General features: G+C 63.0%; 212 protein-coding genes and 3 pseudogenes. 113 read left to right on the top strand and 102 right to left on the bottom strand.

What is annotated here, in order from left to right; all coding sequences use genetic code 11:
- From AAHK20_RS23125 to AAHK20_RS23145, 5 genes and pseudogenes are all read left to right on the top strand, one after another.
- Positions 1–380 (top strand): annotated as a pseudogene (locus AAHK20_RS23125) (potassium-transporting ATPase subunit B); the annotation flags it as partial.
- Positions 381–447: 67 nt separating this feature from the next.
- Positions 448–1,176: a response regulator gene (locus AAHK20_RS23130; protein WP_449183833.1), complete on the top strand. Its 729-nt coding sequence runs from the start codon at positions 448–450 to the stop codon at positions 1,174–1,176.
- A gap of 382 nt (positions 1,177–1,558) precedes the next feature.
- Positions 1,559–1,795, top strand: coding sequence for a hypothetical protein (locus AAHK20_RS23135; RefSeq protein WP_449183834.1), 237 nt, complete (start codon positions 1,559–1,561; stop codon positions 1,793–1,795).
- 72 nt (positions 1,796–1,867) lie between these two features.
- Entirely contained in the window at positions 1,868–2,239 is a 372-nt protein-coding gene (locus tag AAHK20_RS23140; RefSeq protein WP_449183835.1) for a DUF6697 family protein, read from the top strand.
- 482 nt (positions 2,240–2,721) lie between these two features.
- Complete coding sequence (locus AAHK20_RS23145) at positions 2,722–4,074, top strand: MATE family efflux transporter (protein WP_449183836.1); 1,353 nt, start codon at positions 2,722–2,724, stop codon at positions 4,072–4,074.
- 42 nt (positions 4,075–4,116) lie between these two features.
- On the opposite strand, the gene AAHK20_RS23150 is transcribed toward AAHK20_RS23145, so the two are convergent.
- Positions 4,117–5,694, bottom strand: a complete 1,578-nt coding sequence (locus AAHK20_RS23150) for an alanine/glycine:cation symporter family protein (protein WP_449183837.1) — start codon at positions 5,692–5,694, stop codon at positions 4,117–4,119.
- Positions 5,695–6,063: 369 nt separating this feature from the next.
- Positions 6,064–6,633 carry a cysteine hydrolase family protein gene (locus AAHK20_RS23155; RefSeq protein ID WP_449183838.1) on the bottom strand — a complete coding sequence of 190 codons (570 nt, stop codon included), beginning with the start codon at positions 6,631–6,633 and terminating at the stop codon, positions 6,064–6,066.
- Positions 6,634–6,758: 125 nt separating this feature from the next.
- On the opposite strand from AAHK20_RS23155, the gene AAHK20_RS23160 reads away from it, so the two are divergent.
- From AAHK20_RS23160 to AAHK20_RS23180, 5 genes are all read left to right on the top strand, one after another.
- Complete coding sequence (locus AAHK20_RS23160; protein WP_449183839.1) at positions 6,759–7,343, top strand: nucleotidyltransferase family protein; 585 nt, start codon at positions 6,759–6,761, stop codon at positions 7,341–7,343.
- Between the two features lie 164 nt (positions 7,344–7,507).
- On the top strand, positions 7,508–9,043 hold the full coding sequence (locus AAHK20_RS23165; RefSeq protein WP_449183840.1) for a TIGR03915 family putative DNA repair protein: 1,536 nt from the start codon (positions 7,508–7,510) through the stop codon (positions 9,041–9,043).
- 55 nt (positions 9,044–9,098) lie between these two features.
- A complete protein-coding gene (locus AAHK20_RS23170; protein WP_449184046.1) occupies positions 9,099–9,254 on the top strand; it encodes a hypothetical protein in 156 nt (51 codons plus the stop codon).
- 185 nt (positions 9,255–9,439) lie between these two features.
- Positions 9,440–10,981 (top strand): methyl-accepting chemotaxis protein, encoded by a 1,542-nt coding sequence (locus tag AAHK20_RS23175; RefSeq protein ID WP_449184034.1) that lies wholly within the window; start codon positions 9,440–9,442, stop codon positions 10,979–10,981.
- 126 nt (positions 10,982–11,107) lie between these two features.
- Positions 11,108–12,094, top strand: coding sequence for a zinc-dependent alcohol dehydrogenase family protein (locus AAHK20_RS23180; RefSeq protein ID WP_449183841.1), 987 nt, complete (start codon positions 11,108–11,110; stop codon positions 12,092–12,094).
- Positions 12,095–12,115: 21 nt separating this feature from the next.
- Here AAHK20_RS23180 and AAHK20_RS23185 read toward each other — a convergent pair whose 3' ends face one another.
- Positions 12,116–13,063 carry a LysR family transcriptional regulator gene (locus AAHK20_RS23185; protein ID WP_449183842.1) on the bottom strand — a complete coding sequence of 316 codons (948 nt, stop codon included), beginning with the start codon at positions 13,061–13,063 and terminating at the stop codon, positions 12,116–12,118.
- 384 nt (positions 13,064–13,447) lie between these two features.
- On the opposite strand from AAHK20_RS23185, the gene AAHK20_RS23190 reads away from it, so the two are divergent.
- Positions 13,448–14,467, top strand: a complete 1,020-nt coding sequence (locus AAHK20_RS23190) for a YeiH family protein (protein ID WP_449184035.1) — start codon at positions 13,448–13,450, stop codon at positions 14,465–14,467.
- 14 nt (positions 14,468–14,481) lie between these two features.
- On the opposite strand, the gene AAHK20_RS23195 is transcribed toward AAHK20_RS23190, so the two are convergent.
- The 10 genes from AAHK20_RS23195 to AAHK20_RS23240 form a co-directional block, all read right to left on the bottom strand.
- On the bottom strand, positions 14,482–14,682 hold the full coding sequence (locus AAHK20_RS23195; RefSeq protein WP_449183843.1) for a hypothetical protein: 201 nt from the start codon (positions 14,680–14,682) through the stop codon (positions 14,482–14,484).
- Positions 14,679–15,545 carry an MBL fold metallo-hydrolase gene (locus AAHK20_RS23200; RefSeq protein ID WP_449183844.1) on the bottom strand — a complete coding sequence of 289 codons (867 nt, stop codon included), beginning with the start codon at positions 15,543–15,545 and terminating at the stop codon, positions 14,679–14,681. The genes AAHK20_RS23195 and AAHK20_RS23200 overlap by 4 nt, the downstream gene beginning before the upstream one ends.
- Positions 15,545–16,261: a class I SAM-dependent methyltransferase gene (locus AAHK20_RS23205; RefSeq protein ID WP_449183845.1), complete on the bottom strand. Its 717-nt coding sequence runs from the start codon at positions 16,259–16,261 to the stop codon at positions 15,545–15,547. The genes AAHK20_RS23200 and AAHK20_RS23205 overlap by 1 nt, the downstream gene beginning before the upstream one ends.
- The gene (mctP, locus tag AAHK20_RS23210; protein ID WP_449183846.1) at positions 16,245–17,768 is read right to left on the bottom strand and encodes a monocarboxylate uptake permease MctP; all 1,524 of its coding nucleotides are present in this window, start codon (positions 17,766–17,768) and stop codon (positions 16,245–16,247) included. Before mctP ends, AAHK20_RS23205 begins: the two co-directional genes overlap by 17 nt.
- Positions 17,765–18,001 carry a DUF3311 domain-containing protein gene (locus tag AAHK20_RS23215; RefSeq protein WP_449183847.1) on the bottom strand — a complete coding sequence of 79 codons (237 nt, stop codon included), beginning with the start codon at positions 17,999–18,001 and terminating at the stop codon, positions 17,765–17,767. The genes mctP and AAHK20_RS23215 overlap by 4 nt, the downstream gene beginning before the upstream one ends.
- Positions 18,002–18,210: 209 nt before the next feature.
- Positions 18,211–19,113, bottom strand: a complete 903-nt coding sequence (locus AAHK20_RS23220; RefSeq protein ID WP_449183848.1) for a LysR substrate-binding domain-containing protein — start codon at positions 19,111–19,113, stop codon at positions 18,211–18,213.
- A gap of 97 nt (positions 19,114–19,210) precedes the next feature.
- Positions 19,211–19,609: a hypothetical protein gene (locus AAHK20_RS23225; protein WP_449183849.1), complete on the bottom strand. Its 399-nt coding sequence runs from the start codon at positions 19,607–19,609 to the stop codon at positions 19,211–19,213.
- Positions 19,609–20,319, bottom strand: a complete 711-nt coding sequence (locus AAHK20_RS23230) for an RNA polymerase sigma factor (RefSeq protein ID WP_449183850.1) — start codon at positions 20,317–20,319, stop codon at positions 19,609–19,611. The genes AAHK20_RS23225 and AAHK20_RS23230 overlap by 1 nt, the downstream gene beginning before the upstream one ends.
- A gap of 20 nt (positions 20,320–20,339) precedes the next feature.
- Positions 20,340–20,627 (bottom strand): cupredoxin domain-containing protein, encoded by a 288-nt coding sequence (locus tag AAHK20_RS23235; RefSeq protein ID WP_449184036.1) that lies wholly within the window; start codon positions 20,625–20,627, stop codon positions 20,340–20,342.
- 97 nt (positions 20,628–20,724) lie between these two features.
- Positions 20,725–21,258 (bottom strand): DUF4142 domain-containing protein, encoded by a 534-nt coding sequence (locus tag AAHK20_RS23240; protein ID WP_449183851.1) that lies wholly within the window; start codon positions 21,256–21,258, stop codon positions 20,725–20,727.
- 263 nt (positions 21,259–21,521) lie between these two features.
- Between AAHK20_RS23240 and AAHK20_RS23245 the strand changes: the two genes are divergently transcribed.
- Both AAHK20_RS23245 and AAHK20_RS23250 read left to right on the top strand, forming a co-directional pair.
- Positions 21,522–22,145 (top strand): trimeric intracellular cation channel family protein, encoded by a 624-nt coding sequence (locus tag AAHK20_RS23245; RefSeq protein WP_449183852.1) that lies wholly within the window; start codon positions 21,522–21,524, stop codon positions 22,143–22,145.
- A gap of 61 nt (positions 22,146–22,206) precedes the next feature.
- Complete coding sequence (locus tag AAHK20_RS23250; protein WP_449183853.1) at positions 22,207–23,985, top strand: peptidoglycan D,D-transpeptidase FtsI family protein; 1,779 nt, start codon at positions 22,207–22,209, stop codon at positions 23,983–23,985.
- Positions 23,986–23,991: 6 nt separating this feature from the next.
- Here AAHK20_RS23250 and AAHK20_RS23255 read toward each other — a convergent pair whose 3' ends face one another.
- Entirely contained in the window at positions 23,992–25,077 is a 1,086-nt protein-coding gene (locus tag AAHK20_RS23255) for a GGDEF domain-containing protein (RefSeq protein WP_449183854.1), read from the bottom strand.
- Between the two features lie 344 nt (positions 25,078–25,421).
- Between AAHK20_RS23255 and AAHK20_RS23260 the strand changes: the two genes are divergently transcribed.
- Complete coding sequence (locus tag AAHK20_RS23260; protein ID WP_449183855.1) at positions 25,422–25,853, top strand: cupin domain-containing protein; 432 nt, start codon at positions 25,422–25,424, stop codon at positions 25,851–25,853.
- 5 nt (positions 25,854–25,858) lie between these two features.
- Here AAHK20_RS23260 and AAHK20_RS23265 read toward each other — a convergent pair whose 3' ends face one another.
- Positions 25,859–26,587: an OmpW/AlkL family protein gene (locus AAHK20_RS23265; RefSeq protein WP_449183856.1), complete on the bottom strand. Its 729-nt coding sequence runs from the start codon at positions 26,585–26,587 to the stop codon at positions 25,859–25,861.
- Positions 26,588–26,705: 118 nt separating this feature from the next.
- Positions 26,706–28,022 carry a polyhydroxyalkanoate depolymerase gene (locus AAHK20_RS23270; RefSeq protein WP_449183857.1) on the bottom strand — a complete coding sequence of 439 codons (1,317 nt, stop codon included), beginning with the start codon at positions 28,020–28,022 and terminating at the stop codon, positions 26,706–26,708.
- Between the two features lie 341 nt (positions 28,023–28,363).
- On the opposite strand from AAHK20_RS23270, the gene AAHK20_RS23275 reads away from it, so the two are divergent.
- Positions 28,364–29,020 (top strand): glutathione S-transferase family protein, encoded by a 657-nt coding sequence (locus AAHK20_RS23275; RefSeq protein WP_449183858.1) that lies wholly within the window; start codon positions 28,364–28,366, stop codon positions 29,018–29,020.
- A 4-nt stretch (positions 29,021–29,024) separates the two neighbouring features.
- Here AAHK20_RS23275 and AAHK20_RS23280 read toward each other — a convergent pair whose 3' ends face one another.
- Positions 29,025–30,044 (bottom strand): glycosyltransferase family 2 protein, encoded by a 1,020-nt coding sequence (locus tag AAHK20_RS23280; RefSeq protein ID WP_449183859.1) that lies wholly within the window; start codon positions 30,042–30,044, stop codon positions 29,025–29,027.
- 385 nt (positions 30,045–30,429) lie between these two features.
- Between AAHK20_RS23280 and AAHK20_RS23285 the strand changes: the two genes are divergently transcribed.
- The gene (locus AAHK20_RS23285; protein ID WP_449183860.1) at positions 30,430–31,017 is read left to right on the top strand and encodes an IMPACT family protein; all 588 of its coding nucleotides are present in this window, start codon (positions 30,430–30,432) and stop codon (positions 31,015–31,017) included.
- Positions 31,018–31,074: 57 nt separating this feature from the next.
- Here AAHK20_RS23285 and AAHK20_RS23290 read toward each other — a convergent pair whose 3' ends face one another.
- From AAHK20_RS23290 to AAHK20_RS23315, 6 genes are all read right to left on the bottom strand, one after another.
- Positions 31,075–32,745: a GMC family oxidoreductase gene (locus AAHK20_RS23290; RefSeq protein ID WP_449183861.1), complete on the bottom strand. Its 1,671-nt coding sequence runs from the start codon at positions 32,743–32,745 to the stop codon at positions 31,075–31,077.
- A 43-nt stretch (positions 32,746–32,788) separates the two neighbouring features.
- Positions 32,789–34,006 carry a mandelate racemase/muconate lactonizing enzyme family protein gene (locus AAHK20_RS23295; RefSeq protein WP_449183862.1) on the bottom strand — a complete coding sequence of 406 codons (1,218 nt, stop codon included), beginning with the start codon at positions 34,004–34,006 and terminating at the stop codon, positions 32,789–32,791.
- A complete protein-coding gene (locus AAHK20_RS23300) occupies positions 34,003–35,322 on the bottom strand; it encodes an MFS transporter (protein ID WP_449183863.1) in 1,320 nt (439 codons plus the stop codon). Before AAHK20_RS23300 ends, AAHK20_RS23295 begins: the two co-directional genes overlap by 4 nt.
- Before the next feature lie 148 nt (positions 35,323–35,470).
- Entirely contained in the window at positions 35,471–36,895 is a 1,425-nt protein-coding gene (gene aldA, locus AAHK20_RS23305) for an aldehyde dehydrogenase (protein WP_449183864.1), read from the bottom strand.
- A gap of 328 nt (positions 36,896–37,223) precedes the next feature.
- On the bottom strand, positions 37,224–38,165 hold the full coding sequence (locus tag AAHK20_RS23310; RefSeq protein ID WP_449183865.1) for a LysR substrate-binding domain-containing protein: 942 nt from the start codon (positions 38,163–38,165) through the stop codon (positions 37,224–37,226).
- Between the two features lie 95 nt (positions 38,166–38,260).
- Positions 38,261–39,517 (bottom strand): NRAMP family divalent metal transporter, encoded by a 1,257-nt coding sequence (locus AAHK20_RS23315; RefSeq protein WP_449183866.1) that lies wholly within the window; start codon positions 39,515–39,517, stop codon positions 38,261–38,263.
- Between the two features lie 345 nt (positions 39,518–39,862).
- Here AAHK20_RS23315 and AAHK20_RS23320 point away from each other — a divergent pair, with 345 nt between their 5' ends.
- Entirely contained in the window at positions 39,863–41,449 is a 1,587-nt protein-coding gene (locus AAHK20_RS23320) for an inorganic phosphate transporter (protein WP_449183867.1), read from the top strand.
- A 102-nt stretch (positions 41,450–41,551) separates the two neighbouring features.
- On the opposite strand, the gene ppk2 is transcribed toward AAHK20_RS23320, so the two are convergent.
- The 3 genes from ppk2 to AAHK20_RS23335 form a co-directional block, all read right to left on the bottom strand.
- A complete protein-coding gene (gene ppk2 / locus AAHK20_RS23325; RefSeq protein ID WP_449183868.1) occupies positions 41,552–42,475 on the bottom strand; it encodes a polyphosphate kinase 2 in 924 nt (307 codons plus the stop codon).
- A gap of 85 nt (positions 42,476–42,560) precedes the next feature.
- Positions 42,561–42,956 (bottom strand): VOC family protein, encoded by a 396-nt coding sequence (locus AAHK20_RS23330; RefSeq protein WP_449183869.1) that lies wholly within the window; start codon positions 42,954–42,956, stop codon positions 42,561–42,563.
- Positions 42,957–43,057: 101 nt separating this feature from the next.
- Positions 43,058–43,654, bottom strand: coding sequence for an FUSC family protein (locus AAHK20_RS23335; RefSeq protein WP_449183870.1), 597 nt, complete (start codon positions 43,652–43,654; stop codon positions 43,058–43,060).
- 161 nt (positions 43,655–43,815) lie between these two features.
- Between AAHK20_RS23335 and AAHK20_RS23340 the strand changes: the two genes are divergently transcribed.
- Entirely contained in the window at positions 43,816–44,847 is a 1,032-nt protein-coding gene (locus AAHK20_RS23340; protein ID WP_449183871.1) for a S1C family serine protease, read from the top strand.
- 54 nt (positions 44,848–44,901) lie between these two features.
- Here AAHK20_RS23340 and ggt read toward each other — a convergent pair whose 3' ends face one another.
- Complete coding sequence (gene ggt, locus AAHK20_RS23345) at positions 44,902–46,596, bottom strand: gamma-glutamyltransferase (RefSeq protein ID WP_449184037.1); 1,695 nt, start codon at positions 46,594–46,596, stop codon at positions 44,902–44,904.
- A 304-nt stretch (positions 46,597–46,900) separates the two neighbouring features.
- Here ggt and AAHK20_RS23350 point away from each other — a divergent pair, with 304 nt between their 5' ends.
- From AAHK20_RS23350 to AAHK20_RS23360, 3 genes are all read left to right on the top strand, one after another.
- Complete coding sequence (locus AAHK20_RS23350) at positions 46,901–48,070, top strand: esterase/lipase family protein (RefSeq protein WP_449183872.1); 1,170 nt, start codon at positions 46,901–46,903, stop codon at positions 48,068–48,070.
- Between the two features lie 4 nt (positions 48,071–48,074).
- Positions 48,075–49,079, top strand: a complete 1,005-nt coding sequence (locus AAHK20_RS23355) for a lipase secretion chaperone (RefSeq protein WP_449183873.1) — start codon at positions 48,075–48,077, stop codon at positions 49,077–49,079.
- A gap of 152 nt (positions 49,080–49,231) precedes the next feature.
- The gene (locus tag AAHK20_RS23360) at positions 49,232–49,945 is read left to right on the top strand and encodes a BPSS1780 family membrane protein (RefSeq protein WP_449183874.1); all 714 of its coding nucleotides are present in this window, start codon (positions 49,232–49,234) and stop codon (positions 49,943–49,945) included.
- A gap of 42 nt (positions 49,946–49,987) precedes the next feature.
- Here AAHK20_RS23360 and AAHK20_RS23365 read toward each other — a convergent pair whose 3' ends face one another.
- Positions 49,988–50,494 (bottom strand): hypothetical protein, encoded by a 507-nt coding sequence (locus tag AAHK20_RS23365; RefSeq protein ID WP_449183875.1) that lies wholly within the window; start codon positions 50,492–50,494, stop codon positions 49,988–49,990.
- Between the two features lie 305 nt (positions 50,495–50,799).
- Between AAHK20_RS23365 and AAHK20_RS23370 the strand changes: the two genes are divergently transcribed.
- The 5 genes from AAHK20_RS23370 (at position 50,800) to AAHK20_RS23390 (ending at position 57,607) form a co-directional block, all read left to right on the top strand.
- Positions 50,800–51,306: a metal-dependent hydrolase gene (locus tag AAHK20_RS23370; protein ID WP_449183876.1), complete on the top strand. Its 507-nt coding sequence runs from the start codon at positions 50,800–50,802 to the stop codon at positions 51,304–51,306.
- Positions 51,307–51,455: 149 nt separating this feature from the next.
- Positions 51,456–55,931 carry a DEAD/DEAH box helicase gene (locus tag AAHK20_RS23375; protein ID WP_449183877.1) on the top strand — a complete coding sequence of 1,492 codons (4,476 nt, stop codon included), beginning with the start codon at positions 51,456–51,458 and terminating at the stop codon, positions 55,929–55,931.
- Between the two features lie 219 nt (positions 55,932–56,150).
- Complete coding sequence (locus AAHK20_RS23380) at positions 56,151–56,420, top strand: hypothetical protein (RefSeq protein ID WP_449183878.1); 270 nt, start codon at positions 56,151–56,153, stop codon at positions 56,418–56,420.
- Between the two features lie 20 nt (positions 56,421–56,440).
- Positions 56,441–56,620 carry a hypothetical protein gene (locus AAHK20_RS23385; protein ID WP_449183879.1) on the top strand — a complete coding sequence of 60 codons (180 nt, stop codon included), beginning with the start codon at positions 56,441–56,443 and terminating at the stop codon, positions 56,618–56,620.
- A gap of 276 nt (positions 56,621–56,896) precedes the next feature.
- On the top strand, positions 56,897–57,607 hold the full coding sequence (locus AAHK20_RS23390) for an outer membrane protein (protein WP_449183880.1): 711 nt from the start codon (positions 56,897–56,899) through the stop codon (positions 57,605–57,607).
- 132 nt (positions 57,608–57,739) lie between these two features.
- Here the strand turns inward: AAHK20_RS23390 and AAHK20_RS23395 are convergent, their stop codons facing one another.
- Positions 57,740–58,705: a helix-turn-helix transcriptional regulator gene (locus tag AAHK20_RS23395; RefSeq protein ID WP_449184038.1), complete on the bottom strand. Its 966-nt coding sequence runs from the start codon at positions 58,703–58,705 to the stop codon at positions 57,740–57,742.
- Between the two features lie 149 nt (positions 58,706–58,854).
- On the opposite strand from AAHK20_RS23395, the gene AAHK20_RS23400 reads away from it, so the two are divergent.
- Entirely contained in the window at positions 58,855–60,162 is a 1,308-nt protein-coding gene (locus tag AAHK20_RS23400; protein ID WP_449183881.1) for an APC family permease, read from the top strand.
- Between the two features lie 53 nt (positions 60,163–60,215).
- On the opposite strand, the gene AAHK20_RS23405 is transcribed toward AAHK20_RS23400, so the two are convergent.
- Positions 60,216–61,019 (bottom strand): PhzF family phenazine biosynthesis protein, encoded by an 804-nt coding sequence (locus AAHK20_RS23405; RefSeq protein WP_449183882.1) that lies wholly within the window; start codon positions 61,017–61,019, stop codon positions 60,216–60,218.
- 152 nt (positions 61,020–61,171) lie between these two features.
- Positions 61,172–61,789, bottom strand: coding sequence for an HAD family hydrolase (locus tag AAHK20_RS23410; protein WP_449183883.1), 618 nt, complete (start codon positions 61,787–61,789; stop codon positions 61,172–61,174).
- A gap of 315 nt (positions 61,790–62,104) precedes the next feature.
- Here AAHK20_RS23410 and AAHK20_RS23415 point away from each other — a divergent pair, with 315 nt between their 5' ends.
- A complete protein-coding gene (locus tag AAHK20_RS23415) occupies positions 62,105–62,866 on the top strand; it encodes a response regulator (protein WP_449183884.1) in 762 nt (253 codons plus the stop codon).
- 27 nt (positions 62,867–62,893) lie between these two features.
- On the opposite strand, the gene AAHK20_RS23420 is transcribed toward AAHK20_RS23415, so the two are convergent.
- Together AAHK20_RS23420 and AAHK20_RS23425 are read right to left on the bottom strand one after the other, a co-directional pair.
- Positions 62,894–63,790 carry a LysR substrate-binding domain-containing protein gene (locus tag AAHK20_RS23420; protein ID WP_449183885.1) on the bottom strand — a complete coding sequence of 299 codons (897 nt, stop codon included), beginning with the start codon at positions 63,788–63,790 and terminating at the stop codon, positions 62,894–62,896.
- 67 nt (positions 63,791–63,857) lie between these two features.
- Entirely contained in the window at positions 63,858–64,187 is a 330-nt protein-coding gene (locus tag AAHK20_RS23425; RefSeq protein ID WP_449183886.1) for a hypothetical protein, read from the bottom strand.
- A gap of 165 nt (positions 64,188–64,352) precedes the next feature.
- Here AAHK20_RS23425 and AAHK20_RS23430 point away from each other — a divergent pair, with 165 nt between their 5' ends.
- A complete protein-coding gene (locus AAHK20_RS23430; RefSeq protein WP_449183887.1) occupies positions 64,353–65,210 on the top strand; it encodes a sigma-70 family RNA polymerase sigma factor in 858 nt (285 codons plus the stop codon).
- A 36-nt stretch (positions 65,211–65,246) separates the two neighbouring features.
- Here AAHK20_RS23430 and AAHK20_RS23435 read toward each other — a convergent pair whose 3' ends face one another.
- On the bottom strand, positions 65,247–66,170 hold the full coding sequence (locus AAHK20_RS23435; protein WP_449183888.1) for a LysR family transcriptional regulator: 924 nt from the start codon (positions 66,168–66,170) through the stop codon (positions 65,247–65,249).
- A 103-nt stretch (positions 66,171–66,273) separates the two neighbouring features.
- On the opposite strand from AAHK20_RS23435, the gene AAHK20_RS23440 reads away from it, so the two are divergent.
- From AAHK20_RS23440 to AAHK20_RS23450, 3 genes are all read left to right on the top strand, one after another.
- Positions 66,274–67,008: an SDR family oxidoreductase gene (locus tag AAHK20_RS23440; RefSeq protein WP_449183889.1), complete on the top strand. Its 735-nt coding sequence runs from the start codon at positions 66,274–66,276 to the stop codon at positions 67,006–67,008.
- A 205-nt stretch (positions 67,009–67,213) separates the two neighbouring features.
- Positions 67,214–67,873 (top strand): glutathione S-transferase family protein, encoded by a 660-nt coding sequence (locus tag AAHK20_RS23445; protein WP_449183890.1) that lies wholly within the window; start codon positions 67,214–67,216, stop codon positions 67,871–67,873.
- A gap of 25 nt (positions 67,874–67,898) precedes the next feature.
- Complete coding sequence (locus AAHK20_RS23450; RefSeq protein ID WP_449183891.1) at positions 67,899–68,609, top strand: DUF899 family protein; 711 nt, start codon at positions 67,899–67,901, stop codon at positions 68,607–68,609.
- Between the two features lie 44 nt (positions 68,610–68,653).
- Here AAHK20_RS23450 and AAHK20_RS23455 read toward each other — a convergent pair whose 3' ends face one another.
- Positions 68,654–71,521, bottom strand: coding sequence for an EAL domain-containing protein (locus AAHK20_RS23455; RefSeq protein ID WP_449183892.1), 2,868 nt, complete (start codon positions 71,519–71,521; stop codon positions 68,654–68,656).
- A 115-nt stretch (positions 71,522–71,636) separates the two neighbouring features.
- Positions 71,637–72,644 (bottom strand): pca operon transcription factor PcaQ, encoded by a 1,008-nt coding sequence (gene pcaQ / locus AAHK20_RS23460; RefSeq protein ID WP_449183893.1) that lies wholly within the window; start codon positions 72,642–72,644, stop codon positions 71,637–71,639.
- Between the two features lie 119 nt (positions 72,645–72,763).
- Here pcaQ and pcaH point away from each other — a divergent pair, with 119 nt between their 5' ends.
- Together pcaH and pcaG are read left to right on the top strand one after the other, a co-directional pair.
- Positions 72,764–73,471, top strand: coding sequence for a protocatechuate 3,4-dioxygenase subunit beta (pcaH, locus tag AAHK20_RS23465; protein ID WP_449183894.1), 708 nt, complete (start codon positions 72,764–72,766; stop codon positions 73,469–73,471).
- Between the two features lie 3 nt (positions 73,472–73,474).
- The gene (gene pcaG, locus AAHK20_RS23470) at positions 73,475–74,068 is read left to right on the top strand and encodes a protocatechuate 3,4-dioxygenase subunit alpha (protein ID WP_449183895.1); all 594 of its coding nucleotides are present in this window, start codon (positions 73,475–73,477) and stop codon (positions 74,066–74,068) included.
- 164 nt (positions 74,069–74,232) lie between these two features.
- On the opposite strand, the gene AAHK20_RS23475 is transcribed toward pcaG, so the two are convergent.
- Together AAHK20_RS23475 and AAHK20_RS23480 are read right to left on the bottom strand one after the other, a co-directional pair.
- Positions 74,233–74,616, bottom strand: a complete 384-nt coding sequence (locus AAHK20_RS23475) for a nuclear transport factor 2 family protein (RefSeq protein ID WP_449183896.1) — start codon at positions 74,614–74,616, stop codon at positions 74,233–74,235.
- Positions 74,617–74,737: 121 nt separating this feature from the next.
- A complete protein-coding gene (locus AAHK20_RS23480; protein ID WP_449183897.1) occupies positions 74,738–75,295 on the bottom strand; it encodes a winged helix-turn-helix transcriptional regulator in 558 nt (185 codons plus the stop codon).
- 195 nt (positions 75,296–75,490) lie between these two features.
- Here AAHK20_RS23480 and AAHK20_RS23485 point away from each other — a divergent pair, with 195 nt between their 5' ends.
- Entirely contained in the window at positions 75,491–76,090 is a 600-nt protein-coding gene (locus tag AAHK20_RS23485; RefSeq protein WP_449183898.1) for a cysteine hydrolase family protein, read from the top strand.
- A gap of 18 nt (positions 76,091–76,108) precedes the next feature.
- Positions 76,109–76,645, top strand: coding sequence for a hypothetical protein (locus tag AAHK20_RS23490; RefSeq protein ID WP_449183899.1), 537 nt, complete (start codon positions 76,109–76,111; stop codon positions 76,643–76,645).
- Between the two features lie 96 nt (positions 76,646–76,741).
- Here the strand turns inward: AAHK20_RS23490 and AAHK20_RS23495 are convergent, their stop codons facing one another.
- The gene (locus AAHK20_RS23495; protein ID WP_449183900.1) at positions 76,742–77,635 is read right to left on the bottom strand and encodes a pirin family protein; all 894 of its coding nucleotides are present in this window, start codon (positions 77,633–77,635) and stop codon (positions 76,742–76,744) included.
- A 226-nt stretch (positions 77,636–77,861) separates the two neighbouring features.
- Positions 77,862–78,500 (bottom strand): isochorismatase family protein, encoded by a 639-nt coding sequence (locus AAHK20_RS23500; protein WP_449183901.1) that lies wholly within the window; start codon positions 78,498–78,500, stop codon positions 77,862–77,864.
- Between the two features lie 211 nt (positions 78,501–78,711).
- On the opposite strand from AAHK20_RS23500, the gene AAHK20_RS23505 reads away from it, so the two are divergent.
- Complete coding sequence (locus tag AAHK20_RS23505) at positions 78,712–79,608, top strand: LysR substrate-binding domain-containing protein (RefSeq protein ID WP_449183902.1); 897 nt, start codon at positions 78,712–78,714, stop codon at positions 79,606–79,608.
- 67 nt (positions 79,609–79,675) lie between these two features.
- On the opposite strand, the gene AAHK20_RS23510 is transcribed toward AAHK20_RS23505, so the two are convergent.
- The 7 genes from AAHK20_RS23510 to AAHK20_RS23540 all read right to left on the bottom strand — a co-directional run bounded on the left by AAHK20_RS23510 (position 79,676) and on the right by AAHK20_RS23540 (position 88,548).
- Positions 79,676–80,641 carry a D-2-hydroxyacid dehydrogenase gene (locus tag AAHK20_RS23510; protein WP_449183903.1) on the bottom strand — a complete coding sequence of 322 codons (966 nt, stop codon included), beginning with the start codon at positions 80,639–80,641 and terminating at the stop codon, positions 79,676–79,678.
- Entirely contained in the window at positions 80,641–82,665 is a 2,025-nt protein-coding gene (gene tkt, locus AAHK20_RS23515; RefSeq protein ID WP_449183904.1) for a transketolase, read from the bottom strand. Before tkt ends, AAHK20_RS23510 begins: the two co-directional genes overlap by 1 nt.
- Positions 82,666–82,785: 120 nt before the next feature.
- A complete protein-coding gene (locus AAHK20_RS23520) occupies positions 82,786–84,651 on the bottom strand; it encodes a TRAP transporter large permease (RefSeq protein ID WP_449183905.1) in 1,866 nt (621 codons plus the stop codon).
- A 10-nt stretch (positions 84,652–84,661) separates the two neighbouring features.
- A complete protein-coding gene (locus AAHK20_RS23525) occupies positions 84,662–85,702 on the bottom strand; it encodes a TRAP transporter substrate-binding protein (RefSeq protein WP_449183906.1) in 1,041 nt (346 codons plus the stop codon).
- 157 nt (positions 85,703–85,859) lie between these two features.
- Positions 85,860–86,624 (bottom strand): SDR family NAD(P)-dependent oxidoreductase, encoded by a 765-nt coding sequence (locus AAHK20_RS23530; protein WP_449183907.1) that lies wholly within the window; start codon positions 86,622–86,624, stop codon positions 85,860–85,862.
- Between the two features lie 71 nt (positions 86,625–86,695).
- Positions 86,696–87,697 (bottom strand): transketolase family protein, encoded by a 1,002-nt coding sequence (locus AAHK20_RS23535; RefSeq protein WP_449183908.1) that lies wholly within the window; start codon positions 87,695–87,697, stop codon positions 86,696–86,698.
- Positions 87,694–88,548, bottom strand: a complete 855-nt coding sequence (locus AAHK20_RS23540) for a transketolase (RefSeq protein WP_449183909.1) — start codon at positions 88,546–88,548, stop codon at positions 87,694–87,696. The genes AAHK20_RS23535 and AAHK20_RS23540 overlap by 4 nt, the downstream gene beginning before the upstream one ends.
- Before the next feature lie 106 nt (positions 88,549–88,654).
- On the opposite strand from AAHK20_RS23540, the gene gcvA reads away from it, so the two are divergent.
- On the top strand, positions 88,655–89,545 hold the full coding sequence (gcvA, locus tag AAHK20_RS23545; RefSeq protein ID WP_449183910.1) for a transcriptional regulator GcvA: 891 nt from the start codon (positions 88,655–88,657) through the stop codon (positions 89,543–89,545).
- A 194-nt stretch (positions 89,546–89,739) separates the two neighbouring features.
- Positions 89,740–90,537, top strand: coding sequence for an SH3 domain-containing protein (locus tag AAHK20_RS23550; RefSeq protein ID WP_449183911.1), 798 nt, complete (start codon positions 89,740–89,742; stop codon positions 90,535–90,537).
- An 88-nt stretch (positions 90,538–90,625) separates the two neighbouring features.
- Here AAHK20_RS23550 and AAHK20_RS23555 read toward each other — a convergent pair whose 3' ends face one another.
- Positions 90,626–91,180: a hypothetical protein gene (locus AAHK20_RS23555; protein WP_449183912.1), complete on the bottom strand. Its 555-nt coding sequence runs from the start codon at positions 91,178–91,180 to the stop codon at positions 90,626–90,628.
- A gap of 323 nt (positions 91,181–91,503) precedes the next feature.
- On the opposite strand from AAHK20_RS23555, the gene AAHK20_RS23560 reads away from it, so the two are divergent.
- Positions 91,504–91,929, top strand: a complete 426-nt coding sequence (locus tag AAHK20_RS23560) for an Ohr family peroxiredoxin (RefSeq protein ID WP_449183913.1) — start codon at positions 91,504–91,506, stop codon at positions 91,927–91,929.
- A 97-nt stretch (positions 91,930–92,026) separates the two neighbouring features.
- Positions 92,027–92,299, top strand: coding sequence for a hypothetical protein (locus AAHK20_RS23565; protein WP_449183914.1), 273 nt, complete (start codon positions 92,027–92,029; stop codon positions 92,297–92,299).
- A gap of 85 nt (positions 92,300–92,384) precedes the next feature.
- Here the strand turns inward: AAHK20_RS23565 and AAHK20_RS23570 are convergent, their stop codons facing one another.
- From AAHK20_RS23570 to AAHK20_RS23595, 6 genes are read right to left on the bottom strand one after another with little or no spacing between them, the layout of a single operon-like run.
- Positions 92,385–93,653, bottom strand: a complete 1,269-nt coding sequence (locus AAHK20_RS23570; RefSeq protein ID WP_449183915.1) for a lactonase family protein — start codon at positions 93,651–93,653, stop codon at positions 92,385–92,387.
- 34 nt (positions 93,654–93,687) lie between these two features.
- Positions 93,688–94,449, bottom strand: a complete 762-nt coding sequence (locus tag AAHK20_RS23575) for an IclR family transcriptional regulator (protein ID WP_449183916.1) — start codon at positions 94,447–94,449, stop codon at positions 93,688–93,690.
- Positions 94,450–94,485: 36 nt separating this feature from the next.
- Positions 94,486–95,238, bottom strand: a complete 753-nt coding sequence (locus tag AAHK20_RS23580) for an amino acid ABC transporter ATP-binding protein (protein WP_449183917.1) — start codon at positions 95,236–95,238, stop codon at positions 94,486–94,488.
- Positions 95,235–95,882, bottom strand: a complete 648-nt coding sequence (locus AAHK20_RS23585) for an amino acid ABC transporter permease (RefSeq protein WP_449183918.1) — start codon at positions 95,880–95,882, stop codon at positions 95,235–95,237. Before AAHK20_RS23585 ends, AAHK20_RS23580 begins: the two co-directional genes overlap by 4 nt.
- A 15-nt stretch (positions 95,883–95,897) precedes the next feature.
- Complete coding sequence (locus tag AAHK20_RS23590; protein WP_449183919.1) at positions 95,898–96,614, bottom strand: amino acid ABC transporter permease; 717 nt, start codon at positions 96,612–96,614, stop codon at positions 95,898–95,900.
- Positions 96,615–96,671: 57 nt separating this feature from the next.
- Complete coding sequence (locus tag AAHK20_RS23595; protein WP_449183920.1) at positions 96,672–97,505, bottom strand: ABC transporter substrate-binding protein; 834 nt, start codon at positions 97,503–97,505, stop codon at positions 96,672–96,674.
- A 365-nt stretch (positions 97,506–97,870) separates the two neighbouring features.
- Between AAHK20_RS23595 and AAHK20_RS23600 the strand changes: the two genes are divergently transcribed.
- The 3 genes from AAHK20_RS23600 to AAHK20_RS23610 all read left to right on the top strand — a co-directional run bounded on the left by AAHK20_RS23600 (position 97,871) and on the right by AAHK20_RS23610 (position 101,672).
- Positions 97,871–98,635 (top strand): DUF169 domain-containing protein, encoded by a 765-nt coding sequence (locus AAHK20_RS23600; protein WP_449183921.1) that lies wholly within the window; start codon positions 97,871–97,873, stop codon positions 98,633–98,635.
- Positions 98,636–98,664: 29 nt separating this feature from the next.
- Entirely contained in the window at positions 98,665–99,849 is a 1,185-nt protein-coding gene (locus AAHK20_RS23605) for an amidohydrolase family protein (protein ID WP_449183922.1), read from the top strand.
- A 131-nt stretch (positions 99,850–99,980) separates the two neighbouring features.
- Entirely contained in the window at positions 99,981–101,672 is a 1,692-nt protein-coding gene (locus AAHK20_RS23610) for an FAD-dependent oxidoreductase (protein WP_449183923.1), read from the top strand.
- Between the two features lie 3 nt (positions 101,673–101,675).
- Here the strand turns inward: AAHK20_RS23610 and AAHK20_RS23615 are convergent, their stop codons facing one another.
- Positions 101,676–102,425 carry an SDR family NAD(P)-dependent oxidoreductase gene (locus tag AAHK20_RS23615; RefSeq protein ID WP_449183924.1) on the bottom strand — a complete coding sequence of 250 codons (750 nt, stop codon included), beginning with the start codon at positions 102,423–102,425 and terminating at the stop codon, positions 101,676–101,678.
- A 309-nt stretch (positions 102,426–102,734) separates the two neighbouring features.
- Here AAHK20_RS23615 and AAHK20_RS23620 point away from each other — a divergent pair, with 309 nt between their 5' ends.
- Positions 102,735–103,829, top strand: a complete 1,095-nt coding sequence (locus tag AAHK20_RS23620) for an SDR family oxidoreductase (RefSeq protein WP_449183925.1) — start codon at positions 102,735–102,737, stop codon at positions 103,827–103,829.
- A 29-nt stretch (positions 103,830–103,858) separates the two neighbouring features.
- Here AAHK20_RS23620 and AAHK20_RS23625 read toward each other — a convergent pair whose 3' ends face one another.
- A complete protein-coding gene (locus AAHK20_RS23625; RefSeq protein WP_449183926.1) occupies positions 103,859–104,641 on the bottom strand; it encodes a bestrophin-like domain in 783 nt (260 codons plus the stop codon).
- A 150-nt stretch (positions 104,642–104,791) separates the two neighbouring features.
- Entirely contained in the window at positions 104,792–105,700 is a 909-nt protein-coding gene (locus AAHK20_RS23630) for a LysR family transcriptional regulator (RefSeq protein WP_449183927.1), read from the bottom strand.
- A 99-nt stretch (positions 105,701–105,799) separates the two neighbouring features.
- On the opposite strand from AAHK20_RS23630, the gene AAHK20_RS23635 reads away from it, so the two are divergent.
- Genes AAHK20_RS23635 through AAHK20_RS23645 form a run of 3 tightly spaced genes read left to right on the top strand, consistent with a single transcriptional unit; the run spans position 105,800 to position 108,821 of the window.
- A complete protein-coding gene (locus AAHK20_RS23635; RefSeq protein WP_449183928.1) occupies positions 105,800–107,104 on the top strand; it encodes a CitMHS family transporter in 1,305 nt (434 codons plus the stop codon).
- Between the two features lie 24 nt (positions 107,105–107,128).
- Positions 107,129–108,499 carry an acyclic terpene utilization AtuA family protein gene (locus tag AAHK20_RS23640; RefSeq protein ID WP_449183929.1) on the top strand — a complete coding sequence of 457 codons (1,371 nt, stop codon included), beginning with the start codon at positions 107,129–107,131 and terminating at the stop codon, positions 108,497–108,499.
- 1 nt (position 108,500) lies between these two features.
- Positions 108,501–108,821, top strand: a complete 321-nt coding sequence (locus AAHK20_RS23645) for an AtuA-related protein (RefSeq protein WP_449183930.1) — start codon at positions 108,501–108,503, stop codon at positions 108,819–108,821.
- 24 nt (positions 108,822–108,845) lie between these two features.
- On the opposite strand, the gene AAHK20_RS23650 is transcribed toward AAHK20_RS23645, so the two are convergent.
- From AAHK20_RS23650 to AAHK20_RS23695, 10 genes are all read right to left on the bottom strand, one after another.
- The gene (locus tag AAHK20_RS23650; RefSeq protein ID WP_449183931.1) at positions 108,846–109,991 is read right to left on the bottom strand and encodes a hypothetical protein; all 1,146 of its coding nucleotides are present in this window, start codon (positions 109,989–109,991) and stop codon (positions 108,846–108,848) included.
- Positions 109,992–110,099: 108 nt separating this feature from the next.
- On the bottom strand, positions 110,100–111,734 hold the full coding sequence (locus tag AAHK20_RS23655; RefSeq protein ID WP_449183932.1) for an FGGY-family carbohydrate kinase: 1,635 nt from the start codon (positions 111,732–111,734) through the stop codon (positions 110,100–110,102).
- A gap of 37 nt (positions 111,735–111,771) precedes the next feature.
- Positions 111,772–112,764 carry an ABC transporter permease gene (locus AAHK20_RS23660; RefSeq protein WP_449183933.1) on the bottom strand — a complete coding sequence of 331 codons (993 nt, stop codon included), beginning with the start codon at positions 112,762–112,764 and terminating at the stop codon, positions 111,772–111,774.
- A gap of 8 nt (positions 112,765–112,772) precedes the next feature.
- Complete coding sequence (locus AAHK20_RS23665; RefSeq protein ID WP_449183934.1) at positions 112,773–113,768, bottom strand: ABC transporter permease; 996 nt, start codon at positions 113,766–113,768, stop codon at positions 112,773–112,775.
- Positions 113,769–113,807: 39 nt separating this feature from the next.
- The gene (locus AAHK20_RS23670; RefSeq protein WP_449183935.1) at positions 113,808–115,355 is read right to left on the bottom strand and encodes a sugar ABC transporter ATP-binding protein; all 1,548 of its coding nucleotides are present in this window, start codon (positions 115,353–115,355) and stop codon (positions 113,808–113,810) included.
- 59 nt (positions 115,356–115,414) lie between these two features.
- On the bottom strand, positions 115,415–116,545 hold the full coding sequence (locus AAHK20_RS23675) for a substrate-binding domain-containing protein (RefSeq protein ID WP_449183936.1): 1,131 nt from the start codon (positions 116,543–116,545) through the stop codon (positions 115,415–115,417).
- Between the two features lie 138 nt (positions 116,546–116,683).
- The gene (locus AAHK20_RS23680; RefSeq protein ID WP_449183937.1) at positions 116,684–117,841 is read right to left on the bottom strand and encodes a patatin-like phospholipase family protein; all 1,158 of its coding nucleotides are present in this window, start codon (positions 117,839–117,841) and stop codon (positions 116,684–116,686) included.
- Positions 117,842–118,001: 160 nt separating this feature from the next.
- The gene (locus AAHK20_RS23685; protein ID WP_449183938.1) at positions 118,002–118,892 is read right to left on the bottom strand and encodes an MBL fold metallo-hydrolase; all 891 of its coding nucleotides are present in this window, start codon (positions 118,890–118,892) and stop codon (positions 118,002–118,004) included.
- A gap of 151 nt (positions 118,893–119,043) precedes the next feature.
- On the bottom strand, positions 119,044–119,919 hold the full coding sequence (locus tag AAHK20_RS23690) for a LysR family transcriptional regulator (protein WP_449183939.1): 876 nt from the start codon (positions 119,917–119,919) through the stop codon (positions 119,044–119,046).
- Position 119,920: 1 nt separating this feature from the next.
- A complete protein-coding gene (locus AAHK20_RS23695) occupies positions 119,921–120,826 on the bottom strand; it encodes a LysR family transcriptional regulator (RefSeq protein ID WP_449183940.1) in 906 nt (301 codons plus the stop codon).
- 99 nt (positions 120,827–120,925) lie between these two features.
- Here AAHK20_RS23695 and AAHK20_RS23700 point away from each other — a divergent pair, with 99 nt between their 5' ends.
- The 3 genes from AAHK20_RS23700 to AAHK20_RS23710 all read left to right on the top strand — a co-directional run bounded on the left by AAHK20_RS23700 (position 120,926) and on the right by AAHK20_RS23710 (position 126,901).
- Positions 120,926–124,537, top strand: coding sequence for an indolepyruvate ferredoxin oxidoreductase family protein (locus AAHK20_RS23700; RefSeq protein WP_449183941.1), 3,612 nt, complete (start codon positions 120,926–120,928; stop codon positions 124,535–124,537).
- Positions 124,538–124,723: 186 nt separating this feature from the next.
- Positions 124,724–126,247, top strand: a complete 1,524-nt coding sequence (locus AAHK20_RS23705) for an alkaline phosphatase family protein (RefSeq protein ID WP_449183942.1) — start codon at positions 124,724–124,726, stop codon at positions 126,245–126,247.
- 96 nt (positions 126,248–126,343) lie between these two features.
- Complete coding sequence (locus AAHK20_RS23710; RefSeq protein WP_449183943.1) at positions 126,344–126,901, top strand: universal stress protein; 558 nt, start codon at positions 126,344–126,346, stop codon at positions 126,899–126,901.
- Between the two features lie 43 nt (positions 126,902–126,944).
- On the opposite strand, the gene AAHK20_RS23715 is transcribed toward AAHK20_RS23710, so the two are convergent.
- Positions 126,945–127,088, bottom strand: coding sequence for a hypothetical protein (locus AAHK20_RS23715; protein ID WP_449183944.1), 144 nt, complete (start codon positions 127,086–127,088; stop codon positions 126,945–126,947).
- 176 nt (positions 127,089–127,264) lie between these two features.
- Between AAHK20_RS23715 and AAHK20_RS23720 the strand changes: the two genes are divergently transcribed.
- Positions 127,265–127,906: an HAD-IA family hydrolase gene (locus tag AAHK20_RS23720; RefSeq protein WP_449183945.1), complete on the top strand. Its 642-nt coding sequence runs from the start codon at positions 127,265–127,267 to the stop codon at positions 127,904–127,906.
- 10 nt (positions 127,907–127,916) lie between these two features.
- On the opposite strand, the gene AAHK20_RS23725 is transcribed toward AAHK20_RS23720, so the two are convergent.
- Both AAHK20_RS23725 and AAHK20_RS23730 read right to left on the bottom strand, forming a co-directional pair.
- The gene (locus tag AAHK20_RS23725) at positions 127,917–128,417 is read right to left on the bottom strand and encodes an SRPBCC family protein (RefSeq protein WP_449184039.1); all 501 of its coding nucleotides are present in this window, start codon (positions 128,415–128,417) and stop codon (positions 127,917–127,919) included.
- Between the two features lie 6 nt (positions 128,418–128,423).
- Positions 128,424–128,726, bottom strand: a pseudogene (locus AAHK20_RS23730) (ArsR/SmtB family transcription factor); the annotation flags it as partial.
- A gap of 99 nt (positions 128,727–128,825) precedes the next feature.
- On the opposite strand from AAHK20_RS23730, the gene AAHK20_RS23735 reads away from it, so the two are divergent.
- From AAHK20_RS23735 to AAHK20_RS23750, 4 genes are all read left to right on the top strand, one after another.
- A complete protein-coding gene (locus AAHK20_RS23735; RefSeq protein ID WP_449183946.1) occupies positions 128,826–130,343 on the top strand; it encodes an efflux transporter outer membrane subunit in 1,518 nt (505 codons plus the stop codon).
- 128 nt (positions 130,344–130,471) lie between these two features.
- Positions 130,472–131,623: an efflux RND transporter periplasmic adaptor subunit gene (locus AAHK20_RS23740; protein ID WP_449183947.1), complete on the top strand. Its 1,152-nt coding sequence runs from the start codon at positions 130,472–130,474 to the stop codon at positions 131,621–131,623.
- A gap of 13 nt (positions 131,624–131,636) precedes the next feature.
- Positions 131,637–134,690, top strand: coding sequence for an efflux RND transporter permease subunit (locus tag AAHK20_RS23745; RefSeq protein WP_449183948.1), 3,054 nt, complete (start codon positions 131,637–131,639; stop codon positions 134,688–134,690).
- A 42-nt stretch (positions 134,691–134,732) separates the two neighbouring features.
- Positions 134,733–136,364, top strand: a complete 1,632-nt coding sequence (locus tag AAHK20_RS23750) for a rhomboid family intramembrane serine protease (RefSeq protein ID WP_449183949.1) — start codon at positions 134,733–134,735, stop codon at positions 136,362–136,364.
- 9 nt (positions 136,365–136,373) lie between these two features.
- Here the strand turns inward: AAHK20_RS23750 and AAHK20_RS23755 are convergent, their stop codons facing one another.
- Entirely contained in the window at positions 136,374–137,954 is a 1,581-nt protein-coding gene (locus AAHK20_RS23755) for an amidase (protein WP_449183950.1), read from the bottom strand.
- A 128-nt stretch (positions 137,955–138,082) separates the two neighbouring features.
- Positions 138,083–138,673, bottom strand: a complete 591-nt coding sequence (locus tag AAHK20_RS23760; protein ID WP_449183951.1) for a BPSL1445 family SYLF domain-containing lipoprotein — start codon at positions 138,671–138,673, stop codon at positions 138,083–138,085.
- A gap of 255 nt (positions 138,674–138,928) precedes the next feature.
- Between AAHK20_RS23760 and AAHK20_RS23765 the strand changes: the two genes are divergently transcribed.
- The gene (locus AAHK20_RS23765) at positions 138,929–139,240 is read left to right on the top strand and encodes a hypothetical protein (protein WP_449184040.1); all 312 of its coding nucleotides are present in this window, start codon (positions 138,929–138,931) and stop codon (positions 139,238–139,240) included.
- A 39-nt stretch (positions 139,241–139,279) separates the two neighbouring features.
- On the opposite strand, the gene AAHK20_RS23770 is transcribed toward AAHK20_RS23765, so the two are convergent.
- Entirely contained in the window at positions 139,280–140,545 is a 1,266-nt protein-coding gene (locus AAHK20_RS23770) for an RNA polymerase sigma factor (protein WP_449183952.1), read from the bottom strand.
- Positions 140,536–140,880: a YciI family protein gene (locus AAHK20_RS23775; RefSeq protein WP_449183953.1), complete on the bottom strand. Its 345-nt coding sequence runs from the start codon at positions 140,878–140,880 to the stop codon at positions 140,536–140,538. The genes AAHK20_RS23770 and AAHK20_RS23775 overlap by 10 nt, the downstream gene beginning before the upstream one ends.
- A gap of 256 nt (positions 140,881–141,136) precedes the next feature.
- Here AAHK20_RS23775 and AAHK20_RS23780 point away from each other — a divergent pair, with 256 nt between their 5' ends.
- The 6 genes and pseudogenes from AAHK20_RS23780 to AAHK20_RS23810 all read left to right on the top strand — a co-directional run bounded on the left by AAHK20_RS23780 (position 141,137) and on the right by AAHK20_RS23810 (position 148,098).
- On the top strand, positions 141,137–141,865 hold the full coding sequence (locus AAHK20_RS23780; RefSeq protein ID WP_449183954.1) for a FadR/GntR family transcriptional regulator: 729 nt from the start codon (positions 141,137–141,139) through the stop codon (positions 141,863–141,865).
- Between the two features lie 433 nt (positions 141,866–142,298).
- Positions 142,299–143,381, top strand: coding sequence for a sugar ABC transporter substrate-binding protein (locus AAHK20_RS23785; RefSeq protein ID WP_449183955.1), 1,083 nt, complete (start codon positions 142,299–142,301; stop codon positions 143,379–143,381).
- Complete coding sequence (locus tag AAHK20_RS23790; protein ID WP_449183956.1) at positions 143,382–144,383, top strand: ABC transporter permease; 1,002 nt, start codon at positions 143,382–143,384, stop codon at positions 144,381–144,383. It begins immediately after the preceding gene.
- Positions 144,383–145,153, top strand: a complete 771-nt coding sequence (locus AAHK20_RS23795) for an ATP-binding cassette domain-containing protein (RefSeq protein ID WP_449183957.1) — start codon at positions 144,383–144,385, stop codon at positions 145,151–145,153. Before AAHK20_RS23790 ends, AAHK20_RS23795 begins: the two co-directional genes overlap by 1 nt.
- Positions 145,154–145,313: 160 nt before the next feature.
- Positions 145,314–147,356 (top strand): annotated as a pseudogene (locus AAHK20_RS23800) (ribonucleoside triphosphate reductase).
- 19 nt (positions 147,357–147,375) lie between these two features.
- Positions 147,376–148,098 carry an anaerobic ribonucleoside-triphosphate reductase activating protein gene (locus tag AAHK20_RS23810; RefSeq protein ID WP_449184042.1) on the top strand — a complete coding sequence of 241 codons (723 nt, stop codon included), beginning with the start codon at positions 147,376–147,378 and terminating at the stop codon, positions 148,096–148,098.
- A 9-nt stretch (positions 148,099–148,107) separates the two neighbouring features.
- Here AAHK20_RS23810 and AAHK20_RS23815 read toward each other — a convergent pair whose 3' ends face one another.
- From AAHK20_RS23815 to AAHK20_RS23825, 3 genes are all read right to left on the bottom strand, one after another.
- A complete protein-coding gene (locus tag AAHK20_RS23815) occupies positions 148,108–148,815 on the bottom strand; it encodes a hypothetical protein (protein ID WP_449183959.1) in 708 nt (235 codons plus the stop codon).
- Between the two features lie 633 nt (positions 148,816–149,448).
- The gene (locus AAHK20_RS23820) at positions 149,449–150,735 is read right to left on the bottom strand and encodes a DUF6402 family protein (protein ID WP_449183960.1); all 1,287 of its coding nucleotides are present in this window, start codon (positions 150,733–150,735) and stop codon (positions 149,449–149,451) included.
- Between the two features lie 182 nt (positions 150,736–150,917).
- Positions 150,918–151,478 carry a hypothetical protein gene (locus AAHK20_RS23825; protein WP_449183961.1) on the bottom strand — a complete coding sequence of 187 codons (561 nt, stop codon included), beginning with the start codon at positions 151,476–151,478 and terminating at the stop codon, positions 150,918–150,920.
- Positions 151,479–151,721: 243 nt separating this feature from the next.
- On the opposite strand from AAHK20_RS23825, the gene queF reads away from it, so the two are divergent.
- Positions 151,722–152,525 (top strand): NADPH-dependent 7-cyano-7-deazaguanine reductase QueF, encoded by an 804-nt coding sequence (gene queF, locus AAHK20_RS23830; protein WP_449183962.1) that lies wholly within the window; start codon positions 151,722–151,724, stop codon positions 152,523–152,525.
- 22 nt (positions 152,526–152,547) lie between these two features.
- Positions 152,548–153,504 carry a queuosine precursor transporter gene (locus tag AAHK20_RS23835; protein ID WP_449183963.1) on the top strand — a complete coding sequence of 319 codons (957 nt, stop codon included), beginning with the start codon at positions 152,548–152,550 and terminating at the stop codon, positions 153,502–153,504.
- Positions 153,505–153,506: 2 nt separating this feature from the next.
- On the opposite strand, the gene AAHK20_RS23840 is transcribed toward AAHK20_RS23835, so the two are convergent.
- From AAHK20_RS23840 to AAHK20_RS23850, 3 genes are read right to left on the bottom strand one after another with little or no spacing between them, the layout of a single operon-like run.
- The gene (locus tag AAHK20_RS23840; RefSeq protein WP_449183964.1) at positions 153,507–154,112 is read right to left on the bottom strand and encodes a helix-turn-helix domain-containing protein; all 606 of its coding nucleotides are present in this window, start codon (positions 154,110–154,112) and stop codon (positions 153,507–153,509) included.
- A 4-nt stretch (positions 154,113–154,116) separates the two neighbouring features.
- Entirely contained in the window at positions 154,117–154,455 is a 339-nt protein-coding gene (locus AAHK20_RS23845; protein ID WP_449183965.1) for a hypothetical protein, read from the bottom strand.
- Positions 154,456–154,486: 31 nt separating this feature from the next.
- Complete coding sequence (locus AAHK20_RS23850) at positions 154,487–155,539, bottom strand: phytoene/squalene synthase family protein (RefSeq protein ID WP_449183966.1); 1,053 nt, start codon at positions 155,537–155,539, stop codon at positions 154,487–154,489.
- 215 nt (positions 155,540–155,754) lie between these two features.
- Between AAHK20_RS23850 and AAHK20_RS23855 the strand changes: the two genes are divergently transcribed.
- Together AAHK20_RS23855 and AAHK20_RS23860 are read left to right on the top strand one after the other, a co-directional pair.
- On the top strand, positions 155,755–156,144 hold the full coding sequence (locus AAHK20_RS23855; protein ID WP_449183967.1) for a VOC family protein: 390 nt from the start codon (positions 155,755–155,757) through the stop codon (positions 156,142–156,144).
- A 65-nt stretch (positions 156,145–156,209) separates the two neighbouring features.
- Positions 156,210–157,562: a TAXI family TRAP transporter solute-binding subunit gene (locus AAHK20_RS23860; RefSeq protein WP_449183968.1), complete on the top strand. Its 1,353-nt coding sequence runs from the start codon at positions 156,210–156,212 to the stop codon at positions 157,560–157,562.
- Positions 157,563–157,599: 37 nt separating this feature from the next.
- Here AAHK20_RS23860 and AAHK20_RS23865 read toward each other — a convergent pair whose 3' ends face one another.
- The 4 genes from AAHK20_RS23865 to AAHK20_RS23880 all read right to left on the bottom strand — a co-directional run bounded on the left by AAHK20_RS23865 (position 157,600) and on the right by AAHK20_RS23880 (position 164,150).
- The gene (locus AAHK20_RS23865) at positions 157,600–160,347 is read right to left on the bottom strand and encodes a bifunctional diguanylate cyclase/phosphodiesterase (protein ID WP_449183969.1); all 2,748 of its coding nucleotides are present in this window, start codon (positions 160,345–160,347) and stop codon (positions 157,600–157,602) included.
- Positions 160,344–161,108, bottom strand: a complete 765-nt coding sequence (locus tag AAHK20_RS23870) for a substrate-binding periplasmic protein (protein ID WP_449184043.1) — start codon at positions 161,106–161,108, stop codon at positions 160,344–160,346. Before AAHK20_RS23870 ends, AAHK20_RS23865 begins: the two co-directional genes overlap by 4 nt.
- Positions 161,109–161,417: 309 nt before the next feature.
- Positions 161,418–163,139: a tetratricopeptide repeat-containing glycosyltransferase family protein gene (locus AAHK20_RS23875; protein ID WP_449183970.1), complete on the bottom strand. Its 1,722-nt coding sequence runs from the start codon at positions 163,137–163,139 to the stop codon at positions 161,418–161,420.
- A gap of 159 nt (positions 163,140–163,298) precedes the next feature.
- A complete protein-coding gene (locus tag AAHK20_RS23880) occupies positions 163,299–164,150 on the bottom strand; it encodes a class I SAM-dependent methyltransferase (protein WP_449183971.1) in 852 nt (283 codons plus the stop codon).
- Positions 164,151–164,224: 74 nt separating this feature from the next.
- Here AAHK20_RS23880 and AAHK20_RS23885 point away from each other — a divergent pair, with 74 nt between their 5' ends.
- The gene (locus AAHK20_RS23885) at positions 164,225–164,692 is read left to right on the top strand and encodes a helix-turn-helix domain-containing protein (RefSeq protein WP_449183972.1); all 468 of its coding nucleotides are present in this window, start codon (positions 164,225–164,227) and stop codon (positions 164,690–164,692) included.
- A 7-nt stretch (positions 164,693–164,699) separates the two neighbouring features.
- Here the strand turns inward: AAHK20_RS23885 and AAHK20_RS23890 are convergent, their stop codons facing one another.
- Positions 164,700–165,089 carry a 2-oxoglutarate dehydrogenase gene (locus AAHK20_RS23890; RefSeq protein WP_449183973.1) on the bottom strand — a complete coding sequence of 130 codons (390 nt, stop codon included), beginning with the start codon at positions 165,087–165,089 and terminating at the stop codon, positions 164,700–164,702.
- 86 nt (positions 165,090–165,175) lie between these two features.
- Entirely contained in the window at positions 165,176–167,005 is a 1,830-nt protein-coding gene (locus tag AAHK20_RS23895) for a S10 family serine carboxypeptidase-like protein (RefSeq protein ID WP_449183974.1), read from the bottom strand.
- A gap of 736 nt (positions 167,006–167,741) precedes the next feature.
- Here AAHK20_RS23895 and AAHK20_RS23900 point away from each other — a divergent pair.
- The 13 genes from AAHK20_RS23900 to AAHK20_RS23960 all read left to right on the top strand — a co-directional run bounded on the left by AAHK20_RS23900 (position 167,742) and on the right by AAHK20_RS23960 (position 179,077).
- Positions 167,742–167,936, top strand: coding sequence for a DUF3562 domain-containing protein (locus tag AAHK20_RS23900; RefSeq protein ID WP_449183975.1), 195 nt, complete (start codon positions 167,742–167,744; stop codon positions 167,934–167,936).
- A gap of 562 nt (positions 167,937–168,498) precedes the next feature.
- Complete coding sequence (locus tag AAHK20_RS23905; RefSeq protein ID WP_137335491.1) at positions 168,499–168,681, top strand: Flp family type IVb pilin; 183 nt, start codon at positions 168,499–168,501, stop codon at positions 168,679–168,681.
- A gap of 110 nt (positions 168,682–168,791) precedes the next feature.
- A complete protein-coding gene (locus AAHK20_RS23910; RefSeq protein ID WP_449183976.1) occupies positions 168,792–169,259 on the top strand; it encodes a prepilin peptidase in 468 nt (155 codons plus the stop codon).
- Positions 169,260–169,278: 19 nt separating this feature from the next.
- Positions 169,279–170,274: a Flp pilus assembly protein CpaB gene (cpaB, locus tag AAHK20_RS23915; protein WP_449183977.1), complete on the top strand. Its 996-nt coding sequence runs from the start codon at positions 169,279–169,281 to the stop codon at positions 170,272–170,274.
- A 44-nt stretch (positions 170,275–170,318) separates the two neighbouring features.
- Complete coding sequence (locus AAHK20_RS23920) at positions 170,319–171,695, top strand: type II and III secretion system protein family protein (protein ID WP_449183978.1); 1,377 nt, start codon at positions 170,319–170,321, stop codon at positions 171,693–171,695.
- Positions 171,696–171,744: 49 nt separating this feature from the next.
- Positions 171,745–172,173: a CpaD family pilus assembly lipoprotein gene (locus AAHK20_RS23925; protein ID WP_449183979.1), complete on the top strand. Its 429-nt coding sequence runs from the start codon at positions 171,745–171,747 to the stop codon at positions 172,171–172,173.
- 1 nt (position 172,174) lies between these two features.
- Positions 172,175–173,377 carry a CpaE/TadZ family protein gene (locus tag AAHK20_RS23930; RefSeq protein ID WP_449183980.1) on the top strand — a complete coding sequence of 401 codons (1,203 nt, stop codon included), beginning with the start codon at positions 172,175–172,177 and terminating at the stop codon, positions 173,375–173,377.
- A 15-nt stretch (positions 173,378–173,392) separates the two neighbouring features.
- Complete coding sequence (locus AAHK20_RS23935; RefSeq protein WP_449183981.1) at positions 173,393–174,742, top strand: TadA family conjugal transfer-associated ATPase; 1,350 nt, start codon at positions 173,393–173,395, stop codon at positions 174,740–174,742.
- 1 nt (position 174,743) lies between these two features.
- Positions 174,744–175,718 (top strand): type II secretion system F family protein, encoded by a 975-nt coding sequence (locus AAHK20_RS23940; protein WP_449183982.1) that lies wholly within the window; start codon positions 174,744–174,746, stop codon positions 175,716–175,718.
- The gene (locus AAHK20_RS23945) at positions 175,715–176,665 is read left to right on the top strand and encodes a type II secretion system F family protein (RefSeq protein ID WP_449183983.1); all 951 of its coding nucleotides are present in this window, start codon (positions 175,715–175,717) and stop codon (positions 176,663–176,665) included. Before AAHK20_RS23940 ends, AAHK20_RS23945 begins: the two co-directional genes overlap by 4 nt.
- A complete protein-coding gene (locus AAHK20_RS23950; protein ID WP_449183984.1) occupies positions 176,662–177,567 on the top strand; it encodes a tetratricopeptide repeat protein in 906 nt (301 codons plus the stop codon). The genes AAHK20_RS23945 and AAHK20_RS23950 overlap by 4 nt, the downstream gene beginning before the upstream one ends.
- Positions 177,564–177,992 carry a TadE/TadG family type IV pilus assembly protein gene (locus AAHK20_RS23955; protein WP_449183985.1) on the top strand — a complete coding sequence of 143 codons (429 nt, stop codon included), beginning with the start codon at positions 177,564–177,566 and terminating at the stop codon, positions 177,990–177,992. Before AAHK20_RS23950 ends, AAHK20_RS23955 begins: the two co-directional genes overlap by 4 nt.
- A 71-nt stretch (positions 177,993–178,063) precedes the next feature.
- The gene (locus AAHK20_RS23960; RefSeq protein ID WP_449183986.1) at positions 178,064–179,077 is read left to right on the top strand and encodes a pilus assembly protein TadG-related protein; all 1,014 of its coding nucleotides are present in this window, start codon (positions 178,064–178,066) and stop codon (positions 179,075–179,077) included.
- Here AAHK20_RS23960 and AAHK20_RS23965 read toward each other — a convergent pair.
- The 4 genes from AAHK20_RS23965 to AAHK20_RS23980 all read right to left on the bottom strand — a co-directional run bounded on the left by AAHK20_RS23965 (position 179,041) and on the right by AAHK20_RS23980 (position 184,207).
- Positions 179,041–180,207: a glycosyltransferase family 87 protein gene (locus tag AAHK20_RS23965; RefSeq protein WP_449184044.1), complete on the bottom strand. Its 1,167-nt coding sequence runs from the start codon at positions 180,205–180,207 to the stop codon at positions 179,041–179,043. The two genes, AAHK20_RS23960 and AAHK20_RS23965, sit on opposite strands and share 37 nt — an antisense overlap.
- Positions 180,208–180,368: 161 nt before the next feature.
- Positions 180,369–181,436, bottom strand: a complete 1,068-nt coding sequence (locus tag AAHK20_RS23970) for a glycosyltransferase family 2 protein (protein WP_449183987.1) — start codon at positions 181,434–181,436, stop codon at positions 180,369–180,371.
- A gap of 228 nt (positions 181,437–181,664) precedes the next feature.
- Positions 181,665–182,432, bottom strand: a complete 768-nt coding sequence (locus AAHK20_RS23975; protein ID WP_449183988.1) for a carbonic anhydrase family protein — start codon at positions 182,430–182,432, stop codon at positions 181,665–181,667.
- A 23-nt stretch (positions 182,433–182,455) separates the two neighbouring features.
- The gene (locus tag AAHK20_RS23980) at positions 182,456–184,207 is read right to left on the bottom strand and encodes a PQQ-binding-like beta-propeller repeat protein (protein ID WP_449183989.1); all 1,752 of its coding nucleotides are present in this window, start codon (positions 184,205–184,207) and stop codon (positions 182,456–182,458) included.
- Here AAHK20_RS23980 and AAHK20_RS23985 point away from each other — a divergent pair.
- Together AAHK20_RS23985 and AAHK20_RS23990 are read left to right on the top strand one after the other, a co-directional pair.
- Positions 184,206–184,448, top strand: coding sequence for a hypothetical protein (locus tag AAHK20_RS23985; protein WP_449183990.1), 243 nt, complete (start codon positions 184,206–184,208; stop codon positions 184,446–184,448). The genes AAHK20_RS23980 and AAHK20_RS23985 overlap by 2 nt on opposite strands.
- Positions 184,449–185,635: 1,187 nt before the next feature.
- Positions 185,636–186,961 (top strand): zinc ribbon domain-containing protein, encoded by a 1,326-nt coding sequence (locus AAHK20_RS23990; protein WP_449183991.1) that lies wholly within the window; start codon positions 185,636–185,638, stop codon positions 186,959–186,961.
- A 75-nt stretch (positions 186,962–187,036) separates the two neighbouring features.
- Here the strand turns inward: AAHK20_RS23990 and AAHK20_RS23995 are convergent, their stop codons facing one another.
- The 3 genes from AAHK20_RS23995 to AAHK20_RS24005 form a co-directional block, all read right to left on the bottom strand.
- On the bottom strand, positions 187,037–187,336 hold the full coding sequence (locus tag AAHK20_RS23995) for an ArsR/SmtB family transcription factor (protein ID WP_449183992.1): 300 nt from the start codon (positions 187,334–187,336) through the stop codon (positions 187,037–187,039).
- 47 nt (positions 187,337–187,383) lie between these two features.
- Positions 187,384–189,249, bottom strand: a complete 1,866-nt coding sequence (gene ilvB, locus AAHK20_RS24000) for a biosynthetic-type acetolactate synthase large subunit (protein ID WP_449183993.1) — start codon at positions 189,247–189,249, stop codon at positions 187,384–187,386.
- A 135-nt stretch (positions 189,250–189,384) separates the two neighbouring features.
- Positions 189,385–189,978 carry a GlxA family transcriptional regulator gene (locus AAHK20_RS24005; protein ID WP_449183994.1) on the bottom strand — a complete coding sequence of 198 codons (594 nt, stop codon included), beginning with the start codon at positions 189,976–189,978 and terminating at the stop codon, positions 189,385–189,387.
- A gap of 256 nt (positions 189,979–190,234) precedes the next feature.
- On the opposite strand from AAHK20_RS24005, the gene AAHK20_RS24010 reads away from it, so the two are divergent.
- Positions 190,235–191,218: a GlxA family transcriptional regulator gene (locus AAHK20_RS24010; RefSeq protein ID WP_449183995.1), complete on the top strand. Its 984-nt coding sequence runs from the start codon at positions 190,235–190,237 to the stop codon at positions 191,216–191,218.
- On the top strand, positions 191,215–191,760 hold the full coding sequence (gene mug / locus AAHK20_RS24015) for a G/U mismatch-specific DNA glycosylase (RefSeq protein ID WP_449183996.1): 546 nt from the start codon (positions 191,215–191,217) through the stop codon (positions 191,758–191,760). The genes AAHK20_RS24010 and mug overlap by 4 nt, the downstream gene beginning before the upstream one ends.
- Here mug and AAHK20_RS24020 read toward each other — a convergent pair.
- Positions 191,721–192,653 (bottom strand): LysR family transcriptional regulator, encoded by a 933-nt coding sequence (locus tag AAHK20_RS24020; RefSeq protein WP_449183997.1) that lies wholly within the window; start codon positions 192,651–192,653, stop codon positions 191,721–191,723. The two genes, mug and AAHK20_RS24020, sit on opposite strands and share 40 nt — an antisense overlap.
- A gap of 222 nt (positions 192,654–192,875) precedes the next feature.
- On the opposite strand from AAHK20_RS24020, the gene AAHK20_RS24025 reads away from it, so the two are divergent.
- From AAHK20_RS24025 to AAHK20_RS24040, 4 genes are all read left to right on the top strand, one after another.
- Positions 192,876–193,550 carry an antibiotic biosynthesis monooxygenase family protein gene (locus AAHK20_RS24025; RefSeq protein ID WP_449183998.1) on the top strand — a complete coding sequence of 225 codons (675 nt, stop codon included), beginning with the start codon at positions 192,876–192,878 and terminating at the stop codon, positions 193,548–193,550.
- Positions 193,551–193,630: 80 nt separating this feature from the next.
- A complete protein-coding gene (locus AAHK20_RS24030; RefSeq protein ID WP_449183999.1) occupies positions 193,631–195,262 on the top strand; it encodes an MFS transporter in 1,632 nt (543 codons plus the stop codon).
- A gap of 26 nt (positions 195,263–195,288) precedes the next feature.
- The gene (locus AAHK20_RS24035; RefSeq protein ID WP_449184000.1) at positions 195,289–196,365 is read left to right on the top strand and encodes an HlyD family secretion protein; all 1,077 of its coding nucleotides are present in this window, start codon (positions 195,289–195,291) and stop codon (positions 196,363–196,365) included.
- Entirely contained in the window at positions 196,362–197,972 is a 1,611-nt protein-coding gene (locus tag AAHK20_RS24040) for an efflux transporter outer membrane subunit (protein WP_449184001.1), read from the top strand. Before AAHK20_RS24035 ends, AAHK20_RS24040 begins: the two co-directional genes overlap by 4 nt.
- On the opposite strand, the gene AAHK20_RS24045 is transcribed toward AAHK20_RS24040, so the two are convergent.
- On the bottom strand, positions 197,953–198,837 hold the full coding sequence (locus AAHK20_RS24045) for a LysR family transcriptional regulator (protein WP_449184045.1): 885 nt from the start codon (positions 198,835–198,837) through the stop codon (positions 197,953–197,955). The two genes, AAHK20_RS24040 and AAHK20_RS24045, sit on opposite strands and share 20 nt — an antisense overlap.
- A gap of 77 nt (positions 198,838–198,914) precedes the next feature.
- Between AAHK20_RS24045 and AAHK20_RS24050 the strand changes: the two genes are divergently transcribed.
- The 4 genes from AAHK20_RS24050 to AAHK20_RS24065 all read left to right on the top strand — a co-directional run bounded on the left by AAHK20_RS24050 (position 198,915) and on the right by AAHK20_RS24065 (position 202,582).
- A complete protein-coding gene (locus AAHK20_RS24050) occupies positions 198,915–200,216 on the top strand; it encodes an aspartate aminotransferase family protein (protein ID WP_449184002.1) in 1,302 nt (433 codons plus the stop codon).
- A gap of 156 nt (positions 200,217–200,372) precedes the next feature.
- The gene (locus AAHK20_RS24055; protein ID WP_449184003.1) at positions 200,373–201,074 is read left to right on the top strand and encodes a GNAT family N-acetyltransferase; all 702 of its coding nucleotides are present in this window, start codon (positions 200,373–200,375) and stop codon (positions 201,072–201,074) included.
- 75 nt (positions 201,075–201,149) lie between these two features.
- On the top strand, positions 201,150–201,794 hold the full coding sequence (locus AAHK20_RS24060) for a DUF1326 domain-containing protein (protein WP_449184004.1): 645 nt from the start codon (positions 201,150–201,152) through the stop codon (positions 201,792–201,794).
- On the top strand, positions 201,791–202,582 hold the full coding sequence (locus AAHK20_RS24065) for a DUF2182 domain-containing protein (protein ID WP_449184005.1): 792 nt from the start codon (positions 201,791–201,793) through the stop codon (positions 202,580–202,582). The genes AAHK20_RS24060 and AAHK20_RS24065 overlap by 4 nt, the downstream gene beginning before the upstream one ends.
- Here the strand turns inward: AAHK20_RS24065 and AAHK20_RS24070 are convergent.
- Entirely contained in the window at positions 202,566–203,507 is a 942-nt protein-coding gene (locus AAHK20_RS24070) for a LysR family transcriptional regulator (RefSeq protein WP_449184006.1), read from the bottom strand. The two genes, AAHK20_RS24065 and AAHK20_RS24070, sit on opposite strands and share 17 nt — an antisense overlap.
- 198 nt (positions 203,508–203,705) lie before the next feature.
- On the opposite strand from AAHK20_RS24070, the gene AAHK20_RS24075 reads away from it, so the two are divergent.
- The 4 genes from AAHK20_RS24075 to AAHK20_RS24090 all read left to right on the top strand — a co-directional run bounded on the left by AAHK20_RS24075 (position 203,706) and on the right by AAHK20_RS24090 (position 208,349).
- Positions 203,706–205,916: an FUSC family protein gene (locus tag AAHK20_RS24075; RefSeq protein ID WP_449184007.1), complete on the top strand. Its 2,211-nt coding sequence runs from the start codon at positions 203,706–203,708 to the stop codon at positions 205,914–205,916.
- 134 nt (positions 205,917–206,050) lie between these two features.
- The gene (locus AAHK20_RS24080) at positions 206,051–206,272 is read left to right on the top strand and encodes a hypothetical protein (RefSeq protein ID WP_449184008.1); all 222 of its coding nucleotides are present in this window, start codon (positions 206,051–206,053) and stop codon (positions 206,270–206,272) included.
- Positions 206,273–206,390: 118 nt separating this feature from the next.
- The gene (scpC, locus tag AAHK20_RS24085) at positions 206,391–207,908 is read left to right on the top strand and encodes a succinyl-CoA:acetate CoA-transferase ScpC (RefSeq protein WP_449184009.1); all 1,518 of its coding nucleotides are present in this window, start codon (positions 206,391–206,393) and stop codon (positions 207,906–207,908) included.
- A 114-nt stretch (positions 207,909–208,022) separates the two neighbouring features.
- Positions 208,023–208,349 (top strand): DUF4148 domain-containing protein, encoded by a 327-nt coding sequence (locus AAHK20_RS24090; RefSeq protein ID WP_449184010.1) that lies wholly within the window; start codon positions 208,023–208,025, stop codon positions 208,347–208,349.
- Positions 208,350–208,475: 126 nt separating this feature from the next.
- On the opposite strand, the gene AAHK20_RS24095 is transcribed toward AAHK20_RS24090, so the two are convergent.
- Positions 208,476–209,630, bottom strand: a complete 1,155-nt coding sequence (locus AAHK20_RS24095) for a porin (protein ID WP_449184011.1) — start codon at positions 209,628–209,630, stop codon at positions 208,476–208,478.
- A 182-nt stretch (positions 209,631–209,812) separates the two neighbouring features.
- Positions 209,813–210,931 (bottom strand): alanine dehydrogenase, encoded by a 1,119-nt coding sequence (ald, locus tag AAHK20_RS24100; RefSeq protein ID WP_449184012.1) that lies wholly within the window; start codon positions 210,929–210,931, stop codon positions 209,813–209,815.
- Between the two features lie 419 nt (positions 210,932–211,350).
- Here ald and AAHK20_RS24105 point away from each other — a divergent pair, with 419 nt between their 5' ends.
- The 4 genes from AAHK20_RS24105 (at position 211,351) to AAHK20_RS24120 (ending at position 215,058) form a co-directional block, all read left to right on the top strand.
- Positions 211,351–211,821: a YaiI/YqxD family protein gene (locus AAHK20_RS24105; RefSeq protein ID WP_449184013.1), complete on the top strand. Its 471-nt coding sequence runs from the start codon at positions 211,351–211,353 to the stop codon at positions 211,819–211,821.
- A 130-nt stretch (positions 211,822–211,951) separates the two neighbouring features.
- The gene (locus tag AAHK20_RS24110; RefSeq protein WP_449184014.1) at positions 211,952–212,668 is read left to right on the top strand and encodes a hypothetical protein; all 717 of its coding nucleotides are present in this window, start codon (positions 211,952–211,954) and stop codon (positions 212,666–212,668) included.
- Between the two features lie 121 nt (positions 212,669–212,789).
- Positions 212,790–213,653: a VOC family protein gene (locus tag AAHK20_RS24115; RefSeq protein WP_449184015.1), complete on the top strand. Its 864-nt coding sequence runs from the start codon at positions 212,790–212,792 to the stop codon at positions 213,651–213,653.
- Positions 213,654–213,717: 64 nt separating this feature from the next.
- Entirely contained in the window at positions 213,718–215,058 is a 1,341-nt protein-coding gene (locus tag AAHK20_RS24120; RefSeq protein ID WP_449184016.1) for an MFS transporter, read from the top strand.
- Here the strand turns inward: AAHK20_RS24120 and AAHK20_RS24125 are convergent.
- Complete coding sequence (locus AAHK20_RS24125) at positions 215,029–215,433, bottom strand: hypothetical protein (RefSeq protein WP_449184017.1); 405 nt, start codon at positions 215,431–215,433, stop codon at positions 215,029–215,031. The genes AAHK20_RS24120 and AAHK20_RS24125 overlap by 30 nt on opposite strands.
- A gap of 166 nt (positions 215,434–215,599) precedes the next feature.
- Positions 215,600–216,586 (bottom strand): zinc-dependent alcohol dehydrogenase family protein, encoded by a 987-nt coding sequence (locus AAHK20_RS24130; protein WP_449184018.1) that lies wholly within the window; start codon positions 216,584–216,586, stop codon positions 215,600–215,602.
- A gap of 111 nt (positions 216,587–216,697) precedes the next feature.
- Here AAHK20_RS24130 and AAHK20_RS24135 point away from each other — a divergent pair, with 111 nt between their 5' ends.
- Both AAHK20_RS24135 and AAHK20_RS24140 read left to right on the top strand, forming a co-directional pair.
- Complete coding sequence (locus tag AAHK20_RS24135) at positions 216,698–217,567, top strand: LysR family transcriptional regulator (RefSeq protein WP_449184019.1); 870 nt, start codon at positions 216,698–216,700, stop codon at positions 217,565–217,567.
- A gap of 65 nt (positions 217,568–217,632) precedes the next feature.
- Positions 217,633–218,256 carry a glutathione S-transferase family protein gene (locus AAHK20_RS24140; protein WP_449184020.1) on the top strand — a complete coding sequence of 208 codons (624 nt, stop codon included), beginning with the start codon at positions 217,633–217,635 and terminating at the stop codon, positions 218,254–218,256.
- Between the two features lie 93 nt (positions 218,257–218,349).
- Here AAHK20_RS24140 and AAHK20_RS24145 read toward each other — a convergent pair whose 3' ends face one another.
- Positions 218,350–219,249, bottom strand: coding sequence for a LysR family transcriptional regulator (locus AAHK20_RS24145; protein WP_449184021.1), 900 nt, complete (start codon positions 219,247–219,249; stop codon positions 218,350–218,352).
- A gap of 126 nt (positions 219,250–219,375) precedes the next feature.
- Between AAHK20_RS24145 and AAHK20_RS24150 the strand changes: the two genes are divergently transcribed.
- The 6 genes from AAHK20_RS24150 to AAHK20_RS24175 are packed head-to-tail and all read left to right on the top strand — an operon-like array spanning position 219,376 to position 224,314.
- Entirely contained in the window at positions 219,376–220,050 is a 675-nt protein-coding gene (locus tag AAHK20_RS24150) for an RraA family protein (protein WP_449184022.1), read from the top strand.
- Positions 220,047–221,267, top strand: a complete 1,221-nt coding sequence (locus AAHK20_RS24155) for an aminotransferase class I/II-fold pyridoxal phosphate-dependent enzyme (protein ID WP_449184023.1) — start codon at positions 220,047–220,049, stop codon at positions 221,265–221,267. The genes AAHK20_RS24150 and AAHK20_RS24155 overlap by 4 nt, the downstream gene beginning before the upstream one ends.
- A gap of 38 nt (positions 221,268–221,305) precedes the next feature.
- A complete protein-coding gene (locus AAHK20_RS24160; protein WP_449184024.1) occupies positions 221,306–222,121 on the top strand; it encodes an ABC transporter substrate-binding protein in 816 nt (271 codons plus the stop codon).
- A 27-nt stretch (positions 222,122–222,148) separates the two neighbouring features.
- The gene (locus AAHK20_RS24165) at positions 222,149–222,853 is read left to right on the top strand and encodes an amino acid ABC transporter permease (protein WP_449184026.1); all 705 of its coding nucleotides are present in this window, start codon (positions 222,149–222,151) and stop codon (positions 222,851–222,853) included.
- The gene (locus AAHK20_RS24170; RefSeq protein ID WP_449184027.1) at positions 222,850–223,584 is read left to right on the top strand and encodes an amino acid ABC transporter permease; all 735 of its coding nucleotides are present in this window, start codon (positions 222,850–222,852) and stop codon (positions 223,582–223,584) included. The genes AAHK20_RS24165 and AAHK20_RS24170 overlap by 4 nt, the downstream gene beginning before the upstream one ends.
- Position 223,585: 1 nt before the next feature.
- A complete protein-coding gene (locus tag AAHK20_RS24175) occupies positions 223,586–224,314 on the top strand; it encodes an amino acid ABC transporter ATP-binding protein (protein ID WP_449184028.1) in 729 nt (242 codons plus the stop codon).
- A gap of 152 nt (positions 224,315–224,466) precedes the next feature.
- Here AAHK20_RS24175 and AAHK20_RS24180 read toward each other — a convergent pair whose 3' ends face one another.
- Positions 224,467–225,261, bottom strand: a complete 795-nt coding sequence (locus AAHK20_RS24180; RefSeq protein ID WP_449184029.1) for an SDR family NAD(P)-dependent oxidoreductase — start codon at positions 225,259–225,261, stop codon at positions 224,467–224,469.
- Between the two features lie 201 nt (positions 225,262–225,462).
- Between AAHK20_RS24180 and AAHK20_RS24185 the strand changes: the two genes are divergently transcribed.
- The 4 genes from AAHK20_RS24185 to AAHK20_RS24200 are packed head-to-tail and all read left to right on the top strand — an operon-like array spanning position 225,463 to position 227,486.
- On the top strand, positions 225,463–225,798 hold the full coding sequence (locus AAHK20_RS24185) for an ArsR/SmtB family transcription factor (RefSeq protein WP_449184030.1): 336 nt from the start codon (positions 225,463–225,465) through the stop codon (positions 225,796–225,798).
- Positions 225,795–226,256, top strand: a complete 462-nt coding sequence (locus tag AAHK20_RS24190) for an ArsI/CadI family heavy metal resistance metalloenzyme (protein WP_449184031.1) — start codon at positions 225,795–225,797, stop codon at positions 226,254–226,256. Before AAHK20_RS24185 ends, AAHK20_RS24190 begins: the two co-directional genes overlap by 4 nt.
- 31 nt (positions 226,257–226,287) lie before the next feature.
- Positions 226,288–226,782: an arsenate reductase ArsC gene (locus AAHK20_RS24195; RefSeq protein WP_449184032.1), complete on the top strand. Its 495-nt coding sequence runs from the start codon at positions 226,288–226,290 to the stop codon at positions 226,780–226,782.
- The gene (locus tag AAHK20_RS24200; protein WP_449184033.1) at positions 226,779–227,486 is read left to right on the top strand and encodes an aquaporin; all 708 of its coding nucleotides are present in this window, start codon (positions 226,779–226,781) and stop codon (positions 227,484–227,486) included. Before AAHK20_RS24195 ends, AAHK20_RS24200 begins: the two co-directional genes overlap by 4 nt.
- Positions 227,487–227,683 lie beyond the last annotated feature (197 nt).

Consider the following 227,683-nt stretch of genomic DNA (forward strand, 5'->3'; position numbering starts at 1 on the left):
AGCTGATCGAGATCGTCGAGATCGGCAAGCAGATGCTGATGACGCGCGGCTCGCTCACCACGTTCTCGATCGCGAACGACGTAGCGAAGTACTTTGCGATCATTCCCGCTGCATTCGCAACGACCTATCCGCAGTTGCGCGTGCTCGACGTGATGCATCTGACCTCACCGTCATCGGCGATCCTTTCGGCGGTGATCTTCAATGCGCTGATCATCGTCGCGCTGATTCCGCTCGCGCTGAAGGGTGTGAAGTACCGTCCGCTCGGGGCCTCGTCGCTGCTGCGTCGCAACCTGCTGATTTACGGCCTCGGCGGCATCCTGTTGCCGTTCCCGTTCATCAAGCTGATCGATATGGTGCTGACGGCGTGCGGCTGGGCTTGAACATACCGAACCCATTCCCCGACGCGGCGGCCCTCGCGTCGATCACGGCAAGCGGAGAGGCCACGCGATGAGCGAGCCGGCCATCACCATCGTGCTGATCGACGATGACAAATGCATTCGCCGCCTAGTCCACTCAGTGCTGCTTGCGGGTGGTATGGCCGTCGTCGACGCGACGACCGGCGAGCAAGGCTTGACGCTCGTGGCCGCGAAACGCCCGGACGTCGTCATCGTCGATCTCAATCTGCCCGACATGGACGGCATCGACGTCATCCGTAACGTGCGCAATTGGTCGATGGTGCCGCTGATGGTGCTGTCGGCCCGCGACGCCGAAGAAGACAAGGTCGCCGCGCTCGACGCCGGCGCGGACGACTATCTGACCAAGCCGTTCGGACACACCGAACTCGTCGCGCGAATTCGCGCGCGCGTGCGCCGGGGCGCCGGTGGCAGCAGCGGCGGATGGCGCGAGATCCATTTCGGCGCCGTCACGGTCGATCCTTCCGCGCGCAGAGTCATGCGCGACAGCCAGGTCATCCATCTGAGTCCGATCGAATATCGGCTGCTGACGGCGCTCGTGCGTCAGGCCGGACGCGTGCTCACGCATCAGCAGCTTGTGCAGGAGGTATGGGGACGGCCGGGCGCCGACAACTTCCATGTTCTGCGCATCTACATGGGGCATCTGCGCAAGAAGCTCGAGCGCGATCCGGCTCAGCCGGAGCACTTCATCACGGAGACCGGCGTGGGCTACCGGCTGGTCGGCGCCGTCGAGGAACAGCACGCGAACACGACCGCTCGCTAATCTATCATCCTCTTAACACAGCATTCCTAAACGTCTTCGAACGCGCGAATCGACACACTTTTACCACCTTTTTACTTGCCGCCGATTTTCACGCCAATTTACAATGGCAAGGTCTCAAACAAAGAGAGCGCATGCCATGTTCAACCGATGTCGTCGAACCAGTTGGTTCTTCACTGCCTAGCCGGCAGGACGTTCGCGCTCTTCTATTTTTAGCCGCCGTCTTGCCAGCAGGTAAGCGGTGCGCGTCGCAGTAGCCCTTCCCGTGCACTTTTCTTAGCCCCATTCGGACGCTGCTTTCGCGTGCGCCCGAATGGCATGTCGTCGCGAGCGCAGGTTCGCGGTCGCGTTCTAACGCGCCGATTTGCACCAACGGGAGCCAACCATGAAGTCGATTGAACACAACGATCAACTCGAAGGCGTGTTGCGCTTGAGCGCACACGAGATGGCCACGCTCATGCTGCTGCGCGATGCGCCCATCGACCTCGGCAAGGCCACGCCCGACGTCATCGCGCTTCGCAGAGCGCACCTCGTCAAGCTCATCGAAGCCGAAGACGGCAAATTGAGGTTCGTCATTTCGGCCAATGGCGATGCCGTACTCAGGGCGCTGGAAGCAGGATGACTCCAGCGCTGCGTTCCAACCATTCATCATCCATCACACAACGTTTAACGACGCATTACCTTGGGGTCAATCATGTTCGAAGTCGGCAAGGACTACTCACGCGAAACCATTCATTCGATTTGCGGCGGCAGCAAACAGGCTTTCCTGCCGGTCAAGCGAGGCAAAGTGGTAGCGGCGTGCCTGCGTCCGGATCTCAATCCGCAAGCGCCGGAAGTCATCGTCTGCAACGGCGGAGCAGCGGCACGCGCCGCTGGGAGGACGCTCGCAAGACAGACCGACGCAATACCGGTATTCGTCAAGCGTGAGAGCGATTCGTTCCGCTATGTGGGGCAATTCGCCGTAGTCGAATCGCTCACTACGCCGCTCGATTGCGCGCCTTATGCACGCAATACCAGCTTCACGGCCGCGCAGGTTTCGCGCGTCATCAAGCTCAAACGCTGCTAAGGTCATACAAGACTAAGCGCGCTAATACGGTCATGCGTCGTTCTCTGGCGCGTGACCGCAGGCAAGCTTCCAAAAGCAAATTGGACGAAGTATTTGCTGAAGAAGGCATTTGACCTTTTGATGCGGTAAAATAGCGTTATTCCGCAGTGTGCGGATTGGGGCTGGAACAACGGCGCAAACGACGTTTTCTTAACCGTCTTCGCTAAGCCCTACCCTCTGTCAATCGCGTTTCCATTCCTGCTTTCCTAGGCGCTAAACGTCGCCGAAAGCCTGTCCGGCCCGCTACCAAGCGCGGCGCCGGCGCCCGGCATCTGCCAGGCGACGACAATCTCATGCGGTCCCTCATGCGGTCCCATACCGCCAGCTTCCAATGCCGCTCGCGCTAGCCGCGCCGCTGCATCGAATCAGGACGTCCGTACCCGGTACCGCAATCAACGCGATGACACCAACGTGTCTTTCATCATTTCGTTTGGTCGCAAGCCATGCATATCTATCGCTCAACTTCGCTCGTTCGCCAATTCGCGAGCCTTGCTGTCCCCACTGTCTGTGCCGCCTGGATCTTTTGCCTGCACTCGGTCATCAGCGGTGTTTTCGTCGGACGGCACGTCGGTGCGGAAGCACTCGCCGCTCTGAATCTGCTCACGCCGTTCTTGTATCTGCCCTACGCGTTCAGCGTCATGATCGGGGTCGGTGGCTCGACCCTCGTCGCCCGCTTGCTCGGTGAAGGAAAACGGCATGATGCCGCCGCGGCTTTTACTCAGTCGCTTTGGCTGCTCGGTTTGATTGGCGTGTCGTTCGCGATCGCCATTCATTTCGGGGCCGCCACGTTCGTCGCGTGGACCGGCGCGCAGGGTGAGTTGCACACGTTGGCGGAAGCGTATTTGCGCGCCTATGCCCCGTTCGTCGTGTTTTCGACCACGTGCTATGCGCTCGAGCTCTTTTTGCGTGTGGAAGGCGCCGCGAAATACGGCCTTTACTGTCTGATCGGCGGCGCATTCGCGGATGTCGCGCTGACCTGGCTGATGGTCGGCCAACTGGGATGGGGCATGTCAGGGGCCGCGCTCGCGGCGGGCGTTAGCCAGACGATCTCGTGCATCCCGATGCTTGCCTACCACTTCTTCAAGGCACAAGACGTCTATCCGCTCGCGCGCGCGTTCGCCAAGTGCAACTACGCTTGGCGTATCGCCTATAACGGCGCGTCCGAGTTTCTCGGCGAGATCGCGCCCAGCGTCACGATCTTTGCGTTCAATCACGTCGTGCTGCGCTTGCTTGGCGATACGGGGCTCGTCGCATTTGCCGTCGTCGAGTACATGACGATGATCGCCGTGGTGACGATGGTGGCGCTAGTCCAAAGCATGCAGCCGATCGTGAGCTTCCAGCGCGGCGCGGGCAATCCGGCCGCCATGTCGAGCGCGTTTGTCATCGGCTTGGTCGTGACGACGGGCTTCGCGCTCGCAGCGGCGATTGCCGCGCTGACGCTGGCGCAGCCGCTCGGCGATCTGTTCGTGCCCGCCAGCGCCGACGCGCAAGCGTTGCTGCGCGAAGCCCTGCCGTGGTGCGCGCTTGCGTTCGTACCTGCCGCGCTCAATCTGACCATCACTGGCTATCTGACCGCGATCGAAGCGCCGCTGGCGTCGATGATCGTGGCGCTGCTGCGCAGTTGGGTGCTATTGCTCGGATTGCTGTGGCTCTTGACGCTCTGGCTCGGCGAGCGAGGGATTTGGATGACAGCCGCAGCCACTGAGGTCGTGACGCTCGTGGCGAGCATCTGGATCTATCGGGTGCGCTGCAAACGCGTCGAGGCGACGACGCCGGCTTCGGTTGCGGTGAATTGATTTCACGCGCGGCGTGCGCGTGCGAACCGTTTCTATAACCCGTTAGCTTTCGATGCGCGCCTGCGACTCGCGCTCCGTCCGAGCATCGCGAACCACCCCGCCTCGCTGCTCGTGCGTCCAATACTCCGTCCGCACCCCGATCCGCTCCGACACGAACGTCCCGCCATTCGTCTCGCGATAATGCTTGAGTGCCTTATAAACGAGCCCTGAACCCAGCAGCACGATCGGCACGTTGAGCAGCACCATGACGATGTTCATCAGATCGGAGAGCGCCCAAAGATTCGGCAATTCGAGCCCCGCCAGCACAGTCAGCGCGCCGAACGGCACGAACACGAGAGAGCCCAGCACGCGGATACCCTTGATGAAGTGCTCGCTTCGCGAAATGAAATTCGCCGAGATCTCCGCAAACGAAATCATCCCCAGCAGCGTCGTGAACGCGAACAGCCCATAGCACGCGCACATCACGATCTGGACCACATGCGCTACCGATGCCGGCACGAGCGCCTGCACCGACGCGAGGTAGACCGTGATCTTCGAGGCCCGGACCGATTCCCACGCCTGACCGTCGACCGTACCGGTCCAGACGTGCGCCATCACGACGATGAAGCCGGTCATCGTGCAGATCACCATCGTGTCGAAGAACACGCCGAGGCTCTGCACAAAGCCCTGCTCACACGGGTGATCGTTGTCGGCAATCGCGGCGGCCATCGTGATCGTGCCCTGTCCCGCTTCGTTCGACATCAGCCCGCGCTTGACGCCCTGCGCGAGCGCGGTGCCGATCGCGCCGCCAAACAGCGCATGAGGCGCAAACGCGCCGACGACCACCTCGCGAAAGAAGAACGGAATCAGCGGCAGATTGATCAGGATGATGACGAGCGACATCGCGCAGAACAGCGCGGCCTTGATCGGAACGAGCACATCGGTATAGGCCGTCACGCGGCGAATGCCGCCCATGATGATGAACGAGCACGCGACGACGAGACCCACCGCAATGCAGTAATAGACCGTGGACTGCCGCGCGAGATGCGTGCCGGACACGGTATCGGCGATCGTGCCGATCGCAGTGAACACATTGAATGTTTGCGGCGGCACATTGAACAGCGCGTAGACGATGAACACCAGCGACAGGAACACGCCCACGATGCGCCGGTCGCCGAGGATTCGGCGGCCATAAAAAGGCAACCCGCCGACGAACTCATCGTGCTTCTTTTCCTTGAATAGTTGCGCGAGCACCGATTCCATGAACGCCGTCGCCATGCCGAAGAACGCCGCGACCCACATCCAGAACAACGCCCCCGGCCCGCCGACGGAAATCGCCCCCGTGATGCCGACGATATTGCCCGGTCCCGCGCGCATCGCGAGGCCGAGCATGAACGAGCCGAGTGCGCTGATGCCGGTGTGCGACGACTGTTTGCGCAGCATGATGCGCACGATCTTGCCGACGTTCATCGTTTGCACGAAGCGCGTGCGGATCGAGAAATAGATGCCTACGCCGACGAGCAGCAGGATCGCGAACGGGAATTGCCCGAGAACGGGTATGCGCGCGTAGAACGGAAAGTTGGTGGGAAAGTCCCAGAGGAAGTCCGAGATCGGCGCGATGAACGCAAAAAATGCATTCACGGATCGGAAAAGGTTTTCCACGCAGGCGTTCCTTTTTTGTTTTTACCTGCTTGTGATGCAGGGATTGGATATTGAGATCGTCAGGACGGCGTAACCGTCGCGAAAGCAGAACGCGATGTTACACGCTAAACCGTCAGTCATACGTAAAGCTAGCTCAAGGGATCGCTGAAAACCGCCCCGCACGACAGCCCCAATTCGGCATTGGAATATTGACTAAGACAGCTGTTATCGCGCACACGTTGTCGAGCACTCCGAAATTGGAGAGATCGGGAATGCGGTCTACCACGCGACGGGTGTGAGAGTGCGGGACTTGCCGATTACGTTGGATAAGGTGATGGAGGTGTGAGCAAAGGGCCGCGTGAATTCTTCTCAGGCACGGCCTGCTCGCTCGACGATCTCCGCCGTCACCGCCACCTCCGCATAATCCGCCGCAAGATTGGCCAGCGACAACGCATGCACGTCCTCGGCGGGCCACAGCCTGCCGCTGAGATCGCGCAGATCGAAGGCAAACGACGCATCGTCGACGACGATCGTGTCGAAGCCGAGATTGCCCGCCGAGCGCGCGGTGGACTCGACAGAGTTGTTCGTCGATACGCCCACGACGATCAACTGACGAATATCGCGCACGCGCAGCCAGCGCTCGAGGCCGCTCGCGGCAAACGCGTCCGGCACGTTCTTTTCGACCACATGCTCGTGTGCGAGCGGCATGAGCGCGTCCTGAAACTCCGCGCCGGGCTGGCCGGGACGAAACACCGAAGTCTGCGAGCGCGAGATGTGCCGGACATGGACGATCGGCCGCGACGTAGCACGCCAAAGGGAAAGCAGCATCTCGGCGTGTCGCTCGGCATCGGGGTTGTTGCGGCGTCCTGCCTCGGGAAAACGCATGCCCTTCTGCAAGTCGATGATGAGCAGCGCGGCGTGACGATCGATCGGCTTCATAGCGTGTGCGTCTAGTCGGACGATTGAATCAAGAGGCGCTCATTGTACTGACCACCGCTCTTTGCGCTTGCTGCGCTGCACAGCACGTTGCACAATCGGAGCCATCTTCCCAGCGGCCCCGCACGATGACCTACGCCTCGTCCTCCACCGGACTGCTGCTCGCCGCCGGCCTCGGTTCGCGTTTCGATCCGCTCGGTTTGCAAAACAAGCTGCTTGCGCCGCTCCCTGACGGAACGCCTGTTGCGCGCGCCGCCGCGCACCAGCTTCTCCTCACCGTGCCGCATGTGATCGCCGTCGTGCGCCCCGGCGCCGAGGCGCTCGCTCACGTGCTCAACGACGCCGGCTGCGAGGTCGTCTTCACGCTCGACGCCGAGCGCGGCATGGGCGCGAGCCTCGCTGCCGGCGTGCACGCCAGCAGCGAAGCCGAAGGCTGGATCGTCGCGCTCGCCGACATGCCGTGGATCGCGTCGGCGACGATCGATACGGTGGCGCGCGCGCTCGACGACGGCGCGTCGATCGTCGTGCCGATGTATCGCGGACAACGCGGACACCCGGTCGGTTTTCACGCCGAGCATCTCGATGCGCTTGCCGCGCTCGATGGCGACATCGGCGCGCGCAGCCTGCTGGCTTCGAACAACATCACGAAAATCGAAGTCGACGATGCGGGGATTCTCGGCGACGTCGATACGCCGGAAGATTTGCGCCGTTAGGCTCCCCCCTCTCTCTGCCACGCTCCTCCACCGTTTCTCCGCCGCGCCCGCTTTTTTCACCGCTTTAGCGACATTGCATTTTGTACACCAAATACTGTATAAATATACAGCATTTGGTGTACACGGCGCCGCAGACTCAAGCGTCGTCGCGCTGGAGAAGTCCGATGAAAAGCATCCGTATCGAACCCTCATTCGCTGTGTGGCGGCATATCGCGCGGGCGCTGCTTCAAGAGGCGCTTGCCCCGCACGAAGTCGAATGGATCGAAGCCGGCGAAAGCGCCGCGCTCTTCACCGCCGACGGCGCGCCCGCGTTCATCGAGACCGAGACCAACACCAGCGCCGAGCCCGCCACCGCGCCAGCCGCCCCCACCATCTCGCGCACGCTGCTCGCCAAGCTCGAGACCGCCGCGTGCTATCGCGCGCCCGACCGCTGGGCCTTCCTTTACCGCGTGCTATGGCGCTGGACGCAGGGCCAGCGCTCGGTCGTCTCCGCGCATGACGCGGACGGCGCGCGCCTCGCCAAGCGTATCGAGGAGGTCGACAAGGAACTGCAGCAGATGCAAACGCAGCTACGCTTTCGGCGCCGCGATCCGTCGCTCGGTCCGCCCGAATTCGTCGGCTGGTTCGATCCGCGTCACGATGTGCTCGAGCGCGCCGCCGCCCATTTCGCGAAGCGCATGGGCCGTTCGAGCTGGGTCATCGCCACGCCCTACGGCGCGGCCTTCTGGGACGGCGCGCTGTTGCGCGTCGACCGCACGACCGACCCGGAAGAAGCACTGACGTCGCTCAGCTCGACCGGCGAGGCCGCCACCGGCGACGCGGCGGAAGCGCTGTGGCTCGCGTATTACGAAAGCACGTTCAATCCGGACTACCCCTGCGAGCCCGCGTTGCCGACGGACCTGCCCGTGCGCTACTGGAAGCCGCCGGCGGACGGCAACGCGGCGCCGCCGTTCGCCGTGAAGCCGCTCGCCGGCATACCGCAAACCGCGCAAGCGGCGCAAACAGGGCCAGCGGAATCCGTGGTCAGCGTGCCGCCTCCCGAGCCCAAGCCCGCAAGCGGTGTGCTCGCTTCGCGCCCGCCGCCCGCCTCGCTCGCGGCCTGCAAGCTGTGCGGACTGTGGCGCACCAAGGCCAAGCCGATCGCCGGCGCTGGGCCGGTTCCCGCCGCGATCATGCTGGTCGGCGAACAGCCGGGCGAGCAAGACGCGTTGAGCGATGAACCGTTTCGCGGCGCAACTGGCGAACTGCTCGACGACGTGTTGCACCGCGCGGGGCTCGAGCGCGCGGCGCTCTATATGACGAATGCGGTCAAGCATTCGAAGTGGGAGATGCTGGAAACGCCACGGCAGACAGTCCAAGGGCAGACCGCGCTACGCGTGCACAAGACGCCCGCCCCCAACGAAGTCGAAGCCTGCGGCTATTGGCTCGACGAAGAACTCGAGCGCGTGCAGCCGCGCGCCGTCGTGGCGCTCGGTGCGACCGCGTTGCGCGCGCTGACGCGGCAGCCGCTCAGTTTGTCGGAGTACCTCGGGCAGACCCTCTCGCACGACGGCTGGCTCATCGTGCCGACCTATCACCCTGCCTACGCGCTGCGCACGCCCGACGCGAAGCTGCGCGAAGAGATCGTCGCGACGCTCGTTGCCGCGCTGACGCGCGCCAAGCAACTCGCAAAAATTAACAGCGAAGCGCGCGTTGAATGACGTATAACAAATAGCGAGGGCGCTCTGCCCGGCCCTTCATTCAGCAGGTGAGTTCATGAGCCGCTATTGCATGCACACCACACCGATTCCCGAACGGCCCGCCGATCCGACACGCGATCCCGAAGGCGATCCCTACGTGCCGCCATCGCCCGGTCATCACAACGACGAACCGCAACGTCCCGAAGGCCCGCCCGACAAGGACCCGGTCTGAGAGCCAGGCTGCATGCGGCTCACCGCTTCGTTCATTCATACAAATACGCTAAAAACCTAGGGGTTTCCCCGATCTGCGCTGCATCAGATGCATTGCCGTCAACTCGGATGGGCGCGGCTTTCTTGCGACTTTTCGCGTGAAGGCCGTTGACTGACCGACCACTCCAGAGCAACTCAATGCATAAACTGACCTTGAACCAAAAGCTCGGCTCGATGATCGCCGTGCTGTGGATCGGCCTCGTCCTGATCGGCGTCATGGGCGCATGGCAAAACCGCGCCTCGACGATCGCCGACAGGCGCGAACAACTGACCTCGCTCGTCGACGAAGCGATGAGCATCGTCAACTTCTACTACACGGCGTCCCAGCAGCACACGATGAGCGAAGAGGATGCTCAGAAGAAAGCGCTCGAAACGATCTCCAAGCTGCGCTACGGCAAGGACGGCTACTTCTCGGTGAACAACTCGCAGTCGGTAATGCTGATGCATCCGTTCAAGCCCGAGATGGTCGGCAAGAACATGTCGGGCTTCAAAGACCCCGACGGCAACAACCTCTTCGTCGACATCGTGACCGCCGCGAACAAGGAAGGCGGCGGCTTCGTCAGCTACCAGTGGCCGAAGCCCGGCGCCGATAAGCCGGTCGCCAAGACCAGCTACGCGAAGCGCTTCGCGCCCTGGGACTTTTGCATCGTCACCGGCATGTACATGGACGACGTGCAGGAAGCGGTGGTTGCGAGCGCGCTGCGCTGGCTCGGCATCATCCTCGTGCTCGGCGCCGCTGCCACGGTCGCGATGGTGCTCGTGCTCAAGAGCGTGCGCCGCAGCCTCGGCGGCGAGATCGAGTTGGCCGTCGACTCCGCGCGGCGCATCGCCGAGGGCGACCTGACGGTGCACGTGCCCGTGCGCCGCGACGACGATTCGAGCCTGATGCACGCGCTCGCGTCGATGCAGGCAGGGCTCGTCGACGCCGTTTCTCGCGTGCGGACCGGCACCGAGAACATCAACGTCGGCGCCAACGAAATCGCGGCGGGCAACACCGATCTGTCGCAGCGCACCGAGCAGCAGGCCGCCGCGCTCGTGCAGACCGCGTCGAGCATGGATCAGATGACGGCCAACGTGAAGCAAAGCGCCGAAAGCGCCACGCAGGCCGCCAAGCTCGCCGAGCAAGCCGCGGACGTCGCGATGCGCGGCAGCAGCGTCGTCGACGACGTGGTGCGCACGATGAGCGAGATCACCTCGAGCTCGCAGAAGATCGGCGACATCATCGGCGTGATCGACGGCATCGCGTTCCAAACCAACATCCTCGCGCTGAATGCGGCCGTCGAAGCGGCACGCGCAGGCGAGCAAGGGCGCGGCTTCGCGGTTGTCGCATCGGAAGTGCGCAGCCTCGCGCAACGCTCCGCCACCGCCGCGAAGGAAATCAAGGTGCTGATCGAATCGTCGACGCATACCGTCGATCAAGGCGCGGCGCTCGTCGCGAACGCCGGCTCGACGATGGGCGAAATCGTGCAATCGGTGCGTCGCGTCAACGAGATTCTCGAAGAGATCAGCCACGCATCGCGCGAGCAGAGCGCAGGCATCGAGCAGGTGAATCGCGCGGTCGGCGAGATGGATCAGGTCACCCAGCAGAATGCCGCGCTCGTCGAAGAAGCGGCGGCGGCCGCGCATTCGCTGAAGGACCAGGTGAGTTCGCTGCGCGAAGCGATCTCGAGTTTTGCATTGCCTGCTTGATCGTTTAGATCGTTTGATCTGATCGCTTCACCAAAGGTCACGCATGGGCCGGTCGCGGCTGCGCGCGCAGCGACTATCATGAATTGACGCCGGGAAATGGACATCCGGCGTCAGGAGGGCAAGCTCATGCGGGCCATGGTATTCGACGGCAGCACACCGGTTTTGCAAGACTTGCAGGTGCCCGATCCGCAACCGGGCGCCGGTCAACTGCTGATCGACATTCACGCTTGCGGCGTCTGCCGCACCGACCTGCATGTGATCGACGGCGAGCTCGCGCATCCGAAGCGAGAGTTGATACCCGGCCACGAAATCGTCGGGACCGTGGCCGAATTGGGCACGGGCGTCACCGGGTTTGCGATCGGCGAGCGGGTCGGCGTGCCGTGGACAGGCCATACGTGCGGCCACTGCCGCTACTGCCAAAGCGGCCGCGAGAATCTGTGCGATGCGCCGCGCTTCACCGGCTACACGCTCGATGGCGGCTACGCGGAACGCACTGTCGCCGACAGCCGCTATTGTTTTCATCTGCCCCAGCGTTATTCCGATGTGAAAGCCGCGCCGCTTTTATGCGCAGGATTGATCGGCTATCGCACGCTTGCGATGGCGGGCGACGCACAACGTATCGGCATTTATGGATTCGGCGCGGCCGCGCACATCGTCGCGCAAGTCGCGCGCCATCAGGGCCGCGACGTCTACGCGTTCACGCGTCACGGCGACACGGCTTCCCAACAATTCGCGAGGCAGTTGGGTGCGCGTTGGGCCGGCGGCAGCGACGAAAGCCCGCCCGATACGCTCGATGCCGCGCTGATCTTCGCCCCCGCCGGTTCGCTCATCCCCGCCGCGCTGCGGGCGGTCGCGAAGGGCGGCATCGTCGTGTGCGGCGGGATTCATATGAGCGACATTCCGTCGTTTCCGTATTCGCTGCTATGGGAAGAGCGCCGCGTCGTGTCGGTCGCCAATCTCACGCGTGCGGATGGTCGCGCATTCATGAAGCTCGCCGAAGAGACGCCGCTGCACATCACGACGTCCCCTTACCCGCTCGCGGAAGCGAACCGCGCATTGAACGATTTGCGCAATGGAGCGATCGTTGGAGCGGCTGTGTTGACGATGCGGTGATTGCCCATCGATGCGCATTCATCAGACGCGCGCGACGCTTTCTGTTTCGACATCGGCAGCCGGTCGTATCACGCTCGCGCGCCCTTCCTGTTCGATGTGCTGCACGGCGAGATCGAAGAACGCCTGCGAGCTCGGCGACAGCGAGCGCCCCCGCAGCCAGACCATGTGGAGGGCCCGCTCGATCCGCAGATCGGACACGTTCAACACCTTGAGTTCGCCGCGCCGCACTTCGTCCTCGACGCTGAGCGTCGAAACGTAGGCTACGGCGCGCTGCGCAAACAGCATCCGCTTGATCGCCTCGGTGTCGCTGACCGACATCGATGGAATCATCTTGAGGCCCGCGCGCGCATAAGCGCTCTCGACCACCGCGCGCGTTCCCGAGCCGGGTTCGCGAAGGATGACCGCCTCCGTGGCGAGGTCGCGGGCAAAGAGTCCATGCGCCGCCTCTCGATAGCCGGCCGCAGCGGTCAGCACAATTTCGTCTGCCCCGATGAACCGTGCCTGAAGACGCGTTTCATCGTAAGGCCCTTCGATGAAGCCCAGCGAAAATTCGCCATTGCATAAGCCGTCTTCGACCTGCTGCGTATTCGTCACGGTCAAATCGATGTTGACCTTCGGAAAGCGCGCGTTGAACTTCGCGATCATGTCAGGCACCAGATAGACGCCCATTGTCGCGCTCGCGCCGATCTTCAGTTGTCCGGCGCTAAGGCCGGCCACCTCTTTCAACTCTGAACGGGCCGCATCCGCGAGCGTGAAGATCCGCTCCGCGTAGCCAAACAGCAGCTTCCCTGCGAGCGTCAGCGAAATGCCGCGCGGGAGCCGGTCGAACAGCAGCAAGCCGAGACGGTCTTCGAGTTCGCGGATCTCCCGGCTGACTGCCGGCTGGCTCACCCTCAAACGATGCGCGCCGCCGCTCAGGCTGCCCGCTCGGGCCACTTCATAGAAAGCAAACAAATGCGTGAAATTCATGGGCGATGCGCGGCAGCACTTCCTTGAGCGGTGTAGCACGCTTGCGCACTGCCGCTATGACGAACTGCACTGGAGAACAGTGAAGGTGCCGCAATCGTAGACGTCATTTCTCGCACGTTAAAGCTGCGCGAAGGCGAAAGATTGTTTCCTGCAGAAAACGATCAGCTTCGTCTAACGCGTGAGTGCGCTGCTTAGGATGACATAAACAAAAGTCAGGGCTGGGGTGCGTATTTTGTATTTTTCATGATGTCGACCGCGACCTAGGCTTGTCGCTCCTCACTACGGACTCGCCTGGTCATGTCGACTTTCCTCTCCCCTAAAGACACATTCTCACGCCTCAAAACTTCGGCACCCTTACGATTTTCATCCGACGTCGCTCCCGGCATCGCGCTTTGCATGGCCGTGACACTAGGCGCTTGGTGCCTCCAGATTGCCGAGGCGTACGTCTTCGGTCGCGCATGGCTCGAGTCGCTCGTACTCGCGATCCTGCTCGGCACGTTGATCAGAAGCCTCTGGACGCCCGGAGAACGATGGCTGTCAGGCATTGCCTTCAGCGCGAAGACGCTGCTCGAAGTCGCCGTCATGCTGCTCGGCGCTTCGTTCAGCGCCACCGCGTTGAAGGCGGCCGGAATCGGTTTGCTGCTGGGTATCGTCGCCATCGTCGTCGTCGCGATTGCTGTGAGCTACGGCATCGGCCGTGCGCTTAAACTGAACTGGCGAATGGCGTTGCTCGTTGCGTGCGGCAACTCCATTTGCGGCAATTCGGCGATCGCCGCCGTCGCCCCCGTGATCGGCGCGAATCGCGACGACGTCGCCGCATCGATCGCCTTTACCGCCGTACTTGGCGTGCTGGTCGTGCTCGGTCTTCCGCTCTTGTCCTATGCGCTGCATTTGAACGCGGTTCAATATGGCGCGCTCGCCGGGCTGACCGTCTACGCGGTGCCGCAAGTCCTGGCCGCTACGGTGCCCGTCTCCGCGCTCAGCGCGCACATCGGCACACTGGTCAAGCTCGTGCGCGTTCTCATGCTTGGCCCGGTGATGCTGCTGCTTTCCATCGCGACTCGCGCTCGCCAATCCTCAAACGGCTCCACGGCTTGCGACAATCTCGCGGCGGCTTCGCCAAGCCGTATCGCGTCGAGGAAATTGGTTCCGTGGTTCATCATCGGTTTTCTGGTGCTTGGCGCCGTGCGTTCGGCGGGACTCTTTCCAGCCGTTCTGCTGGCGCCCGCCAATCAGATCGGCAGCCTGTTCACGATCGTTTCGATGGCGGCGCTAGGTCTCGGCGTCGATATCCGGAGCGTCGTGAAAGCCGGGCCGCGCGTGACCACGGCGGTCGTGCTGTCCATCGTCGCGCTTGCGGCGATGAGTCTGCTGCTGATCGTGGCGCTGCTGCACCTCCATTGAAGCCGGCGACGTGATCAATAAGCGCCAGCCATGGCGCGGTAGCCGTGCCACATGAGTTCTTCATGAGACAGCGCACCACGTTCGCCGTGGTGCTGCGAATCACCGCCCCGCTCCATCGGCATGGCTTCGACACGCGCGGCCGCTTTGGCCGCCCCTTCATGCCCCTCCGGCGCGCGAGCGCGCAGGAGGGGCATCCCATACAGACCGAAGTTCACAGCAGTTTCTGCGCAAAGCGCACGTCGTCGATCGGCGTTCTCAAATAGCGCAGCCCGTTCTCATCCGGAGCCGGCAGCCGGCCGCCGCGCAAATTGACCTGCATCGCCGGAAACAGCAGCGCCGGCATCTTGAGCGTGCTGTCGCGGGTCGTGCGCATCTCGACGAAATCGCTCTCGGAGATCCCGTCTCGCACGTGAATGTTGAACTTGCGCTGCTCGCCGATCGTGCTGCAAAACCTCGCTTCACGACCGCGCGGCGGATAGTCGTGGCAGACGAACACGCGCATCGACTTCGGCAGCGTGAGCAGCCGGCGAATCGACGCATAGAGCAAACGCGCATTGCCGCCCGGGAAATCACAGCGGGCCGTGCCCACGTCCGGCATGAACAGTGTGTCGCCGACAAAGAGCGCGTCCTCGATCATGAACGCGACATCGGCCGGCGTATGCCCGGGCGTCGCCAGCACCTGGGCCCGCAACGCGCCGATAGAGAACACCTCATCCGGCGCGAAGAGATGATCGAAGCCGTGCTCGCCCGCCAGATCGAACGTTGCCGAAAACATCGACCGTATATCGACGATGCCGCGGCCGATGCCGATCTTGCCGCCGACGCGCCGCTTCAGCTCCGACGCCCCCGAAAGATGATCCGCATGCGCGTGGGTCTCGAGTATCCACTGAACCTCGAGGCCTCTTTCCTCGATGAAACCAGCGAGGCGTTCGATCGAGTGCGTCGATGTGCGACCGGACGCGGCATCGAAATCGAGCACTGGATCGATGACGGCGCACGGCGAACCGTAGCCGGCGTAGACAACGTGACTGACCGTACCGGTCGATGGATCGTAAAAAGACTCGACGTGCGGAAACATCAACGACACTCCTCTGACATGGCGCGCGGCATGCGCGAAGCTCGAACAAGAAAAAATTCGCGGCGGGGCGAAGGCGAAGGCGGGGCGGAAGGCTTATCGGCGTATCGCTCGATCTGGACGTGGTCGAACCCGGCTTCGAAGCACGCTTCGCGAAGGCTCGTCGGCCCATACACCTTGAAGCCGTGCTCGGTAAAAGGCATCGTGAGCGACGCTTCGGGCGTCATTGCAGCGATGACGAGCGCGCCGTCTTCACGCAGCACGCGCCGCATCTCGCGCAATCCCGCCGTGAGTTCCGGCCAGAAATACACGGAGTTGATCGCGATCGTCTTATCGAATGCGGCATCGGGAAACGGCATTGCCGCGACATCTGCGATCTCCAACGTGACCTGTCCACGCTCGACGCCCGCCAAGTTGCGCGAGCGCGCGGCGGCGATCATCGTCGGCGAGATGTCGATACCGGTGAACGAGAGACGCCGAGCCCGAGCCAATACGGAGGCGACATGACCGCCGTTGCCGAGCCCCACTTCGAGGATGCGCTCGTCGGCTTTGACGCCGAGCTTGCTATACGCGGCGTCGATCAACGCGGCATTGACACGCTCCATCAGTTCGCCAACCTCAAGACCGATCTCGCCAGCGGGACAGCCCAACTGCGAAAGCAAGGCCTCCGCGTCGAGACCCGCCAACCTGTCAGCGACGGATTCAAAGCGAGAGGTCACGTTGCCCCTCCCTTGCACGCAATGGCGCCGACAGCACCGACCACGCAAGCACGACCGCGAGATTGAGGGCAAGCGCAATCAGCGCGGCGTATGCGGGCACGGCAACGCCTAGCACGTGCAATGCAAACGCCGCGCTCTTAAAGCCGCTTTGCGCGACCATCCACGTGCCGCACGCGAGCCCCGCGGCCCACCCGGCCATCAAGCTGCGCGCGCGGACCGCCGGCACGAAGAGGCCTAGCACGATCGCAGGCAACGTCTGAGCGATCCACACGCCGCCAAGCAACTGCAACTGAATCGCGAATTGCGCGGGCACCAGCAAAACAAATCCGAGCGCACCGAACTTGACGAACAGCGACACCCACTTCGCCATGCGCGTCTCGTGCGCGGGCGAACCATCGCCCGCCACGATCGGACGCCACACGTTGCGGGTGAAGAGATTCGCCGCCGCAATCGACATGATCGCGGCCGGCACCAATGCGCCGATTCCGATCGCCGCGAACGCCAAGCCGGCGAACCACGGCGGGAAGAAGTGTTGAAACAGGGCAAACACGGCAAAGTTAGGACCGTACTGCTTGAACTGCGTCGCATATTCAGGCATCGAGCCCACACCGGCCGCCAGCGCCATCACGCCGAACAGCGCGACGAACGCGAGCATCAGCGAATACGCCGGCAGCAACGCCATGTTGCGGCGTATCACGCGATCGGACGAAGCCGACAACGCCGCCGTCATCGAATGCGGATACAGCAGCAAGGCGAACGCGGAGCCCAACGCGAGCGTCGCGTAGGTCGAATAGCCGTTCAGGCTCGCCGCGTCGGGCGCTTTCAGCAGCAGCTTCGGCGGCGGCAAGGCCGCGAAGATGTGCGCGAAGCCTCCGAGCTTCGCCGGAATCACCATGAGCGCCCCGATGATCGTGGCGTAGATCAGCAGATCCTTGACGACGGCGATCATCGCGGGTGCACGCAATCCGCTCGACCACGTGTAGGCCGCCAGCACGCCGAAGGCGACCAGGAGCGGCAACTCGCCCGCCCAGCCGTGCGTCGGAAAGCCCAGCGCGCCGAGCGTGACTTGAATGCCGACGAGTTGCAACGCGATGTAGGGCATCGTCGCCAGAATGCCGGTCAGCGCGATGGCGAGCGCGAGCGTCCGGCTGCCGAAGCGGTGCTCGACAAAGTCCGCCACGGTCACGTGGCCATGCTCGCGCGCCTCGCGCCACAAACGCGGCAACACGACGTAACCGAGCGGAAACGTCATGACGGTGTACGGAATCGCGAAGAAGCCAATCGCGCCCGCGGCGAAGACCAGTGCCGGGACGGCGACGAACGTGTATGCGGTATACAAATCGCCGCCGAGTAAAAACCAGCTCATCACGGTGCCGAGACGGCGTCCGGCGAGTCCCCATTCGTGCAGGCCGTTCAGATCGGCACGCCGCCACCGAGATGCATAAAGACCGAGAACCGTGACGAGCGCGAAAAGCGCGAGAAAGACAGCGTTGGTCGTGACATTCATTCGGCTCGCCCCTCACCGGCAAGGGCGCTGTGCGATTCGGCGCTGAGGGCCCTCCGCTCGTCGAGCCAATAAGCGGCGCCGGTCAACAATGCGCCGGCGAGGACGCACGCGGTTTGCCACCAGTAGAAGAACGGCCAGCCGCCGAGCGTGGGTGTCGCGCGGTTGTAGAAAGGCACGGCAAGCCCCGCCGCGATCGGTAAAGAGAGCAATAAAAATCTGAGGCGAAGATTCATGTGTTGCAGTCCAAATTGACAGTTGACGTGTAGACGCCCAGCGTCCGATATCGGCCGACGTGCTTCTAGCGAAGCGACAGCGTAGGCAGCATCGAACTCACGAAAAAGTGGGGCATCGGCAGAAAACTGTTTCCGTGCGGAAACGATGATCGATAGGCGTGCGAACGCCTCCGCGCGGCCGAAACGGACTCGGATACACGCACAACGCTTCAGTCGTTCAGATATTCCGGAAGCGATTCGACGAGAAAGTCGACCGTGGCGCGCATCGCTTGCGACATGCCGCGATGCGAAGGGAAGACGAGGCTCAACGTGCCGCGCGGTATGTGCCACTCGGGAAGCACGCGCGCGAGCCGGCCTGCTGCGATATCCGCGCGGCAGATCGGCGACGGCAGGGCCGCCACACCGAGGCCCGCAAGCGCGGCACGGCGCGCGAACGGCGCGTCGTTGCAGCGCATTCGCGCGTGATACGAAACCGTTGCCGTGCGCCCGTCGGCAGCGTGCAGCAACCAGGCGCTGGCGGCGTCCCGGCGCGCAAGCTGGATGCCGTCGATACCCTCCAGGTCCTCGGGCGCCTCCGGCAGACCGCGCGGAAATAACGCCGGGCACGCGACGAGCGTCGCTTGCGTTTGCGCGACGGCCCGCGCAATCAGCGAAGAACTCTGCAATGGCTCGGTATGGCTGCGCAGCGCGAGATCGTAGCCTTCGTCGATGAGATCGACGTAGCGGTTGGACGTCAGCACCTCGATATCGATCTTCGGATGCTGAGTCATGAAAGTCGGCAGCAGCTCGTCGAGCGCCATGCGCACAATGCCGGTGGCGCAGGTGATGCGAACACGGCCGACAGGCTCGTCGAGCCGCGCCCGCGCCGCCTGTTCAGCGCGCTCCACCTCGCTCATCACGCGCGCGCAGTGTGCGTAGAAATCGGCGCCGGCCTCGGTCAGCGAGAACTTGCGCGTGGTCCGGTTCGCGAGCCGCAGCCCGAGCGCCTGTTCGAGCGCCCGCACGCGCTTGCTCAGCGTGCCCTTGGGCACGCCGATCGCGTCTGCCGCGGCGGAAAAGCCGCGCTTTTCGACGACGACGGAAAAGTAATACAGATCGTTGAGATCGAGCACGGCGATCGTTTCCGTCCGGCAACAATACCTACAGTTTAGGTCGCCAAAGCGGTGACGATCGTGCGCAGGCTCGCGAGCACGTCGCAGACGCTGAACGTTACTTACCCGCGCCGGTCGGCCAGACACAACTCAACACGAGCGTGCTGCCCGGCGTGACATCGGGGCTCAGCGACGCGGCATGAAATTCGGCGTCTTTGCAGGTCCATTCGGCTAGAAAATCGTCCCTGCACGCGGCCCGTCTCTGACCTTCGCGCGATTGCGTCAAGACGTACGGGCATGTGATCTTGCCGTCGCATTGACGGGCGAGGTCGGCGGTCGCGTTGCCGCGCGGCGCACCGCAACTCCCGCCATAGGTGCCCGATACGATGCGGATTTCGCGCTCCTGAGCCGCGCATGCGCTCGCGCAAACGGCGAGGCTCAAGATCGCGCAAACGCACCGCACTACGCCAACGTGCCCGGCGGAATCGCCGCGGCTATTCGTACGCGTAGCGTTCATCACGTCCGCTCCTTCTCGCCTTTGCCAAGTGTTTGCATCACTTTGGCCACCACGCGGTCGCAGTGCGCGCCGCCAAACTCGAACAGATCGCGCTCGGCAAGGTCGAACTCGCTCGCGAGCGATTCGCGCAGCAGGCTCTTTGCGCGGAAGTGCCGGCTGCGCACGGTCGCCTCCGGAATGTCGAGACATTGCGCGGTCTCCTCGACGCTCATTTCCTCGACGGAGCGCAGCACAAAGACGACGCGAAACGCCTCGGGCAGCGCGTCGAGCTTGCGTTCGAGCAGCGCGCGCACCTCGGCGCGCGCCGCGGCGTTGTCTGGAGAATCGGAATCGTGTGCGCTCATGGCGTCGAGATCGGCTTGCGGGTTCAAGTCCACGATCGGAAACACATTCTGGCGCCGGGTCGCGCGGCGCAGGCGGCCGAAGCATTCGTTGAGCACGAGCCGCGACAGCCATGTGAGCAGCGCGGCATCGCCGCGAAACTTCCCAATCGAGCGGTACGCCAACAGATAGGCGTCCTGCAGCGCGTCTTCGGCTTCGGCGTCGTTGCGCAGGGTGGCGCGCGCGAGCCGGTAGAGGCGCCGGTTGTGGCGGCGCATCAGCAGCTCGAACGCGGACCGGTCGCCAGCGGCAATGCGACGGACGATCGACAGGTCGGACAGGTCGTCGTCCGCGACCGAAGCCAAAGGAGTTTGCGCGCTGTCCATCATGGGACCCTCATCGGCTTGCCTCACCGTACAACCAGTGTGCCATGCATCGTGGGATGAAACTCGCACCCGTACGCGAAGTTTCCGCGCGTCCCGGCGACATAGCTCCACGAAGCGTTCGGCGCGATGCTGTGCGACTCGAACGCTTTCGACGTTGCGCTCGCCGTGTGCGGCACGAGGTCCTTGTTCACCCACACGACGCGATCGCCGCGCCGCACCGTGAGCACCGGCGGATTGAAGCGCATCTGCTCGATCGTGACCACGACCGTGCCAGGCGCCGCGTCGGCGCGCGCGACCGATGCGATGAGCAACGTGCTACCGAGCACACCGCCAAACACGAGCGCACGCAAGAACTGAAGCGCACCTATCGTCCGCGCGAATTTCGCGCTCAAGCCCCCACCGCGACACTCAAGCACCGCCCTTCCCCAGTTCTTTCTGCAGACGCTTGGCGTGCTCGAGATGCGCGACGAGGGTTGGCCGGACTTTAACGAGCAGCGCTTTCAATTCCGCGTTCTGTGCGTTCGGAATCAGCGTCTTGTCGACCGCTGCGATCACGCTCTCGTGATACGCGACTTCGTGATCGACATACGCGCGATCGAACTGCTTGCCCGAGAGCGTCTTGAGATTCGCCAGGTTTGCGTCGCCGCCTTGCTTGAGGCTCAGGCTCGTCGCGTTGTCTTCCGGGGTCACGCCGAGCTTGTGCACGAGATCGGCGGCCGCCTGATTGACGCTGGTGTGGTCCTCGATCATGCGCTGCGCAAACGCCTTCACATCCTTCGACTGGGTTTTCGACTCGGCCAGCTTGCCCGCGTCGATATCGACCTGGTTGGCGGTCACGACAATGGCCGCGATCTGGGGATCGGTGGGACCGGCGCTTTGCGCCTGCGCTACGGCGCAGACGAGCGCCAGCGCTCCTGACAATGCCATGCTGATCAGCTTCATGAATGGTCTCCTCGGCGACGGTCGCGCGATCGGCGGCGCACAGGCGGAGCAGGTCTTTTCGTTTGCGCGACCGGGTTCACGGCATTGGATGTCACGTCTTCAATCGCCGTTCCGGATCGCTCACTTAAGCCAAATTTGGCATGTCGGAAATTGGCTAAATCTGATTTCAGCGCCTCCGGCCGCTGCCGATAATGGCGCCTTTCAACGCCCGGGCGCCCCCCCATCAAAGCGCATCCGGCCCCGCCTTTCGGAGACCCGCCCCCATGCTGCTTCACGTCATCTATCTGATCGCCATCGTCGCCGAAGCCATGTCCGGCGCGCTGATGGGCATGCGCCGCGGCATGGACCGCTTCGGCCTCGCGCTCGTCGGCGCCGTCACCGCGCTCGGCGGCGGCACCGTGCGCGACGTGCTGCTCGGACACTACCCGCTCGGCTGGATCTCGCATCCGAATTACGTTTTCATTACAATCTGTGCCGCAACGGTGGCCGCGGCGCTCGCCAAACCGCTGCAAGGTCTGCGCAGCCTCTTCGTCACGGTCGATGCGCTCGGCCTCGTCGCGTTCGCGATCATCGGCTGCAACGTCGCCTCGGAATTGAACGTGAGCGCGCCGATCGTCGTGCTGGCGGGCGCGATCACCGGCGTGTGCGGAGGCATGCTGCGCGATCTGCTGTGCAACGAGATGCCGCTCGTGCTGCGCCAGGACCTCTATGCGAGCGTCGCGCTCGCGGCCGGCACGCTGTACTTGGCGCTCCAGCATGCCGGCGTCGATCGGAACACGGCTTCGGTCGTCGCGCTCGTGAGCGGCTTCGCGCTGCGTCTCGCGGCCGTGCGTTACGGCTGGCGGCTCAAGTCGTTCGCCGCCGCCGGTTCGGGCGGCGTCCACTAACCCTCATCCAACCGGCAACCGGCAGCGCGCTCGCCAAGCGCATGCCTTCAGCAACGGGACCATGATCTTCAAGAAGAAATCGCAATCGCAGGACATGTACGCGCCGGTCGCGAAAAATGCGGTGCTCGCGCCGCGCTTGCCGGCCTGGCGCTCCACGTTCATCGTGGTGCTCGCCTTTCTGGGTTTTGCCGCGCTCGCCGCGCGTGCGTTCTGGATCCAGATCGTCGATCAGGATTTCTACGCCAACCAGGGACAAAAGCGCTATCAGCGCACCATCGAACTCGACGCGATGCGCGGGCGCATCGTCGACCGCAACGGCGCGTTGCTCGCCGTCAGTCTGGTCACTTATGAGATATGGGCGACGCCGAAGCTCATCGACAAAGCCGCCTATCCGGCGCTCGCGAAGCTGCTCGACATGCCGCAGGCCGAGCTCGCCCGGCGCTTGAACCCGAGCCGCTCGTTCGTGCTGCTCAAGCGCCAGATCGACGCCGACACCGCGAACCAGATCGCCAAGCTCGACCTCGCGGGCATCACCCAGCTCACCGATTCGAAGCGCTTCTATCCGGAAGGGGAATCGGCGGCGCACGTGGTCGGCTTCACCGACATCGAGGACAACGGCCAGGAAGGCGTCGAGCTCGCGGCGAACGCGCGCTTGCTCGGCGCGCCGGGTCAACGCGAGGTGATTCGCGACCGGCTTGGCCGCGTCGTCTCCGACACGCGTCCGCTCGTGCCGCCGCAAAACGGCGCGACGGTGCGCCTGACGATCGACCGGCGCGTCCAGCAGCTCGCGTATGCGCAGCTCAAGGCGGCCGTCGCGCTGAACCATGCGGAGGCCGGCAGCGTCGTCGTGCTCGACGCGAAAAACGGCGAGATCCTCGCGCTCGCGAACTATCCCACCTTCGATCCGAACGACCGCACGCGCCTGACCGGCAAGCAGTTGCGCAACCGCGCGCTGACCGACACGTTCGAGCCAGGCTCGACGATCAAGCCGATCGTCGTCGCGCTGTCGATGGACCAAGGCAAGGTCAACGCGAACTCGCTCATCGACACCTCGCCGGGCAGCTACAAGATCGGCCCGAACGTGATTCACGACACCTCGAACCACGGCACGCTGACGGTCGCGCAGGCGATCCAGAAGTCGAGCAACATCGCGCTGGCGAAGCTCGCGCTCAACTTGCCGGCGGAGACGATCTGGACGAAGTACCAGGAGTACGGGCTCGGCCGCGCGCCGGATCTGACGTTTCCCGGCGTCGCATCGGGCCGGTTGCGGCCGTACAAGCGCTGGCGTCCGATCGAGCAGGCGACGATGGCGTACGGCTACGGGCTGTCGACCTCGCTGCTGCAACTCGCGCAGGTCTACACCGCTTATGCGGGCGACGGCACGCTGCATCCGGCGACGCTGCTCGCCAACGTCGACCCGGCCACCGGCGCCGATCTCGGTCCCCACGACAACGGCCCATTGCGTCCCGGCACCCGCGTGACGACGCCTGCCACCGCCGCCCAGATGCGCGCGATGCTCGAAACGGCGGTTGGCCAGGGCGGCACCGGACGCGCGGCGCAAGTCGGCGGCTACCGCGTCGGCGGCAAGACGGGGACGGCCCGCAAGCAGGCCGGCACGTCGTACGCGAAGAACAAGTACCGGTCGCTGTTCGTCGGCATGGCGCCGATGAGCGATCCGCGGATCATCGTCGCCGTGATGATCGACGAGCCCTCGGGTCGCGGCTTCTATGGCGGGACGGTGGCCGGGCCGGTGTTTTCTTCGGTGGCGGGCGGCACCTTGCAGTTGTTCGGCGTGCCGCCCGATATGGTGGAAATGGTTCAAGCGAACGAAAGGTCCTAAGCCACCCTAATCGCCCTCTTCCACCCGGTCGCGTCCGTTGCGTTTCGCGCGATACATCGCTTGATCAGCGTCTTCGATCAGCGCGTGCGCAGCGCCGGCCGCGTCGCGGCGCGCGTCGATCGTCTTCACCGCGATGCCGATCGACAGCGTGAGCGCGATCGGCGCGCCACGCTCGTCGAACACCTCCAATGCCGCGACCGCGCGCCGGATGCGCTCCGCCACGATCCGCGCGCCCGGCCGGTCAGTCTGCACGAGCAGCGCCGCAAACTCCTCGCCGCCGTAGCGCGCGAGGATATCGGTCGCGCGCAACTGGTTGCGCACGCAACCGGCCACCGCTATCAGCGCGCGATCGCCCGCCGCGTGGCCATGCGTATCGTTGATCCGCTTGAAATGATCGATGTCGGCGAACAGGCACGTCACCGGCATGCCGTGACGCGCCGCGCGCATGACCTCTTCGTGCAGGCGTTCGTCGAAATGACGGCGGTTCGCAAGACCGGTCAGTGCGTCGGTCATGCCGAGCCGCTTCAGGCGCTCGCGGTGCGCGACGTTGTCGAGGCTCGCGGTGACGATGCTCGCGAAGCGTTCGAGAATGTCGGTGGCCATGCCCGGCGCAAACCGGTTCGGATCGCTGCTCGCGAGGCACAGGTAGCCGAGAGGCATGCCGCGCTGCGTAAGCGGCAGCAAGATTGCGCTCTTCGGCAACGCGTCGGCGAAGAATGCGCTTAGCGGGCTTCGCGCGTTCGCGTCCGCGCGGCCGAGCCACGGCGAGCCGCCTGCGCAAAGCCGTGCGCCCGCGTCGCGCGCCGCCCTATGGACCAGCAATTCGGGGCGCGGCGCGCCTTGCGGCGCTTCGGGTTCCAGCAATTCCTTGAGCAAGGGCAGCGTGGTATCCGCCCACAGGCGCACCGAATGCAGCCGGAACTCCTGCGGCAGACGGACAAAGAGAATGTCGAGGAACGAATCGAAATCCTGCGCGCCGATCAGCGCGAGCTCGACGTCCTGAAAGCGGCGCAGCGTCCGCTCGTTTTGCTGGACGGTTTGGACGAGTACGCGAAGCCGCTCCGATAAGCGCGTCTGAGAGTCGTCGGTCACGTTGTGCGGGGGATGGCCCCGAACCGTTACGAGGCCAAAGAGCCTCAACTTTCGCTATAACGGCTCTCGCGGCGAAGTCTTGAGAAATTTAGCGCTTACATGTTTATTACGTTAGTGCGCCAAGCCGGAGATTTCCACGTCCGGCATCTATCCTCTTTAGACGGCCTCACGCGTTTCAAACCGGTGCGCACGCTGCAAACGAGCGCATCGCTGCACCGTATCCTGACCCGCCGCGCTGCGCCCATGCGCAACACTCGCCTCTCAAAGGCCCTAAGCGGCCCTCAGCGCGATGGAACGCTTGATGCTTCTCCTTCTCGACGGCCCACCGGCCGAGGAGCATCGACATGACTGCCCCACTCACCACCCGGTTCTCGCATGTGCGCCCGCAAGACACACAGTATGTCGACAACGGCCTGCGAGATTTCTTTCTCTACCGCGATCTGGGCATCGCCGAGGCAACCGGCGGCAAAGTGCTCGCCCAACTCGTCAAGGCGAACATCCCGCCCGAACGCGGCACCGGCTGGCACCGCCACGAAGCCGAATTTCATATCGTCATCATGTTGAAGGGCTGGGCCCGCTTCATGTACGGCGATAAGGAAACGCTCGTCGCGGCAGGCGACTGCGTGCATCAGGCGCCCGGCATCGTGCACTACCTGTTCGACTATTCGCCGGATATGGAATATCTGGAAATCGTCGCGCCTGCGGACTTCAAGACGATCGACGCCGAACCGGCCTGCAACGTGCCTGCCGTCACGCCGTGGCCGGAATCGACATAGAACGCTTAGAACCGGTATCCAACCGACGCAAACGTAATGATCGGATCGAGCTTGATCTTCGACGTGCTCGTGACGGTTCCCACGCTCGACTGGGTCGTCAGCGTGGCCTTCGTCGACAGCCACATATAGGAAACCGACAATCCCGCCGACCAGTGCTTGTCGAAGTTATACGTAAAGCCCGCATTGAGGACGGGCGCGAACGAGTTGCTGAGCTTCGCGCTCGTCGCGCCTTCCAAGGCCGTGCCGTAAGTCGACGAATACAGGAAAGCGCCGCTCGACACCGCCGTGCTCAGCTTCACCCCGCTGTACCAGACATACGAGCCGCCCGCGCCGACAAACGGCCGGAACCGGCTTTGCGCATCGTTGAAGAAGTACTTCACGAGCACGGTGGGGCTCCATTCGTAGGCCGATCCCATTTGGCCGAGCGCGGCAAGCGTGCCGGTGCCCGACAGCGTGAAGCGTGGCGGCGCGCCGAACACCGCTTCGGCCGCGATGTGATCGGTGACGAAGTAAGCCGCCGTAAGGCCGATCGTGTCCGCGTTGTCGACAGTCGCGCCTGAACCGGCCGATGTCGTGCTCGCGCCAAGCGCGTTGATCGTGAACGGCTGGCTCGACACCTGCGGCGCAAAGTGGAACCAGCCGACGTTCGCGACAAAATCGCCCGCGCTTTGTGCGTGCGCGGATGTGGCCGCAAGCAGTGCTGCTGCCATGCCGATTGCTCGGTTGTGCTTCATATCTCCTCCTCGTTGTTGTGACCGTGAAGGCGATTCTATGTGCACGACCGTTCGTTTCGGCATGCTGCCGATAGTGGATGACCTCTGGAATTTGGTAAGGATTCGACGCGCGGCTGCGCTAACCGGGCAACGACGCCGTCGTCGCCGCGTGCGGTCCGTCATCGTTTGCGAGCGGCGCGGACTGCACGCGCGCGGAGAGCGTCGGGGCCGACTCGTTATCGTGGATCACGGCGCGCACGAGCGGATAGATCTGCCGCTCCCAGCGCTTGCCGTTGAATACGCCGTAGTGTCCGACGCCGGTTTGCACGTGATGCGTCTTCAGATACGGACGCAAGCGCGAACAGAGATCCTGCGCGGCGAGCGTCTGGCCGATCGCGCAGATGTCGTCCTTTTCGCCTTCGACCGTCAACAGCGCCGTGCGCCGAATCATCGATGGATCGACACGCCGCCCGCCCACTTCCAATTCGCCGAGCGGCAACGCGTGCTGCTGGAACACCGTGGCGACCGTCTCGATGTAGAACTCCTCGGCAAGATCCATCGTCGCGAAGTATTCCTCGTAGAACACACGGATCGCCTCGGCTTTTTCCGCATCGCCCTTCGCACGCTCGTAGAACATATCGGCGATCGAGTTCGCGTGACGCTCGGTGTTCATCGCAATGAACGCGCTCAGTTGCACGAAGCCCGGATAGACGCGCCGATGCGCGCCCGCGAAACCCGGCGGCACCGCGCTGATCAGGTTCTTCACGAACCATTCGATCGGCTTGCTCTTCGCCAATTCGTTCACGCGTGTCGGATTGATGCGCGTATCGATCGGTCCGGCCATCAGCGTCATACTCGCGGGCTGGGCCGGATGTTTGTCTTCGGCCATCAGCGCCACGGCGGCGAGCGCCGCCACCGTCGGCTGGCAGATCGCCATCACGTGCGCTCCCTCGCCCAGATGCTCCAGAAAGTCGATCACGTGCTGCACGAATTCGGTGAAGCCGAAGCGTCCGTGCTTGAGCGACACGTCGCGCGGATTGTGCCAATCGGTGATGTAGACGTCGTGCTCCGGCAGCATCGTGCGCACGGTGCCGCGCAACAGCGTCGCAAAGTGGCCCGACATCGGCGCGATCATCAGCACGCGCGGATGCACGGCCGGCGTGTCCTTCTTGAAGTGCAGCAGCGAACAGAACGGCGTGCTCGCCACGACCTCCTCGATTACCGCGGTCTCCCGTCCATCGACTTCGATGCTCTCGATGCCGAATGCAGGCCGCTTATGCGTGAGTGTCGCCAGTGTGAGCACGTCGCAAGCGGCGCCGTAGTAGCGCACGCCATCGAGCGCGGCGAAACCGGACGGCCACGCATCGATGAGCGAGCCCGTCATGCGCGCGACGTCGGAGACGGGGCGCATGACGTCGGACACTGCCTGATAGGTCGGATACGCTAGCCAATTCATGATCCCGCCACGTCAAGGAGGCCGGCGTATCGACGCAATACGTATGCCACGGCGCGACGCGTCGCGTGCTGATGGAGGTGCGTGATGCGTGCATCGCACGAGCGGTCCGGCTGCGGCGCGCTACGCGCCGCGCGCCTTGGCATGCCTATTGCGCGCGGCCTAGCGTGGCATGCGGCACCGCGCTGCACTGTCTCGCAGCGGATTGCGGGTTGCGCTCGATTTGCCGCCGCATCAAGCGAGCGCGGCAGTCATCCATTGGTTGGCAACAGAGACGAAGTGGTGCACAGATGCATCGAAGCAGTGCATGCCTGATTTGCAGCGCCCGCTTAGGGGACACCGACATGTCGAACGCGACTTTGACCATCAGCAGCCGCAATTACTCTTCGTGGTCGCTGCGAGGCTGGCTGCTGACGAAGTTCAGCGGCCTGCCGTTCGACGAAATCGAAGTGCCGATCGACGCGCCCGGCGTGCGTGCAGAAATCCTGCTGCTGTCGCCATCGATTCTCGTGCCTTGTCTGCAGCACGACGGCATCAAGATCTGGGACACGCTCGCGATCGCCGAGTACCTGAACGAGGTGTGCCCGCAAGCCGGATTGCTGCCAGCCGACCGCGCGGCGCGCGCACATTGCCGCGCGATTTGCGGCGAGATGCATTCGGGCTTCAGTGCGCTGCGCGGCGCGCTGCCGATGAACCTGAAGGCGCATTTCCCGGGCTTCAAGGTGTGGTCGCGCGCGCAAGCCGACATCGAACGCGTGTTCGAGATCTGGCGCGACTGTCTCGCGCGTTACGGCGGCCCCTTTCTATTCGGCGCAGACAAATGCGCAGCGGACGCGATGTACGCGCCGGTCGTCACGCGCTTCATCACCTACGATGTGCCGCTCGACGACGACATCAAGCCATTCTGCGCGCGCATTCTCGAACTGCCTGAAATGAAGGCGTGGATCGCCGCGGCGCAAGAGGAAACGGAAGAGATCGACGAGTTCGACGTCGAGTTTTAAGTTTCTAGGTCGCAAGGCGGCGCCGGATCGCTGGCACAACGGCCGCGTAACGCATTGCCTTGAGTGCCCACGAAGGCATGGAAGACAATACGAACGTCGTCATCGTGAGCTTGATTTTCATGCGCCTGCGCACGTATGGATTGACGCGCAGGATCTTAGTGTAATGGGAAAGGATGCCGACCAACTCGGCCTTGTCCGGAGATTTCCTCATCGCCGCGGTCACTGCATCAACCAAAAACGCTTGCCCGAAACGAGGCACTAAACAATCGCGGAAATAGTATCGGCCGCGGCTTGGATCGTCGGGGAACGCGTCAACGAGTTTCCTGAAATAGAGGAAGCGGCTCCGGCTCATGCGAATGGAATAGGAAGTGCTCTCAGGGTGAATGCGCCAAACGTATACCGGTTCATCGACAAAGCGATGGGTATACCCCTTACGGAACATGCGCATAAAGAAATCGTCGTCCTCGTAGCCCGTGAACTGCTCATCGAAACCGCCCACAGCGCTATACGCTTTCCGGCAGATAATTGAAGCGGATGGGAGAATGAACATATCATTGCGCAACAAATCGACAATCGCTTGTTTTGGATGCTTCGAGTGCTCCTTGACCATGCTGGATCGAACGATGTTGCCGTCACCATCTGCTTCCATGCAATCGCCATAGATAAACCCTAGACGCGCTTCTCTCTTCGGGATGGCGCAAACAAGAATCTCGATGTGTTCCGGCAAATAGTAATCATCTTGATCGAGAAAACATATGTAATCCGAATTGCTCGCATCCACCCCTGCATTTCTCGCTGACCCTTGTCCGCCGTTTGGTTTGTCAATGATACGGAATGGATACTTTTTATTAAGCGCATATAGCGCAGCTTGCTCCTCAGACCGTGAACCATCATTGACAACGATCACCTCATTTGCCGGGACCGTCTGCTCGTAAATGCTAGCTATTGCACGTTCGACCCATCTGGATCCGTTGTAGAACGGGACGATGACCGCCACCGTAGGCTTTTCATTCTGCATTTCCATGGTTGCTCCCAGTTATCGCGCTCGGCTGGGTCCTATCACGCAACCGATTCTTTGACATGCGAATTTTTAGCATGGGAACCGGCTTGGAACGCCGCACAAAAAGAGACAGTAAGACTTCGACTAGAATCAGTAAGGCGTCGCTCAAGACGCATGGAAGCGCACGAACCGCCCGGAGCAATCAGGAGTCTGGGAGCGGGCGCCTTCGCATTCCGGTGGACGCTCGGCTATTTACCTGACCAACAAGCGTATGCTTCGGAAGCCTTCTCTCGTCGTCCGTCGACCATGTAGGCGCATTACGTCGTATTCACCCCGGTGGAATCAAGACAGCGTGGCGAGAAAAAGACGAGTAACCAATTGATTTTATTGATTCATTCACATTCCCCAAGTGAGTCACACTCTTTCAACCGCCGTCAGCGCCGAACTCGAAATCCGCAAAAGCCGCTTTATCGCGCACGCCCTCCCCGTCGCGGACCGCGATGCCGCGATGGACGAACTACGCCGTCTGCGCGAAGCGAACCCCACCGCCACGCATGTCTGCTGGGCACTGCTCGCGGGAGGGCAATCGGGGATGTCGGACGACGGCGAGCCGTCCGGCACGGCGGGCAGGCCGATTCTCGAAGTGCTGCGTCATCACGATCTCGATGGCGTGCTCGCCGCGGTCGTGCGCTATTACGGCGGCGTGAAGCTCGGCGCGGGCGGCCTCGTGCGCGCCTACACCGATGCGATCGCGAGCGCGCTCTTGAACGCCGAACGCGTCGAACGGATCGCGCTTGCGTGTCTTATCGTCGAGATCGGATTTGCGGACGAGGCGCGCGTGCGACGCTGGATCGAGCAAGAAGGCTTCGAACTCACTGACAGCGCTTACGAGCTGAACGTGCGCCTCACGATTCGCATGCCCGCCACGGCGATCGATTCGGCGCGCGACGCGCTGCGCGATCTCACGCAAGGGCGCGCGGCGTTTCCCGAGGCGTAAACGCAAAAACGGCACGCGCGGATCGATCAACCCACGCGTGCCGTCACAACAGCGATATCAATGCGAATGCAGCGCCTCGGAAGCACGCGCGGCATCGCCACGCCCAGCCGACGCCTGCGCGTCTTCGAGAATCAACTCGGCGCCCTTCTCCGCCACCATCATCGTCGCCGCATTGATGTTGCCCGACGTGACGTTCGGAAACACCGACGCATCGACGATCCGCAGTCCTTCGATACCATGCACCTTGAGACGCGAGTCGACGACCGACGTAGTCACGTCATCGCCCATCGCGCACGAGCCGCACAGGTGATAGATCGAACCCGAGTTCTCGCGGAAATACTTGAGCATGTCGGCTTCGGTCCTGCACTGCGGGCCCGGCGAGATTTCCTCGATCGTGATGTCCTTGAGCGCCGGCGCGGTCATCAGCTTGCGAATCAGCACGCTGCCTTGAACCGCTTCGTCGATGTCCTTCTTCGTCGTGAGCGCGTTGATGCGGATCTTCGCAGCGTCTTCCGCGCGGTTCGAGCCGATTTCGATCGACCCGCGGCTCGAAGGCCGGCACGGATTGAACGCGATCAGGAAGCCCGAATACGGTTCCGGCTCGAGGCTCGCCTTGTTGCTCTTCGGAATCCGATACGACAGCGGATTGAAATAGAGCTGAAGGTTCGGATGCTCGAGCGACTCGTCGCCCTTGAAGAAGCCGCCGCCCTGGTTGACGCTCATCGAGAGCGGCCCCTTATGCGTCAGCAGGTATTGCAGGCCGATCTTGAGCTTGCCTAGCAGCGGACGCATCTCGTCGTTCAGCGTCTTTACCTTGGCGCGGAAGTAGAAGCTCACGCACAGGTGGTCCTGCAAGTTCTGGCCGACAGCAGGCAGTTCATGCACGAGCGGCACGTTGTACTTCGCGAGCAGCGCCTTTGCGCCGACACCCGACAACTGCAGCAGCTTCGGCGTATCGACCGCGCCCGCCGCCATGATGACTTCCTTGCTCGCCGTGAATTCGCGCGTTTTGCCGTGCTGCGTCAGCGTGATGCCGACCGCGCGCTTCTTTTCGTCGAACAGCACGCGCGTAACGAGCGCGTCGCGCTCCACCGTGAGGTTCGGACGGTCGAGCACCGGATGCAGATACATGAAGCTGCTCGATGCGCGCTGCCCGTTCTTCGTGTTCAGATCGTAGATGCCCGCGCCGTCGATCTGCTCGCCGTTGAAGTCTTCGTTGCGGCGATAGCCGAGCTGTTCGCAGCCTTTGAGGAACGTGTGCACGATCGGGTGCACGCCTTCCTTCATCGGCGTAATGCTGATGGGACCGTCCGCGCCGTGATACTTCGTGTTGCCGAGCGGGTGCGACTCGAGCTTCCTGAAGTAAGGCAACACGCCTTCATACGACCAGCCCTTGTCGCCGGCGGCCGCCGCCCAATCGTCGAAGTCGTGACGCTGGCCGCGCACGTACACCATCGCGTTGATCGAGCCCGAGCCGCCTTGCACCTTGCCACGCGGGCAATAGATCGAGCGGTTGTCGAGCTCTTTCTCGGGCTCGCTGTAGTACATCCAGTTGTAGGTCTCGTTGTAGTAGGTCTTCGTGAAGCCTACCGGGACCTTGAACCAGTACGAGCTGTCCTTGCCGCCCGCCTCGACGAGCAGCACGGTGTACTTGCCGGACTCGGTCAGGCGATTGGCGAGGATGCAGCCCGCGGAACCCGCGCCGACGATGATGTAGTCGTATTTCATTTCAGCTTGCCTTATACAAAGGTCAGTCTCGATGCGGCGCGCTTCAGCCCTTGGCGGGCGAGAAGTCGTTGACGTCCTGCGGTTTCGCAGCCATCTGCAAGTGCAGACGCTCGCCCGTGTACGGGCTGTGCTTCTTCACCACGTCCATGTTCAGCTCGATGCCGAGGCCCGGCTCCTTGGACGGAATGATGTAGCCCTGCTCCCAGCGAATCGGCGTCTTGACGACTTCCGCGTGGAAACCGCCCCACGTCATGATGCTTTCCTGGATCAGGAAGTTCGGCGTGCAGGCCGCGAGCTGGATGCTCGCCGCCGCGCCAACCGGACCGTTGTAAAGGTGCGGCGCGATCTGCGCGTAGTACACCTCCGCGAGCGTCGCCACCTTCTTCGCTTCGAGCAGACCGCCCACGCGTGCCACATTCAATTGGATGATCGACGCGCCGCCCGCTTCAAGCAGCTTGTGGAATTCGTACTTGGTCGTCAGGCGCTCGCCCGCCGAGATCGGAATGCTCGTGTGCTTCGCGACTTCGGCCATCGCGTCGGGCTGCCCCGGCGGCACCGGCTCTTCGAACCACAGCGGATCGTATTTCTCGAGGCGCTTGGCAAGACGAATCGCCGAGGACGGCACCATCTGCCCATGCGTGCCGAACAGAAGGTCGGCCTTGTTACCGACCGCTTCGCGCACCTTGCGGCAGAACGTTTCGCAGCGATCGAGCACTTCGAGCGACAGCTGATGGCCCGAGTAGGCGGTGTACGGGCCCGCCGGGTCGAACTTGACCGCCGTGAAGCCCTTCTTCACGTTCTCGGCCGCGCATTCGGCGGCGAGATCGGGGTCGTCGTAGTCGTACTCGCCCTTCGAATTTTTCGGATACAGGTACGTGTACGAACGCAGCTTCTCGTGCACTAGGCCGCCCAGCAACTCATAGACGGGCTTGTTCGCGGCTTTGCCGATGATGTCCCAGCACGCCATCTCCAAGCCGCTCACGACGCCCATCATCGTCAGATCGGGGCGCTGCGTGAAGCCGCTCGAATAGCACTCGCGGAACAGGCGCTCGACGCGGTGCGGATCGTGATTGAGCATGTAGCGCTGAAACACGTCTTCGATGATCGGCACCATCGCCTTCGGATGGAACGTCGCCGAATAGATTTCGCCGACGCCTTCGATCCCGTCATCCGTCTTCAGCTTGACGAAGATCCAGTACATGCCACCGACGTGCGGCGGCGGAACAGCGACGATATGAGTTTCAAGCGAGACGACTTTCATTTCGCACCCGATTTTCTAAGATTGAGCCTGTGTCGTAGAACTTGCGCGGCGACTGCGCCGAGCAATGCCATGAATGCGACGTAACCGAAATACAGCTGATAGCCGAGCGCGCCCGGGAAATGCTGCGTGAAGTAGCCGTTCAGAAGCGGCAGGAACACGTCAGGCGAATAACCGAGCACCGAGATCAGGCCGATAGCCAGACCCGAGATGCGCGCCGGCACGTTGCAATCGTCGAGGAGCGCCCAGTAGAGCCCGCGGATCGCATACGTGAGAATGCCGATGAAGAGCACGAGGAACACGAGCGATACGTTGTTGTGGAACCCCGGCGCCAGAACCAGCAGCATGAGCGACACCGCGCCGAAGAAGAGTGCGAACGTCAGCACGTTGACCTTCGAGAAGCGATCGCCAAGGAAGCCGCCGCCGATGCCGCCGATCGGGCGCATCCACAGCTTGAGCGTCGTGATCGTGCCGGCCGCCACGGCGGTGAGCCCGAAGCCGCCTTCCTGCAGGTAGGCGGAGAAGCTGTACGTCGCCCAGAACACCTGATAGCCGCAGAACACGATCGCCACGACGAGCCACAGTTCGGGAATCGACAACAGCAGCTTCAGATCGGTCAACACATTGCCGCCACCCTTGCGGGCCGGCGCAGCCGAAGCTTTCGATTCGGGGTCTTTCACAAGCGCGAGCAGCACGCCGAGGCCAATACAGATGAAGGCGTACATATGTACGACAAACTTGAAGCCGGTGCCCGCCGATTCGCCGCGCGTGTTCGTCAGATACGCGAACAGGCTGATCGCGATCGTGGCGAGCATGGCTTCGATCAGGCCGCGACCGCCGTCGAGCACGCCGAAGAAACGCCCTTGCTCATCGTGGGCAATCATGTTCACACGCTTGAGCACAGCCGCCCAGAACGTCAACCCCGTGGTGATGCCCCAGCCGCAGAAAATCACCATCAGCATCGGAAACGACGGCGCCGTCGCATACCACACGCCGAGCAAGCCCGTGGCGATCAGTGAAAAGCAGATCAAGAAGCGCGGTGCGATGCGATCGGCGAGCCAGCCGCTCGGCAGGTAGCTGACGAGGAATAGCGTACCGAGCGACGAGTACAGATACCCGAGTTGCGCATCGTTGATGGCGAACACTTCGAGCATCGTCGTCTGGTACACCTGACGCAGATACAGAATCGGGTAAATCGCACCAGCGGCGATAACGAGCAGCATCAGCTGCAAATAGCGCTGCCCGCGCGTGGCCTGCAGCGGCATCGCGCCGCTTGCGGCTTCGGCGGTTACCGCCTGAGAAACTTCACTGCCTGACATTAAGACACTCCTTGATCGACACGCTGAGCACGCGTAGTGATCCTAATCACACGCGCCTAGGCGAGTCCCCTGACATTTCTGCTTCTTATTTCGATGCGCCGTGCTCGACAAGCACGGCGCATGTTGCACGACAAAGAACGTCGTGCGATCAATACTTCATGACGACGAGACGCGTCTGCGTGAATTCGAGCATGCCGTGCTTGCCGTCGTCGCCGCCGAGGCCCGAACGCTTCCAGCCTGCGTGGTAGCCCTGGTACGGATCAGCCGGAGTGCGGTTCACATAGAGCTCACCCGATTCGATCGCATTCGCGACCTTCATCGCCGTGCGATAGTTCTCGGTGTAGAGCACCGACGACAGACCGAACTGGTGATCGTTGGCCATCTCGATCGCTTCGTCGATCGTGCGGTACTTGAGCACAGGCATGATCGGACCGAAGGTCTCTTCCTGGACGATCTCCATGTCCTGACGCACGTTCGTGAGCAGCGTCGCCGGATAGAAGAAGCCCTTGCCTTCCGGAATCTTGCCGCCCGTCTCGACCTTCGCGCCTTCGGCCACCGCGCGCTCGACCATCGCGTGAATACCCTTGCGCGACGAGTCGTTGACGAGCGGGCCCATGCGTTCCGGATGCTCGCTGCGATCGCCGATCTTCACGGCGCTCATGTTTTGCTTGAGCAGCGCGACGAAGCGCTCATAGACGCTTTCCTGCACATACACGCGCTCGATCGCCGTGCAGAGCTGGCCGCAATGGGTCGTCTTCGACGCCACGAGCGCCTGCGCGGCTTTCTCGAGGTCGGCGTCGGCCTCGATGATCGCGGGCGTCTTGCCGCCGAGTTCCAGCGACGGCTTCGCGATATTGGCCTTGCAGTACTCGAGCACCTTGCGGCCCGCGTTGACGCTGCCCGTCAGCGTGATCATGCCGACCGCCGGATGCGTGCAGACCGCCTCGGCCGTTTCGTGATCCATCGCGACGACGTTGACGACGCCCGCCGGGAAGCCCGCGCGATCGACTGCCTTAGCGATTTCGAATGCGGAGGTCGGCGTGTTGTTGCTCGGACGGACCACCACGGTGTTACCCGAGATCAGCGCCGGCGCGACCTTGCGCATCAGCGTGTAGACCGGGAAGTTGAACGGAATCAGGCAAGCGACGACGCCGATCGGCTCGCGCTGCAGAAAGAGGTTTTCGTCCGGCGTATCGCTCGGGATGATTTCGCCTTCGATACGGCGCGCCCACTCCGCGTGATAGCGGGTGATCTGGCCGGCGTAGATCGACTCGTTGGTCGCGTCCGAAACGCTCTTGCCCGATTCGGCGGCGAGCGCACGGCCGATTTCCGGCGCGAGTTCGGTCAGCGCGTCGGCGAGCTTGTGCATGTAGGCGGCGCGCTCGGTCGAGGGCAGCTTGCGCCAGCTCTTTTGCGCGGCAGCCGCCGCTTCCACGGCCGCCACGGCCTCGGCTTTCGTGGCTGCGGAGATCTCGGCGATCTGCGCTTCGGTCGCCGGATTGAAGACCGCGATGCGCGCTGCGCTGGCGGGCTCGGTGAACTGACCGTTGATGTAGTTTCGATCGACTCGCATAGTCATTGCCCAAGAGGATGGAAGCGTTGCCGCTCGCAAGCGGCGCCAAGTACGTATTCAGTCGACGGGATGAGGCGTCGCCGTCGGCCCAAGTCTTTAATGCGGGCGGCAAAACGCCGCAAATACAAGGGAATGGGCGAATTCTTGGTGGCGGATGCGGACACAGCAAGCGAGTATTTCGAGCGGCAAACATTCGAAAAACTCACGTTATCCAGCTAACGCCGATGGGAATTGAAGACGGCGCGCCCTGGCCGGCTGCGGGTTCGGGGCCAGCCTAGGGAAAACACCAAGATGAGTCGATGCGAATTAAATATGAGATTAAAGCATCTCAAAGACGCGCTTGAAGCGGCTCGCGCGACGGCGACGACGGCTCCAGGCTACGGTCGGCCAGCCACACCTCCTGCTGCAGCCATTCCTTGAACTGGACGAGATGCGGCAGCGCGGTCTGCTCGGGCCGCGTCACGAGCCAGTACGACTGGTGGCCGTCCACGTGGACGTTCAGCACCTGCGTCAACTGTCCGCTTGCGAGTTCGCGCGCGATCATGTTGCGGTCCGCGATCGTAATGCCGAGACCGTCGACTGCCGCGCGAATCGCATGATCGAGCAGATCGAATTCGTAGCCGCCTTGGGTATCGACGCCTTCGATGCCCGCCGCCTTCAGCCAGTGCTGCCAGGTCAGGTAGCGCTGGTCGTCGCTTGCGAGCACGTGCAGCAGCGTGAAGCGGTTCAGATCGATGCCGTCCTGATCCTGCCGCCGCGCGAGCAGCGCCGGCGCGCAGACGGCGACGTGACGCTCCTGCATCAGAAGCACGTTGTCGAGCCCCTCCCACTCGCCGTTGCCGAAGCGGATCGCGCAATCGAGCACGCTCGATTCGGCGAGACTGTCCTGCGTGCGGGTGGTGAGGCTGATCTCGAGCTCCGGGTGCTGCTCGCGCAGCCGGCCGAGGCGCGGCATCAGCCAGCGGCTCGCAAACGTGGGTGGCGCATTCACGCGCAGGCGGTTCAGGTGCGTCTTCTCCTGAATGCTGCGCACGGTGAGCTCGATTTTGTCGAACGACTGCTGCAGCGCCTGCAGCAGCACGCGGCCAGCGGCCGTCAACTCGAGATGATGATGGCGGCGCTGCAGCAGCGGCTCTTCGAGTTGCTCTTCCAGTTGCCGGACCTGCCGGCTGACCGCGCTTTGCGTCACGTTCAGCAGCTCGGCCGCACGCGTGAAGCTGCCGGTGCGTCCGGCCACTTCGAAGGCTTTGAGCGCGTTCAGCGCGGGCATTTTTCGTTTCAAGTCGCGGGCCCTATGGCGAATGTGGCAAAGACGGCGAGGCTGACAAAGCCGGTTCGGCTACCGAACCGGCATCAACCGGGCGCTCATTTTACGCTGCCGATCCATCCCCACAGCGCGCCGAACCAGCCGAGCGCGCAGACGGCGAACGTCGCGCCGGACAGTATCCATGTATACGTCCGCGACAGCTTCGCGCCGTCCGGAAGCGCCCGCGCGGCGAGCGCGATCAGGAGCCCGAGCACGAGCGGCAGCAGGAACGCGTTGACGACCTGCGCGCCGATGTTGAGCCACACAAGATCGCGCGCGCCCCAGACGAGCGCCGCACTGCCCGCCACCGCCGCCATGTAGACGCCGTAGAACCACGGCGCCTGCTGCGGCCGGTATTCGAGCGAACGCCTGACACCCGTCACCTCGCCGACACCCCACGCGAGCGCGAGCGACGCGACGATCGCGGCCACCATCGCCGCGCCGAGCACCCCGGCGCTGAACACGACCCGCCCCCATTGCGCGCCGAGCAGCGGCGCGAGCGCATTGCCGATCTCGCCGACGCTGTCGAGCGACCCATGCGCGCCGGTACTCGCGCCGAGCGTCGCCGCCGCGGCGACGAGCACCGCCGCCGTCAGCGCCTGCGTGAGCACGGCGCCGACAGCCGTATCCCAGCGCTCGGCCTGGCAATCGGCCGGCGTGAGCCCCTTATCGGCGACGGCCGCCTGCTGGTAGAACACCATCCACGGGTTGAACACCGCGCCGATCAGCGCGGCTGCGAGATACAGAAACTCGTGATTGCCGAGCGGCAGGTCGGCGATGTCGGCTGCGACCACGCGCCAATCCGGATGCGTCGCCCATGCGACCGCGAAAAACGCGAGTTCGAGCAAGCCGATCAAGAGCGCCGTCCGCTCGATGCGCCGATACGAGCCCGTCGCGACAATGGCCATGAGCGCCAGCGCGGCAGCGGGCAGCGTCAGCACGCGCGACACGCCGAACAACTCGCCGATGCCCGCCACGGCCGTAAATTCGGTGACGAGCGTACCGACGGTGGCGACGCCAAGCCCCGCGACCGACACCCACGACCACACCGGCCCAAAGTGCTCGCGAATCAGCTCGCCATGCCCGCGCCCGGTATAGATACCGAGCCGCACGGCCAACTCTTGCACCATATAGAGCAGCGGGATCAGCAGCACGAGCAGCGGCAGCAGCCGGTAGCCCCATTGCGCGCCGGCCTGGGCGGCCGTGACGACATTGCCGGCGTCGGTGTCGGCGAGCATCACGAGGAGCCCGGGACCCCACACGGCGATCGAACGAAGCAGCGGTAAGCGTCTGACCGAGGGCCGAATCTGATTCATCCGTCTTTCAATCGTATTTATGAGAAAAGTCAAAGGATAACGCTTGCCGACTCTCCCCCATTTTCTGGATAATGCACCGTCATTCAGCTGAAACTTGCCGCCGGTCCAATATCGCTGGGCAATCTTCAACGCATAGTTAACTAACAAGCTTGCGTAGCCCGTAGTCCCGCCACAAGCCTTCAAGCACTTCCTGCCGCATCCCGCCACACCGATTTATTCATATTAAAGACCACGAAATATTTATTTCGCATTGCTAATTTCTGTAAGAAATCCGACACAAATCCTTCACAGTTAATTTGAGGCTTGCGCAGTACGATCGTAAGTCTCGCGACCCCGGAGTCGGCCATGCCAGACCTCTCCTACCCTCAGACGAGTACGATAAGCGGACGCGGGCGTAATATCAGTTTCGCCATCTTTTTACTAATCATCGCAATCGGCGCCATCTACGTCGCCAGCCATATCGCATCCGATTTACAGCCCGTCAAACTAGGCTCCGCACTCCCCTATCTGCTGCTCGGGGTCGCGCTTCTCATCGCGCTCGGCTTCGAATTCGTCAATGGTTTTCACGACACGGCCAACGCAGTCGCCACCGTTATCTACACGAATTCGCTTGAACCGCATCTCGCGGTGGTCTGGTCTGGCGCCTGGAATTTCCTCGGGGTGCTCGTGTCGACCGGCGCGGTCGCATTCGGCATCCTGCAACTGCTGCCGGTCGAGCTGATCTTGCAGGTCGGCAGCGGCGCTGGCTTCGCGATGGTGTTCGCGCTGCTGATCGCCGCCATTATTTGGAACCTCGGCACCTGGTTCTTCGGACTGCCTTCGTCGAGTTCGCATACGCTCGTCGGCTCGATCATCGGCGTCGGGCTGATGAATCAGATCATTCATGGGCCTTCGGGTACGAGCGGCGTCGATTGGGGCCAAGCGGCCGGCGTCGGCAAGGCGCTGCTGTTCTCTCCGATCGTCGGGTTCCTGCTGTCGGGCCTGCTGTTGATCGTGCTGAAAGCCGTCGTGCGCGTGCCCAAGCTGTACGCGGAACCGACGAAGAATACGCCGCCGCCGTTCTGGATTCGCTCGCTCCTGATCCTGACCTGCACCGGCGTCTCGTTTGCGCACGGCTCGAACGACGGCCAAAAGGGCATGGGCCTCATCATGCTGATCCTGATCGGGACCGTGCCGACCGCCTACGCGCTGAACAAGGCCGTGACGCCCGCGGAAACCGAGACGTTCATCGCGGTCACGCAGCACGTCTCCACCGTGTTCGCGAAATACACGAATGGCGCCCCGCCCTCCCAGGACCCGCGCGCCGACGTCGAAGAGTATGTGCGCACGCGTCATTTGACGCCTGAGACGCTGCCCGCGCTCAAGCAGCTCACTGAAACGATCGGCGATCAGGTTCACCAATCGGGCTCGATGGCGGCCGTGCCGCAGACTGTCGTCGACAACGTCCGCAACAATATGTATGTCACGTCCGAAGCGATCCGGCTGATCGAAAAGTCGAACGCCGTCACGTTCGCACCGGAAGACAAGAAGGCCATCGACAACTACAAGAGCCAGGTCGACCATGCGACCAAGTTCATCCCGACCTGGGTGAAGGTGGCCGTCGCGATTGCGCTTGGCCTGGGCACGATGGTCGGCTGGAAGCGGATCGTCGTGACCGTCGGCGAAAAGATCGGCAAGCAGCACTTGACCTATGGGCAAGGCGCATCCGCCGAAGTGGTCGCGATGGCGACGATTGGCATGGCCGATGTTTGGGGCCTGCCGGTTTCGACGACGCACGTCCTCGCCTCGGGCGTGGCGGGCACGATGGCCGCCAACGGGTCTGGCCTGCAATGGAGCACGGTGCGCAGCCTCGTGCTCGCGTGGGTGTTGACGCTGCCGGTGTCGATCATGTTGTCCGGCTCGCTTTATTGGGCGTTCCGGCAGCTCTTCTGACGCCGTTCGCCAAGCTCACTGCCGGCCTGCTTTTAACCGGCTCTCAAATGCAATCGGCCGCCCAAGGGCGGCCGATTTGCTTTCAGTGCGTCGTTGCGCGCGTCAATAGATTTCCGGCACGATTATGTTCGACGGCACGGGCTGGCGGAGGTAGTCGGGGTGATGCACACGCGCGGGCAACGTCACCGTCGGATGCTCGACCTCGCTATACGGCACCTGCTGCAGCAGATGGTGAATGCAGTTCAGGCGCGCGCGCTTCTTGTCGACAGCCTGCACGACCCACCACGGCGCCTCGGGAATATGCGAGCGCTGCAGCATGATTTCCTTCGCCTGCGTGTAGTCCTCCCAGCGGCGCCGGCTTTCGAGGTCCATCGGGCTCAGCTTCCACTGCTTGAGCGGATCGATGATGCGGCTCTCGAAGCGGACTTCCTGCTCTTCGTCGGTGATCGAGAACCAGTACTTGATGATCTGAATGCCGCTTCTCGATAGCATCTTTTCGAACTCCGGAACCGAGCGGAAGAACTCTTCATACTCGTCATCGGTGCAGAAGTTCATGACGCGCTCGACGCCCGCGCGGTTGTACCAGCTCCGGTCGAACAGCACGATTTCGCCGCCCGCTGGCAGGTGCGCGACGTAGCGCTGGAAATACCACTGTGTGCGCTCGCGGTTGTTCGGCGCGGGCAGCGCCGCGACGCGGCAGACGCGCGGATTCAGCCGCTGCGTGATGCGCTTGATCGCGCCGCCCTTGCCCGCGGCATCGCGGCCTTCGAAGATCACGACGAGCCGGTGGCCGGTGCTCACCACCCAGTCCTGCAGCTTCACGAGCTCGCCCTGCAAACGGAACAGCTCGCGGAAGTACATCTTGCGCGATTCGCGCGCTTCCGCCGAGAAGATCGCGTCGCCGTCCAGATTGCGATCGTCGACCTCCATTTCGAGCTCTTCGTCGTAGGCGTCGATCAGGTCTTCTTCGAAACGGCGCTGGCGTTCTTGGTCCTGCGTGTCAGCTGGGTTTTCTTTCCCGTTCATCGATTTTCTCCTCTACGGCAAATAGTGGCGCAACCATGCATTATCTAAGCGTCCAATGTCAGGCGTGTTACCTGTCGCTAACCGTTTAGCCCAACGGCTTGGCAAAGCTCAATTCGTGCCCGTCGGGGTCGCGGATGTGGAAATAGCGCTCGCCCCACGGCGCGTCCGACGGGGCGAATTCCGGCGTCAAACCCGCGGCCAGCGCCTTCCGGTATATCGCGTCGACGTCCGACACATAGACGATCGTCCGCCCCCAGACCGGGCCCGTCCCGGGTGGCCGCCCCGCCTCCGCGCTCAGGTTCAGGAACGATGTCCCGAACGCAAACGACGTAAACGCCGCATCCGGCCCGCCGAACTTGAGCTGAAAACCGAGCGCTTCGTAGAAGCGCACGGCGGCGGCCATGTCGCGCGTCACCAGCGTAATCGCGCTCAGGCTTTCAATTCGGGTCTCCGGTGCCTCTGGAATCGGGTTCGTTGCCATCTAGGCGCTCTTCGTAAGTGTCGTAGAACAAAACAAATCCGTCACCAGGCCGGTGCGAGAGCTTGATTCGTCCGGCTTGGCGTGCCTTGCGCGGCGAGCTCTTATCGGATTTTAGTGCCCGACAGCGCCCGCTGAAGCCTCGATACGACCAAGCTGACGAACAGCGCGCAAAGCGTGCCCAGCGTCACCTCGCCGAGCCGCTCCAGCGCCACGTCCCAGAGCGGGCCGTGCTGCGGCACCAGCAGCACGATCGTCGCGGTGATGGCGCCGAGGCGCGCCGCGCTGCCCACGTTCATGCACCAGCAGGCGAGGATCACCGCGCCGATGGTCGTCGCATAGCCGAGGATCTCGTGCGTGCCGGCGCCGAACCACGCGCCGGCGAAACCGAACACCCCGCCCGCCATCGCGCCGATGAACTGGTCGCGCGACAGATTGCGTGTGTCCGCGTAGGTGTGCTGCGTCACGGCAATCGCCGTGATGGCTGCCCAGAAAGCCTGCTCCGGATGCACTGCCAGAGCGATGCCGTAGGCCATGCAGGCGCCGCCCATCGCCTGCAGCGCCATCAGGAGGCCCTCGGCGATGCGGTCGCGAAACGGCAAGCCCTTGAGCAGCTCGAACAGCAGGTCTGCGGCCTGGGTGCGGACTTCGCGGCGGGTTCGCTTGGTGTCGGTGGTCGGGCGGTTCGTGTTGTCAGTCATGTCGAATTCCGAGCGGATTTCGGCATTATGCCTAGGTCGCCGCCGTGCAACATTTGCGTCTACGCGCCTGCCGATCACCGCTGGACGGGCTTCCCGCGCTCATCTTGAAATCGGGATGCTTGCCATGCATATGCGGGCCTCAATTCATCAGGAGCGTCACCATGGGACGCCGTCCGCAATTCATCGACGACCTGACGCGCATGCCGTCAGGCGCCGCAGAACCCAACCCGCTCGACGACGGTGCGCTGCTCGACGCCTACTCGCGCACCGTGATCGGCGCGCTAGAACGCGTGCAGCCTTCGGTGGCCTACGTCGCCGTCGAACGACGCCCGCCCGGCGGAGCGAACCGCGGGAGTGCGCCGCGCGGCGGCAGCGGTTCCGGGTTTCTGTTCACGCCTGACGGCTACATGCTGACGAACAGCCACGTGATTCACGGCGCGACGCACATCGGCGTGACGCTCGCCGATGGATCGCAATACGAGGCGAGCGTGGTCGGCGACGATCCGAGTACCGATCTCGCGGTGCTGCGCATCGGGTCGGCCGAAGCGCTGCCGCATGTCGAGCTGGGTGAGTCGGGGAAGCTGCGCGTCGGGCAGATTGCGATTGCGGTGGGAAATCCGCTTGGACTGACGCAGACGGTGACGACGGGGGTCGTGTCGGCGCTTGGGCGGTCGCTGCGCTCGTATTCCGGGCGGATGATCTACGACGTGATTCAGACGGATGCGGCGCTCAATCCCGGGAATTCGGGTGGTCCGCTCGTCAATTCGGCGGGACAGGTGATCGGGGTGAATACAGCGATCATTCCGGGCGCGCAGGCGCTTTCGTTTGCCACCGCTATTGATACGGCGAAGTGGGTGGTGATGCAGCTGTTTGCGCATGGACGCGTGCGGCGGGCGTATATCGGTATCGCTGGAACGACTACGCCGATTCCGCGCAAGGTGCAGCGGTTTTTTGAGCTGCCGGCGGCGACGGGGGTCCATGTGATCGAGGTTGTCGGCGACAGTCCGGCTGCGGCGGCCGGGTTGCGGGCGGGGGATACGCTGGTAGCGGTTGATTCCGTCACCGTCGATGGGATCGACGCGTTGCAGCGGGTGATGGACGTGTCGAGGATTGGGAAGGCGGTGGAGGTGGTAGTGGTTAGGAGAACGCAGAGGTTGGTTCTGACAGTTGTACCGATCGAGCAAGCGAGTTAAGCGTCATAAAAAACGGGGGCGTGCATAGCGCCGCCCCCGTTCGCATCCCTCAAATCACTGCACCACCCGCGTCACCCCCCGCCCACGCGGATCAGCCGCCGGCTCCGGCGTATCGTCATTGATCTTGATCACCTGAATATCGCCGTTAAACGACTGCGCCTTCAGCACATACCCCTTCGCTTCGACTTCCTTCGCCAGCTCGCCATCGATCGGCTTATACGGCTCCCAGAAAATCGTATTCGGCGGCAACAGCTGATGATGGAATCGCATCGCCGCAACCGCATCCTTAAGCGGCATATTGAAGTCGTAGACGTTGTTGATCACCTGGAAAATCGACGTGAAGATCCGCGAGCCGCCCGGCGTGCCGATCACGAGCGCAACCTTGCCGTCCTTCGTCAGGATGGTCGGCGTCATCGATGAAAGCGGGCGCTTGCCCGGTTCGATCGAGTTCGCGTCGCTGCCGACCACGCCGAACATGTTCGCCACGCCCGGCTTTGCGGAGAAGTCATCCATCTCGTCGTTCAGCACGATCCCCGTGCCCGGCACCACGACACCCGAGCCAAAATAGCCGTTCAACGTATAGGTGTTCGAGACCGCGTTACCCCACTTGTCGACCACCGAGAAATGCGTCGTCTCGGCCTTCTCCGGCATCGACGTGCCGAGGCCCGGCTGCACGCTCTTCGTATCCGACGGCTTGTTCGGGTCGACCTCCGACGAACGCTTCGCGAGATACGGATCGTCGATCAGCTGCGCAATCGGCACCTTGTAGAAATCCGGATCGCCGAGATACTGCGCGCGGTCCGCGAACACGCGCTTTTCGATCTCCGAGATCAGGTGGATGTACTGCGGCGAATCGAGCGTGACGCCCTCGAACTGAGGCTTCAAGAAGGCCTTCATCTTCAGCAACTGCACGAGACCGATGCCGCCCGAGCTCGGCGGCGGCGCCGTAATCACGCGATAGCCGTTCCAGTTCGCTTCCACGGGCTGGCGCCAGATCGCTTTGTATTGCAGCAAGTCGCGCTTCGTGATGAGGCCGCCGTCCTCACGCATCGATGCGGCGATGAGGTCCGCGGTCTTGCCGGTATAGAAGCCCTTCGCGCCTTCGTTCGCGATGCGCGTGAGCGTAGCCGCCAGCTCGGGCTGCTTGAAGGTCTCGCCCGCCTTCATCGACCCGAAATACTTATTGAAGTTGGTCTTGTCGTCGAAATCCTTGGCTGCGTCGTCGCGGCGCTGTTGCAATTGATCGCTGACTTCGAAACCGTCGGTCGCGTAGTGGATCGCCGGCGCGAGCACTTGCTTCCACTTGAGCTTGCCGAAGCGCCGTTGCGCCTCCCACATGCCTTCGACCGTGCCCGGCACGCCGACCGCCTTGGCGCCGACGAGGCTCATGCCCTTGATGACATTGCCGTCCTTGTCCAGGTACAGGGTCTTCGTGGCGGCGAGCGGCGCTTTCTCGCGATAGTCGATGAAGTACGGCTTGCCGGCGACATAGAGGGTCATGAACCCGCCGCCGCCGATGTTGCCGGCTTCGGGGTAGGTCACGGCGAGCGTAAAGGCGATCGCGACGGCGGCGTCGACGGCATTGCCGCCTTCCTTGAAGATCTGCTCGGCGGCGTCCGCGCTGAACTTGTCGGCGACCGCGACGGCCGAGGCGTTCAATACCGGTGTCTGTGCCGCTGGCGCCTTGGCGTATGCCGGCGCGCTTTCGATGAAGCCGATTGAAGCAGTCGCACACGCAATCACGGCCATGGCGGCGACGGTTTTCTTGACTTTGTCCAGGCTATTCATTCGGTGTCTCCCACGAAAGTCCTCTTTGGGTCAGGTAAAAAACTGCCGGTCTTTGTATACCACGGTCTATATCGTTTGCGAACAAGGCCATCGGGAAATCATGGTGCTTCCGGGGCGAAGCGGTCAGTCGATTTCTCAAAATCGAACTTTCTTGATCTACTCGCGACTTCCCTAAGACTTTTCCGAAATGAACGTCACAGGTCTGTTTTGAGATAACCCGCAAACCGATAATCGCTGCCATTCAACCCGTTTTCGGAGCGGCTACATGGCGTACAGCAAAACAATTCAAGCGGCCATTCTCGCAGCGTGCGTCGGCGCGATCATGCTTTCCAAGCCGGCGGCGGCAGCCGACACTCCCCCGGCGCCGCAGTACGCGCAGACTAAATATCCGGTCATCCTGGTGCCCGGCATCGGCGGCGCGGCGACGTTCTCGGGCGGCGCGCTCTCGACGGTGCAAGTCACGATCAACACGCTTTTGAAGCAGCTCGGCATCTCGATCACGCTGCCGTCCGAAAACGTCGACTACTTCTACGGCTTCAAGGATCAGTTGCAGCGCGACGGCGCGAAGGTCTACGTCGCGAATCTCGAGAGTTTCAACAGCGACGACGCCAAGCAAGTCATCATTCCTGGCTTGATCGAGCCGAACGTCGGGCGCGGCGAGCAGCTGCTCAGTTACGTGAAGACCGTGATGACGGAAACCGGCGCGACGAAGGTCAACCTGATCGGCCATGACCAGGGCGGGATGACGGCGCGCTACGTCGCGTCGGTCGCGCCGTCGCTGGTCGCATCGGTGACGACGATCGGCACGCCTCATAAGGGCACGGAGCTCATGGATCAGGCGATCAAGCTGATGAACGAGCAAAAGGCCGCCGACGCAGTCAACGCCGCACTGACCGCCCTCGGCATGGGCATCAGCGTGGCGAACGGCACGACCAACGTCTATACGCCGTTCCAGAACACGCTGGCGATGCTCAAGCAAATGACCACGAGCGGCGCGGCCAGCTACACCGCGAAGTTCCCAAGCCAGGGCCTGTCGGCGCAGAGCTGCAAAACCGGCGCGGCGACGGCAAGCGTCGACGGCAACGTGCAGCGCATGTACTCGTGGACGGGGGCGGCCATGCAATCTTCGAACTTCTTCGGCTACAAGATCGTCAGCGACAAGAGCCTGAGCTGGTTCCTCGATTCGGCGCTCGTCAACGACCCCTCGACGCTCCCCCTGCTGGCGTCCGGCCTCCTCCTCGCGAACCTCTCATCGGGCGACAACGACGGCTTCGTCCCCACCTGCAGCACGATGTACGGCCAGGTCATCGGCACTTACAAGTGGAACCATCTGGACGAAATCAACCAGTTCCTCGGCGTGCGCGGCGGCAGTGCCGAAGACCCGGTCGCGGTGATGCGGACGCACCTGAACCGCCTGAAAAACGACGGGGTCTGAGATCGTGAATCTGCGCGCCATCACTTGGGGAGTTGCGGCGGTCGCGGTTGGCGCGGCCGCCGCGTTCGGAATCTATCAGCGCGCCGGCAATACGCCGGCGAATCCGGCGCCGGCAGCCGCGGCGAGCGCTTCGATGCAAGGCGTGACGCCGCCCAGTATTACCGGAGCATCCGCGGCAAGCGTCGCTGCGGCGGCGCTCGAAGGCACCACGGCGCCACGCCTGCCGCTCGACGCGCAGGGCCATCTCGCCCGTGTCCGAGACGTCCGAGATTTCTTCGACTACTTCCTGACCGCACGTAGCCAGCTCGGCGACGCCGCGCTCAATGCGCAAGTGTCGGCGGCGCTTCACGCGCAACTCGCCGGCAAGCCCGCCGAAGGCGAGGCCACGCAACTTTGGGAACGCTATCGCGCTTATCTGGACGCGGTCGACCAAATGCCCGCCAACGACAAGACCGAACCCCCGTCAGCCGCCAGCCTCGACTTCGATTCGATAGCGCGCTCGATCGATCAGCGCGCACGCCTCGCCTCGGACAAACTCGGCGAATGGGCGAACGTGTTCTTCGCCGACGAGTTCAGCGAGCAGCGCTATTCCCTCGCTCGCGTGCGAATCATGGCCGATACGTCGCTGTCAGCCGCAGAGAAGGCCCGCCAGCTTGAAGCGCTCGAACAGAGCCTGCCGGCCGCCAAGCGGGAAGCGCTGGCCCGCGAGCACCGCGACGATGCAGCGCGGCAAAACCTCCAGCAAGCGCTGCAACAGGGCGGCTCACCCGAAGCGGCGCGGGCGGCGGCCCAGGCGTTCGGCCCCGAAGCCGCTGAACGGGCCGCGAACTTCGCGCAGGAGGAGCGCGACTGGCGAGATCGCTACGCGCAGTACGCCACGCAACGCGCGCAGATCGACGCGCAACACCTCGCACCGGAGGATCGCGAGCGCCAACTGGCCCAATTGCGGCAGCAGTACTTCAGCAATCCGGGCGACGCCCGCCGCGCCGCCGCATTCGACGGCTCCTGATCTGCGAGCACGCCGGCCCTCATCAGAGCGGCCGGCGTTTCGTTTTTCTACCAGCGCCAGCCAACGTTCGGCAACCGAGCGCACTTGCGCGTGTCACCTCCGCTAGTTACAGTCGGGCATCAGACCCTCATACCTTTGCGGAGCCGTCCCCCATGCTCATGCGCACCGTTCCCGCCAGGCAAGGCGCACAGTGGATTGCCGACGGATGGGCGCTGTTCCGGCTGCATCCGTGGATCTGGATCGCGCTCGGCGTGATCAATCTGGTCGTCGGCCTGGTCCTCCAGTCGATACCTTACGCAAGCGCGCTGAATTCCGTGTTCGCGGTGCTTTGGACCGGCGGCGTCTGCGTCGCCGCCGAACGCTGCCGCACCACGGGGCTCGTGCGCATCGCCGACGTGACCGAAGGCATGCGCGCCAAGCTCCAGCCGCTCTTCGCTGCAGGCGTATTCGCGTTTTTGATCACGATCATTTGCGATCTGACCGGCAGCAGCGTGGCGGATGGCTTTTCGCTGCTGCTGAAGACGGTGCCGAGCCATCAGATCTCGGGCGTCTGGCACGACGTGCCGTGGCTGTTCGTTCTCGTCTATGTCGTGGCCGCCGTGGGCGGCACGATGGCGCTATGGCTCGCGCCACCGCTCATCGTGCTGACCGATGCCGCGCCCGTCGACGCGCTCAAGCAGAGCTTCGAAGCCGCCTGCCGCAATATGTGGCCGACACTGATCTACGGATTGATCGTCGCGGGACTCGCGATCGCGTCGATCGTCACGCTCGGGCTCGGCTTGCTCGTGATCGTGCCGCTGATCTATCTGTCCACATTCGCGGCCTGCCGCGAGATCTTTTCGATCGAATCTGACGAATCGGCCTGACATCGGGCACCCGGCGCCCGTCACTTCATATAGCCGCGCCGTTCAACCCGGCCGCGCGAAGTCGCTTTCAATCCATTTCGAGGCACTGGCCTGCGTCAGCTTGAAGTTCGGCGCGGTCTTGACTCGCGCAAGCTCACTGCCTGTTTCGTCGATAGCGGCCAGCATCGCGTGCGGTTCGTACTCGTCCGGGACGATATCGAGCGTCACCGTGATATCGCCCGCCGCACCCGAGACCGTCACGCTCTTGTGCAGCATCGCGTGCAACTGCTGCTCGTGGCGGCGCAGCACCTCGGAAGCCGTCTTGACGAGCGTGTTGAACGCCGCCTGGTCGAGCGGCTTGGGGTTCTTCTTGTCGCGGCCCATCGTCCATGGGCCGACCAGCGCCGGCTCCGCCTTGCCGTCCTGAATCATCTCGACGGCCCAGCCGTCGTCGTCCTCGTTCTTGATCACGCGCGCGGTCCAGCCGTCGCAGCGCCATAAGCGCGGTTCGCGGATGTCGGACTGGTCGTCCACGATGGAATCGAGCGTTGGTTCGTCAGAGGATGGCATTGGGACTTCGGTCATGGCAGCGGCGTTTCGAGTGCGAAGGTGTTGCGAGGGTGTTGCGCGGAAATGAAGCGCGAGCGATGGATTCTACCCGCGTTTGCAAGCACGCTTGTGCGTCCTATGCCATTCGGCCAAGCAACGCTGGCGCTCGTGCACGGCCGTTAGTTGAGTTCGCGAATCAAATTCATGATGGCAGTCCGTTTCGAGGTGTAACGCTTGTACACGCGCGCGCGGCGATCTGCGAAGATACGCGCCCGTTTTCGTCGCTCCGCGCCCTAGCGCGCCGCTCTCCTCGCCTGCTATCAATCATGGCTTCCAACAAAGCACACCACGCCACCGGATGGGCCGCCGGCGTCATCGCCGCCGCCATCGTCACTCGAGCGGGCGCGGGCGGGCCCGCCTACGTGTGGAGCGTGCTCGCCTGTCTCGCCGGCATCGCGGGCGGCACCGCGCCCGATTGGCTGGAACTCGCGTGGTGGTCGAAATCGCGCAGGCTTTGGATCACGCATCGCACGCTCACGCATTGGGGCATCGCGTGGGCTGCGCTGCTGGTCGCGTCGTACTTGCAGCTTCGGCATCACCACGTGGCGGCACTCCCGTTCGGATTCGCCTGCGGCGGGCTCATGCATCTGCTCGCCGATTGGCCCAATCCGCTCGGCGTGCCGTGGATCGCGCGCCGCCATTCGCTGAATTGGTGGAACAGCGGGCATTGCGATCTGCTGATCGTCGCCGCCGCCTGGGGCATCGCGTTTTTTGTCTGTCGCCATGTGTGGGTAGACGGCATCAACGTGCCACATTTTCTGCGGCGTCTGTAGCGATCATCGAGCTGTCAGCTGACAGCAGGTGACATAACACCACCACAAGCGCACCACCCCGCTCTCTGGCAAACTTCCCGTTTATCCAGCCGAAAAGCAGGGCGCTGCGCGCGCGGCGAATGCGCGCGACACGCCCTCACGTCGCGCCAATGAGCAGTCAACCGCGCCCCTCTCCGTCTGCCGAGGCACTGGCCGATTTCCATCCCGTCGTCGCGGCCTGGTTTTCGCGGACGTTCTCCGCGCCCACCAGCGCCCAGACGCGCGCGTGGCCGCACATCCTGCGCGGCCGCTCGACGCTCGTCGCGGCGCCGACCGGTTCGGGCAAGACGCTCACCGCGTTCCTGTCCGCGCTCGACGAGCTCGTGCGCGAAGGTCTCGCGCACGGCGGCACGCTGCCTGACGAGACGATGGTCGTCTACGTTTCGCCATTGAAGGCGCTCTCGAACGACATCCACGCCAACCTCGACGTACCGCTCGCCGGCATTGCGGACGAGCTCGCGCGGCGCGGCCTGCCCGCCGTCGAGATCCGCACTGCCGTGCGCACCGGCGACACCACGCAAGCCGAGCGCAACGCGCTCAGAAAACGCGCGCCCCACATTCTCGTGACGACGCCCGAATCGCTGTACGTCCTGCTGTCGTCGGATTCCGGCCGACGCATGCTCGCCACCACGCGCACGGTCATCGTCGACGAAATTCACGCGATGGCGGGCAGCAAGCGCGGCAGTCATCTCGCGCTCTCGCTGGAACGGCTCGACGCGCTTTGCAAACGGCGCTTGCCACGCATCGGGCTGTCCGCGACGCAAAAGCCGATCGAAGCGGTCGCGCGGTTTTTGGTCGGCGGCAAAGGTGGCGAGGGTGGCAAGGGCAACGAGGGCGAGCCTTGCGAGATCGTCGATACCGGCCACGTCCGGCAGCGCGATCTCGCCTTGGAGCTCCCCCCCGTTCCGCTCGAAGCCGTGATGGCCAACGAGGTGTGGGAGCGCGTCTACGACCGCCTCGCCGAGCTCGCCGCCGCGCACAAGACGACGCTCGTCTTCGTCAACACGCGGCGCATGGCCGAGCGCGCCGCTCGTCATTTGACGGAGCGGCTCGGCAAGCTCGCCGTCGCCGCGCACCACGGCAGCATGGCGAAGGAGCATCGGCTCGATGCCGAGCAGCGCTTGAAGCGCGGCGAGCTGCGCGTGCTGATCGCGACGGCGTCGCTGGAGCTCGGCATCGATATCGGCGACGTCGAGCTCGTCTGCCAGATCGGCTCGCCGCGCGCGATCGCGGCGTTCCTGCAACGCGTCGGACGCTCGGGCCACCATGTCGGCGGCATGCCCAAGGGGCGGCTCTTTCCGACCTCGCGCGACGATCTGATCGAATGTGCGACCCTCATCGATTGCGTGAAGCGCGGCGAGCTCGATGCGCTCGTCATTCCGCGCGCGCCGCTCGACGTGCTCGCGCAGCAGATCGTCGCCGAAGTCGCTTGCGACGAGTGGAGCGAGGACGCGCTCTTCGAATGCTTCAAGCACGCGTCGCCCTATGAAGCGCTCACGCGCGAGCAGTACGACGCCGTGCTTCGCATGCTCGCGGAGGGCTATACGAGCCGGCATGGGCCGCGCGGCTCGTATATCCATCGCGACGTCGTGAGCGGCACGCTGCGCGGCCGGCGCGGCGGCAAGCTGACGGCCGTCACCTCGGGCGGCACGATTCCCGACAACGCCGATTACGCCGTGCTGCTGGAGCCGCAGGGCGTCAACATCGGCACCGTCAACGAGGACTTCGCGATCGAAAGCCTCGCGGGCGACGTCTTCCAATTGGGCAACACCTCGTATCGCATCCTGCGCGTGGAGCCGGGGCGCGTGCGCGTGGCGGACGCGGAGGGGCAGGCGCCGAACATTCCGTTCTGGCTCGGCGAGGCGCCGGGGCGCAGCGATGAATTGTCGGCGGCCGTGGCGCGCTTGCGCTCCCAGCTCAATCGATTGCTGGACGGCAAATCGCCCTCTCACACGCCGCAGCGCGCCCAGGCCCAAGCGCTCGCACCCGCGATCGCCTGGCTCGTCGACGAACTCGGCTTGAGCGACAGCGCCGCGCAGCAAATCGTCGACTACCTCGCGCGAGCGCGCGCCGCGCTCACCGTGCTGCCGACCCAGGACACGCTCGTCATGGAGCGTTTCTTCGACGAATCCGGCGGCACCCAACTCGTGATCCACGCGCCGTTCGGCAGCCGGATCAACCGCGCCTGGGGGCTCGCGCTGCGCAAGCGCTTCTGCCGCACGTTCAACTTCGAGCTGCAAGCGGCGGCCACCGAAGACGCGATCGTCCTCTCGCTCACCGGCGCCCACAGCTTCACGCTCGACGACGTCTGGCGCTATCTGCATTCGAACAGCGCCGAGCACATCCTGATCCAGGCGCTGCTCGACGCGCCGCTCTTCAACGTGCGCTGGCGCTGGAACGCGACGACGTCGCTCGCGTTGCCGCGCTACACGGGCGGCCGCAAGACCGCGCCGCAATTGCAGCGGATGAAGAGCGAGGACTTGCTGGCGTCGGTGTTTCCCGATCAAGTCGCGTGCCTCGAGAACGTGGTCGGCGAACGCGAGCTGCCGTCGCATCCGCTCGTCGATCAAACGATCGACGACTGCCTCCACGACGCGATGGACGCCGACGGTTGGCTCGCGCTGCTGCGCCGGATCGAGCGCGGCGAGATCGCGCTGATCACGCGCGAATTGCCCGCTCCGTCGCCGCTCGCGGCCGAGATCCTGAACGCGAAACCGTACGCGTTTCTCGACGACGCGCCGCTCGAAGAGCGCCGCACGCAGGCCGTGCTATCGCGGCGCTGGAGCGACCCGGAAAGCGCGGACGACCTCGGCGCGCTCGATGCCGACGCGATCGCGAGCGTGCGCGAGGAAGCATGGCCGCAAGTGCGCGGCGACGACGAAATGCACGAAGCGCTGACGGGCCTCGCGTGCATCACCGACGCCGAAGCGCGCCACCACGAAGGCTGGCTCGCGTGGCTCGAATCGCTGGCCGCGTCGGGGCGCGCGGCACGGCTGCAAGTTGCGCGCAACGATGCGCTGTGGCTCCCCGCCGAGCGCGTGATGTGTCTGCACGCGATCTATCCCGAGGCTCGACTCGAACCTCGTCTTGCGCCGCCCAAGGGCTTCACCGATGCGTGGACGGAAGACGAAGCCATCACCGATGTCGTGCGCGCGCGGCTGACCGGCTTCGGCCCGTTGCCCGTATCCGCGATTGCGCGCGCGCTCGCGCTGCCTGCGTCGACGGTGGCGGCTGCGCTCGTACGGCTCGAAAGCGAAGGCTACGTGATGCGCGGCCGCTTCAGCCCCGGCGCCGAGCAAGAGGAATGGTGCGAGCGGCATTTGCTTGCGCGCATTCATCGCTATACGGTGCGGCGCTTGCGACGCGAGATCGAACCGGTCGAACGCGCGGACTTCATGCGCTTCCTCTTTCAATGGCAGCACCTCACGCCCGATACGCGCGGTGAAGGACGCGATGCGCTCGCCGCCATCGTCGATCAGCTCGAAGGCTTCGAGGCGGCTGCGTCGGCTTGGGAGGAGGAGATTCTTCCCGCGCGGCTCAAGGACTATTCGGTCACGGCCATCGACGAGCTGTGCCGCTCGGGCAAGGTGGTGTGGACGCGTCTGGGCGGACGCCTTTCCGTTCGCCCCGCGCAGCACGGCGCCAGCACGCCCGTGCGCACGACGCCGATCGTGCTGCTGCCCCGCCGCGAGCTGGCCGCCTGGCATGCGCTCGGCGATCCGTCGATTGAGCCGGAGCTGTCGGCGCGTGCGCAGCGCGTTCATGACGCGCTGACGCAACACGGCGCGATGTTCTTCGACGAACTGCTCGGCGACACGCATCTGCTGCGCGTCGAGCTCGAGACCGCGCTGGGCGAACTCGTCGCCGCCGGACTCGTGAACTCGGATAGCTTCGCGGGCCTGCGCGCGCTCTTGACGCCTGCCGCCGGGCGCCACGGCGCACCCCGCCGCCGCAGCGGCCGCCCTTTGCGCGCGGGCGCGCTGATCGGCGGGATGGACGACGCGGGCCGTTGGGCGCTCGTGCGGCGCCCGCTGCGCGCAGCGTCGAAAGAGGAAGAAGCAAACCCGGACACCATCGCGGTGCCTCGCGCCACGGCGTCCTCATCGCATATCGCCGAGCCCGAAGTCCTCGAACACATCGCGATGACGCTACTGCGCCGCTATGGCGTCGTCTGCTGGCTGCTGCTCGAACGCGAGGCGGCATGGCTGCCGCGCTGGCGCGACCTGCTGCGCGTGCTGCAACGGCTCGAAGCGCGCGGGCAGGTGCGCGGCGGGCGCTTCGTCAATGGCATTTCAGGCGAGCAGTTCGCGCTGCCGGAAGCCATTCCACTGCTGCGCGAGACGCGCAAGCAACGCCAAAGCGGAACCAGTCAACCGCAGATGATCTGCGTGTGCGGCGCCGACCCGCTCAATCTCGTCGGCACGATCCTGCCCGGCGACAAGATCCCCGCGCTCGCAGGCAACCGCGTCCTGTTTCGCGACGGCGTGCCGATCGCGACGCTGATCGCCGGAAAGTTCGAGTACGCGCACGAACTCGATGCGAGCGAGAAGGAAGACGCGCGGCTGCGCCTGGCGCGCCGCTACTGAGCGTCGCCGTTTCGACCCATACCTCGAAAAGCTTTGCCATGTTCTTCAAAAACGCGGCCGACTATTCGTCTGAACATTTGCCGGCGCCTTCATCTCTGAATCCGCCGGCCTGCGGTGACCGTTTGGATCGAACGGCACGCGGGCCATGGCGACAACGAAGGTTGTCCAAGTGGCGCGGGGAATAGACAAATCGCTTCAAAACTTCAATGGAGGTTTGTGATGGCTACGTGGCAAACGATTACCCAGACTGGCGGCCCGCTGCGCTGGTTCGTCTGGGGCGGGAACATTACCAATCACGAAGCTTTCGCGTTCACGCTACAGAGCGCGGAAAACAACGTCGGCGCGCTGATTTCCGACATCACCGTATTCGTCCACAACAACGATTCGGGCGGAGAGCCGAGCTACGGCATTACGCTCAACGCGGTGGATCAGTTTGCCCGCCCGGTCAATCAGGGCATCACGGGCAACTTCGAAAGCAACGGCGTTTAACGGCGCTTAGGAGACGAACGATGAAAGTCAATCTGGTCAAGGATGCGAGCGGGCGGGTCATCGCGACCTTCGAGAACGGCTCTGCCAGCGGGCCCTCGCTTCGGCCCGAGCTGCAGCCCGGGCACACGGTGGAAGTGGTCGACGCTGCCGAGAATTACAAGGCGGATATCGATACGTTCTACAAACAAAATAGCCGCTAGCAACCGGCCATTCGAACCTTCCGATGAGGGTGGTGCGGCTCGTTCCGAACTGCCGTCAGCTGGGGTTTGATGTCGAAACGTCCAGGGTTCCACGCTCGTGAAATCCTGGACAGCGCTCGATGCCGAGCCAGAGAGAATCATTCAATATTCTTTCTGTTAATTTACAAATTACTTTCACGTCTTAGGACGAGTCTGATTCCTTCCAGGTAACGCGTCACCGACACTCTCCAGCTTCCGAGCAGCAACTGCTCCCACCAAGAAAGAGAGTTTCGACACATGAACAAGGCAGTTACCGTCTCGCTGATTTCCCTCGCACTGGCAACCGGCAGCGCATTCGCCGCTGACGCCCCCGTATCGGGCGTCGAGAACGCGGGCGGCTACTACGGCGCGGCCCGTCTCGTGGAGATGCTGCAATCCGTCAAGAGCACGGAACTGACGAGCCCGCGCGTGACCGGCATGGTCCGCGGACCGGATACGAAAGACCGCCTCAACGGCTCACTCGCGCTCGGCTATGACTTCGGCAACGGCTGGCGTACGGAAGGCGAATACACACTGCCGCGCGATGCTGGCTTCGACAGCTACTGGGCGCCGTTCACCGCCAACGCCAACCATTTCCAAGTCCGCTCGCAGCGCCTGATGTTCAACGGCTACCGCGACTACAACGTCGGCCGCGGCTTCTCGCTCTACGGCATGGCCGGTCTCGGCGTGGCCTTCGTCTCGGCCGACGGCTGGCAAGGCAACCCCAATCGCTCGTTCGCCAAGAACTCGCAGAACAACTTCAGCTATTCGTTCGGCGCGGGCGTCAACTACAAGGTGACCAAGCGCGTGACGGTCGAAGCAGGCTATCGTTTCGTCGACATGGGCAACGTGCAGACGAGCTATAACAACTTCCGCATGGGCGCCATCGGTGTCCTGCCGCGCGACGAGCAATTGAAGGCGCGCCTGATGTCGAACGAATTCTTCCTCGGCGCCCGTTCGACGTTCTAAGCGTCTCACCTCCTCGAATCGCCGGGCCTGCCGCTTCGTCTTGTGTTCGAAGCGAAACGCAGCGCCCGGCCGCAACGCTCGCTGAGCTCGGCCTTGAGCGTCGCGCTCGGCGGATTCAAGCGTGCACGCCGATTAACACCGCTGCGGCGCATTCAGCACCGCAATCTGCTCGGCGACCTCCCTCAGCCGCTCGCGCAGTTCGACAGGCTCCAACACCTCGACGTGCCCCGCGAGCCGCAGCAATTGCTCCGCCGCAAAATCGACCGGCTCGATCGGCAGCGTGACTTCGCGCCAGCCGTCGACGCTCTCCCCGACGCGCGCCTGCTCGACGGCCGCCGCGCCCATCCGATGCAGCCGCGACAAGCCCTCGTCGGTCACGCGCAGGCGTGCAGCGCCCTTCAATAGCCCGCGCTCGAAACGCTCGACCGCCGCGAGCCACGCCTCGCGCAGCGCGAAACCCGCAGGGCGTTCGAACGTTTCATCGAGCACCGTCAGATGCGTGATGTTGGCGACCTTGTAGATTCGGTCTTCTTCGGCTGAGCTTCTTCGCGAAGCGGAACGAACGGCGCCTGCGAACAGGTACCAATCCCCTGCCTTCAGCACGAGCCCGAGCGGCTTGAGCGTGCGCGCTCCGCTCGCGGCCCATCCTGCGTAGTCGATCGCGATCCGCTTCTCGTCCCACACGGCCTGCGCAAGCTGCGGCAAAAGCGGCGCAGCGGCAGGACGTTTGTACCAATCGACCGGATCGACAAAAAGACGCGAGCCGATGCGCGACGTATCCGCGGCGGCGTCGGGCAGCTCGGTCACGAGCTTCAGTTGCGCCGAATGAAACTCGTCGGCCACGCCGAGCGCCGAGGCGGCGTCCGCGAGGCCGGCGATCGGCAGCGTCTCCGCCTCGGCCTTCGTCATGCCGGTCAAGTGCGCGCGATAGCCGCCGAGCAGCGCGAAACCGCCGCCCGGCCCACGGTCCGCGTAGACAGGTACGCCTGCGGCGCTCAGTTGCTCGACGTCGCGATAGATCGTGCGGATCGACACTTCGAACTCCTCCGCAAGCGCCTGCGCCGTCACGCGGCCCTTGATTTGCAGCAGAAGCAGCATCGACACGAGCCGGCTCGTTCGCAATTTTTCCTCGCCCGAAAATACCTGACATCATCTGTCAGCTATTGCGGATTATAACGATCGAACCGCAACGGAACCGAAACCAAAAAGCGCTCACGAAGCGCTCAAACATCGAGACACGCTCGCCCATGACCCAAACCTCCCTGAAGCTCTGCGACGCCCCGCCCCACGCCGTTGGCCAGCTCACTGTCGTGCAAGGCTCGGCGCTCTATATCGGCGCGGTGCTCGGCACCGGCGTCATCGCGCTGCCCGCGCTCGCCGCCGAGGTCGCCGGCCCCGCATCGCTTTTTGCGTGGCTCGCACTGGTTCTAATATCCGCGCCGCTCGCCGCGACGTTCGCCGCGCTCGGCGCTCGCTATCCGGATTCGGGCGGCGTCTCGACCTATGTGCGCCGCGCGTTCGGGCCCAAGGCCGCGGCCGTGGTCGGCTGGTGTTTTTACTTCGCGGTGCCCGCGGGTTCGCCCGCTGCGGCGATTTTCTGCGGCGCCTATGTGTCCGCTGCGCTCGGCGGCGGGGAGTCGGTCACGTTGATCACGGCGGTCGCGCTGATGGCCGTGGTGACCTTCGGCAACGCGTTCGGCGTGAACATCTCCGGGCGCGTGCAGCTCGTGCTCTCCGCGCTGCTCGTCACGTTGCTGCTTGCCGCCGTGATCGCATCGCTGCCGTATGCGCGCGTCGAGAACCTGCATCCGTTCGCGCCGCATGGCTGGCTCGCGATCGGGCCGGCTGCGGCGCTGCTCGTCTGGAGCTTCGCCGGATGGGAGGCGATCACGCATCTCGCAGGGGAATTCCGCCGCCCGGCGCACGACCTGCCGCGCGCGACGATCGTTGCCGTCGTGGTCGTCGGCGTGCTGTATCTCGCGGTGGCGGCGGCAAGCGTGCTGGTGCTCGGACCGGCGGCTGGGACGTCGCGCGCGCCGCTTGCCGAGCTGCTCGCGATCGGCATCGGCGGCAAGGTGCAGGTGCTCGCGGCGGGTGCGGCCGTGCTGTTGACGCTCGGGACCATGAACGCGTACTACGCGGGCGCGGCCAAGCTCGGCGCCGCGCTCGGACGCGACGGCGCGCTGCCCGAGTGGCTCGCGCACGGCAGCAGCGTGGGCGACGTGCCACGCCGCAGCCTCGCGGTGATCGCGGTGCTGGCCGGCGTGGCCATGCTCGTGACGATCGTGGCGGGCGTCGGCCCGAAGGCGCTCGTGCTGATCACGACCGGTTCGTTCGTCACCGTCTACGCGCTGGGCACGGCGGCCGCGCTGCGGTTGCTGCCGCGCGGCAGCGGCGCGCATCGATGCGCGCTCGTCGCGCTCGTGGCGGTCGCGTTTTTGTTGGTGATGACGGGGTGGTATTTGCTGTGGCCGCTTTTCATCACGGCGAGCGCGTTGCTTTATTTGCGTGTGCGGAAGCCGGCGCGCGATATGTCACGGTTTAGACGTAAATAATTCCACTGCATGCTCCGGGCTCATTGCGATCATGAGTTTGTTTCCCGAGTGTCTTACACATCTTCCGGAACCTCGATGACCCCTTCGAGGTATTGCACCGCGCTGCCCGAGACAGACACGCGATCGGCGTCGACGCGGCAATGCAGCAGCCCGCCGCGGCGCGAAGCTTGCATGGCTACGAGATCGGTCTTGCCGAGGCGCTCGGACCAGAACGGCGCGAGTGCCGCGTGAATCGAACCGGTCACTGGATCTTCGTCGCCGCCGTTCGCGGGCCAGAAGTAGCGCGAGACGAAATCGTGTTCATCGCCGGGCGCGGTCACGGCGACGTCGAGCGGACCGAGCGTGGCGAGCAAGCTCAGTTCGGGCACGACGGAGCGGACCTCGCGTTCGGTATCGTAGACGGCGATATAGGCTTGCTGATTGATCAGCCATTCCCGTGGCGGTATCGACAAGCCTTTCAGCAGATTCGCAGGGATCTCAGCGACTTTTTCTGGCCGGCGCTGCGGGAAGCTCATTTCGATGAGACCGCTGGACGTGCGGCGAACACTCAACCGGCCCACCGACTTCGCTTCGAACGCCAAGACGTCGCAGCTCTCCATGTGCCGAAAGATCACATAGGCGGCCGCGAGCGTCGCATGCCCGCAAAACGCGATTTCGGTGAGCGGAGAAAACCAGCGGATATCGAATGCGCCGTCGGCTCTGCGCACGAAGAACGCCGTTTCCGACAGGTTGTTCTCCGTGGCGATGGCTTGCATCAAAGCGTCAGGAAGCCAGCAATCCAGCGGGACGACCGCCGCGTAGTTCCCTGCAAAGACTTGACTGGTAAATGCGTCGACCTGATAGATCCGAAGCTTCATTGGCGGCCCGTACTTTCGTCGTTAGATGTGTTGGCGATGCAGCACACACGATATCGGCGGTTCGGACGCGAGCACAGGTACAGTTCGCAGCCGAGTAGCAGGCCAGTCACCGATACGGCTTCGAGAACGACGCCTTAATCGCGTGGCACCAGTCAAATCAATTGCCGGCGCGCGAGTTCTACGGATAACGAGTCGGCATCGACAAACTTGTACGCTTGCAAACCGGCATCGAGCGCGCCCGTGACGTTGGCGTCGGTGTCATCGATGAAGAGCGTTTCGGCCGCGCTCACGCCGAGCCCTTCCAGGCAGCGCAAATACGTTTGCGCTGCCGGTTTCGCAGCGCCAAATGAAGCAGACACATAAACGTGCGGACCAAAAACCTTCGCGACCGGCGGATTCAAATAGCCGATATGGTCCGCCACGAGCCGGCAGTTGTTGGTCAGCACGGCAATCCTGTGCTGCCTAGCCACTCGCTCGGCAAGCGCGAGCACTTCCGCATTCGGGGTGATCGACGCATGGCGGGCGGCCAGCCAGTCGTCGCGGCTGACACGGCAGCCGAGCAACTTCCCCAAAGCGTGTAAATACGCGTCGTCGCCGAGGATGCCCGCGTCGGCCTGCGCTTCCAGTCCCGAGCCCCAAATGGCGTGCCGCACGGTTTCGGGCGGCCGGCCCGTTATCGCCGCCAAGCGATCGACGCGCGCCGCTCGATCGTAGCGAGACAGGACGCCCTCCATGTCGAACAGGACCAGCGCTATCGATGGGGTGAGCATGTCGGCCTCGCTTCGAAAGCCTGCGGGATGCTGGATGACGGCCGTCCGGCGACGCTATTTCCGGAAGGCTGAAGCTTTGTATTGTGCCTTAACGAAACGCCCCTCGATCCATGGCAATCGTCTGTCGCGACGTGCAAAAAAATTTCTCCCGCAGCGACGGATTCCCCACGCTCCCCCCGTTTAAGAACCAGATAGTCCGGCCTACCGGCCGAACGATCCTTTGCTGACAACGTTGTAAGCCCGCGCTGCAGAACGTGCCGCGCGGCTCGCCGCATGCGCCGGCAATCCGCGTTCAGCCTCTGACAGTCTCATGCCATGAACACTCAAATCCTTGTCGTCGACGACGACTTCGAGCTTCGCGAACTGCTGCGCGAGTTCCTCGGGCGCGAAGGCATCGAGGTGTCGGTGCTGCATGGCGCGGGTTCGCTCTCGCGTCGCTTGGAGCTGGAGCGTCCGGACCTGATCGTGCTGGACCAGATGATGCCGGACGGCGACGGCCTCACGGCGCTCGGCAAACTACGCGCGTCCGGCGACGACATTCCGGTGATCATGCTGACCGCGCGCACCGACGACATCGATCGCATCATCGGCCTCGAAATGGGCGCCGACGACTACCTCGGCAAGCCATTCAATCCTCGCGAGTTGCTCGCGCGCGTGCGGGCGATATTGCGCAGACGCCGTGCGGTGGCGGCCATCGCCGCCGCTCCTGATGGCCGGCCCCCGGATGGCCGGCCCCCGGAACAACGCACGACCTATACGTTCGGCCGCTTCACGCTGGACTTCCACGCGCGCACGGTGTCGCTCGAAGACAAAGCGCTGACGCTAACGAGCAGCGACTTCGCGCTCTTGAAGATTTTCGTCAATCACCCGATGCGCACGCTCACGCGCGAACGCCTGATGGAGTTGCTGCACGGGCCGCAATACGACGGCACCGACCGCGGCATCGACGTGCAAGTCTGGCGACTGCGCCGCGTGCTGGAAACCAACCCCTCGTCGCCGCGGTTCATTCAAACCGTGCGCAGTCGCGGCTACGTGTTCGTGCCGGATGGAGAACATCCTGTGCCGGTGGCGCATTGATGTTCGCGAGGCCGCTTTCCTCACGAATCACAAGTCGTCGTCGCCACAATAGGCCGTGTCATTGCCTGCCTCATCGAGAATCCAGTCACGAAACAACTGCATCGCAGGCGACATGCGACGCGATTTCAGCCAGGTGAGCCAGTAGCTGCCCGTTTTCACCTCGGTATCGAACGGGCAGGCCAGCAACCCGGCTTGCAGTTCACGGACGAACATCCGCGGCGGCGCCAACGCGATGCCCGCGCTCTGCACCGCGGCTTCCACCATCAGCCGAGACGAATCGAACACCGGGCCGTTGACCGGCCACGGTTCGAGTCCCGCCGCCTCGAACCACTTGTCCCATTCGTCCGCGCGATACGAACGCAATAGAATTTCCTTCGCCAGATCGGACGGCGCGGCAAGCCGCTTCGCAATGCGCGGCGTGCACAGCACGCTGAGCGGCGCATCGAGCAGCAGCGCGTTGTGCGTCGCGGGCCAGACGCCGTCGCCGAAGCGAATCGCCACATCCAGCCCCTCAGCCGCGAGATCGACGAGATTGTTGTTCGTGAGCAGCCTCAATTCGACGAACGGATGGTGCTCGCGAAAGCGCTTGAGCCTCGGCATCAGCCAGCCCACCGCAAACGTGCCGACGACGCCCACCGTGAGCACTTCATGAAAATGGCCGCCCTCGAATTGCTTGAGCACGTTTTCGATGCGGCCGAACGCGTCCGTCAGGACGGGCAGCAAGGCGCGCCCCTCGTCCGTGATGGCCAAGCCGCGCGGCAGCCGCTTGAACAGCGTCGCACCGAGCCGGTCCTCGAGCGAACGGACCTGCTGGCTGACCGCCGCCTGCGTCACGCTCAATTCGAGCGCCGCGCGCGTGAAGCTCAGGTGCCGGGCGGACGATTCGAAGGCGCGCAGCGCGTTAAGCGGTAGACGGGGACGCATGGATAACCGGCCATAAGATTTTCTTTGATGTTGGCCGGATTATCCTCGCTTTCGTTTGGGCGCAGCGCTAGCCTCGCCCGCTCTTTTGCGTTGCCGCGAAGCCGTAAGATTCCAGCATCTCGACGCCCAAGCGAGCCACCTGCGGCTCCGTTTCGCAGCGCGCGGCGATATCCTTGGAGTACGCCTTGAAGCTCGGCAACTCCGTGATGACGGCGGAATCGTCCGCGGCCATGTTCACGAAGATGTGGACGAACTCGAGACCGTTTCTGAACACGGCATAGGCCGCGCCCTCGGGCTTGGCTTCACGAAGCTCGGTGAACACGGCCCGCGCAAGCGTTTCGTTTTCGGCCGCGCATTCCGGCTTCACGGTATAGCGAACAAAGACAGCTCGTTGCATGACGTTTTCCTTTCAAAGGACTCGACACGGAAGTGTGTCGATAACGCCAAAGACGATGTGCGCCACGCAAAGGATTCGCGGAAAAAATATTTGTTCGCAGGCGAATCCTTTGGGCAGACCCAAACGTCTACCGATATGGCCGCTAGCAAAAAGGAGACTTGCGCCTTGGATTCGGACGGTTTTGCACAATTGATGGTGGACCTGCGCCCGCGCTTGCATCGGTACTGCACGCGCATGGTCGGCTCGGCGTTCGACGGCGAAGATGTCGTGCAGGACGCACTCGCGAGTGCGATCCAGGCTTTCCCCGCCGCCGGCGAAATTCATCATCCGGAAAGCTGGTTGCTGCGCATCGCCCATAACGCGGCGCTCGACGCCCTGCGCCGCCGAAAACGCCAAGGCTTCGTCGAATCGGACGAGGCGCTGTCGAATCTGGCCGATCACACCGCGCACGCCGATGCGCGCGTCGCGGCGGCGGCGAGTCTCGCAAACTTCCTGCATCTGTCGACGATTCAGCGCTCGACTGTGGTGCTCGCGGACGTACTCGGCTATTCGCTCGACGAAACCGCGGAGATCCTCGACGTCAGTCTTGCGGCCGTGAAGTCGGCGCTGCATCGCGGCCGTGTCCGGCTCCAGGAACTCGTCGATACGCCTGACCATTCGATACCGAGCCTCTCCGAAGACGACCGCGAACGGCTCACGCGCTACGCCGATCGATTCAACGCTCGCGACTTCGACGCGTTGCGCGACCTGCTCTCCGAGGAAGTGCGGCTCGACTTGGTCAACCGGCTTCGGCTCGCCGGACGCAAGGACGTCTCTATCTACTTCACGCGCTACGAGCAGACCATCGATTGCCGGCTCGCCGTGGGTTGGGCGGAGGGCCGCCTCGCGCTGCTCGCGAGCGATCCGAACATGGCGGCCCCCTATGTGATCCTGCTCGACTGGGACGGCAATCGCATCGCCGCTATCCGCGACTTTCGGTACGCGCCTTACGTGGCGGAGAGCCTGGAGGTACGAAGCCTGTGATGTGATTCTCGGCCTCGGCCTCGGTCTCGCGGCGGGTCATTGCCCGCGCCGGACTTCGGGCGCACGAAGCCCCGGCAGCCCCGGGATACGTTCGGCCATGAACTGGAGCAAGGCGCGCGTCCTGAGCGGCTGGTACCGGCGCGACGGATACACGAGGTGTATCGGCTGCGAAACCATGTTCCACCGAGGCAGCAGACGGACCAGCTTACCCGCGTCGATCAAGTCTTGAACCAGCCAGGCAAGCGCGCTGCCTACACCGATCCCCGCCAGAAAGCACTCGCGCAAGGCCGTCGAACTGTTGACGCGATAGCGCCCTCGAGTCGGCACGACAATTGTTTCGTCATCCTTGGTAAATTCAAGCCGGCTCGAGATATCCGAGCGCGCGTATTTGATGTATTCGTGTTCCGCCAGATCTTCCGGCCGGCGCAATTTCGGCATCCGCTTGACGTACTCGGGCGTCGCCACCAGCACGCGCGTCGAAGTCGCGATGTGCCGAGCAACGACGTTCGGCTGGAGATCGCCGCCGATGCGGATGGCGACGTCGACACCCTCCTCGACGAGATCGATCACGCGGTCGTTCAGGATCAGATCGACTTCGATTTCGGGGTATTGCGCGAGAAACTCCAGCATCAGCGCATTGAGCCGCAGCTCGCCCAGCCCCAACGGCGCGCTCACGATCAACCTCCCCACAGGGCGCTGCGTCTGTCCGCGAACGTCCGCTACCGCTTCTGCGTACTCTTCGACCACCTGTTTGCAGCGCTCGTAAAACCGTTTGCCTTCGTCGGTCGGCGTGAGGCTCGTCGTGGTTCTTTCGAGCAAGCGAACGCCGAGGTTTTTTTCCAGCGCCGCGATGACCTTGCTCATCGTCGGCTGGCTCATGTTCTCTTCGCGCGCGACCGCCGAAAAGCTACCCAACTCGACGGCACGCGCGAATAGCCGCATGGATTGAAGCGAATCCAAGTCATTCCCCTATGGCATGGCCCATATTCGATTTTCACACGTTCCCGCTCGAATCGGAATGACATAACGTTCGCCGATCTTCACTCCAGCAAAGAGGACACTCATGAGTATCGAAACGCACGCAAGTCTTGAAGACGCCCACGTCGTCATCTTCGGCGGAAGCTCGGGCATCGGTTTGGCGACGGCCGTCGCGGCAAAAGCGCATGGCGCGCGGGTCACGCTCGTCGGGCGTACGCAATCCAAGCTTGACGCCGCCGCGCGAGAGATCGGAGGCGCCGCCACGGCAGTGGCCGACATCGCGGATAGAAAGGGCGTCGAATCTGTGTTCGCCGGTATGGAGCGCGTCGACCATCTTGTGATCACCGCGGGCAGCTTCACGGTTGGCCGGCTCGCCGACACCGACCCGGATCACTTGCTGACCGCCCTGCAGGAACGCTTTGCCGGCCCGCTCTATGCGATCAAGGCAGCGTTGCCGCTGATGCCACCGACGGGTTCGATCGTCCTGACCGGCGGGCAGCTGTCGGACCGCCCGTCGGGCCACGGCACCGCCGTGCTGGCAGCGGCCGTGCGCGGCATCGAAGCGCTGGCGCGCTCGCTCGCGCTCGAACTGAAGCCGATCCGCGTCAACGTCGTGTCGCCCGGCTTCGTCGACACGCCGCTTTTCGACGTGTTCGGCCCGGACAGTCGCCACACCGTCATAACGGAAGCCGCCGCGACCTTGCCGGGCGGCCGCATCGGGCGCGCGGACGAGATCGCGCAGGCCGTGACCTTCCTGCTCACCAACGGGTACGTGGACGGCGAAATTCTCCATGTCGACGGCGGGGGCCGCTTCGTCTAAGCGCAAGCGTGAGCCCGAGCCGCCGTTCCTGGGCGTACGCCGAACCGGGAACGCATCAGCAAACAGAAACGCGCGAGAGAACGGCCGAAAGTTTTTTAGGCGCCGTGTCGATTTCGTCCTGCCTCGTTCGTCGTTGGATAAAGCGCCACTTTTGCGCTATCTGTTTGTTTGATGACGTTCCCATCGACGCCCAAGGAGACTAGCGATGTCATTAAAGCTCTACGCCCACCCGTTTTCGCTTTACTGCCAAAAGGTCCTGATCGCGCTCTACGAAAACAGCACGCCATTTGAATACCGCGAGCTATCGCAAGACGACCCGCAGGTGATGGCCGAGTTCGCGGCGCTCTGGCCGATCAAGCGCTTCCCCATGCTCGTCGACGAGGGACGGACGATCCGCGAGTCGACCATCATCATCGAGTACCTCGGGCTTCACTATCCCGGGCCGGTTGCGCTGCTTCCAAACGATCCGCGCGAGGCGCTCGAAGTCCGCTTCATGGACCGCTTCTTCGACAACTACGTCACGACGCCTGTGCAAAAGATCGTCTTCGACGCGATGCGTCCGGAGCCGGAGCGCGACGCACGCGGCGCCGCCGAGGCACGGGCGATGCTGGAGACCGCCTACGCCTGGCTCGACAACGTCATGGCAAACCGCGAGTGGGCCGCGGGCGACAGCTTCAGCCTCGCCGATTGCAGCGCCGCGCCGTCCCTGTTCTACGCCGATTGGACGCATCGCATCGGCGCCGATTTCCGGCATGTCATCGCGTACCGGCAACGGCTGTTGAAGCGGTCGTCGTTTGCGCGGGCGGTCGACGAAGGGCGCCCCTATCGCTCGTTCTTTCCTCTCGGCGCACCCGATCGCGATTGATCTCAACTCTGCAAGGAGACTGACTATGGCATCGACTCCAGCCCTCATCCCCGCCGCCGAACTCGCCAAGCGCAACGGCATGACGATCCCGAACGAAAGCGCCGAATACCGCCGCGCGCGCACTGCGCTGCTCGCCGAAGAGATCGAATTGCGCCGCCATATCGAGCGCGTCGCCGAGTTGCGCCGCGCGCTGCCGCCGGGCGGCCTCGTGACCGGCGACTACCGCTTCCAAAGCGAGAACGGCCCGCTCGATTTCGCGGGGCTCTTCGGCGACAAGGACACGCTGGTCGTCTACAGCTATATGTTCGGCCCGCAGCGCGAACGTCCGTGCCCGATGTGCACGTCGCTGCTTGGCGCATGGAACGGCGAGGCGCGCGATATCGGGCAGCGCGTGGCGCTCGCGATCGTCGCCCGCTCGCCGATCGAACGCCTCGTCGCCGTCAAGAAAGGACGCGGCTGGCGCGACCTGAAGCTCTACTCCGATGTGAACGGTCATTTCAGCCGCGACTACCACGCCATCACGAAGGAAGGCGGCGACGATCCGGCGCTCAACGTCTTCACGCGGCGCGACGGCACGATCCGTCACTTCTGGGCCGGCGAGATGGGCGACGAAACGTCGGACCCCGGCCAGGACCCGCGCGGCGCGCCGGATCTCATGCCGATCTGGACCATCCTCGACATGACGCCCGAAGGCCGCGACCCGCATTGGTATCCAAAGCTCGACTACCCCGCTTAAGCCACGCGGCCAGGGCTTGTTGACGCGAACACAGCCAACAAGCCCTATTCCGGCTCATCCACCAGCGCGTCCTCATACGCCGGAACGCGCGGCGGCAGCGACAGCGGTTCCGGCATGCCGACGCCGTACCCCTGCACATAGTCGACGTCCATCTCGCTCAGGCATTCGATGATCGCGTCGTTCTCGACGAACTCCGCGATCGTCTGCTTGCCTGTCGCGTGGGCGACTTGATTGATCGACTGCACGATGGCGCGGTCGAGCGCGCTGTTGACGATGCCGCGAATGAAGCTGCCGTCGATCTTCAAGTAATCGACGTGCAGATGCTTCAAGTAGTTGAATGACGACATGCCCGCGCCGAAGTCATCGAGTGCGAAGCGGCACCCCAGCTCGCGCAGGCTGTTGATGAACGCCATGCCTTTCTGCAAGTTCGTGATCGCGGCGGTCTCCGTGATTTCGAAGCACACCTGTCGCAACGAAATGCCGTGGCGCTTCTGCTGCTCGACGATGTAGTCGAGCAAACGCTCGTCGCCAAGCGAAGCCCCCGACAAATTGATCGACCATGTGCCGACCTCGTTCGCGCCTTCGGCGATCGCCGAGAACGCTCGCGCGATGACCCAGCGGTCGATGGCGGGCATCAGGTTGAAGCGCTCGGCCGCGCCGATGAAGAACGACGGCGGAACGAGCGCGCCGGCTTCGTCCCTCATGCGCAGCAGCAGCTCGACGTGCGCGCCGCGCTTCGCGTTTTCCTTGCCCTTCTTCCCGCTTCTATTCAACGGTGCGATCTTCTGCGTATAGAGACAGAAGCGATCCTGCTCGAGCGCGGTCTTCACGCGCGACACCCACTCCATCTGCTTGTGCGTCGCCGACAATTCCTGATCGTCGAAGCGGAAGTGGTGCACGCGATTGCGGCCCTTTTCCTTCGCCATATAGCAGGCGACGTCCGCCGCTTTCATGACTTCCTTCGACGACGTCAGATTCGCGCCGACGCCCACCACCCCGATGCTCACGCCCGTCGTCAACACGCGCTCGGCCCACGGCAGATGGATGTCGGCGACGGCTTGGCGCAGGGTGTCCGCGATCTGCAGCGCTTTCGCGATCGTGCAATGCGGCAGCACGATGCCGAACTCGTCGCCGCCGAGGCGCGCGAGAATGTCGCTCGAACGCAGGCACGATTTGAGCGTCGCGCCGACGTGCTTGATCAGCTCGTCGCCCGCCGCGTGACCGCTCGTGTCGTTGACGACCTTGAACTGGTCGAGATCGAGGAACATCACCGCATGCTCGGCGTGGCCGCCCGCGCACGGTTCGAGCAAGCGGCTCAGCCTGCGTTCGAATTCGCGGCGGTTGTACAAGTCGGTCAGTTCGTCGTGCGTCGCCTGATACGCGAGTTCCGCGGCGTGCTTGCGCTCCGCGCTGACGTCGTGCAGCACCATCACCGTGCCCAACGCGTTGCCATCGGCGTCGCGCATCGTCGCCGCCGAGTAGTCGACCGCGAGCCGCTTGCCGTCGGGACGCACGATGCAGAGATTGCGCGGCAACTCGGCATCGGGCGCGTCTTCCTGCTGCCGCAGAGGGTCGATGACGGTCGGAGCGCACTCGCACGTTGCGCCGTCGATCAGCGCGCAGACCGAGTCGAACGTCTTCATCCACATCTCCGCCGCCGTGCGGCCGAGCATGCGTTCGGCAACCTTGTTGCAATAGGTGACGCGGCCGTGGTCGTCGGTTCTGACGACCGCATCGCCGATCGACGCCAGCGTGACTTCGGCGAGCTCCCGCTCGCTTTGAGCGTCGGCCTCGGCGCGCCTGCGATCGGACACGTCGAACAGGCACCCCACCATCCGCACCGCGCGGCCTTGCTCGTTGCGCAACGCCTTGCCGCGCGAGCGGACCCACAGATACTCCTCGTGTCCCATCTTGAGCCGAAACTCGACGTCGTATGGGGCATTCCTCGTCAGGTGATAGCGCATCGCATGACGGACTCGCGAGCGGTCATCGGGATGCACGAGCGACACGAACGCCGACGTGTGTATCGACAGATCATCCGAGCTATACCCAAGCTGCTCGTAGAGCCATCGCGAGTGGTAGATGACGTCGCCTTCGACATCCCAGTCCCACAGCCCCGCATTGATGCCTTCGAAGCCGAGGTTCAGGCGCTCCTCGCTCTGCCGCAACTGCGTGTTCAGGCGTTCGCTGCGCGAAAACGAGCGCCAGATAAACGTCGTGAAGACGCCGAGCAGCAACAGCGCCGACGTCGTGAGCGTGAGGATCAGCGCGTTTCTCGTTTGATGCGCGACTTCGTCGAGCGAGCGCGAGAAGCCGTCTTCGACGGGCGCGAGATGAACATCGATGTTCTGCACTTCCGAAATGAGCTGGAACGCTTCGAGCGTGTTGCGCTTCCCGCTCGTCTCCAGCGCATGCAGCCGGCTGCCGATGTCGCGCAGCCTGAGCAGGTAGATATCGCCGATGTCCCAGTAGTCGGCCGCGCGGCGGAACCACGGCGTGGTCTTGAAGTTGCGGTACAGCCAGATCATGCCGTCGATGTCTTGCGGCTCGATCTTGCCGTTCAGGAAGGCGTTCGTAATGACGTCGTAATCCGGGTCCGCCTTGTTCATCTCGAGCTTGGCGGTCCGGTCGGCGAGCGGCACGGCGATTCTGGCCTCGAACTCCTGATAGTCCGCTTCGGCGCCGGTGCTGGCGAAACGCTCGAGCGCGTGCACGGCGTCCTTCTGGCCTTTCGACCAATTGCTCTCGCCCGCGACGTAGCCGAGAAAAATCGACATCACGGCGATGCTTAGCGACGCAAACGCCGTGATCACGATGGCGACAAGCCATAGCGGAAAGAGCGCAGCAGCAGTGCGCTTCGCGCCGACGGCCCTGGTTTCGCGGGTGGTCGACCCTCGTCCTGGTGGTCTCATGACTGGTTCAGTGCGATTTCTTCTGTGGAAGGCCTGAACGCGATTACGACGATGGCGGCGCAGACTTGACTTAGGACTTTCCCGTTATGAATGCAGTTGCATAACGGTCTGCTTTTCAGCCGCCGCTGAGATCGCGCTTGGCTCGCCGCTTGGGCTTTGCGCTTGGCGTCGAGCCTTGCGCCGCCATGCGTTGACGCGCCAGCTCGCGCACCGCCTCGATCAGCGTGCGCGCGACGGGCGTTGGCTCCGAATCGGTGCGCCGGATCAGACCGACCGGTTCTTCGGTGCCCGCGTACGGCAGTGGCAAGCGGACCAGCGCGCCGCCATCGAGATCGCGCTCGACCGCCGACAGCGGCACGAACCACAGCGCGTCGTTTTCGAGCGCGAGCGCGCGCCCCACCGACACCGACAGCACCTCGACGAACGACGCAAGCGGCGCCGCGCCGCTCATCGTCAACAGGCTCTCCGCCGATTGCCGGATCAGCGTGCCGAACGGCGGCAGCACCACGGGAAATTGCTCGGAGAGCGCAGCCGGCAGCGCCGCGGGCAACGCGGCACTGGCAGCGAGCGGATGACCGGCGCGCACGACCACGGCCAACGGCTCGTTGAACAATTGCTCGAAGTTCAAGCCGATCATCTTTTCCGGGTCCGCGAGGCGCCCGATCGCGAACTCGATCGTCCCCGCCTTCAAGCGTTCGAGCAGCTCCGCGTTCGACGATGTAACGAGCCGCACGACCACCTGCGGCCAATCCTTGGCGAAACGCGCGAGCATCGGCGGCACGAGCGCGGGCGCGATGGTCGGCAGCATGCCGATCTCGAGCGACGCCGGCGCGCCGCCGCCCTCGCGCGTGAGCAGATCGACGCCCTGCCGCAACGCGCTCACGCAGGCGCTCGCGTGCGGCACGAAGAGCTGCCCCTCGCGCGTGATCGCGGCGCCGTGGCGCCCGCGCTCGAAGAGCTTCACGCCGAGGATTTCCTCCAGCTCGGCGACCGTCTTCGATACCGCCGGCTGCGTAATGGACAGGCTCTCCGCCGCCTTCTGCACGCCGCCGAACTGCGCGACGGCCAGGAAGCACTGGAGATGCCGGAATTTGACGCGGCTGTCCGCGAGGCGACGTTGCATAACCATCCGTTATACGAAGCGCGAAAAAAGGTCATTTTGCATAACTTTCCGCTTTATATAAAGTCCTGTACACGACGTCCGAACGGCGACAACCACAATCCCCCCATGGAGACACTGCGATGGATCAACCCATCATCCTGACCGAACGCGATTTCCCGTCGCATCCGGCTTACATCCACCCGCCCTATGGTTCCTCGGTCAAGCGCGGCCCGACGCTGCCGCTGATCCCGCTGAAAGAAAAGCTGCGCGACCAATACGTGCCCGTCTACGGCACCGACGATCTCGGCGCGCTCGATAACGACCTCACGCGCAACGCCGCGAAGAACGGCGAGCCGCTCGGCGAGCGCATCATCGTTACCGGCCGCGTGCTCGACGAAGGCGGCCGTCCGGTGCGCAACACGCTCGTGGAGATCTGGCAGGCGAACGCCGCCGGGCGCTACGTCCACAAGGTCGACCAGCACGACGCGCCGCTCGATCCGAATTTCCTCGGCGCGGGCCGCACGATCACCGACAACGAAGGCCGCTATCGCTTCTTGACGATCAAGCCCGGCGCCTACCCGTGGGGCAACCATCCGAACGCCTGGCGTCCGAACCACATCCACTTTTCGCTGTTCGGCGAGTACTTCGGTTCGCGCCTCGTCACGCAGATGTATTTCCCGGGCGATCCGCTGCTCGCCTACGACCCGATCTTCCAGGGCACGCCGGAACAGGCGCGCGACCGCCTGATCTCGCGCTTCTCGATGGATCGCACGGAAGAAGGCTACGCGCTTGGCTTCGAGTTCGACATCGTGCTGCGCGGCCGCAACGAAACGCCGATGGAGCGCTAAGCCATGACTCAGACACTCAAGCAAACGCCGTCGCAAACGGTCGGGCCGTACTTCGCTTATGGCCTCGTGCCGCAGCAATACAACTTCGACTTGAAGAGCCTGTTCACACCGGTGCTCGTCGCGCCTGAAACGCCGGGCGAACGCATCACGATCGTCGGGCAGGTGTTCGACGGCGACGGCAAGCCCGTCAGCGATGCGCTGATCGAAGTGACGCAAGCGGATAGCGAAGGCCGCTATCCGGCCTCGCGCGCCGACATCGCGGCCAACGGCTTTCGCGGTTTCGGCCGTGTGGGCACGGGCACCGATGCGAAGCACCGCTTCGTGATCGAAACGGTCAAGCCGGGCAAGACCGCGCCCGATAGCGCGCCGCATGTGAACGTGATGGTGCTGATGCGAGGCATCTTGCTGCATGCGTTCACGCGCATTTACTTCGACGATGAAGCGGCTGCGAATGCCGCGGACCCGGTGCTCGAAGCGGTGCCGGCGAATCGCCGCGCAACGTTGATCGCACGACGCGATGCTCAAGCGGGCGGCAACGTGTATCGCTTCGACATCCGCATGCAGGGCGAAGGCGAAACGGTGTTCTTCGACGTTTGATGCGTCGAGCGTAAGCGGAATCTTGTCAGGGCCGGCTCGATGCCGGCCTTTTTTTGTCGACCGGAGTTAGCGCTTCAGCGCTTACTCCGGTCCCATGCTGTGGTTGCCTGAAGTTGGCGCTTTAGCGCTTACTTCAGGCCCACAGTAAGTCGGCAAACGGTGCGTCACGCGCTCTGCTCGACCCATTGACTCCGCCAGCCTGGCGCCTCAAAGGGATCCGAAAAATACTGGGTCTCGTGTACGACCTTGTCGTTAGCAAACTCCATGATGCTCACGACGTACGATGGCCGGCCCTGATAGGAAATCGTGTATTCGGTAACCCAGAGATTCCCGTTGCCTTGGATTCGCCTGACATCGAACCCCGCCGGCTTGCCTGGATGATGGCCTCGCAACGCCTGCAAATTGCGTCTCCCAACGATGCGCTCACCGGATTGCGGATATTCACAGATCGCACCATCGTCGTAGATATCGTGTTCGGCGTTCAGATCCCCAGCGGCCGACGCCTGCCAGTGCGCATTCAGTGCTTCACGTATCGGATTCTCGTGCATCGGTCGCCTCCTGATCGAGCAAGTTCCGCCGTACATGACAGCGGTCGTATCCACTATGGTCTCGATACGTCATGGACGCCAGAACCGATGCGATTGCCTGTGCGCAGCTAGACGCCAACGGTCAACCCTTGGCGGAAACGGCATGGCGCTTTCGTGGGGCACGTTTGGAAACCTGATTCTTTCGCTCGACCGAAAAGGCTTCCGCGCGAGCGGCTCGTTCGGCCGCCCACGATGGATTGACCCGGGCTTCGACTTGGCTAAAGGTGAACGGCAGATCGGCTTCTTCGGGTTGCCAGTCGGCGTCGATGATCGCGCCGGTTCGACGATGCGTCATCGTCACTGCGCTTTCCGCCTCCGGATCGAGCCCGCAGTGCCGCATACCCCATAAACGAAGCGTCAGCATCATGCCGTCGAGTTCGCGTGTCTTGTCCGTGATGCAGTAGGCGTAACGGTTGGGCCGCTCTTGATAGAGCCGGCGCTCGATGAGCCCGTTGTCCTCCATTGACTTGAGGCGCTGGGTCAGCAGGTTGGGCGACATCTCGGTCTGCGCTCGAATGCCGTCGAAGCGGTCGTTCCCCATTCGTAGTTCGCGCAGGATCAAGATGGTCCAGCGATCCGCAATGACGGCTGCCGCACGAGCGAGGGGGCACAGCGTCTCGTCAGTATTCTCTTGCTTCATCTCGATCTCTCACTAAACAACCCCGCATTTTGAACCAGTTCCGATTAGCGAATCTGGATCGCCAACGTCGGTCGCCCCAGCTTTTGTCCTTTACAAGCCATGTGACTTCAAATATTGTAGTCACATCGTCAACACGCCAAAGGGAGCCTCAAAATGGCAAGTCAATCTGCCTCCGGGCTGACGTATGAACCTGAGTTGACGGGGCTGCTCATCGTCGATCCCTATAACGACTTCCTTTCGGAGGGAGGCAAGCTCTACGAGCTCTGCCGCACGACCCTGGAGGCGAACAACGTCGTCGAGCATATGCGGCAGATCCTCGCCGCGGCTCGAACGGCTGGCGTGCAAGTCTTCATCGCCCCGCACCATCGCTGGCGCGAATGCGATCTACACAATCATTGGAAGACGATACCGCCCATCGGGGCCGCCACCGACAAGGGACGTGTTTTTGCTGATGGGACTTGGGGAGGAAGTTTTCACCCCGATTTCGAACCGCGCCCCGGTGAGGTCGTCGCGCAGGAGCATTGGCTCTCGAGCGGATTCGCCAACACGGATCTCGACTTGCAGCTCAAGAAGCATGGCCTGCGCAAAGTCATCGTGATCGGGATGCGCGCCAATACATGCATCGAATCCACCGTTCGCTTTGCTGCCGAGCTCGGCTATGAAGTCACGCTGGTGAAAGATGCTATCGGCAGCTTTGGTCACGCGGAGATGGACGCGTCGCTCCAGTTCAATATGCCGGCTTATGCGAGCGCGATTGTCTCGACCGATGAAATCATCGCGAAGCTCTCTGCCTAAAGATCCTGAGGCTACTCAATGACGAATGAAATCATCGCCGAATCGACGGCCGAAGCCACGATTCATGCACCGCTCGCGTCCATCGATTTGACCGAGTGGGCCTTTACCTTGACCGACAGCGAATATCAGGCCTGTTCTAAAAATCACATTGCGGCTGCGGCAACGCTCAGCCCTGAGGGCAAGCGTATGTCGGTCAATGTGGAGCACGTTGGCAATCTGATGGTGCAGCACTATGTCGAGGATGTCGCCGAGCGGGGTCAGTGCCGTCTCGTGTCGTTGTCCGACTCTATCGGTCCGGATGTTGGCAGCCGCGTCAAGATCGTTGTCATCTGGTCTTTCCATGCGGAAGCTATCGATGCCGACACGACGAGGTTTATCAATAGCGTGGAAGTCCGCACCGCGCCCGGCTATCTAGAGGCGCTCGAGAAGCGCGGCGTGCCTTTCGCCAAGGCGAGCGAGTTCGCGCAGCAGGCGCTGTCCGCCCACAACGCGGAAGAGACACCGCTGTTCGCCAAGGATATCGAGCGTAAGGCGCTTGCCGAGCAGTGGCGGTGAAATAACGGTCGGAGCGTGAGCGAGGTCGGGCGCTCCTGTCCCGATGTCACATTTACAGTGCCCGGAATAGGAGCGCCCCTGACGCTTTGGCGACATTTACTGGGCTATGGTCCGCTGGTACGTCGCAGCCGGCGATCCAAAACGCCCATTGTTGAAGTCCTCTACCGCCTCGCGAATTTCTTGTGCCGTGTTCATGACGAAGGGACCATACGCGGCAACGGGTTCGTCGATGGGCTCGCCGCTCAACACCAGCACGGTTGCATCGCTGATGGCATCGATCTGAACCTCAGTGCCTTCCTGCTCGAGCAGAACCACTTGCGCGTCGCTGACGACCCGCTCATCGCCATTGACCCGCACCTGGCCGCGCAGCACCACGAGCGCGAGCGTCCTGCCCGCCGGCAGCGACAGCGTTGCACCACGTCCTGCGTTGAGCCGCACATCCCAGACGTCTATCGGCGTGAAGGTGTTCGCCGGCCCGGCGTTGCCCGCGTAGTTGCCGGCGATCACCCGCACATGTCCGGCGCTTTCCGGCAATTCGACGGACGGAATCTCGCTCGCCAAGATGCCCTGATAGCCAGGCGCAACCATCTTGTCCTTCGCGGGTAGATTGACCCAAAGCTGGACCATCTCGAGCGTCCCGCCTGTCTTCGCGAAAGCGCTCGAATGGAATTCCTCATGCAGGATCCCCGCGCCCGCTGTCATCCACTGCACGTCGCCGGGACCGATCTGGCCGCCGCTACCCGTCGAATCGAGGTGCTCCAGTTCGCCTTGATACACGATGGTCACGGTTTCGAAGCCACGGTGCGGGTGCTGTCCGACACCCTGACGGCGCGCCGTCGGTGCAAAGTGCCTTGGGCCCGCGTAGTCGAGCATCAGGAACGGGCTCAGGTGGCGGCCCATCGCGTTATGCGAGAACAGCGTGCGCACCGGAAAACCGTCGCCGACCCAATGCGAGTTCGGGTTACCGAAAGTGCCGAGAATCTTCTTCATCGTCGATATACCTGTTGAAAGGCCAGTGGCCTTGTTTGCATGGATACAGAGTAGTCACTGGACGATGACGCGACTAGAGGCAGAGAGTTACCTTCTGTGTCTCACTGATAGAACGATGGGCCGCGATACTTGACCGCATTCGCCACACGCGTTGCGCCGCTACCTAGATCGAACTGCGAAGGATACGCGCGGACGGCGGACAGCAACCGTCCGCGCGCGTGACACGTCAGTTCTTGTCGTACGAGAACTGGATGCCGGCCGTGCCGCCCGTTTCGATGAACAGGTCGATGAACGCGGGAACGGTGTCGCTGCGTGCCCAGTCGCGCTGCAGCTCGCAGAACAGCTGAGCGACACTGATCATCTTGCCGCCAGCCTGTTCGATGCGGCGCAACGCGGCTTCGTGCGCTGCGACGGACGTGCCGCCGACAGCATCGACGACGACATATACGTCGTAGCCGGCCGCCAACGCATCGAGCGCGGGGAACGTCAGGCAGGCTTCCGTCCAGAGCGCCGTCATGATCAACTTCTTGCGACCGGTTGCTTCGACGGCCTTGCGGAATTCGACGTCTTCCCAGGAGTTGATGCTGGTGCGATCGTAAGTCGGATAGTCGCCAAGCGCCGCGCGCAGTTGCGGGATGGGCGGCTTGTTGAGACCGGTCTTCACGTTGACCGTCGAATGGACGATTGGCAGCTTGTATGCAATTGCCGCCTTTGCAGCGCCCACGATGTTGTTGACCAGGAGTTGACGATCCATCGATGCGATGGAATTCACCTGTACCGGCTGGTAATCGATGACGATGAATGCCGCGTTCTGCGGCGTCAGAAGTTGATCGTTCGCGGGGTCGCGAATGGGTTCGCTTGCCATGTTTGTCTCCGAAACACTGCGTTAAGAGGAAGGGATCCCGGTGATCGACGCGTGATGCATCCGATCTGCATGCAAGGGCAATGCTATGCGGTCGACGAACCGGCCTACAGTCCCTGAAAAATGCCGACTGTGTTCTATGAGCGGAACAATGGCGATCCCGCGCGACTTCAGTGCTCTAAGATCCCTCTATTGTTCTGCCGAAGGAACAGTCATGGACGACCTGAACGACATCTACTATTTCGTGAAAGTGGTCGACAACCACGGTTTCACGCAGGCCGGGCGGGCGCTCAACATGCCCAAGTCCAAGCTTAGTCGGCGCATCGCCGAACTCGAAGCGAGATATGGCGTTCGCCTGCTCAACCGGTCCACGCGCCATTTCTCGATGACGGAGACGGGACGCGAATTCTACGAGCGCTGTGTCGCGGTGCTGGTTGAAGCCGATGCCGCGCGCGAGGTGATGGAGCGTCGGCTCTCCGAGCCTCAAGGCGTGGTGCGGATGAGTTGCCCCACGACGCTGCTTGCGTACCGCATAGGGAATCTCATCGCCGACTTCATGACGCAATACCCGAAGGTCCAGATCCTTCTTGATGCTACGAATCGTCGGGTCGATGTTCTTGCCGAAGGTCTCGATCTCGCGCTGCGAGTTCGTTTTCCGCCGCTCGAAGACAGCGGGCTCGTCATGCGTGTCCTGTCTGGAAGTCCACAGCGTCTGGTTGCCGCGCCGGCGCTCGCGCAGCGGCATGGGAGCGTCGCGCATCCCGCTGATCTGTCCGGCATGCCGAGCCTCGATTGGGGCCCGCAGCGCGATCATGCCTGGGCTCTCGTCGGACCGGACGGAATGGAAGCGCGGGTGAGTCACGCGCCGCGCTACATCACCGACGACATGACCGTGCTTCGGCAGGCGGCCATGAAAGGCGTGGGCGTCGTGCAATTACCGTACATGGTCGTCGAGGATGCGCTCGCAAATGGCACGCTGGTCGACGTGATGCCGGGCTGGAAACCCAAAGGGGGGCTGGTTCATGCCGTCTTTCCGTCACGCAGGGGACTATTGCCCGCCGTGCGCCTGCTGATCGACTATCTCGCCGAACACATACAGAAAGACGAGTGACGTTCGTCACAGGATGACCGGCTGAGTCGCGCGCATCGATCAGGCCGAAACCGCCACCGCCCCTTATTCAATACGCGCTCTGCACCAGATTCGTCGGCTTGCCGCTTATGAAGTTTTCGATGTTATCCACCAGCTGATCCGCCAGCCCCTGCTGCGCCTCATCCGAAGCCCAAGCAACATGCGGCGTCAAAATCACATTCGGCCGCCCCGCTATTCGCATGAGCGGACTATCCATACGCGGCGGCTCGCCATCGGTCACATCGAACCCGGCGCCGCTGATCAACCCCTCATCGAGCGCCTGCACAAGCGCGCCCTCATCCACGAGCCCGCCGCGCGCCGTGTTGATGATGAGCGGCTTCTTCTTCATCGCGCGGAACTCCGGCATCGCGAGCATGTTGCGCGTCTCCGGCGTAAGCGGGCTGTGGATGCTGATGACGTCGCTCGTCGCCAGCACTTCCGACCACGGCGTATAAAGCGGCCCCAAGCCTTGTTTGCCTTTGTGCGCGGCGAACATCGGCACCATGCCGAACGCCTTGCCGAGCTCGGCGACGCGCTGCCCGAGCACGCCCTCTCCGATGATGCCGAGCCGCGCGCCGCCGAGATCGTGGATCGGATGATCGAAGAAGCAGAACTGCCCCGACTTCTGCCACACGCCCGCGAGCACGTCGTTGCGATACGCGACGAGGTTGCGGCGCAGCGCGAGCATCAGCGCGAACGTGTGCTCGGGCACGGTGTTGAGCGCGTAGCCGCGAATGTTCGTCACGGCGAGGCCGCGTTGCTGGCAAGCGGCCTTGTCGACGCAATCGGTGCCGGTCGCGGCCACGGCGATGAGCTTCAATGCCGGTAGGCGGTCAAGCACTTCCTTCGTCAGCGCCACCTTGTTCGTGATCGCGATCGTTGCGCCCGCAAGCCGGGTCAGCACGTCTTCGGGGGCGGTCTTTTCGTATTCGACGAGTTCGTGGGCAAAGCCCGGCTTGCGCAGTTTGATTTGCGGCGCGAGCGTCGCGCGGTCCAGAAAAACGATCTTTTCCATCATGCTTCTTCCTTGAGTTCCTGTTCGATTCCCTTCACCAGATGGCGGCGCGCTTCTTCCACGACGTGGCCCGCCGTGATGCCGAAGTGCTCGAACAGCACCTCGGCGGGACCCGATGCGCCAAAGCCGGTCATGCCGACAAAGCCGCCGCGCTCGCCGAGGTAGCGGTCCCAGCCGAAGCGCAACGCGGCTTCCACGGCGACACGCACCGTGCCGGCCGGCCCGAGCACGGCGGCGCGATAGTCCGCATCCTGTTCGTCGAAAATTTCCCAGCACGGCATCGAGACGACCGCCGTCGCCACGCCTTCGGCTTGCAGACGCGCGCGTGCTTCGAGCGCGATCGCCACTTCGGAGCCGGTGGCGAGCAGCGTGACCTGACGCGCGCCGTCTTCGGCTTCCGCCAACACATACGCGCCGCGACGCGACAGGTTCTCGGCGACGTGCGCACGCCGCACCGGCGGCAATGCCTGCCGCGCGAACACCATCGTGCTCGGGCCGTCCTTGCGTTCGAGCGCGATCTCCCAGCACTCGGCCGCTTCCACTGCATCGGCGGGACGCATCACGTGCATGTTCGGCATCGCGCGCAACGATGCGAGGATCTCGACGGGCTGATGCGTCGGGCCATTTCTGCCGAGGCCGATCGAGTCGTGGCTGAACACGAACTTCACGGGCAGGCCCATGAGCGCCGCCATGCGCATCGCAGGGCGTTCGTAGTCGGAGAACGCGAGATACGTGACGCATGTCGCGATCACGCCGCCATGCGCCGCCATGCCGTTCGCCATCGCGCCCATCACGTGCTCGCGCACACCGCAGTGCACGTACGCGCCGCTGCGATCGTCGGACGTGAACGCGTGCAAACGGCGCTTGTGGCTCGTCGGCGCTTCGAGGTCGGCGCAGCCGACCATGCGCTCCGGCAGCGTTATCGCAAACAGATCGTTGATCTCGGCGGACACCAGGATGCCCTGCTGCGCTTCCGCGTTTTCCGCCGCACGCCGCCGGTAGTCTTCAAGGACTTCGCGCCAGCCATCGGGCAAGCGGCCTGCCTGAATGCGTTCAAACTCGGCGCGGTCTTGCGCCGGCAGCGCCGCCACGCGGGCCTGCCACGCGCGATACGCGTTGTCGCTGCGCCGCCCTGCGCGACGCCACGCCGACAAAATCTCGTCAGGCACATGGAACGGCTCGTGCGGCCAATCGAGCAGCTGGCGGGCCGCCTCGGCGTCCGCGTCGAACAGCTTGCCGCTATGGCCGCCGCGCTGACCCTGCAGCCGCGCGATGCCTCGGCCGATGATCGTCCGGCACGCGAGCATCGACGGACGCGGGTCTTTGCGCGCCAGTTCCAGCGCCGCCGATACCGCATCGATGTCATGCCCATCGACGTCGATTACGTGCCAGCCCGCGACGCGAAAGCGCTCGCACACGTCCTCGCTGATCGACAGCTCGGTGCTGCCATCGTCGGTGATGCGGTTGTCGTCCCAGCACAGGATCAGCTTGCCCAAGCGCAGATGCCCCGCGAGCGAAATCATCTCCTGCCCAATGCCTTCCTGCAGGCACCCGTCGCCGACGAACGCATACGTGTAGTGATCGACGATACCGCTGCCGAATCTCGCGTTCTGATACGCCTCGGCCACGGCCATCCCGAACGCGTTCGCGATCCCCTGCCCGAGCGGGCCGGTCGTCACTTCGATGCCGGACGCCGGATCGTATTCAGGGTGCCCCATGCAGTGCGAGCCGAACTGGCGGAACGTCTTGATCTGATCGAGATCGATGCGCGCGTAGCCGGTCAGATAGAGCAGCGAATACAGCAGCATCGAGCCATGGCCGTTCGAGAGCACGAAGCGATCGCGGTCGGGCCATTGCGGGTCGGCCGGATTGAACTTCAGGTGGCGTGTGAACAGCGCCGTGGCGATCTCGGCCATGCCGAGCGGCACGCCCTGGTGCCCTTCGCCCGCGCGCAGAATCGCGTCGATCGAAAGAAAGCGGATGGCGTTCGCAAGCGGCGTTTCGGCTTCGTCGAGGGTGGACATGGCAATAAGACTCCTTGCGCGCGGCTTCGCAAGAAGCGGCGCTGCTGATAACGATGAGTGAGTGAAAGAGCTGCGCGCCGCTGCCTTCAACCGGTGCCGAAGGCCGGCGCGCGAGCGTGATTACTGATGCGGCAGGAAGCCGGTCGAAATCCAGGGCACCGCGGCCACCACGATGAGCCCGATGACGAGCGCGACGATGTAGCCGGCGATCGGCTTCATGCCTTGATCGGGATGGATGCGGCTCACGGCGCAGGCCGAGTAGTAGCCGACGCCGAACGGCGGCGCGAACAGGCCCACGCCCATCGAAAGAATCACGACCATCGCGTAGTGAATGTCGTTGATGCCCAACTGCCTAGCGATCGGGAACATCAGCGGTCCGAACAGCACGATGGCGGGGATGCCTTCGAGCACGCTGCCGAGCACGATGAACACCACGATCGACGCCGCGATGAACGTTGCCGCCCCGCCCGGCAAGCCGGCGAGCGTGTCGGCGAGTTCGCCCGAGAAGCCCGATTGCGTGAGCGCCCAGGCCATGCCCGTCGCCGCGCCGATGATGAGCAGAATCGCGCCCGACAGCGACGCCGTTTCGATCAGCATCGGCTTCAGGCGCGCCCATTCGAAGCGCCGATAGATCAAGAGGCCGGCAAGCACCGTGTACACGATGCCGATGGTCGAGACTTCGGTGGCCGTTGCGATCCCGCGAATCACCGCCATGCGAATCACGAACGGCAACGCGAGTGCGGGCAGCGCGATCAGCAGCTTGCGGACGATCTCGGCGGCGCCGGCGCGCGTCACGTGCGAAAGATCCTCGCGCCGATTGCGCCAGAACACGAGCGCGCACAGCGTCACGGCGAGCACGATGCCGGGCAGCATGCCGCCCGTGAACAGCGCCGAGATCGACGCGCCCGTCACCGAGCCGAGCGTGATCAAGACGAGGCTCGGCGGGATCGTTTCGGTCTGCGCGCCGGTCGCGGCCAGGAGCGCGACGAGTTCGCCCGGCTTCGCACCGCGCGCCGTCATCTCGGGGAACAGCACGGGGGCGACCGCCGCCATGTCCGCGGCCTTGGAACCCGAGATGCCGGACACCAGATACATCGCCCCCACCAGCACATACGACAGACCGCCGCGCACATGCCCGAGCAGGCTCGCGAGAAACGCGATCATCGCGGCGGCCATACCCGTCATCTCGATCAGCTGCCCGAGGAACACGAAGAGCGGTACCGACAGCAGGATCAAGTGCGACATGCCCTCGTCCATGCGGCCGACGACGACCGTCATCGGCGTGCTCGTCGTGAGCGCGAGATAGCCGAAGGTCGCGAGCGCGAACGAGAACGCGATCGGCACGCCGGACAGCACGCCGAGCGCCACGAGCCCGACGAAGAAGATCAGCAGGTTGTAGTTGCCGAGATTGCTCAGCAGCGGCCCGAGCGCGACGAACGCGCAGCCGATCGCGAAGACCGCGGCCAAAGCGGCGAGCACTAGCCGCCAGTTGGCCTCGCGAATGAGCCGCACCGCCGTCACGAGCAGCATGAGCCCCGCGCCCACCGGAAACGCCGCCGCGCGCCAGGAATCGGAGAGGCTCAGCGCCGGCGTGGTGACCATCGACGCGTCCTGCGCGAACTGCACGGCCGGCCACATGACGAGCCCGAGAAACGCGAGCGGCGCGGCAATGGCGACCATGTCGAGGAACGCGCGCACGCCGGGCGAGCACATGCCCACCACGGCGGTCATCCGCATGTGCTCGCCGCGTCGCAAGGCCACTACCGCGCCGAGCATCGCGAGCCATAAAAACAGGATCTCGGCTAGTTCGTCGGACCAGACGAGCGGCGAGCGAAACACATAGCGGCTCGTCACGCCCGCCAGCAGCACGACGATTTCCGCGACCACCAAGAGCGCAGCGGGAATTTCGACCAACGGCCCGAGCGCGGCGTCGAACGCGCACGCGAAGCGCCGCGGCGAATGATGCGGGAGAGAGAGCGTAGTCATGGTGTCCCCTTCAGGCGAGCTTGCCGGCGTACTTTTCGAGCATGCCCCAGCCCTCATCGCCGTACTTCGATTTCCAGTCGCTATAGAAGGAGGTTTTCGCGAGCGCGCCGCGGAACGCTTCGCGGTCGACGTCGACGAACGTGATGCCCTTGCCCTTCAAGTCGTTGCGCAGCGACAGGGAGAGCTTCGCGATATCGGCGCGCTGGTCCATGCCGGCGCGCGTGAACTCGCGCTGCACGATCGCGCGGAGGTCGGGCGGCAGCTTGTTCCAGGCAGCGACGTTGCCGAGAATCCAGTAGCCGTCCCACACGTGCGACGTAAGGCTGATGAACTTCTGCACTTCGTAGAGCTTGGCCGTCGCGATGATCGGCAGCGGGTTCTCCTGGCCTTCCACCACGCCCGTCTGCAGCGCCGAATAGAGCTCGTTGAAGTTGATCGGCGTGGGGCCCGCTCCGAGCGCTTTGAAAAGCGAAGTCAGCATCGGCGCTTGCGGCACGCGGATCTTGAAGCCGCTCAAGTCGGCGGGCGATTTGAGCGGATGGGTCGACGAGCTGATCTGCCGAAAGCCGTTGTCCCACACCGGGCACACGGAGACGATGCCCGACTTCGTGATCTGCGCGCGGATGTAGTTGCCGAGATCGCCGTCCATCGCGCGCCAGACCGTGTCGTAGTCCTTGAACGCGAAGCCGGTGTTGACGATGCCCGCGGCGGGCGTGAGCGTCGCGAGAATCGACGACGCCTGATTGAAGAACTCGACGCCGCCATTGCGCACCTGCGAGAGCAGGTCGGTATCGGAGCCGAGCTGATTGGCCGGGAACAGCTTGATGTCGACGCGTCCGTTGGTCGCCGCGCGGATGCGGTCGAGCGCTTCCTTGCCGCGGATGTTGACCGGATGCGTCGGGTCCTGGCCCGTCGCGAACTTATACGAGAACTCGGCCGCCGTGGCGCGCCGCGAGATGCTCACGAACGGCGCCGCCACGCCCAACGCGGCGCCGGCCTTCAGAAACGTGCGGCGATTGATGCCGCCTCGAGCATTCGACTGGGTCGTCATGATGTGCTCCTCCAATATGGATTTTCATTCTTGTTGTGCTGTGTGATTTCGTAATGTGACGCTTTCTGGCGACGTGCGTCTGCCGTCTTTGCCGTATGGCGGAAAGTCCGGTGTCTCCTCCGTCAAACGCAGGCCGGACGTTTCCGCTGCTCTGCGCCTAGCCGTGGATCAGCATGCCGCCGTTCACGTCGATCACGGCGCCCGTGATGTACGACGAGATATCCGAGGCCAGAAACAGGAACGCGCCGGCGACGTCATCCGGTACGCCGAGGCGGTTCAGCGGAATGCCCGCAAGAATTTCGCCGCGCTTGTCGTCGCTGATCTTGCCCGCGTTGATGTCGGTCTGGATCAGGCCGGGCGTCACGCAGTTCACGCGAATGCCGTCGATGCCGAGCTCGCGCGCCATCGCCTTCGCCAGGCCCAGCACGCCCGCCTTGGCGGCCGAGTAATGCGGTCCGCCAAGAATGCCGCCGCCGCGCTGCGCCGACACCGACGACATGCAACCGATCGACCCCTTGCCCTGCTTCTTCATCTGCGGCACCACCGCTTGCGAGAGATACAGCACGCCGCGCAGATTCACGTCGAGGATGCGGTCCCAGCTTTCCGGGTCGATGTCGAGCAGCTTGGCCGGCTGCGTGATACCGGCGTTGTTGATGAGCACATCGATGGAGCCGAGATCGGCGACCACGCGCTCGACCGCGGCGGCGCACGCCTGCCGGTCGGTCACGTTGCAGGCGTAGCCGCGATGGGCCGGGCCAATCGACGACGCGGCTTCGACAGCCGCGCGCTCGTCGAGATCGAAAATCGCAACCGTTGCGCCTTGGGCGGCAAACATGCGCGCCGTCGCCATGCCGATTCCGCGCGGCGAGGCAGCGCCCGAGATGACGGCGACCTTGCCGGCAAGAAGTTTCGACTCTGACATGTTGAAGTCTCCTGATAGGGTGCGCTTCGAGCGCTGAATGTCGTGTAGTGAAAAGCTGTGATGAAAGCGGCTTAGCTGAGCCAGCCCTTGATCGTGTCGGCCATCGCGTTCGTGGAGATGCCGTAGCGGTCGTGCAGCGTCGGCAGCGCGCCCGCGTCGAGGAACGCATCGGGCAGCGCGATCTGACGGAACGGCGGCGTCACCCCTGCGGTGAGCAACGTGGTCGCGACCGCTTCGCCGAGACCGCCGATCGTCGTATGGTTCTCGGCCACCACGACGAGGCGGCCCGAGCGCCGCGCTTCACGCAGGATCGTCACCGTATCGAGCGGCTTGATCGTCGGCACGTGCAGCACGCCCACGTCGACGCGGTCCTGTTCGAGCGCCTTCGCCACTTCGAGCGCGCGCATCGTCATGATCCCGGTCGAGATGATCAGCACTTCGGCGCCGTCGCGCAGCAGCTTCGCCTTGCCGAGTTCGAAACGGTAGTCGTACTGATCGAGCACGAGCGGAACGTTGCCGCGCAACAAGCGCATATAGACGGGGCCGCGATGGTCGGCGATCGCCGGCACGATCTGCTCGATCTCGTGCGCGTCGCACGGATCGATCACGGTGAGGTTCGGCATCGCGCGGAACAGCGCGAGGTCTTCGGCGGCCTGGTGGCTCGGACCGTAGCCGGTCGTGAGGCCCGGCAATGCGCAAACGATCTTCACGTCGAGGTTGTCCTCGGCGATCGTCTGGTGAATGAAGTCGTACGCGCGGCGCGACGCGAACACGGCATACGTCGTAACGAACGGCTGCGCGCCCTCGTGCGCCATGCCGGCGGCCGCGCCCATCAGCAATTGCTCGGCCATGCCCATCTGGTAGTAGCGCTCAGGGAATGCCTTCGCGAAGATGTGCAAATCGGTGTACTTGCCGAGATCGGCCGTCATGCCCACGACCTCGGGGCGCTGCTTCGCCAGCTCGACGAGCGCATGCCCGAACGGCGCGGAACGCGTGGCCTGTCCTTCGCCGGCGATCGACGCGATCATCGCCGATGTCTTCAGACGCGGCTTCTGTGCGGTGGCTTGGCTCATGCTTGCTTCCCCTCTTCGAGCGCCTTCAGCGCGAGTTGCCATTCGTGCGCGTCGACACGGATGAAGTGGTTCTTCTCGCGCGCTTCGAGGAACGGCACGCCGCAGCCCATCTTCGTATCGCAGACGATCATGCGCGGCTGCGGAGCGCGATGTGCGCGCGCAGCGTCGAATGCGGCGACCACCGCGTCGAGGTCGTTGCCGTTCACGCGCTGCACGAACCAGCCGAACGCTTCGAGCTTCTCGACGAGCGGCTCGAACGCCATGATCTGCGTCGACGGGCCATCGGCTTGCTGGTTGTTGACGTCGACGATCCCGATCAGGTTGTCGAGCTGCCAGTGCGCGGCGGACATGATCGCTTCCCACACCGAGCCCTCGTCGAGTTCGCCATCGGAAAACAGCGTGTAGACGAACGAACCGGAGCCCTTGCGCTTCAATCCGAGGCAGCGGCCGACGGCAATCGTGAGGCCCTGCCCGAGCGAGCCGCCGGACATCTCCATGCCCGGCGTATAGCTCGCCATGCCGGACATCGGCAGGCGGCTGTCATCGCTGCCATACGTTTCCAGCTCTTCTTGAGGGACGATGCCCGCTTCGATCAGCGCGGCGTAAAGCGCGATCGCGTAGTGGCCGTTGGACAGCAGGAAGCGGTCGCGGCCTTCCCAGTCAGGGTCGGCCGGGTGGTATTTCATCGCATGAAAATAGGCCGTCGCCAGCACATCGGCGATGTCCAGCGCCTGGCCGATGTAGCCCTGCCCTTGCACCTCGCCCATCAAGAGCGCGTTGCGGCGGATGCGATATGCGCGCTCCGCGAGTTGGACGGATTCAGTTGTCCGTCCGGCTTCGCTGATAGTCACCGTGATCTCCTCCGTATGAGTTGTTGTAAGCGTAGGCCCTTGAGTTCTCGCGCTCAAACGAATTAAAGTGGCCGTATCGCTGAATTCAATTCACCGGAATGCTGTGATGCACAATCGCGTTACGCTCAAGTCGATTCAAGCGTTCGAGGCCGCGGCGCGGCTCTCGTCGTTCGCGCTTGCCGCGGACGAGCTGTTCGTCACGCCGTCCGCCATCAGCCACCAGGTCAAGCTGCTCGAAGAGCAATTGAGCGTGCGGCTCTTTCATCGCGTGCATCGCGCGGTCATCCTGACCGACTCGGGACGGCAATACGCCGAAGAGATTGCGGCCGCCTTCGCCCGCATCGATGCGGCGACGCGCAACATCGGCCGCGTCGTCAAGAGCGACATCCTCACCGTCCACGCCACGCCCAGCTTCGCGACGCAATGGCTGATGCCGCGCATCGCGCGCTTTTCCGCGCTCAATCCCGACATCGACGTGCGGCTCAATGCATCCTCGGATCCCGCGGACCTGAGCACGGAAGCCGTCGACGTCGACATCCGCTATGGCGCGCGCAAGCTGCAGCCGGTCGGCACGATGGTGCTGGAGCTGCCGCCCGAAACGATCGTGCCGCTGTGCGCGCCGGAACTTGCCAATGGCGAACATCCGATCCGCACGACCGCCGATTTGCAGCACCACACGCTGATCCATAGCGAAAGCTGCCTCGTCGGATGGCGCGACTGGATGCGGCTGAATCGCAAGACGCGTCTCGACATCACACGCGGGCCGCGCTTCGACCGCTCGTTCATGTCGATCAGCGCGGCCGTGGATGGATTGGGGGTGTGCCTGGAAAGCCTGCTGCTCGTGCAGCGCGAGCTGGAGACGGGACGGCTCGTCGCGCCGCTGGGGATAGAGGGATTGAAGGTTCACGGCTACACGCTGAACCTGCTGAAGTCGCGCGCGGACCTGCCCAAACTGCGCAGCTTTCAGGACTGGCTCTTCGAACAGCTTGAAGCGTGAGTCGCGCGCTGCACGGAAATTGCTCAATCGTAAGAAAGCTGACAAACGGTAATTGCGCGGGCAACTACATGCAATTCAGCAGACACTAATCTTGTCAAAGGAATGTGTCCCCGCGATGGAACCGCCGATTTCGCGCGACGAAAGACACATCACACATAAGACGTACAGGCAGCCGCTTTTCCGAGGGAGGCAACATGCAAAAGAAAACCGTCATTCGCACAGCCGTGGCGAGCGCCTGCTTGATGGCGTTATCCGGCGCGGCATTCGCGCAATCGGTGGCGTACACGTCGCAACCGGTCGACGTGTACGCCGGTCCTGCGTCGGATTACCCGGTCGTCGCGGAAGTGCCGCCAGGAGTGGAGCTCGCCGTGAATGGCTGCGTGTCCGATTACAGCTGGTGCGACGTCTCGACGTCCGAGTTTCGTGGATGGGTCTACGGCGGATATCTGAACTATCCGTATCAAGGCTCTCAAGTGCCGATCATGACTTACGGCGTGCAGATCGGGGTGCCGGTTGTGGTGTTCTCGTTCGGCAACTATTGGGACCGCTATTATCACGACCGGCCGTGGTACCACGATCGGGACCGCTGGGCCAATCACCCGCCGCCACATGGCGGACCGCCGCCGCAGGGTGGCGGGCCGGCTTTGAATCCGCGACCAGTGATTCGTGAAGGCGGGCAGCCGCAGCCTCAACCGGGGTACGGGCACGGGCCGGAGCAACAACATCCGCAACCCCAGCCTGGGTATACGCACGGGCCTGAGCAGCAGCATCCGCAACCAGAGTACGGGCATGGGCAGCCGCAGCAACCGGGCTACGCTCACGGACCGGCGCAACAGCCGCAGCAGCCTTCGCATGCGATGGGCGGGCCGCAAGGACAACAGATGGCCCACCCAGGTGGGCAGCCTGCCCAGCACGGCGGGAACGAACAGCACGGTGGCAACGAGCAACGCGGCGGCGGCAACGACGAGCGCGATCATTCGAGTAACCACTAGCGCCCGCGCGCTTCACGCGTCTCTTCGCAAACGCGTTTCGGCGTCAACCCGAGGCCGGCTCATCGCCCGGCCTCGGGGCTGACGCCGCTCAGTTCATGTTGTCGTTGTCGGGATGATCGTGCAGCGGGTCGGGGCTCTTTTGCGTCGAGCGCAGCACACCCGTGTCGTCGAAATAGAAGTGGAAGAGCTGGTACCAGGTGTTGTCTTCCTCATACCGATACGTCCACACCTCGCGTTTGACGAGCGGCAGATACATCGTCTCTTCCGGCCGGCCGAAATTGATCAGCACGTCGGTGCGCGTCCACTTGCCGGGTTCCGCTCGATAAAACTCCAACGGTTGCAGCACTTGGCGAACGCCGACGACTTTTCCGCTTGAGTCGATATCGGCGGCGATGGTGGTTTCGCCCATCGGTTGGGTTGGCCACATCAGGCGCTTGCCGCCGTTTGGAAGGTCGTAGGTTTCTTTCGGCTGGCCCAGGGACGCGGTGACGGTTGATTCGGGCTCGCCTGGGTGAAAGCGGTCCCAGGGTTGGACGCAGGCGCTTAGTGTGAGCGTCGCCAGAGCGCAAACCAGCACGGCGCGTATGCCGCGCTCAAAACGATGCCGATGCGGGCCGTTTGCGGTCGATCTTCGCTGTGTCATGCCGAACCTCACGCCTGAAGCAATGCATGAGGCTTTGACACGAAGCGCTGGCAAAAATTTGAAAATCGATCACCCTTCTCGGCGATCAAAGCACGCAGTCGTTCAAACCGCCCTTCAAACCGCCGCCTCCACCGCCACCTGCCAGCACAGCGCGCCGTGACGATTCATCAGCAGATTCCCGAGGCTGCAGCCTATTAGAAATCGCATGCGATTAAATCTTATGCGCTTGACATCGCCCAACCTTTCCACCATCATGCGACGCATGCGATTACATCGCATGCGATATAAACCTTCTTTCAGCAACCTCCCAGGAGAGATTTGTGATGACCAAGATCGAAACCGTGCTGCTCACCGGCAAGACCCATACGACGATTAGCGGCCGAGAGCGCGTCACGCTTGCGCTCTCGTCGCCCGGCAACGATGCGCAATCGCAGCAGCTCTTCTCGGACGTCGTCGCGCATCCGACCGCCGAGCGGCTGTTCGCGGGCGCATGGTCGGCCTGTTTTATCAGCGCGGTCGAACTCGCGGCCAAGGCGCAGAAAGTCGCGCTGCCGTCGGACTTGTCGGTCGACATCGAAGTGGATCTCGGCATGACCGGCGGCGGGTACTTCCTGCAAGCGCGCATCGACGTGACCATGCCGGGCGTGGCGCGCGAAGTGGCCGTTGCGGTCGTGCATGCCGCCGATGAAATGTGCCCGTATTCAAAGGCCACGCGCGGCAACATCGACGTCGCCATCAACGTGCGCTAACCGCAGCAAGCGAACCCAACGGACATTCGGGGCGCGTTTCAGCAAAACACGCGCCTCATCTATCTACTACTGAATCTTTTTCTAGCGAGACTCCATCATGAACGCCAAGCTCATCGCCGCCCTGCTCGTCGCCTTTTCCGCAACGGCCGCCGCTCCCGCATTCGCCAGCGGCTACGGCCCCGCTCCGTTCTACAAGCCCTCGGTCGGCGCTCCGGCGTCGCAGCGCGGCGAGAGTGCCCAAACGCTCGCCGCCGAGCGAAACGAGGCTAAGGCTTCGCAAGACGCCTACGGCGGCGTGGTTGCAGACCAATCCCAATCGGGCAGCCGCACCGTCCTCGCCGCGCGCGACACGCTCTACGCCCGTCATTAAGCCGTAGACGCTCCGTCACGATGGCCCCGATATCGCAAGACATGCGATATCGGGGCCATCGTGCGGCTAACGATTTCACGCTCGCCTACACCGACGCAAACGCGATATCCGAAGGACTGCCCACCGCAACGTAATCGCCGGTAAAGCGCAGCTTGCCGCTCGCTTTATCGACCGCGAAGATCGCGATGTGATCGCTGCGCTGGTTCAGCGAATAAAGGAAACGCCCCGACGGATCGAAGCGGATCACGCGCGGATAGTCGCCGCCGGTCGGCGTCTCGCCGATCCGCTGCACGTGCCCATTCGCGCCGATGCCGAACTGCACGATGGTGTCGTGCAGGCGGTTCGCGACATAGACGAAGCGGCCGTCGTGCGACAGCATGATTTCCGATGCGAAGCTCGTGCCTTGATATCCGGGCGGCAGCGTCGACACCGACTGCAGCTGCGTGAGCGTGCCGCTTGCCGCGTCATAGCCGTAGCAGACGAGCGTCGACGCTTCCTCGGTGACCTCGTACAAGTAGCGGCCGTTGGGATGAAACGCAACGTGCCGCGGGCCCGCTCCCGCCGATGCCGCGACGAACGGCGGATCGTTCGCCGATAGCGCGCCGGTCGCTTCATCGAACTTCCACACATAAGTGCGATCGACGCCGAGATCCGTCGAGATCGCGAATCGCCCGTCCGGCGACGGCACGATCGTGTGCGCATGCGGGCCGTCGTGATCGCTGATCGCAAAGCTGCCGGGCACGCCTTCGGCCGCATGCTGCGCGCCCGCCGGCGCTTGCGGCGCCTGCACGGAAACGGCCTCCCCGAGCACACCATCGATCGCGACCGGCAGCACCGCGACGCTGCCGCTGTTGTAGTTCGCGACCATCAGGTAGCGGCCGTTCGGATGGAGGCTCAAATAGACCGGCCCCGCGCCTTGCGAGTTAACCGTGTTGATCGGATGCAGCGCGCCCGTGCCCGCCTCGATCGCATACGAACTGACCGAGCCGTTGGTCGTGCCGTTGTAGTTCTTCACCTCGCTGACGCTGAACAGGAAGCGCTGCTTCGAATCGATCGCGAGCGCGCTCGGATTCTCGATGCCCTGCACCGGCTCCAGCGGTTCGAGCTTGCCGCTCGCACGGTCGACCTGAAATCGATGAATGCCGAGGCCGTGCGGCGTGTAGGTGCCGACGTAGGCGAACAACGCCTTGCCGTTCTGCGCCGCCGATACCGCGTCTTTGCTTGCCGCCGCGCGCACAGGCCGCGGACTCGCGATCGTGCCCATCGCGGACACTGCGGCCATCGCGCCCACGCCTTTCAGCCAGGCGCGCCGCGCTTCCGAACCGGGGACTTCGAGTTGCCGATCCTTGCTCATCCATTGCCTCCTATGTGACGACAGCCATTGGTAACTACGTTTGGTTGTAAGGCTGAGACAGCGCCTTCGAAGAAGCGATAAGGTCGTCGAGCATCAAATTGCGCCTTGTCGGCTCGGTGTCGCGGCTCGTCATGAAGCAAAGCGCGGCAACCGGCAGACCGGTTCGGTCGCGGATCGGCGCGGCCATGCACAGCCGAAACGTGTTCGAAAGACCTTCGGTGCAACAGTAACCTTGCGCGGCTGCCTGCTCGATATCGCGCATGAAATCTTGAAACTCGACGCGCCTGCCGTTGTCGAGCACGAAATCCTCATCCGGAATCAGCGCGCGAATCTCGTCCGCGCGCAAGTGTCCGAGCAGCAGCCGGCCCGTCGCGGTCCATGGAATCGGCACTTTCACACCGATGTCCGCGCTGATGTTGAACGGCCGCGAGCTGTTCTCCGAAAGCACCACCGTGTACTTGTTGCCCTCGAGCATGCACAGCTGCGCCGTCTCATCGTGTTTCCTCACCAGCGCGAGGATCGTCTGGTGGGCACGGCTGATCAGATCGTTATGCACGGCGTAATCGGCGCCGTAGTAATGCATCTCGCGGCCGAAGAACACGCCGCCGTCCACCGCGATCTCGAGCCATCCGGCTTCGGCGAGAATCGTCACGAGTTCATAGATGCTCGAGCGCGGTGCACCGGTCGCCTCGATCAACTCGCGCATCGTCATAGGGCGTCGCGCGATATGCAATTGCCTGAGAATGCCGATGACGCGGTCCACGCCTCTGGCTCTCGATGACTCTGGTGCAGACATTCATTCCACTCCGTCGGCGATTAGTTTCGATTCGTTTTAATGGTCGAGCACTCGATGCAGGAACTGGCGCGTCCGTTCGTTCTGCGGATTCACGAAGATTTGCTCCGGCACGCCTTGCTCGGCAATGACGCCTTTGTCCATGAACACGACACGGTCCGCGGTTTTGCGCGCGAAGCCCATCTCGTGCGTCACGACGACCATCGTCATGCCGTCGCGTGCGAGCCCGCGCATCACTTCGGTCACTTCGCCGACCAGTTCGGGATCGAGCGCGGACGTCGCCTCGTCGAAGAACATGATGCCCGGCTCGACCGCCAGCGCTCGCGCAATCGCCACACGCTGCTGCTGGCCACCCGAAAGCTGGCTCGGATAGTGCTCGGCCCGCTCCGCGAGCCCCACGCGATCGAGGGCCTCCATGGCGCGCTTCTTCGCGTCGGCGGGGCTCATCTTGCGGGCTTTGATCAGCGCGAGCGTCACGTTGCCGAGCGCCGTCTTGTGCGGAAACAGGTTGAACTGCTGAAACACCATGCCCACGTGGCCGCGGATTTCCTTGGCCCGGCGCGCGTCGTGCAGCGGCACCTCGTTGACCCAGACCTCACCCGAGTCGGCGGTTTCCAGTCCGGCCATGATGCGCAGCACCGTGCTCTTGCCCGAACCCGAGGCGCCGATGAGCACCAGCACTTCGCCGGCGCGAACGTCGAGGTTGATTTCCTTCAGCACCTTGGTGGCGCCGAACGATTTGCTGACGCCAGCAAGGTTGATGGCGGGTTTCGACGAAACGGAAGCGGTCATGACGGCAAGCTCCTTCGATCATGGTGGCGCACCCACTGCGAGAGCGGGAAGCACACGACAAAATACAGCACGGCGACGAGTCCATAGATTTCCACCGGTTGCCCGACCCGGTCGACGATGGCTTGCCCCCCGTGCATCAATTCGGACATGCCGATCATGCTGACGATCGACGTGTCCTTGATGAGCGACAGATATTGGCCGATGAGCGGCGGCAGCACGATCTTTCCTGTCTGCGGCAGCGCCACCGAAAAGAACGTCTGCGTCTTGCTCAGGCCGAGAATCTGCGAGACCTCCCATTGACCTTTGGGCACGGCTTCGATGCCCGAGCGGAACACCTCCGAGATATAGGCGCCCTGATACACGCTCAAACCGATGGCGCCGGCTGCGAACACGTCGATCGCATAGCCGAAATACGACACGCCGAAGTAGATGAACATGAGCGTGATCAGCACGGGCGTGCCGCGAAACAGTTCGGTATAGAGCTTGGCGATGCGGGACGTTCCCCACGGCCCGAACGTGCGCAATACCGCGGCGATGAGACCGATGAGCGTGCCGCCGACGATCGCGGCCGCGGACAGCAGCAACGTCGTCACCAATCCTTCAAGCAGGATCGACAGGCTGGTCTTCAACAATTCGGCTGACATGGCGAATCTCCCGGCTCAGGTGCGGTTTGCCTGACGCGCGACGAGGAACGGCCGCCGCGTGCGTTGCTTCATGACGAGCGGCGGGTGAAAGACCCGCACGCCGATCTGTCCAGCCAGCCAGGACAGGCAATTGCTCAGTACCAGATACGCGATCAGCGTCACCGAGAAAGTCTGGAGGTAGAGCAGCGTTCGCGAGTTGATCACGGTGGCCGTGCCGGTCAGCTCGGGCAGTGCGATGGCCGAGAGCAACGAGGTGCCGAGCAGCAGTTGAATCAGGTTGTTGACGATCGCCGGATAAACGGCGCGCGCCGCTTGAGGCAGCACGATCTCGATGAAGATCTGGGAGCGTTCGAGGCCAAGAATGCTCGCCGCTTCGAGCTGTCCGCGCGGCACCGATTGAATGCCGGCGCGGAACACTTCCGCCAGATAAGCGCCTACGTTGACGCCGAGCGCGATGACACCCGCCGTGTACGCATTCAGATGGAGGCCTAGCGACGGCAGACCGAAGAAGACGATGAAGATCTGCAGCAGGACCGGTGTATTGCGGATGACCTCGATATAAGCGCTCGCCACCGCGCGCAGCAGGCCGAGGCGCGAGGCTCCGGCAAGCGCAGTCACGAGGCCGAGCACCAAGGAGAGGCAAAAGGCAAGCAGCGTCACCTGCAGCGTGAGCCACGCCGCACGCAAGAAGTCGGGCACGTAGCCCCACAATGTGAGCCATTGATAACTCATCTCTCCTCCTTGTGGGAATGCCCACCGCCGCTTGCCGTGCCAATCATCGAATCGCGCTCAAAACTGCGGGTTGAGCGAATAGCGCGGATCGACGCCGAACCATTTCTTATAGAGCTGCGCGTTCAGCTTCGATGCGTTGATGTTGAACAGGAACAAGTTGAGATAGTTCAGCCACACCTGATCGCCTGCCTTCACGCCGAACGCGTTGTACTCGAGCGGCACGAGCGCCTCGTTGGTGACCGTCAGATCCGGGTCCAACGTGGCTTGATAAGCGAGGAAGTTGTTGTCTTCGATCATCGCGTCGGCCTGTCCTTGCTTGACGGCAAGGATGGCGGCTTCGGAGCTGTCGTACTCCTGGATCTTGACCTGCATGTTCAGCGCCCGGACTTCGTCGCCGTTCGTCGAGCCCTTGACGGTTGCGATCGTGCGGCCCGACATATCCTGAATCGACTTGATGCCGCTCGTCTTCTTAACGAGCAGTGCCTCGCTGGCGACGACATAGGGCGTCGTAAAGGCGATCTCCTTGGCCCGCTCGAGATTGCGCGTGAAGTTGCAGAACACCACGTCGACCTTGTCCGTCTGCAGGTTCGGAATCCGGTTGGCGCTCGTGGTATTCACGACTTCGAGCTTCACGCCCATTTCCTTCGCCAGTTCCTTAGCGAGATCCACGTCATAGCCGTCGGGCTGCCCGTCCTTGTTGTAGAAGCCGAACGGCGCAAACGTCAGGCAATCGCCGACGCGCAGCGTGCCGCGCTGGAGCACCCCCTGCAAGGTCGACGCCGCCGTGGTGTCTTGGCCAGGGGTAGCGACTTTGGTGCAGCCGGCGAGCGCCAGCAGACCAGCCAGAGCGAACAAGCAGGCGTACTTCGCGCTTTCTTTGACGTGTTTCATTTCTCGATCCTGATCGGGAGTGGGAAATCCGCTTAGGCAGACCGCGTTCAGCACCGCCTTCGCGGAGTGCCCGGGAAAGGGATCGATTGGATCGCGCGTCTACACCTAGCTTGTCCGGTATATCGGACACGTGTCCGACACAGCAGATGTGAGGCAGTCTTTCGCGCAAAAAAGAGCGTGGCAATGCGGGTATACGCGAGCGTGTTTTGAGGGGCGGAGCGGACGACGAGTCACGCAATACCCCGGTGCGCCGGATAATGTCCGCAAGAAAACGCGGGTATCGGAGCTGGTCCGAGAAGCGCGGATTGCCCCGCTCAGGAGTTTGAAACCAGCAAGCTGTTCGTCAATCTTTTTGGACTTCTTCGATGACACAGGACCTTGGCAAGTTGGCAGCAGACCTCGAGCGGCTGCTCAAGCTGCGCAGTCTTCCGTTCGGGATGACGCTCTTCGAACGGCGTGAGGACATGGAAGCGATTCCTCGCGTTCGCCGCCCAAAGGCGATCCACACGCTGGATCAGATCGTGGGGCAAACCGCTCGGCTGGGCTTTACGGTGGGGGTCACGGCCGAAGATTTGGTCGGATCGCAATGCCGGGCGGTCGTTGGCTTAGGAAAGGCAAAGGACGCCGACTGGATGTCGGGCCGGCAAATGGCGGGCGTCTGGTACGCCACGCTTGAAGACTCTCGCGCCCATCAAGCCGCAATGGATTGCGTACCGGATGGCAAGTACGAAGCACTCGTGGTGTCTCCGCTTTCCGCGGGCCGTATCGAGCCGTCGATTGCCTTGTTCTACGCGACACCTGGCGCCATGATGTACTTCATCAACGGTTTACAGTGGTCAGGGTACAAGCGTTTCGATTGGAGTGTTGTCGGAGAATCATCCTGCGCGGACTCGTGGGGACGAGCGTTAAAGACCGGAGCGCCGAGCCTGTCGATTCCTTGCTATGCGGAGCGCAGATACGGCGGAGTCCTGGACGACGAGATGCTGATGGCACTACCGCCGGAGGTCTTGGCACAAGCCATCGCCGGTATGGACGCCCTCGCGAAAAATGGACTTCGGTATCCGTTTGCGCAGTACGGAATCCAGCAAGATGCTCGCGCAGGGATGGAGGTTAGTTATCCAAAGAAGTAGGTTTGACTTTTCCTTCCAATGATTCCGACATGACTAGCCTACTGATTCGCAACGTGCGCGTGGATTCGGACAGCGCACTCGACGTCCTCGTCGAAAATGGCCATATCGCTCATATCGGCCCGTCCATCGATGCAAAGGACGGCTGCCTCATCGAAGACGGTGCCGGCATGCTCTTGCTGCCGGGCCTGGTCGAAGGGCATACGCATCTGGACAAGACCCACTGGGGCATGCCTTGGTACCGCAACACCGTCGCACCGCGCCTGATCGACCGCATCGAAAACGAACGCAGTTGGCGAGCGGCGAGCGGCCACGACGCCGGCGTGCAGTCGCTCGCGTTAGCGCGTGCGTTCCTCGCTACGGGCACAACGCGCTTGCGCACGCATGTCGATATCGATACCGATGCTTGCCTGCGGCACTTGCACGGCGTTCTCGCCACGCGCGAGACGTTGCGCGGGCAGATGGAAATTCAAATCGTCGCGTTCCCGCAATCCGGCATGCTGAAGCGCCACGGCACCGAAGCCTTGCTCGCCGAAGCGCTACGTGCAGGCGCCGACCTGCTGGGCGGGCTCGATCCGTGCGCAATCGAGGGCGATGCGGTGAAGGCGCTCGATCTGCTGTTCGGACTCGCCGAGCGGCATGGCTGCGGTCTCGACATTCACCTCCACGAGCGCGCGACGATGGGCGCGTATTCGCTCGACCTGATTCTTCAACGCACCGCCGCGCTCGGGATGAAGGGGCGGGTCGCCATCAGCCACGGATTCTGTCTGGGCGATGTCGGGGAACGTGAACGTGATGCGTTGCTCGCGCGCATGGCCGAGCTTGAGGTCGCGTTGGTGACGACCGCGCCCGCGTCGGTTGCCGTGCCGCCCGTATCGGCGTGCCGCGCGGCGGGCGTCACCGTCGTCGGGGGCAATGACGGCATTCGCGATACATGGACCCCGTACGGCGCGCCCGATATGCTCGAGCGCGCGATGTTGATCGGCTTGCGCAACGACTTCCGCCGCGACGACGAACTCGAGATCGCTCTCGATTGCGTGACACATAGCGCGGCGCGCGGTTGCGGCTTTGCGGATTACGGCTTGCTGCTCGGTCATCGCGCGGATCTCGTGCTCGTCGACGCGCAAACGCTCGCCGAGGCTGTGGTCGCACGGCCGGTGCGCAAGCTCGTCGTGTCGGCGGGAAACATCGTCGCGCGAGATGGGATGTTGGTCTGAAGGAAATCGGCCCAACTCGATAGCGCTTTATTGAGCACGCTTTCCAAACTACATTGAGACTGCCGCATGCGCGAACTGGGTACAGCGTTCGGCGCCGGCAACCACGAATGTAGTCCTTACAGGAGACTGCGATGGAAAGCGCGGACGACTTCGCATCGGACGAGGAACAGACACCAAGCAACAATCCGCGCTTCGACCAGATGTTTCCGGTGCTGACCGAATCCGAGATCGATCGAATCACCCGGTTTGGCGCGCCGCACAGCTACGTCGTGGGCGACATGCTCTACCGGTCGGGCGGCGCAAGCCCCGGCATGTTCGTGCTGCTGTCGGGGACGATACGCTATGCCGGCCGTGACGGACTCAACCGTCGCAGGTTGCTTCGCTCCAGGGTGCAACGGGGCGAATTCACGTCCGACATCGGGATGCTTTCGGGCAAGCCGGGACTGGTCGATGCAGAAGTCATCGAAGCTGTCGAGGCGCTCGTGATCCAGCCGGAGCGGTTGCGCGCCCTGTTGATCGCCGAGGCCGAGCTTGGCGAAAGAATCGTTCGCGCGCTGATCCTCAGACGTGTCGCGGCCATCGAGCGCGGACAGGGCGCGGTGCTCGTAGGCGCGCACGACGATGGCCGGCTGCTCGCCCTTCAAAACTTTCTGCGTCGCAACGGCCAACCCCATATGGCGCTCGACGTAGGCGATGCCGACGCCATCGTATTGCTCGAGCGGTTGACGCCGTCCGTCGCCGACTTGCCGCTCGTTCTCTGCCCGAACGGGGCCGTCTTGCGCAATCCTGATGAGGCACAGCTGGCGTCGTGCCTCGGGCTGATTCCGGAATTCGATCCGGCATACGTTTATGACGTCGCGGTGGTCGGCGCCGGCCCGGCGGGACTCGCAGCGGCCGTTTATGCGGCTTCTGAAGGGTTGTCGGTGGCCGTCTTCGATTGCAGGGCGCCGGGCGGCCAGGCGGGTACGAGCTCGCGCATCGAAAACTATCTTGGCTTTCCGACTGGGATCTCCGGTCAGGCCTTGGCCGGTAGAGCGTTTAACCAGGCACAGAAATTCGGTGCGCACATCGGGATTCCGCTCGAAGTGACGGCGTTGCACTGCGACCGCTATCCGCTTGAAATCGCGCTTGCGAACGCCCAACGCATCAGGGCCCGCACAGTCGTGATTGCGAGCGGCGCCGAATACCGGCGTCCTGCCGTGAAAGGGCTTGGGCACTTCGAAGGTCGCGGCATTTATTACTGGGCAACCCCGATTGAAGCGCGCCTGTGCCGCAATCAGACCGTGCTTCTGGTTGGCGGCGGCAACTCGGCGGGACAGGCGATCGTTTTTCTGGCTTCCCAGGTTGCGCATGTGCACGTACTCGTTCGCAGCCCGGATCTCGAGCACAGCATGTCGCGCTATCTGATTGACCGTATTGCATCGCTGCCGAACGTGACGATGCATATGCGTGCGGAGATCACGTCACTGGAAGGCGATGAACGGCTCGAACGTGTCCGCTACCGGCAGGATGACGGTTCAGACGGACAGCTTGAAACGCATCACCTTTTTCTGTTCATCGGCGCCGATCCTAATACGGGCTGGCTGCAACGGTGCGGTGTCAAGCTCGACTCAAAGGGATTCGTGTTGACGGGCACTGAGCTCCCCGCCACAGGCACGACGCGGACGTTGCCTCTCGAAACCAGCGTCGATGGGGTATTCGCAATTGGCGACGTGCGATCGGCGTCCACGAAGCGTGTCGCGGCGGCCGTGGGCGAAGGCGCTGCCGTCGTAGCGCAGGTTCATGGTTTTCTGGCTGCGCATGCCAATAGCGAAACCCGTTAGCGTTCACACCTGCGCGATGCCACCGTCGACGAACAGTTCAATACCGGCTACGAAGCTGCTGTCGTCGGATGCGAGAAACAGCACGGCCGATGCGATTTCCTCGGGGCGGCCGATGCGTCCCAACGGTGTCGCGGCGGCGTACTTCGCTCGCAGTTCGTCGGCTTCGGCTGCGGTGGAAACCTGACTGTCGATGATCGGGGTATCGATGGCGCCGGGGCTCACGGCATTGACGCGGATGCCGCGGCCCTTGAACTCGACGGTCCACGTCCGTGCCAGCGAGCGAACGGCGGCCTTCGCAGCGCTGTAGGTGTCGTGAGCGTGCAGGCCCTTGACGCCTGCAATCGAGCTGGTAAGGATGATGCTGCTTCCCTCGGCCATCAGCGGGAGCGCCTTTTGCACGGTGAAAATGAGTCCACGCACGTTGACGTCGAACGTCGCGTCGTAGTGCTCCGGCGTGATCTCGTCGAGCGTCCGGTGTTCGATCGAACCTGAATTGGCGAAAAGAACATCGATTTTGCCGCGCTGCGCCTTGACGATCGAAAACAAACGATCGAGATCGTCGAGCTTCGTCACGTCGGCCTGCACGGCCGTCACGTTGCGGCCGATCTGCTGCACGGCCTTGTCGAGCTCCGCTTGCCGTCTGCCGACTATGAACACGTAAGCGCCCTCGTCGACAAATCGTTGCGCGGTGGCAAGCCCGATGCCGCTGCTGCCGCCTGTGATGATTGCAGTCTTGTTGGTAAGACGGTTCATTCGTTCATCCTCTGGGTGAGCGTTGAAGATGAACGAATCATGGCCGCCGGCGTTGCGGTTCAGCAGAGGGTTGCCGGCGATAACTGTCATTCCGCGCGGGCATGCCGCGACCCGCGACCGGACCGCCATGGCCAACCCATTACTCAATGGAATAACTGGAATTCCGAACCCCCTCCTAACGCCGACTCCTGCTGGCTACTAAATTTCGTTCAACCGACCTGGACGTCGGAAGGTCACTCAAACATCACGCGCCATACGCGGTGCGAAAGCTTTGAGCTGTTACTGAAATGATCGAATTGGAGCAATGAAATGGGAACGAGCAACAAGGTTCTGGTGGCGGGTGCGAGCGGACTCATCGGTGTGGCCGCAATCGAGGGTTTCCTCTCTGCGGGTTGGGATGTCGTCGGTATTTCCAGGCGCAAGCCGAAGCTGCCGAGCGGTCGCGACTTCGAATTCATCCCTGTAGACTTGCGCAACGAGAACGCCGCCCGTGAAGCGCTGTCCGCGCTCGACGGCATTACGCACGTCACGTATGCGGCAATCTACGAGAACGCCGATGATCTGGTGAGCGGCTGGTCGAATTCGGATCAGATCGAAATCAACAATGCGATGCTGCGCAATGTGATCGAGCCGCTCGTTTCAGGAAAGTCGGCGCTCAAGCACGTGTCCATCCTGCAGGGCACGAAGGCATACGGTGTCCATCTTCACCCGATTGCCATCCCTGCACGCGAAAGCGATCCCCGCGACAATCACGCGAACTTCTTCTTCGATCAGCAGGACTACGTTCGCGACGCAGGCGAAAAGCACGGCTTCACTTACACCGTGCTGCGCCCGCAACTCGTCACCGGGAAAACACCTGGCGCCCTCAACGTGCTGCCGGCCATTGGCGTCTACGCAGCGATCCGCCGAGAAAAGGGCGAGGCATTCGGCTTCCCTGGCGGCCCATCGTTCGTATGGGAAATGGCCGACGCCGATCTCGTCGGCCAGGTGATGGTTTGGGCCGCACAATCGCCGCAAGCGGCGAATCAGATCTTCAACGTCACCAACGGCGATGTCTTCGAATGGCGAAGCGTGTGGCCCGCTATGGCGCGGACGCTGGGCGTGAACGTCGGAGCCGATGTGCCTGTCAGCATCGCGCAGTACATTCGCGATAACGCCGGCGTGTGGGCGAAGATCGTCGACAAGTACGGGCTTGCGAGCGGCGATCTGCACGCGTTCGTCGGACAGGGCGATCAGCATGCGGACTTCGCGTTTGCCTACGGCGCACCGGCGGGCCCGGTGGCTTTCGTTAGCACCGTCAAGCTTCGCAAGGCGGGATTCAATGCGGCCGTCGACACTCAGGATGCGTTTTGCGACGCGCTCCAGTTTTTCATAGACCGGAAGCTCTTGCCCCCCGCCCTTTAATAAGCGAAGGCCCGAACTCGCGATGCCAATCAGTGATCTGCTGGCAGCACTTGCAAAAGCGGTTCGGGCGTCACGGCGATCTCGCCTGTAAAGGGTCGATCGTGCGCAAGAATGAGCAAGACGGTCGTTGCGAGTGACGCGGAAAATAGACCGATCGCGACGGCGGACGTCACCCGGTTTTCACAATGAACAAACGCGATCGTCAACAGGAGGCAGACGGCCAGAATTGCCAGGCATGTCCATTTGACGCCGTTCACTTCGGAGCGGCTAATCAGGATCCGCTCGCGTCGTGCTTCGAGTGCCTGCTCCAGGGATGCCGCCACCTCGCGCTGCGCCGTCTGCTGTCCGGGCGTATCGACCGGCAGGGACAACGTGAGCTGAAGCGCCTTGTTCAACGCAGGAGGACTGATGTTCAACGTGGCGACTCCCTCCGACATCATTGGCCACTCGGTACTTGCTGTGTACTGGATGTAGTCTCGAACCAGCTTTCGCAACGCGACCTGCGATTCTTCCGGCAATACGGCGGACACGACAACCACCGATCGCAGCGCGCCGGCTTCCGTGTCGACCTCGGCGTTGGCGCGCGCCGTATCGTTCCAGACCTGTGCGGCAGTAAACGCGATGAACAGGCCAAAGATGATGCCGATTGGGGAAAGCAACCCCGGCGAAATTGCCCTATATGACTTTCCGTGCCGACCGGCGGCGAGCCAGCCGGTGCCGACATGAATCGCCGCGCCTCCGAGGAATGTCACGCTAAAAGCAACGAGCGTCATCAGCCATATTGGCAGGCTATGCAACCAGGTACTGATCATCGTGGCTTGCTCCATGCGCAGCGTGACGGCTATCTCTCTGGAAAGCCGGCGACGCTAAACGCTCAAACAAACCACGAGGCTCAATCGGCGGTCTGTACGCTGGATCACGCTCCGCTGAAAATCTGTGAAGTGGGCGACAGCGCCTGTCGATCAGCGATGAACGGCCGTCCGCTTCGCATAGGCTTGCAGAAACTGCTCGACAAACGCGTGCGTGATGGGCGGCAAAGTTCTTCCGCGCTTCTTGATCAACGCGATCGGGCGAACGAACGCAGCGTCCCCGATCGATCGCGCGACAAGATCGGGTTCGGCAAGCACTTCGCGCGCCGTCGCCGGCAGGATGGTGACGCCGAGACCGCCGCGCACCATCGCGACCGCCGTCATCATGTAAGTCGGCTCGCAGGCGATCTGCGCCACGCAGCCGGCTTCTTCGAGCGCGGCGTCGACCACGCTGCGAACGCTCGTGCCTTGTGCGGTCAGCACGAGCGGCGAACGTGCGACGTCGCTGATCGACACCCGCCGCTTGCGCGCGAGCGCGTGCGTTTTCGGGCACACCACCACCAACCGGTCCGCGCCTTCGTAAAGCACTTCAAGCGAAGCGTCGAACGCATCGCCGCCCGTCAGGCCGATATCGGCTTCTTCGTTGCGCACGAGCGTATTCACGGTACTCGCGACCACGTCGCGAATCTGAAAGGCCGCCTGCGGCACGCGCTGTCTGAACGCCTGGATCAGATCGGGCAGCGCGCTCGCCGCGAAGGTCGGCAGACACGCGAGCCGCACGGTCCCGCTCGCTCCCTCGCCGAGCGCGCGGGCGTCGCGCAGCACGCGCTCCATATCGTCGAGCGAGCGTTGCAGCAGCGGCAGCAATTCGCGACCCGTTTGCGTGAGCGTCACACTGCGGCTGTTGCGGTCGAACAGGCGCGCGCCGACGGTTTCTTCGAGCCGCCGTATCTGCACCGTCAGCGCCGGTTGCGACAGATGCAGCCGCGAGGCGGCCCGCGTGAAGCTGCCCGCCATCGCCACCGTGACGAAGGCACGGATTTCCCGGAGATTCAGATCCATAACGGTTCGTGATCGCTGCAATCAGATCATTTCAATTGTGTTATCGCCGGATCGAACTTACGCTGCAAACCATTAAATGACAAGACTGGAGACACGACCATGCTGCCTTTACTGGGGCTCGTCACAATTGCCGTTCTGCTCGGCGCCATTCTCTCGAAGCGCATGTCGCCGCTCGTCGCGCTCATCATCGTGCCGATTGCGGCATCGTTGATCGGCGGCTTCGGTTTGCAGACCAGCAAGTTCGTCGTCGATGGGCTGAAGAGTCTCGCGCCTGTGGTCGGCATGTTCGTGTTCGCGATCCTGTACTTCGGCACGATCACCGACGCCGGCACGCTCGATCCCATCATCGACCGCATTCTTCGCGCCGTCGGCACAAGGCCGACGCGCATCGTGATGGGCACGACGCTGCTAGCGCTGCTGATCCATCTCGATGGCTCGGGCGCTGTCTGCTTTCTCGTCACGATTCCGGCGATGCTGCCGCTCTATGAGCGCCTGCAAATGGACAAGCGCGTGCTGGCAGCGGCTGTGTCGCTGGCGGCGGGCATCAACTTCTTGCCGTGGACGGGGCCGATGATCCGCGCGTCCGCATCGCTGCATCTGCCCGTCTCCGCGCTGTTCAATCCGCTGATTCCGGTGCAGGCGATCGGCCTCGTGTTCGTGTTCGGCGCGGCGTACTGGCTCGGGCGGCGCGAAGAAAAGCGCCTCGGCATGTCGAACGCGGACGGCGCGATACCGATGCCGAAGCGCGAGCTGACGCCGGAAGAACAAGCCTTGCGACGCCCGCGGAATTTCTGGTTCAACATCGTGTTGACCGTGGTCGTGCTGGGCACGATGGTCGTCATGGGCGAGAAAATTCCGCCCGCCATCATGTTCATGGTCGGCCTGTGCATTGCTCTGATGGTGAACTACCCGAATGTCGAGATGCAGAGAAAGCGCATCGACGCGCATGCACGCGCCGCGCTGATGATGGCGGGCATTCTGCTCGCGGCGGGCGTGTTCACCGGGATCATGCAGGGCAGCGGCATGCTGAAGGCGATGGCGCAGGCAGCCGTGGGCTTCGTGCCGCCCTCGATGGCAGGCCACATTCCCGTCGTGCTCGGCCTGCTGTCGATGCCGCTCAGCATGTTGTTCGACCCCGATTCGTTCTATTTCGGCGTGCTGCCCGTGATCGCGGAAGTGGCGGGGCAACTCGGCGTGCCGTCCGTGCACGTGGGGCAGGCCGCGCTGCTCGGGCAGATGACCACGGGCTTTCCCGTCAGTCCGCTGACGCCCGCGACCTTTCTCGTGGTCGGCCTGTGCGGGATCGAACTGGCCGAGCACCAGAAGTTCACGTTTCCGCTGCTGTTCGGCGCTTCGATCGTGATGACGATTGCGTGCGTCGTACTGGGCATATTTTCGTTGTGAGTTTCATTCGATGGTGGTGTGGCAATGACAGCAAATCCAAGCGACGCACTTAAACGACGGCTCGTTAGAATCGGCGCCGGCGCGGGCTATTCGGGCGACCGTATCGAGCCCGCGGTCGAACTCGCGGAGCACGGCAAGCTCGACTATCTCGTGTTCGAATGTCTCGCTGAACGGACCATTGCGATCGCGCAGCAAGCGAAGCGCAAAGACCCGCAGCTCGGCTACGATCCGCTCCTTGAAGCGCGCATGCGCGCGGTGCTGCCCGTTGCCGTGCGCAACGGCGTGCGGATCATCTCGAACATGGGCGCGGCCAACCCGTATGCCGCAGCGCAAAAAACCGCACAGATCGCGCGCGCGCTCGGCCTGAACGGTTTGAAGATCGCGGCCGTGAGCGGCGACGATGTGCTCGATGTCGTGCTGCAAGGCGAATTCCGTTTCGAGGAATCCGGCGACGCGGTTGCCGCCTACCGCGAGCACATCGTGTCGGCAAACGCGTACCTGGGCGCCACGCCCATCGTCGCGGCGCTCGATGCAGGCGCGGATATCGTGCTCACGGGCCGAGTCGCCGATCCGTCGCTGTTCACCGCGCCGCTGATTCACGAGTTCGGCTGGCGCATGGACGATTGGGCGACATTAGGGCAAGCGACCGTCGTCGGGCATCTGCTGGAGTGCGCAGGGCAGATCACGGGCGGCTACTTCGCGGACCCCGGCTACAAGGACGTGCCGAATCTCGCGCGCCTCGGTTTTCCGATCGGCGAGGTGGCGCAAGACGGCTCGGTCACGATCACGAAGGTGCCGCATGCGGGTGGTCGTGTCAGCGCGGCAACGTGCAAGGAACAGCTGCTCTACGAGATTCATGATCCGAGCCGTTATCTGCAGCCGGATGTCGTCGCTGACTTCACCCAGGTCGAGGTGATGGAAGACGCCGCTGACCGCGTGCGCGTAACAGGCGGCCGCGGCACTGAACGCACGCCGACGCTGAAGGTGTCGGTGGCGTATGTCGACGGCTTCATCGGTGAAGGGCAGATTTCATATGGCGGGCCGGGCGCGGTCGCGAGAGCGCGCCTCGCGCTCGATATCGTGCGCGAACGGCTTGCATTGACCGGTGTGGACGCGAGTGAACTGCGCTTCGATCTGATCGGCGTCGATTCGCTTTATGGGGAGACGGCAGGCGCGCAGCGCAGCGAGCCCTACGAAGTGCGCGTGCGCGTGGCGGGCCGCACGACGACGGCAGAAGAAGCGCTGCGCATCGGCAACGAAGTCGAAACGCTCTATACCAACGGACCGGCGGGCGGCGGCGGTGTCACGAAGTCGGTGCGCGAAGTGCTCGCGGTGCAGTCGGTATTGCTGCCGCGAACCGAAGCCAAGCCGGCCTTTACTTTCGTGGAGGCGTGATATGAAGCTACGTGAACTCGCGCATTCGCGCACGGGCGACAAGGGCAATACGTTGAACGTGTCGGTGATCTGTCGCGACCCGCATCACTATGAACATCTGCGCGCGCACTTGAGCGCCGAACGCGTGAAGGCCTGGCTCGCGGACATCGTCCATGGCGACGTGGTGCGCTTCGAACTGCCGCGACTGGCGTCGTTCAATTTCGTACTCGGCGATGCGCTGGGCGGCGGCGTCACCCGCTCGCTCGCCATCGACGCACATGGGAAATCGATTAGTTCGGTCTTGCTGGATATTGAGGTCGCTGAACCGAACGTGCCGGGCTGACGGGGCTAGTTCGGCTTGAACGTTTTAGTATCGCCACTGCTCGGATATTTCATCGGCAAGCGAGAGCTTCTGCCGAACGATCTCGGCGATTGGGCTCTCCGGGGCGCCCGATGCTTCCATCTGCGCGAGCAGAAATTTCTGCGCCGAAAAATTGATGGAACGCAGCTCGCGACCGTCAATTTTCGACATCCGTCGCGCATTGCGCGCCGCCTCGCTAACCAGATCTCTCGCCGAACTGAAGTCTGGCGCCACGCCGGTGGCCGCTTGAAACTCGGAACGCAATCCGGCGGCATACTCGCGCGACTGCCCGAGTCGATCCGCGTCGAGCAGGAGATCCACGTCGTTCAGCATCCTCCAGGTGCAGAGCATCCACAATGCGACGAATGCCCGATAGGCTTCGATTCCGTCAACCGTCTGTGCGTATTGAGTGCAAGCGGCTGCGTACGCCTCCGCCGAGGCCGATTCAGCAGAGGGCAATTTCACGCCGCACATGGCGATCGCTTGCCTGACGATCGGCTCGCTCTGGTTAAGGCCCAGCACGCGAAACGGTGCTGCGACGAAAAACGGATTGCGCCACTCCTGCCTCAGCATCCAGCCCGAAGCAAACTGCGAAGCGGGGTTGCGCAGGACACCCACGTGCATGGCGCCGGGAAACGCGCGCTTGAGCCACGGTGTCCGTCCTTGAGAGCGGCAGAACTTGAGCACAGGGACCTTGCCGTTCTCCGTCGAGAAGTCGCAGAGACTTTTCAAATACGAGCACAAGGCCGAAAAGTCGCCTCCTGGCGCGTCACCGAAACGATCGAGCCCAAAACTCTTTCGGTATCCATTCACACCACGCCCGGTCTTCTGCACGAATGGCCGGTACTCTTCGTAGTAGGGGGAACGCATCGGCGGGTGACCCGAGATGTAAGCGGGCCGAATGTCGGGAATATGGGCTGCGTTCAACTCTCCGAGCAGTTCACCCAGCGGTTCATAGAGGGCGCTCACCGATTCCAGTGCGCGGAATCGCGACCACACCCAGGTTCCCCCGCTTCTCCATCCAGTGTGCAAAAAAATACTCTGCAGCCGCTTTGCTTGCGGCACCGCCGCGGTTTGCTGGTCGGTCTGAACTGTCGAATCATTCACAGCGCCGGCTTTGGCGCTGGGTGAGCTTGCATGTATCGGATTCATCGCTTCTCCGCCGTCAGGAAGGGTGCGCGCACACTGTGGCAACTGCTGCGGGACACCCTGCGAAGCGGAGACTATAGCCGAACGGACCTTTCAGCTACACGCGGCGCCTTATCGAACGGCCCTCGCCACGCTCTGCAACTGCGTGAACGCCTCGAATCGCGCGTCATGCAGGGCGGCAATCCCGGACGTGGCCGGCGCGTGGACCTTGCTGATCCGCGACATCCGCGCCATGGCCGATCGCACGTCGTCGAACAGGCCGCCGGCTACCGCGCTCAGCATCGCGGCGCCCAACAGCACGGGCTCCTCGGCCTCGCTCACCAGCACGGGCTTGCCAGTCGCGTCGGCCAGAAGCTGGCGCACGAGATCCAGCCGCCCCGCGCCGCCGCTGATGACCACCCGCTCGATCGGCGCGCCTGCAGCAGCTTGGGCTTCGATGATCTGGCGCAGACCGTAGCCGATGCTGCAGATGCCAGCGACGTAGAGCGCCACGAGGCTGTCCAGATCTGTTTCCATCCCGAGGCCCGCAATGACCGCTCTCGCATGCGGATCGGCGAACGGCGCGCGATTGCCGAGGAATTCCGGAACCACATGCAGACCTTGGGCGAGCCTCACCGCTCCCGACAGCTCGTCGGACGCCTGCACCGCCAGCCCCGCGAGCATCACGGGCAGCGACTGGCCTGCTTGCGCCGCGCGTTCTTGCGTCTCGCGAGCCAGCGGGTGCATCGCGATGAGCCGCTCGATCGCCGCACCGGCCACGGACTGCCCGCCTTCGTTCAGCCAGGCCTGCGGCACCATCGCCGAAAAATACGGCCCCCACACGCCGGGCACGAAGACCCGCTCGCGCGTGGTCGTCATCGTGCACGACGAGGTGCCGAACACGTAAGCAAGACAGGCCTCGGGCGCGCCGTCGGCGCCCACCGTGCCGATGCCGCCGGCGTGCGCGTCGATCACGCCCGCAGCCACCGGCGTGCCGGCGCGCAGGCCAAGGTCCGCGGCGGCCTGCGGCGTCAGCCCGCGCCCAAGCGGCGTACCGGGCTCGACCACGCGCTGCCCGATACGCGCAAACCCCTCGTCGGCGAGGACGCCGAGTCCCACGGTCCGAAAATAGCTCTCGTCCCAGCGCCGTTCGTGCGCGAGATAGGTCCACTTGCAGGTGACGGTGCACGTGGACCGCGCGAGATCGCCGCTCGCGCGCCAGGTCAGGAAGTCGGTCAGATCGAAGAATTGCCACGCCGCCTCGAACACAGCGGGACGGTGCTCGCGGAGCCACAGCAGCTTCGGCGTCTCCATTTCGGGCGAGATCGTGCCGCCGACGAACCGGAGCACGGCGTGGCCGGTGTCATTGATGCGCTGCGCCTGATCGACGGCGCGGTGGTCCATCCACACGATGATGTCGCGCTCGGCGTTTTCGGTGGGTCCCACGGGCAACGGCCGGCCGCCCTCGCCTAGCACGACCAGCGAGCAGGTCGCGTCGAAGCCGATGCCGGCGATCGCGTCGGGCGCGATGGCGGCCGCCGCCAGTGCGTCCTGCACGGCGCGGCAGACGGCGCGCCAGATCTCGGTGCTCGACTGCTCGACAATGGAGCCGCTCGAACGAAACAAGGTGATGTCGTGCTTCGCCGATGCCACCATGCCGCCCGCCGGATCGAAGATGCCGGCGCGGGCGCTGCCCGTGCCCACGTCCACCCCGATCACGTAGCGCGGGCCATGCGCCGCGCGGGCAGTCGGATTGTCTAAGGTCATCGAATGTTTCCTGTCAGATGAAAATGAGCCGCGCCCGCTACCGAACCACCTTCTCCCGCCCGTAAAGCATCATCATCACGATGATCACCAGACCGAAGACCACTTGGCGGAAGACATCCGCAGGCAGCTTGATGCCGATTGCCGCGAAATAGTCCTGCGGCTGCAGCACGGAAAGGATCGATTGCAGCAGCGTAATCAGAATCACGCCGGCAATCGTGCCGAGATAGGAGCCGCGGCCGCCGAGCACATTGGTGCCGCCCAGCACGATCGCCGCGATGGTGGGTAAAAGATAGGGGTCGCCCATCGCCTGATAGGAGCGATTCGCCCAACCGGCCAGCATCACGCCGCCAGCCGCCGCGCAAGCGCCGCACAGTGCAAACGCGATCAGAGTCACACGCCGGGTGTCTACGCCGGATAGAAACACGGCCCGCTCCCGATTGCCGATCGCGTAGATCTGGCGGCCGAGCCGGGTGCGCGTCAGCATGTAGACCGTGCCGGCCCCGAGCGCGATCCAGACGAGCAAGGGATTGGAAACGCCGGGAATCAGCTGGCCGCTCGCGACCGCGACCATGAGTTCCGTGGCCCGATCCTGCGGCGCGAAGCCGCCGGTGTGATAGACCATGAGCCCTTGGGCAACGGCGTTCATGCCCAGCGTGAAGATCATCGAAGGCGCACGCAGATAGGCCACGCCCAGGCCGTTCACCACCCCCACCAGGAAACCGCAGAAGATCCCGAAGGGGATGGCGAGCGGGCCGCCGAGTGCGGGCCCGAGGATTCCCGAAGCGCCGGTGGCCATCATGCCGCCGATGGCGATCGTCCACGGAATCGACAAGTCGATCTGCCCCATCAGGATCACGATCATCTCGCCCGTCGCGATCGTGCCGAGGAACGAGGCCACTTGAAGCTGCTGGGCCAGGTACTCGACGGATAGAAAGCCCGGCTTGGCCACGGCGCCCAACAAGAGCAGCAGCAGAATGCAGCCGAAGGCGATCAGCGTCGCGGCGTCGATCTTGGGCAGGGAGCGAGGCATGGGCAGCATTAGCGAAAGAGGTCCAGCTTGTTGCGAACGCGCAGCAGGCGCAGCGAGCCGAGGCTGACCGCGAACAGCAGAACGATCCCGACGAAGAGCGGCTGCAGCACCGGATTGATATTGAACACGACGAGCAGATCGCCCACCGTCCGCATCACGAAGGCCCCGAAGATCGAGCCGACCACGCCGCCGACGCCCCCGAAGAGCGAAGTGCCGCCGATCACCAGCGCTGCGATCGAGTTCAGCGTGTAGTCGCCGCCGAGCGCGGCGCGCGCTTCGCCGGAAAACGTAATGCAGGTCAGCAGCAGCCCGCCCAGCGCGGCGAACAGCCCCGCGAGCGTATAGGCGCAGAGCTTCGCCCGCGCGATCGGGACACCCGACATATAGGCCGCCTGTTCCGACGACCCCACCGCATAGGCGGCCCGCCCCAGCGTGGAGTTCCGGTAAGGGATCCAGACGAAAACGACAGCGCCCAGAATCAGCAGCGCGGAGGACGGCACGCCAAAGGTCGAGCGCGTCATCAAATCGGCGAAATCGCCGTTGATGTCGCCGCCCGGCTGCGGACGCAGCGCGAGGGCGATGCCGAAATAGATCGCGCTGGTCGCAAGCGTGGCGATCAGCGGCTGCAATCGGCCATAGACGACGATCAACCCGTTCACCAGCCCGCACAGCAGGCCCGCCGCCAGCACGCCGACGATGCCGAGCGCAGTCGTCGCCGGACCGCCGATCACGATGGTCGATGCCAGACAGTTGGCCAGCATGAAGGTCATGCCGACCGAAAGGTCGAGCCCTCCGGTCAGCACCGGCAACGTCTGCGCCATGGCCACGAGTGCGAGCAGCGCGCCCTTGTTCGCCGCCGTGTTGACGACATCGGCGGAAAGCCCGATCGGTTGGGCCGCGCCGTACACGGCGAACATCGCCACGAAAATGGCGATGGCGATCAGCGCGCCGCGCTGCGCCGCGAACCAGTAGCGCCAATAGCCCCCGCGCGGTCTGCCCGTCATGGTCTTCCTCGTTTGGCGATGGTCAGGTTACGCGGGCATTTACGCGGCATTCGAAGCAGGCCGGTTCGCGGACGATGCCAGGTTCAGCGCGGCGCCCACCAGGTTATGCTCGGTCAGCTCGGCGCCCTGCAGCATCCGGCTGACGGAGCCGTCGTAGAAGATGGCCACGCGGTCGCAGCAACCGATCAGCTCGTCGTAGTCCGTCGAATAGAAGAGCACTGCGGTGCCCTGCTCCGCCAGCCGCCGCAGCAGCTGATAGATCTCCTGCTTGGTGCCGACGTCGATCCCTCGCGTCGGATCGTTCAGCAGCACGATGCGCGGCTTCGTCATCAGCCACTTGCCGATCACCACCTTCTGCTGGTTGCCGCCCGACAGCGCGGCCACGGGACCATCGAGCCCGTCCGACTTGATCGCCAGCTGGCGCACCAGCGCATCGATCAGCGCAAGCTCGGCCTTGCGGTCGATCCGGCCGAACCGGCTCACCGCATCGAGCGCGGCGAAAGAGAGATTCTCGCGCACCGTCATCGGCAGCATCAGCCCTTCGTTCTTGCGGTCCTCGGGAATCAGCGCCAGCCCGAGCGCGGGCGACTTCGCCTGACGGGGACTCGTGATCTTCACGGGCTTACCCGCCACTTCGATCTCACCCTCGACGCCGATCAGCGCGCCGAACAGCGCCAGCAGGAACTGCCGCTGCCCCTGGCCATCGAGCCCGCCAAGTCCGACCACTTCGCCCGGATGCACCTCGAGCGAGACATCCTTCAATTCTCCCGCCCAGGAAAGATGGCGGACCGCGAGCGCCGGTTTCCCCTCGCGCTTCGTCCCGCCGAGCGGCGGGAAGGCGCTCGAGTATTCCCGGCCGATCATCATTTCGACGATGGCGTCATCCGAGCGGGTGCCAGCGGTGAAAGTCTCGATGTAGCGGCCGTTGCGGAATACGGTGCAATCGTCGGCCAGCTCCGCGATCTCGTGCATGCGGTGAGAGATGTAGATGATCGCCAGCCCTTCCGCCCGGAGACGCTTCAGAAGCGTGAAGACCTTGGCGACGTCGGCCGAAGTCAAGGCCGAGGTCGCTTCGTCGAGGATCAGCACCCTCGGTTGCCGCGCCAGGGCCTTGGCGATCTCCACCATCTGCTGCCGCGACAGCGGCAGCTCGCCCACCGGCGCGTCGGGATGGATGTCCTCGCCGCCCACCCGGGCCAGCATCTCCTGCGCCTGCCGCCGCTGCGCCGCGCGGTCGATCATGCCGAACCAGCGCGGCGGATGGCTGATGCCGATGTTGTCGGCCACGGTGAGATCGGGCAGCAGCGACAGCTCCTGAAAGATGCAGGAGATCCCCGCATCGGCCGCCGCTCCGGGCGTGGCGAAGCTGACCGGCGCGCCGCCGAGAAAGATGCGGCCGCGGTCAGGCTGCACGACGCCGGAAAGGATCTTGATGAAGGTGGACTTGCCCGCCCCGTTCTCGCCCAGCAGCGCGTGGATCGAGCCTGCGCGGCAGGCGAATTGCACGTCCTCCAATGCTCGAACGCCGCCGTATTGCTTCGACACCCCCTCCACCCGCAGGAGCGGGTCCGGCGTCCCTTCGGTCATCGTCTAGGCTCTCCCTGCTGCTCGTTAAGACGTCGGCTCTTCCCGCCCCGCGCATCCGATCAATTGTTCTGGCCGCTCTGCTTCGCAATCTCGTTGGCCGAGAAGCCGATATTGCAGCTCGGGAAGTCGTTGCCGGCAAAGAAGCTGCCCGGCAGGTCGGGGAACACGTTCTTGCCATCCGTGAACGGCGAGTAGTCGACCGAGGTGGGTAGCGCGATGCTTTGCGGAATCACTTTGCCCTGCAGCGCCGAGATCGCGGTCTTGATGGCCACCGCGCTCTGCGCCGGACCGGTGCCGCCGGACTGGCAGGTCAAGCCGGCCTTGTCGCAGAGCTGGCGATACGCGTTCTCCGTCTCGCCCGAGATCGGCGCCTTGAACTTGCCGGCGTCGAGCATCGCTTGAACCGTCCCCTGCGATCCGCCCTGAACGTAGATGCCGTCGAACACGCCGCCTGCCGCGATCGCGTCCGCAGTGGCCTTCTGCGCATCGCCCGGCGCCCAGTTGCCGATCACGTCGACCACCTTCACATTGCGGCCCGACTTGCTGAGCACGTCGTGAAAGCCCTTGTCGCGGGCGAGGTCGACCGGCTGTCCGGACGGCCCGCGCACGTGCAGGAAGGTCAGGTCGCCCGACTTCTTGGCTTGCTTGAGCAGGAAGGTGGCGGCCATCTCGCCGAGGCCGGTCTGGTTCACGTTGACCGAGATCTGGTCCGGGCTGTCGATCACGTTGTCGAATGACACGACCACCACGCCCTTTTCATTCGCCTTGTGCACCACGCCCTTGAAGGCTGCGGAGTTGTTGGCGTCGATGATGATCGCGTCGAAGCCCTGGTCGATGAAATTGTCGGCGGCGGCGATTTGCGCGGCGATGTCCTGGCCGACAGAGACGACTTTGAATTCCTTGATGTCGGCCTTCACCGCGGGTTGAGCGACGTAGGCTTTGGCGACCCGGATCATCTGGACACGCCAGTCATTGGCGATGAATCCGTTCACCAGCGCGATCCGGTAAGGACCGTGCTTTGCAGGCCACTGGAAGAATCTCGTGCTGGCGGATTCCGGCTTGAAACAAGCCGCATCCGCACCTGGACCGCTCAGCACTTTGGGGCCTGCCGCAATGGCTTGCGTAGAGAGTGCAACCGCAAACAGCGTTGCGACTACGGTGGACTGCAGAGCTTTCCGCATACTTTTCATCGATGTCTCCCCCGTCGACAAAATGTGTACCAGACCGACCAAATCAAGTCTGGTAAGCGGCATTTGGCCTGTCAAGGACTATCAACGGCGCGACCACTAAGTGGGACGCCCCTTCTCGCCGGCGCTCCGCGCACGCTCCTAATACGTTGGACCCACGGGGGTAAAGTCGAAGATTCGGATCCCCTCGGCGAGTTCCACGACGTTGTGCCATTCCTCCCGCTCGATCGCGCCGCGCACGTCGCTAAGGCCCCCTTCCCACAGCTCGGTCATGGTGGCCCGCGAGAACTCGTAATCCTTGAAGTCGGACGAGTGCGTATTGTGGCGATTGGTGAAGTGGACCAGCGCCACCGCCCCTCGCGTGCTGACCTCGGTAAGCCGTTGCACATCGGGATCGGAGCGAAGCTCCGCAGGGAGCTTCTCGAGCACGCGGCGCAGCGAGCCGCGCATGTCCTCGATCTCCTTGATGCGCGCCGAGCCGAAGCGCGACTTGCTCGCATATTGGATGTCTTTCATGCGCTCCTGCACCTGCTGCATATTCTGCGGCAGTTCACCCGCGCCGCTGAACACATCGATTTGCAGGACCAGCGCGCCCTGCCGGTAGTTTTCGTCGACGACGTACCAAAGCGGCGTATTGGACGAAATCCCGCCGTCCCAGTACCACTCGCCGTCGATGTGGATAGGCGGAAAGCCGGGCGGCAGCGCACCGCTGGCCATCACGTGTTCGGGGCCGATCTTGGTCTTCGTATTGTCGAAATAGACCGACGCCCCCGACCGGACATTGACGGTGCCCAGCGAAAGACGCACGCGCTTGCTGTTGATGAGATCGAAGTCGACCAGTTCCTCGAGCGTCGATTTCAACGGCTGCGTGTCGTAGAAACTCAGTGATGACGGGTCGCCGGGGTGCGCCATGAAGGGCGGCATGACGCGCGGCACGAAAAAGCCCGGCACGCCGAGCGCGACTGCCGACGCCGCACTGAGCGCGTTGAAGTATTGCCGCATGGGGTCTAGCGCGGCGGGCGGCATGAATGCGCTGCGCGCCGACGCGCGCTCCCAAAACTCGCGCAACCGTTCGACGCGGCGCTCCGGCGGGTTGCCAGCAATCAGCGACGCGTTGATTGCCCCGATCGATATGCCGGCGACCCAGTCGGGCGCAAAGCCCAATGCCGCAGCGCCTTCGAATACGCCGGCTTGATAAGCGCCCAATGCTCCGCCACCCTGGAGCACAAGCACTCTGCGGTCGAACTTGGCTAGTTTTTCTTTCACTTGCGAGGGTAGCTTGCCGATTCTTGTGTTCATCGTTGCATGCCCGCTTGAAGAGTTGATCAGACCCGCTCGTGCATATGTGAACTCAGCTGTACAGACCGACCGCAACCTCATGACCCGAGGCGGGCTCTCGACAATATCATAGACACCGTTTCTGAAGGCCTCGCAGTGACGCTTCCAGGGAGCAAGGATCTCAGCCTGGACCGCTCTTCACATAGCGCCATTCGAAGCCCTTTCCGCCCTCGTGCACCGTACCCGCCGACGCCTCCGGAAAATGCGCGGCAAAGACCGCCGCCCCCGTGTTCACCGCGTGTTCGAGCAGCCATTGCCGCGATTCCCGCGCCAACGTTTGATCGAGGCAAAAGGTCGAATTCCACTGCGGACGATAGACCTGCAACGGGCTATGCATCACGTCGCCCGAAAACAATGCGGTCTCTCCCTGCGAGCGAATTTCGATGGCCATATGTCCAATGCTGTGGCCCGGCGTCGGCAGAAAACGGATGCCGTCGACGATCTCCTCCCCCGCATCCGGCACCGCACGCGCCTGCTGTGCTTCGATGACGGGCAAGACGCTGTCCTCGAACACCATGCGCCGTGCCTCTCCTTGCGGCGTCGCAAAGTAGTCGCGCTCGCGCTGGCTGAAGACATACGTGGCATTCGGAAAGACAGGCGCCCAACGGCCATCGTGCCAATGCGTGTTCCAGCCGACGTGATCGACATGCAAGTGCGTCAGCAGCACATAGTCCACTTGCTCGCGCCGAAAGCCCGCCGCTTCGAGGCGCTCGAGCACGGGGTTGTCGAGCCGGTCGAACAGCGAGTTGAACGGTCGCGTCTTCCCGTTGCCGATCCCCGTATCGACGACCACCGTCAGACCGTCGACTTCGACCACCCACAAGTGCGTTCGCAACGGTACGCGCCGATTGACGAGGTCGAGGCTGGCCGTCGCGAGGTGTTCTTCCAACTCGCGGCCGTCGGCGTCGTCCCAGTCCGCGAATAATCTGTCGGGCGCGAGTGCGAAGGTGGTTTCGTCGACCCGCGTAATGGTGGCCGCGCCGACACGATAGGTAAGGGGAATGTCTTTCATGGCGATGTGCTTTTGTCGAAAGGATTGGCGCGCTGAAGCGTTGTCGTGACTATCGCCGAGCACAACATGCCTGGCTAATGCCGTTTTCTGCGGCGGGCGATGCCTTGGAGGCATCGCATTTCGCCGCGCGCTTCCGACGCTTGTGCGCTGGCTATTCGAGGTGTTCGACGAACCTGCTGAGCGCGGCGTTGGTCCCGTTAGCCGCGAAGCAGAATTCGAGCGGCAGCGGCACCGACAGATCCCGCAGTTCGACAAACCGCACCCGCGCCGGCGGACGATCGCGATTCGCGGCATTCACGATCGCGGCGCCCATCCCTGCGCAGACGAGCGAGAGGATCGCCGTTTCCGTCGCGGCTTCCTGCCGGATATCGAGGGTGAGCCCGCGTTCGGCGCACGCCGACAGCAACCGGTCGTAGTACGCCGGATAAACGCGGCGCGGAAACACGACAAACGGCACCCCCGTCAGCTCACTCGCGGCGACGGCCCCCGCTTGGCCGAGCGTCCACGATTCCGGCACGGCCAGCACAATGTTCTGTTCGAGCACCGGCACGCTCGCGATCCCTTCGGGCGACCTGCCAAAGCGATAACAAAAGCCGCCGTCGAGCTGCCCCGCCGCAATCGCCTCGAGTTGCTCCGGCGTATTCATCGGCTGGAGTTCGAGCGACACCTGCGGCACGGCCTGTTCGAACGCGCTCAATGCGCCGGAGACGATGCCGCTCCACGCCGCGTTTTCCACGAAACCGATGCGCAGATGCCCCTGCACGCCGGACGCGATACGACGCGCAAGTCGATTCGCGGCATCGACGCGCTCGAGAATCTCACGCGCCTCGGCCAAGTAGGCTACGCCCGCATCGGTCAGCTTGAGACCGCGCGGCGTGCGTTCGAACAGCGCCGCGCCAATCGTGTCCTCGAGGTCCTGGATTTGCCGCGATATCGCGGGCTGGGTCACGTGCAATTGTTCGGACGCCGCGCGTACGCTGCGCAATTCGGCGACGGCGACGAAATAGCGAAGATGCCGGAGCTCCATCTCAGCTCCCGCACGCATGAATCAAGAACTGCTGCATCGCCTGCGCGGGCGCGCTCATCTGCGCGTCCTTCCTCCACAGCATCCCCGCATCCATCTGCGGAATCGCATCGACCACCGGCCTGGCTTCGATCCGCTTGCCTTCCAGCGACCAAGGCCGAAACACCATATCCGACAGCACGGTCACCCCGAACCCGTAGGCCACGAGCCCGCGCAACGCCTCCATCGAACTCGTGCGAAACGCGATGTTCGGCGTCATGCGCTTCTTGGCCCAGTAGCGCAGCATCGACTGCTCGCCTTCGTCGACGGTCAGCAGGATATAGGGGTGCTGCGCGATGTCCTTGAGCGACGGCGTGCGCAATTGCGCGAGCGGATGCGTCGGCGCCACCCATAGCTGACGCCGCGAGCGCATCAGCACCTGGTGACCGAAACGCGAAATGCGCTCGACGTTCGACAAAATCGTGACGCCCAGATCGACCTCGTCGTTGAGCACCGCCTCTTCAATTGCAGGCCGATCGACGTCGCGCAGATCGATTTCGACATCCGGATAGCTCGCCCGAAAACGCGCAAACAGCTCCGGCAGAAAATACCCGAGCATCACGTACGACGCCGCGATCCGCACGGTGCCGTGCAAGTCGTGCGAGCGAAAGCGCGGTTTGTGCATCGCATCACGCACCGAATCGAGCACGTGCCGCGCGTGGTGATAGAAATCCTGGCCGTCGGGCGTGAGCTCGACGCCCTGCGGCAAGCGCTCGAACAGGCGCGTGCCGAGCGCGCTTTCGAGGGCCAGAACCGCATTCGTGATCGCCGATTGCGATACGTGCTCGTCGGTGGCGGCCATCGAGAACTGCCCCGTCTGGGCGGCGGCAACGAAGTAGCGCAGCTGGCGCAGCGTGACGTCCTTAGCCATGCGTTTTTCAGATACCCGAGTTATTTATTTGTGATTTTACGATAGGTAGCCGGCTTCCTATACTCCGTCCCAATATTGCCTTGACCGGAGACATCAGGCATGAATGCGCCCCTATCCCCCGAACAGCGCGACGCGCTCGCGTCATCCGCTACCCTTCCCGAAGTCACGCTCGACGACAAGTACACGCTCGAAAAAGGCCGCGTCTATATCAGCGGCACGCAAGCGCTCGTCCGTCTGCCGATGCTGCAAAAGGAGCGCGATCGCCGCGCGGGATTGAATACGGCCGGCTTCATCTCGGGCTATCGCGGCTCGCCGCTCGGCGGCGTCGATCAGGCGCTGTGGAAAGCGAAGAAGCATCTGCACGCGAACGACGTGGTGTTCCAGCCCGGCATCAACGAAGATCTGGCCGCCACCGCGGTCTGGGGGTCGCAGCAGCTCAATCTGTGGCCGAACGCGCAGCGTGATGGCGTCTTCGGCATGTGGTATGGCAAGGGTCCCGGCGTCGACCGCACCGGCGACGTCTTCAAGCACGCGAATTCCGCGGGCACCGATCCGAAAGGTGGCGTGCTCGTGCTCGCGGGCGACGACCACGCCTCGAAGTCGTCGACGGTCGCGCATCAGTCCGAGCATGCGTTCATCGCGGCCGGCATTCCCGTGCTGTATCCGTCGAACGTGCAGGAGTACCTCGACTTCGGTTTGCACGGCTGGGCGATGAGCCGCTACTCGGGCCTCTGGGTCGCGATGAAGTGCGTGACCGACGTGGTCGAGTCGACCGCCTCGATCGACCTCGATCCCGACCGCGTGCAAATCGTCACACCGACCGATTATCAAATGCCCGCAGGCGGCCTGAACATTCGCTGGCCCGATGCGCCGCTCGCGCAGGAAGCGCGTCTGCTCGATCACAAGTGGTATGCCGCGCTCGCCTACGTGCGCGCCAACAAGCTGAACCGGATCGTGCTCGATTCGCCGACGCCGCGCTTCGGCATCATGACGGCGGGCAAGGCGTATCTCGACGTGCGTCAGGCGCTCGTCGACCTCGGCCTCGACGACGATACCTGCTCGCGCATCGGCTTGCGCGTGCTGAAAGTGGGCTGCGTATGGCCGCTCGACGCGCAGGACGCGCGCGCGTTCGCGACCGGTCTCGAAGAGATTCTCGTCGTCGAAGAGAAGCGCCAGATCCTCGAATATGCGCTGAAGGAAGAGCTGTACAACTGGCGCGAGGACGTACGCCCGAAGATCTACGGCAAGTTCGACGAGCGCGACAACGAAGGCGGCGAATGGTCGGTGCCGCGCGGCGACTGGCTGCTGCCCGCGCACTATGAGCTGTCGCCCGCGCTGATCGCGAAGGCGATCGCGCGCCGGCTCGCCAAAGCCGATCTGCCCGATGACGTGCGTGCGCGCATCGTCGCGCGCGTCGCGATCATCGAAGCGAAAGAACGCGAAGCGGCCAAGCCGCGCGTGACGGTCGAACGGAAGCCCTGGTTCTGCTCGGGCTGTCCGCACAACACGTCGACGAACGTGCCCGAAGGCTCGCGCGCGCTGGCGGGCATCGGCTGCCATTACATGACGATCTGGATGGACCGCAAGACCGAGACGTTCAGCCAGATGGGCGGCGAAGGCGTCGCGTGGCTCGGCCAGATGCATTTCGCGGGCGACAAGCACGTGTTCGCGAATCTCGGCGACGGCACCTACTTCCACTCGGGTCTGCTCGCGATCCGCGCATCGATTGCCGCGAACGCGAACATCACCTACAAGATTTTGTATAACGATGCCGTGGCGATGACGGGCGGTCAGCCTGTCGACGGCATCTTGACCGTGCCTCAGATCGCGCATCAAGTCTTTGCAGAAGGCGCGAAGAAGATCGTCATCGTGACGGATCAGCCCGAGAAATACGACGCGACTGTCGCGCTGCCCAGCGGCGTGACCGTCCACCACCGCGACCGGCTCGACGCGATGCAGCGCGAGCTGCGCGAGATCGCGGGCACCACCGTGCTGATCTACGACCAGACCTGCGCGACCGAAAAGCGCCGCCGCCGCAAGCGCGGCACGTACCCGGACCCGGCCAAGCGCGCGTTCATCAACGACGCTGTCTGCGAAGGCTGCGGCGATTGCTCGGTGCAATCGAATTGCTTGTCGGTCGAGCCGCTCGAGACGCCGCTTGGCGCGAAGCGCAAGATCAACCAATCGTCGTGCAACAAGGACTTCTCGTGCGTGAAGGGCTTTTGCCCGAGTTTCGTGACCGCGGAAGGCGCGCAGGTTCGCAAGCCCCAAGCTGCGATCGGCGACAAAGCCGTGCTGCCCGACTTCGCAACGCTTCCGAAACCCACCCTGCCCGCGCTGGCGAAACCGTACGGGATTCTCGTGACGGGCGTCGGCGGCACGGGTGTCGTGACGATCGGCGGCTTGATCGGCATGGCCGCGCATCTGGAGAAGAAAGGCGTGACCGTGCTCGACATGGCCGGCCTCGCGCAAAAAGGCGGTGCCGTGCTGAGCCACGTGCAAGTCGCCGCCTCCCCGGACGCGCTGCACGCGACGCGGATCGCCACCGGCGAAGCGCGTCTCGTGATCGGCTGCGACGCGATCGTGTCGGCATCGCTCGACGTGCTGTCGCGCACGCAGTTCGGCGTGACGAACGCCGCGATCAACAGCGGCGCCACGCCGACCGCCGACTTCGTGCGCAACGCGAAGTGGACGTTCCCGGGCGCGCAGACCGAACAGGATCTGCGCACGGGCATTGGCGAGGGCTGCACCTTCATCGATGCGAACGCGCTCGCGCTGACGCTGCTCGGCGACACGATCTACGCCAATCCGCTGCTGCTCGGCTTCGCGTGGCAAAAGGGCTGGCTGCCGCTCGAACTCGCGAGCTTCATGCGAGCGATCGAATTGAACGGCGTGTCGATCGAGAAGAACCGTCTTGCGTTCGATTGGGGCCGTTACGTCGCGCAGCATGGCGCCGAAGCCATCGAAGCGTTCGCGCCGCGTAAAGCGACGCAACAGGTGATCGCGTTCAAGCCCGTTGAATCGCTCGATCAGCTCGTCGCCGAACGCGAACAACTGCTGACCGGATATCAGAACGCGGCTTACGCGGCGCGCTATCGCAGCGTGATCGATCGCATCCAAGCCAAGGAAACGCAGCTTGCCGGCGGCGATCGATCGGACGCAAAGCGCCCTTCTCTGCCGCTCACGCAAGCTGTCGCACGCAATCTCGCGAAGCTGATGGCGTACAAGGACGAATACGAAGTCGCGCGCCTCTATGCCGATCCTGCCTACCTCGACAAGCTGCGCGCGCAATTCGAAGGCGAGCCCGGCAAGGACTACACGCTCTCCTTCTATCTCGCACCGCCGCTTTTCGCGAAGCGCGACGAGCACGGGCATCTCGTGAAGCAGCGCTACGGGGCATGGATGCTGCCGGCATTCCGCATGCTCGCGAAGTTGAAGGGCTTGCGCGGCACGGCGTTCGACTTCTTCGGCAAGACCGAAGAGCGCCGCAACGAGCGCGCGATGATCGAAGACTACATCGCGATGGTCGACGAATTCTGCGCCTCGCTGGATCAGGCCAAGCTCGACGCCGCGCTCAAGCTGGCGAACCTGCCCGACGATATTCGCGGCTACGGTCATGTGAAAGAGCGCGCGGTGCAGAAGGCAGCGCTCGATCATAAGCGGTTGATGAACGAGTACCGTCAGGCACGCAAGCTGGACGCTGCCGCTTAAGTAACGTCAATAAGCAACGCAATAGAATGCGGCCGCTACGCCATCGAATGGCGCAGCGGCCGCATTGTCATTTCCACGTCCCCACTCTCCCGCTCGCACTGATTGACGGCTAATATTCAGACGTTTGATCGATAAACGCGCAGTGCAGTCGATGCTTTTCTCCAAAATTCCCGAGAAGGAGATGAGATGAGTGACGTGCGAGATGACGTGAAAAACGGCGACAACGCAGCAAACAATACGAAAACCGATCCTATCAAGCACGTCGTATTGCTCTTGATGGAGAACCACTCGTTCGATCAAATGCTCGGATCGCTCGACGCCGTGCATGAGGATCTCGACGGCATCAAGAACGGGCGCGCGACCCTCAACGACGACGGCCACGGCAAATCCTTTCGTCTCGAACCGACGCAAGAGCGTCAAATGAAGCTGGACCCGTTGCACGAACATCCGGACGTGCTCGAACAGCTCGCAGGCAACAACAGCGGATTCGTGCGCAATTTCACGCGCCACTATCCACGCAGCAGCCAGGCCCAGCGCCAGGACATCATGGGGTATTACCCGCTCGATTTCCTGCCCGCGCTGCACACCTTGGGCCGCCAATTCACGATTTGCGATCGATGGTTTTCTTCGCTGCCGGGCCCGACCTGGCCCAACCGCTTTTTCGCGCTATCGGGCACATCGATGGGCGAAGTCGCGATGCCGGCGGGAATCAATGCGCTCGAACCCAAGTGGTACACCGAGCAAACGCAGAAGACGATCTTCGATCGGCTCAATGAAAAACAAAAAAGCTGGAGAGTGTATTTCTACGATTTCCCCGCGTCTTTGCTGCTCGTGAATCAAAGGGAACGCGAAAACCTCGCGAATTACCATTCATTCGATTCATTCTTCGACGACGCCACAGCCGACGAAAGCACCTTTCCCGAGTTTGTCCTCATCGAGCCCAAGTATTTCGGCCAGGCGCAAAACGACGACCACCCGCCGCACAACATCATGAAGGCGGAGAAGCTGATCGCCGATACCTACAATGCGATCCGTTCCAACCCGAAGCTTTGGGAAACGACGTTGCTCGTCGTGCTGTACGACGAGCATGGCGGCTTCTTCGACCATGTCGTCCCGCCGACGGATGCCACGCCTCCCGATACGCACACGGGCGCGTTCAGCTTCACGCAACTCGGCGTGCGCGTGCCGGCGATTCTGGTGACCCCGTGGTGCGCGCCCCATCCCTGCCACCAAAGATTCGACCATTGCAGCTTGCTGAAATACCTGCAGGACAAGTGGGAGCTTGGGTCGCTTGGCGCAAGAACGGACCACGCCAACAGCATTGGCGTCGCCATCTCCAGCGGCGGCGCGGCCCGGACCGGCACGCCGCCCTTCATCCGTGTCAGCAATCAATCGCTGATACCGGAGTTTCCGGAACTCGAACGCAGAACGTCGAATCCCCACGAGCGAGGGCTCCATTGGTTTGCCGATTTCTTGTTCGTCGAGCTCGACAACGCCACGACCGATGCGGTGAGTTCCGTCGCCGCGCTGGCTCGACGGAACTCCGTGTGGACGCGAATGACAGGCGCCCTGGGCTACGCGCTGGTGATAGTCGGGCATTGGCTCAGCAAGGGCTTCTTCGCGGCCAAGAGTGCGCGCGAAACGCTCACTGAAAACGCGTTCGATCAACTGCGGCGGTCGCGCGGATTGGATCGGTTGCCACCGGAATGACGGGGCCATCGATCAAATGGAGGAAGCCGGTGATACCGGACACCTCCGATTCCGCGCCCTCATTCAAGCCTAATTCTCGCCGCCGATGATGCCTCCGTGTCAGCGCGCGCCCTCATGCACGAGACGCCGCCGAAACTCAAACCCATCACGGAGACGTTCGATATGTACAAGCACATTCTCGTCGCAGTCGGCACGAGTCTTAGCGAGACCGCGCTTCAGGCCGGCATCGCCAGGGCCAAGGCGCACGGCGCGCGTCTCACGGCGCTGCACGTCGTCGATGACATGCCATGGTGGGCCGTTGCCGCGGCACACCACGATCTTGGGCAGACGCTCGCGGCCGTCGTCGATCATTCGCAAACTGTCGTAGCCCATTGCGAAGAACGACTAAGCCGCGCCGGCATCGATGCAACGATGCAAGCGATGGCGCTCCCGCCGCAAGGCATGACCGTCGCTCAAGCGGTCGCCAAGGCCGCGAGCGCTCTCGGCGCAGACCTGATCGTGGTCGGCGCCGGCAAGTCATCGCGTTGGTGGTTCTTTGAGGAATCGGTGGTCAAAGGGATACGGCGCCACGCTCAAAGCGAGCTTCTGATTGCAACGGAACAGGATTTGCCCACGCCACGGCATCGCGGGATTCCGGTCGTCCCTATCCTCTGACCTTTATCCGCTTCATCGCGGCCAAACCGAGGCTCTAGATCAATCACTCGTTAGTGACCCGTTCGAAAAAGAACGTCAGGAGCAAGAGGAGCACCGCCGACCAATCGAACAGCGTGCCGAACAGATTCGACGTGCCGATTCCTGCGCCGGCCATCACGGCCGATAACCAGAATGAGAATGCGGCCATTGACATCGCAAGAGCCTCAGCGTTTTTGGTAGTGTCCCCAGATATTTCAGCTTAACGAGCGCCGCTGTGTATCGCCCTTGTCTATGTGTGCCGCCCCACTGGCAATTTCCGCCGTGTCGATCGATTCGACTGAGCAGTCGGAATGCCTGCATAATCGCGCATCGCTCGGGAAACCCATGACAGTCAAACTCGCCATCTTCGATTTCGACGGCACGCTCGCCGACACCTATCCGGTCTTCGTCGACTCGATCAACACCCTCGCCGCAAGGCATCAGTTCCGGCAAATCGCTAAAGACGAGGAGCACACGCTGCGCCAGATGGGCGCCGCCGATATCCTCCGCGAGCTCGAGCTGCCGATTTGGCGCGTGCCCGCCGTGATATCGGACTTCAGGGCGATCATGCGCGAAAGAATCCACGAAGTGCGGCCGTTTCCGGACATCGTGGAAACGCTGCACGCGATGGCGGATCAACAAATCTCGCTGGCCGTCGCGACCTCGAACACGATCGACAACGTCAGCGCCGTCGTGGGCGCATCGCTGATCGATCAGCTCGCCGCGATCGAATGCGGCTCGCCGCTATTCGGCAAGCCATACCGCTTGCGCCAAATCCTGCACGCGACCAAGGCGGACAAGGCCGAGACCATTTATATCGGCGACGAAATCCGCGACGCCGAAGCGGCTCAGCGTGCCGGTATTCAGTTCGGCGCGGTGGCGTGGGGATACACGGCGCTGGATGCGCTGTTGCGTCATCAACCGACCGAGGTATTCCGCACGCCCGCCGACCTGCTGCGTTTAAGGCCCGCCACCGCTAACGGCTAATGACTAACGGCTAATGACACGACGACGCGTCGCCGGACACATAACGCAGCGACCCGGGCGTCGTCAACAGCTCGCCGGTTTCGAGCAGCGTCTTGAGACCCGACAGCACCATCGGCCAGCCGCCATAAAGCTCGGCGTTCGCGCCTTCGCGCAGTTGATCGTGAATGACCGTGAGCTTGCACGAATCTCCGACCGGCTCGATCTCCCACGTCACGCGCGAAGTGCCTTCGCTCTTCACGTCATCGCTCCATAGCGCGCGGAAGCTCTGCACGAGCCGGCGCGGCGGATCGACTTCCAGATTCTCGCCTTCGACGATGGTCAGCTCGCCGGCTTGACCCTGCGCACCCGGCGCGCCCGGTGCATGCGCGAGCCCGACATAGCTGGAGCCCGGCGCGAACTCCGACACGACGCGCACCCCGAACGTGTACTTGGCCCGCATCTCGGTGTTGGTGATGGCTTCCCACAGGCGTTCCGGCGTCGTCTTGATGTAAATCTCGTAGACCTTCTCCATCTTCCTTTCCTCCAGATCGTGCTTGAGGTCGCTCAGCGCGGCGACCCAAGGCTCGGCGAATTTGCTCACCCACCGGTCGTGAATGAGCCTGATCGGGACGGCGTTCAGGAAATGCAGCTTTTCGCGCCCGTGCTTGCGCGTCACCACGAGGTGCGCCTCTTCGAGCACCTTCAGGTGCTTCATCACGCCGAAGCGCGTCATCGGCACGCGGGCCTCCAGCGCGCTCAGCGTCTGCCCGTCTTGCTTGAATAGCTCGTCGAGCAGGCTTCTGCGCGTCGGGTCCGCGAGTGCTCGGAATACGTCGTCCATGCGATCGATGATAGGTGACCATATGGTCACGTGTCAAAGTCTTTCTTCGGAGATATGATTTAGCGCGTGCCCGATCATCCCCAAAAGGCTGGATCGACGATGGCTCCTACTCCGCGTACCCGCTGGATTGCCCGCCATGGCGCCGCGCTGTGCTGCGCCGGCGTGTGCTGCGTTGCGCTCACCAGCTGCATGGTCGGCCCCGACTATCGATCACCGGCTGCACCGCCAACGGACCACTACACGGTCGCGCCGCTGCCCGAGCAGACGGCCTCCGCGCCCGGCGCCGCGGGCGTGCCGCAGCGCTTCGCGCCCGGCCAGGACATTCCCGCCGAGTGGTGGACCCTCTTTCATTGCGAGCCGCTCGATACGCTGATCCGCCAGGCGCTCACGAACAGTCCGAACATCGCCTCGGCGCAAGCCGTCTTGCGGCAAGCCCACGAAAACTACCGCGCGCAATTCGGCGGCTCGCTCTTGCCAAGCGTCAATGCACAGCTCGGCGCGCAACGCGAAAAATTCAACGGCGTCACGTTCGGCGAGCCGGGTGTCGTCGACTACTTGAATCTCTACAACGCGTCGGTGAACGTCTCGTACAAGCTCGACGTGTTCGGCGGCGCGCGCCGCCAGCTCGAAGGGCTCGCCGCGCAGATCGACTACCAGCGCTATCAATTGCAGGGCGCCTATCTCGCCCTCACGGCCAACATCGTCACGGCGGCCGTCAAGGAAGCGTCGCTGCGCGCACAGATCGACGCCACCGAGCGCATCGCCACGGACGAAGACCAGCAACTGCAAGTGCTCAACCAGCAGTTCGAACTCGGCGGCGTGGCCAAGACCCCCGTGCTTGCGCAGCAGACGCTGCTTGCGCAAACGCGCGCGACGCTGCCGCCGCTTGCTCAATCGCTCGATCAAACGCGTCATCAGCTCGCGGTGTTGGCCGGCATGCTGCCGAGCGACCCCGCGCTGCCCGAATTCCGGCTCGAGATGTTCACGCTGCCGCAGACGCTGCCCGTGACGCTGCCGTCGTCGCTCGTCAAGCAACGGCCCGACATCCTCGCGTCCGAGGCGTTGCTGCATCAGGCGAGCGCGCAGGTCGGCGTGGCGACCGCCGCGATGTATCCGCAGATCACGCTGTCCGCGAGCTACGGCACCGAGGCGCTCACGCCTGCCGGCGCGTTCCAGCAAGCGAACACGATCTGGAGCCTCGGCGCGGGCCTCCTGCAGCCGCTCTTCCAGGGCGGGCAACTGCGCGCGCAGAAACGCGCCGCCGTCGACGCATTTGACCAAGCCAATGCGCAGTATCGCGAGACGGTGCTGCTCGCGTTTGAGAACGTCGCCGATTCGCTGCGCGCGCTCGATCACGACGCGACCGGTCTCAAGGCGCAGACCGAAGCGTGGCGCGCCGCCAGCGATTCGCTCACGCTCACGCGCGGCCAGTATCGCGTCGGCGGCGTGAGCTATCTCGCGCTGCTCGATGCGCAGCGCCAGTACCAGCAAACCGTCGTGAGTCTCGCGCAGGCCCAGGCGTCGCGTTATGCGGACACCGCGGCGCTGTTCCAGGCGCTCGGCGGCGGCTGGTGGAACGCGCCGCCTGCGGAAGCCGCCGCCGAAACGCCGCATTGACCGCGGTCCGGCAACGTTGTTGTCTGTCGCATCACCAGTACCACCTGCTTCACGAATAAGGAATAAGCACCCACGCGCACCGTTACATCTAACAGGGACTTCGCCCCACGCCGAGCAAGGAATCGACGATGAACCAGAAGCGACCGTTGGCCAAGCGAATGACAATCATGCTGCTCTGCGTCGGCTTGCTGCTCGGCGCATTGGTCGGCTTCAACCTGTTCCGTGCGCATATGTTCGCGAAGTTCATGGCGTCGAATGCGGCGCCGCCTGAGACGGTCACGGCGATCACGGCGGGCTTCCAGTCGTGGCAGCCGCAGCTCGTGGCGGTCGGCAGCCTGCGCGCGGTACGCGGCGTCGACGTGACGACGGAAGTCGCGGGCCTCGTGCGCGAGATCGCGTTCAATTCCGGCCAGGACGTGAAGGCCGGGCAAGTTCTCGTCAGGCTCAACGCCGACAACGACGTCGCGCTGCTCCAATCGCTGAAGGCACAGGCGGACCTCTCGCAGACCGTCTACACCCGCGACAAAGCGCAGTACGACATCAAGGCGATCGCAAAGGCCCAGCTCGACGCTGACGAAGCCGACTTGCGCAACAAGAAAGCGCTGGTCGCGCAGCAGGCCGCGCTCGTCGACAAGAAAACGATACGCGCGCCGTTCGCGGGGCGCCTCGGCATCACGACGGTCAACCCTGGGCAGTACCTCAACCCGGGCGACGCGATCGTCACGCTGCAAGCTGTCGATCCGATCTACGCCGACTTCTATCTCCCGCAGCAGCAGCTCGGACAGCTCGAGATCGGCCAGACCGTGATCGTCGACACGAGCGCGTTCAGCGGACGCACGTTTGCCGGCAAGATTCTGTCGATCAATCCGAAGGTCGACAGCAATACGCGCAACGTGCAGATCGAAGCGACCGTCGACAACCACGAACGCAAGCTCCTGCCCGGCATGTACGCGAACGTGAAGATCGATGCGGGCACGCAGGAGCGCTATCTGACGCTGCCGCAAACGGCCATCACCTACAACCCGTATGGCGCGACGGTGTTCGTCGTCAAGCCCGGCACCCGGCCGAACGCGCAAGGCAAAGTGCTACCCGTCGCGCAGCAGGTGTTCGTGACGCCAGGGCCGACGCGTGGCGATCAGGTCGCGATCATGAAGGGCGTTTCCGAAGGCACGCAGGTCGTGACGAGCGGACAGTTGAAACTCAAGAACGGCACGTCGCTCATCATCGACAACCGCGTGCAGCCCGCCGACAATCCGAACCCTTCGCCGCAAGAACAATAACGAGAGCCGCGCGATGAACTTCACCGACATCTTCATCCGCCGCCCCGTGCTCGCCGCGGTCGTGAGCCTGCTGATCCTCGTGCTCGGCTTGCGCTCGCTCGTCGCGCTGAAAGTGCGCGAGTATCCGCAGACCGAAAACGCGGTCGTGACGATCACGACGGCCTACTACGGCGCGAGCGCCGATACCGTCGCCGGCTTCATCACGCAGCCGCTCGAAGCGGCGATCGCGCAAGCGCAGGGCATCGACTATCTGTCGTCGTCGAGCATCACGGGCGCCTCGGTCATCACGGCGACGCTGCGCCTGAACTACGACTCGAACCGCGCGCTGACCGAAATCAACACGCAGATCGCCTCCGTGCGCAACCAGTTGCCTCCGCAAGCGCAGCAGCCGGTGCTGACCGTCGAAGTCGGGCAGACCACCGACGCGATGTACATGGGCTTCTACAGCGACGTGCTGCCGAGCAACAACGTCACCGACTATCTGCTGCGCGTCGTGAAGCCGAAGCTCGATTCGGTCGAAGGCGTGCAGACGGCGGAAGTGCTGGGCGGCCGGCAGTTCGCGCTGCGCGCGTGGCTCGATTCGACGCGTCTCGCCGCACACGGGGTCACAGCGCAGGACGTCTACACCGCGCTCGGCAACAACAACTATCTGGCGACGCTCGGCACGACCAAGGGGCAGATGGTGAGCGTCGACCTGAACGCGGGCACGGACCTGCACTCCGTCGACGAGTTCAAGCAGCTGGTCGTCAAGCAGAAGAACGGCTCGATCGTGCGCCTCGAAGACGTCGCGAACGTGGTGCTCGGCGCCGACAACTACGACTTCAATGTCGCGTTCAGCGGCAAGCGTTCGGTGTTCATCGGCATCAAAGTCGCGCCGGACGCGAACATCCTCGATGTCGCCAAGCGCGTGCGGACCGCGTTCCCCGCGCTGCAGTCGCAGTTTCCGATCGGCATGACGGGCGAGATCGTCTATGACGCAACCGACTTCGTGAACACCGCGATCAGCGAAGTCGAGAAGACGCTCATCGAAGCGCTCGTGATCGTGACCGTCGTGATCTACCTGTTCCTCGGCAGCTTGCGCGCGGTGATCATTCCCGTGATCGCGATGCCGCTCTCGCTCGTCGGCACGTTCTTCGTGATGCTGATGCTCGGCTACTCGATCAACCTCTTGACGCTGCTCGCGCTCGTGCTCGCGATCGGGCTCGTCGTGGACGACGCGATCATCGTCGTCGAGAACGTCGATCGCCACATGAAGTACGAGGGCAAGTCGCCGCTCGATGCGGCGATCATCGCCGCGCGCGAACTCGGCGGGCCGATTCTCGCGATGACCGTCGTGCTCGTCGCCGTGTATGTGCCGATCGGCTTTCAGGGCGGGCTGACGGGTGCGCTTTTCACCGAGTTCGCGTTTTCGCTCGCGGGGGCGGTGACCGTGTCGGGCGTGATCGCGCTGACGCTCTCGCCGATGATGTGCTCGCGCTTTTTCAGCGCCGAGCAGGAAGGCGGGCGTCTCGTGCGTTTCATCGATCGCCAGTTCGACCGCGTGCATCGCGGCTACAGCCGGCTCTTGCACGGCCTGCTCGACACGTGGCCGGTCGTCGTCGCGATGGGCGCGCTGCTGCTCGCGGGCACCGTGTATCTGTTCATGACGTCGCAATCGGAGCTCGCGCCGCAGGAGGATCAGGGCATCGTGCTGTCGCAGATCCAGGGGCCGCCGAATGCGACGATCCAGCAGATGCAGACGTATTCGGACCAGGTGTTCGACATCTCGAAGGCCCTGCCCGAGTACTCGCAGATGTTCCAGTTGACCGGCTCGCCCACGATCAACCAAGGCATCGGCGGCGTGCTCTTCAAGACGTGGGACAAGCGCAAGAAAGGCGCGACTGCGCTGCAGGAGGAACTGCAGCAGAAGTGGAATGAAATTGCCGGCGCGCGCATCGCGGCGTTCCAGTTTCCGCCGCTGCCCGGCTCGCAAGGATTGCCGGTGCAGTTCGTGATCACCACCACCGAGCCGTTCCCAAATCTCAACGAGATCTCGCAGGCGGTGCTGCAAAAGGCCCAAGCGAGCGGCATGTTCTTCTTCGTCGATAGCGACCTCAAGCTCGACAAGCCCGAAACCACGCTCGTGGTCGACCGCGACAAAGTCGCCTCGCTAGGTCTCCAGCAAAGCGACATCGGACAGACGCTCGGCGCCGCGCTCGGCGGCGACTACGTCAATTACTTTTCGATCGCGGGACGGTCGTACAAAGTGATTCCGCAGGTCTTGCAGACCGATCGCCTCAATCCTTCGCAAGTGCTCGACTACTACATTCATACGCCGGACGGCAGCGTCATTCCCGCATCGACTGTCACGCACATCGAGCACAAGGTCGTGCCGGAATCGATCAACCACTTTCAGCAGCTCAACTCCGCGACGATCTCGGGCGTGATCGTGCCGGGCGTGTCGCAAGGGGAAGTGCTCGACTTCCTGCGCAAGACGACGATGCAAGCCGCGCCCGCCGGATATTCAGTCGACTTCTCGGGGCTGTCGCGGCAGTTCGTGCAGGAGTCCGGCGGCTTCGTCGTCACGCTGCTGTTCGCGACGATCATCGTGTTCCTCGCGCTCGCCGCGCAGTTCGAGAGCTTCATCGATCCCGTCGTGATTCTGGTGTCCGTGCCGATGGCGCTTTTCGGCGCGCTCATCTTCATCAACATCGGCCTGTCCACGCTCAACATCTACACACAGGTGGGGCTCGTCACGCTGATGGGGCTCGTCAGCAAGCACGGCATTCTGATCGTGCAGTTCGCCAATCAGCTGCAGCTCGCGGGACGCTCGAAGCGCGAGGCGCTGGAGGAAGCGGCGGGCGTGCGGCTAAGGCCGATCTTGATGACCACCGCGTCGATGGTGTTGGGCGTGGTGCCGCTCGTGATCGCGTCGGGCGCCGGCGCGGCGGGGCGCAACGCGATGGGGCTCGTGATCTTCACGGGGTTGTCGATTGGGACGCTTTTCACTTTATTTGTGGTCCCGGCCATGTACATGTTCATCGGCGCCGATCATCATCGCAAGGCAGCACGGGAGGAGAAGGCCTGAACCTGCCAACCCGTAGAGCCCATAACAAAGACAAGAGACCACATGGACCGGACCGAACTCGTGCGCATCGAGCCCACTATGGGCTGGCCCGTTGTGGGCCAGGCCGAGATGGCCCAAGCCGCCGACGATATGTTCGGCGGGATGCCTATTCCCGCCTTCGACATCCGCTTTCTGATCGAGCCTGTCCGCTCGCGCCCCAATCTCTTCGTCCGGTACCGTCCGATTCGCGGCAAAGGTGAAGTGTCGTTTCCTGGCGACGCCATCGCGCTAGAGGGCGCTACGCGGACCTGGTACGGAAGATCCATCGCAACGCAGCTGCGGATCGGGCACGCGCAGATCTTCAATGCGGAAACGGTGGGACGTCATGTCTATTTCGATTTCCGCAACGCCAGCGAAACGCAAAGCATTGCGCTGGAAGCGGACAACGCGCAAGAGGCGAAAAGCATCTTCGATGCGTTGGGCACGTTCCCCAAGTCGCCCGTCCAGGCCGAACGAACGGCTCGCGCCAACTTCACGGCGCGCGTGCAAGAGCTGACGCCAACCGCGTGGGTCACTTATGCGCTGATCGCGATCAACGTGCTGGTCTACGTCGCGATGTGCGCATCCGGCGTGAATCCGCTGGTGCCTAACGGCGCGGCCGCGATCCCCTGGGGCTCGGACTTCGGGCCCTACACGCTCGACGGACAATGGTGGCGCCTGTTCACCGCGATGTTCGTGCATTTCGGTTTCGTGCACATCGCGTTCAATATGTTCGTGCTGTACCAGATCGGCCGCGTGACCGAGCGTATGTACGGCAACGCACCGTTTCTGGCGCTCTATCTGTTTTCCGGCCTGACGAGCAGCATCGTCAGCGTCCTCTGGCATCCGACGCTGAACCGCGCCGGCGCTTCCGGCGCGATCTTCGGCGTGTTCGGCGCATTGCTCGTATTCCTATTGAAATACCGCAAGGAATTGCCCGCCTCGCTGGCGTCCAGAGATCGCAATGCCCTGCTGATTTACGTCGTCTGTGTGCTGATTCAAGGTTTCCTGCAGAAAGGCGTCGACTATGGCGGCCATGTCGGCGGATTGATCGGCGGCATCGCGATCGGCTGGCCGCTGGCGCGCTCGGTCGAGCCGTCCACCCGCTCGCAAGGAACGTTCGCGAGCGTGGCGCTCGCCTTATTGCTCGCTTGCCTCGTCTTGAGCGGATTGACGTATCCGTTGACGCATTTGAGCGGCGCCACGCTCGCCGAGCTGAAATTCGGCAGGGTCCTGGCCGCGTTGGGTCCGGCAGAAAAGCGAGCGCTGGCCGACCGGGCCGCGATCCAGCACCGGCCGCTTCTCACGCAGCCGCAGCGAGAGGACGCGGCGAGCGAAATCACGACGCGCATCGTGCCGCAGTGGGACAGGATCTACGCAACGCTGGACGAAGCCCGCCTGCCGGATCATTCGCCGCGAACGGCGTTGCGCGACGCACTGCTTCGCTACGCCGACGACCGGCGCCACATGGAGCGCCTCACCGCGACATGGTTGATGCAAGGGAAACGGCGGAACACCGAACTAAGACCGCGGATCGATGCGCTCCAGAGCGACATCGCCGCGCAGACGGCCGTGATCCACAAGCTCACGGGTGTGAGACCCAAACCGCCCTCGCTGCCGATACGTCGGCCAATCAGCGGCGAGCAACATGGCTAGCCGCGTACTTCACGCGTCGAGCGGCGGCATGCTCGTCTGCGCCACATAGCGCGGCTCCCTACGCCACAGCGTCGCCTGCTCGAACGCGTAGCCGAGCGCGAGCAAACGCGCCTCGCTCCACGCCGGGCCCACGAACGACACGCCCACCGGCAAGCCGCGCACGAACCCCGCCGGCACCGTCAAGTGCGGGAAGCCCGCGACGGCAGCGGGCGTCGAGAAGCCGTCGCCCGCGCTGTCGCCATTGATGAAGTCGGTGAGCCATGCCGTGCCGCCGGTCGGCGCGACGATCGCGTCGAGCCGCTGGTCGCGAATCACGCGCGCGAGACCTTCGTCGCGAGCCTTCTTCCCGCACGCGGCGAGCGCCTTCTTGTAGACGTCGCTGTCGAGGTCGCCCAACGCCTGAGCCTGCGTGAACAGCTCCTGCCCGAAGTACGGCATTTCGCGGCTGCGATGCGCATCGTTGAACGCGATCACGTCGGCCAGGTTTCGCACCTGCGCATGCGGCGCGAAGGTTTCGAGCCACAAGGGCAAATCGTGCTTGAACTCGTGCAGCAGCACCGCCTGCTCTTCGTCCCCGTAGCTGACCTTGGGCAGATCGATCGGATCGATCACTTCGGCGCCCATCGATTTCATCTGCGCGATGGCCCGCTCGATCTGCTGGTCGACTTCGTCGTGACCCGTGAAGTAGTCGCGCGCCACGCCGATGCGTGCGCCGCGCAACGCGTCCTTGTTCAGCGCGCGCAGATAGTCGTCAGGCGCGGGGGCCTTCGATGTCGCCGGGTCTTGCGCATCATTGCCCGCCATCGCGGACAGCAGCAGCGCGGCGTCGCTCACGGTGCGCGTGATCGGCCCGGGCGTGTCCTGCGTGTGCGCGATCGGAATGATCCCGTCTCGGCTGATACGCCCGACGGTCGGCTTGAGACCCACTAAGCCGTGTATCGAAGCAGGCGACACAATCGACCCGTCCGTTTCCGTGCCCACCGCCATCGCGACCAGATTCGCCGCAACCGCAGCAGCGGAGCCCGAACTCGAACCGCTCGTCGACCGATCGAGCGCATACGGATTGCGCGTGAGGCCGCCGCGCGCGCTCCAGCCGCTGGACGAACGTGTCGAGCGGATATTCGCCCACTCGCTCAAGTTGGACTTGCCGAGAATCACCGCGCCCGCATCGCGCAGGCGTCCGACGAGGTACGCGTCACGCGTGGCCCGCACGCCGTCGAGCGCGAGCGAGCCCGCGGTGGTCGACATGCGGTCGCCGGTCGCGATGTTGTCCTTGAGCGCGATCGCGACGCCGTGCAGCGGGCCGCGAACCATGCCGGCCGCGCGCTCGGCGTCGAGTGCGCGGGCGATGTGCGGCGCGTCCGGATTCAGTTCGATGAGGCTGCGCAACTGCGGCCCCTTGCGGTCGATCTCGGCGATGCGCTCGAGATAAATCCGCACCGCTTGCTCCGCGCTCGCGCCGCCGGCCGGCGCATCGGGCACGACGCCGCCCGGTGCGTCGGCTGCGCGTGGTTCGGCAGCCAACGCGCTCTTGGCGCTCATGGCGGTGGTCAGTATCCCAATCGAAGCGAAGAATCGGCGTCGTTGCATGAGGCGCTCTTGTGTGGGTGTTCAACGAGACATCGCAGCCGGCGACGTTGTGGGCCGCCGCTGCGCACGCGCGAGACTACCTCAACAATAATCCGCGATGTCGAGCGTCGGCTCTACGCTGCTTCGCTTCAAATGAGGAGCCGCGAGATCTTGGTGCCCTGCAGCGATACGCCCGCCATCAGCCCGGCATTCGTCAGCACGAAGGCCTGGATCGGCGCCGTCGCCGTCGAGGTATCCACGGTGCCGTTGGCGCCGACTTTGACGAGCGCGACCGTGGCGTCCGCGCCCGCGGCCCATCCCTGGCTTTGTAGGAAGCCGCCGAGCGCTTCCTGCGTCATGAACGCAAAGATGATCGCCTTCGATTGCGCGCCGATCTGCAAGCCGAACGAGCCGCCGACGATGCTGTAGTAGCCGGTCGTCTGCCCATTGACGCGCATTGCCCCCTGGCCATACTGCCCGCCGACCCAGAATCCGGCTGAAATCACAGACGGAAAGATGAGCACGCCGCGCGCCTTGTCGAGCAGCTCGTGCGAGCCGTTCACCGAGTTGTAGAGACGAGCCAGCGTGGCGTCGTAATCGGCGTCGATCGTTTTGCGCTTGTCCGTGTTCTCGGACGCGCTATCGCCCGAACTGAGCGGCGTGGTCGTGCAGCCGGCCAGTGCGAGGCCGCTCGCCGCGACGGTCACGCCGGTGCCGAGAAGAAATTGACGTCGACGCATTGCAGTTTCCTTTAAGGAGAGATTTCGACTTTCCGCCCGTTGCAGAAAGCCACGCACAGGAAAGTCCAAAGATTGTCCTGGCCCTTGAGACCCCAGCGGCAAGACTGAGTTCAGCGGCCGGTAACACGGCTTACGCTTCCTTACAAACTCCCGCGACGGTTGCTTCGACCCGAGGCCGTTTAAAAGGCAGGTGGCACGAGGCCGCCGACACTCAACCAAGAGGTGATGAACATGTCGAACCGCAAATCCATCATCATGATTCTCGCCGCTTCCGCCGCGCTTGCCGGCGTCGCGTCTTCCGCCCAAGCCAACGAATGGCAGCAGACGCACCCGCGCCGCGCGGAAGTGAACCATCGGCTCGGGAATCAGAACACCCGCATCAACCACGACGTGCGGGACGGCGATATGTCGAGAGCGGAGGCCCACGCGCTTCACCACGACGATCACCAGATCCGCCAGGAAGAGCGCGATATGGCTTCGCAGAACGGCGGTCACATCACGAAGACAGAACAGCGCACGCTCAATCAGCAGGAAAATTCGGTCAGCCGGCAAATCCGCGACTATTGAAGTCGCGCATTCACATCGACTCATGGCGCCGGCTTCGCCTCAAGCGTCGAACGCCGGCCCGAGCTTGGCAAGCTGCACTTGTAGAAAACGCCGTACGGCAGGATCGGATTCGAGTCCGATCGCCTGACGGTACGCATCGGCCGAGGCCTGCGAGTCTCCGGTCCTTGCGAGCAGCGCGGCCCGCGCCGCCCAGTAGGGCTGATAGACGGCGACTTGCTTGTCGTCGCTCAATGCGTTGAGCGCAGCGAGGCCCTCTAGTGCGCCTTGCGCCCCCGCGACTTGCGATGCCCGCGCAACGGCGCGATTGATCGCCACCACCACCGAGCCGGTCAACGCATAGAGCGCATCGTAGAGCAGCGCGATCGCCGCCCAATCCGTGACGCCGGTCGCGCGTCGTGCCGCATGAACCGACTGCACCGCCGCTTCGAGCTGGAAGCGCCCGGGCGCTTCCATGCGGCTTGCGGCGAGCAATAACGCCTCGGCCTCGTCGATGAGCGCCGCGTTCCATTGCTTCGGATCCTGCGCATCGAGCGGCACGAACTCACCGTGCGCGTTGCGCCGCGCATCGCGGCGTGCTTCGGCGTGCAGCATCAGCGCGAGCAACCCAAGCGCTTCGGGCTCGCCCGGCAACAGCGACGCGACGAGCCGCCCGAGCCAGATCGCCTCTTGCGCCAATCCGCGGCTGTGCGCCTGCGTGCCCGCGGGATCGGACCAGCCTTCGGCATAAATCGCATAGATCGCTTCGAGCACGGCGTCGAGCCGCTCGGCGAGCTGATCGCGATCGTCGGGCACGCGAAACGGAATCCCCGCCTGACGGATGCGGCTCTTCGCGCGCACGAGCCGCTGGCCCATCGTCGCAGGCGCGACGAGAAACGCTGCGCCGATCGCCACCGCGTCGAAGCCGAGCACCGTCTGCAGGATCAGCGGCGCGCGCACGCCGGCATCGATTGCCGGATGCGCACACGCGAACATCAGCCGCAAGCGGTCGTCGGGAATCAACGCCGCGTTGTCGTCGTCGCCGCTTTCGTCGAACTCGCTCGTGAGCAGCATCAGCGTAGGCGTTGCCTCGTCGTTCACGCGACGGTGCCGCGCGGCGTCGATGAGCTTGCGCCGCGCGACCGTCAAGAGCCACGCCTCGGGCACGCGCGGAATCCCGCTGTGCGGCCAATCGGCGAGCGCTGCGGCAAACGCGTCGGCAAGCGCGTCCTCGGCGCCGGCGACATCGCGCGTGCGGGCGGCCAGAAACGCGACGAGCTTGCCGTAGCTCGCGCGCGCGACCGCCTCCGCGGTTTCGGCTACCCCCAAACCGGCCTCACCTCGATCGCGCCATGCTGCGCGCCCGGGCAGCGCGCGGCCCACGACAGCGCCGCATCGAGATCCGGCACGTCGATCAGGAAGTAGCCGCCGAGCTGCTCCTTGGTCTCCGCAAACGGACCGTTCAACACGCTTTGCTTGCCGCCGGGCGCGCGCACCGTGGTCGCCTCCGAAGTCGGCCGCAAGCCGTGATTCGCGAGCAGCACGCCGCCCTTCGTCATGGCTTCGACGTAGGCCATATAGGCGCCGTGCAGTTGGCCGGCCTCCTCCCTGGGCAGATTCATCATGGCTTTCTCGTCGAGGTATTGCAGCAGCAGGTATTGCATGACGTCTTCTCCTTATCGGTTTTAGCGGAGCAATTTGCGCCGCTACGACAATGACGCTTCGTCAAACAGCATTTCGACAGGGCCGGAAAAATAATTTTCAAGCGGCGCTATGCGTTGTCGCGCTTGACGCCACAAAGTTCCACAATTCGGCAGTTTCCGGCATGCCACATGCTATCCTCGTACACAGGCACCCGGTTGTGCGTCCAAGCGTCCTCACTCCTCCGAGGGCACCTCTCTTAAGCAATATCCCAACACCATGGACTACCGGCACCTCCAAAATCGCAAGAGCATGCACGGACGTATCGTGCAGGAACTCGGCATCCAGATCGTCAGCGGCAAGCTCGCGCCCGGCGAGCGTCTGCCGCCCGAGCCGAGCCTATGCGAAATGTATGGCGTGAGCCGCCCCGTGCTGCGAGAAGCGACTCGCGTGCTGGTCGCCAAGGGCCTCGTGGTGTCGAAGCCGCGCGTGGGCAGCGTCGTGCGCCAGCGCGAAGAGTGGCACATGCTCGATCCCGATGTCCTCTACTGGACGCTCAACAGCATCCCCGAAGGCGAATTCTTCCGTTCGCTGTTGACCGTGCGGCGCATCATCGAGCCGGCCGCGGCGGCGCTTGCCGCCACCGAATCCACTCAAGAAGATCTCGCGCGCATCACCGCCGCCTACGAGCGCATGGAACGCGCCGACACCGCTGCGGCACTGCTCGATCCCGACCTCGAGTTTCACCGCGCGATCATGGCCGCGACGCACAACGACATGCTGGCGTTCATCGGCAACATGATGTCGCTCGCGCTGTCGGAATCGATCAAGCTGACGAGCCGTCACCCGGATACCCACGCGCTTTCTCTGCCGCGCCACAAAGCGATTCTCGTCGCGATCCAGAATCGCGACCCCCTCGCCGCGCGCCACGCAAGCCTCGTGCAGCTCGAAAACGCACGTGCGGACGCCGATTCGATCCTCGAAGTGGGCAGCCGCACCGTGCGCTGAGCCATCGCGCGCCACGCATTATTTCAAGCATGTGAATGAAGTGCCGATCTAGTTTTCGCTTGATCGTCTGCGCTGCGCACCTCTTAATTTAAGCGCCCTCTTAGTCTTACTATTCAAGAAGAAAGTCGCTATTCAGCTGATTTAAAGCTACGTCTCCCACCATTTAGCACGGCGCAGAGGCATAACTCGCCTGCATTCCTAATTGTCAGTGACCACTTAGTAAAATAGTCCGACTATATAAGGGTATACATCGATTATTAGTGAAAAGTGCGTGATATAGCATTTTTCGAGACAGTCGCTATGTGCGCGCATACACTTTAAGCGTCCGCAGGTTTCGCAGGAGTTGTCATGCCTGGAGCCCGTGCCTATCAAGGCCGGCGCTCCGCCTTTCATTGAAGGTGGTGTTCAACAACGAAGAGAAACGGAGGATGACATGGCGCATGAGCGCGAAGACAAGGAAGAAGAAATCCAGGGCATGCGCCGGGGGCTGCTGCAAGGCGCCGGCCTAGCGACGGCAATGGCGCTGCTGGGGGGTGCGATAACACCGGCGCAAGCGGCCGAAGCGAATCCATTCCCGGGTCACAAACGCTGGAAAGTCGTATTCGTCAATCACGTCACGACCAATCCGTTCTTTGTGCCGACGCAATACGGCATACAAGATGCCGCCGCCATGTTCGGCATGGACTATCAGTGGACCGGCTCCGCCAATGCCGACGTCGGCGAAATGGTCAACGCGCTCAACGCCGCGGTCGCCGCCAAAGCCGATGCGATCGCCGTGCCGATCGTCGATCCAAAAGCCTTCGATAAACCAATTCAAAACGCGCTCGACGCGGGCATTCCTGTCTTCGCGTACAACGCCGATGCGCCGGCCGGCACGACGAATCCGCGCCTCGCCTATATCGGCCAGGATCTGTACTTGTCCGGCTATCAGATGGGCGAGCGCATCGTGAGCCTCATCGACAGCGGGCTCGTCGCGCTCTTCATCGCCACGCCAGGTCAGCTCAACATCCAGCCGCGCCTGGACGGCGCGAAGGACGCGATCAAGAAGTCCGGCAAGAACATCGACGCGCAGATGATCGCAACGGGCGCGACCGTCAACGAAGAGCTCTCGAAGATCAAGTCGTTCTATCTGGGTCACCAGGATCTCAAGGGCATGTTCGCCGTCGATGCGGGCAGCACGCAGGGCGTCGCCGAAGTGATGAAGGAGTCGGGCCTGCAAGCGAAGGGCGTGCACGGCGGCGGCTTCGACTTGCTGCCGCGCACCGTCGAGCTGATCCACGAAGGCGTGCTCGATTTCACGATCGACCAGCAGCCGTACGTGCAAGGCTTCTACACGATGATGGAAGCGTTCGTGTTCCTCGCCTCGGGCGGTCTCGTCGGGCCCGCCAACATCAACACCGGCTTGAAGTTCGTCACCAAGGGCACGGTCGACCCGTATCTGAACACGTCGACGCGCTATGAAGGCAAGAGCACCAAGCCACAAATCGTGCCGCGCAGCGGCGCTATCAAATCGTAAATGGCATCCGTGACTGACAGCAGTAAAGCACGCGCCCGCCCGAAGCTCTGGGCGGGCGCGATCACACGATCGAGCGAAGCCCGCATCCTCTTGGTTGCGGTGATTCTTAGCGCGTACTTCGAGGCGGTCAATCACGACTTCCTGCTGACCAACGCGAGCCTGCAGAATCTGTCGCAGTTCATCGCGCCGGCCGCGATCATCGCTTGCGGCGAGATCATGCTGATGATCGGCGGCGAGATCGATCTCTCGGCAGGGATGGTCTTCGCCTTCGCGCCGTTCATCATCCACTTCGCCAACGATGCGGGCTTGCCCGCGTGGGCGTCGGTGCTGACCGGCGTGCTCGCGGCGGCGGCAGTCGGGTTCGTCAACGGCGCGTTGACGGTGTTTCTGCGCATTCCTTCGTTCGTGACGACCCTCGGCACGCTCTTCTTCGTCAACGGCTTCACGCTGACGATCTCGCAAGGCACGCCGGTTACGCCACCCGAAGACGCCGGTTTTGCTGCGTTCTTCGGCGCTTGGGGTTACAGCGAAATCATCTGGGCCGTGGTGATCGCGCTCTTCATGCACGTGCTGTTGCGCCACACGCGATGGGGACTGCATACGGTGGCCGCCGGCGCCAATCCATTAGGCGCAAGTGAAGCCGGTATTCAGATCAACCGCTTGAAGCTCGGCAATTTCATCATCGCCGCCGTGTTCGCGGGCTTCACGGGGATTCTCGAAGGCTTTCGCATTACCTCGATCGATCCGCAAGCCGGCGGCAACCAGATCATGTTCCTTGCGGTGGCCGCGGCCGTGATCGGCGGCACGCCTTTGGCGGGCGGCTCGGGGACGATCATCGGCGGGCTCATCGGCGCGGCGGTGCTCGGCATCCTCAACGACGGCTTCACGCTGATCGGCATCAACGCGTTCACGTTCAACATGATTCTCGGCGCAGCGATTCTCGTCGCGATGATCTTCAACATTCACGTGACGCGTCTCGCACGCAACAAGGGAGACTTGTGATGGCCGACGCCAAGGAAGCGTTGCGCGTCGAAGACATCGTCAAGCGCTTCGGCGCCGTGACGGCGCTCAACGGGGTATCGCTGACGCTCGCGGATGGCGAGATCCTCGGCATTCTCGGCGACAACGGCGCGGGCAAGTCGACGCTCATGAAGATCCTCACGGGCTTTCATCAGCAGACGAGCGGCAAGGTGTTCGTGCGCGGCGAGGAGACGTTGCTGCGCTCGGTCGATCATGCGCGTGCGCTCGGCATCGAATGCGTCTATCAGGATCTCGCGCTCGCGAATTCGCTCTCCATTTATCACAACATGTTCTTGAATCGCGAGATCGTCTATCCGGGGCCGGTCCGCTTGCTGAACAACCGCGCGATGCGCAAGCGCGCCGCCGAATGTCTCGAAGACATCGGCGTGAACGTGCCTTCGGTGGATCTGCCGGTCGAGAAGCTGTCGGGCGGGCAGCGGCAGGCGATCGCCGTGGCACGCGCTGTCAATTCAGATGCGCGCATTCTGCTGCTCGACGAGCCGCTTGCCGCGATGGGCGCGCGCGAGGCGGGCCTCATCATCGATCTGATCCTGCGGCTCAAGCAGAAAGGCAACATCTCGATCGTGATGATCATGCACAACTACGCGCAGACGCTCGATATCGCCGATCGCGTGATGCTGATGCAGCGCGGGCATGTGACTTATCAGCGGGACTCGGCGAGTACGTCGGTGGCCGAGCTGATGGAGATCGTGAGGCGCGAGTATCGGGCGATGCGGGCGAATGGGCAGTAGTGAGGCGCATCGATCGCGAGGCGCGGCGCGCGGCACGCCTCGAACCGAAGCAGCGCCGATTCGAAGCACGGTTGTTCAAATAGCAAGGACTTAATCCACCCCGCTTAACGCAGATCAAGCGTTTTCGAGACGGCGCATCACCGCCGTTGACTCGCACAATATCTGGTATTTAGCATGTCCATACCAACAACATATTGTGCAAGACAGGGGTTCCAACGTGCATCAAGCCACTCTCGCTCGCGATCCCGCGAGCGCGCTCCCGCATGCCGAAAACGCACGCCCGCCGCATGCCAGCCCTCAAATCGACGTCGCATCGACCCTCGACGAATACCTGGAAAAGCAGGACTGGCGCGTCAACGCGAACGCCAATCAAGCGTACTCGCTCGGCGGCTTGATCCTGAACGTATCCGGCAAGGTCATCGCCAATTACTGGCTTAGCCACGTCTACCCTGCCGCTGTCGGACAAGCGCATCGCGATGCCGACCTGCACATCCACGACCTCGACATGCTGTCGGGCTACTGCGCCGGCTGGTCCTTGCGCACGCTTCTGCACGAAGGGTTGAACGGAGTCCCGGGCAAGGTGGAATCGGGGCCTCCCAGGCATATGTCCAGCGCCGTCGCGCAAATCGTGAATTTCCTCGGCACCTTGCAAAACGAATGGGCGGGCGCGCAAGCCTTCAGCTCGTTCGACACCTACATGGCGCCCTTCGTCCGCAACGACAACTTGAGCTACGCGCAGGTTCGCCAACACATGCAGGAGCTGATCTACAACCTCAACGTGCCCTCGCGGTGGGGCACGCAAACGCCATTTACCAACCTGACGTTCGACTGGGTTTGCCCGGAAGACTTGCGTGACCAGGTCCCTGTCATCGGCGGGCAAGAGATGGCCTTCAGCTATGGCGACCTGCAAGCCGAGATGGACATGATCAACCAGGCGTATATCGAAGTCATGCAGGCCGGCGACGCCAAGGGACGCGTCTTCACGTTTCCGATCCCCACCTACAACATCACCGAAGACTTCGACTGGGACAGCCCCAACGCCACCCGCCTCTTCGAAATGACGGCGCGCTACGGTCTGCCCTACTTCCAGAACTTCATCAATTCCGAGCTCAAGCCCAACATGATCCGGTCCATGTGCTGCCGGCTGCAGCTGGACTTGCGCGAACTGATGAAGCGCGGCAACGGCCTCTTTGGCTCCGCCGAGCAAACCGGGTCCATCGGCGTGGTCACCCTCAACTGCGCGCGCCTGGGTTACGTCCACGCCGGCGATGAAGCGGCACTGCTTGAACGATTGGACGCGTTGCTGGAACTCGGCAAGGAAAGCTTGGAGATCAAGCGTGAAGTCATCCAGCAGCACATGGATAACGGGCTCTTTCCGTACTCGCGTCGCTACCTCGGCACGTTGCGCAATCACTTTTCCACGCTCGGCATCAATGGCGTCAACGAGATGATCCGCAACTTCACCTCCGACGCGCACGACATCACGACGCCATGGGGCCATGCGTTTGCGGTACGTCTGCTCGACCATGTGCGCAAGCGCATCGTCGAGTTTCAGGAAGAAACCGGGCATATGTACAACCTGGAAGCCACCCCGGCAGAGGGAACGACATACCGGTTCGCCAAGTTTGATCGGCTGCGCTTTCCGGACATCTTGCAAGCCGGTACGCCGGACATGCCTTACTACACCAACTCGTCGCAGTTGCCCGTCGGCTTCACCGACGATCCATTCGAAGCGCTCGAGCATCAGGACGAGCTGCAGCGCAAATACACGGGCGGAACCGTGCTGCACTTGTACATGACCGAACCGCTTTCATCGGCCGACGCCTGCCGCACGCTGGTACGCCGCACGCTCAATCGTTTTTCGGTTCCGTACATCACAGTCACGCCGACGTTTTCGATTTGTCCGCGGCACGGCTACCTCGGAGGACAGCACGAGTTTTGTCCCAAGTGCGATGAAGAAATTCTTCAGCGCAAGCTCTCTCAAGCCCACACCATGGAATCCTGAAACATGACTACGCGCACTCAAACTGTTCAAGCGAATCCGGCGGCGCCTCACTTGGTCGATGAGGAACGTCAGCGTTGCGAAATCTGGACCCGCGTCATGGGTTATCACCGGCCCGTCTCGTCGTTCAACATCGGAAAGAAGGGGGAGTTTCAGGAACGGAAGCATTTCCTCGAAGGAGGCAATTCGTTTGCTGGCTGAATCGGTCCCTGGCGATGATGTGCAGTGCGTGCCCGCGCGACGCGGCTCGCTCAAAGTGGGCGGCGTCGTTCCCTTTACGGCGACGGATTATCCGGGCGCGCTGGCGATGGTGGTGTTCGTGCAGGGTTGCCCATGGCGCTGCAGGTATTGCCACAATCCGCACTTGCAAGCGCGTAAAGCGCCGGGCGCCGTGCCATGGCATGAGGTCATGCGATTTCTGAAACGCAGGGAGGGGCTGGTTGACGCTGTGGTTTTCAGCGGTGGCGAACCGACTACAGATCCGGCGCTACCTGACGCTATCAGTGAAGTGAAAGCGCTTGGGTTCAAGACGGGGTTGCATAGCGGCGGTGCTTATCCGCGACGCTTTAAGGAAGTTTTGCCGTTGCTCGATTGGGTCGGCTTGGATGTCAAAGCGTCGTTCGACGACTATGAGCGCACTACGCAGGTACGCAACAGCGGCGAACCTGCGCTTAGCAGTCTTGAAGCTTTGCTCGAAAGCGGTGTCGAGTATGAATGCCGCACGACGTTGCATCCCGACCTCATGCCGGAGAGGGAAATATTGCGTCTTGCCTATGCGTTGGCGGACAGGGGTGTAAAGCGCTATGTGTTGCAGGTCTTTCGTGCGCAGGGGTGCGCCGACAGCACGCTAAATGCGATACCCATTACCGCTGGATATCCAAGCGAGAGCGGGATCGAACAAGTCAGCGCCCTCTTTCCGCAATTTGCGCTGCGTCGCGGCTAACTAGATCGCTCAGTCTTTTTCTTGAATTGAGAACTGGAAAGGAATCTCTGGATGGGTAAATCGGAGTCGAATCGCGTTAAGAACCGGAGCGAAGTGCCGGTCCTCGAACGTGTAATACGACACCAACAATCCGACACGAGACTCCTGAGCATCGTCCAGCAGGTAGTTGTTCTTCGGAAACGCGAGTTTCCCGTCTCGCGTCTCTAATACAGCTCGGCACGATGAAAGCAGGCTGGGTAAATGCAGAAACGTCACCTTGCCCTTCCGTGCCAAGGGATTGAGCAGCAAATAGATTTGCGTGTACCGATCGGATTCCCCCGATCCGTCGCTACCGCCTTGTACGCAGAGAACAGCAGGGTGGGCGCTTGTTTGCCCAGTGAGGAACACTTCGGCGGTCGGCGGATAGATATCCGATGGATGTTCTCCGGGGAATGTAACTGCGCTTGCATAGCGATAGGTCTTGCCGTTGACCGTTATGCGATTTTCCCCGAGCGTGATGCGAACTGCTCGCCCTTCTAAATTGGCTCGCAGCTCTGTGTAAATGCCTTGCTCACCTGGGGAGGAATAGGCAATGCCGGGTTTGGACTTGATTGGATCACCAAACACGGCACCACGTCGGGCGACATAGAACGCGTCATAGCTTTCGTAAGTTTCAGCAGCACAAGCGCCACCCGCAAGAGCGGCCAGCGCCGCCGCTAGCACGATTGGGAGTCTCATCGGTATGACTTTCCTCCAGTGGCCTTCGGATAGTCAGGATTGTGCGGCTAGAAAGGTCAAGTTCGACGGCAAGCAAGTGGCCCGTCGGCGGTTACTGCTTTGGCGGTAATTCTCGCGGTGAACACGACTCTTCTTTCCCTGTCCTGCTGTCCCAGCATCGGACGTTGCCCAGATCAGTGTCATCGTCGTCATCAAATCGTCGGCGAGGTGACCAATTGCCAATCACATGCTTTGATAAGGCTTGGTCGAACACGGACCAGCGATGCGTGCGCGGACGCGCAGCGAGTAGTTTGTCCCAAGAGGAAGGGGGCAAGGTGACATAACCGGAACCATCACCGCCGTCACCGCGCGAAAATGCTAGGTCTCCGGTTTTAAACCATCTAATCTCCGGGTCCGATGTAAGGAACACGCTTTGCACTAGCATCTTTCCGCTCTTAGCATCGTATAGTCGGCCCACGTATTCAGGAATATCGCGTGAACTCCACGTCAACAGGCATAGCTCGGCTATGTAAACGCCGTTGGCGGACGTTGAACTTACGCAACTATCGCCACGCGGGGTTCTATTGAAGAGACAGAGATACAGCCCTCCTAGAACGACGGCGAATAATGCGATGCGCATCTTGGAGGGTAATCTCACAAATAAACCTCGATAGGCGGATTAACTTGAACATACCGGCGGTCGGTGTACACAATGAAGTCGCCTCCCCGTTGATGCTTGATCGACCACTCCCGAAAGCTGCTGTTATAGACCGGGTAATAAATATTGCCCTTGATGGCCGCACTGCCAATAACAACCGCAGCGGGAAAGGCCCCGACGCCGAGTGCACCGACAGAACGCTTAGCAATAATAGGAGCGCCTTTGTTGTAGGGCAGGCCAGAGATCTTCTCCGCTGCGGCGTCGTATGGCACCACGATAACGCGATTCCTGCTCCAGTGTCCGAGGTACTGCGAACGCGCGCCTTTCTTGTCAGTGAAGGTATAGCCGTCTTTGACGTAGACGTAAATACCGGTCACAACGGCTTTTGATCTTCCCGCGTCTGCATCCCAGGAAATGGTGGCGTTAGCAATGGCAGCATAGAAGTTGAATGATCCGAGCGCACCGGTGAGATCATCAGGTGAGCCGTCATTTTTTAGCTTCGCGTTCAGCAGTAGCGCTATTTTTTCTCCGAACGTTCCATCGACTACGGCGCGTTGAAACTGGTACCGACTGTGCAAGGTAATCGGATCATTTTTGGCAAGACCTGAGTTCTCGATAGTGACAATACGGTATTTGTACCCGCCATTGTACTGGTCCTTGTAACGAAAGAATTTGTCTTCAAGCGCCTTGCGCGCTGCCGTCGACCGAATCGCTTCATTGATCAGATAGTCGAATTTCTCCTTGGCTCGACGAAATTTAAGCACCCAAGCCAGCGTCACTGTGGTCATGTCGTACATATCGGGTGGATATGGCTTGCCCTCTTGATTGATTTCCGCATTCTCGTCGGTATCTGTAGGCGAATAGTTCAACCGCCCTGCAAACCACCGCTCCATCAGCTTGGCCGACACCGGCATGAACTCCTTGCGCATCGCCCCCGGAATCTCCTGAATATCGAATGCCGGCACCGTGTCCACTTTCTTGACGGGCTTAGGCGGGCTAGGCAGCTCCGGCGGCTCGGGCGCATCAAGCCACGCCTTGAAGCGCGAGAATGCGTCAAGTACCCGCACGACATTATCGGCCGTCTTGGTCGCCGGATCGGGCTTCGGCGGCTTGGGCGCGGGAGCTTGGAACATCGAAGATTCAAGCGGCGCGGGCAAGGGCGGCGGTGCCTTGTCCATTGACAGCGACACCTCGCGAACCGCCCGAGCGCCATCCTGGTGCTTCCATCGCCACAGCATTTTGTTGATCTTGTAATAAGGGATTTCTTCGTTTCCCGAAGTCATACTTGTTGTCTCCCTGACTTATCGAATGAGCTATCGAATGAGGACGAATCCACCGCCACCACGCTAGCTTGTCGGAACCGGAAACGCGCGGCGCATATAGCACTGGCCCACCCAGTTCGGCAGAACTGCGCCCCACACGGTCAACGTGTGAGCGTGGATAGGGGTGAACGTGAAGTCCGCATTCAGCGCACAGTTTCCGCAGTTCGCACTTCGCCGCGGTCAATAACCCGCGGAAACGGAAGACGCCCATGCATATCGACTGCCGCCAATATCGCGTGCAGACCGCTCGCCGTTTTGTCATCGCAGGACTCAAGCACGCATTGCGCCGCGCGCAGAATCGGCATGCGAACACGCAGACGCTCCGCACTTGCGTACACATGGCGCGCAAAATCGATGGGCCGGTCAGCCGATAGGCGCTCGATCAAATCCCTGTCTCCCGGACCGAAATTAGCCGACGCCGCACGACCGCCGGAGCCGCTCATTGTTTGGCTAGACGACCAGGAGGCTTCGGGCTTCATGCGATCAGCCAAATCCAACAAGCGCAGCCCGAGCGCCAATATCTCGTCGCGCCGGGTCGCGAGGCTTGCCGCAATGCGCCGCCCCGGTCTGCCGTTGGGCCGGCTTGCACGTAGCGTTACAGTGACGCGATCAGGATGCTCGGGCACGTCACCATTGCCGTCCTCGACGCATAGCCATGTCGAGCCAATCTGAAATCTGATAGCGGTTCTCATCGCAAGGATCATCTATGACTGCGTTTGCCGGGAATTGGAGTACGTTCGCGCATGATCTCGGTCCGCCTTTCGCACATCAGTGCTCGGCGCCGTCGAATTGCAAATATGCAACGATTAACTTATTCAGGAGAATCTAGCCGAACTTCCCATTTGCCAAACCCGTCAAGTTAGATAGGTGCAACTTCTGGTTCCGCATTGAATGATTGACGCCCCTCTTGGTAGCCGTTTGGCATCACAGAAGTAGGCAAAGGAATTATGGAACTCGGAAAAAAGTCGAACTACGAATCAAAATATAATCCGGCCAAACTCTTTGGCATAGACCGGAAGACGAAGCGGCACGAAATCGGCATAACTGGCAATCTGCCCTTCCACGGCTATGACGTCTGGAATCACTATGAGGTTTCGTGGCTGACTCCCAAGGGCTTGCCCCGCGTCGCCATTGCACACATTGTCGTGCCATGCGATTCGCCCAATGTCATCGAATCGAAGTCGTTGAAGCTGTATTTCAATACGTTGAACAACACCTCGTTCGCGAATGCAGAAGAAGTCGAAAGCATTACCTCGCGCGATTTGTCCGCATGCGCCGCCGCACCGGTCTTGGTCAAACTTGACGCACTGGATAACCACGCCAGCCTGATGCCGGGAATCCCTGCTGGAACATCGATCGACGGCCAGGACATTCTCATCGATCACTACCACGTCGATCGGCATCTTCTCCGCACATGCGACGAATCGATCAGCGAGACGTTGCATTCGAATCTGCTCAAATCAAACTGCCTCGTTACCGGCCAACCCGACTGGGGGACGCTATGCATATCTTATGACGGCCGTCGGATTGATCGAGCATCGCTGTTGAAGTACATCGTGTCGTTCCGAGATCATGAAGAGTTCCACGAGCAATGCGTGGAGCGCATCTTCAAGGACATCTGGGACCAGTGCGCACCAAGCCGGCTGACAGTCGGCGCCCGCTACACGCGTCGAGGAGGTATCGACATCAACCCTGTCCGAAGCTCGGAACCCCTTCCTGAGATTTTGAACGTGCGTCTCGTGAGGCAGTGAGCCCATCTTGCAAACGAAACTTATGGAACAGCCATCCCACGAAATCGAGGCGGTATTCGAACCGACAACGGACGCAGACAAGATCCTCGTTCTAGTTCGAGTGCGAGACTCAGGCGCCACGTTCAAGATGTCGCCACACGATCTAAACAAAAAAGCGTGGCTTGAGAAATTCTCGAAGGAAGATGTTGCGCATATCGGTTTTCTGAACGCCGCGACGTACACCGATGAACTAGTCCCGCTCAAGTACTTCCCCACCCGCAAGCACCCGTTGACGTACGCCGTCCTTGCGCTTTCGTTGCTCTTCGTAGGCTTTCTCATGCTATCGAATGTAACGGGTGGACGCGTGGTGGAGTTCAATCTGGATTGGCCCGGCGTCCTGGGAAAATTCAGCATCGATCTGCCGGCTGGTCTCGTTGTATTTCCCATGACGTACGCGTTCAGCACCATGATCACCGAGGTCTACGGGTATCGTGTCAGCCGAATCGTCATTTGGGGCGGCTTGACGGTGAACTTCATGTTCGTCATCGGGATGTGGTTTCTGTCTTTGATACCCAGCTCGCCAGTTTGGGAAGCGCAGAACAGCGCCCTTGCCCGGTCCTACGAAGTGCTTGCCGGCGAGTTCGCGAGAACGTTCCTTGCATCGACAGTCGCGTATTTCTCTGGAGAGTTTGTCAACGCAATTTCGTTGGCTAAGTTCAAGATTGCGAGCGCTGGTCGGCATCTATGGGCCCGCGTCGTGTTCAGCACGAGCATCGCCAACGTTATCGACAGCACACTGTTTTGTGTGATCCTTTTCTGGGGAAGACTGCCGACGGCGATGATCTTCACCATCATTGGCACGCAAGTCGTGGTGAAAACCCTCTACGAATTGATCCTGCTTCCGCTCGTGACAACCGTATCGAAACGGCTCAAGGAAATGGATGGAGTCGACTACTACGACTATCACACCAACTTCAATCCCTTCTCGCTTAGGGGTTGAGCTTAGGGGTTGAATATTCTCGACTCCGTCACCACGCCAAGCATGGTGACGCTTTCGTTCAAGATCGCCTCTGTTTCATTGGTCGCCGAGCTCATAGGCTTGAGATAGGTTTCAGTGCCGACTCTGACGATTCGTCGCGGAGTCGGCACAGTGTTGCCGAACGCCACAACAGCGACCTGAAAGTCCCGGTAAGCGTCGCTAGGCTCAACGACGATGATTGAACCTTCGCGAAACCGCGGCGCCATGCTAGGGAGCGTACGGGCAGCGAAGGTGCCCGGCCTCTTTGGAGAATTGACAGTGAGCCACTCCGTCCTTTGACTGACACTGCCGCTGTCACGCACGAAGGTGAGCATCTCGCTCCAGTCCAGGATCGGAATCGGGTATGCGCGTTCGCTGTGCAGTAGATAACCAACGGTGGTCCCCAATGCTTCCGCGATGGCCGTTAGCGTGCTGATGCGAGGATCTTCCGTCGCAAGCGACAGTACGCGGCTCAACGTAGCGGGAGAGATGCCCGTCTTGCGCGCCAAATCTGCGTCGCTCATTCCTTGCTGGTGCATGAGGGCTCTTATGCGCGCAACCATAAGGACGACCCTCTGGCTCATTTTCATAGGGCTATGTGCAATTTCCTTGTTCAGAATGGTACTTCAACCAAAACGTCTCGCGGCAAGCATTATCAAAGCTCTTCTTCGAAGGACTAACCAAATTTCCGCCGCCCTGCCGAATGACTTCATAGCTGATCCAGCACTCGGCACACGCAAGATCGGACGGGAATTGATCCTGCTCCACCACATGCCGAATCACGACGCCGTTGTCGAACGAATAGACCGTTTCCACGCGGTCGACCTTGAACCCCTGATCGAGCCAGCTATCCTGCGTCACCTTGTGGTTGACGATCGCAACCGCGCTCGGCTCGCCATGAATCGCGCTGACGTAGGTAGCGAGTTTGTCCACTAGCGGGTTCTCCGTGGGCCGGCCATCTTCATCAGCCCTTTAGCCGGGCTTCGACTTTCCCGATCAGCCGCTCGATCCAGCCGCGCAGGATAGCGTTGGAAGGCGCAACCGGCAGCGAATACGCAAGGATTCGATAGACATCGTTGCGCCGCATTTTCGACCCCTTCGCCGGGTCGAGCCATTGCTCGTTCTGCACGAGAAGCAGCAGCGTCTCCAAGCCGATGACGATCGGCCAGAGGCAAGCCAATCGCAAGCGAGGCGACCATGCGGAAATCGCGAGCAGGTAGTCGAGCGCTTCGCGAAAGTGATCGAGTGTCACGCCGACCAATTCGAACATCAAAGGCCGCGCGCGAAGCGAGCCATCGGGCAGCATGAGGTCCTGCGGAGTCAGGCCGAAGCGGTCGAGCATCGCCGTCGGCAGATAGCAGCGGCCGATGCGCAGATCCTTGCCGCAGTCGCGCAGCACATTCACCATCTGCAGCGCTTTGCCGAAGCGAACGCCACGCTGCAGCATCGTGTCGAGTTCCGTCTTGAGCGCGCCCGGCACGTAGGCATCGGTCATCTTGGTCCAGAACTCGCCCACGCATCCCGCCACCAGGTACGTGTATCGATCGAGTTCCGCGAATTCGCGCAGCGCCGCCACCTCACCCGAACGTTCGTCGGGAAAGGTGCGCAAATCGAATTCCATGCCTTGCGTGAGCGTCGTCACGATTTCGCGCACGGCCTTCCGGTCGGCATCGCTCAATTGCGAAAGCACCGTCAACGCCGGATCGATCGATTCGAGCAAAACCTTCTCGTCGGACTGCGTCTGCTGGCCTGCAACTTCATTCGCGAGACGCTGCGTGAGCGTCGGATCGTTCGCCGTGCCGTTAACTTGCGCGCGCAGCGCCAGCAGCAATTCCAACCGTTGCTCCGGCGAGATCAGCGAAGTGTCGGCGATGGTATCGGCCGCGCGCGCGAGCAGATACGCGAGACCCACGGGGTCGCGCATCCCGGCGGGCAGCACGCGCAGCGTGAGGTAGAACGAACGTGAGACGCCTTTCAGCAGAGGGCCAAGCAGAAAGGCCCGAGTCGGGTTGCTCATGAATAAGTGGAAGTCGTTGGCGGCAGAATCAGGCGCAGCCGAATTGTATCCGGCATTCGCCGAGAAGACCCGTCAGCGGGCTTGCAGCGGACCGGGACGTCTACTAACGAAACCGTGTTTTGACGCCGATGCGCCACGCGCCGCCCAGGTTTCGCGCAGTAGAATGAACGCCTTGGCCTCATGTCGCGCCCATGTCCCTGATACCGAGCGTCCCCATGTCCATCACAGGATTCAGCCACTACAACCTGCGCGCGGCGCGCGCCGAACTCGACGCGCTGAGAGACTTCTACGTCGACGTAGTCGGCCTGCAGCCCGGCTTCCGGCCGCCTTTCGGCAGCCACGGTTACTGGCTCTATGCCGGGGAGCAAGCGGTGCTTCATCTCTCCGAAGCCGCCCCCGATGAAAAACGCCCGGCCAACGTGGTCAATACCTTCGACCACGTCGCGTTCTCATGCACCGGCGTGGCGGAGCACGAAGCGCGTCTGTCCGCCTTCAATATCCGCTACACGACCGACGACGTGCCGCTCACAGGCCAGCATCAACTCTTCTTCGCCGATCCGGCGGGCAACGGCGTCGAGCTGAATTTCGCGGCGAGCGACATCTAGAGCAGCTGAATACGCGATTCAGGCGGTAAAACAAAGACAAAGGGCCTCATGTCCAACTTAGTCCAATGAAACGATATCGCTCGCATACTCCGAATTTTCTTCGAGACCACGCGCATCCCGTGTGGCGCGATCTAGCGTTATCAGTCCTGCCGGTCATTGCGCTGATCGCCGCCGCGATCGCGGCGATCATCTGGCTGATCGACCCCGCGCCGCCGAAGACCATCACGATGAGCGCCGGGCCGCGCAACAGCATCTTCATGCAGGCGGCCCAGGAATATAAAAAGATCCTCGCGCGCAACGGCGTGACGCTCAACGTGCTCGAGTCCGACGGCTCGGTAGAGAACCTGCAACGCTTGCTCGACCCGAAGCAGCACGTCGACTTCGCGCTCGTGCAAGGCGGCGTGGCGGACGGCGTGGATGTGACGTCGCTGGTGTCGCTCGGCAGCGTTCGATACTTGCCGATCGCCGTGTTCTACCGCGGCCAGGGCGTGACGCATCTGGCCGACTTGGACGGCAAGCGGATCGCGATCGGACGCGAGGGCAGCGGCACGCGCTTGCTGTCGCTCAAGCTGCTGGCGGCGAACGGCATCGTGCCCGGCGGCACCACCACGTTGTTGCCGTACGACGGCCTGCAAGCCGCAACGGAGCTGATCAAGGGGAATATCGACGCGGCGCTGTTCAGCGGAGACTCGGCCACGCGCGAAATGATGCAGGGATTGCTCACGATACCCGGCATTACCGCGTTGGACTTCACGGAGGCGAGCGCCTACACGCGGCTCTTTCCGTACCTCAACGAAATCGATCTGCCACGGGGCGTGCTCGATCTGCAACGGACGGTACCGCGCGAAACGATCCACCTGATCGGCCCAACGGTCGAAATCATTGCGCGCCCGAGCCTGCATCCGGCCATCTCGGACCTCATCATCGAAGCCGCGCAGGAAGTTCACGGCACGGCCGGACTGCTGCAGAGCGCGGGGCAATTTCCGAATCCCGTCGCGGAGGACTTCCCGATCAGCGCAGACGCGACGCGCTACTACAAGTCCGGCAAAAGCTTTCTCTACCGCTACCTGCCGTTCTGGCTCGCGACGGTTGCCGATCGCCTGCTGGTTCTCCTGCTGCCCGTAGCGGTGCTGCTGATTCCCACCTTGCGGCTCATCCCCACCCTGTTCCGCTGGCGCGTGCGCTCGCGCATCTATCGCTACTACGGCGCGCTGATATCGATCGAGCGCAGCGTGCTGGACGGCGCCACGGAAGACGAGCGGCGGCAGCTCATAGCGGAACTCGACGACATCGAGGACGCACTCAATCGTCTGCGCATGCCGCTCGCCTATGCGGACGCGTTCTACGTGCTGCGCGAGCACGTCGGCTTCGTGCGGACGCACCTGAACAATCCGCAGTGGATGAAAGAGAATCTGTAGCGGCGCAGGCCGCTATCGATTCGCGGCCACTGCGCCGCTACTCCTCTACACACTGCCGCGTTTCGAGCCCGCTCGCAAACGCTTCGAACCCGTCGATCGGCAACGGACGGCAGAAGTAGTAACCCTGGTAGGCACGGCATCCCGCGGCCGCCAGAAAATCGCGCTGCGCCTCGGTCTCGACACCCTCGGCGAGCACGCCCAAGCCCAGGCTCTGCGCGAGCGCGACGATCGTTCTCGCAATCGCCGCATCGTTCGGATCGACGAGCACGTCGCGCACGAACGAGCGGTCGATCTTCAATTGATCGAGCGGCAGCAGCTTCAGATACGACAGCGACGAATAGCCGATGCCGAAATCGTCGAGCGAAAACACGACGCCCGTCGCCTTCAGTGCGCCCATCTTCTCGGCGATGTCCCGCATGTTGTCGACGAGCACGCTCTCGGTCAGCTCGAGCTTCAGCCTGTCCGGCCTCGCGCCGGTTTGATCGATGACGGCCAGCACCTTGTCGACGAAGTCGGGCTCGCGGAACTGCTGCGCGCTGACGTTGACGGCGATCGTGAGGTGGGCCATATCGGGCCGCGCCGACCAGCGCGCGAGCTGATTGCATGCAATATCCAGCACACGGTATCCCAACGGGAGGATGAGCCCGGTCTCCTCGGCAAGCGGAATGAATTCGGCAGGCGGCACGATGCCGCGCTGCGGATGCTGCCAGCGCACGAGCGCTTCGACGCCCGTCACGCGATCGCCGTCGACTTGCGCCTGGTAGTGCAGCAGGAACTGATCTTCTTCGATCGCGTTGCGCAATCCGGCCTCGAGCGCGGCCCGCTCGACGACGACTTTCTGCATGTCCGGGTCGAAGAAGCACATCGCGTTGCGCCCGCGTTCCTTCGACTTGTACATCGCGAGATCGGCCTGCTTCAAGAGCTCGTCCATCGACGCCTGATGCCCCCGGAACACGGTCGCACCGATGCTGGCCGTGGTGCGGTATTCGATGTCGTCGAGCTGATACGGATTGCCGAGCGCCGCGATGATCCGCTCGCCGAGCGCTTCCGTCTGACGCGCCGCCTCCTGCCGGTTCTCGCTCAAGCTGCCCAGCACCACGACGAACTCGTCGCCGCCCACGCGCGCCACCGTATCGTTCTCCTGCACGCTCGCCGCGAGGCGCTGCGCGACTTGCTGCAGCAGCAGATCGCCTTTGTCGTGGCCGAGCGTGTCGTTGAGCGTCTTGAAGTGGTCGAGATCGATGAACAGCAGCGCGCCGCACGCCTCGCTGCGCGCGCTCGAGGTGATCGCCTGCTTCAAGCGATCCATCAGCAGCGTGCGGTTCGGCAGGCGCGTCAGCGCATCGAAGAAGGCGAGCTCCTTGATGCGATCTTCGGCGATCTTGCGTTCGGTGATGTCGTGATGCGTGCTGACGTAATGACTGACGACGCCATCCTCCCCCCTCACCTCGGAAATCGTGAGCCACTTCGGATAGATGTCGCCGTTCTTGCGGCGATCCCAGATCTCGCCCTGCCAGCCGCCGTCGCGCTGAATCGTCTCCCACATCTCGCGGAAGAAAACCGCGTTGTGACGGCCCGAATTCAGGATGTTCGGCGTCTCGCCGATGATTTCATCGGGCGCGTAGCCCGTGCATTCGGTGAAGGCCGAATTCACGCGCAGGATCTTCGCGGCGGCATCGGTGACCATCATCGGTTCCAGCGAATCGAAGGCGACCGCGGCGATGCGCAACTCGGCCTCGTGCTCGCGCAATTCGCGCGTCATCGCCGAAGCGAGCCGCATCGCGCGGCCGCGTCCGGTCACGAGCAGCCACGCGAGCAGTGCGAGCAAGAGGCCCAAGCCCGTGCCCGCGAGCGCGATCACCATTTCAGCGTGGCGGCCGAAGCGGGCCTTGTAGACGTCGCTTGCAGAGAGCGTCAGCGTCCAGTCATGTCCGGCGACGACGAGGTACTCGCTCGCCGACAGCGCGGGCGGCTGACGCGCGGCGGCCTCCCGCGACGAGCGGTGCATCAGCGATGCCGGCGACGGCTCGACGCCGTCGTACACCGCCAGCGTGAGACCGGGCGGCTCCTCGCCGTAAAGGCTCGCAATGATGTCGCGCATATGGAACGACGCGTAGACCCAGCCGATCAGATTCGCGCGGCGCTCGGCGACGTTGTCCTGCGGCCGCCCTCGCGCATAGATCGGCAGGTACATGATGAAGCCGGGATGGGTGGCGTCGTCCTGATCGACTGCGAGGCGCAGCTTGCCGGTGATCGCCGCCATGCCGGAATCGCGCGCCCGCTCCATCGCGCCGCGCCGCGCCGGGTCGGCCCAGGTATCGAAGCCGATCCGGGTTCGATTGCGGCCGACATACGGCTCGCGCTGAATGATCGGTGCGTAATCCTCACGCGCGCCGCCGGGCTGAATCGCGTAGTGCGTCAGGCCTTCCTGGCGCATCTCGGCGACATGCGCCGCCCGCTTCGCAGCCGGCACCCATTCCACGATGCCGATCGCCTGGATGCCGGAGAAGGTCGGGTCGAGACTGAGCGTGCCGACGTAATCGCGAAAGCGCGCGCGGTCCAGCGTGCCGGTCGCGGAGAACAAGCTCTGCACGCCGCGCAGCATCAACTGATACGTGGCCATGCGCTGGTCGACCCGGCTCACGGCGTCGCCCAATTCGAAATCGAACTGCGACAGCAGTTCGTGCCGCGCCGCTTGCCGTTCGTGATCCCACACGATCCAGGTCAGGCCAAGCGCAGCGGTCAAGACCAGCAATGGGATCAGGAATTGACGTAGCCAGCTCACGGCGGCAATTGGACGTCGACCATGGAATCAGCCAGGTCCGGTTTGAAGTATTTGCGGAAGATGCGGCGCACGGTGCCGTCGGCGCGCATCTGGTTCACGAGGTCGCGCCACTTCTGCTGCTCTTCGGGCGACAGCGCTTTCTTCGACATGATGACGCCGTGCGGAATCGGCGGATCGTTGAAATCGAGCACCGCCGTGACGTCGCGAATACGCTTTTCGTCGATGGCCGGGTAGTCGAACGGCTCGATGATCATCCCTTGGATGCGGCGCAGGATCAGCGCGTCGTAGAGCGGTTCGAGGCCGCCAGCCTGACTCACGCGGTTTTCGGCGGCGAGCTTGTCGACGAGTTGATTGGCCGAGTCGCTATAGCGAAAGCTGCGGATGACGCCAAGCTCGAACTGGTCGTTGTGCTCGAAATCGGACATCGTGCGGATGCCGGAGTCCTTGCGCACGAGCAAATAGTATTTGTCGCTGAAGTACCAGGCGAACGACGCGTACTGATTGCGTTCGTCGTTGGCGATGCCCGACAGGCTGAAATCGAGCGCGCCCGATTCGATCAGCTTCCAGATCCGCGCGCGCGACATCAGGCTCACGTTGATCTTGCAGCCGCTGCGGCGAATCAGTTCGTCGGCGAAATCCTTGTCGATGCCGGTATCGCTGCCGACCGAATACAACAGGCCGTGATCGTGCAGCGCGAGCGTGTAGGTGCGCGAGCAGTCGGGACCGCCCGCGAATGCGCTGCCGGCGCAGCAAAGCGCCATCAACAAGCCGGCAATACCGCGTCGAATCACAGTGTCCCCCTTGTGGAAAAAGTGATTGAAATGCACATCTCGGTTCTGCCGAGCGCAGAGTCGGTGGTGCCTTTTCCAGGCCCTTTGCCGTCTGCGGGAACGGTACTGCGGGGATATTTCTTACAAGTTGCCTGCGCGAAACGGGGCCGCGCGCCGTGGCTAGACCCTTTCGTCTGCGAAAAGCTCCGTTCGAATTATCGGCAACGCGCTGCGGTTCTTGAGAGCGGGTTTGTACTACTTCGATAAGAATTTTTTGTGATCGCGCAGGGATGCGCTCGCTTATTCGGCGAGCGGTCGGGCCAGCGTGGGGAGCGCAACGGCCAAGGCTTGGCGCACGCGCTCGATCGTGGCCGGCCAGCCCTCCTCAGCCGATTGACGGAACAGGCGCAGCGTGCCCGGATACCACGGCGAGTCCGTCCGCTCGCGCATCCAGCGCCAATCGACGTCCCGTCCCGGCAGCAAAACCCAGCACGGCTTGCCGAGCGACGCGGCCAGATGCGCCGTCGACGTATCGACGGCAATCACGAGATCGAGCTGATTGACGATCGCGGCGGTATCGGCGAAATCCGTCACGTCCGAGCCGAGATGCAGCAGCGGTTGGCCAGGCGGCGGGCATCGTGCTTCGTCCTCGCCCTGCCCTATCTGCAAGCTCACGAAGTTCACGCCCGCTACGCTCCAAAGCGGCGCCAGCGCCGCGAGCGATGGCAGCGACCGGTTCGCGTCGTTGTGGTGCTTCGCATTGCCCTTCCACACGAGGCCGATCCTCGGACCGGACGCGAGCGTCGACAGCCGCGCGCGCCAGCTTTCGACGAGAGACGGCTCGGATGCCCGCTCGGGTATCCGCTCGGGTATCCGGTATACAAAATGCGGAATATTGTCGACCGTCGTGCGCAGGTGAAATGGCATGCTGAGCGGGCTCGTCCAGCAGTCGTATTCGGACGAACGCGCTTGCGCCGTGTCGTGATCGAGTACGGCATCGATGCCGTCGACGGCGGCAAACAGCCGGTGCAGCGTGGGAACACAGGCAAACGCAACATGCGCGGCGCCTTGCGCCTTGAGCAGCGGCAGGAAGCGGCCGAACTGGATCATGTCGCCGAGGCCGTCCTCCTGCCACACCAGCACCGACTTGCCCGCGAGCGCTTCGCCCTGCCACTGCGGGCAGGTCAGCCACGACCGGCTCATGTAATGGACGAATTCCGGCCGGTCGTAACGGCATTCGTAGAGCCGCCATCCTTCCTCGAAACGGCCCGTGCTGAGAAGCAGCGTCGCCAAGCCGAATTTCGCGTCGCCATAGTCGGCGCGAATGGCGATGGCGCGCCGGTAAGCCGCCTCGGCCTCGGCCAGCTGGCCAAGCTCCTTGAGCACGTTGCCGAGACTCTGGTGGGCCTCGGCAAAACCGGGGCGCAACGTCAGCGCTTGGCCGTACGCCGCCGCGGCTTCGGGCAGGCGATCGAACGCCTGAAGCACGCTGCCCAGGTTGTTCAGCGCCTCGACGCAGTCGGGGCGAATGGCAAGCGCTTGCCGGTAGGCCGCTTCGGCCTCGGACAGCCGATCGAGTGCGCGCAGCACAACGCCGAGGTTGTAATGCGCCTCGGAATTGTCGGGGCGAAAAGAGAGCGCTTGACGGAAGGCCGTCTCGGCTTCCGGAAAACGCTGGAGATCGCTCAGAACGACGCCGAGGCTGTTATGCGCCTCGGAGAAGCCGGGACGGGCGGCGAGCGCGAGCCGGCAGACCATCTCGGCCTCGGCGTGCCGGCCCAGCGACCTCAGCACGTTGCCGAGGTTATTGAGCGCCTCGGGGTACTGCGGACGAATCTCGATCGCGCGCTGATAGGCCTCTTCCGCTTCGGACAAGCGGCCGAGTTCCGTGAGCACGTTGCCGATGTGGTTGTGGGCTTCGGCGTAGTCCGGGTTCGGGGAAGCGTCTGTCGATACGGAAGTCACGGATGGGTTGGGCTGCTCGAAGATCGACGAGTGCGACTGGGCGGTAAAGGACGGCAATTGCCACTGTCACGCAGATTACGACGCCCGGCGCCGAGGCGACGCCAGGAAATGAGCCCATTGCGCCTCGCTGTTCAATAGATCGAAGGCCGATGCCCGCTCCCCCTGCAGCAGCAAACCTCCCAAGGCACACCACGCCGTGCTTGCCCAACCTCAACCTCACACTGACGCCGCTCGCGCCTCCACCATCCAGCAAGCCGCCGTAAAGCGAACCACGTCCCCATGAACGTAAGGCTCGAACGCCGTGCGGACCGTTTCGACGACCTGCTTGCGCGTTGCTTCATCGACCTCCCGAAGCATCAGGCCAACCGGACCGAGCCTGCTCAGGTAATCAATCAAACCCGCCTCCGGCATCGTGCAGTCGACGTCGATCGGCCGGATCTCGACATCCGCCCACCCGCTCTCGCGCAGGATCGCGTCGACGCGTTGCGGATCGGCGAAAGCGAACTGCCCCGGCGCGTTCGGCCGGCGCGCGGGAAGGTTCGGCAGCAGCGGGGCCGCCGCGCGTTCCGCTGTTGTCATGAAGGGGTTGTCCGCCGCGCTGCGCCACGCGATGAGGCGCAATTCGGCGGCGTCGCTGGCGGCGCGCCGCAGGTTCGCAAACGCCCTGACGGGATCCGCGAAAAACATCACGCCGAAGCGCGAAACGATCAGGTCGAAGCTCGCGGCCTCGAACCCATGATCCTGCGCGTCGGCGCAAATGAAGCTCGCGGACGAGCCTTCCCGTTCCGCCCGCGCTCGGGCCAGCGCAATCATCGGTTCCGAAATGTCGATGCCGACGCAACGGCCCGCGGCGCCAAGGCGCCGCGCGACGGCGAGCGTCGTGCTGCCCGTGCCGCAGCCCACGTCGAGCACCCTGCTTCCGGGCCTTGCCGAAGCCTCCTCGACAAGCATCGCTTCGAACGGTTTGAACAACGCGTCCAACACGGCTTGCGTCTCGACCCAGGCGACTCCCGCCGGACCGTTCCAATGTTTTGCCTGATCGTTTCCGGGTTGCGACGTGACTTCCATGACCTTCTCCTCGATTGCCTTTGCGAATCATGACGCTGCACTATACGAACTCAAGTCGACTTGAGGTCAAGAGGATGGAAGGTCTGGACATATCCGAAGTCGTGCAACGCTCCGGCGTGCCGGCTTCGACGCTGCGGTTCTACGAGGAGAAGGGGCTGATCGCCTCGATCGGCCGGCGCGGACTGCGCCGCGTGTTCGACGCGATCGTGCTCGAGCGTCTCGCGCTGATTGCGCTCGGACGCGCCGCGGGTTTTTCGCTCGATGAAATCGCGCCGATCCTGGCGTCGGGCAAAACGCCGAGGATCGACCGGCAGACGCTCAAGGCCAAGGCGGAAGAACTGGACCGGACGATACGCCAGCTAAGCGCCATGCGCGACGGCTTGCGGCATGCGGCGGCATGCCCGAAGCCGAGCCATATGGAATGCCCGACGTTCCGCCGCTATCTGCGCGCGGCGGCGTCGGGCGCGATCGGCGCGCCGGAGAAATCGGTGCCGAAGTCACCCTCCGCCGACGTCAAACGCAAGTCACCCAAGGGCAAATAACGCGCCCTCAGTGCTGTTGCTGCAGATACTGCCGCACATTGTCCATCGACACGCGGCCCGAATGCGCCGCATCGATCTGGTCGAAGTGCTTCGCGATGTAGCCCAGGCCGCTGCTCTGAGCCTGCTCCTTGGTGATCGAGGCGCCGTTGTTCAGCACCGTGTTCGCGCCAAGGCGCGCTTCCAGCCGCTGTTGCGCCTGTTGTTGCAGTTGCGCGCCGGTCGAAGGCGTGACGGGCGCGGGCCGGTTAGTGGGGAAAAACGGGCCGTCCACGCCGTGGCCGCCCTTCGGCAACGTCACGGGCGCCACGGCCTGGGTGGCCGCCGCGTACACGTTGCCGGCCACAGCACCGAGAACGATTAGCGGCAGAAGGCGCCGCAGCATATCGATTGGAGACATGATCACTCGCCATAAAGAGGTAAGCAGGAGGTCCCCAGTCCTGCGGGACCCTTTTCCTAAAGATTAGGCTACTGCTGCGACGGCGGTCATTGCGTCGCCTGTGCAACGGCCGTCGGCGTGCCGGCAGGGCTTTCGTCGGCCCAAGGCGGGGGCAGCGTCCACAGCGAAAGCGCGTACGGGACCGGCCGGCCGTCGAAGTACGAGACGAGATCGCGCTTCATCTGCGGCCGCGCCACGTCGTCCAGATAGATCATGTGTCCGCCCTGGTGGAAGGCAACCTGCAGATTCGGATTCAAACTCGGCACCGTCTGCAAGCGCGCGAGCTGCTTCTCCGTATTGAAGAACGGCGTGGCCAGATCGTGGAAGCCGTTTTCCGCCAGCACCTTGAGCTGCGGGTTGAGCGTGATCGCGGCGAGCAGATCAGGCAGCGTGTCGGGCAGCGGCTGGCCGTCGTGCGAGAAGTTCCATACGTTGATGATGTTGTCGTTCAGCGGCATGAAGGTCGCGTTCGGCGCGGTATAGCCAAGATATTGCGGCAACTGCGTCGCAAGCGCGGTCGTGAACGGCTGCGAGATCAGGATGTCCGACGGGTCCCCATCGTTTTGCAGGCGCGGGTCCGTATTGGGCAGCGAGACGCGCCCGTCGTAGCGGCCGATCGTATAGCCCGGCAGCAGCGACACGCCGAAGCTATTGATGCTGAAGTAGCCTTGCAGCGCCTGCTGCGTGAGGCTCGAAGGCCATTGCCACGACGCCAGCGTGGCGCTGTTCGGCACCACGGGCGTGCCAAGCGCTGCGGGAATGCCGAGCTGACTGAGCACCCAGGTCTGCGAGTACTTCTGGAAGCGCGGATACTCGGCCGTGACGAACAGGCTCATTTGCAGCGCGTACAGGCCCTGATCGACCGGCGCCGGAGACGCCTGATTGAAGTACGCGGCCACCTCCGCATAGCCGGGGAAATAGCCGGCGAGCGTGTCGGTATCGAGCGCCAGGCCCGCTGTCGAATTCTCGATGGCGGTGGCCTCGATCGCATCGGCGAAGTAGTTCAGGATCGACGACTGCAGCACGATGCCCGTGAGGTGCACGCCGGCCGATTCGAGCGCAAGCGCCAGCATGTCGGTACGCGGCGTGCCGTACGATTCGCCGTACAGATAGATCGGCGAGCTGCTGCGATTGTTGACCGTCAGATAGCGCTCGATGAAATCGCGCATGACGTTGACGTCCGGATCGCTGCCCCAGTACGTCTGGTTCGTGTTCGGCAGGATCGCTTCGGAAAGCCCAGTCCCGGGCGGATCGATAAACACCATGTCGGTGGTATCGATGAGGCTTTGCTCGTTATCGACGATCGGGTAGTTCGGCCAGTTGTTGCCGAGCAGCGGGTCGGGCGTGGCGACGCGCGTGGGTGCGAACGAACCCAGGCGCAGCCAAATCGACGACGAACCCGGGCCGCCGTTATAGAAGAACGTGACGGGCCGCGGCGCGCCGTTCGCGCTCGGCGCGGTGTACGCGACGTACGACATCGTTGCTTCGGGATTGCCGTTCGCATCCGATGCGGTCAGGTGGCCGGTCGTCGTGGTGTAGTTGACCGTCGTCTTGCCCGACTTCGACTTCCATTGATAGTGCATGACGGCGGCCTTCTCGGCGACCTGCGAGGCCGACAATCCGTCGGTGGCATTCGGCGAATAGGCGACGAGATCGACGTACGGCTGATTGGCCGCCTTTTGCTGGGCGTTGGATTGAGCGTCGGCCTGCGCATTCGCGCTCACTTGACTCAGCGCGCTCGCGCCCGATGCCGAAGGACTGCTGTCGCCTCCGCCACATCCCGCGAGAATCAGCATGCCGATGATGAGCGCGCCTGGTCCGGCTAGCCGGCCCATGCCGCGAGCGCGGCTACCGCTAGAGCTACGGTCTGGATTCATTTCTGTCCCTGTGATTGGTGAGATACCGCAACACAAAGGCCACTCTTGCCGGTAAGGCGCATGAAAAAGCAGACAGCACGTGCAGAGCGCTTTGGCATAGAGCGGCTGACATTCCACTTTCTTTTTTCTAACAGCCTGAATACCGCTTACTCAATTTAATTAATAAATAGAACTAACTACACGGTGCTTTTCTAGGCCGGTAACTTGTACTGTTTCTATACGATTTCCGGATTCGAAAGATTTGGTAATGAAGGAAGGCAGAGGAAAAATAGGAGGTGCGGCCGAGCCTTGTCAAGCCGACTTCCAGCTGGACGTGCCTGTCTAATTTCGAGTTTTCGACGTGGCTCGAGGGGCCAGGCAGCCGTGTTCGAAGCCGAGGGTGTTCGGCGCAACCGAAACACATCAAATGCAAGCCCCGTTACATTGCGAAACAAATTCTCAATGGCGCATTCGCCTTTTTAACCATTGCTTCGCTGATTTATTCGCGCTGAACAGCCACAATGCCGCATTGCAGCGAATCAATTCAGCGAGCAATGACTCTATAACGTCCGAAGCGATCGGTACGATCGACGAACCCTGGCTGGAAGGCCCCGAAATTTCCGCAGACAAAATAACGGCGACCGATCCGCCCGGACAGATAGGTCAATTCAATTGGTGTCGAGTGGGACAACACGATGTAATCGATTCCTCGCAGCGTAGGCACCGCTCCCATTTCGTTCAACCACAGGAGAGCCTCATGACCCTGCCCCACATCGAAGGCGTCGCAAGGGCAATCGCTTCGGAAACCATGGCGCCGTTCGAGACCGTCGAAAAGATGTGCGAGGAAACGTGGGCCCGTTACAGCGAAGGCGCGCGGATCATGGATTACTTGCCGGTTCTGGTCGCCAAACACGTTCGCGAAAGCTTGCGTGACGACACCAGCCGGATGTGACCCGGTGCGCTCGCGCCTTTCATGAGGCGGCAATCAAATATCGATGATAAGGAATCCAAACCTCTATTTACCGAGAACTCGGCGGTACATCACCTGATGTACCGCCTATCGCCCTTTCAATCGAATCGATAAGGCGCCATCGAAGCGCCGCTCCCAACCCGTTCCCCCACCGGTCGCCAAGAGGCTGAGCACGCCGTGTGCCTGGCGTTTGTGTCTTGCGCGGCGGCGCGGGGCTGGATCAGCCATTCGCATTGACCCTGAATTTTGGTTGATTCAGTCAAGCGTTCATTTCCAATCCCCCGAAGTCGCCAGCAAACCTATCTCTTTTCAGGTTTGAAAACAATTCTTCAATCGTCTATACATTAATTGCGAATCATCAGACTAGGGGGTTCGATGCTTCGCGGGTGTTACGCCGCGGGCCGGCTTGTTCTTGTGCGACAGCCGGTTCCGGTTTCCGTACTCATCGCGCATGTGCGCAATCACAGGCTCGTTGGCTAGGTTCGCCCGACGATAAGTAACCACGGTTCGCTATGCGGGCCGCATTCAACTCAGGGAGACACTCATGCTGCAATTCATCAAAGCGCTGGCTCGCGACGAACGGGGTGTCAGTGCACTCGAATACGCTGTCCTGGCCGGTATCGTGGTTGTCGCGGTCGCTGCGGTCGGCGCGATTCTCAGCAGCACGAGCTCCGGTCTTCCCTCCATTTTCACGAGCTTGATGTCGAAGATCGCGGGCCTGATCTGATCGGCCCGCGTCCGGCTCACATTCTTTCCGCGTACGTCGCCAACGGCCAACGAGAATCCTGGCATGGCAGCCATGGCCCGCGGCAGCGCGCTGCTATCGGGAGGCGTTCCATGCTTCACGCGGTCCAGTTGGCGGCCTCGCTCGTGCTCGCGTCGCTGGCGGCGCACGACATGCGCTTCCGGCGTTTGCCCAATCGCTCGGTGCTCGCCGTCGCGGCGCTGTATGTCGTAGCCGCGCCGCTCGCGCCGACGAGCGCGGCGTCGTTCGCGGCCCATCTGGGCACGGCCGCCGCCGCGCTCGTGCTGGCGGCGGCGATGTTCCGCTTCGGCTGGATCGGAGCGGGCGACGCCAAGCTCGCGGCCGCGGTTTTTCTGTGGGCGGGGCCGGCGTTTTCGATGCCGGCGCTGTTGATCACGAGCTTGTGCGGACTCGTACTCGGCCTCGCGATGCTCGCGTGGAACCGCGTCGCCCCGCGCCACCTGGCCCGCTCGCGCGAGGTGCCGTACGGCATCGCGCTTGCGGTGGCCGGCGCCGCGGCCGTCTGGGCGCCTCTCGCGCAGGCCGCGCCGACACCATGACCAACTGGCGACACTTTCCATGCCGAACGCACTGAGAATCGCACTGCTCATCCTCATCGCCGCAATCGGGGCGTTCCTCGTGCGCATCCTCTATGTCGCGGCGTCCACGCCCAAGACGCCCGCGGCGGCGGTCTACGATCGCATTCCCGTGGCGGCGGCCGACCTGCCGCAAGGACTCCTGCTGCGCGAGAGCGATCTGCAATGGCGCAACGTGCCGCATGGGCAGGCTCCAGCCGACGTCCTGATCGCCGCGCAAAACGGCGGCAGCGGCTTGAAAGGCGCCCTGTTGCGCAACCGCGTGAGCGCAGGCACGCCGCTGCGCACCGCCGACGTGATCGCCGCCGACGCGCCCGACTTCCTCGCCGCCGCGCTCAAGCCCGGCATGCGGGCGATCTCGGTGCCGATCGATGAGGTCTCAGGCAACGCGGGCTTGATCCAGCCCGGCGACTACGTCGACGTGCTGCTCACTCAGCAGCTCGCCGGCGCGCGCGACGCGCCGGTGGCGCCGGAAGCGGCCGTCGAGTCCGAGACGATCGCGCGGCGGGTCCGCGTGCTCGCGGTCGGCTCCACGCTCCAGCGCAGCAAGGCCGCCGCCAGCGAGCCGGTTGCCAGCGCGCGCACCATCACGCTCGAAGTCACGCCGCATTACGCACAAGTGGTGTCGGTGGCGACTCGCCTCGGCACGTTGTCGCTCGCGCTGCGCAGCTTCGCGACGAACGATCGCAGCGAGCCGGCCGCAGGCGACGAGCAAGAATCGAACACGCCGCCCGTGTGGGCGGGCGACGTGTCGCGTGCTTATCGAACGTCCGCGCGCGATACCTCGGCCGCCGACAGCGCGGGCTCGCACATCCAGTACTCGCCGCGGCCGGTGGTCGTGTATCGCGGCTCCAAGGTCGACGACGGGGAAACGGCGAACGGCACCGGCACGCCCGGCTTGCCGCCTTTGCCGCCGCTTCCGTCGACATCGGCGGGCGCCATGGCGACGGCCGACGCGTCCGCGGCAATGAAGCACTAGAACGCAAAAACAACCACAACACGCAGATATCGACAAGGCACGACATGGCTCGCACGGCCCATTCGATGATTCGCACGCACCGGCTCTGGGCGCTCGCACTCGGCGCGCTGCTCATGCATGGCGCATTCGCTCAAAACGCTACGGGAACCTTATCGATCGCGAACGGCAGCGGCAAGCTGATCCAGCTGCCGGAACCCGCCACCTCGGTGTTCGTCGCCGATCCGAGCGTGGCCGACGTGCACGTCCCCACGCCGCGCACGATCTACGTGCTCGGCAAGAAGGCGGGCACCACGACGCTGATGGCGCTCGGCGCGAACAACCGCACGATCTTGCAGGACACCGTCGTGGTCAGCATCGATACGCAGTCGCTGCAGCGCATCCTCGACGCGCGCTTCCCGCAACTGCGGCTCAAAGTGACGAGCGCGCCCGGCTCGCTGATGGTGGAAGGCAAAGTGCCGAGCGCCGCCGATGCGGACGCGGTCGTGCAGTCGCTCAAGCCTTACCTGCACGACCAGGAAACGCTCGTGAACCGCTTGACGCTGTCGCGGCCGGTTCAGGTGTACTTGCGCGTGCGCGTGACGGAGGTCGATCGCAACATCACGCAGCAGCTCGGCATCAATTGGAGCTCGCTCGGCAACGTCGGAAATTTCATGGGCGGCCTCTTCAACGGCCGCCAGTTGATCGACCCGACCACCAATCTCTTCAACCTGTCGCCCTCCAACGCGTTTTCCGTGCAAGGCGGCTTCCACACTTCCAAGTGGTCGATCGACGTCGTGCTCGACGCGCTCGACCAGGAGGGGTTCACGTCGACGCTCGCCGAGCCGAACCTCACGACGATGTCCGGCGAGACGGCGAGCTTTCTCGCGGGCGGCGAGATTCCGATCCCGGTCGCGCAAGACACGACCGGCGCGATCACGATCGAGTACAAGCCGTACGGCGTGTCGCTCGATTTCACGCCGACCGTGCTCGCCGAAAACCGCATCAGCCTCAAAGTGCGCCCCGAGGTCAGCGAAATCGACAACACCAACAGCGTGACCACGGCCGGCGTGAAAGTCCCCGCGCTCACGGTGCGCCGCGTCGAGACGACGGTGGAACTGTCGAGCGGCCAGAGCTTCGCGATCGGCGGCCTGTTGCAGAGCCAGACGAGCGACGTGATATCGCAGTTGCCGGGCTTGGGCAGGCTGCCCATCATCGGGCGGCTGTTCTCGTCGAAGAACTTCCTCGACAACAAATCGGAGGTCGTCGTCATCGTCACGCCTTACATCGTGCAGCCCGCCAACCCGGGGCAATTGACCACGCCGCTCGACAGCGTCATGAGGCCGAGCAGCGACCTCGAGTTCGTCTTGCAGCACGACCTCGGCATCGATCCGCTCTCGGGCAAGATGCCGCGCCTCGCCGGCGCGGCGGGCTTTGTTTATTGACGCGTGTACTGATGCGCGTGGGTGATCCATTCAGCGAGGAGCGCCGCCTATGTCACATCCAGCCTTCCGCCACGTCGCGCGGCTGACTGTTCTCCCGGCGCTGGCGTCGCTCGCGCTCTCCGGGTGCCTGTCCGCGCCGCCGCCGCTGAACCTGCCCGATGCATCGGTGATCGGCTACCAGAACGGGCGCGCGGTGCCGCCTGACTGCGCGAAGCTCAACGAGCCGTCGCATATGGTCGATGCCGGTACGCGGATGCCGAGTGTCGCGTTCGGTTGCGCGACGTATTCGAACCTCGCCGTCATGATCGCGCGTCCGGAGGACGTCGTCGCGCCGCTGCCCTACGCGGGCGCCGACGCCGCCACCGCGGCCTCGGCCGTGCGCCGTTACCAGGAGGATCGCATCAAGCAATCCACGACCCCGACGGCGACGACGACAACCACGCCAGCAGCCCCCACAACCTCGCAATACACCCACTGACATGAAAGTCGCGACGCCCTTCTCCAGCCAGCCCGCCACGGTCAAGACGGCGGATTTCGTCGCGATCGTCGCCGATCCCGGCAGCCGGGACGTGATCGGCAAGCTGCTGCTCGACCACGCAATCCCGAACGCGCATCTGCAACTCGGCACGTTCGAAGACACCATCCGATTACTGCAGCAAGTCGAGCGCTCGCCGCGCCAGCTCATCGTCGACGTATCGGACCTCGCGATGCCGCTTTCCGATCTGAACCGGCTCGCTCAAGTCTGCGAGCCGTCGATCAAGGTCGTGGCGATCGGCGACAAGAACGACGTTGGCCTCTTTCGCAATCTGCTGCGCATCGGCGTGCAGGACTACCTCGTCAAGCCGCTGACCGTCGAGTTGCTGCGGCGCTCGCTCGCGTCGAACGAGCCGGTGCTGCAGGTGCGCACCGGCAAGGTGCTCTCCTTCATCGGCGCGCGCGGCGGCGTGGGCGTCACGACGATTGCCGTGTGTCTCGCGCGGCATCTGTCGAGCGAGACGCGCCGGCGCATCGCCTATGTCGACCTGAACCTGAACGGCGGCGCGGCGAACGCGCAGCTTGGCGTGTCGAACAACAACGGCTTGATCGAGCTGTTGCAGATGCCGCAGCGGCCCGACGCCTCGTTCATCGAACGCGTGCTCGTGACGAAGACCGACCGCCTCTTCATGCTCTCCGCCGAACTGCCGTACGGCGCCGATCCGTCGATCCGCTCGGGCGCGGTCGCGGAGCTCGTCGATGCGCTCAAGCAGGACTTCCACTACGTGCTGCTCGACGTGCCGCGCGGCGGCGGGCACGTCATGGAGGAAGCGCTCGACACCTCGAACCTCGTCTACGTTGTCGCCGACCGTTCGGTGCACGCCGCGCGCGAATGTGCGCGCCTGCTTCGCTTCGCGCAGGAGTTGCCCGGCGAGCGCATCACGTCGGTCCTGCTCAACAACCCGCTCGAACCGGTGAACGGCCGCGTCGACGGCGCCGACTTCGATCAGGCCTTCGGCCGAATGATTGCGCACGAATTGCCCTACGCGCCCAAGGCGCTGGCGCTCGCCGAGAACCTCGGCGAGCCCGTCAGCAACACGCGGCACGGCTTTTTGAACACCATCGCGGCGGTGGCGCACGGCATCACGGGCGAAGGCGCGGTGGCTGCCGAGCCCTGGTATGCATGGTTCACGAAGAAACGGGGGTAGACCGTGAAATTCGGCATGAAGGATCACGAACCGCCCAAGCCGGCCCCGTCTCCCGCGAGCCGCCCGGCAACGCGCACCCAGGCGCCGTTCGACAGCCACGAGGAACTGATCCGTTCCGAGCGCTTTGAGACGATCCGCGCGGCCGTGTTCGCCTCGATGAATCTGTCGGCCGCGCTAATGAAGTCGCGCAGCGAAGTCCGCGCCGGCATCGACGAAATCGCACGCCACGCGATCGAGCGCGAGCAACTGAAGATCACCGGAAGCGAGCAAGTCCAGATCGTCGACGCGATCCTCAACGATATGTTCGGCGTCGGCCCGATCGAGCCGCTGCTCGCCGACGACACCGTCACCGACATCCTCGTCAACGGCGCCGACCAGGTCTACGTCGAGCGTCAAGGCAAGCTCGAACTGACGCCGCTCAAGTTCCGCGACGACGCGCACGTCGTCAACGTCGCGCAGCGGATCGCCGCCGCGGTCGGCCGCCGCGTCGACGAAAGCTCGCCGATGGTCGACGCGCGGCTCGCCGACGGCAGCCGCGTCAACGTCGTGCTGCCGCCCATCGCGATGCGCGGGCCGTCGATCTCGATCCGCAAGTTCGCCAAGCGCGACATCACGCTCGCGCGCATGGCGCAGCAAGGCAACTTGTCGCCCGCGATCCTGCAGGTGCTCAAGATCGCGTGCGTGTGCCGCCTGAACGTCGTGATATCCGGCGGCACGGGCTCGGGCAAGACGACCTTGCTCAACGCGATGTCGCAGCACATCGAGGAGCACGAGCGGATCGTCACGATCGAGGACGCCGCCGAGCTGCAACTGCAGCAGCCGCACGTGGTGAGCCTCGAAACGCGGCCGGAGAACACGGAGGGCACAGGCGGCGTGTCGCAGCGCGATCTCGTGCGCAACGCGTTGCGGATGCGGCCCGATCGCATCATCCTCGGCGAAATCCGCGGCCCGGAGGCGTTCGACGTGCTGCAGGCGATGAACACCGGCCACGACGGCTCGATGACGACGATTCACGCGAACACGCCGCGCGACGCCATCAGCCGGCTCGAAAGCATGGTCATGATGGCCAACGCCAACCTGCAGCTGCTGTCGATCCGCCGCCAGATCGCGAGCGCCGTGCACATGATCGTGCAGATCGAGCGCATGCGCGACGGCATGCGCCGCATCACGCGCATCACCGAGATCGTCGGCATGGAAGGCGAAGTGGTCATCTCGCAGGATCTCTTCGCGTTTCGCCAGAACGCGGGTGCCTCGATCGACGACGTGACCGGCGTGTTCGAATCGACTTCGATACGGCCCGCGTTCGCGGCGCGGGCCGCCTATTACGGCGTCGAAGACGCGCTGATCGAGGCGCTGCGGACCTGACATGAACGCCGTCAATCTCGTCACCTTCGTCGCGTTTCTCGCGGTCGCCTCGCTGGGGTTCTATGCGCCGCGCTGGTTGCCTTTTGCGCATCGCAAAGCGAGGAAGCGCATCCGGCGGCGCATGAGCGAGATCTCGTTGCGAGGCGGCGGACAGCAAGCCGACCGGCCGGGCTCGGGCGTCGCGCTCTTGAGCCTCGATCGCGAGCGCGGCCCGCTGGCCGCGTGGCTGCATCGATGGGCAGCGCACGTGCGGGCCGTGGGCGGCAAGGCGGGCATGCGGCTGATCGGCGCGAGCGCCGTGATCGGCTTCCTGCTAGCGGCCGCCGGCGCGAGCCTGGCCGACGCGCCGGCCATCGTGCGCGTCATCGCCTATATCGGCGTGCCGTTGCTGGCGGTGCGGGTGAGCTACCGGTTTCTCGTCTCGCGCTTTCGCACGCGCTTTCTCGAAGCGTTTCCGGACACGATCGACCTGATCGTGCGCGCCGTGCGCGCCGGCATCCCCGTCGTGCAGGCGATCAACACCGCCGGCCACGACGCGGAAGAACCCGTGCGTTCGACCTTCCGTGTCATCGGCGACAGCCTCTTGCTCGGCGCCGACTTGAAGGACGTGTTGAATCAGGCCTCCGAGCGCCTGCAGATCGCGGATTTCTCGTTCTTCACGGTCTACCTGCTGCTCCAGCGCGAAACCGGCGGCAGCCTCGGCGAAACGCTCGAAGAGCTCGCGGAAATCATTCGCTCGCGCCGCGAAATCCGGATGAAGAGCCGCGCGCTGACCGCCGAAGGGCGGATCACGACGAAAGTCATTTCCGCCGTGCCATTTGTGATCACCGGGTTCCTGTTCCTCGTGAACCGGTCCTATGTCGAGCTGCTGTTCACCACCAGTGCGGGACACAAGATGCTGACCCTGGCCGCGATCCTGCTCGCCATCGGTCTGCTGACGATCAACAAGATTGCGAAACTGGATACGTCGCGATGAAGACCTTCGACGTCATATCGCTGCTCGCGCTCATGCTCTTGCTCGGCTGGGCCGCGCTCGCCCTGGCCGGCCCGCGTTCGCGCGTGCGCACGCAGATCGCCCAGCGCATGCGCCAGGCGACGTCGCTCGGCAACGCGGCGCCGGCCGCGACGAGCGTGCTGCGCCCCGCCGATCTGAAGCGGGGCTTGTTTCAGCGCGTCGCCGCGCTCGGCGAGCGCGTGCCGATGCTCGACCCGACGCAACGGGATGCGCTGAAAAGAAAATTGATTCGCGCGGGCTTTCGCGACCACCGTGCGCTATCGACGATGATCGGCCTGAAGCTGCTTTCGGGCGCGCTCGCCGGGCTGGCAGCCCTCTTCTTGGCGCCGATGATTCCACGCTTCGGCGAATACCTCGTCATTCGCCTCATCGCGATGGCAGGCGGCTTCGTGATCGGCTTGATCCTGCCCGAGTACGCGCTCGGCGCACTGATCTCGCGGCGCAGAAAGAAGATCTCGGCATGCCTCGCCGACGCACTCGATCTGCTCGTCATCTGTACGAACGCGGGCAACAGCCTGGCCGTCAGCGTCAAGCGCGTGGCCCACGAGCTGCGCAACATCTGTGCGCCGCTTTCCGACGAACTGACGCTCACCGCCGATGAACTGCAGATCGGCTCGGACCAAGCCACCGCCCTGCGCAATCTCGCGGCGCGCACCGACGTGCCGTCCGTGCATGCGCTCGCGACGACGCTCATCCAGTCCCAGCAATACGGCACGCCGATCACGCAGGCGCTGCGCACGCTGTCCCACATCGAGCGGACCGACCAGTTGACGGCGCTCGAAGAAAAGTCCGCGAAGCTCGCCACGAAAATCACGCTGCCGATGATGCTCTTCATTCTCCCGACCGTCGGCCTGATCGCCGCCGGCCCTGCCGTGATTCGCCTACTCGCCGTATTCAGAGCCCAATGAAAATCGCTCACGCCAACACGCTGACGTTCACGCTCGCGCTGCCGATCCTCCTCGTGGTCCTGGCAGCGGGCGGCTGCGCGAACAGCAACCCCTACAACGTCAAGCCCGTTGCCGCCTCGCCGCGCAACGACCCGCAGGCCGATCTGAAAATCGCCGACAGCGCCCTCGCCGGCGGCAACACGGACTTGGCCGGGACGCTCTACGCAAAAATTCTCGCGGCGCATCCCGACTCCGTCGACGCGCAACTCGGCCTGGCCGATGTCGCCTATCAAACCGGGGACCTGAACCGCGCCCAAGTGCTCTACGCGCAAGCCGCGGCGCTCGCGCCATCGCAACTCGGCGCGCAGCTCGGCCTCGCGCGCGTCGCGCTGCGGCAGCGCCGGCTCGACGACGCAGCCGCGCTCTATCGCACACTGCTGGCCGCGCAGCCCAACAATGTGCTGGCGTCGGAAGGTCTCGGCACGGCGCTCGATCTGCAAGGCCGCCACGGCGAAGCGCAAGCGGTCTATCGCGAGGCGCTGCGCGTGCATCCCGACGCCCAAGGACTGCGCGTCGATCTCGGGCTCTCGCTGATCGTCGATGGCCACCCGCGCGAAGGCGTGAACGTGCTGCTCGATGTCGCCAATCTTCCCGATGCGCCGTGGCAAGCGCGCCAGAATCTCGCGTTGGGCTATGGCGTGCTCGGCAATGCCGACTCCGCGAAAAAGATCCTGCAGCTCGATCTGCCGCCCTCGGCCGTCGACGACAACCTGCGTGTCTATCAAGCCGTGCGTGATGGTCTCGCGACGCGGCCCCGGGGCGCGGCTGCCGCGGTCACGAAAACGCCCGGCGTCGCCGAGTCCAATTCGACACAAGCGGCGGCACAAGCAACGGCGCAAGCAGGTCCGGACACGACGAAATGAAACGCCTCGCCGCGCTCGCGAAACGTGACGATGGCGTCGTCGCGCTCGAATTCGCGCTCGTGCTTCCGTTTCTGATGATGGTGCTGTTCGGCATCGTCGACGTGAGCCTCCTCTTGTGCGACAAGGCGGTCATCACCAACGCGAGCCGCGAAGCCGCGCGCGCCGGCGTGGTCGTGCGCGTGCCGCCCTTGACCGCGGCGCAGATCACGACCGTCGCGCTCAACTACGCGCAGAACAGCCTGATCACGGGCGGCACGGCAACGACGCCGACGGTCACGGTCAACCAATCGAGCGGCACGTCGTCGGGCAATCCGCTGACGGTGACCGTCAGCTATACGTACGAGGGCCTGTTCGTGGGTTCGGCGCTGAGCGTGCTCACCGGCCCCGTCACGCTCTCCGCGACGACCGTGATGAACTACGAGTGAGCACCATGCCTCGCTTGTCGCCCTGCCTTGCGCGTTCCTCTCGACTTCATCGGCTCCATGGGCAACCGGCGATGCGGGCGCAGCAACGCGGCGCCGTCTGGCTGTACTTTTTGCTGTTCCTGATCCCGCTGCTGGCATTCGGCGCATTTGCAATCGACATGGCGCGCCTCGCCGTCGCGCGCAACGAATTGCAGAACGCGGCCGATGCAGCGGCGCTCGCGGGGGCCGCCGGGCTGACACCGTCCACCGCCTCGGGGCCCAACTGGACCCAAGCGCAAACCGCCGCGACGAGCGCGGTCTCGCTCAACGCGTCGGACGGCACGAAGCTCTCGACGGGCACGATCCATACCGGCTACTGGAATTTGACCGGCACGCCGGCCAGCTTGGAAGCCGCCACCATCACGCCCGGCACCTACGACATGCCGGCCGTGCAAGTCACGATCGCGCGAACGGCCAACGTCAACGGCGGGCCGATTTCCTTGCTGCTGGCCGGCGTGATGAACATCACGAGCACGTCCGGCAGCGCGTCGGCGGTGGCGGTGGTGAGAACGCCCGGGACGATCGGCGCGGGCGGAGTTTTTCCGGTCGCGCTCGATCAGTGCATCTACAACCAGTATTGGAACTCGTCGACGAACTCGCCCCTCATCAATCCGTCGACCAGCGCGCCTTACGAGTTCAACATCACCGACGGCTCCACGTATGGCGGCGCTTCATGCGCGGCAGGCCAATGGACGACCTTCCTCGACAGCGCCAACGACGTCCCCACCATGCGCAACCTGATGTCGACCGGCAACCCGACCTCGTTGAGCATCGGCAACAGCATCTATCTGGTGCCTGGCGCCAAGACCACGCTGTACAGCTCGGTGCCGGTCGGCACCACGGTGCTGTTGCCGGTCGTCACGCAAACGGCCTCGCAGACGTATGTCGCGATCGTTGCGTTCGCACCGTTCTATATCGACGCGTCGGTGGGCGGCAGCGGCAAGTACATCCAAGGCCATTTCGTTTCCGGCTACACGATTCCCGTTTCGACGAGCGGCGTCGGGCCGAACTATGGCGCGTATGCGGCGCCGCAATTGGCGATGTGAGCATTAGTGCGCCGCGAGATAACCAGCAGCACGAGCAGCAGAACGATCGGGCCGACCTGGGGCAATAGCATGCCCGGATTGAAGAACTCATAGAGCGGCAGCAGCCACGCCAGCACGATGACGCCCTGCTCGCCGCGCCGCCATCCGCCGCCCAGTCCGCTCGCGGTCAGACAGGCGAGCGCGATGCCGAGCCACGCCAGCTCGTAGTGCCAGAGATACGGATTCGACAGCAACGTCGCGGTGACCAGCACAGCCGCGCGCAAACCCGTATCGCGCGAGCGCTTCCAGACGACACAGGCGGCGGCAATCGCAATCGCAGCCACGGCGCCTTGCGCGAGATAGGCGAAAACGAGCGGCACGTCGTCGAGACGCAGCGCCGCGAACGTCGTAGGCGACGCAAGATGAAAGCGCACGCTGTGCTCGAGTATCAGTTCGCGCCCAAGCCGCAGATTGACGAAGAACCCTTGCAGCGCGCGCATGCCGCAAACCCACGCGCTGATGGCCGCGAACGCCGCGCCGCTTAGCGCCGCCACGGCAAAAACGCGCCAAGCGCCCGCTGCGATCAACACGAACGGGAACACCACGGCCATCTGCGGCTTGATCGCCAACAAGCCGATGCAGAGTCCGGCGCGCACCGGATAGCGCTCGATCCAAAGCACGGCGAATGCGGCCATGGCGGCGGTCAACAACGAGTTTTGTCCGAATACGCTGGTGACGAACACGCACGGACATGCGGCCGCCAGAAACGCTGCCGTGCGCCAGCCTCCCACGCTGCGCGCCAGGCCGGAGACTCGCAACGCGCCGGACACGAACACGAGCACGCTACCGCCGACGAACAACAGATGCGCGACCCTGACCGGCAGCAACGCGAGCGGCGTGACCGCGACGAGGTACGTCGGCGGGTAGAGCCAAGGCAGGAAATCGGCCTTGCCGTACAGCGTGAAAAGCGCGTGCTCGGTGGTCGCGAAAGCGATGTGGTCGTAGGCTTGCCACGGCGCGCCATGAAGCATCAGGTATGACGCGGCCCAGAACACCGAAAAGTCCACACCGGGCCGTGCGACGGCCTCGGTCGTGAAGCCGTGGCTGACTCCCGTCCACGCCACCATGAACAATGCGAGCAGCACCAGCATGATGGCGCTGTAAAGCATCAGGCGTCTTCGCGTCAGCCATCCCTTGACGGGCCGCCCGGAAGCGAGCCGCTTCGAGACGTTCTGGTCGCGCGCGCTCACGGATGGATCGAAGGAGGACATGGCGCCTTTATCGGTTTAGCGCGGGTTTAGCGCGCTATCGGTCACTGGCCGCCGCCGGATACGCGCGCGCGTGCCGGCGGCCGCCGGCGCGTGGACACGAGCTTCAAGTTCCTGCGCGGGGAAGACGCACCGCGCCCGAGCGGCGTCACGCTTTCCTGCGCGTTGCCGCGATAGCGCCGATGAACGAGGTAGACAGGCCGTCCTTTTGATTCGTAATAGATGCGGCCGATATATTCGCCAATGACGCCAATGCCGATTAATTCGATGCCGCCCAGAAACAGCATGACGGAAATCAGCGAGCTATAGCCCGGAACCGGATTGCCGAACAAAAGCGTTTTGGCTACGACGACGCCGGCATAGAGAAACGCCCCTACGGCGATCAGCGCGCCGAGATACGTCCAGCATCGCAATGGCACGGTACTGAAGCCGGTAATGCCTTCGAGCGCGAAATTCCACAATTGCCATCCGGAGAATTTCGAGCGGCCCGCGCTGCGCGGCTCACGCTTGTATTCGACGATCACGGTGCGATAGCCGACCCAGGCAAACAACCCCTTCATGAAGCGGCGGCGCTCGGGCAGCAGGCACAGCGCATTGACGACTTCGCGATCCATCAGGCGGTAGTCCCCGACATTGCGCAGGAGCTTGATTTCCGAAAGCGCGTTATGGGCGCGGTAATAAAGCGCGGCGGCGGTGCGCTTGGCGAACGTGTCGTCGTCCCGGTCGGTCCGCTTGGCGGCCACCACTTCGGCGCCGTTGAGCCAATGCTCGATCATCGTCGGAATCAGCTCGGGCGGGTCCTGCAAATCGGCATCGATCGGAATGACGGCGTCGCCGATCGCCTCGTCGATGCCGGCTGTCAGCGCGGCCTCCTTGCCGAAGTTTCGCGTGAGATCGATCACGTTCACGCGCGCGTCCTGCGCGCTGACCGCGATCAGGCGACGCAGCGTTTCATCGGTGCTGCCGTCGTTGATGCACACGATTTCGAAGCGGATATCGGCGATCGCATCGAGAACCGGAACGGTTCGGGCGAAAAAACGCACCACCGCTTCCTGTTCGTTATAGAACGGCACCACCAGCGAGATCAACGGCTTATTGGCTTGCGCGGGCATGGTCCCTCCGAGCGCGTCGGCAATTCCCGGTTTTTTCGTAGCGTCACGCCTGCGGCATGCCGCGTATAGCTGTCATTCTTAACGGGCAACGTTGAGGGCCTGTTCATGCTAATCACAGGCCCTAAGCCGCCCGCCACGGGACTACCCCGGCGTATTGCCAGGATTACGCCTTTATTCTGTTGAAACCAGAATTGATTTTAGGAGGCAAGGAGGGAGGTGCAAGGAAAATTAGCTGAGGAAAGTCACCATTCCGGTGTGCAGCTCGTACATCGAGCCCACGATTTTGATTTGCCCTTTCTTTTCCAAATCCGCGAGGATTTCGCTATTTTTGCGGATTTGATCGACGACATACCGGACATTCGACCGCGCGACGGCATCGACAAATTCGGCGTTCTTACTGGTGCGTTCCCCTTGGTAGTCGGTTGCCTGGACCGCCGGCTTGATCGCTTCGAGCACCCCGGTGAGATTGCCGAGTTGCACGTTGTCGATGGCGCCTTTGATCGCCCCGCAGGCGGTATGCCCCAGCACCAGGACGACTTTCGCGCCCACCACCGCGCAGGCGAACTCCATGCTGCCGAGCATGTCCTGATTGGCGATGTTGCCGGCTACCCGCGCATTGAAGGTGTCGCCGATGCCCATGTCGAAGATGACTTCGGCCGGGGCGCGCGAATCGATGCAGCCGAGCACGATCGCCGCGGGGTACTGGCCGGGCGCACTGGAGCGCTTTTGCGCAAGGTAGTCTTGCTCCTTCATTTTTCCGGCGCGAAACCGCGCATTGCCCTTTTTCATCATGTCGATGATCTGATCGGGCGTCAGGGCGTCGCGTTGCGCCTTGGTCAACGCGGCAGCGTTGGCCTCGGCCGGTCCGAATCCGGCCGCGCTCAACAACGCCATCGTGCAAGCACCGGTACCGGCTTTCAGCCACGTCCGCCGTCCGTGGTTGTTGGGATGAGCGTTCAAACAGCAATCTTTATCCGATTCCATGTGAACCTCCATGACAGTTGGCCGCCCCAGCGTGGCTATGGGCTGCCGAGCAGCCCGAATACGGCCACCCCGGTCGTCGTGCCGACGTAGACCTTCCCGTTCGCGATCATCGGCGTGATGAACTTGTTGCCCGCGAACTGATCGCGCGCATTGGCCGCCTGGTTGCTGTTGTACAGCTCGTTCGAGAGATTGGTCGCGTCGTAGGCGTAGAGCGCCGCGATCGTGCCGTTTTGCACCGCCCACACGATCCCGCTCGACGTGCCGTTCGCCGAGATGCTCGGCGTCGCGCCCGGCGAGCCGAACGTCTCGGGTGTCTGGCTGGTCGGGGCTGTCGCCACCTGCGCGTTGCTGATCGGGAACGCCTTGATCTTATCGCCGATCGAGCCGAAGTAGATCGTGTTGTTGAAATAGGCGGGCATGGCGAACTCCGGCCCGACGAGCTGCCCGTTGATCTGCTGATAGATGTTGTTCGTGCTCGCGTTGAATTTGCCCATCGAGTCGCGGTTGACGACGTAGATGATCGAGTCCTTCCCCGCGCCGATCGCGAGATGGTGGACGGCGCCGCTCGAATCGGTGAGATCCGGCAGCACCAGCGCGCCGCCCGAGCCGAGGTCTTCGTCGGCCTGCGATTCGGCGGCCGTGTTGTACATATTGAAGTAGTCGGAGACGGTCAGGCCGCTCGTCGTGCCGAGCTTCAGGAAGGCGTTGCCGTAGTCGCCCAGCGTCGGGAAGCCGCTCGCGGTGAGCGTCGTGTCGAAGGTGCCGTTCGCGTCGAGGAAGTAGATCGACGTGCCGTCCGAGGCCATGCCCGCGCCGCTCATCCAGATCGCGCCGCCGGTGCCGTTCGGCGTGAGGTTCAGCACGCCCGACTGCTGCAGCGTCGTCGCGCTGTAGGCGATCACCCAGCCGTTATACGGCGCGTTGTCGCAGTGCGAGGTCCAGCCCGTGTAGATGTTGCCGTTCAACTCCAGCAGCGACTGGCGCTCCGCATATTGCTGCGGATTGAAGGTGAGCGTGCCGCCCGAGCCGTTGGTGCTGTTGCCGGGATACGTCGCGGTGATCGAAGTCGGACCGCCGAACAGCTCGGCACCCGTCGTGATGTCGAGCGCATGAATGCGCTGGTGATAGGTGCCCGACGCGTCCTTCGACATCGCCACGACATAGATCGCGCCGTTCGTCCCTTTCGTGCGGTCGATGACCGGCGTCGCCGTAATGCCGATCATCGGCGTGATCTGCAAGCAGCCGAGGTTGTCGCCCGCCGTTTCGTTCGCGCCGAGCGTGGAGACTTTCCAGAGCGTGGCGCCGGAGTCGGCGTCGAACGCATACACGCTTGCGTTTTCGGTCGCGACGTACAGCACGTTGTGCTTGCTGCCGCCGATCGTCACCTGCGAGAGATAGAGCGGCTCGGCGTCGATTTTGCCGTCGGTGGTGTCGAAGCCGATCTTGCCGAACGTCGTCGAATTGACGTTGGCGGGCGAAAGGATCGTCTCGGCCAGCTGCTGCCCCGTGCGGCCGATGTCGTTGTGGTAGGTCGGAACGTCGACGGTCGAAGTGGTTGACGAACCGGAAGAGCCGGAACTCGATCCAGAGGCCCCGGAGGAGCCCGAAGTCGAGCCCGAACCCGTGCTGCCACCCGTGGACGCTGACGATGTCGACGGAATCCAGCATGCCTTCGTCACGCCGAAGTCCGGGTCCGTTCCGAACGACGAGTTGTTGCACTTCACGCCGTTCGTAAATGACTTCGTGACGTTGTTGGCCGTCGTGCTGCCGCCGTAGAGAACCGTCATGGTTCCGGTGAACGAGCAAACGGCATTCTCCACTGCGCACTGCGTCCAATTGCCGGATGTGGACGAGCCGGATGAGCCTGAAGAACCGGAGGACCCGGTCGAGCCCGTTGAACCGGTTGAACCTGTTGACCCCGTTGAACCGGAACTCGACCCGGAGGACGACCCCGAAGCCGAACCCGAGCTTCCCCCCGTCGAACCTGACGATGACGACGGAATCCAGCACGCCTTCGTCACACCGTAGTCCGGGTCCGTTCCAAACGACCCGTTGTTGCACGTCACGCCATTCGTAAATGACTTCGTGACGTTGTTGGCCGTCGTACTGCCGCCGTAGAGAACCGACACGGTCCCGGTGAACGAGCAAAAAGCATTCTCCGCTGCGCATTGCGTCAGACTGCCTGATGTGGACGAACCGGATGAACCTGAAGAACCGGAGGAACCCGTTGAGCCCGACGTCGACCCTGATGAGCCCGATGACGTGCCGCCATACCAGCAACTCTTCGAATAACCATAGGCCGGGTCGGTTTTCGACACGGAGCCATTGACGCAATTCACCCCGTTCGTGAACGGCCCGTTGATGTCGTACATCAACGAGGGGTAGGTCGTGCCGAACACGACCGTCGCCGTGCCGGTAAACGAGCAAAACGTCCCTTCCGTTGCGCACAGCGTGTAAGTCACGCCGCCGATGGTTAGCGTGCTTTGCGCGTACCCGCCGATTGAAGCGAGGCTCAACAGCAACGCGGCCACGGGTACGGCAAAACGCATGTGCAGCGCTTTCGGCGAGCCGTGGGGCGGCACAATCGTCGGTTGTAAAAGGGAGGGGGAACCAGAGATCTTGCGCATCGCCGAGCCTCTTTTTCTTAACCCCTTGCGGGGGAATCGAGCAAATGACGCGTTGCTTGTCGACGCTTCGGGTAATCGGCGTGCCGCCATTACCCGTATCAAAGCCGACCTGCCAGAAATCAAACGGACAAATAGATCCACCCGGTCCGAGCCAAGCTCGACCAGGGAATTCAGTTCACGCAGACAATTTCACTTAAACGGATGATGAACGGCGATGCGTCTGGAGCACGTGAGAGTACCTCGCATGCCGACAAAGAACAGAGCAATGGGCTTGGTGCCAAGTCAATATTGCCTATTATTGGCAAGCTTGCCGCAGTATCCAAGGTGATGTGTCAATCGAGCGTATTGATTGGCGGATTTTCTTGACATCTAAGCGGTTGTCCGAAATGAACCGCGCGAAGCTTCTCGAGACCGAGCTACCCCGGCATCAATATTGCGCAGGCTCAAAGGTGCGCCACTGCCCTGCAAATAGTCGTACTAGCTCCAGATCGTGCCGGACGGGACAACGCTTCATCCGCGCGCATCAATACCATATGGATAACGAAGCAAATCACGAAATCTTACATTTACGGCGGATATTGTCGGCGTATGGACACTATCTATCTTGACCGTCAAAACGAGCGGTCACATATTGGTTACGACTTCGCTTCTATCTTGATCATGGACGTTTCAACAGACCCTAGAGTATCGACGACGTGTCGCCAATGTGGTGCTCGCGTATCCGAGGCTGATTCGTTCTGCCCACATTGCGGTCAACGCGTGGCGCCGGCATTCGACCGCATGAGGGAGCCGGCAGGTGGCAGGCGCGCAGAGAGATCGCTCGGCGATGGAATTGGGCTATCACGCCCGACTCCGCTCTTTGCGCCTGCCGGTGCGAGTGCCGGTGCGGGCGCATACAACGAGGAAAGACAAACCAAGCGCCCGGTTCCGCGTCAATGGAGGCTGAACCACACCGGAGGAATCGCCCTGATCATTTTCGTGTTGCTGTTCGGCGCCTATGCGCTGATGACGCAGCACGCCAACAGAACGAGCAGTCGTGAAGAGCCACTGCATACGGTGATCGGACAAGTTACGCCGAGCCGTGGTTCGAACGTGTCCGCTAATGCGGCGCCTGCGCAAGAGACTGCCAAGAATCAAGCCACTGGGACACAAGCACTTTCGACGAATATTCCGGAGTCCTCGCTCCCCCCGGCAGCGCCGTTGCAGGAACCACCGCAACCGGCTGCCTCGTTGACGGCGCCGTCAATCGCTCCACCCGTCGCGCAGCAGCAACTTCCGACGCCTTCGAATTCGTCGGCCGCGCCATTGCAGGAGTCTCCGCAACCGGCCACCTCATTGCCAGCACCACCAGCTGCTCCACCGATCGCACAGCAGCCCCAGGCTCCCGCGCCAAGTGCAAAGGACCATGCGTCGGCCCACGTCGCTCAGCAACCGCCTGCACCCGCTCCAAGTGCAAAAGCTCATGTCCGTGCGCCAGCCGCGTCCCAGCAGCGACTCGCCGACAACCGCTCACACGCGGATGCGCGATCCGCAGCAGCTCCAGCGACACATGAGCCACAGGACAATAATCTGACAGCGCCCTACCTTGCGACCGCTCGATCGGATCTCGATGAAAACAATCTGGCCGGAGCGCGTGCTGCCCTAAGCAAAGCGCTGGACAAAGCCCCCGCTAACAGCGACGCGCTCATGCTGCGTCAGGATCTTGCTTCGCGCGAACACGCACGCGACGCGGCGCTAAATAAAGCTCGCGCCTGTCTCGAACAGCACCAGTGGAAGTGCGCATGGCACAGTGCAGGCAACGCGCTGTCGATCGACTCCAGCAGCACGGAGGCCAGCGCCTTGGAACAACGCTCGCTTGTCAACTGGGGAGAAACCAATCAGGCAGAGGGTCAAAGCCCCAACACCAGCCCCTGACACGAAAGTGTTTCGTCTTGTAACGAATACGAGAGATCGCCGACACCTCAGTCGATAAAACCCGCAGCTATTAATCTACAAATGCGACTTGATCTGTTCCGCAAAGGCGCGAATGACGTCTTCGTTCCGCGATAGAAACATCCACTGGCCCACGCGGGTCGAATCAAGCAGTCCCGCCTCGACCAATGCCGCGATGTGTGCCGAGACAGTCGATTGCGCCAGCCCGCTGCGCGCGAGGATGGCATTCGACGGCACCCCGCGAGCAAGATCGATGTGACCTTGGACAAAGTGCTCCTTGGGGGTTTTCAACCACCTCAACACCTCGCGCCGGAACGGGTTGGCGAGTGCCTTATGAATCAAATTCTCGTCAATCATGGATTTCGACCTGCGCCTCGATAGCAGTCTCAATGCCAGTCGAGCGGCTAGAACATATCCGTAGCACTGTTGCCTCCCACGCCCTGACTACGTGTTTCTTGACCGGCGCGAGACGGAATGAACGGACCAGTGATCATGTTCGCGTAGCTTTGTCCCGGGCCTACCATCGGAAACACATCGGCGTTCTCGTCGATCATCACTTCGAGAAAGGCAGGTCCCTCGAACTCCACGAAGTCCCGCAGCGCACCGTCGAGTTCATCGGTCGCTTGAACGCGACGCGCAAACGCGAAACCATCGGCCAGCGCCGTCATCACAAAGTCCTTGCTATGCAGAGACTTATCGCTGACAAACATCCGCCCTTCATAAAAGAGACGCTGCCACTGCCGGATCATTCCGTCCCCGCGATTGTTGAGCAGCAATACCTTGACGGGGATGCCGTACGTCGTTGCCGTCTCGAGTTCGCCGAGATTCATCCGTATGCTTCCGTCGCCATCGATGTCGATCACGAGGGCGTCCGGTCGCGCCAGTTGCGCGCCGATCGCAGCGGGCAGCCCGAACCCCATCGTTCCCATGCTTCCCGATGTCAGAAAGCTACGAGGCTCGACAAACCCGAAGTACTGCGCGGCCCACATCTGATGCTGGCCGACGCCCGTAGTGATGATCGCTCGTCCGCCCGTGATTTCGCTGAGCTTCTCCACCACCCGCTGCGGCTGAATCGCTGGGCTGTTTCGATCGTAGTTCTGCCCGAACGTCCGCTTCAACTCCGCGACGCGTTCAAGCCATGTCGAAGGCGATGGCGTCGCCGGACTGTGCTCGATCAACGACAGCAACGCGTCTTTCGCATCGCCCACGTGAGCCCAGTGCGCGCGCTTGACCTTGTTGATCTCCGCCTCGTCGATGTCGATATGCGCGACATGGCGAGCACCGGCGGCGAACGATTCAGGCCGGCCGCCGGCAACCCGATCGTCGAACCGTGCGCCCACCGCGATGAGAAAGTCGCAGTCTTCAACGGCGTAGTTGGCGCAGGCGGTGCCATGCATGCCGAGCATGCCGAGATGCAGCTCGTGATGGGCCGGGATGGCGCCAAGCCCCATGAGCGTCGTCACGATCGGAATGCCGTTGCGCTCGGCAAACGCTTGTAGCTCGGCCGACGCGCGGGCCGTGATCACGCCGCCGCCGACATAGAGCAGCGGCCGCTTGCTCTCGCGCAGAAGATAGAAGAACGCGGCGGCCTCGTCTCGTTCGAGACGCGCGCCTCGCGCCACCATGCGGAGACGATCAGCGTAGCCGCGAGAATGCAGCGTGCCTTGCCCGCGATAGGGGCCCTTCCAGTTCTGGATGTCTTTGGGCACGTCCACGACGACCGGGCCTGGCCGGCCAGTGCGGGCAATTTCGAATGCGGTTCGCAGGGTTTGCTCGAGCTTCGCCGGGTCGGTGACCAGGAACACTTGCTTCGCGCACGCCGACATGATGTTGAAGACGGGCGCCTCCTGAAACGCATCGCTGCCGATCGCGGCGCGCGGCACCTGCCCGCAGATGAGCACAACCGGTATCGAATCGCCGTTGCAGTCGGCGATCGGCGTCACGGCATTCGTCGCACCCGGGCCGGACGTCACCATGAAGACGCCGACTTTTCCGCTGGCCCGTGCATAACCCGCGGCCATGAAGCCCGCGGCTTGTTCATTGGCGGGCACGATGAACTTGATCTGACGCTCGGGATGGGCCGCGTTCGTTTCGTTGTGACGAAACACGGCGTCGTACGTCGGCAGAATCGCGCCGCCGCTATAGCCGAACATCGTATCGACGCCCTGCTCGGCAAGTACGCGCAGGATGATGTCGGCGCCCGACAGCATGTCACTCGTATTTGCAGGCGTCGGATCGGCGGGTGTTGCGATGATTGAGTTTTGAGGCATGGCTGGCTCGCGGGCAAACACAACCGGTGTTTGCTGCTGAAAGAATGACGAGAAAGGACGCAACTAAGGACACAACGATTCTGCCAACGATCGGAACCTTGCAGTCCCTTCGTTGCTATGGCACACGGGCCAAACTTAGCCACATTTGGGCCATGCGCTCTGTCTCGACAATGACTGCGTGACGCTTGTGGCGAATTCTTCACCAAGGTCCTCCCTGACGAGAGCCAAAGCCACCCGCATACCGTCGCTCACGCCGCGACACGAGTACAAATTGCCATCCTTCAAGTAGCTTTGATGGCTGATGACGTGCACAAGGGGAAACTCCGAAGAGAGACGCTGTGCGTCGCGCCAATGCGTCGTCAACACGCGATGGTCGGCCAAGCCGGCGCGCGCGATTAGAAACGCCCCGTTGGACACCGACGCGAGCCTTCGCACCCTGCTTCCGGCATCACGAAGCCAGTCCACCAGCTCCCGATGCTCGGGCTCCGGACCAACGGCCGGCGACCCCGGCACGACGACGGTATCGAATGAAGTACACACATCCGACAGAGACTCGGTCGTGCGCACCGCCACGCCATTCGAGCACGCGACGGGCCCCCGGGATGGCCCGACGAGATGCTGCTCGTACAGCATTGCGCCGCTCAGACGATTCGCTTCGTGGAATACGTCCATCGGGCCCGTCACTTCGAGCAGACGGAATCCCTCATACAGCATCATCGCTACTTGCATATGCCGTCGCTCCGGCTACATTCATGAAGCCAAGTCTATTCAGACGGCACGGGCGAGGGAACAAGCGGTTGTCGCCGTGCTGGGCCAATCGAGTTCAGATTTGGGCCAACGTGCGTTTGACCTCTCCCCTGTTCAATCCATTGATGACTCGCACTCACAACACAGTTTCAGCCCAGTGCGTCCCTGTTTTCAGGCTGTTGCGGTAATCTCGGTCACCGATCGTCGTTAGGACGATTCACTCCATGAAGGTCACGGCATGAAAGTCGCCATTGTCATATTCGATGGTGTCCAAGCACTCGATGTTGCGGGACCCCTCGACGTGTTTGCGGAAGCCAACACGATCCTCACTGCTGAGCAGAAATATGAAGTCACTCTGGTAGGCCCCAAGGCCGGCCCCGTGACCTGCTCGAACGGGATGGGGCTTTCCGTGCCGTACAGCTATGCGGATCTCGACACGCAATGGGACCTGCTGCTGATCGCAGGCGGGCCGCAATTGCCCGACGTTCAGCTTCCAGATGATTTTCTGACGTGGTTGCAGAATCAGGCACGCGACGCCGCGCGATTCGGCTCCATTTGCAATGGGGCATTCGTGCTTGCGCACGCGGGACTGCTCGACGGCAAGGAAGTCACGACTCACTGGGCGGACGCGGGCCGCCTTGCCCACGAATTTCCGCAAGCGCGTTTGCAGCCCGACAAGATCTTCGTTCGCGACGGACGCCTCATTACGTCGGCGGGCGTGACTGCCGGCATCGATCTGTGCCTGTCGCTGGTCGCCGAAGACTGGGGACACGAAGTGGCGGTGCGTGTCGCCAAGCGTCTGGTCGTCTATATCCAGCGCGAAGGCGGTCAATCTCAGTACAGCCCTTATATGGGAACCGGCAGGGACGAAGATCCGATCATCGGCAAAGTGCACCGGTATGTGACCGAGCATCTAACCGACGCGCTTTCGATCGAGCAGCTCGCGGACGCAGTCGGCGTGAGCCGGCGGACCTTCTCGCGAGTCTTTGCCAAGTACGCGAAAGTGACACCGTCCGCGTTTGTCGAGCAGGTTCGCGTCGACAGCGCGAGGAAGCTGCTCGAAGATTCGGATGCGCCGCTGAAGACCGTTGCCTATAACTGCGGCTTCCGCAGCGCAACGCATATGCGCACGACGTTCTCCCGGCGGCTGGAAGTCACGCCGAAACAATATCGGCAACGATTCCGCGGCGATGCGGCAGGCGCGCAGGTCTCGCTTCAATGAGCAGCTCACCCGAGACTGATGTCGATTTGCCTCAAGCGCTTCCCGATCTCCTTGAACCGAACCTGTCGTTGGTATTTTGCGGAATCAACCCAGGTCTTCGCGCGGCATCGACAGGTCATCACTTTGCGGGCAGAGGCAATCGATTCTGGCGAGTCCTGCATCTTTCCGGCTTTACCTCCGAACAAATCCGGCCCGAAGACGATCACACGATTCTTCGCTATGGCTGCGGTCTGACAGCGGTCGTCCCGCGACCCACAGCACAAGCCGCCGACCTCTCACGATCGGAGATTGAATTGGCCGGGGAGGTTTTTCGGAGAAAGATCGAGCGATACGCGCCGCGCCACATCGTTTTCCTCGGCAAGATGGCCCTTGCGGCGATCTCCGGTACACGCGATATCGAGTGGGGGCAACAAACCGAGCCCTTCGGCGGCGCATGCGCATGGGTCGTCCCGAATCCAAGCGGGCTGAATCGAGCGTTCGACCTCGATGCGCTCGTGACCGCCTACCGCGAAGTACGCCTTGCGGTAGCGTCCTCCGCCTGAAGCTGCGGGTTTTGGCGCAGCGTCTCGGTCACGTATTCCACGAAAGCGCGAATCTTGCCGCTGGTGCTGCGCCGCTCGACATGCAGCAGACTTACCGGCGCCGACTCGGGCTCGAATGACGTCAAAATCGGTTGGAGTTTTCCATCGGCTACCTCCGGCGCCGCCTGGTACGACAGCAACTGCGTGATACCCACCCCTTCGGCGGCGGCTAGGATGGCGGCGGGAGCGAGGTCGACCACCATCCTCGGCCTAACTCTGGCGGGCAGCCTCGAACCGTTTTCGTTGAACACCCACTCGAGCGGTTGCGAGACGCCGGTGAAAGACACGCAGTGGTGATTGATCAGATCCCTGGGGTGATCGGGTTCCCCACGCTCGGCCAGATACGAGGGCGCCGCGTACGTCCGGCGCCGCACATAACCCAACGGAATGGCGTAGGTCGAGGAGTCTCCGAGGTGGCCGATACGGAGCGCCACATCCACCCCTTCCTCTAGAAGCCGCGTGGTTCGATCGGCGTACACGGCATTGATGGTGACGTCGGGATAACGCAGTGCGAAAGCGTTGATCAGAGGCGCCACGTACCGCTGGCCAAACAGGACCGGTGCGGAAACGGTCAACGTCCCGACGGGATTGAGTGGATCGGCCGCAATGCTGGCTTCCGCGTCCGTGATGGTGTCCAGCACTTTCCTGCAGGCTTCCAGGTAGGCCATGCCCGCATCCGTCGGACGAACCGTTCGCGTCGTCCGGGCGAGCAGTTGCGTGCCGAGACGCGATTCGAGTGAATTGACCGCTCGCGAGACTCCGCCGGGCGACATGTCGAGCTTGTCGGCCGCGGCAGTAAAGCTGCCTCGGTCAACGATGGCGACGAAGATCTCCATCTCGCGCAATTTGTCCATTTCGCCTCCGCCCCCGATCGCCGCGTTCACTCGCGGTGATTCTATTCGATCGGTACTCACAGGACTCTTTCAGGCCGTGATGGCAATCGGAACGGCATTTGGCCGGTTGGCAAAAATCGCAAATTCATTGGCCCAATAGCAACTAGCTTGGGCCCCTATGAATTGGGGCTTTCCCCGACAATCTCTTCACGCCGCTTCACTCACCAACCGAAAGAGGTCCACATGTTTGCCGCAATGCTCGAAGTCAACCCGAAGCCCGATCAATTCAACGCGTATCTCGGCATGGCCAAGATGCTGCGCCCTGAAATCGAGAAGATCGACGGGTTCATCGACAACAATCGCTACGCCAGTCTCACACGCGAGGGATGGCTGCTGTCGCTGTCGAGCTGGCGCGACGAGAAGGCGCTCGTGCGCTGGCGCAGCCAGCAGGCCCACCACAAGATCATGCAAGCCGCGCGCGACCGGGTGTTTTCCGACTACCGCTTGCGTATTGGCCAAGTCCTCAGCGACAACCAGCTGCCTGAAGGACACGCGCTGATCGAGCAACGGATGGATGTCACCGAGACGGGCCGCGGCACCGCAGTGACCGTGCATCAAGGGACATTCGCGCCGGACTGGGTCAAGCAAGCCGGCGCGGAAGCGGTGGCGAAAGCGCTGGGCGTCGATACGAACGCGCCTGGCCTCGTTGCCTGGGATGCGTACGACGCACTGGCGACGCCGGGCGACGCGATCGCGGTGGTGACGTGGCTCGACCAGGCAGCGGCCGAAGCGTTCGAACGCGATGCAGCGGCAGCAGATGGCCCGCGCCGTCGGAGCGTACGCATCATCCGCGAGTACGGCATGTTCGATCGCCGCGAAGCGCCGCAGTTTTTCGCAGAGGCACAACGCTCGCAGTAATTCAGCTGCGCCCGTCATCGATGTGATTCGATAGGAAATAGTTAGATTTCCTATCGAACACGAGTAGCAACGAGGTTCCCATGACCACCGTCGACCCTTTTTCCATTGGAGCGGAGCGACTGACCGTCGCGAAGGCGCCGGCGCCCGCTCCCGCGCCGAAGGCAGAGGCTCCCGTCCCGCCGACGCCACCGCAACAGCCCACCCTGACGCTGCGCCTCGCCACCGGCCTCGTCGGGATGCTGCTTGCCTCGCTCCTGGCCATTCTCAACGAGCAGGTCACGGCGCAAGCGATGGCGGACATTCAGGGTGCGTTCTCGATCGGTCATGACGATGGAACCTGGCTGACTGCTTTGTTCGAGGCAGCCAACGTGACGACGATGGTGTTTGCCCCCTGGTTCGGGATCACCTTCACCCTCAAGCGATTCACGATCGGCGCCGTGGTCGCGACGATGATCTTCGGGTTCCTTTGCCCCCTCGCGCCGAACCTGACCACGCTCGATGGGCTGCGCGTGTTGCAGGGAATCGCCGGCGGATGCCTGCCCCCGATGCTCATCATCGTGGCGCTGCGCTATCTCCCGCCCAAGGTGAAGCTCTACGGACTCGCCGGATACGCGCTCACCGCCACCTTCGGGCCGGCGCTCGGCACACCGCTCGCCGCGTTGTGGACCGAGTACGTCGGCTGGCAAATGGCCTTTTGGCAAATCGTGCCGCTGGGCCTCGTGAGCTGCATGGCGATTCAGTGGGGGCTGCCGAAAGATGCGCTCAAACTCGAACGGCTCGCGGCCTTCAATTGGACCGGGTTTCTGACGGGCTTTCCGGCCGTCGCCATGCTCGTGATCGGCCTTCTGCAAGGCGATCGTCTCGACTGGCTCGAATCCCCGTTCATTCGCGTGATGTTCGTGGGCGGCGCTCTGATGCTGGTGATGTTCCTCGTCAACGAGTGGTTTCATCCGCATCCCTTCTTCAAGCTGCAATTGCTCAAGCGCAGAAACTTCACGCACGGACTCACGACACTCGCAGGCGCCGTGATCTTGCTGGTCGGCGTGGCAGCGATACCCGGTCAATTTCTCGCCAACGTTCACGCCTACCGGCCGCTTCAAACGGCGCCCTTGTCGCTGCTGGTTGCAGCGCCGCTCTTGATCACGCTTCCGTTGACGGCGGCCCTGCTGAATTTGCGGCGCGTCGATCACCGGTGGGTCATGGCCATTGGCTTGAGCCTCATGATCGCCACGTGTGTGATGGGGAGCTTCATCACGTCCGAGTGGATTCGCGACAACTTCTATTGGCTTCAGTCGCTCCAGATCGTCGCGCAGCCGATGGTGATCCTCGGAATCCTGATGGGCGTGACGACGGGCCTGCCCCCGACGGAAGGCCCCTTTGCTTCAGCGATGTTCAACTCGCTCAAGACGTTTTCCGCAGCGGTGGCGACGGGTCTCATCGAAGGGGTGGGCACCGATCGCGAACGCCTGCATTCGAACATGCTCGTGGACCAATTAGGCAACCACGCGCTTGTGACGAGCCAAAGCCTCGACGCGGCCCACGGCGGCCTCGGCGAACTCGCACACCGGATCCACGAGCAAGCAGTGGTACTGACATCGGCGGATCTCTATTTAGTGATGGCGGGAGTCGCCGTCGCGCTTCTTCTCCTCGTGCCTCTGTTACCCGTGCGGATTTATCCGCCGTGGAGCACGACGCCTCCGTCTTCGCATTAAGTACTCAGCTCTAAGGGAACGCCATCATGTCAACCGCTGCTCGATCTCCTCTCAAACTCATTCCTGCGGCCGCCATCGCCGTCGCACTCGGTGTCGGCGCATGGGCTTATGCAAGCCTGTCAGGCAGCTCGAATACCGAATCCACGAACGATGCCTACGTCCAGGCCGATTTCACGCTCGTGGCGCCGCGCATCCCCGGCCAGATCTCCGAGGTCCTGGTCGACGACAACCAGTCGGTGAAAGCCGGGCAATTGCTGGTGCGTATCGACGACCGCGACTACAAGGCCGCATTGATGAGCGCGCAAGCGGACGTCGAAGCGGCCAAGGCGTCCGTCGCGAACTTCGACGCCGAGATCGCGCGGCAGCCTTCGCTCGTCGATCAGGCGCGCGCGACGCTCAAGTCCGACGATGCGTCGATCGCGTTTGCGCGCGACAACGCCGCGCGCTACCAGGATCTTTCGCAAACCGGCGCGGGAACGGCTCAGGAGCAACAGCGTGCGTCGAGCGCGCTCGCCGAGCAGCTCGCGCAGCAGGCCCACGACCAAGCCGTGCTGGAAGCGACCCAGCAGAACCTGAACGTGCTGAACACCGAGCGCGACAAGGCGGCCGGCGCGCTCGCACGCGCCGAGGCGGTGCTCAATCAAGCGCAGCTGAACCTCTCCTATACGGAGATTCGCGCACCGATCGACGGCAAGGTCGGACGGCGTTCCGCACGCGTTGGCGCCTACGTGACGCCCGGCGCGCCGGTTCTCGCGATCGTGCCGCTTTCCGAAGCCTATGTGGTCGCCAACTTCCAGGAGAACCAGATCACCAAGATGCGTCCCGGCGAAGCCGTGCGCATCAAGGTGGACAGCCTGCCTGGCGTGGTGATTCGCGGCCGGATCGATAGTCTCGCGCCCGCCACCGGTGTGAGCTTTGCGCCTATCGCACCCGACAACGCGACGGGCAACTTCACGAAGATCGTTCAACGCGTGCCGATCAAGATCGACATCGACAAGGGTCAAGAAGCGGCGTCTGCACTGAGCGTGGGACTTTCCGTGGAAACCGAAGTGGCCACCGGCCGACATGGCGATGCACGGGCCGAAGCAGGAGAGCAAAAATGAGTACGCACGACTTTACTTTGCGCGCCCTCCGCGCGTTGGCGTTGGAAATCCTGGCCTGCCTCGTGATCGCGGGCTGCACTGTGGGACCGAATTTCGTTCCGCCCACGACGACCCCGCCGCCGCAAGTCTTTGAACGCACCGACGCGGCGCAAGCACCGAGCAAGGCCACCGAAACCGAATTCAATTCCGATTGGTGGACGCTGTTCAACGATCCCACGTTGAACGCGCTCGAAAAGCAACTGGCCGATGCGAACCTCGATGTGGCCGCGGCATCGGCGCGCCTGCGCCAAAGCCGCGCCGGACAGCGCATCGCGGGGGCGGCTGAATTGCCCACGCTCGACGGCGCTGCATCGTACGACCGCGAGCGCGGCAGCCCGAACGGCATTCTGTCGCTGCTCGGCGTGCCCTCGCTCGACCCGCAATCGCAAAACGCTTCGGGGAAAACACCGCTTGGCGTGGCGCCGATTCCCGGCTCCAAAGGGTCGCCGGCCTACAACCTCTATCAAATGGGCTTCGATGCCTCTTGGGAACTCGATATCTGGGGCGGCGCTCGACGCGGTGTGGAAGAAGCGTCCGCCGACTCGGATGCTTCGTACGAAGATCGAAACGCCGTGCTGTTGTCTGCGCGCGCCGAACTCGCGAAGGACTATATCGACTTGCGCGACTCACAACAGCTGCTGGCCATCGCGAAACAAAACCTGGAGATCGCTCGCAATACCACGAAGCTCACGCAGATCCGCGAGCGTGATGGCGTGACGACGGATCTGGATGTGGCCAATGCTTCCGCGCAGGCGGCATCGATCGAAAGTCTGATTCCGACGCTCGAAACGCAATGCGAGACCAAGATCAACGCGATTGGCGTCCTGCTCGACGAGGAGCCGGGCACGCTCAAGCAAACACTCGGCGAGCCGCATGAGGTGCCCGAGTTGCCTGGACAGGTGCCCATCGGCTTTCCGTCCGAGCTCGCGGAACGCCGGCCCGATATCCGGCGAGCGGAGGCGCAATTGCATGCGGCTACGGCGTCGATCGGCGTGGCAAAGGCTGACTTTTATCCGCACATCTCGCTCAACGGCAGCGCGGGTATGCAGAGTCTTCAGCTCTCCAAGCTCGCCAGCTGGGCGTCGGGGCAGTTCGTTCTCGGGCCCTCGATCACGATGCCGATTTTCGAAGGCGGGCGTCTCAAGGGCACGCTGCAATTACGCGAGGCGCAACAACAGGAGGCCGCGATCGTCTATAAGCGCACCGTGCTCGAGGCTTGGCGCGAAGTGGACGATGCACTGGTCGCCTACGATGCCGAGCAGATGCGCCGCGACAAGCTGAAGGAGGTGGTGGCGCTGAACCAGCGCGCACTCGCGGTGGCGCAGCAGCGCTATAAGGATGGGGCAGGTGACTATCTCGACGTGCTGAACGTACAGAAGCAACTGCTCGATGGCCAGAGCAACCTCGAGCAAAGCCAGGCGACTGCTGCATCGAATCTGATCACGCTTTGCAAGGCGCTCGGGGGTGGGTGGGAGTCGACTTATGCGGCTCAAACGCCGCAAACAGACACGGGGGCTCAGCAAAGTCAGCCGGAACACGACGCGTCAATCACAGCAAAGGCAAACTGAGCCTGATGTGCTCCGCAAAGGCTGCGGTCAAAAGCGACGGACGCGCCCGCGCGAATTTCAAAGTGATGTCGACACTGGGCAACGGTGGAAGCCCAGGGTCGGCATTGAGCACCTGCAGATCCGCAGGCACGGCAGTTTGCGTGAGAACGGCGAAAGCCTGCCCCGAACGCACCAGCGCGGTGAGCCCCGAAAGACTGCTGCTCGCATACGCGATGCGATAGGCGCGGCCCGCGCGTTGCAGCGCGTCGCAGGCCGCGAGGTGATCGAGCGTGTCCGGATCGGAAAGCGCGAGCGGCAACGGATCGAAGTGCGCCGAATCCAGCCCGGGATAGCCGACCCAAACCAACTGCTCGCGGCGGATCACATCGTCGCTCGCGCTGCCTTCGGGCAACGAGATCATCGCAAGATCCACAGCACGCTTTTCCAGTTGCTCGATAAGCCGTGGCGTGGGCCCGCAAACGACTTCCACGAGCGCATGCGGGTGCTGGCTCGAGAACTGCCGCAGCAACGAAGGAAGGAACACGGCGGCGTAGTCGTCCGGACAGCCGAAGCGGATGCTCCCCGACAGCCCCTTGCCGCACAGATCGGCCATCGCCTCGTCGTGCACGCGCAAAATGCGTTGGGCGTGAATCAACAGACGTTCGCCGGGACTCGTCAGCACCACGCCGCGACCGGTGCGTTGGAACAGCGGCTGATCGACGATTTCCTCGAGCCGCTTCATCTGCTGACTCAGCGCGGACTGGGTCCGGCCGATGCGATGGGCCGCGCGGCTGAGCGCCCGCACCTCGGCGATGACGGCGAACGAACGCAGCAGATCGATTTCCAGTGAAAGACTCAAGGTATTAGCTCCGCTTCTATCTTCGATAAGAACTATTCGATTCTATAAAAGCAGAGCGCCGTCTAGACTGCAAGTCATCCCCACCACCCGCCAGGAGACGCAACGTGTCCCGGAACAACGACGCAACCTTTTGGCACAACGCCAAACAGCACCTCATCCGGTACGGCGGCACGTTCGAGCCGATGATCATCGAGCGCGCCCAGGGCAGCTTCGTCTACGACGCGGATGGCCGCGCGATCCTCGATTTCACCTCGGGGCAGATGAGCGCGGTGCTCGGGCACAGCCACCCCGAAATCGTCTCGGTCATCAGCGAATATGCGGGCAAGCTGGACCACCTTTTCAGCGGGATGCTCTCGCGCCCCGTGGTCGACCTGGCGACCCGCTTGGCCGACATCACGCCTGACGGGCTCGACCGCGCGCTGTTGCTCAGCACCGGAGCGGAATCGAACGAGGCCGCCATCCGGATGGCGAAGCTCGTCACCGGCAAATACGAAATCGTCGGTTTTGCGCAGTCCTGGCACGGCATGACGGGGGCGGCGGCGTCCGCGACCTATAGCGCCGGACGCAAGGGTGTCGGCCCCGCTGCTGTCGGCTCGTTCGCGATCCCCGCCCCGTTCCTGTACCGGCCACGATTCGAGCGCAATGGCGAATACGACTACTTGGCGGAGCTGGACTACGCGTTCGATCTCATCGATCGTCAATCGAACGGCAACCTCGCCGCGTTTATCGCGGAGCCGATCCTCAGCTCCGGCGGGATCATCGAACTCCCGCCAGGCTACATGGCCGCGCTCAAGCGCAAATGCGAGGAGCGCGGCATGTTGCTGATCCTCGATGAAGCGCAAACCGGCGTCGGACGCACCGGCACGATGTTCGCGTGCCAGCGCGACGGCGTCACGCCCGACATGCTCACGCTGTCGAAGACGCTCGGCGCCGGCTTGCCGCTCGCGGCCCTCGTCACGTCCGCGCAGATCGAGGAGAAGGCTCATGAACTGGGCTATCTGTTCTACACGACCCACGTGTCCGATCCGCTTCCTGCCGCCGTCGGTTTGCGGGTGCTCGATGTCGTGGAGCGCGAGGGGCTGGTGGCGCGCGCGAACGTGATGGGCGAGCGGCTCAAGCGCGGCTTGCTGGATTTGATGGAGCGCTTCGAGTGCATCGGCGACGTTCGCGGACGCGGGCTGCTGCTGGGCGTGGAGATCGTCAAGGATCGCCGCACGAAAGAGCCTGCGGATGGGCTGGGCGCGAAGATCACCCGCGAATGCATGAATCTGGGGCTCAGCATGAATATCGTGCAGTTGCCCGGCATGGGCGGGGTGTTTCGGATTGCGCCGCCGTTGAACGTGCGCGAGGAGGAGATCGAACTGGGGCTCGAGTTGCTTGGGCAGGCGATTCAACGGTCGCTGTAGGCGCCGGTGAATGGCGTTGACGCGCAATGTCGTCGAGTCGTCATGGCGTAAATGCCGTCAAAATTGACATTTATCGCCATGGCGCAGCGGGGATGGAGCACGTACATTACTCGTCCACGATAACCCGCGGACGTCGCGCAAGCGCAAGGAATCAGCATGGCTCAGCCCTCTCGACATATTCTGGACACTCCCGCCTGGTCGGCCTTGGCGACCCGGCACGCGCACCTGCGGCAAGGCGGTTCATTGGCTCGCCGCTATCATCCGGAAGTCGCTCCGTTCGCGGCCGTGGCGTCGGACACACCGGCCGCCTGGCAAGCGTTGCACGAGCTTCTGCGGCCCGGCGAGCAGGTGGCGTTCGTGACGCCCGATCCCATCGAACCGTCCCAGGGACTGCAAGCCGAGCAGATCGGCGTACTCCATCAAATGGTGGCCACGACTCGCGCGCCGGACGACACGCAGGATGCCGACGTGCTCCGCCTGAGCCACCTCGACGCGCAAGACATGCTCGACCTCGCCACCCGGACCAAACCGGGGCCTTTTTCCAAGCGCACGCACGAGACGGGCAACTACATCGGCATCCGCGATCAGGGGCGGCTCATCGCGATGGCGGGCGAGCGCATGCTCATCGATGGCTATGTCGAGATCAGCGCGGTTTGCGTGGATAGCGAGTATCGCGGCAAGGGCCTTGCGGGCCGATTGATGAATATCGTGCGCAGAGGGATCGAGGCACGCGGGGACACGCCGTTCCTGCACGTCATCAGCAGCAATCACGGCGCGATCGGATTGTACGAGCGACTTGGGTTCGAACTTAGACAGGCGTTTCACCTCAACATCGTCAAGCGCACGGATATCGGCTGAATTTGACTTCCCTCCCCCCTGCCATAGACTAGATTCGAAGCACCCTAATTGTCGTGGAGCACAAGGAGAACAACCATGACTCCCTGGGAAATTGAAGGCACTGAGCTGATCAACTGCAATTGCTCATACGGTTGCCCGTGCCAATTCAACGCGCTGCCGAACAACGGTTTCTGCGAAGCGATGGGCGCCATCGCGATCAGCAACGGCTGCTACGGCGATGTGCGACTCGACGGCGTCAACATCGCGGTCGTGTTTCAGTGGCCGGGACCGATCCACGAAGGCAAGGGCAAGTGCCAGCCGATCGTCGACGAACGGGCCAGCGCGGAGCAACGCGAAGCCATTCTGAAAATCATGACGGGGCAGGACACCGAGCCGTTCGCCACGATGTTCTCCGTGTTCGCGTCGACGCTCGAGCAGGCATTCGATCCGATCTTCACGAAGATCGACTTCGATGTCGATGTCGATGCCAGACGCGGCCGGATTCATGTCGAGGGCGTATTCGACACCGTCGGCGAACCGATCCGCAATCCGGTGACGGGCGTCGAACATCGCGTTCGAATCGACTTGCCGCACGGTTTCGAATACGAGCTTGCCGAAATCGGTTCCGGCACCAGCCGCTCGCAAGGCAACATTGCACTGGATCTCAAGGGGTCTTACGCGCAGTTCGCGCGGCTGCACTTGAACAACAAAGGACTGATCCGGCATCGCGCTGCCGCATGAGCAGCATCGAGAATATCCTCGGACGTGAGCGCGTCATCTCCGCGCTCGGCATCGTCGCGGTCGTCGCGTTGTCGTGGGCCTACTTGTGGGCGGGCGCCGGAATGGGCATGTCCGCACTCGAGATGACGGCCGTCGCGCTGTTCCCGCATCGACTGGCAGACGGCGGCGGGGGCATGGATCCGTCGCTGCCGACCGTGATCCTCATGTGGTGGGTGATGATGATCGCGATGATGACGCCCAGCGCGACACCGCTCGTCCTGCTGTATCGGCGCGTATTGCGCCACCACGACGCAATCGAGGGCAAATCGGCCATCCCGACGTTGTTTCTCCTGGCCGGGTACCTGACGGCATGGCTGGCATTCTCGATCTGCGCGGCATCGCTGCAGAAGGTGCTGCAACCGACCGGCCTCATTTCGGCAATGATGTTGTGGTCGAAGAGCGCGCCCCTTTCCGCGATCGTTCTGGCCGCGGCGGGCGTCTATCAGTTCTCGCCGCTCAAGCACGCGTGTCTGTCGCAGTGCCGTTCACCCGTGAATTTCCTTATCGCGCACTGGCGTCCCGGCGTCGCGGGCAGCTTCCTGCTTGGGATGCGTCATGGCATCTACTGCGTGGGCTGCTGTTGGCTGCTGATGGCGTTGTTGTTTGTCGGCGGCATCATGAATCTCGTCTGGATCGCCGCGCTGTCGCTCATCGTGTTCGTGGAAAAAATCCTCCCCGGAGGCGAGCGTGCCGGCCGCGTGCTGGGAGTCGTGCTGATCGCGTGGGCAGGCGTCACCCTGCTGGTGTGATCTCGCCCAGCAATGCGACGTCGCGGGCAATCACCTGCGGCAGGTGCGTCCGCAGAAACTCGACCCACGTCCTCGTTTTCGCATCGACGAACTTGCGCGACGGATACAGGGCATAAACATTCATCCGCTGCAGCGTGTATTCCGGCAGCACGCGCACGAGCGATCCGTTCTGCAGTCCGTTGATGGCTGCATACAACGGCAGGATCCCGATCCCCATGCCTTCGCGAATGGCCACGATCAGCGATTCGGCGATATTCACCTGAACAGGACCGCTGACTTCCAGCATTTCGCTGCCGTTCGGGCCATCGAGCGTCCACTCGCTGGTCGGAAAAGCCGGCGTTTTGAGCAACAGGCAGTCTTGACGTAAGAGATCGGCAGGCGTCTTCGGCGCTTCGTGCCCATGAAGGTAAGCGGGTGACGCGCACAGAATGCTGAACGTCGTCCCAAGCAGAAAAGAGACGAGCTCGGAATCAGGCAACGTCGCTGACGCGCCCACCACCGCGACATCCGCGCTCCCCTCGAACAGATCAGGCATCTGCTGCGACAGCGTGAGCTCGACCGCAACCTCGGGATACATCGCGCGGTACCGCGAAATCGCGGGCAGCACGTAGTGCTGCCCGATGCTCGCAAAACTATACATGCGCAGAACGCCTGACGGCCGCTCGTGGGCGCCGCTCGCTTCCTCTTCAGCGTTATCGACATCGGCAAGAATCTGCTGGCATCGCTTCAGATATCGCTCGCCGGCATCCGTCAACGCCAGCCGTCGCGTCGATCGATTAAGCAGGCGGGTCCGCAGATGTGTTTCGAGTTCTGAAACCGCACGTGACATCGCACCCGTCGACGAATCGAACGATTGCGCCGCGCCCGTGAAGCTGCCCGCTTCCACGACACGTACGAACACCCGCATGTTCTGTAGGGTATCCATTAATTCTTCTTGCTCGTTATCAAAGCGTTATTGTCCGCCTGTCGCGAACCGCCATTGTTGAGAGATCTGGAAAGGACGCTTCCGACTCCTCCCCTTAATTCACGCATCGCGCGCTCCTACAATCGGCGCCTTCACGGAAGGCATGTGGCTATCCAGCTACCGCATTCCTCGGACCATAGTCAACCGCAGTCTCAATCGATGAAACGCCAGTATGCGACGAAGCAAGCGTCGTCCGATACGTCTTTTGGACGTTCCGCGCTCGGACGGTCCGCGCTCATGTTGCAATCGGTGACGTGGCGCGCGATCGTCGACGCGAGTGAAAACTGGGCGGCCACCGATGGCCTCATCTGGCTCCATCTCGTCAAGACCGTGACGGCGGCACTGCTGGCGCTAGGCATCGCCATGCTGCTTGAACTGCAGCAGCCGCGCACGGCAATGACGACCGTTTTCGTCCTGATGCAGCCCTTCAGCGGGATGGTGCTCGCGAAGAGCTTCTATCGGATTGCCGGCACGCTGGCCGGGATGCTGGCCGCGTTGCTGCTCGGCGCGTTGTTCGCGCAGCAGCCCGAGCTTTATATGCTCGGCATCACGGTCTGGATGGGCGCTTGTGTGGCGGCCGCGGTCCGGTATCGGCATTTTCGGTGGTACGGTTTCGTGCTGGCTGGCTACACGGCTGCGTTGATCGGCATTCCGAGCGTGATGGAGCCGAACGGCCTGTTCCTCGCCGCGCTGACGCGCGCGGCGGAAGTGGCGGTCGGCATCCTCTGCTCAGCTGCGGTCAGCGCGTTGATCGCGCCACGCCGATCCAGCCTGGCGTTGCAAAACGCGCTGCAAACGAGACATCTCGACTTTACTGGCTTCGCCGTGCGAGTGCTGGACGGGGCGGTCGAACGGGGCACATCGGAGCGCTTTTTCGCGGGTCTCGTCGATGAAGTGGTGGGCTTCGAGGCGACACGCGCGTTTGCCGCCTTCGAGGACCCCGGCATGCGTTCGCGCAGCCAGGTGCTTGCACGGTTGAACCACGAGTTCATGGACGTCTGCGCGCGCCTGCATGCGTTGCATCAGTTGAAGAAGCGTCTGCGCAATAGCCGGTCGGCGCTCGTTGTGCAATCGATTGAGCCATATTTTCACGAGCTTTCTCGATTGCTTGGCGCAGACAAGGAACGACGCTTCATTTCCGCCGATGCGGCCCGCGTCGCGATGAGACTCAAGCGCTTCCAGTCGACGCTGCCCGCGAGAATGCGCGCCACGCGGGGTCCGCTGGAATCGAGCGAGCCGCAATGTTTGCCGGACTACGACACAGCGGGCGAGTTGCTGCATCGCTTCGTGGTCGAGTTCATTCGATACATCGATACGTATGCGTCGCTGGAAAACAATCACAATCCGGCGCGCGAACGCACGCCCGTGCGGTACGTCAGCCGGACCAACGGGTTCGTCGTCGCCTGCACGTTCGCGCGCACGGCGGCTGTCGTCGGCGCCGTCAGCTGGTTCTGGATCGCGACGGACTGGCCGAGCGGCGGCATGGCCGTGATCGGCGCGGCGCTGACTTGCGCGCTGACGTCGTCCGCGCCGAATCCCGTCAAGCTCGCCTTGCAGATGGCCATCGGCGCAGCGTGCGCGGTGATCGCCGGCTATCTCGTCACGTGCTACGTCTATCCGGCCATCGACGGTTTTCCCCTGCTCTGCGCGACGCTCGCGCCCGTGCTCGCTGCGGGCGTCTTCTTGGCGTCGCGAACGAAAACCGCCGGATACGGCGTCGGCTTCACCGTCTTCTTCTGTCTGCTCGCCGCGCCTGACAACGTCGTCGCTTACGCGCCGGATCTGCTGATCAACAACGGCATGGCGATTGTCGTATCGATGCTCACGGCGACGGCCGGCGCCGCAATCGTCTTTCCCGTGCAGATGCCGTGGCTGATCACACGCATCGAGGGCGACCTGCGCAGTCAGGTCACCCTCGCCTGCACGGCGCCGCTGGCAGGGCTCGCGCAGCGCTTTCAGTCGAGCACGCACGATCTGATGCACCAACTGCGCATGTTGTTGCCCAAGCGGTCGCGACGGCATCGCCACGCGCTCAGGTGGATGCTCGCGACACTCGAAGTCGGTCACGCCCTCATCGACCTGCGCGGCGAAGCCGAGCGCGCTGCGTACGCCCCGCAACTGCATTCACAGTGGAAGCCTTCGCTCGAACGCGTCACGCGCGACCTCGCGGCGCTCTTCGAGCAGCCTGACAAGGCCCGCGTGGAACTCGCTCGGAGTTCGGTGCGCGCGGCGACGCGTGACGTGCAGCAGGTGTTGGAGGCCGTTCACAGTGACCGTGACAAGCGGCACGACCAGCAACGCATCCTCTGTTGCCTGCATTTCATCCGCACGGCGCTGCTCGATAAAGACGCACCCTTCGACGCGCGTTGAGTCCACCCGCAGCGAAACGATCTTGCTGCAATTTGGAAGAATGCCTTCCGCCTACCCCTCTTAATCCCCGCCGACCCCAGTCCTATAGTTGGATCACTGCCTCCGCAGTCATCGAAACAACTGGAGAGATTGTCATGAAAGCGCTGAAGTTGGTCCTGATCGCCTGTTCCTTGTCGGCTGCTGCCCTCGCGCATGCGCAAACAGCGCCGGCGAGCGATAACGCGCAACAGGCTACCCAGGCAAATGCACCGCGCGTCGAGCAACCGGCAGCGCAGCGTCCCGCGCCGAAGCCGGCAAAGAAAGCTGACGACTGTGTCGGCCCCAACGGCTTCTGCGTGATGTATTTCGGTAGCTAAACCGAGTGGCATCACGTAGTACCCGCAACAGAGCATAAAGCGGCAGCCGGACGACACACACGAACAACAAGATGAGCGCGCCGGCTGCCATGAGCGTGGCAATGGAGAGACATTCATCGTGTACGAAGACCGGATTCGCTGTGCCGCATTGCGCGGCAAGATCGTGTCGGCGGCGCAGGCAGCGTTGCTGATCGACAATGGGATGCGCGTGGGCGCGAGCGGTTTCACACGCGCTGGCGACGCGAAGGCCGTGCCCGTCGCACTGGCCGAGCGTGCACGCAACGAAGGCAAGCCACTGCGTATCACGCTGATGACGGGCGCATCGCTTGGTCACGGCGTCGACAGCGTGTTGACGGATGCCGGCGTGCTTGCGCGCCGCTTGCCGTTTCAGGTCGACAGCACGTTGCGCCGCGCGATCAATCGCGGCGAAGTGATGTTCGTCGACCAGCATCTGTCCGAGACCGTCGAGATGCTGCGCGCAGGTCAGCTCGGCAAGCTGGACGTCGCGATCATCGAAGCCGTCGCGATCACGGAAACAGGCGCCATCGTGCCCTCGACCTCGGTCGGCAATTCGGCGAGCTTCGCCATTCTCGCGGACAAGGTCATCGTCGAAATCAATCTGGCCCAACCGCTCGCGTTTGAAGGCCTGCACGACATCTGGATTCCCGGACGCCGCCCGCATCGCGATCCGCTGCCGATCGTGCGCCCGAGCGACCGCGTCGGCACGACCGCCATCGAGATTCCGCCCGAAAAAATCGCCGCCATCGTCATCACCAACACATCCGACAGCCCGTCGACCGTGTTGCCCGCTGACGAAGACACGGCGCGCATCGCCGGTCATCTGATCGACTTTTTACAGCATGAGGTGTCGCTTGGACGCATGCCGTCTCCCTTGCCGCCGCTGCAAGCCGGTATCGGCACGATCGCGAATGCGGTACTGGCCGGCTTCGTCGAGTCGCCGTTCGAGCCGTTTTCGATCTACTCGGAAGTCCTGCAGGATTCGACCTTCGATTTGATGGACATGGGCAAGGTCACGTTCGCGTCGGGCGCGTCGATTACATTGTCCGAAAAGCGCCAGGCGCAGGTGCTCGGCGATCTTGCGCGCTATCGCGACCGGCTCGTGCTGCGTCCTCAGGAAGTCAGCAACCATCCGGAAGTGATTCGCCGCCTTGGCCTGATCGCGCTGAACACGGCGCTCGAGTTCGACATCTACGGCAACGTGAATTCGACGCATGTCGGCGGCACGCACATGATGAACGGCATCGGCGGTTCGGGTGATTTCGCGCGCAACGCGTCGTGCGCGATCTTCGCGACAAAGTCGATCGCTAAGGACGGCGCGATCTCGAGCGTCGTGCCGATGGTGCCGCACGTCGATCATAACGAGCATGACGTCGATATCGTCGTGACGGAAATCGGTCTCGCAGACCTGCGCGGACTCGCGCCGCGTGAGCGCGCCTCGCTGATCATCGACAAGTGCGTGCATCCGCTCTATCGCGATCTGCTGCGCGACTACTATCGCGATGCGCTGCGCTTTGGCGGTCAGACGCCGCACGTGCTGCGCGAAGCGTTCGCTTGGCACGCGCGGTTTCAGGAAACCGGAACAATGCTGCCGGGCCAAACGGTCAAGGCAAGTTGATTCCTTTGCACTTCGAAAGGATCCCTTCGGCGCTACCCTCTTAATCATCCGCTTTGGACCTCTTAGACTGTGTTCACTGGCTGCCGAAATTAAGCCGCCATACATCGCAACCTAATGGAGTCCAATATCATGCAATCCGCAATTCGAGCCGTTGTCGTCGCCACGGCCTTAATCGTTCCGGCCATCTCGTTCGCTCAATCGAATAGTCCTGTCACCCGCGCTCAGGTTCGCGCGGAACTCGTTCAACTCGAGCAGGCGGGCTGGCGCCCGAGCGCAGGCGCAGATCCGCATTACCCTGAGGACCTCTTGGCGGCCGAAGCGAAGGTCGCTGCTACGAACGCACAAGCAAGCGGTTATGGCGGTGCGGCACCTGGCACATCGCAGGCGGGCCGTCCGGCTGTATCGAAGAACGATTGGAATGCGATGTACTCCCACCCGTAATCTGCCTATAGCGCGCCGCCCGCGCCTTTCACGCGTGGCGGCGCGCGTGCTCATTGGGCCGTTTAGCTAAATGCCCGACCTGCCCCTTCGGGACAAGTCGGGCATCAGAAGCGCGCCCGGGGGAAATCAGAACCGCGTGCGCATGCCGATAGTGCCTACGACCTGATTAGCCGTTGACGAGGCCCCGCCCGAGGTCGGCAGAAAGGCGACGTAGCCGTGTCCCGTCGCGTGTTGGTACATCGCTTCGAGATAGACGTCGGTGCGCAGCGATAGCGAATAGACCGTCTGGAAATCGACGGTGTTCCACTTGGGGTCCGCGCCGAAAGTCGTCGTGCCGTCGACGTGGCCGTCCGTGTAGGTGTAAGCGACCCCGACTGACAAATCCGGCAATACGCTGTACTTACTGTTCACTTCATAGTTGTTGAAGCTTACGTTGCCGCCTTGTGCGCCGAACGAGGTCGAATTTTCGAATTCGCTATGCGTGTACACGAAAGCGACCTTCGCTGGACCGAACGTATAGCCAAGACCGCCGCCAGCCACGCGTTGCGAGCCTGCGCCCAAAACAAAGCCCCCATCGGCCCCCTTGAACGTCGTCTCGGCCGTATCGACCGCTCCCGATCCCGTAGTGCCCGCATTCGCGCCATTCGAGCCGTTGATTTGCAGATAACCCGCCGCCACGTTCAGCGGACCATAGTTGTAGCTCGCACCCACGCTGTATGCACGGTTATTCGAGAAGTTATTGTTGTTCGAGAGCGCGTACAGACCGCCGAACTTGAACCCCGCATAGTTGTTGCTCGTGTACTTGACCGCATTGCTCATGCGCATCGAGTGGTTCAGGTTGTCATTGTCGAACGGGTGGGCGAAGCCGGTATCGCCGAACGTGCCCGAGGTACCCGACAGGGGTGACACGAAGTCGACTAGCGAATCGTACTGGCGGCCGAGCGTCAGCGTGCCGAACTGAGCGCTGCTAAGGCCCACGTAGGCTTGTCGACCGAACAGGCGACCGTCTTGGCCCAACTTGCCGTTCTGCGCGTTGAAGCCGTTCTCGAGCACGTACACCGCCTTGAGGCCGCCCCCGAGGTCCTCCGAGCCGCGCAGGCCGAAACGGCTGCCGCTGATGTTGCCGCTCGTTGCCTGCCAAAGCGAATGACCGCCGACATTGTTCGAATACATCAGGCCCGCGTCGATTAATCCGTACAACGTCACGGAACTCTGTGCATGCGCCGCAGATGCCGCGGCAAGCAAGCCGAGCGTAGAGAATGCAAAGCGATACTTCTTCACGTCTTAACTCCGGGTGTGGGTAGCTGAACGAAACGATCGGCGCAGTGTATGCAGCGACCGCCCAATAGCCAACACGCATCCGGGATAGGACCTTTCTTGAATTCGACTTAATCTGTCAACGTCGTGTCATAGAGACGAAGCGCGGCCGGATAAACCGCCCGCGCTTCGTCTCCATGTTTCCACTATTCAGCAGCAATGGCGCCTGCGTCCTCGCAGGTGTAGCCCAATGCTTCGGCAACCTCGGGACAGGTCACCTTGCCGAACGCGACATTCAGGCCACGACGCAGATGTTCGTCATCGGTCAGCGCCTTGCGCCAGCCCTGGTCGGCGATTTGCAGGACAAAGGGCAGCGTCGCGTTGTTCAACGCGTAAGTGGACGTGCGCGGCACACCGCCAGGCATGTTGGCGACACAGTAGTGCACGACTTCGCCGACCTTGTACGTGGGGTCCGCGTGAGTCGTAGGCTTCGCCGTTTCGCAGCATCCCCCCTGGTCGATCGCGACATCGACGATGACGGAGCCCGGGCTCATCGCCTCCACCATCTTGCGCGTGATGAGTTTGGGCGCAGCGGCGCCCGGCACGAGCACACCGCCGATCACGAGGTCGGCATCGAGCACGTGGCGTTCGATATTGTCCTGATTCGAATACACGGTGATCACGCGTGCGCCCAGCAGCCGGTCCATGCGACGCAGCGCATCGACATTGCGGTCGATCACGACGACCTGCGCACCCGTGCCGACAGCCATCTGCGCGGCATTGCTGCCGACCACGCCCGCGCCAAGGATCACGATCTTCGCGGGGGGCACGCCCGCCACGCCGCCAAGCAGCATGCCCTTGCCGCCGTGCGCGCGTTCCAGGCTGTACGCGCCCGCCTGAATCGACATGCGGCCCGCAACCTCGGACATCGGCGCAAGCAGCGGCAGTCCGCCGCCCCGTTGCGTGACGGTCTCGTAGGCGATACAGACCGCGTTGCTTCGGACGAGATCGGCGCACTGCTCCGGGTCCGGCGCGAGGTGCAGATAGGTGAACAGAATTTGTCCTCGGCGCAGCAGCGCACGCTCGGGCGCCTGTGGCTCTTTCACTTTGACGATCATGTCGGCAGCGGCGAATACCGCTTCGGCGGTAGGCACAACCTTCGCACCCGCGGCCCGGTACGCGTCATCCGTTGCACCGATGCCTGCGCCCGCGCCTGTTTCGACGTCCACGCTGTGTCCGTGCGCGACGATCTCACGCACGGAAGACGGCGTGAGACCGACGCGATACTCGTGGTTCTTGATCTCCTTTGGAACACCGATGTGCATATTGCCTCCTGTATGGGACTGCCGGTCTGCTTCGAAATGTTCTTATTCGTTCTTATTCGTCAGACGCTCAGCACGATCGGCGAGCATCGGAACGGGAGGCATGCGGAAATCGAGCGTGACGTAGACGCTATATCGGGTTATGCGCAGTGATTTACTTAATACTATCGGCGGTATGGCAGCAGTTGTTAATGTAATTTCGATCGATTTTGGTTAAAGCAACTGAAAAAGGCGATGTGTATTCATCGCCTTGCATCGCAGGCTTGAGGGTTTATACTGAGTTTCGTCTCCTCCATGTCTCCCATTGATATGGATTTAGCCCGCCGCAGTGCGGGCTTTTTCTTTTGACTATCGACTCGCCATACGTCGCCGAACGCGCGAGCGTTAATATGACTGCCCCTTTCGCTATCGGAGATACGGCAATGCAAGTGCTGGTTGATGCAGACGCGTGTCCAGTTGTCGTCAAGGAGATGTTGTTTCGAGCCGCGCGGCGCGTCGAAATCTGCGTCACGCTGGTCGCGAATCAGTATTTGCGAACGCCACCTTCCCCCTTTATCAAAGCGCTGCAAGTGCCGGCAGGTTTTGACGCTGCGGATAACCGCATCGTCGAGCTGGTCCAGGACGGCGATCTCGTGATTACGGCGGACATCCCTCTGGCCGCCGCGGCCCTCCACAAGGGCGCGCATGTGCTCGATCCGCGCGGAATCTGGTTTAGCCGTGAAAATATCCAGGAGCGTCTTACGATGCGCGATGTGATGGATCAGTTGCGCAGTTCAGGCGTCGAGACGGGCGGCCCCACACCCTACTCTCCAAACGACAGTAAAACGTTCGCGGGACAATTGGACCGCTTCCTCGCACGTCATCGCACCACGCCACGGCAGGCGGATTCATAAGGACTGCACATACGCTACGTGCCGTATGACACGAACGGTTTTCGGCCATGGAGCCTAAAATCAAATCGTCATGCCGGTCCCTTAGCGTAGAACCGGTCGCTTTATCCCTTTCCACGGATCGCAGGCAACCATGAGCACTCACGATGCACGGTTCGTCCGGCCGGCGCTGACGACGCTTTGCGTGGTTTCCTGCGCAGCGCTCGTCGCGTGCGGCGGCACCGTCTGTGTCAGTTCCGATGGCGGCGGCTGCGGCGGCGGAAACGAACCGCCAAACGTCACCGTCTCCGGCACCGCCGCCACCGGCAAGGCACTCGCCAGCGCAAGCGTCAACTTCAGCTGTGTGCAGGGGTCGGGCGGCGCCCTGTCGGACGGCGGCGGACGCTACAGCGCCACGTTCAACGCCGCGCTCCCCTGCATCATCACCGTCACCTCCGGCGGCACGACCCTGCATTCGGTCGCATTCGCCGGCGGCACATTCAACACGACGCCTGAAACCGAGCTGATACTCGTCTACCTCGCTTCGCAACTCGGCACGAGCGAGGCCGGTCTGATCGCGGGCTTCCCGAGCAACGCGCTGTTCCAGCAGGTGCTGGCAAACCAGAACGATGTACTGTCTGCGCAATCGGCAGTCGTCGCGAATCTGCAGCAACACTACGCGGTGACGCTGAGCACACCGGCGTTTCTGACGACACCGTTTGTCGTCGGGCAAAGCGGCGTCGACAGTGACCTCGGCTTGCTGGCGACAGCAGGCGCCATCGACTCCAACGGCTTGCCCGATCCCGCTGCGGTCTCGCTGCTGGCTGCGGCAGGTCAAGCGCATCCAGTCGCGGCGGCCGCCCTGCCTTGAGAATGTGCGCGACAGGAGGTTGCCCTTTCAACATCCGTAGACGGCAATCGTTCTATCTCCGTTGCGGTGATAAAACCGGCAACCTATTCTTGGAGAGAGGCGAACCTCAGGGTCCCCGCTCATGATCAATCTGCACGAACTCCGATATGTTCGGCTCGGTACCCGTGACCTCGACGCCGCGGCGAAGTACGCGGCCGATATCCTCGGATTACAGCTGGTGCGCCGCGAGAGTGGGTGGGTCTACCTGCGCTCCGATGACCGCGATCACACGCTGGTCTATTTCGAGGGCGATCCAAGCGACCATACGATCGCATTCGATGTCGTCACGAACGAGGCGCTCGAGCAAGCAGCCACGATGTTGGAGCAGAACAATTTCCGCGTACATGCCGGCAGCCGCGACGAGTGCGATCAACGTCGCGTACGCGCCTTCATCAGCTTCAAGGATCCGTCGGGCAACCAGATCGAATTGGTGTTCGGCGCGCTGCATAGCGGCCGCCGCTATTTTCCGTCGCGCGACGCCGGCATCACCGGCTTCAGTCACGTCGGTCTGCGCACCAGCGACCCCCGCCGCGACGAGATCTTCTGGACCACGCTGTGCAATGCGCGCGTGAGCGACTGGATCGGATCCGCGCCGCTGCTGAGAATCGACGAAGTCCATCACCGGATCGCCCTCTTTCCGTCCTCGTTCGCCGGCATTCAACATATCAATCACCAGGTTCAAAGCATCGACGACGTCATGCGCGCCTGGTACACCCTGCGTGAACGAGGGATCCCCATTCGGTTCGGACCCGGGCGGCATCCAACGTCGGGCGCCATCTTCCTCTACTTCGAGGGGCCTGACGGAATGACTTATGAATATTCGACAGGCGTTCGCCTGATCAGGCCGGACGAGGAGGCGACGTATTGCCCCCGCCAGTTCCCATTCGATCCGACCGGCTTTTGCATGTGGGGCGCCAAACCCGACATTCCAGAGTTTCAAACCTGACGCGCGACCCGGTTCATCGCTGATCGCGCAAGAACAACATCGAGGCCACTGGAGGGAGAACGCCATGGCGACGATCAGAACGGTCGATGTTCAAGACTTCATCAACTCGCACAAGCTGTCGACGTATCAGCTTCTGATCGTCGCGCTGTGTTTCCTGGCAGTCGCGTTCGACGGTTTCGATACCGCAAGCGCCGGATTTATAGCGCCTGCCATCAGGAAGCAATGGGCGTTGAGCGCGCTTCAGTTGGCGCCTATGTTCGGCGCCGGCTTGTTTGGCCTGATGCTTGGTGCGCTGCTGTTCGGCCCGCTTGCCGACCGGTTTGGGCGCAAGCCGATACTCTGCCTTTCAGTGACGCTGTTCGGCCTACTGTGCCTGTGGTCTGCCTACGCGACCTCTCTGCGTGAACTCATACTCTTGCGATTCCTGACCGGCCTGGGTCTTGGCGGAGCCATGCCGACGGCCATTACATTGACATCCGAATTCGGTCCCGAGAAACAGCGCTCGCTATTGGTGACGAGCATGTTCTGCGGCTTCACGTTAGGCGGAGCATCAGGAGGCGTGGTCGCCTCGCAGATCATGCCCCTGCATGGCTGGCAGGGCGTGCTGTTATTCGGCGGCGCCATGCCGTTGGTACTGGTGCCGGTTCTGGTATGGCTTCTGCCCGAGTCCGTCCGCTACCTGGCGTTGTCCGGCCGAAAGCAGGAGCAAGTGGCGCGCACGCTCCGGCGCATCGCGCCGCAAGAGGCGTTCGACAACGCGACGTTCACCGTCCCCGAGAACAAGGTCAAGGGCTCTCCCGTACGCAGCCTTTTCGGCAAAAGCGTGATCGTCGGCACCGTCTGCCTTTGGATCACTTTCTTCATGAGTCTGCTGGTGTATTACCTGCTCACCAGCTGGCTGCCGACGGTCATCAACAACACCGGCGTCCCTCTGGGAATGACTGCATTGGTCGCCGCGGCGCTGCCCCTGGGTAGCACGGTGGGCGCCGTGCTGATCGGCCGCCTGATGGACAGACATAGTCCCTGTCTGGTGCTCGCCAGTTCCTACATGATTGCCGCCGTGTTTATCGTACTCATCGGCGTCGCTTCATCGTTGCCGATGCTGGTGTTCGCAGTCTTTGGGGCAGGCCTTGGGACGGGCGGCTCGCAGACCGGCGTCAATGCACTGGCGGCGGCCTACTACCCGACCGCCAGCCGCGTCTCCGGCGTGAGCTGGGCACTCGGCATTGGCCGGGTGGGTTCGATCGTGGGCTCGATGGTCGGTGGCGTACTGTTGGCGATGCATCTGGGCCTGCCCATCATGTTCGTCCTGGTCGCGATTCCCGCTATCGTCGCCGCGCTCAGCATGTTTGCCATGGCACGCCACCAGGCTCACTCACTTGTCGCAATGCATATCCTGCTTTGACACGACGATCATCACCGGGTAGGTCCCCTGGTCGAGTTCCACGCGAGCGACCACGACCATCGTCGCGCCGCCGCTGTCGTCGTACACGCTGGCGCGTTCATGCCGAAGGTTCGTGACACCAGTACAGGCAGACGCGCGCCCCTCGTCGGAGATCTGACACTGCATCGGGTGGTCTGCGAGGTAGCGATATCTGTCTCTGTCGGGCGTCGCCAGGAATTCGCGCATGCTCTGGGCCGTTCCACCGATGCCGGTGACATACCCGAGCGCGCACTCCTGTTGGGGTGCATCGCTGCTGGCACCGGATGTTTGGGCTATCGCAGCGGTGCTTGCGGCCACGATGATCGCGGCAGCTATCGACGCTGAAATGTATTTCATGGCGTAAGTCCTGGTTGTCAAATCGCTGTGCTGGATTGTAGTGGCATCCTGCGCAACGGGTTTGCTTGCCAAGCACGCACGCAATTTTCTGCATAGATTGAAGGCCGCCAGCACCCGCCCCGCCTGACAGTCGTGAATCGACACAGCGAAGCTGACGCGTTCGATCTCACGCGACGTCCACCACGATTTTCCCGCGTGCGGTGGCGTTCGTGATGGCGTCGTAGGCGAGTTCCGCGGAGCGCAGGTCGAACCGTCGAGGATCGAGATTCGGCGTGAGCTTGCCGGCTTCGATCAATCGTGTGGCCTCGCGCAGCATCGCTCCGTGATGCGCCCGATGCATGCCCGTCAGGAGCGGATAGAGGGTGAAGACTCCCGAGTACGTCGCTTCTCGGAACGACAGGGGCGCCAGCGCATGCGTACCCCAACCCAACGCGCTGACGACATGGCCAAAATGCTTGACCGCCGCAAACGACGCATCGAGCGAAGGGCCGCCGACGGTGTCGACCACGACGTCGAAGCCGGTGTCCTGCGTCAACGATGCGACATACTGCTCGACCGATTGTGACCGGTAGTCGATGGGCGTAGCGCCCAGACGCGTAACGAGATCGTGGTCGCGTGAACTCGCTGTTGCAAAGACCTGGGCGCCGAGTGCGCGCGCCAATTGCACCGAGACATGCCCGACACCGCCTGCCCCGCCTTGCACCAGCACAGTTTGGCCCGCTTGCAGACGGGCCCGGTCGACAATGCCGGAATAGGAGGTGATGAACGCGAGGGGCAGCGCCGCGGATTCACGCATCGACAGGTTGGCCGGCTTGATCGCAAGCAGGTCGGCATCGACCGCCGCATATTGGGCCAGCGAGCCCTGAATGCCACCGACGCCGCCCGTCATACCGTAGACCTCATCGCCGACCTTGAAAGCGGTCACGCCCGGCCCGACGGCATCGACCACGCCTGCCATATCGATGCCGAGCACCAGCGGGAGCGGATGCTTCGCATGCGCTGCGCTGCCAGCACGGATCTTGGTGTCGAGCGGATTGAGACCGCTTGCGGCAATGCGCACGCGCACCTGGCCGTGCGCGGGTTCGGGCATCGAGATTTCGTTCAATTCGAGCGGGCCGTTGTAGCGGTTGAGGACGAGCGCCTGCATGGTCATGGTGGGTTCCTATCGGGTTGCTTTCCCGTCGAGCGAACGGGTCAATGCGTTCATCATGATTTATGCTAGAACGCATGTAAATCAACGTTTCTGCACAGGGTCCATGCAAAAATGAATGACGCCAACCTGGATTGGGGCGATGTCCGGATCTTTCTGGCGATTGCCCGCTGCGGCACGCTGGGGGCAGCAGCGAAGCGCGTGGGCCTGACCCAGCCCACCATGGGGCGCAGGTTGCGTGCACTCGAAGAAGCGCTCGGGCATACGCTGTTCCAGCGCACGAGCGATGGTTTTGTCCTGACGGATGAGGGCTCGGCGGTGCTCGCCTATGCCGAGCGAATGGAGGAGGAAGCGCTTGGCTTCACGCGCGCGCTCACCGGGAAAGAGACCCAGTTGACGGGTCTGCTGCGCGTCTCTTCGTCGGACTGGTTCGGCCTGCACATACTCACGCCGGTGTTCGCGCGCTTTCTGGCGAAGCACCCGGGCATCTCGTTGGAACTCGTCACGGATTCGCGCCTCTACAACCTCGCGCGGCGCGAGGCGGATCTGCTGTTCCGCATCACGCCGTTCGACGAACCCGACGTCATCCAGCGCAAGCTGATGCGCATCGACTATGCGTTGTACGGGCACGTCGATCTCGTCCCGCCGTCACGTGGCGAGGGTGACGGCTACACGCTGATCAGCATGGACAGCGAGTTCGGCTCGCTGCCCGACGTCGAGTGGGTCAAGCGCATGCTGCCTCGGGCCAGGATCGCGTTCGGCAGCAATAATCGTGGAGTACAGGCGCGCATGTGTGCTGAAGGATCGGGCTTTGCCGTGCTGCCATGTCCGCTTGGCGATGCGACGCCGGGCATCCGACGGGTCGATTTAGGCGAAGCGCCGCCGGGTCGCGATGTCTGGCTTGGCTTTCACCGTGATTTACGTCGCGTCGCGCGACTGCGCGCACTGCTGGATGCAACGATCGATGCGCTAGCGAACGTTTGACAGGGTCATTGCATCAAGTTCATTTCTTGCCTTGCCTGACCGCAGGCAAGCTACCGGAGCCTCGCATGCTGAAGATTCTCGGAAAAGCATCTTCCATCAATGTCCGCAAAGTGCTCTGGGCGTGTGCCGAGTTGAGGATTCCCTTCGAGCGCGAGGATTGGGGCACGGGATTCAGGGAAACTGACACTTCCGAGTTTCTATCGTTGAATCCCAATGGCCTTGTGCCCGTCATCAAGGACGGTGACTTCGTGCTTTGGGAGTCGAACTCCATCATTCGCTATCTGGCTTCGCGCTACGGTGGCGAAGCGCTTTATCCCGCCGAGCCAACAAAGCGGGCACGAGTCGATCAGTGGATGGACTGGCAGGCAACGGACCTGAATCGGTCTTGGAGTTACGCCTTTCTCGGATTGGTCAGAAAATCGCCCGCGCATCAGGCGCAAGAAGACATTGCAACGTCGCTCGCTAGCTGGACCCGACACATGCGGATACTGGATAGTCGTCTTGATACCACGGGCGCGTTCGTTGCCGGGGAGCAGTTCACCCTCGCCGACATTCCTGTCGGGTTGTCCGTGAATCGCTGGTTCAGCACGCCTTTTGAGCATCCTCACCTTCCTGCAGTGTCCGACTATTTCGACCGCCTTGCCGATCGACCCGGCTTCACGACGTATTGCAAGAACGGAACGCCGTAATTGACGTTAGCGCCCCTTGCCGTGTATCCGACTGGCGGGGGGCAGCGAACGGCCAGTTACGGTCGTCCGATTGATTGGAATTGCAGCCCCTGCCTAGTCGGATGCGCGGTGAAAATCGCACAGGCTTTCAACCAGCGCGGCGATCTTTGACATCGGCTCGCGTCGTTCTTGTCGATAGATCGCGTGATAGTCGAGTTGAGGCAAGGCCTTCCCAGTGTCGAGGACCACGAGCAGGCCCTTCGAAATCTCTTCCCGGAAGAACTCCATCGGCAGCACGCTGAGGCCTAGGCCGGCAATCGTCAACTGTCCGAGCACGGGTAGGCTGTTCGTGCGGGTCGCGAGGCGGGCGGACACGCCGTGCTCCCTCAACCACGCTTCGTGAATACGTGCGGTCACGGACGACGTCGCTTGCAGCAGCAGCGGGTAGTCGGCCAATTCGCGCGGCGCGATGCGACGCTTGCGGCCCACTCGCGAAGGGCTTGCGACCCACGCGGTTCGTAGCGTGCCGACGGCGACGCTGCAATAGCTGGCCGGCCAGCGATCGCCTTCCGGAACGACCGCAATATCCAATGCGTTGTCATCGAACTGTTCGAGCAGCGTACGGCTCGAGTTCACTTCGGGGTCGATAGTCAGACGTGGATAGAGTTCGCGCGCGCGTTCGATAAAGCGTCGTAGCCACGTCAACGCCGAAATCTCGGTCACCCCGATGCGCAGGCGTCCGGCAAACGGATCGGGGTCCAGCACTTCTTCATCGATGCGGGCGAGCAGATCGACGACTTGCTCGGCGAGCGGCAGCAGCGCACGGCCCTTTGCCGTCAGCGCGGGGCGCTTCTGACTGCGCTCGAACAGGGCGACAGATAAGGCCGTCTCCAGTTCCGCCACGCGCTTCGAAACGGCGGATTGCGTCGTGTGCAGACTCTCCGACGCCGAACTGAAGCTGCCCAGCCGGGCAGTGGACAGAAAGGCTTCCAATTGCTTGATCGTTGGATGCATCGCACGCTCCAGGAATTTTCTTCTTGATACGTCGAGAAAATTTATCGCTTTTTCGCATTTTTGTCGAAGCCTAGACTGCGCTCATCAAGGGTCGAGTGCAAAGCACACTTTTTCGAGGAGGCGGGTATGACGGAGACGGGGTTGCGCATAAAGCCGCGAGCGGAAGGTCTGAGCGAGCGGCAAAGGGAGGCCTTCGCGGGCCTGCCGGTTGCCGCGTTGAGCGACTGTATTGGTCGCTGTACGGGCACCATGCATCTCGTACCGCGGCATGGCGACGCGCCGCTCGTCGGCAACGCGGTGACGGTCAGGACGCGGCCGGGCGACAACCTGATGATCCACAAGGCTTTCGACGTGCTGCAAGCTGGCGATGTGCTGGTGGTGGACGGCGGTGGCGCTTGCGACAATGCACTGGTCGGCGATCTGATGATGCAGATGGCGCAGCGACGAGGCGTGGCGGGTTTCGTCATCGACGGCTCGGTGCGCGATGTGGTGGCGTTCCGCAAAGCGGGCTTTCCTTGCTATTCGCGGGGCGTCACCCACCGTGGTCCCTACAAGGATGGTCCCGGAGAAATCAACACGGTCGTGACGATCGACGGCATGGTGGTGTTTCCTGGCGACCTGATCGTCGCGGATGCGGATGGCGTGCTCGCGATCCGCGCCGACGACGCCGCCGACGTGCTCGAACGCGCAATCCGCCACGTCGATAAAGAACGTGCGTTCAGCGAAGCCGTTGCGAACGATGCCGTCAATCGCGCATGGGTCGACGCCCGCATCGCCAGCCTGCGGGGAGTCCGCCAATGAGCACGGTCACGAATACGACGCCCACGTCCGAACGCCTGTCGCGTATTCGACCATCGGCCAGCGGCTCGGCACGCGAACGCGTGGTGCAGTTGATGCGCGAAGGTCATACGATCCTGGATCTGTCGATCGGTGAGCCGGACTTCGATACACCCGACCACGTGAAGGCCGCCGCCATCGACGCGATCGCACGCGGCGACACGAAATACACCGGCGCGGCGGGTACCCACGCGTTGCGCGAGGCCGTGGCCCAGAAATACCGGCGCGAAAATGGCGTCGCGATCGATGCGGCGCAAGTCTTTATCGGCAGTGGTGCGAAACAGGTCCTGCACAACGCGTTCGCCGCGACGCTCAACGCCGGCGACGAAGTCGTCGTGCCGGCGCCCTACTGGGTGTCGTATCCCGACATGGTCGCGCTCAACGACGGCGTGCCCGTGATCGCCCGCGCATCGGCCGCACGCGACTACAAGCTGACCGCCGACGAGCTCGACCGCGCAATCACGCCCCGCACACGCTGGGTGGTGCTGAATTCGCCGAACAATCCCACTGGCGCGTCATACAGCGAACGCGAATTGCGCGAACTCGCCGAGGTGATTCTGTCCCACGAACGGGTGTGGCTGCTCAGCGACGATATCTACGAGCACTTCCATTACGGTGAGGGCAAAGCGCTGACGCCGCTCGAAGTGGTCCCCGCGCTCGCTGAACGCTCGCTGTCGGTGAACGGCGTGTCGAAGACGTATGCAATGACCGGCTGGCGAATCGGCTATGGCGTGGGTCCCAGGGACCTGATTCGCCAGTTGACCACGCTGCAGTCGCAAACCGTCAGTTGCGTGTCGTCGATCAGCCAGGCAGCGGCCGCGGCCGCGCTGACCGGCCCGCAGGATTTTGTCGCGCATTGCGTCGCGACGTTCCGCGAGCGGCTCGATGCGGCGATGCGGATTCTGAGTACCGTCGAATTGCTCGACTGCGTGCGGCCCTCCGGCGCGTTCTACATCTTTCCCGGTTGCGCGCGCGTGATCGGCAAGACCACGCCGGCTGGGACGCGGATAGGCTCCGACGCGGACTTCGTCGCGTATCTGCTCGACCATGCGAAGGTCGCGGTGCTCGAAGGCTCGGCCTACGGCGTGTCGCCGTCGATCCGGGTGTCGTTCGCTACGGCGCTGGAGACCGTGAAGGAGGGCTGCCGCCGCATCAAGTCCGCGTGCGACGCGCTCAGCTAGCGAGTTGCTAACAACACAATATTGGAGACGTTCACACCATGAAACGCTTTCTCACGTTGCTCGCCAGCATTCTCGCGCTGGTTCACGGCGTTGCCGCGCATGCCGACGCACTTGCCGACATCAAGCAGCGCGGCACCCTGATTTGCGGGACCTTGGGCACCGCGCCGCCGTTCTCGTTCCAGGACCCGAAAACCCGGGAGATCGTCGGCTACGACGTGAACTTCTGCAAAGGCATCGCGGACGCATTGAAGGTCAAGCTGGAGATCAAGCTGATTGCCGTCGACGCGCGCATTCCCGAGTTGTTGCAAGGCCGGGTGGACGTGGTCGCGGCGAATCTCGGCTACACGGCGCAGCGGGCTCAACAGATCGACTTCAGCGATGCCTATTTCGCGGGCCCGTCGAAGCTGCTGGTGCGCAAGGATGCCAATCTAACCTCGCTTGGCCAGATGGACGCGAAGCGCATTGCGGTGGTCAAGGGTTCGTCGGCGGAACCCGCGGTACGCAAGCTCCTGCCGCGGGCGAGCATCATCAGCTATCCCGATCCGACGAGCGGCTTCCTGTCGATCATGCAGCACAAGGCTGATGGGTTGTGCGCGTCCGAACTCGCGCTGGTCAAGATGCAGCGTCAGGCGGATGCGTCGGCGCCACTCGCGATCATCGATCAGCCCGTGTTTTTGGAGCAATGGGGGATCGGCATCCGTAAGAACGAGCCCGCGTTGCGCGACGCCGTGAATCATGCACTGGAAGCGATGGAGCGCTCCGGCGAGGCCGCCGCGATCTTCGACAGATGGCTCGGCGCCGGCAGCGAATACAAGATCCGCCGCAGCTTCAAGGTCGCGGCGATACAGGGCTGACCGAGGGAACCGGCGAGGAGTCTCTCCATGCACTATCAGTTCGATTTCGCAACCGTGCTGCACGGCGACTATCTGCGCGCGTTCATCGACGGCACGCTCGTCACGCTCGCGCTCTTCGTCGTCGCGTGGTTGGGCAGCATCGTTCTCGGCGCCGCGCTTGCCATCATCCGGCAAAGCGGTGTTCGCAGTGGCGCCGCGGCGGTCGCCGCGTACGTCGAATATCACCGCAATGTACCGCTCGTCGTGCAATTGCTGTTCTGGTACTTCGCAGCACCGAGCCTCTTTCCTGCTGCGCTGCGCGATTACCTCGCCAGCCATGGCAGCGAATTTCCGCTCGCGGCGGTGGCGCTCGTGCTCTGCGCGGCGGCCTATGTTTCCGAGGATCTGCGCAGCGGCTTGCGCGCCATTCCCCACGGCCAGACGGAGGCGGGACGCGCGCTCGGCATGAGCTATCTGCTGACGATGCGCACGGTAATCCTGCCACAGGCGCTGCGCGTTTCGCTGCCGCCTCTCGTCAATCAGGCGTTGCTGCTCTTCAAGAACACGAGTCTCGCGATGGCCGTCGGCGTGGCGGAGCTGACGTACGAGGCGAAGGAGGTCGATAGCAGCACGTACCGCACGTTCGAAGCCTTCGCGGTCGCGACGGTCATTTACCTGGCGATTGCGTTCGCGATCATGTTCTGCGGGTCCGTGCTCGCGCGCCGCTTCAATGCCGCGGGAGCGAGACGATGATCGAGATCCTTGCCCAGTACTGGCAAACGTTCCTCGTCGGCCAGTATCCGCAAGGCCCGCTCGGCGGCGTGACGATGACGCTGCTGATCGCGCTGCTGTGTCTCGCCGCATCGCTGCCGATCGCGTTGCTGATCGCGCTCTGCCGCACGTCGCCATTCGGCGCGCTGCGCTGGCCCGCGTTCGGCATCGTGCAGTTCGTGCGGGGCATGCCGCTGCTGATGCTGATCTTTTGGGCGTATTTCCTGTTGCCGGCGCTCACGCACGTGACCGTGTCCGGCGTCGTGACGCTGATCTGCGCGCTGATCATCTATCAGGCCGCGTATCTGTCCGAGGTGATCCGCTCCGGCATCGAGGCGATTCCGCGCGGACAATACGAGGCGGCACGCGCGCTGGGGCTCGGCTACATCACGGCACTGCGGCGCGTGATCGTGCCTCAGGCGCTCTACAACGTGTTGCCGAGCATGTTGAGCGAATTCATCTCGACGATCAAGGAAACCTCGTTGGGCTACGTGATCGGCGTGCAGGAACTGACTTTTGCGGCGAGCCAGGTCAACAGCCAGTTGCTGACACGGCCGCTGCAAGTGTACGTGCTGCTGGCCGCAACCTACTTCGTGATCTGCTTTGCGCTCACGCGCAGCGTGCGCTACCTCGAAGTGCGCCTGAACCGCAGACGCACGGCTCGCGCGGCGTCGCTGCAGCCGCCTGTCCTATCGACTATCGCCGGGGAATAAAGTGATCGAATTGAGCAAGGTCGACAAGTCGTTCGGCCACCATCAGGTGTTGTGCTCCATCGACGAGAACGTCGCGCGTGGCGAAGTCGTCGTCATTTGCGGGCCGTCCGGCTCGGGTAAGTCGACACTGATTCGCACCATCAACGGGCTCGACCGCATCGACGGCGGCTCGATCATGCTGAACGGCATTTCGGTGCATGCGAAAGGTACCAACCTCAATGCGCTGCGCAAGCAGGCCGGGTTTGTGTTCCAGCAGTTCAATCTTTTCCCGCACATGAACGTGATGGCGAATCTGACGCTCGCACCGTTGCAACTGTCAAAATGCGCGCGTCGTGAAGCCCTGGAGAAGGCGCTGGCGCTGCTCGAGAAAGTCGGCTTGACTCACAAGGCCAGTGCCTTTCCCGGCACGCTCTCCGGTGGCCAGCAACAGCGCGTGGCGATTGCGCGTGCGCTGATGATGGACCCCGCGGTGATGCTGTTCGACGAGCCGACCAGCGCGCTCGATCCAGAGATGGTCGGTGAGGTGCTACACGTCATGAAGCGGCTCGCGAGCAGCGGCATGACCATGGTTTGTGTCACGCACGAAATGAACTTCGCGCGTGAGGTGGCCGATCGGGTCATTTTCATGGACGAAGGCAGGATCCTCGAACGCGCGAGCCCGCGGGAGTTCTTTCAACAGCCGCAGCACGAGCGGGCGAGGCGCTTCGTGATGGATATCAGAACGCATTGAGCAGAAGTAATGCTTCGGAAGCGTGGCGTCAGTCCGGGCGTCCTCCAAACCACCCCTTCACTAGCGCGTGGCACTGCGCATCTACTCCGGGAGGGAACCGATGGTTTGGTCCCTTCCCGAAGCCGCGTTGGACGAGTGAAAAAGCGTGCGCCCTATGCAATTGTCCGAACGACACCGCCGTCGACACGCAAGGAAGTACCTGTTGTCGCCGACGCCTGCTCCGAGCAGACATAGACGACCAGGTTTGCGACTTCTTCGGTTGTCGCGAAGCGATTGAGGAGCGTGGTCGGGCGATGCGTTTTCAGGAACTGCTGCTCGGCTTCCTCGCGCGTAATGCCTTGCGCATCTGCGTTCGCCTGCGCCCAACCACCCATGATCTCCGAATTCGTCGGACCAGGGAGAACCGAATTAACAGTGACGCCCGTTCCGCCGACCACCTCGGCCAAGCCCCTCGCAATAGCGAGCTGAGCGGTCTTGGTCGTGGCGTAGTCGATCATGTCCTTGGGGATGGCAAGCGCGGACTCACTGCTGATGAAGACGACGCGCCCCCAGCCGCGCTTCGTCATGTTCGGCACATAGTGGCGGGAGGCGCGAATGCCGCTCATGACGTTAAGTTCGAAGAGATCGTTCCACTCGCTGTCCTCAATTTCGAAGAAGGACTTCGCACGCCCAGTCCCCACATTGTTGACGAGAATGTCCGCAACCGGCGCCTGCGCGAACAACTCCGCCGCGCCTTCCGGGGTCGCAAGATCTGCGATGACGCCGGTAAACTCCGTCTTCGGCAAGAGTTCGCGAAGCTCCCTAAGCGCCGTGGAGACGCGCTTCTCTGTGCGGCCGTTGATGACGACCGCGGCGCCTGCGCGTCCCAGCCCTTCTGCAATGGCTCGGCCGATACCCGCCGTTGACCCGGTAACGACCGCCTTGCGGCCAGTAAGATCGATATTCATGACACCAGTCCTTCAACATGTGGAGAAAGCTGGAGTGTGGGTGATGTCTGAATCAATGATAATGGCTTGATTTGTCATCATATTAATTCCCGGGAGGAATTAGTATGGATCGATTCAACGAATTAAACGCCTTTCGGCCGCTCGATCCATGACGCGGCCCCAACGGTTTGCACATTTCAATATTTCGACTATCATTGAAATATGGAAACCACCCAAACCGTTGCCGCTCTGGCGGCACTCGCACACGAGTCCCGGCTCGCCGTCTTTCGCTCATTGGTGCAGGCCGGACCTGAAGGCTTGCCTGCGGGCCAGATCGCCACACTGCTGGACATCGCGCCGTCGTCCCTCTCCTTCCACCTGAAGGAACTGGCTCACGCACAACTCGTCACCAGCCGGCAGGAAGGCAGGTTCGTCTTCTACTGCGCGAACTTCGAGACGATGAACGGCTTGCTGGCCTATCTCACCGAGAACTGCTGTGGCGGCAACCCCTGCTCGCCGATATCAGCGTGTTCCCCCTCCAAGCGGAGACAGTCATGAAGCGTTTTCACGTCCACGTTGCCGTCACGGATCTCACTGAGAGCATCCGCTTTTACTCGGCGTTGTTCGCAGCCCAACCTACCGTCGTCAAGAGCGACTACGCGAAGTGGATGCTCGATGACCCGCGCATCAATTTCGCGATCTCGCAACGCGGCGCCACGCCCGGGGTCGATCATCTTGGCGTGCAGGTCGAGAATGAAGCCGAACTGGCGGAGATGCACGATCGGCTAAACGGCGCAGCGTTGCCGGTCGACGCGCAGATCGGCGCGGCCTGCTGCTATGTGAACTCCAACAAGTACTGGACGGTTGACCCGCAAGGCCTCGCGTGGGAGTCGTATCACTCGCTGAGCGACATTCCCACGTTCGGTGGATCGCACCATGCGCAGACAAGCGCACCGCCCTCCGAGGTTGCCGCGCGCTGTGCGCCGTCATCAGGCAAATCGTCGTCGTGCTGCTGAATCCCGAGCGATTGAACGAGACGAGGCACGCATGACAACCAACGTATTGATCCTGTGCACGCACAACTCGGCGCGCAGCGTGCTGGGCGAGGCCATGCTGAATCACTTGGCCTCGAAGTCAGGCAAGGACGTACGCGCTTTCAGCGCGGGCAGCGCGCCAAGCGGCCGCCTGAATCCATTCGCTATCGACGTGCTCACGCAGGCGGGTATCGACGTGAGCGGCTATCGCAGCAAGAGCTGGGACGAGTTTGCCGGTGACGATGCCCCCGCCATGCGCATCGTCATCACCGTCTGCGACAGTGCCGCCGCTGAGACGTGTCCCTACTGGCCCGGCAGTCCGGTGAAGGTTCACTGGGGCTATGCCGATCCGTCCGATGCGCGGGGCGGCGACACGGGCAAGCGGATTGCATTCGAACTCACCCGCCAGGCGATTGGGTATCGGATGCTGCAGCTTCTCGCTCTGCCATTGGAAGCGATGAGCAACGAGGCGTTGCAGCACGCACTCACCAGCCTCTCCAAGTCATGAACACTGTGGTTGGCCTGAAGCGCAAGGTCCTTGCAGAACTGCTTGGCACAGCCTTGCTGCTCGCCGTCGTAATCGGCTCCGGCATCATGGCCGAGCGTCTGGCAGGCGGCAACGTCGCGATCGCGTTGCTCGCCAACACGCTGGCGACGGTGGGCGGCCTGTATGTGCTGATCGAGATCTTTGGACCCTTGAGCGGCGCTCATTTCAATCCTGTCGTCAGCGCAGTCATGATGCTGCGTGGCGAATTACGCGCGTATGAGCTGCTGCCGTATATCGCCGCGCAGTTGATCGGCGCCCTGCTGGGCGCATGGCTCGCGCATGCGATGTTCAATCTGCCGATCGTCGAGTTGTCCGGCAAGGTTCGCTCGGGAACCGGCCAATGGATTGCGGAAGCCGTGGCCACCGCCGGACTGCTGCTCGTGATCCTGCGCGCACCTGCCGGACGCGCATCGATACTCGTGGCTGCATACATCGGCGCGGCATATTGGTTCACGGCGTCGACGTCGTTCGCCAACCCCGCGGCCGTTTTTGGCCGCATGTTCAGTAATAGCTTTGCCGGCATTGCGCCGATGAGTGCTCCGGCTTTTATCGTCGCCGAGCTGGTTGGTGGAGCGATGGGTCTGGCACTGCACGTTGCATTGAAAGCGGACAGTAGCGATGCAGGCCACCCTAATGTGATCGAGTCTTCCGGTGGCCACGGTTAAACGTTGTATTGATTTTGCAGGTCGAGTGCATAAAAAAAGCGATATGGGCACGTGACCCATATCGCCCACCGATGCCTCAGTGGCTATCGCCGGCGGGTGGAGACGCCGGATGGAAAAACTGCGTGAACGTCAGTACACAACCACCGAGCGAATCGACTCGCCGCTCTTCATCAAATCGAAGCCCTCGTTGATCTTCT

The organism is Trinickia camelliae, from assembly GCF_053525655.1.

Bases quoted from the DNA above. Each gene is read 5' to 3' on its own strand.
- AAHK20_RS23130 (WP_449183833.1), top strand. From the start codon at position 448: ATGAGCGAGCCGGCCATCACCATCGTGCTGATCGACGATGACAAATGC.
- AAHK20_RS23135 (WP_449183834.1), top strand. From the start codon at position 1,559: ATGAAGTCGATTGAACACAACGATCAACTCGAAGGCGTGTTGCGCTTG.
- AAHK20_RS23140 (WP_449183835.1), top strand. From the start codon at position 1,868: ATGTTCGAAGTCGGCAAGGACTACTCACGCGAAACCATTCATTCGATT.
- AAHK20_RS23145 (WP_449183836.1), top strand. From the start codon at position 2,722: ATGCATATCTATCGCTCAACTTCGCTCGTTCGCCAATTCGCGAGCCTT.
- AAHK20_RS23155 (WP_449183838.1), bottom strand. From the start codon at position 6,633: ATGAAGCCGATCGATCGTCACGCCGCGCTGCTCATCATCGACTTGCAG.
- AAHK20_RS23160 (WP_449183839.1), top strand. From the start codon at position 6,759: ATGACCTACGCCTCGTCCTCCACCGGACTGCTGCTCGCCGCCGGCCTC.
- AAHK20_RS23165 (WP_449183840.1), top strand. From the start codon at position 7,508: ATGAAAAGCATCCGTATCGAACCCTCATTCGCTGTGTGGCGGCATATC.
- AAHK20_RS23170 (WP_449184046.1), top strand. From the start codon at position 9,099: ATGAGCCGCTATTGCATGCACACCACACCGATTCCCGAACGGCCCGCC.
- AAHK20_RS23180 (WP_449183841.1), top strand. From the start codon at position 11,108: ATGCGGGCCATGGTATTCGACGGCAGCACACCGGTTTTGCAAGACTTG.
- AAHK20_RS23185 (WP_449183842.1), bottom strand. From the start codon at position 13,063: ATGAATTTCACGCATTTGTTTGCTTTCTATGAAGTGGCCCGAGCGGGC.
- AAHK20_RS23200 (WP_449183844.1), bottom strand. From the start codon at position 15,545: ATGTTTCCGCACGTCGAGTCTTTTTACGATCCATCGACCGGTACGGTC.
- mctP (WP_449183846.1), bottom strand. From the start codon at position 17,768: ATGAATGTCACGACCAACGCTGTCTTTCTCGCGCTTTTCGCGCTCGTC.
- AAHK20_RS23215 (WP_449183847.1), bottom strand. From the start codon at position 18,001: ATGAATCTTCGCCTCAGATTTTTATTGCTCTCTTTACCGATCGCGGCG.
- AAHK20_RS23225 (WP_449183849.1), bottom strand. From the start codon at position 19,609: ATGAACGCTACGCGTACGAATAGCCGCGGCGATTCCGCCGGGCACGTT.
- AAHK20_RS23230 (WP_449183850.1), bottom strand. From the start codon at position 20,319: ATGATGGACAGCGCGCAAACTCCTTTGGCTTCGGTCGCGGACGACGAC.
- AAHK20_RS23240 (WP_449183851.1), bottom strand. From the start codon at position 21,258: ATGAAGCTGATCAGCATGGCATTGTCAGGAGCGCTGGCGCTCGTCTGC.
- AAHK20_RS23245 (WP_449183852.1), top strand. From the start codon at position 21,522: ATGCTGCTTCACGTCATCTATCTGATCGCCATCGTCGCCGAAGCCATG.
- AAHK20_RS23250 (WP_449183853.1), top strand. From the start codon at position 22,207: ATGATCTTCAAGAAGAAATCGCAATCGCAGGACATGTACGCGCCGGTC.
- AAHK20_RS23260 (WP_449183855.1), top strand. From the start codon at position 25,422: ATGACTGCCCCACTCACCACCCGGTTCTCGCATGTGCGCCCGCAAGAC.
- AAHK20_RS23265 (WP_449183856.1), bottom strand. From the start codon at position 26,587: ATGAAGCACAACCGAGCAATCGGCATGGCAGCAGCACTGCTTGCGGCC.
- AAHK20_RS23270 (WP_449183857.1), bottom strand. From the start codon at position 28,022: ATGAATTGGCTAGCGTATCCGACCTATCAGGCAGTGTCCGACGTCATG.
- AAHK20_RS23275 (WP_449183858.1), top strand. From the start codon at position 28,364: ATGTCGAACGCGACTTTGACCATCAGCAGCCGCAATTACTCTTCGTGG.
- AAHK20_RS23280 (WP_449183859.1), bottom strand. From the start codon at position 30,044: ATGGAAATGCAGAATGAAAAGCCTACGGTGGCGGTCATCGTCCCGTTC.
- AAHK20_RS23290 (WP_449183861.1), bottom strand. From the start codon at position 32,745: ATGAAATACGACTACATCATCGTCGGCGCGGGTTCCGCGGGCTGCATC.
- AAHK20_RS23295 (WP_449183862.1), bottom strand. From the start codon at position 34,006: ATGAAAGTCGTCTCGCTTGAAACTCATATCGTCGCTGTTCCGCCGCCG.
- AAHK20_RS23300 (WP_449183863.1), bottom strand. From the start codon at position 35,322: ATGTCAGGCAGTGAAGTTTCTCAGGCGGTAACCGCCGAAGCCGCAAGC.
- aldA (WP_449183864.1), bottom strand. From the start codon at position 36,895: ATGCGAGTCGATCGAAACTACATCAACGGTCAGTTCACCGAGCCCGCC.
- AAHK20_RS23310 (WP_449183865.1), bottom strand. From the start codon at position 38,165: ATGCCCGCGCTGAACGCGCTCAAAGCCTTCGAAGTGGCCGGACGCACC.
- AAHK20_RS23315 (WP_449183866.1), bottom strand. From the start codon at position 39,517: ATGAATCAGATTCGGCCCTCGGTCAGACGCTTACCGCTGCTTCGTTCG.
- AAHK20_RS23320 (WP_449183867.1), top strand. From the start codon at position 39,863: ATGCCAGACCTCTCCTACCCTCAGACGAGTACGATAAGCGGACGCGGG.
- ppk2 (WP_449183868.1), bottom strand. From the start codon at position 42,475: ATGAACGGGAAAGAAAACCCAGCTGACACGCAGGACCAAGAACGCCAG.
- AAHK20_RS23330 (WP_449183869.1), bottom strand. From the start codon at position 42,956: ATGGCAACGAACCCGATTCCAGAGGCACCGGAGACCCGAATTGAAAGC.
- AAHK20_RS23335 (WP_449183870.1), bottom strand. From the start codon at position 43,654: ATGACTGACAACACGAACCGCCCGACCACCGACACCAAGCGAACCCGC.
- AAHK20_RS23340 (WP_449183871.1), top strand. From the start codon at position 43,816: ATGGGACGCCGTCCGCAATTCATCGACGACCTGACGCGCATGCCGTCA.
- ggt (WP_449184037.1), bottom strand. From the start codon at position 46,596: ATGGCCGTGATTGCGTGTGCGACTGCTTCAATCGGCTTCATCGAAAGC.
- AAHK20_RS23350 (WP_449183872.1), top strand. From the start codon at position 46,901: ATGGCGTACAGCAAAACAATTCAAGCGGCCATTCTCGCAGCGTGCGTC.
- AAHK20_RS23360 (WP_449183874.1), top strand. From the start codon at position 49,232: ATGCTCATGCGCACCGTTCCCGCCAGGCAAGGCGCACAGTGGATTGCC.
- AAHK20_RS23365 (WP_449183875.1), bottom strand. From the start codon at position 50,494: ATGCCATCCTCTGACGAACCAACGCTCGATTCCATCGTGGACGACCAG.
- AAHK20_RS23370 (WP_449183876.1), top strand. From the start codon at position 50,800: ATGGCTTCCAACAAAGCACACCACGCCACCGGATGGGCCGCCGGCGTC.
- AAHK20_RS23375 (WP_449183877.1), top strand. From the start codon at position 51,456: ATGAGCAGTCAACCGCGCCCCTCTCCGTCTGCCGAGGCACTGGCCGAT.
- AAHK20_RS23380 (WP_449183878.1), top strand. From the start codon at position 56,151: ATGGCTACGTGGCAAACGATTACCCAGACTGGCGGCCCGCTGCGCTGG.
- AAHK20_RS23385 (WP_449183879.1), top strand. From the start codon at position 56,441: ATGAAAGTCAATCTGGTCAAGGATGCGAGCGGGCGGGTCATCGCGACC.
- AAHK20_RS23390 (WP_449183880.1), top strand. From the start codon at position 56,897: ATGAACAAGGCAGTTACCGTCTCGCTGATTTCCCTCGCACTGGCAACC.
- AAHK20_RS23395 (WP_449184038.1), bottom strand. From the start codon at position 58,705: ATGCTGCTTCTGCTGCAAATCAAGGGCCGCGTGACGGCGCAGGCGCTT.
- AAHK20_RS23400 (WP_449183881.1), top strand. From the start codon at position 58,855: ATGACCCAAACCTCCCTGAAGCTCTGCGACGCCCCGCCCCACGCCGTT.
- AAHK20_RS23405 (WP_449183882.1), bottom strand. From the start codon at position 61,019: ATGAAGCTTCGGATCTATCAGGTCGACGCATTTACCAGTCAAGTCTTT.
- AAHK20_RS23410 (WP_449183883.1), bottom strand. From the start codon at position 61,789: ATGCTCACCCCATCGATAGCGCTGGTCCTGTTCGACATGGAGGGCGTC.
- AAHK20_RS23415 (WP_449183884.1), top strand. From the start codon at position 62,105: ATGAACACTCAAATCCTTGTCGTCGACGACGACTTCGAGCTTCGCGAA.
- AAHK20_RS23420 (WP_449183885.1), bottom strand. From the start codon at position 63,790: ATGCGTCCCCGTCTACCGCTTAACGCGCTGCGCGCCTTCGAATCGTCC.
- AAHK20_RS23425 (WP_449183886.1), bottom strand. From the start codon at position 64,187: ATGCAACGAGCTGTCTTTGTTCGCTATACCGTGAAGCCGGAATGCGCG.
- AAHK20_RS23440 (WP_449183889.1), top strand. From the start codon at position 66,274: ATGAGTATCGAAACGCACGCAAGTCTTGAAGACGCCCACGTCGTCATC.
- AAHK20_RS23445 (WP_449183890.1), top strand. From the start codon at position 67,214: ATGTCATTAAAGCTCTACGCCCACCCGTTTTCGCTTTACTGCCAAAAG.
- AAHK20_RS23450 (WP_449183891.1), top strand. From the start codon at position 67,899: ATGGCATCGACTCCAGCCCTCATCCCCGCCGCCGAACTCGCCAAGCGC.
- AAHK20_RS23455 (WP_449183892.1), bottom strand. From the start codon at position 71,521: ATGAGACCACCAGGACGAGGGTCGACCACCCGCGAAACCAGGGCCGTC.
- pcaQ (WP_449183893.1), bottom strand. From the start codon at position 72,644: ATGCAACGTCGCCTCGCGGACAGCCGCGTCAAATTCCGGCATCTCCAG.
- pcaH (WP_449183894.1), top strand. From the start codon at position 72,764: ATGGATCAACCCATCATCCTGACCGAACGCGATTTCCCGTCGCATCCG.
- pcaG (WP_449183895.1), top strand. From the start codon at position 73,475: ATGACTCAGACACTCAAGCAAACGCCGTCGCAAACGGTCGGGCCGTAC.
- AAHK20_RS23475 (WP_449183896.1), bottom strand. From the start codon at position 74,616: ATGCACGAGAATCCGATACGTGAAGCACTGAATGCGCACTGGCAGGCG.
- AAHK20_RS23480 (WP_449183897.1), bottom strand. From the start codon at position 75,295: ATGAAGCAAGAGAATACTGACGAGACGCTGTGCCCCCTCGCTCGTGCG.
- AAHK20_RS23490 (WP_449183899.1), top strand. From the start codon at position 76,109: ATGACGAATGAAATCATCGCCGAATCGACGGCCGAAGCCACGATTCAT.
- AAHK20_RS23495 (WP_449183900.1), bottom strand. From the start codon at position 77,635: ATGAAGAAGATTCTCGGCACTTTCGGTAACCCGAACTCGCATTGGGTC.
- AAHK20_RS23500 (WP_449183901.1), bottom strand. From the start codon at position 78,500: ATGGCAAGCGAACCCATTCGCGACCCCGCGAACGATCAACTTCTGACG.
- AAHK20_RS23505 (WP_449183902.1), top strand. From the start codon at position 78,712: ATGGACGACCTGAACGACATCTACTATTTCGTGAAAGTGGTCGACAAC.
- AAHK20_RS23510 (WP_449183903.1), bottom strand. From the start codon at position 80,641: ATGGAAAAGATCGTTTTTCTGGACCGCGCGACGCTCGCGCCGCAAATC.
- tkt (WP_449183904.1), bottom strand. From the start codon at position 82,665: ATGTCCACCCTCGACGAAGCCGAAACGCCGCTTGCGAACGCCATCCGC.
- AAHK20_RS23520 (WP_449183905.1), bottom strand. From the start codon at position 84,651: ATGACTACGCTCTCTCTCCCGCATCATTCGCCGCGGCGCTTCGCGTGC.
- AAHK20_RS23525 (WP_449183906.1), bottom strand. From the start codon at position 85,702: ATGACGACCCAGTCGAATGCTCGAGGCGGCATCAATCGCCGCACGTTT.
- AAHK20_RS23530 (WP_449183907.1), bottom strand. From the start codon at position 86,624: ATGTCAGAGTCGAAACTTCTTGCCGGCAAGGTCGCCGTCATCTCGGGC.
- AAHK20_RS23535 (WP_449183908.1), bottom strand. From the start codon at position 87,697: ATGAGCCAAGCCACCGCACAGAAGCCGCGTCTGAAGACATCGGCGATG.
- gcvA (WP_449183910.1), top strand. From the start codon at position 88,655: ATGCACAATCGCGTTACGCTCAAGTCGATTCAAGCGTTCGAGGCCGCG.
- AAHK20_RS23550 (WP_449183911.1), top strand. From the start codon at position 89,740: ATGCAAAAGAAAACCGTCATTCGCACAGCCGTGGCGAGCGCCTGCTTG.
- AAHK20_RS23555 (WP_449183912.1), bottom strand. From the start codon at position 91,180: ATGACACAGCGAAGATCGACCGCAAACGGCCCGCATCGGCATCGTTTT.
- AAHK20_RS23560 (WP_449183913.1), top strand. From the start codon at position 91,504: ATGACCAAGATCGAAACCGTGCTGCTCACCGGCAAGACCCATACGACG.
- AAHK20_RS23565 (WP_449183914.1), top strand. From the start codon at position 92,027: ATGAACGCCAAGCTCATCGCCGCCCTGCTCGTCGCCTTTTCCGCAACG.
- AAHK20_RS23570 (WP_449183915.1), bottom strand. From the start codon at position 93,653: ATGAGCAAGGATCGGCAACTCGAAGTCCCCGGTTCGGAAGCGCGGCGC.
- AAHK20_RS23575 (WP_449183916.1), bottom strand. From the start codon at position 94,449: ATGTCTGCACCAGAGTCATCGAGAGCCAGAGGCGTGGACCGCGTCATC.
- AAHK20_RS23580 (WP_449183917.1), bottom strand. From the start codon at position 95,238: ATGACCGCTTCCGTTTCGTCGAAACCCGCCATCAACCTTGCTGGCGTC.
- AAHK20_RS23585 (WP_449183918.1), bottom strand. From the start codon at position 95,882: ATGTCAGCCGAATTGTTGAAGACCAGCCTGTCGATCCTGCTTGAAGGA.
- AAHK20_RS23590 (WP_449183919.1), bottom strand. From the start codon at position 96,614: ATGAGTTATCAATGGCTCACATTGTGGGGCTACGTGCCCGACTTCTTG.
- AAHK20_RS23595 (WP_449183920.1), bottom strand. From the start codon at position 97,505: ATGAAACACGTCAAAGAAAGCGCGAAGTACGCCTGCTTGTTCGCTCTG.
- AAHK20_RS23600 (WP_449183921.1), top strand. From the start codon at position 97,871: ATGACACAGGACCTTGGCAAGTTGGCAGCAGACCTCGAGCGGCTGCTC.
- AAHK20_RS23605 (WP_449183922.1), top strand. From the start codon at position 98,665: ATGACTAGCCTACTGATTCGCAACGTGCGCGTGGATTCGGACAGCGCA.
- AAHK20_RS23610 (WP_449183923.1), top strand. From the start codon at position 99,981: ATGGAAAGCGCGGACGACTTCGCATCGGACGAGGAACAGACACCAAGC.
- AAHK20_RS23615 (WP_449183924.1), bottom strand. From the start codon at position 102,425: ATGAACCGTCTTACCAACAAGACTGCAATCATCACAGGCGGCAGCAGC.
- AAHK20_RS23620 (WP_449183925.1), top strand. From the start codon at position 102,735: ATGGGAACGAGCAACAAGGTTCTGGTGGCGGGTGCGAGCGGACTCATC.
- AAHK20_RS23625 (WP_449183926.1), bottom strand. From the start codon at position 104,641: ATGATCAGTACCTGGTTGCATAGCCTGCCAATATGGCTGATGACGCTC.
- AAHK20_RS23630 (WP_449183927.1), bottom strand. From the start codon at position 105,700: ATGGATCTGAATCTCCGGGAAATCCGTGCCTTCGTCACGGTGGCGATG.
- AAHK20_RS23635 (WP_449183928.1), top strand. From the start codon at position 105,800: ATGCTGCCTTTACTGGGGCTCGTCACAATTGCCGTTCTGCTCGGCGCC.
- AAHK20_RS23640 (WP_449183929.1), top strand. From the start codon at position 107,129: ATGACAGCAAATCCAAGCGACGCACTTAAACGACGGCTCGTTAGAATC.
- AAHK20_RS23645 (WP_449183930.1), top strand. From the start codon at position 108,501: ATGAAGCTACGTGAACTCGCGCATTCGCGCACGGGCGACAAGGGCAAT.
- AAHK20_RS23650 (WP_449183931.1), bottom strand. From the start codon at position 109,991: ATGAATCCGATACATGCAAGCTCACCCAGCGCCAAAGCCGGCGCTGTG.
- AAHK20_RS23655 (WP_449183932.1), bottom strand. From the start codon at position 111,734: ATGACCTTAGACAATCCGACTGCCCGCGCGGCGCATGGCCCGCGCTAC.
- AAHK20_RS23660 (WP_449183933.1), bottom strand. From the start codon at position 112,764: ATGCCTCGCTCCCTGCCCAAGATCGACGCCGCGACGCTGATCGCCTTC.
- AAHK20_RS23665 (WP_449183934.1), bottom strand. From the start codon at position 113,768: ATGACGGGCAGACCGCGCGGGGGCTATTGGCGCTACTGGTTCGCGGCG.
- AAHK20_RS23670 (WP_449183935.1), bottom strand. From the start codon at position 115,355: ATGACCGAAGGGACGCCGGACCCGCTCCTGCGGGTGGAGGGGGTGTCG.
- AAHK20_RS23675 (WP_449183936.1), bottom strand. From the start codon at position 116,545: ATGAAAAGTATGCGGAAAGCTCTGCAGTCCACCGTAGTCGCAACGCTG.
- AAHK20_RS23680 (WP_449183937.1), bottom strand. From the start codon at position 117,841: ATGAACACAAGAATCGGCAAGCTACCCTCGCAAGTGAAAGAAAAACTA.
- AAHK20_RS23685 (WP_449183938.1), bottom strand. From the start codon at position 118,892: ATGAAAGACATTCCCCTTACCTATCGTGTCGGCGCGGCCACCATTACG.
- AAHK20_RS23690 (WP_449183939.1), bottom strand. From the start codon at position 119,919: ATGGAGCTCCGGCATCTTCGCTATTTCGTCGCCGTCGCCGAATTGCGC.
- AAHK20_RS23695 (WP_449183940.1), bottom strand. From the start codon at position 120,826: ATGGCTAAGGACGTCACGCTGCGCCAGCTGCGCTACTTCGTTGCCGCC.
- AAHK20_RS23700 (WP_449183941.1), top strand. From the start codon at position 120,926: ATGAATGCGCCCCTATCCCCCGAACAGCGCGACGCGCTCGCGTCATCC.
- AAHK20_RS23705 (WP_449183942.1), top strand. From the start codon at position 124,724: ATGAGTGACGTGCGAGATGACGTGAAAAACGGCGACAACGCAGCAAAC.
- AAHK20_RS23715 (WP_449183944.1), bottom strand. From the start codon at position 127,088: ATGGCCGCATTCTCATTCTGGTTATCGGCCGTGATGGCCGGCGCAGGA.
- AAHK20_RS23720 (WP_449183945.1), top strand. From the start codon at position 127,265: ATGACAGTCAAACTCGCCATCTTCGATTTCGACGGCACGCTCGCCGAC.
- AAHK20_RS23725 (WP_449184039.1), bottom strand. From the start codon at position 128,417: ATGGAGAAGGTCTACGAGATTTACATCAAGACGACGCCGGAACGCCTG.
- AAHK20_RS23735 (WP_449183946.1), top strand. From the start codon at position 128,826: ATGGCTCCTACTCCGCGTACCCGCTGGATTGCCCGCCATGGCGCCGCG.
- AAHK20_RS23740 (WP_449183947.1), top strand. From the start codon at position 130,472: ATGAACCAGAAGCGACCGTTGGCCAAGCGAATGACAATCATGCTGCTC.
- AAHK20_RS23745 (WP_449183948.1), top strand. From the start codon at position 131,637: ATGAACTTCACCGACATCTTCATCCGCCGCCCCGTGCTCGCCGCGGTC.
- AAHK20_RS23750 (WP_449183949.1), top strand. From the start codon at position 134,733: ATGGACCGGACCGAACTCGTGCGCATCGAGCCCACTATGGGCTGGCCC.
- AAHK20_RS23755 (WP_449183950.1), bottom strand. From the start codon at position 137,954: ATGCAACGACGCCGATTCTTCGCTTCGATTGGGATACTGACCACCGCC.
- AAHK20_RS23760 (WP_449183951.1), bottom strand. From the start codon at position 138,673: ATGCGTCGACGTCAATTTCTTCTCGGCACCGGCGTGACCGTCGCGGCG.
- AAHK20_RS23765 (WP_449184040.1), top strand. From the start codon at position 138,929: ATGATTCTCGCCGCTTCCGCCGCGCTTGCCGGCGTCGCGTCTTCCGCC.
- AAHK20_RS23775 (WP_449183953.1), bottom strand. From the start codon at position 140,880: ATGCAATACCTGCTGCTGCAATACCTCGACGAGAAAGCCATGATGAAT.
- AAHK20_RS23780 (WP_449183954.1), top strand. From the start codon at position 141,137: ATGGACTACCGGCACCTCCAAAATCGCAAGAGCATGCACGGACGTATC.
- AAHK20_RS23785 (WP_449183955.1), top strand. From the start codon at position 142,299: ATGGCGCATGAGCGCGAAGACAAGGAAGAAGAAATCCAGGGCATGCGC.
- AAHK20_RS23790 (WP_449183956.1), top strand. From the start codon at position 143,382: ATGGCATCCGTGACTGACAGCAGTAAAGCACGCGCCCGCCCGAAGCTC.
- AAHK20_RS23795 (WP_449183957.1), top strand. From the start codon at position 144,383: ATGGCCGACGCCAAGGAAGCGTTGCGCGTCGAAGACATCGTCAAGCGC.
- AAHK20_RS23815 (WP_449183959.1), bottom strand. From the start codon at position 148,815: ATGAGACTCCCAATCGTGCTAGCGGCGGCGCTGGCCGCTCTTGCGGGT.
- AAHK20_RS23820 (WP_449183960.1), bottom strand. From the start codon at position 150,735: ATGACTTCGGGAAACGAAGAAATCCCTTATTACAAGATCAACAAAATG.
- AAHK20_RS23825 (WP_449183961.1), bottom strand. From the start codon at position 151,478: ATGATCCTTGCGATGAGAACCGCTATCAGATTTCAGATTGGCTCGACA.
- queF (WP_449183962.1), top strand. From the start codon at position 151,722: ATGGAACTCGGAAAAAAGTCGAACTACGAATCAAAATATAATCCGGCC.
- AAHK20_RS23835 (WP_449183963.1), top strand. From the start codon at position 152,548: ATGGAACAGCCATCCCACGAAATCGAGGCGGTATTCGAACCGACAACG.
- AAHK20_RS23840 (WP_449183964.1), bottom strand. From the start codon at position 154,112: ATGAAAATGAGCCAGAGGGTCGTCCTTATGGTTGCGCGCATAAGAGCC.
- AAHK20_RS23850 (WP_449183966.1), bottom strand. From the start codon at position 155,539: ATGAGCAACCCGACTCGGGCCTTTCTGCTTGGCCCTCTGCTGAAAGGC.
- AAHK20_RS23855 (WP_449183967.1), top strand. From the start codon at position 155,755: ATGTCCATCACAGGATTCAGCCACTACAACCTGCGCGCGGCGCGCGCC.
- AAHK20_RS23860 (WP_449183968.1), top strand. From the start codon at position 156,210: ATGAAACGATATCGCTCGCATACTCCGAATTTTCTTCGAGACCACGCG.
- AAHK20_RS23870 (WP_449184043.1), bottom strand. From the start codon at position 161,108: ATGGCGCTTTGCTGCGCCGGCAGCGCATTCGCGGGCGGTCCCGACTGC.
- AAHK20_RS23880 (WP_449183971.1), bottom strand. From the start codon at position 164,150: ATGGAAGTCACGTCGCAACCCGGAAACGATCAGGCAAAACATTGGAAC.
- AAHK20_RS23885 (WP_449183972.1), top strand. From the start codon at position 164,225: ATGGAAGGTCTGGACATATCCGAAGTCGTGCAACGCTCCGGCGTGCCG.
- AAHK20_RS23890 (WP_449183973.1), bottom strand. From the start codon at position 165,089: ATGTCTCCAATCGATATGCTGCGGCGCCTTCTGCCGCTAATCGTTCTC.
- AAHK20_RS23895 (WP_449183974.1), bottom strand. From the start codon at position 167,005: ATGAATCCAGACCGTAGCTCTAGCGGTAGCCGCGCTCGCGGCATGGGC.
- AAHK20_RS23900 (WP_449183975.1), top strand. From the start codon at position 167,742: ATGACCCTGCCCCACATCGAAGGCGTCGCAAGGGCAATCGCTTCGGAA.
- AAHK20_RS23905 (WP_137335491.1), top strand. From the start codon at position 168,499: ATGCTGCAATTCATCAAAGCGCTGGCTCGCGACGAACGGGGTGTCAGT.
- AAHK20_RS23910 (WP_449183976.1), top strand. From the start codon at position 168,792: ATGCTTCACGCGGTCCAGTTGGCGGCCTCGCTCGTGCTCGCGTCGCTG.
- cpaB (WP_449183977.1), top strand. From the start codon at position 169,279: ATGCCGAACGCACTGAGAATCGCACTGCTCATCCTCATCGCCGCAATC.
- AAHK20_RS23920 (WP_449183978.1), top strand. From the start codon at position 170,319: ATGGCTCGCACGGCCCATTCGATGATTCGCACGCACCGGCTCTGGGCG.
- AAHK20_RS23925 (WP_449183979.1), top strand. From the start codon at position 171,745: ATGTCACATCCAGCCTTCCGCCACGTCGCGCGGCTGACTGTTCTCCCG.
- AAHK20_RS23930 (WP_449183980.1), top strand. From the start codon at position 172,175: ATGAAAGTCGCGACGCCCTTCTCCAGCCAGCCCGCCACGGTCAAGACG.
- AAHK20_RS23935 (WP_449183981.1), top strand. From the start codon at position 173,393: ATGAAGGATCACGAACCGCCCAAGCCGGCCCCGTCTCCCGCGAGCCGC.
- AAHK20_RS23940 (WP_449183982.1), top strand. From the start codon at position 174,744: ATGAACGCCGTCAATCTCGTCACCTTCGTCGCGTTTCTCGCGGTCGCC.
- AAHK20_RS23945 (WP_449183983.1), top strand. From the start codon at position 175,715: ATGAAGACCTTCGACGTCATATCGCTGCTCGCGCTCATGCTCTTGCTC.
- AAHK20_RS23950 (WP_449183984.1), top strand. From the start codon at position 176,662: ATGAAAATCGCTCACGCCAACACGCTGACGTTCACGCTCGCGCTGCCG.
- AAHK20_RS23955 (WP_449183985.1), top strand. From the start codon at position 177,564: ATGAAACGCCTCGCCGCGCTCGCGAAACGTGACGATGGCGTCGTCGCG.
- AAHK20_RS23960 (WP_449183986.1), top strand. From the start codon at position 178,064: ATGCGGGCGCAGCAACGCGGCGCCGTCTGGCTGTACTTTTTGCTGTTC.
- AAHK20_RS23965 (WP_449184044.1), bottom strand. From the start codon at position 180,207: ATGCTGGTGCTGCTCGCATTGTTCATGGTGGCGTGGACGGGAGTCAGC.
- AAHK20_RS23970 (WP_449183987.1), bottom strand. From the start codon at position 181,436: ATGCCCGCGCAAGCCAATAAGCCGTTGATCTCGCTGGTGGTGCCGTTC.
- AAHK20_RS23975 (WP_449183988.1), bottom strand. From the start codon at position 182,432: ATGGAGGTTCACATGGAATCGGATAAAGATTGCTGTTTGAACGCTCAT.
- AAHK20_RS23985 (WP_449183990.1), top strand. From the start codon at position 184,206: ATGGTTCCGGTGAACGAGCAAACGGCATTCTCCACTGCGCACTGCGTC.
- AAHK20_RS23980 (WP_449183989.1), bottom strand. From the start codon at position 184,207: ATGACGGTTCTCTACGGCGGCAGCACGACGGCCAACAACGTCACGAAG.
- AAHK20_RS23990 (WP_449183991.1), top strand. From the start codon at position 185,636: ATGGACACTATCTATCTTGACCGTCAAAACGAGCGGTCACATATTGGT.
- AAHK20_RS23995 (WP_449183992.1), bottom strand. From the start codon at position 187,336: ATGATTGACGAGAATTTGATTCATAAGGCACTCGCCAACCCGTTCCGG.
- ilvB (WP_449183993.1), bottom strand. From the start codon at position 189,249: ATGCCTCAAAACTCAATCATCGCAACACCCGCCGATCCGACGCCTGCA.
- AAHK20_RS24005 (WP_449183994.1), bottom strand. From the start codon at position 189,978: ATGCAAGTAGCGATGATGCTGTATGAGGGATTCCGTCTGCTCGAAGTG.
- AAHK20_RS24010 (WP_449183995.1), top strand. From the start codon at position 190,235: ATGAAAGTCGCCATTGTCATATTCGATGGTGTCCAAGCACTCGATGTT.
- mug (WP_449183996.1), top strand. From the start codon at position 191,215: ATGAGCAGCTCACCCGAGACTGATGTCGATTTGCCTCAAGCGCTTCCC.
- AAHK20_RS24020 (WP_449183997.1), bottom strand. From the start codon at position 192,653: ATGGACAAATTGCGCGAGATGGAGATCTTCGTCGCCATCGTTGACCGA.
- AAHK20_RS24025 (WP_449183998.1), top strand. From the start codon at position 192,876: ATGTTTGCCGCAATGCTCGAAGTCAACCCGAAGCCCGATCAATTCAAC.
- AAHK20_RS24030 (WP_449183999.1), top strand. From the start codon at position 193,631: ATGACCACCGTCGACCCTTTTTCCATTGGAGCGGAGCGACTGACCGTC.
- AAHK20_RS24035 (WP_449184000.1), top strand. From the start codon at position 195,289: ATGTCAACCGCTGCTCGATCTCCTCTCAAACTCATTCCTGCGGCCGCC.
- AAHK20_RS24040 (WP_449184001.1), top strand. From the start codon at position 196,362: ATGAGTACGCACGACTTTACTTTGCGCGCCCTCCGCGCGTTGGCGTTG.
- AAHK20_RS24055 (WP_449184003.1), top strand. From the start codon at position 200,373: ATGGCTCAGCCCTCTCGACATATTCTGGACACTCCCGCCTGGTCGGCC.
- AAHK20_RS24060 (WP_449184004.1), top strand. From the start codon at position 201,150: ATGACTCCCTGGGAAATTGAAGGCACTGAGCTGATCAACTGCAATTGC.
- AAHK20_RS24065 (WP_449184005.1), top strand. From the start codon at position 201,791: ATGAGCAGCATCGAGAATATCCTCGGACGTGAGCGCGTCATCTCCGCG.
- AAHK20_RS24070 (WP_449184006.1), bottom strand. From the start codon at position 203,507: ATGGATACCCTACAGAACATGCGGGTGTTCGTACGTGTCGTGGAAGCG.
- AAHK20_RS24075 (WP_449184007.1), top strand. From the start codon at position 203,706: ATGAAACGCCAGTATGCGACGAAGCAAGCGTCGTCCGATACGTCTTTT.
- AAHK20_RS24080 (WP_449184008.1), top strand. From the start codon at position 206,051: ATGAAAGCGCTGAAGTTGGTCCTGATCGCCTGTTCCTTGTCGGCTGCT.
- AAHK20_RS24090 (WP_449184010.1), top strand. From the start codon at position 208,023: ATGGAGTCCAATATCATGCAATCCGCAATTCGAGCCGTTGTCGTCGCC.
- ald (WP_449184012.1), bottom strand. From the start codon at position 210,931: ATGCACATCGGTGTTCCAAAGGAGATCAAGAACCACGAGTATCGCGTC.
- AAHK20_RS24105 (WP_449184013.1), top strand. From the start codon at position 211,351: ATGCAAGTGCTGGTTGATGCAGACGCGTGTCCAGTTGTCGTCAAGGAG.
- AAHK20_RS24110 (WP_449184014.1), top strand. From the start codon at position 211,952: ATGAGCACTCACGATGCACGGTTCGTCCGGCCGGCGCTGACGACGCTT.
- AAHK20_RS24115 (WP_449184015.1), top strand. From the start codon at position 212,790: ATGATCAATCTGCACGAACTCCGATATGTTCGGCTCGGTACCCGTGAC.
- AAHK20_RS24120 (WP_449184016.1), top strand. From the start codon at position 213,718: ATGGCGACGATCAGAACGGTCGATGTTCAAGACTTCATCAACTCGCAC.
- AAHK20_RS24125 (WP_449184017.1), bottom strand. From the start codon at position 215,433: ATGAAATACATTTCAGCGTCGATAGCTGCCGCGATCATCGTGGCCGCA.
- AAHK20_RS24130 (WP_449184018.1), bottom strand. From the start codon at position 216,586: ATGACCATGCAGGCGCTCGTCCTCAACCGCTACAACGGCCCGCTCGAA.
- AAHK20_RS24135 (WP_449184019.1), top strand. From the start codon at position 216,698: ATGAATGACGCCAACCTGGATTGGGGCGATGTCCGGATCTTTCTGGCG.
- AAHK20_RS24140 (WP_449184020.1), top strand. From the start codon at position 217,633: ATGCTGAAGATTCTCGGAAAAGCATCTTCCATCAATGTCCGCAAAGTG.
- AAHK20_RS24145 (WP_449184021.1), bottom strand. From the start codon at position 219,249: ATGCATCCAACGATCAAGCAATTGGAAGCCTTTCTGTCCACTGCCCGG.
- AAHK20_RS24150 (WP_449184022.1), top strand. From the start codon at position 219,376: ATGACGGAGACGGGGTTGCGCATAAAGCCGCGAGCGGAAGGTCTGAGC.
- AAHK20_RS24155 (WP_449184023.1), top strand. From the start codon at position 220,047: ATGAGCACGGTCACGAATACGACGCCCACGTCCGAACGCCTGTCGCGT.
- AAHK20_RS24160 (WP_449184024.1), top strand. From the start codon at position 221,306: ATGAAACGCTTTCTCACGTTGCTCGCCAGCATTCTCGCGCTGGTTCAC.
- AAHK20_RS24165 (WP_449184026.1), top strand. From the start codon at position 222,149: ATGCACTATCAGTTCGATTTCGCAACCGTGCTGCACGGCGACTATCTG.
- AAHK20_RS24170 (WP_449184027.1), top strand. From the start codon at position 222,850: ATGATCGAGATCCTTGCCCAGTACTGGCAAACGTTCCTCGTCGGCCAG.
- AAHK20_RS24180 (WP_449184029.1), bottom strand. From the start codon at position 225,261: ATGAATATCGATCTTACTGGCCGCAAGGCGGTCGTTACCGGGTCAACG.
- AAHK20_RS24185 (WP_449184030.1), top strand. From the start codon at position 225,463: ATGGAAACCACCCAAACCGTTGCCGCTCTGGCGGCACTCGCACACGAG.
- AAHK20_RS24190 (WP_449184031.1), top strand. From the start codon at position 225,795: ATGAAGCGTTTTCACGTCCACGTTGCCGTCACGGATCTCACTGAGAGC.
- AAHK20_RS24195 (WP_449184032.1), top strand. From the start codon at position 226,288: ATGACAACCAACGTATTGATCCTGTGCACGCACAACTCGGCGCGCAGC.
- AAHK20_RS24200 (WP_449184033.1), top strand. From the start codon at position 226,779: ATGAACACTGTGGTTGGCCTGAAGCGCAAGGTCCTTGCAGAACTGCTT.